Below are 202676 nucleotides of genomic sequence, written 5' to 3' on the forward strand. Positions count from 1 at the left end.
TTAATGAAGAATCTGCTTTTAATGATGCATCTTTTACATCACCAGCTTTATCACCGAAGATTGCTCTAAGAAGTTTTTCTTCAGGAGTTGGGTCAGATTCACCTTTTGGAGTAATTTTACCAATCATGATATCTCCAGGCTTCACTTCAGCACCAATTCTGATCATACCGTTCTCGTCAAGATCTTTAGTAGCTTCTTCAGAAACGTTTGGAATATCTGCTGTCAATTCTTCCATACCTAATTTGGTATCACGAACTTCAAGAGAATACTCATCCACGTGGATTGAAGTAAACCAGTCTTCACGTACAACTTTTTCGTTGATTACGATTGCATCCTCGAAGTTGTATCCTTTCCAAGGCATGAACGCTACCACTAAGTTTCTACCAAGAGCCAATTCTCCTTTTTCAGTAGCATAACCGTCACAAAGTACTTGTCCTTTCTCCACTACATCACCTACTCTTACGTTTGGTCTTAGTGTGATTGTTGTACTCTGGTTAGTTTTTCTAAACTTAGTAAGTTTATATGTTTTAGTAGCAGACTCGAATTGTACTAAATCTTCGTCATCGCTTCTTTCATATTTAATAGTGATCTTGTCAGCATCTACGTACTCTACAGTACCTGTACCTTCAGCATTGATCAAAATTCTTGAATCTCTTGCAACTTGTTGCTCAAGCCCAGTACCAACAATTGGAGCTTGTGGCTTCAATAGAGGAACGGCCTGACGCATCATGTTAGATCCCATCAATGCACGGTTCGCATCATCATGCTCTAGGAACGGAATTAATGAAGCAGAAATACCAGAAATCTGGTTTGGTGCAACATCAATAAGGTTAACCTGAGATGGCTCAACTACAGGGTAGTCACCATCCAATCTAGCAATAATTCTGTCTGTTAAGAAATCACCATTATCACTCAATTCAACGTTTGCCTGAGCAATTACTTTGTCTTCTTCGTCTTCTGCATTAAGATAAATAGGGTCAGCATTAAGATTAATCTTACTGTCTTCTACTTTTCTATATGGAGTTTCGATGAAACCTAGTCTGTTGATTTTAGCATAAATACCTAAAGATGAAATCAAACCGATGTTTGGTCCTTCCGGAGTTTCAATCGGACAAATTCTTCCGTAGTGAGTATGGTGAACGTCACGAACCTCGAAACCTGCTCTTTCTCTTGATAAACCACCAGGCCCTAGTGCAGAAAGTCTACGCTTGTGCGTGATTTCTGATAATGGGTTGGTTTGGTCCATGAACTGAGAAAGCTGGTTGGTACCAAAGAACGAGTTAATTACAGATGTTAAAGTCTTTGCATTTACAAGGTCAAGTGGAGTAAAGATTTCGTTATCTCTAACGTTCATTCTTTCCTTGATTGTTCTTGCAATTCTTGAAAGACCTACACCGAATTGTCCTGCTAATTGCTCACCAACAGTTTTAATTCTTCTGTTTGATAAGTGGTCAATATCATCTACATCAGTTTTTGAGTTTACTAACTCAATTAAGTGTCTTACAATTGCAATGATATCTTCTTTTGTAAGAACTTCAGTTGTAGTTGGGATGTTTAGACTTAACTTCTTGTTCAATCTGTAACGTCCTACTTCACCTAAAGAGTATCTCTGCTCAGAGAAGAATAATTTTTCAATGATTCCTCTTGCTGTTTCCTCATCTGGTGGATCTGCATTTCTTAACTGACGATAAATATACTCTACTGCTTCTTTTTCAGAGTTAGTAGGGTCTTTTTGTAATGTATTCTGAATGATAGAGAATTCATTGCTGTTTTCTTTGTGAATCAAGATAGACTTCACACCAGCATCCAAGATAAGATCTAAGTGTTCTTTTTCAAGAATAGTTTCTCTATCTAAGATGATTTCGTTTCTTTCAATAGAAACTACTTCACCTGTATCTTCGTCTACGAAATCTTCGAACCAAGTGTTCAATACTCTCGCAGCCAATGTTCTCCCTTCTACTTTTTTAAGGGCAGCTTTAGAAACTTTCACTTCTTCAGCAAGGTCGAAGATCTGAAGGATATCCTTGTCAGATTCGTAACCGATAGCTCTTAATAAAGTTGTTAATGGTAATTTTTTCTTACGGTCGATATACGCGTACATTACGCTGTTGATATCCGTTGTAAATTCCATCCAAGATCCTTTGAAAGGGATAATTCTTGAATAGTAAAGTTTGGTTCCGTTAGCGTGGTAAGTTTGTCCGAAGAATACACCAGGTGAACGGTGAAGCTGCGTAACGATAACTCTTTCTGCACCATTGATGATGAAAGATCCACTTGGCGTCATATAAGGAACCGGACCTAAATATACATCCTGAACCACAGTTTGGAAATCTTCGTGTTCCGGGTCAGTACAATATAATTTAAGTCTTGCTTTTAGAGGAACTGAATAAGTAAGTCCTCTTTCCACACATTCATCGATTGAATAACGTGGAGAATCTACCAGATAGTCTAAGAATTCTAATACGAATTGGTTTCTTGAATCCGTAATTGGGAAATTCTCTTGGAAAGTCTTGTAAAGAGCTTCTGTCTTTCTGGCTTCAGGAAGTGTATCAAGCTGGAAAAATTCTCTGAAAGACTCGATTTGGATATCCAAGAAGTCTGGAGTGATGATTTTTCCTTTCGCTGATGAGAAATTAATTCTCGGATTTCCTTGAGTTGTTGATTTTGTTTTACTCATAAAACTTTTAAGAAAGGGTTAAAAAATATTTTGATTCATTAAAAAATATCAGGAGAGAAAAAGGGAAAAAAGAGTAATAAAAAAAGAAAAAGGGAAGAAAATTTTGGCGCAATTATCGGTCTTTGTTCTTTATTTTATGTTCTTTAAGTCTTTTAACTGATTCCTAACTGCAACACTGGTATATCTTTTCACAGTGTAATGCAAAATACTTTTATTTACTTTTGAGGCTATATTACCTGCAATATCTATAAACACGAAACCCCTTCCATGTTTTTACACAATGAAAGAGTTGATTTTCAATATTTTATAAATTTATATACAAATTTTCGCGCCAAAAGAGGTGCAAAGATACATAAAATTATCTATAATAACAAATGAAAACCACTTCAAAATGAAGTGGTTAAATATTATTTTTTGTTTAAATAAACATTATGGTTTCCAGAAAGTCCAATTACTTCCATTGAAAACAGCCAAAAGCTTTGTTGCTGTATCATAAACTACCATTCCTGGTGAAGGATTGATAATAGTAGTCTGAGGATTAGCAACTTTAGGAAGAACCATCGCTTTATTAGTATCTTCCAATACCAGAACTCCCGGGGTTGACGTTAATGTTCCTATGCCCACTTTTGCTGTAGAACTTTCAGTTGCCGAATTTTGAATGGTCACACCATCTACGCTTGTGACAGGATCAACCGTTGTTCCGGATGTATTTACAGTAAGATCTTTCCAGCCTGAAGCATATTTTACCTTTACTTTTTTATCAGCAAGATCATAAGCCATCGTTCCATTAACTACTCCTGTAACAGAAGCTACATTGGTCACCCATGGTAAAATCAAGCCTCTGTTACCTGTTCCAAAATCAAGAGATACTGATGGAGAAGCAACTGCGGTTTTCCCAATAGCAACCTGTGCATTGATAAAGAAAGAAAATAAAACAAAACTGATTACTATACTATTTTTCATAATTTTCAATTTATTAGTTAACATCAGGACAAGTTTGTGTATTAAAACATTTCCAGCCGGACGGTGTCCCATCCGTATTCACCTGAAGACAGTCAAGCGTTATATTATAGATCATCATTCCTTCCACCAGGTTAGCTGCGGGGATCAGAACAATCTGAGGTGTAGTAAGCCTGTTCAAAACAAATCCTTTAGTTTTAGCTTCCAATGCCATCCATCCTCCTTTTCTCACCATAGGCCAATTTGCACCACCTGCTCCTGCTCTATTCAGAGCTGTAATTCCTTGGTTTGTATTCAGACTTGTTCCAGAAGTTACTGACGGTTTATAGCAAAGACAAGCATTAACAGCAGCATTTTGAGAAGATCCAAGACCTTGCCCTTGGTCTCCACCGATATCCGCTGCTCCACCATTATTAACTAAAGCAGGAACCCCTTGAGCGTCTACAGCTCCAGGTATTGATCCATTTGCATTGATCTGCTGCAGCTTCACATTTTCATCCCCCTCAAGAGAATCAAAACAGCCATCATTATCAGAGTCCAAATCCAGGTGATTAAATATCCCGTCTCCATCGGTATCACAAGTAAACGCTAAGACTGAGATATTATCCAAAGACCAGTCATCAAGTCCATTAGTAGATCTGAAAATAAGTGTAGCAGTATCCGGAATAGGACTATTAGGAACATTCAAGGTAAATGTATGGTTAGTATATCCGCTTTGATTAGCAGTTGTGAAAGGTACAAAGCTAGAAGTAGCTCCATTACTCAATACAATGGTAACATTATTCACGGTAGTACTTCTCGTTGTGCCATTACTAATTGTTGCATAAAGAGTACCATTTAGCAGTATCTGCAAGCTTGCTGTGGATCCGGAAGCATTATTTCCATCCTGCGCTCCTAACGTAAGTGTAATAGGAATAAAATTATTGGTATTCGTTAAGTTATTTAAAGTCTGATTAGCATCTTTATTGGAAACGTTATCTGTACTAATATTAATGTCTGTTCCGCTTGACACCCATTCTGGGGCTAATGTCCAGCCATTAGCATTTCCTGTAAAGGTCCCATTTGTTACAATATCATTTCCGGGGCATTCGACATTATCAAGAATACCATCATTATCATCATCCAAATCGGAAGAGTTTCCTATTCCATCTCCATCCTTATCTGAAGTCGTTACTCTTACACTAGCTGTATTATCTGCAGTATCAGGATCATTTAAATCCCCGGTAATGGTTGCTGTATTCAAATAACTTCCAGCCGCACTCACAGTAGCTGTCATTGTAAGCGTTGCACTTGCTCCCGAACTCAGTCCTCCAATTGTCCAAGCTCCCGTAGAGCTATTATATGTACCTACAGACGGTGTAGCACTCACAAATGTCAATCCTGCAGGAAGCAGATCATTTACCAGCACCCCTGTATTATTAGAAGCTCCGTTATTAGTAGCGGTTACAGTAAACACAACATTATTACCAGCCACCGGAGATACATTATTTACAGTTTTCGTTACTCTTAAGTTGGATTCCTGTACTGTAAACCCAAGCATGTATCCATCTCCTGCGGTATTGGTTGTCCCGTGCCAGTTCGTTCCGGTATTGGCTGTTCCACCTCGGGTATATACCCTCAATGTAAGCGTTGTGATTCCTGTTCCAGAAACAAGCACTGTACCTCTGGAAACGTTTGCTACTGCACCATCCGGAGTCGTTGCAGAATTCAGTATCTGCGTTGAAGTAACATTTAAAAGCGCTGATCCGGAAATTTTAGAAAAGGTTACCGGAACATTAGATGATAAATAATCAAACTCAGCAGTATAGTTTTGTCCGTTAGATGTTCCACCTAATGCATTAACCTGTAAATATGGATTATTCACCGGCCTGCTAAAAGTAATGGTCATATCTGCCATCTGCCACCTTTGATTTGTTGCCCTAGTGGCCGCGCTTAATGGTTGAACATTAGTGAAAAGATTAATCGCTCTGTTAACAGTAATATCAATCCCATTCCCTACCAGTGCACCACTACTCGTAAAAGGAGTACTAACAGTGGTATTTCCAAAAGAATTCATTAATGTTAAAACAGGTTCACCTGGATATCCCATGAGAACAGCTCCATTATACCCTGCAAAATTTGCCTGTGTATATTGCTGATTACTCAAAGTATAGGTAACATTCAATGGGGTAGGATTTGCATAGGTAGCAAAAGTATTCCCTGTAGGGTTATTGGTATTGTTCCTAAGCCTGATTGTAGTAGTTCCTACCGAATTGGTAACATTCGCCGTAGGATTCCCATCCCCGTCAGTCATTTCCAAAGAAGCATTTTGTGCCCTCAAATGGAAGATTGAAAAAAGTCCTATTGCAAAGACCAGTTTCTTTTGAATCGAAAAATTCCGATTCCCAGATAAGACAAAATAGTTTAAATTCATATTTTTTACATCAATATTTAATATTAAAATTAATAATTTCTTATTATTTTTTTGCAAAAATATTAATATATAATGATTAGTTTTTGAAAAATATTAAAATATATTTTCAAAATCTATTACCTATCATAAAAAAAGGCTGCCCATCAATGAGCAGCCCTTATTAACACTAAAAAGTTTTATAATTATTTTACAATAACCTTGTAAGATTTTACAGTTGATTTAGTTTCGATCTTAATGATATAGATTCCTGTAGGCAATGAAGAGGTATTAATACCTGTACGCGCCGTGAATTTATCAGACTTAACTACTTGTCCCTGTGCTGAGAACAATGTATACACCCCTTCTTCTGCAGCTGTAATCATAAGGTTTTCACCAGATTTTACCGGATTAGGATATACCTTAACGTCATTTGCCGTTTCAGTTATTTCTGAGCTTCCTGTAATTTTCTCAGAGCCCATTGATGCGTTTTTCAGTAATGTAGCGTAAGGAGAAAGTGGAGAATTCGGTGATCCTCTTTTCACAAGATCTGTATCTACAACAGCCTGTATACCGTCTCTATCTTTATCATCAATAGTAGAGATAAATCCACCTCCTGTTGTATCCAGATTACCTTTTCCAATTTGGTATAGATCAAGATCCGAACCATTGGAAGTAAGATCAAGGAAATCAGGCTGGCTGTCTCCGTCTGTATTTTTAAGAGAATATTTCAACGTACCAGAATCTGGATAAGTTTCTAATATATCAGCTAAACCATTATTTCCTACAGCCACGCCAGCATCAATGACACCGTTACGATCTGCATCAATCTGATTGATTACTGAGGTAGGAATCCCTGATTCGAATAGATCCAAAATTCCGTCATTATCAGAATCAAGATCACGATAATTTGGAACTGCATCTCCAAGTATAGGGGTGATTAAAATATCTCCTTCCATATCATCATCTTCAAATTTTCCGTTTTTATCAAAATCTTCTGTTGAATCCGGAATACCATCATTATCAGAATCAAAATCACAAGCATCCACAATTCCATCACCATCAGTATCTAATGTTGGCGACTTATCGTTAACCACTGTACATCCTTCTGCACAATCCGGAATACCATTTCCATTATTATCGATACTATCATCTCCTCCAGGGCAACGATCGAAGCAGTTTGGCGTTCCATCGTTATCATCATCTTTACTTGCAAAAGCATTATAGATATAATAGTTCTGAGGAATACGAACCGCTGTTCCGCTATTGAAAGTAATCTTCATACGGTTAAAAGGTTTTGTTGCTTTTCCTCCTACATAGAACTTATTTGAATTGGTTGTAAAGAAGTTTCCACTGATAAGGCTTCCGGAACTTGTAAAGGTATCTGTTACGGCGTTTCCATTATACAATGTTACGGTAATATTTTCCAGAACACTTACTCCAAGAAGGTTTCCTGCTTTTTCCACTGTAAACCCCGCCATTGTATTGACTGGCAACATAGAATTACTGCTTACCGTAGCATATGCTGAGAAAATACTCAAGATAGATGCTGCCGGAACCGTTGCTGTTGCATAATTGGATGGATTGTTATCAACAATTGCTTCAGGATTTGTCATTTTGGCTAAAATAAGTCCTAAAAATCCTGGTCCTGACGTCCAGCTTCCTCCTGTTACCAGATTTCCTGGGATAGCAGAACCACTTGTCTGTATTTTATCATCACATTCACAAGATAATGGTTCTTCAAAAGCATAATATACCTTAAGTGATCCTAAGTTGAATCCCAGAGTCTGGGTAATTTTCAATCTTACTTCATTGAATGGCTTGGTAGTAGTAAGAGTAACTTTTTGTTTTCCGGAACCGTAACCAAGAACTTTAATATTGATTAAACCTCCACCATCAGACAACTGTCTTGAATCCTGAAGTTGTCCGAATAAATAAGTTTCAATGGTAATATTTTTCAAGAACTCGGCACTTAAAAGTTTCCCCTGATCATCTGGTTCTATTACAAATCCTGTTCTATTACCAGCAGGATATACCTGATTTTTATCCAAAACTCCTACTGAATAGGATCCTAGCAATCCTATTGGAAGAACTACTCTCCCGAAAGAGTTTTTATTTCCGTCTCCAATATTTTCTTTATTCTGAACATAAGAAAGAGGAGCAAGGAAACTACTGCTTCCCGAAACATTCCCGTCAACACCACTTCCTGCAATGATATCATCACAAATACCATTATTATCAGTTGGTACTTTTGTAGGGTCAAATGCAAATGCATAATACACATTCATAGCACTGAAAACTGAAAGAACGTTTGTTTGATATAATCTTACTTCATCAAACTCTTTAGTCGTTTTTAAATGTAAGAATATTCTGTTTTTGCTTCCCCCAAATGCCGGCACTGATAAAAGCGTACTGCTGGTTGTTGTTTCCTGAAGAACTCCATTTCTATAAGTACTGATTCTTAAAGAGCTTAATAAATCAATCGTAATAAAACTTGTCCCAAGATCTACATTAAATCCGGTGATATATCCTGCCGGGTAAGAAGTGTTTTTGTTCTTCACAGAAATTCCATTTCCACTTACCAGAGAGGCAAAGTTACCCATGCTTACACTGTTGTCTAAGTTAGCATCTACCACCGGATTCATATTTCCGTTATAACACGCCAGACAAATCCCTGAATTGTTTACAGGCTTTGCTTCTACTCCCATCCCTCGGATAGGCTCGTAGCCTTGTTGTGCAAATACTACTGCAGACATTACTAATGTCATGAGCATTGCTGTCAAGTTCTCGAATAATTTTTTGGTCATTTTTTTTATTTTTAAGGTTTGTGTTTATTTTTTTACTAGAATGCTTTCCATATTGTTCCATTACATCCTTCATGCACTCTAGCTGTAGCATTGTAACGGATAGCTCCTTCTTCCTTGCTTGTACATGTATTATTGGATGGAGCAATTCCTTTCATTTGAATAGCGGCTCCTGATGCTGTATCAGCTGTAGGTACCATATTAATCCCTACAATAGCATCCGTTCCGTTTCCTATATTGAAAAAGACATGGGCTTTATTGGCATACACTGATTGTCCCGCTAATGCCTTTCCTGTAAATCCTATTGCTATGGCCTGCCCTCCTGAAACATCATTTGCAGAACCTATGGCAACGGTATTGGTTACTGCTGTATTTCCAGCTCCCACAATAATACCTCCGTTATTAGTATTACTATTTCCCAGGGTTAACCCCGTAATTCCTGTTATTGTGTTCAGGTTTCCAAAGACTAAATTATTAGCCCCCGATGCGTTGTTGGAATTCCCAATAACCTTAGCTCCATTATTTGCAGTATTCCCTAATCCGATTGCAACTGCCGGAAAATTTCCTTGTGCAGACACCGTATTATCTTTTCCTAATGCTACATTAGAAGAAGTACTATTTGTAAGTGTATTATTGGATCCCCAAGTGAATGATGCAAAAGATCCTGTGGTAGTATTAGAATTCCCTCCACGCAGGGTTCCGTTTACATCCAAAATTCCTTTAACATTTTTCTGGGTAGCCAATACCAGGCTTTGCCCGTCACTTGTTCCTAAATAATTTCCAGTTGAAATATCAGCTCCCAAACCGGCAGTAGTAGCTACAGTTCCTGTATTTCCTGTTGTTCGCCAGTCAGAACCTAAGTTGCTCCATTTTGTACCATCAAAATAATAGTAACCGGGTATTACAACATCAACAGTTTGTCCGGTGGGTGCTGCTTCTACTGTAGTAACATATACTATTGCTCCTGTTTGGGCTGTTGTATAGCTCTTAGCTTTCAATTGTACTCCTGTAAGTCTTGGTGCGATAACACCGTCCAGCTTACTATTATCTGATGGAAAACCCACCACATCAAGAGACGCCTGTGGCATCGATACATTAATCCCAACCTGTGCACACGTGAGAAGACTCACAGATAAGAATCCTAATGTGAATAATTTGCTTTTCATTGTAATTGATATTTGTTGTTTTTTTTTGCATTTGTTTTATTTAAAGGGCAAATCTCTAGCTATCTCATTTAAAATAGTAAATGAAGACATTCATAATGTAACCAAAGAATTGTAAAAAAAATTAGAATATATTAAGAGGAGTGGCCAATTTGTCTGGGATTTTGATAATACACTTAAAGCCGTCAATCAATTTGAAAGAATTGATAATAAACTTCTTGACCTTTTCAAATACCATTCTCGTATTTTCATTATCACTTAAATAGTGTTCTCTCCATTTGTACTGTACGGAAATAAACTTCATATTCTCTACAGAGAATAGAAAGAAATCTTTGTCATTAATGATAGGAGGATTATTTTGTAAAGTACGATTATGAAATATAATGTATTGAGATGTATGATCATCTTTTGTATGATGATAAGATTTGCCATTCACATTCTTCTGGATTTTTTTATTTTCCATCAGCTGATGCGAACCAATTTTATTTATACCTGTGTAATGCAGCAGTTCAAACTTACTACCCATCGTAACAGATACAAACCTAGTGTTCAGTTTTCCTATAGCCGACATAAGCAATAAGAATGCAATTTGACTATAGGAAAGAAAATAATTTCTATCCATTATATTGTGTTTTTTTCTTATTGCAAATATAATAATTTTTCAATAAAAACAATTTTTTAATAAAAAAAATACACCTAAAATATAAAATACATGTAATAAGTATAAAATATACTATTGATTTTTAAGAAATAAATAACGATAATCAAATATAGCATAATACAAAGCAATAATATTCTAATACATATATAAATTAAATGCTTGATTGTAAAGGAATGACAACAAAAAAAGCCCGGGCAAATGCCCGGGCTTCCTATATTTATAATAAAATTGAAAATTATTTCAATTCTACTTCAGCACCAGCTTCTTCTAATTGCTTCTTAAGAGCTTCAGCTTCGTCTTTAGAAACTCCTTGCTTAATTGCAGCTGGAGCACCATCTACGATATCTTTAGCTTCTTTAAGACCAGCACCAGTTAAATCTTTTACTAATTTAACGATAGCTAATTTAGAAGCACCTGCAGACTTAAGAATTACATCGAATTCAGTCTTTTCTTCAGCAGCTTCTCCACCACCTGCAGCAACAACTACAGCAGCAGCAGCTGGCTCAATTCCGTACTCATCCTTAAGGATAGTAGCTAATTCGTTTACGTCTTTTACAGTTAGGTTTACTAGCGTTTCAGCTAAATTTTTTAAATCTGACATTGTTGTAATGTTTTTGTTGATTATTTATTTAATTTTTTGAGTATAATTATTCAGCACTTGTTTCTTCAGTGCTTTCTGCAGCAGCTTCTGGAGCTTCAGCAGGAGTTTCTTCTACAGCAGGAGCAGCTTCTTCAGCTTTAGCTTCTACAGTTTCAGATTTGTTTTGAAGAGCAGAAACAACTCTTTGAATTGGAGATTGAAGTAATCCAATGATTTCTCCGATCATTTCTTCTCTAGACTTGATGTTAGCAAGTGCAGATAAGTTTTCGTCTCCAACGTAGAAAGTTTCTTGAACAAAAGCAGACTTTAAAGCTGGCTTTTCTTCTTTCTTTCTGAACCCTTGGATTAATTTTGCTGGACCGTTTGCAGTCTCAGAAATCATTAATGCAGAGTTTCCTTTAAAAGTTTGGAACATTTCAGAGTAATCTACTCCTTCAATTTGTTCCATTGCTTTTTGCAAAAGTGTATTTTTTACAACTTTTACTTTGATATTTTGTTTGAAAGCCTGTCTTCTGAATTCTGAAGACTTAGCAGCGTTCAATCCGTCTAGATCTGCTACGTATACTACTTTTGCATCCTGAAGCAAGTCTTTGATCTCTTGTATTGCTACAACTTTTTGGTCTTTTGTCATTGTCTTAAGGATTTATATTAGTTAACAGATTTAGTATCAATTGCAATACCAGGGCTCATTGTAGAAGACAAATAGATGCTTTTTACATAAGTTCCTTTAGCAGCAGTTGGCTTCATTTTGATCAATGTAGAGATCAATTCCTGCGCGTTTTCTTTGATTTTATCAGCATCGAAAGATACTTTACCAATACCAGCGTGGATGATACCATACTTGTCTACTTTGAAATCAATTTTACCTGCTTTCACTTCAGTTACTGCTTTACCAATTTCCATTGTTACAGTTCCTGATTTAGGGTTAGGCATTAAACCTCTTGGACCTAATACTCTACCTAATGGACCTAATTTACCCATTACAGCTGGCATAGTAACGATAACGTCAACGTCTGTCCAACCTTCTTTGATTTTTTGTAAATATTCGTCAAGACCTACATAATCAGCACCAGCAGCTTTAGCTTCTGCTTCTTTATCTGGAGTTACAAGAGCTAATACTTTAACATCTTTACCAGTACCATGAGGAAGAGATACTACACCTCTTACCATTTGGTTTGCTTTTCTTGGGTCTACACCTAATCTTACGGCGATATCTACTGAAGCATCAAACTTTGTAGTGTTCACTTCTTTTACAAGAGCTGAACCTTCTTCAAGGTTATAGATTCTTCCTTTTTCTACTTTGCTTAAAGCTTCCTTTTGCTTTTTTGTTAATTTTGCCATTTCTTTAGGTTTTAAGCGTTAAAAGTTGGTTTAGTTCCTGTTACTCTTAATCCCATAGATCTAGCAGTACCTGCAACCATAGAAACTGCAGAATCCATTGTAAAGCAGTTAAGGTCAGTCATTTTATCTTCAGCGATTTTCTTCACTTGATCCCAAGATACAGAACCTACTTTGTTTCTGTTTGGTTCACCAGAACCACCCTTGATCTTAGCCGCATCCATTAACTGGATTGCTGCAGGAGGAGTTTTAATTACGAATTCAAAAGATTTGTCTTCGTACACTGTAATTACTACAGGTAAAACTTGTCCTGGCTTATCTTGAGTTCTTCCGTTAAATTGCTTACAAAACTCCATGATGTTCACACCTGCAGAACCCAATGCTGGACCTACTGGTGGAGAAGGGTTAGCTGCGCCACCTTTCACCTGAAGCTTTACCATTTTAAAGACTTTCTTAGCCATTGTTTGTTTTTTAAATTTGAATAATTAATGAGTTTGGAAGCATTTATTATTCAGTAGGTTATGCACTCACATAACAATAAACCTACTTTTCGGACTGCAAAAGTATAAAATATTTTTGAAACCACAAACGGATATTGCTGATTTTTAAAAAGTTTTACATTTTTTTTCTTTGCGAAAATATTTTACATTCTAAATTTTATGCTGATACTATTGAAAAATTAAATTAGTCGGAAGACTTATAAAGCATCCGTATTTTCACCAATACTTATATAAAGAAAAAGAAGAGTAAATATATCCTTCTCTTTCCCAATTGCAATTCTATTTATTACATGATCCATTTTGTTTGAGTAATCCAGTGCAAAATAAAAATAATTATTTCACTGTAAATTTTAGAGGTTCCCCTATAAGAGTATAACAATAGAGTTATTAAAAACAAAAAACCAGACTACTGTCCGGTTTCGCTTGAAAATAAATATATAATCAAATTATATTAAAAGCCTGAAGGTTTATTAATTGTCTGTGCAGAACCATTAGCTCCTCCTAAATCAGCATTAATATCATTGATATTTTGTTTTGTAATAAGCCTTTTGTAGGCCATTAAATAGAGATCCACTGTGAAATTATTATAGGTTCTGGATGCCCCTCCCGTAATATTAGCAATAATTCTACTATCTGTAAATTTTGCCTTGATATGCCAGGTTCCATTGCTTTTGAATGCAATAACATCCGGCGAACCTTGTTTATTATCATTAATCCCGTTATCCCCATAATCGAGCATTACATTTGTACTGCCATTATTAAGTCTAAACGAATAATTATGGAGAATAACTAAAAAGTTATTCGCATCTATTTTTGTATCATAATCTGTAATTCCTTCTCCAGACACTCCTGTTAGTGAAAGCTTGAGATAGTTGAATAATCCGCTACTTTCCTGATTTGGATCATACAGCTGTATGGCATTTTCTGATGTTGCCAAAAAACTACCTCCTGTCATGGTAGGCTCTCCTGGATTTCTAAGATATAAAGAGTTGGTATAGGTCCTCCCGTTTACATCAAGAGTTTCTGTGGGTTTATCTGTTTTGATTCCTACTTTACCGATCTGAGCATTCATAAAAATTCCCAGACACATCATTATTGTAATATAAATTCTTATTCTCATGTTTTTCTATTGAAGCCCTAAAGGCGTGTTGGTTGATACTCCTGAAAAAGAAGCCGCAGCTGAAACGGAACCTGTAAATGTTCCCCAATCTTTTACCAGTGATTTTTCAAATACATTCAGGGTAAGAGTCCATGTCCCATTTTGTTCAGAAGTGGTACTGGCTCCTTTAAAACTTAAATTAATTGCCTGATAATTTTTTCCCCCTTTCGCTACTTTAGTTACTTCTGTAGAGTAAGCACCGTAGGATCTTGGATTTGTAGAAGTATTTGCAGCTGATACTGCTCCACTAAAAACAGCTCCTGTAATTGCCACAACATATTTATCAGCATCCAATCCTGTGTTCAGGTTAATTACTTCATCCTGTTTCACATTTTTCAAAATAACTCTATACATGTTTACCGGAGCTACATTACGAAGCGTAATATCAAGAAGCTTAACCTTTCCTACAGGTGAAGTATCCTTGGAACGCGTAAGTAATAAATAGTTTCCCTTTGCAGTTGTATTTTCAGTATCTATCAAATAAGATTCAACAAGTGTTTCACCTTCTACATCCAGGGTACCTTTTGGATTGGGAGTATTTATTCCCACTTGTGCTTTCATGCCTAAAGAGGCAACTGCTACAAGAAATAATGCAGTAATTTTTTTCATTATTGTATTTTTATTGAATTAAAGGTGCTGCTGCTGCACCTGTTGTAGAAGCTTTAAGATCTTGTGTTGAGTTTACTTCCTTGGCATATGACCTGTCATATACCAATAAATTAAGTGTCCATTCTCCAGTAGGTAAAGTTGAAGCGGGAGAAAACCCTTCATAATCGGCTTTTAGCTTCCAAGTTCCTCCTGAGGAATAGGCAAAAATCTGAGGTACTGGGGTCAACCAATCTCCACTACTTGTTCTTATGGGTTGGGTAAATCCAAAAGAGGAAATTACAACCAGAAATTTTTGGGAATTGATCTTTGTATCAAATTGGTTCACCCAGTCCTTATCGGAAGGATCACAGGTAATTTTAAATTGAATAATGTTAATTGGTGCCGGAGAATTAGGTACAAAAGTATCATTATAGGCTGTAATTTTATTTTCCGGTGCCGGAGACTTAATAATAAATGTGTAATTCTCATCAGCGCCAAGCTTTTCCATAGGTTTTTTGAAAACCATTCCGGATGTCTTCATAGTACCATTTACAGTCAGTTCTTTTTCCGGCTTTGTAGTGTTAATACCAACCTGAGCGTGCATAAATCCTATTGAACCTATTAAAAGGATCATCGAAGTAATCTTTGTCATTATGGGGATGTGTTTATTTTTAAACTTTTCAACCCAACTTTCCTCTATATCATTTATGGTTTAAAAATAAAACACAAAATGGTTTTGTACATCTGCCAAACAGTGTACCAAATGGAAAAACAAAAAGTTTTATGGGTTGATGCAGGTTAGGTTACAATAAACATGCCATCAAAGAGGAAATAATGATTAGAAAAGTCTATGAATACAGGAAAATTAGATATTATCCCATAAAAGTGATTATTGTATTTAAGCTAAAGACTGTGTAGGAGCACGATACGAAAGTCTAGTTATTATATTTTCAATAAAATAATATTTAAAAAATTATGAAAAATAAAATAATAACAATAAATAACAGTCTTATTTTTCGATATTCACATATTTTTAAGAAAAACACAACTATTGGTGATCATTTAGTCTATCATAAATTCTCATTGGATAACACTTTCAAAATTACAGAGATACTCCTATTAATAGTGGATTAGACTGTAATAGGGCAAAGCTATTACATGATGAAAAAAGAGGATAAATATACAAGAAACAGAATTTAATAAAAGGAACAATTAGAAAACAAAAAAGACCGCTTAAATAGCAGTCTTTTATATTATATAAGTAAATTATTATACTTTTTCTACTTGCATGTAGCTTAGTTCCATTGGAGTTTTTCTACCGAAGATTAATACAGAAACTTCAATTTTCTTTTTGTCTTCAAGAATTTTCTCAACTGTACCATTGAATCCGTTGAAAGGACCATCGATCACTTTTACGTTTTCACCTACTACATATGGAATTTCAACATCGCTTGCGAATTCTGAAAGTTCATCCATTCTTCCAAGCATTCTGTTCACTTCTGATTTTCTCATTGGAACAGGATCACCACCTTTTGTTAAACTTAAGAAAGAAATAACTCCAGGGATATTTTTGATAGCGTGAGGAATCTCCCCCATCAAGTCAGCTTCAATCATTAAGTATCCAGGATAGTAAGGTCTTTCTTTAGGAACTTTTTTACCGTTTCTAATTTGGATAACCTTTTCCATAGGAATAACCACTTGAGTAACGTACTGCTCAAACCCTAAACGTTTGATTTCTGTCTCAATATAGTTTTTCACTTTATTTTCCTGTCCGCTGATTGCTTTCAGCACATACCATTTCAATTCGCTCATTATGGGAAAACACTTTTAATTAATTGAACAAGTTGATTAGCATTCCGATGATGTTGCTGATTGCTTTTGAAAACAATTCATCAACTCCAAAGGTAAATAAAGCCAGAATAACTGTCGCAATAGTCACTACAATTGTAGAAGACTGAAGGTCAGCCCATTTTGGCCATTCAACTTTATGTCTAAATTCGTTATAAGAACCTTTTAAAAAATCGACAAATGAACTCATAATTTATATTTGCACGGGCACAAGGATTCGAACCCTGATCAACGGTTTTGGAGACCGGTATCCTACCATTGGACGATGCCCGTAATTAAAAAAGCTTCCGAGAGTTTCCTTTCGGAAGCTTTATTTATTTTAAGATGATTAGTCTAAGATTTCAGTAACCTGACCTGAACCAACTGTTCTACCTCCTTCTCTGATCGCAAATCTAAGACCTACGTTAAGAGCGATTGGCTGTAACAATTCTACAGTGATTTCTAAGTTATCTCCTGGCATTACCATTTCAACACCTTCTGGTAAGAAGATTTCACCTGTAACGTCAGTAGTTCTTACGTAGAACTGAGGACGGTATTTGTTGTGGAATGGAGTGTGACGTCCACCTTCTTCTTTAGAAAGGATATAAACAGAAGCCTTGAATTTTTTGTGTGGCTTAACTGAATCTTTCTTAGCGATAACCATACCTCTCTTGATGTCAGTTTTTTCAATACCTCTCAACAATAGACCTACGTTATCTCCAGCTTCACCTCTATCTAGGATCTTTCTGAACATCTCAACTCCTGTAATAGTAGAAGTTAATTTCTCGTCACCCATACCTACGATATCAACTGGATCACCAGTGTTGATAACACCAGCCTCGATTCTACCAGTTGCTACAGTACCTCTACCTGTAATAGAGAATACGTCTTCAATTGGCATCAAGAATGGCTTTTCAGTATCTCTTGGTGGTTGCTCGATCCAAGTATCAACAGCATCCATCAATTCTTCAACGCTCTTGAACCACTTATCTTCTGTGTTAGCAGGAGAAGCAGTAGCTGCAGTAAGAGCTCCTAATGCAGAACCTTGAATTACTGGAGAGTTATCTCCGTCGAAATCATAAGTAGACAATAAGTCTCTAAGTTCCATTTCAACAAGCTCTAATAATTCAGGATCATCTACCATGTCAACTTTGTTCATGAAAACAACGATTCTTGGTACGTTTACCTGACGGCAAAGTAGGATATGTTCTCTAGTCTGAGGCATTGGACCGTCAGTTGCAGCACATACTACGATAGCTCCATCCATTTGAGCAGCACCAGTTACCATGTTCTTAACATAGTCGGCGTGACCTGGACAGTCAACGTGAGCATAGTGTCTTTTTTCAGTTTCGTATTCGATGTGAGCAGTATTGATAGTAATACCTCTTTCTTTTTCTTCTGGAGCAGAGTCAATTGCAGAGAAGTCTTTTTTCTCAGCAAGACCTTTGCTAGCTAATACAGCAGAAATAGCAGCTGTAAGAGTAGTTTTACCATGGTCAACGTGACCAATAGTACCAATGTTCAAGTGTGGTTTGTTACGATTAAACGTTTCCTTTGCCATGATTTAAAATTATTTATTTATTGTTTTTCAAATTTTCGGTGTGCAAATATAATGATTTTTTAGATACCAAAATCTTTTTATTGGAAAAAAATTCAATATTTGCATCCAATGAAATACAATCCTTATATTTCAATGTATTGAGACTGCAAATTTACACATTTTTCTGGATTGAAAAAAACTTTCTAAAACCTTTTATGAAAAAGCCTGAAATACAGAATATTCCAGGCTCAATTAATATATAAAATGAAAGATAAATTAGCTATGACGTAGTTTTTTGGTTCTGTTGAAGATCCAGAAAATAATTGGAAAAATAAGCAGTGTAAGTACTGTTGCTGTAATAAGCCCTCCAATAATTACAATGGCAAGAGGTTTTTGTGATTCTGAACCAATTCCTGTGGATAAAGCTGCAGGCATTAATCCAATGGAAGCCATAAGCGCCGTCATGATGACTGGTCTTGTTCTGGATTTCACTCCATTTAAGATGGCCGTGTCTATGTCCATTCCGTCTTTAACGTTCTGATGAAATTCTGTGATCAATATTACTCCATTTTGTATACAAATCCCCAGTAAGGCAATCATACCTACTCCGGCAGAAATTCCAAAGTTGATTCCGGTAACGTGCAGCGCAATGATTCCTCCAATCAATGCAAAAGGAACATTTGCTAAAACAAGAAGTGAATCTTTCATGTTTCCAAACAGGATAAACAAAAGGAAGAAGATCATCAGGATACTTACCGGAACTACTTGTGTCAATCTGTGTGATGCACGCTGCTGGTTTTCAAACTGACCTGTCCAACCAACGGAATATCCGTCCGGAAGCTCAATGGTGGCTACTTTTTTCTGTGCATCTGCAATGGTACTTCCTAAATCTCGGTCACGAATGGAGAACTTCACTCCAATGTATCTTTTAATATTATCTCTATAAATGAATGCTGCTCCATTGTCTTTAACGATAGTACTGATCTCTTTTAAAGGGATTTTTGCTCCGTCTTGTGTAGGAACCATCAAAGCGGCAATATCGTTCTCATTGGTTCTGTATTCCTGAGAATAACGAAGACGGATCGGGAACTTTCTTTCTCCGTCAAACATTTCGGAAGCGGTTTTTCCTCCAAAGGCCATTTCCAGTACAGCTTGTGCATCGGCAGGCATTACTCCATAGGCCGCCATTTTATCTCGGTCTAAGACAACACTTACTTCCGGCTGGCCAATATTTTTTATGATACCGGGATCTTTTACTCCTTCTACATCTTTAATTTTAACTAAGATTTCCTGAGCCAGTTTATCCAACGTTTCCAGATTATCTCCATAGATTTTAATTCCGTTTTCAGCTTTAAAACCTGCTACAGCTTCTGCTACGTTATCCGAAATGGGCTGGGAATAGTTGAATGTGATCCCTTGATAACTTCTAAGCTTTTTATCAATTTCAGTAATAAGTTCATCATAGGTGATCTTTCGTTTCCATTCTTCTCTAGGCTTAAGGTTTACAGCAAACTGTACAAATCCGAATCCATTTGGGTCTGTTCCGTCATTACTTCTTCCTGTCTGAGCTAAGACGTCTGTAACTTCGGAAAAGCTCATAATATCCTTTTTCAAGAGATCTGCCGTTTTTAATGATTCTTTTAATGAAGAACTCATAGGCATTTCTGCAGTGATCCAAAGTGAACCTTCATTAAGCTGCGGCAGGAATTCTGTTCCAAGGAATTTTCCGGAGAATAATGTTACTACAAGGAATGAAATGGCAACAATCATACTTGTCTTTTTATGCTTAAATGTAGTATTGAAGCCTTTGAGTACAATTCTATCCCAAAAATTAACAAATGGATTATTTTTTTCTCTTACATTTTTATTTAAAAGAATATGTGAAAGTACCGGAACAAGGGTTAATGTAAATATCAAAGCCCCTATCAATGCAAACCCTAAGGTAAAAGCCAATGGTGAGAACATTTTCCCTTCCACTTTCTGAAATGAGAAAATAGGAATCAGGGAAGTAATGATAATTAGCTTTGAAAAGAAGATTGCTTTTCCTAAACCTGTTCCTGTCTGCTTGATCCAACCGCCTTTCGCCAACTTATTGAATTTTTCCATTCCGTATTTGTGAGCCTTGTGGTCGAGCATTACAAAGAGCCCTTCCACCATGACGACGGCCCCGTCTATGATGATTCCGAAATCTACCGCTCCTAATGAAAGTAGATTGGCACTCATCCCCGCCAGTTTTAAACATAAAAAGGCAAATAATAGGGATAGCGGAATGATGATGGAAACGATTAGTGTCGTTCTCCAGTCTGCCATGAAGATCAAAACGATGACCGTTACCAATACAATTCCTTCAATCAGGTTGTGCATTACGGTGTGGGTGGTAAAATCCATCAGGTTATCCCTGTCATAGAAAGTGACCATTTTTACATCTTTCGGCAGAATTTTTTCATTCAGTTCCTTAATTTTAGCTTTCACACCAATCAAAACTTCTCTTGGGTTCTCACCTTTTCTCATTACAACAATTCCTTCTACGGTGTCATCATGATTATTCAAGGCTGCCTGCCCTACCCTAGGCATAGAGCTTTCATGAACTTCAGCAACGTTCTTTACTAAAACCGGATTTCCACTGTCATTCTGAATGGTAATATTTCCAATATCAGCAATAGATTTCACCAAACCAATTCCTCTTACGACATAGGCCTGCCCGTTTTTTTCAATTACATCTCCTCCTACGTTCAGGTTACTTTTGGTAACTGCATCATACACTTGAAGTGGTGTGAGGTTATATTTATCCAATGCTCTCGGATCAATACTTAGTTCAAAGACTTTATCCTGTCCTCCGAAAACATTAATATCCGCAACTCCGGGAACACCTCTTAGGGCACGGTCTATCACCCAGTTTTGCAGGGTAAGTAATTTGCGGGAATCTTTTGTTTTACTTTCCAGTGTATATCTGAAAATTTCTCCGGTTGGCCCGTAGGGTGGTTGTACTTCAGGATCTACTTCATCAGGAAGGCTAATGGTTCTTAATTGGTTATTGACCTGATTTCTGGCAAAAGTATCATCCACCCCATCATCAAATAGAATTTTAACAATGGAAAGTCCAAACATTGTTGTACTTCTCACACTTGTTTTCTTCTGAACCGGGCTCATTGCCAATTCAATAGGTGTAGTAACAAAGCGTTCTACTTCTTCTGCACTACGCCCATTCCACTGGGTAATGATTACAATCTGGGTATTGGTAACGTCCGGAAATGCTTCAATGGGCATGTTCTTGAAGCTTATAAAACCGGCAATCGCTAAAATAGCTACCCAAATAAAGGTAAATGCTTTATTTTTTAAGGAGAAAGCGATTATATTTTTTATGAATTTATTCATGATAGATAATTGATGACCTAAAAAAGTCGTTGAAAGATTTATTTTAAATCACTACTATTTTCAGCTGTTCAAAGAACGATATATAAGCAGTTGATTATTGGTAATCACCTCCTCACCTTCTTTAAGGCCGTCTGCAATGTAAGTTACATCACCCACCTGCTTTGATACTTTAATTTCTCGAACCTTTACATCTGTTCTTGATTTAAAGATAACAACAAAGCTTTTGTTATCATCAAAAATCACTGCCTTAGACGGAACGGTCAGCATGGTATTGCTTTCCAGGCTGGAGACTTTTATAGTTGCTTTACTATCCGGAATCAGCAGGCCATTGGCATTATCCAGTACTACTCTTGCCTGCATAGCATTGGTTTGCGGATCTATGATTTTAAATATTTTATCAATTTTACCATCAAAAAGCTTATCTGGATAAGAAAGTGTAGAAACCTGTGCTTTCATTCCAAGGCTAATTTTATCAATATCAGATTCATTAACGTTCATAATGGCCCATACATTGGTGGTATTGGCAACGTCAAAAATATTTTCGCTTCGGTCACTTCTCAGCTGCATATCCTTATTGATACTTTTCTGAACAATGTATCCGTTAATAGGTGCTACAACACTGTATATGTTTCCTGTTTTAACATTATAAACGGTACTTACTGCCGTTGCTCTCTGTAGCTGATCTTCTGCTTTCTGCAACTGGCTTTTTGCTTCCAGCACGTCTCTTTCTGTATTTAGTTTTCCCTCGTACATCTCTTTGGCAACACGAAGGTTATTCTTAGCCACCACCATATCGGTTTTTGCATCACTTACATCCTTTTGAATTTCCGCAAGCTCTGTACTTCTGATGGTCGCCAGCACCTGGCCTTTCTTTACATAATCACCAAGCTCTACATTTACGCTCATTACGTTTCCTCCTACCAATGGATAGACATCTATGTAACTGTTTTTGTCTGCAGAAATCTTCCCATAAAAGTTGTATTCATCTTCTACGTTCTTTTTTTCAACTTTTGCCAGAGAAATGGAACTTAGCATGGTATTACTAAGCTCAAATCCTTTTTGGGCTTGATTTTTTTTCTCTCCCTCTTTTTTTGAGCAGGCTATTAATGATAGGATCATCAATACCGGAATAATATAAGTTTTCATTGTTTTAATAGAAGATTTTCGTTTGTACTAGTTGATTAAGTTGTTCTGCAGACTGCATAATCTCGTTTTTCATATCATAGATCTGAAGAGCCGTCTCACGATAGCTGTCCATAAAGTCTGTAAATTCAATTAGGTTGACATTTCCCTTTCTGAAGTTGGTCATCATCCCGTTATATACCAGATCCATATTTTGCAGATCCGTGGTTTTAATATCCAATAACTGGTTGTATTGTGCTTTCCAGGTTTTATAGGCAGACTGCACTTTAGTTTCAAGTGTTAATTTTTGAAAGTCTGCATTTTTTTGATTTTGCTGAATGGCATAGTTGGCCTTTACTACATTTCCCTGGTTTATTCTCCATAAAGGAAGAGGAATTCCCAGTGTCAGGTTAGCTTCATTATTAAAAGTTCCTCCTGCCTGGTCCCATGCTGCTCCCACATTCAGATCCGGAACATTTAATGATTTTTGCCATTGTGCATACAGCTTGCTATTATCAATCAGTTTTAAATTGTACCGATAATCTGCATTATTTTCCAATGCTTTGCTCTTCAACTCTTCTTCTTCACCAAAAGGTTGGGTTGCTAAAGCTTCCTTAGCTTCAGCTTCAGACATCAATGGTTCAATATCTTCGGTAATCCCAGTCAGAACTTTTAAGTTTTGCTCAAACTCAAGAATATTCTTGTTAATTTCAAGCTTATCATGATTCAATTGAATTACAAGACTCTGAAGTCTTACTGCATCTTTAAGGGATACGTTTCCTTTTGCCGACTGCACACGATATGCACTTAGTAGTTCATTCATGTACCCTAGCTGTTTTTCTGTATTTTCAAGTTTTAATCTTTCGTAGTAAAGATTGAAGTACGTGGTACGAAGTTGGGCTCTTAAATCAACAAGAAGCTGTGAAAACTGAAGCTGTGCTAATTCTTTATTAGATTTCGCAAAAGCAATTTCATTTTTCTTTTTACCACCCATATAAATTAATTGGGTAATACCCGCTCCTTTGGAATGACCAACATCAAAAAACTTTTTGCCCTGTGGGTTATAAGCATTAAACTGTCCGCTCAGCTGTGGAAGCTCCCAGATTTTGGCCTGCAGAATATCAGCATCTGCCATATTGATGTTGTATTGTTCGGCGAGCAGCTGAAGATTGTTCTTTTGAAATGCTTCTTCGCAATCCAAAAGAGACATTTGCTGTTGTGCCGCCATGAATGAGGAAACGGCAAGACACAGCACTGCAATTCTGTTCATTATTTTTATTTTTAAATTACAAAATTGCTTGGATACGATTAAAAGAAACTTAAATGAGGCTTAAAAAAATATTAAAATCGCCTTAAACAGGCCATTTTCAAATAAAAGTAATAAAAGAAGAGTACTCATTTTTTCTCTAACCTTTGAATTTTCTTTAAAGTTTAATCCGTTGTTTAGCAAAAAAATAGTCCTGACTTTTGAGTGTAGGAATAAAAAGAATTTATTTTTTGAAAATTATAGTGAATTTATTCATGTATTCGGAAGGAGAAGAATAAATGATCTCAGCATCATGATATTCCAGAATTCTTTTGACAATTCTAAGCCCTAAACCAGAACCTGAAATATTTTGAGCATTATTTCCACGGGTAAAGGCTTCGAATAGCTTAGACTGTTCTTCTTCGGAAATAGTATCGCCATGAGAAATTACTTCAACACTAAGGTTCTCATTGGTTTCCGTAATAAGGACTTTTACCTCTGTATTATCAGAATATACTGCTGCGTTTTTAAATAAATTGATAAAGACAATCACCAATAAAGACTGAATCCCTCCAATGGTCAGAAAGGCATTCTCAGAAGTATCTTCAGTGATAAGGAAATCCAGTTTAAGGTCCGGGTAGCTTTTTTCAACTCCATCAAAGGCTTCAAAAATAACTTCATCAATTCTTACTTCTTCATAAATACTCTGGATATTTTCTTTATCAAACTTTGTAAGCAGTAATAATGAATTCGTTAAGTCAGACAGCTGATAAACATCTCGCTGAATCTGTTGCAAGGAAGACAGCGTTTCAGGGGAATGATCTTCAAACTTAATCAGATTTTCCAACTGAAAGGCCATTCTTGTAATAGGTGTTCTTATTTCGTGTGATGCACTGGCCGTAAAGTCTTTTTGAGATTGGAATACATCATCAAGCCTTCCAATCATGGTATTAAATGATTTCGCAAGAACACTGATCTCATCATTGGAGTGCTGAACAGGAATCTGAGTAGTCAGTTTATGAGCAGTAACTTCTGAAATCTCCTTATTCAGATCTTCCAAAGGTCTGAGAAACTTTTCAACGAAATAATAACTAAAAAAACCAATAAGAAGTGTACTCATCACATAAGCTGTAATCAAAAGATACTTTAGATAGCTTAACTTCGATTTACCGTTCGTATCAAGGGCACTTGTGAGGATATAATAGTTTTCACCATTAATACTCCTAAGCGCAGCATAAATCTCCGGAACGGTTTTTTCTGTGTAGATGATCTTCTTTTTATCAAGCTCTTTCAGCATAGCACTATCCCAGGTAACATTGCGGTCCTTAATGGTACTATAAATAAGTTCTTTCTGATCATTAAAGATTAATATCTTTTCGTTTAAAAGAATGTTGTCTGAGTTTTCATTGAAAAAAATCGGAGCTTCTTCTTCAAAATCTTTGGACTTTGAAATAAAATGAGTGGTAAACTCCAGTCTTTGTCTGAATCTTTCCTTGAACTCGTCTCTCCTAAAATCATTAAAAGATAAATAAATAACAGCCATCACCATTCCAAAAAGCAATGAAAAGGCGATACTGATCGTTAAGGCTATCTTTCTTTTTAAAGACATCTATAAGGGGCTTAGGTAATATCCGAACCCTGAACGGGTGTGGATCAACTTTATTTTAAAATCTTTATCTATCTTTTTTCTTAGAAAATTGATGTAAACTTCTACAGTATTGGTATTGGTATTGAAATTATGCTCCCAGACATGTTCTGTGATCTGTTGTTTGGAAACTGTTCTTCCCTGCGCTTCTGCCAGATAAACCAATAGCTGAAATTCTTTTAAAGTAAGAGTGATTTCATTACCACCACGATAAATCTTCTGTTCCGTTTTGTTGATAATAAGATCATCAACTCTAAGAATATCCTGATCCGAGGTATCTGACGGCATTTTTCTCCTTAGTAAAGAGTTAATTCTTAAAAAAAGCTCTTCAAACTGAAATGGCTTTACTAAATAATCATCAGCAAGTCTGGTAAAGGCATCTTTTTTATCCGAAAGGTCTCCATAGGCAGAGATAATAATGATGGGAGTATTTTTATCAAAAGAACGAATCGTCTGGCAGACATCCAGTCCGTTTATCTTGGGAACGTTGATGTCTAGCAGATACAAATCATAAGTTTTGCTTTTGATCTGGCGAAGAAAGATTTCTCCGTCATAGATCTTATCACAAACAAAATTATTCGATTCTAAAAATCTGCATAGTTCTGCAGAAAGAATGAGATCATCTTCTAATAAAAGAATATTCATCAAAAATTATTTTACACGAATTTAGCGAAAATTTTTATGATGATTATCGATCGGTGACAAAAGTTAAGAAGAATAGGATGCTGTAGGATTTTCCAACTCTGAAAATTTTGGATTTGATTTTTCTACCTTAACTGAACTCATCCATTTCTGTTTTAATTTACCATTTATATAAGAATTTTAGACAAAAAAAAATCCCGAAAAAAATTCGGGAAAGATTAAGGAATCAAAATTAATTCTCTATTTTATTTTTTACCAAAAAGTTTATCTAGTTGCTTTTTTGTAAAAGATTGAGTCATTCCAGTTATTCCAACCTTATTAGTATGATAAATAGTTGCCGTAGTAATTCCCAATGCTTTTTCAAATTTTATACTAAGAAGATCTTCGGGAAGTTTAAGAACAACATCATCTTTTGGTGGGTTCTCTAATCCTTTCGCTATTGATTTATATAAAAACTCATAGGCTCCATCTTTATCGGCAAAGGAAAATTGTTTAATCTCAGTAATTTTTGTGTATTTATAGTCCCTATAGATAAATTCATATACATCTCCAGGACATTTTTTCATTTCACCCATAAATACTCCTATTGGACTGACTTTTCCAATACTTTCGCATTTAATACTTTTAGCCACATCACTTACATCAGTAATTTGAGCAAGTGTTACAGAGGAAGAAGCCATTCCTAATAATAAGATAATTTTTTTCATCTTTTTAGTTCAATGATTAATAGATTTTATAAGCTTTTTAAAGCTTCGCAAATATAATAATTATTCGAAAAGATTTTTATAGAAAAAATAAAGGGGAAATTTTCAAATTTTTAGGAAAAAAAATTCCCGAAAGAAATTCGGGAGGTTCGAGAGCCAACTACGGGACTTGAACCCGTGACCTCTTCCTTACCAAGGAAGCACTCTACCGCTGAGCTAAGTCGGCATTAATTAAAAAAATCACACTGAATAGCGTGATTTTTATTGAGCGGAAGACGGGGGTCGAACCCGCGACATTCAGCTTGGAAGGCTGACGCTCTACCAACTGAGCTACTTCCGCAATTTTGTTTCCAAAACTATTGGTAAACGCTGTGCAAAACTAAGAAAATTAATTTAATCTTGCAAGTTTTTTTCTTAATATAAAATGTGGGGAGAGCAGGATTCGAACCTGCGAAGCCGAAGCAACTGAGTTACAGTCAGTCCCATTTAGCCACTCTGGAATCTCCCCAGATATTTTATATTAAAATGAGCCTCCAGAGGGATTCGAACCCACGACCCCGAGATTACAAATCACGTGCTCTGGCCAACTGAGCTATGGAGGCATTTTAATAATTGACTGAAAGTGATAGAGAAACTCTACTCTACATATTTCAGTGTTAAAAAAAATCACTTTTAAAGTGTGATTTAATTGAGCGGAAGACGGGGGTCGAACCCGCGACATTCAGCTTGGAAGGCTGACGCTCTACCAACTGAGCTACTTCCGCAATTTTGTTTCCAAAACCATTGGTAAACGCTGTGCAAAACTAAGAAAATTAATTTAATCTTGCAAGTTTTTTTTTCTAATATAAAATGTGGGGAGAGCAGGATTCGAACCTGCGAAGCCGAAGCAACTGAGTTACAGTCAGTCCCATTTAGCCACTCTGGAATCTCCCCAGATATTTTATATTAAAATGAGCCTCCAGAGGGATTCGAACCCACGACCCCGAGATTACAAATCACGTGCTCTGGCCAACTGAGCTATGGAGGCAAATTAAAAAAGAATTCAAAAGATCACTGCTCCTTTTTTGCGAGTGCAAATATAGAACGGATTTTTTGAATTCTCAAATATTTTATAAACTTTTTTTAACTTTTTTTTCTAGGCCATTTCTTTTTTCTTGATTAATAGCTTTTTAGCTGTATCAACGCAAAGGTCCAAACTTTCTTCAAAACTTGCAGAAGTCTTCTTTACTACGATATCTTCTCCTGGAACGGCTAGAATAAGTTCAGTAGTTTTATTTACCTTATCAGCGTTATTTTCTACTTTTAGAAATACTTTACATTCATGAATCTTGTCATAAAATGTTTCTAGCTTACTAACTTTTTTGTCGATGTGTGATTCTAATGGTTCGTGTGGAGTTAAACCAATTGATTGTACTGAAATCTTCATAATTCTTCTTTTTTTGATGCTCGAGGGTGAGCCTGATTAAACACTTTTTTCAATTGTTCAATATTAGCATTCGTATAGACTTGAGTACTTGCAAGACTTGAATGCCCTAATATTTTTTTCACTTTGGAGATCTCCGCCCCATTATCCAAAACGTGAGTAGCAAAGCTATGACGAAGGATATGAGGGCTTTTTTTTTCTTTCGTTGTTATAAGACTAAGGTACTTATTAACTACCACATAAACAAATTTTTCGCTGAGTTTTTTCCCTTTCTTATTGACGAAAAAATATGATTCATATTCTGACTGAGGTTTTCTTATTTCCTGATAACTCTTAAGAAGCTTAGACAGATCCTCGGAAATAGGAATTACCCTTTCTTTATTTCCTTTTCCGACTACTTTTAATTCATATTCGTTTAAATCAACATTCTCAAATATCAGGCCACAAAGTTCAGCTTTTCTCATCCCGGTTTGATAAAGCACTTCCATGATGCATTTTTCCAATATATCCTGCACCTGCTCGAGCACCCGATCATTCAGATCCGTCATTTCCTCTTTAGACATAGGAATTTGCTTCTCTGCGTAAAATTTCAAGGAAGAGACGCCTTCTGTAGGAGAAACCTTAATTTCTCCTATCTTTAAAAGGAAAAGATAAAAACTTCGGAGTGAGGATAGTTTTCTATTGATACTTCTTTTAGAAATATTGTTTTCGCTTAGCTCAACAATAAAATTTCGGATAATTTTCTTGTCAGCTTTCGCTATGTCCTCGGATGATTCTGTTCGGAGATAGAAATGAAAAAAGTCATCAAGGTCTTTTTTGTAACTTGTAATGGTGTGAGGTGAGTACCTCTTTTCGAATTGTAGATATTCTAAAAACTTATCCAGCATGGGTATAAAACAAAAATTCACTTCTCAAATATAAGAATTTAAGAAGTGAATTAGTATATGGTTAAGAAAAAATCTTAAGCCTGTTCTTCCTTGCTAAGTGCTCTTTGTTTGTAAGCAGCTTTTAACTTAGATTGTCTCAAAGTTACAGAAGGCTTGATAAACGCTTGTCTAGATCTTAATTGACGAACTGTACCTGTTTTATCAAATTTTCTCTTGTATTTTTTTAAAGCTCTGTCGATGGATTCACCATCTTTTACTGGAATTATTAACATATTTTACATCTCATTTTGGATTGCAAAACTAGACTTTTTTTCTCAAAGTACAAAATCTCATTTCCTTTTTCTTTAAAAAAAAATAAAATTCTCTTACTACAAAGGGTTTAAATACTAAATAAAGTAACAATAGAAAATATACATATTTCACATCAATTAGCAGCCATCTTAAAAACACACTGATCTTTTTTCATTATTTTCCCTATCTGTTTTAGAAAAACTCTATCCACAACTAATTCGTTAAGCTTTCTCATTATAATTTCTATTAAGAATCTGACACTATTACTCTATAACAATATTGATAATAAAATCTATCTTAACATCATCCCCCTATCTCATTAGAAAATACCATAAAAGAACTTCATCCCCCACTCCCACAACCAGATTACAGAAAATACAACATATGACATACTAATATATAAGACAATTACCGACTAGAGTTTATTAATCCAAATTATCCTGAAAAAGCAATTTAGAAAAAAGCAAGTGAAACAAAGAGGCTAAGCACTCTTGAAAAATAAAGAATAAGGTATAAATACTCCCAATTACATTCGCATTTCTTCGCGGTTAGCAAAACCACAATTCGTTCACACTTATCATTATTTTAAAAAGCTATAGCTAATATTAACTGTATTTAAACAAAATATTCTATCTTTGCGTTCACTTAATTCATGGGGTTGACTGGTTTCGACAGCAAGATCAATGGGTAAGTAAGCATGCAGAGAACCGTAGCGCGATCTCTTTAATCCCTTGCTACAAAACTTTAACTGGCAACGAAGAGTTCGCTCTTGCAGCTTAATCCGAATAAAGTAAGATTCAAGCGCTTTCCTGAAGATAGTAAGGAAGCAAGATATCTCACAAATGCTCCGTTCTACGGCGTTTGATCCTGAGATATAGTAATGTAGAAATAAGGTTTTAGATGCTTTGGCTAAAACACGAAAATCTCAGAAGATAAGCTGGAAGTTGGGTGTCTGCCCTCTGCTTTCAGACGAAAACCAATGGTAGAATAAGCATGTAGAAATCTTATGTATTGCTTGTTTGGACGAGGGTTCGAATCCCTCCAACTCCACTAAAAACACTGATCTTTTCAGTGTTTTTTTTATTTTAAAATCTTCTCATATTAATTTCTCATTCTCGTTAATCATCAACTGATTTACATCATTTCTATTAAAAATCATCCTTTTTCAACTTTCAAACATAACAGTTGGAATGCATTCTTTTAAAAAACCATCTTTTTGATTTCATGAACATGAAATATGGATAAAAACCTTTCTCTTTTGACACTTTTCATCTCAAACAGGATCAAAATCCACCATTTTTAAACATTTAATCTCTTAAATAAGTCAGCTAAACGTAAAATAAAAATTAATCATCAATAATAGAATGAAATATAAATAGCTGAAAACTAAAACACTAAAGCTACCTAACCTAAAATGACAGATCCCTGTCCACAAAAAAGACTAAAAAAATGTTTTATCGTAAAGAATTTTATATATTTGCACCATCTAACAATTAAAAAAAATAATTTACTATGTCAGACATTGCATCAAGAGTAAAAGCTATCATCGCTGATAAGCTTGACGTTGAAGAAACAGAAGTAACTCCTGAAGCTAGCTTCACTAACGATTTAGGAGCTGATTCACTAGATACAGTTGAACTAATCATGGAATTTGAAAAAGAATTTAATATTCAAATCCCTGATGATCAAGCTGAAAAAATTACTACTGTAGGACACGCTATCGCTTACATCGAAGAAGTAGTAAATAAATAATATTCTTCAACAAAAAGAAATTAAACAAAGTTTATGGAATTAAAAAGAGTAGTTGTAACCGGATTTGGAGCAATAACACCAATTGGAAATAATGCAAAAGAATACTGGGAAAATCTTGTGAAAGGTGAGAGCGGAGCCGCTCCGATTACTCTTTTTGATGCCACAAACTTTAAAACAAAGTTCGCTTGCGAGGTGAAAAATTTCGATCCATTACAGCATTTCGATAAGAAAGAAGCTAAAAAAATGGACCGAAATACTCAATTGGGACTTGTTGCCGCTAGAGAAGCAGTAGCACATTCCAGAATTATGGAAGACAATGTGGATAAAAACAGAGTCGGTGTAATCTGGGGTTCCGGAATCGGAGGTTTAGAGACTTTTGAAACTGAAGTTTTAGGATGGGCTAATACGGAAATTCCGAGATTCAACCCTTTCTTTATTCCAAAAATGATTGCGGATATCACTCCTGGACATATTTCTATTGAATATGGTTTCCATGGGCCTAATTATACTACTGTATCTGCATGTGCTTCTTCAGCAAATGCTATAATCGATTCCAAAATGCTGATCCAATTAGGAAAAGCAGATGTAATTGTATGCGGAGGCTCTGAAGCCGCCGTTACAGCAAGTGGTGTCGGTGGATTTAATGCAATGATGGCACTTTCTACAAGAAATGATGATCCAAAAACAGCTTCAAGACCTTTTGACAAAGACAGAGATGGATTTGTATTGGGTGAAGGTGCAGGATCTATTATTCTTGAAGAATATGAACACGCAGTAAAGCGTGGTGCAACAATTTATGCAGAATTACTAGGAGGAGGTTTAAGTGCTGATGCACATCACATGACCGCTCCACATCCTGAAGGTCTTGGTGCTTACCTTGTAATGAAAAGTTGTCTGGAAGATGCAGGTTTAACTGCTGATGAAGTAGATCATATCAATATGCATGGTACTTCTACTCCATTAGGAGACATCGCAGAATCCAATGCAATTTCAAAGTTACTAGGCGAACATGCTTTTGACATTCAGATTAATTCTACAAAATCAATGACTGGCCACCTTTTAGGTGCTGCAGGTGTTATTGAAGCTATCGCTGCATTGGGAACTATTATTCATGGTACTGTTCCTCCTACCATCAACCATTTTACTGATGATGAAAATATTGACAGTAGACTAAACTTTACGTTTAACACTGCTGTTAAGAAAGATGTAAAAGTAGCCATGAGCAATACTTTTGGATTTGGCGGGCATAACGCTTGCGTTCTATTTAAGAAAATCTAAATTCAATGAATGGAGTTACAGAAATACTTTTCTAAATTCCTTCTCAAAAAAAGAAAAAGACAATTAACGGAAAGAGATTATTTTCTCAGTACCGAGCTTAAAAAAGTTCTAGGTACAGAGGTACAAAATATTGCTCTTTATCGTGAGGCTTTTTCTTTAAAAAATTCTTCTAAAAATCAAGACAGCAACTACGAAAGACTTGAATTTTTGGGAGATTCTGTTTTGGGTACAATTATATCTTGTCATTTGTTCCAGACCTACCCTCAAGCCAATGAAGGGTACCTGACACAGATGAAATCTAAGATTGTTAATAGGAAAAATCTTAATAAATTAGGAGAAGACCTTAAGCTCACAAGTCTTCTGCAAAAGCAGAATAATTCTTCAGCTTTAGGGGAAAACATCTCCGGAAACTTATTTGAAGCCCTAATCGGTGCTGTATATTTGGACTTCCATTATGATGCTTGTAAAAGAATCATTTTGGAAAAACTTTTGACCCCTTCCGAGATTAACAAGCTTGAAAATAAAATTGTAAGCTACAAAGGCCTCCTACTTGAATGGAGCCAAAAGAAGAAGGTAAATATAAAGTACGAAACTTGTGAGGAAATACAGGCTAACAAAGCTATTGTATTCCGATGTCATGTATGGTTGGGAGATGAAAAGATTGCCAATGCATCAGAAACTTCCAAGAAAAAAGCAGAAGAAAAGGCTGCGCAAAGGGCATTTTATATTTTAAATAAAAAAGAAAATATACTTGGAAATTCAAAAACTTTATGATCTTGATGATATAGAATTTGAAGATATTACCATAGCATTGGTAAGATTAGCAAAAGATATACCCGCTCATGAGTTTTTCTATAAAATAAATCAAAATAACAACCTCTCGTTTTCAAGAAAAAAAGACCTTGTCTTTCACGGGGATTATTTTGACTATTTTTTCCCAAGATATGAGGCCTATCACAAGTTTTCAAAGACCTGCTTTACCTTTATTTCTAATAAATCTTCGGAAAGTAAGCAAAAAAAAGTTCAAACTGAACTCTTTACAGAAGAAGAAAACATTAAGTTTTTATTAAATAATCAGGTAGATGTGGAATATATTCTACATAGTTCGGAACAGTTTCCTGATTTTTCCGTAATTTTGCTCCCTGAAAATCTTGTGTTTCCAATTCAAGATTATACACTGAGTTCTGATGAGGAACTTTATCAAATTATCCAATATTATGAATAAGTATTTAAAGAAGACAAAAATTATCGCAACACTAGGACCTGCATCGTCATCGAAGGAGGTTATGTTAGATTTAATGAAAGCGGGTGTTGATATTTTCAGAATAAATTTTTCACATGCAGATTACGACTTAGTTCGAAAAAATATTGAAATAATTAGAGAACTCAATAATGAGTATGGTTATTCGGTAGGTATTTTGGGAGACCTTCAAGGGCCTAAACTAAGAGTAGGTGTTGTAAAGGAGGGTTCTTACCTAAATCCTGGAGATATTCTTACTTTCACCAATGAAAAGATAGAGGGTGACTCTACTAAGGTATATATGACTTACCAACAGTTCCCACAAGACGTAAAAGTAGGTGAAAGAATCCTTATTGATGATGGGAAACTAATGTTGGAGGTTATCGAAACCAATGAAATAGATACTGTAAAAGCAAAAACTATTCAAGGAGGTCCATTAAGTTCTAAAAAAGGAGTTAATCTACCTAATACGAATGTTTCTCTTCCTGCTTTAACAGAAAAGGATGTTCAGGATGCTAATTTCATGATGGATATGGAAGTAGACTGGATTGCTCTTTCTTTCGTACGTCATGCTCAGGACATTATTGATCTGAAAGATTTAATTGCAAAACATCCAAACGGTAAATTCAAAACTCCAATTATTGCGAAGATTGAAAAGCCTGAAGGGGTTAAAAATATTGAGGAAATTTTATTGGAATGTGACGGATTAATGGTTGCTCGTGGTGACCTGGGAGTTGAAGTTCCAATGGAAGAAGTTCCTGCCATTCAAAAAAATCTGGTAGAAAAGGCAAGATTCTATTCTAAGCCGGTAATTATTGCTACTCAGATGATGGAAACTATGATTAACAGTTTAACACCTACAAGAGCAGAGGTAAACGACGTTGCGAACTCTGTATTGGATGGTGCTGATGCTGTAATGCTTTCTGGTGAGACTTCTGTAGGTAGATATCCGGTACAGGTTGTAGAAAACATGGCTAAAATTGTAAAAAACATTGAAACCACTCATTTCTATCAACACAAGAATGAACCGATTGAAAAAGACTACAACTGTATTGATGAAAGATTCATTACAAACAGAGTATGTCTTGCTGCGGTAAGAATTGCTAAAACAACCAATGTTTCTGCTATTGTAACGCTTACTCACTCAGGATATACAGCTTTCCAACTTGCTGCTCACAGACCAAACTCTCAGATCATTGTATACAGTGGAAACAAAAGAGTGATCACTATGCTGAATCTTCTTTGGGGTGTTCACGCTTACTACTATGATATGAAAAAGTCTACTGATGAAACAATCATCCAGGTAAATATGTTAACGCATAATTATGGGTATATCGAAACAGGTGATTTTGTAATCAACATTAATGCAACACCATCATACGAAGGTGGAAAAACAAATACGTTGAGATTAACAACAGTTTAGGCTACATCGCTTAGCTCAATATAAAAAGACTCCCGAAAATTAATTTCGGGAGTCTTTTATTTATTAAGTATATCTTTTATTATCAATACTTTTTTACATGTTCATTGTATGAATTAATTTCCGACAATCGTTTTTGCCGTTACAAACTCTTTTAATGCCAGTAAAGAAAGCTCGGTTCCATATCCTGAAGCCTTGCTTCCACCGAATGGAAAACGTGGATCAGAACTTGTCATTCTGTTGATATTTACTGTTCCGGATTCAAGGTTTTCAATAAAGAATATTTGACGTTCTACATTCTTCGTCCAGACAGAATTTGAAAGTCCGAACGGAATATCATTTGCTATTCGTAAAGCCTCATCATCATTTTTAGCAGTCATTACCATTCCAAGAGGTCCGAAAAGCTCTTCTTTTAGAATTGGGTTACCTTCCTTAACTCTGATTAAACCTGGTATAAACTCGTTTTCAGAAATTCTTTCTAAAGGAATAATGATTTCGGCACCATTTTCCAATGCTCTGTTGAATTGAGCTTCTAATTCATCTGCCAAGTCTGGTCTAGCCATTCCTGCGAGGTTAGTTTCCTTATTTAAAGGGTCTCCAACTACATATTTTTTATATTCTTCAATGAATTTTGGTAAAAACTCATCTTCAATCTTTTCATCAATAATAAATCTTTTTGCAGCCGTACAGGTTTGCCCACAATTTTGAAGTCTTGATTTTACTCCGGACTTTGCTGCTTGTTCCAGATCTGCATCATCAAAAATGATAAAAGCATCACTTCCACCTAATTCAAGTAAAGATTTCTTGATATTTAAACCAGCTATTGAAGCGACTTCTCCCCCTGCTTTTCCACTACCTGTAAGACTTACTCCCTTTACAACATCGTGCTCAAGAATTTCTTTTACGGCTTTATGTCCTACTTCAAGGTTCTGAAAAACACCCTCTGGGAATCCTGCTTCACGGAAAGCCTCTTCAATGGCATTTCCACTTCCAAAACATATTGAAGCATGCTTTAAAACGACTGTATTTCCTGATAAAATGGCTGGTGTTGCAAATCTTAAGACTTGCCAGAAAGGAAAGTTCCAAGGCATTACTCCTAAAATTACACCTTTCGGAACATAATGAACTTCAGAATAAGCAAATTCAGATTCAACTTTTTCGGGTTTTAAAGTATTCTCAGCATCTGCATAATAATTCATCATTAGTGCACACTTTTCCACCTCAGCGATTGATTCCGTAATTGGCTTATTCATTTCAGTGGTAATGATCTTCCCAAACTTCTCTGAATTATTTTTTAAAATTTCTGCTGCTTTGGCAATTAACTTCTGCCTTTCCTCAAACGGCACTTTTCTCCATACTGAAAACGCATCATCTGCTTTAATAAGCTTGTTTTCAATTAATTGTTCCATAATATAATTTCTGTTTTAAATTCAGCTAATGAATTTATGAGCGCTTTTATTTTAAAAGCACGAAAAAGTCAGCAAATTCTGTTCCTTAAGGGTAAATAAAATAATGATTTTCTCTATCGGAAGAATATACTTGTTACATCATTAGCCATTCATTCACCAGACAAGCTGCCAGTCTCGCCGTTCTATCCTGAATATCGAATGACGGGTTAACTTCTGCTACATCCAGTGCAACCAATTTTTTGTTTTTTAAGATATGTCTGTAAAAATGCATAAAAGCTGTATCTGCAAAGATACCATTATATGCTGAAGCTGAAACTCCGGGAGCAATAGAAGCATTAAAAACATCTGTACAAATAGTGAGATAAACAAAATCTACATTATTCATCAAGTCATCAATTCGTTGATAAATTGATGTTAAGTTTTCAAAGAATAATTCATCGGCAAGAATATACTTCATCCCATATTGGTGTGCCGTATCGAACAGCTTTAAGGTATTGGAATTCCTTTGAATTCCGATATGTAGGGAGTTAATGGGCCCGTCCTGAGCAATCTGCCAAAATCCGGTTCCTGAACTTGGTCCTACTCCTTTTTCCGGCTGCCTGTTGTCAAAATGAGCATCTATATTGATGATCCCTATTTTTTGTTCTGGAAAAGCTGTTTTTACACCTAAATAATGGGCATAAGTTACTTCATGACCTCCGCCAAGCACTAAGGATTTACCGCCTTTTAAAAGGACTTTAGAGACATTTTTAGCTAGATTATTCTGAGTATTTTCCAGATTACCGTCTTCACAGGTAATATTACCAAAATCCAGTAGTCTAAAATCCGGAAGAATCACCGGGAAGTTAGACATATTTTTCCTGATCACATTCGGAGCTTCTTTTGCTCCCTGGCGACCTTTATTCCGCCTTACTCCTTCATCAACAGCGAATCCGTGTAAAACGAAATCACCCGTTGAAATATTGTCGTAATTGTGTTCTTCTTTTACTCTCTGAAATAGTCTGTGGAAGAGAAGCTCTTCTCCATCCAATCTACCCTGCCAAATATTTTGAAGCATCATTCTTTAAAAATTCAATTTTAGTCACATCATTATATCCAGTAAAGCTAATTAATATTGTTTATATAAAAAAACTCCTTACGCTTATCTAAATAAGTTTTTAAAGATTATTACTAATCAATATTCTCTATGTTTAATCAACAAGATTTCCATCGATATAAACATGTTCAGCTTTCAAACTTCCCTGATTATAAAGTACATTCTGGAAATTATTGGTTTTAAAGGTTACAAAATCTGCTTTTTTACCAACCTCCAGCTTTCCTCTGTCATCCAGATTCAATGCAAATGCCGCACGGAAAGTCATCCCTGCTAATACCTCAGCAGTTGTCAGTTTTTGGAAAGTTGCCAATATAGAAGCTTGAGTAATCAAGTTCCCCATTGGTGCCGATCCAGGGTTCCAGTCACTAGCAATGGCTACAATGGCACCTGCATCCAATAGTTTTCTGGCTGGCGTAAATTTCTCTCCCAATCCTAAGCTTGCTCCGGGAAGAGCTGTTGCAACAGTATTGGATTGTGCTAAAAATTCTATATCTTCATCAATCGTTGCTTCTAAATGATCTGCTGATGTTGCCCCTACTTCTACTGCAATTCTTGAACTTCCTGGTGTAAACTGGTCAGCATGAACGGTTATCTCAAAACCTAAATCTTTAGTTTTAAGTAAAAACTCTTTACTTTCTTCTGGTTGGAAAGCTGATTTTTCAATAAAAATATCTACACGATTAGCCAGATTCTCTTCTTTTACTTTTGGTAAAATCTCGGTAAGGATATATTCCAGATATTCAGGATTGCTTCCTTCGAAATCTCTTGGTTTTAAATGGGCAGAAAGACAAGTTGGAACTAAGGTAGCTTTTGTGAACTGTTGGGCTTTTTTAATGATTCTAAGCATTTTCAGTTCGTTTTCCACATCTAAACCATAACCACTTTTTACTTCAATTGTTGTGATACCTAGATCAATCAGAAAGCTAATTCTTTCTAGCAAGGTTGTTAGTAACTCTTCTTCGGAAGCATTTCTTGTGTGTTGTACAGAGCTCCAGATTCCTCCGCCGCTTTCGGCAATTTCCAGATATGTTTTCCCTGCATTACGCATTGCGAAGTCATTGGCACGGTTACCTCCAAAACAAATATGAGTATGTGAGTCTACAAAAGCCGGAAGAACAATCTGCTCTCCTTCAATCTGCTCGATTTCTATTGTAGGATTTTCATTTTTTAAAGTTTCAAAGCTTCCGATATGCTGAATAGTATTGTTATCCACTACAATTCCTCCATCAACAATAATTTCCAATTGCTCATCGGCAAGTTTTCCTCTTAATGGTAAGTTGGCAAGGGTTACGACTTGCTTAAATGGTCCTATTAATTTCATTATTTTAGGCTAAAGGTTAGAAAATGAATTATCGTGTTTTATCATTTCAAATATTCCGATGCTTTCAGTATGACAAAGCCAATGTTTAGTTTGTCATTTCTTAGGAATCAGGACAAAGTAAATAAATTCAACTCCTGATAATTCAAACTTTATTTTTCCTCTCAAAAATACTTAAAATATATCAATTGACTACATTTTTGAATGAGTCATTCTGGAGGCGGACACTAATATTAGGCTTAAGCAGAACATCAATCTCACCTTTTCTCAATCTTGATTTCAACCTTAGCCTAAATTTGTTATCTTTGAGGTAAATGAAATGAATTAATGCCAGATTTTTTACATCCAGATAAGGAAAACTACTCACGAGAGGAGCTGATGCAGGAAGAACAGATTCGCCCCCAAAGCTTTAAAGATTTTGCGGGTCAGAGGAAAACGCTGGAAAATCTTGAGGTTTTTGTGACCGCTGCCAAGAGACGTGGTGGTGCGCTTGATCATGTCCTTTTGCATGGTCCTCCAGGTCTTGGGAAAACAACTTTAGCTAATATTATTGCCAATGAGCTTGGGGTTAACTGTAAGATTACTTCAGGTCCTGTATTGGATAAACCGGGAAGCTTAGCGGGTCTATTGACTAATCTGGAAGAAAATGATGTTCTTTTCATTGATGAGATCCATCGTCTTTCTCCTGTGGTTGAAGAATATTTGTATTCAGCTATGGAGGATTATAAGATTGATATCATGCTGGAAACTGGTCCTAATGCAAGGAGTGTACAAATTGGATTGAATCCTTTCACTTTGGTAGGGGCTACAACCAGAAGCGGTATGCTGACTAAGCCGATGCTTGCCCGATTTGGTATTCAAAGCAGACTGGAATACTACTCTATTGAACTTTTATCTATGATTATTCAAAGAAGTGCAAGGGTATTGGGAGTAACCATTTATGAAGATGCAGCCATTGAAGTTGCAAGAAGAAGCCGTGGAACTCCAAGAATAGCTAATGCATTATTGAGAAGGGTACGTGATTTTGCTGAAATTAAAGGGAATGGAGAAATTGAGATCAACATTACAAAATATGCATTAAACTCTCTGAATGTAGATGAATTCGGACTGGATGAAATGGATAATAAGATCATGCGGGTCATGATTGAAAACTTCAAGGGAAAACCTGTTGGTATTTCTGCACTAGCAACATCCATTGGGGAAAATCCGGAAACACTGGAAGAGGTATATGAGCCATTCCTGATTCAGGAGGGTTTTATCATTAGAACACCACGAGGCAGAGAGGTTACTGACAAGGCTTATCATCATTTAAATATTTCAAGGCCCAGAAATCCGGGAGAACTTTTTTAATTTTAAAGTTGAGAGGTTTAAGAAAACTAGTTATTTATGTTTGTTCCAAAATTATACAGAAGTGAAGATATGAATCTGATGAGAGAAATTATCAGAGAAAATTCTTTTGCTTTACTTATTTCTTCTGTTGATAAGATCCGAGCCACTCATTCCATGATGATGTTGAATGAAAATGATCCGGAAAATGTTTATATTGAAACTCATATTTCAAGGGCTAACCCTCAGGCAAAGACCTTAAAAGACGGGGATGAAGTACTGTGTGATTTTTTAGGGGCACATACTTATATTTCCAGCAGCTGGTATGATCACATCAATGTTTCTACATGGAACTACGAAGCAGTACAAATTTACGGAAAGGTAGAACTAATGAATCATGATGAACTTTATGCCCATTTGGACAAGCTGACTTCAAAGTATGAAAAGTTTCAGCAGTGTCCCATGATGGTAAAAGATATGGGAAATGAGTTTGTAGAAAAGGAAATGAAAGGGGCTTTTGGTATTAAAATAAACCCTACTGAAATTTTCATCAAGCAAAAGCTATCTCAAAACAGAAAAGAGGGTGATTTTCAAAATATTATTTCACAACTTGAACAATCAGATGATAATGCCCGGAAAGTTGCTGAAAAAATGAAATTAATAAAGAAATAATCAAAATATACATATGAAGCTATATCCAATACAATGTGGAAAATTTAAACTGGATGGCGGTGCCATGTTTGGAGTCGTCCCAAAGAGTCTGTGGGAGAAAACCAACCCGGCAGACGACAAAAACCTAATCGAGTTGGGAACCCGTTCCCTGCTTATTGAAGATGGAAAAAAACTGATCCTTGTAGACTGTGGTCTGGGGAACAAACAGGATGATAAATTCTTCGGACACTATTCTCTTTGGGGAGATGACAATCTGGATAAAAATTTAAAGAAATATGGTTTTGTAAAGGAGGACATTACAGATGTATTCCTTACTCACCTTCACTTTGACCACTGTGGTGGTGCCATAGAATGGAATGATGACAGAACAGGGTACAGACCTGCTTTTAAAAATGCCCAATTCTGGACAAATGAAAACCATTGGCAGTGGGCAACTGAACCTAACGCCAGAGAGAAAGCAAGCTTCCTGAAAGAAAACATCATCCCAATACAAGAAAGTGGTCAACTTAACTTTTTACCACTTCCAACTACCGGAAATTATGGTTTTGCTCCTGACTTGAAAATGGATGTCATTTTTGTGGATGGGCATACGGAAAAACAAATGCTTCCTGTTATTCAGTATCAGGAAAAAACAGTTGTTTTTGCTGCTGACCTTATTCCTACTGCCGGACATATCAATCAGGTGTATGTGATGGGATATGATACAAGACCTCTTTTAACACTGGAAGAAAAAGGAAAATTCCTAAAACAGTGTGTAGATAACGAATATTTATTATTCTTTGAACATGATGCCCACAATGAACTGGCAAGCCTTAAAATGACTGAAAAAGGAGTGAGACTTGATGAAACGTTCAGCTTTAATGATGTTTTTGGGTATTAATTTTTAATTATGGAAGAATTACATTCAGAAGCACAACAGGTAGAGCCGCCCGCACCCAAGATTATAGGTTTAACAGGGGGAATTGGCTCAGGGAAAACTACAGTTGCTAAGTTTATTGAGGAATTTGGTTTTCCGGTTTATTATTCTGACGACAGGGCTAAAGCTATCGTCAATGAAAATAATGATCTAAAAATTAAAATCAAGGAACTTCTAGGTGAAGGATCTTATGATGAAAATGGAATTTATGACAGGAAATTTGTTGCCGATAAGGTTTTTAAAAATAAAGATCTTCTTCAGCAATTAAATGAAATTATTCATCCTGCTGTTCGCATTGATTTTGAAAATTGGGTAAAAAAGCAGACCAAATATTTAGTTTTCAAGGAAACTGCCTTATTATTTGAGTTAAGACTTAACAGACAATGTTACAAGTCTCTTCTGGTAACAGCTGAGGATAATATCCGAATCAAAAGAGTAATGGATAGGGACAATAAAACCTACCGTGAAGTAGAGGCTGTTATGGAGAAACAAATGCCTGAAAAGGATAAAATTAAAATGGCAGATTGTATCATCTATAATAATACAAATCTGGAAGAATTAAAAGAGCAGACTGAAAAAATGATCTTTTCTATTGAATAATCCTGAAGAATCTTTTTTTAGCTTTAAATAAACAAACGCCCTCATTTTCGAGGGCGTTTGTTTATGATTATATCTTCTTATGTAATTCTTACTTTTATCAGCATTTAACACTAAACTGTGGAGGCTTACCGCCCTCTTTAAGCCTCATCATCAAACGCTTATTGTAAGACCTCTAATAAGTATTACTATAAACAGAGAAGTGTTTATTATTGGAGGTATTTAATCGAGATTTCCTTACCCAAAGACAATGCAAATTTATATATCATCAATAAAAAAATAAGCCTCCATTTCTGGAGGCTTATTCTATCTGAAATTTAGCTTATTATTCTTTGATAAATTTCTTTTGAACAGTTTTATCGTTGTCTTCGATATCTATTACATAAACACCATTAATCAATCTGCTTACGTTGATTTGGTTGTTCAATAGGATACCGCTTCCGATTACCTGTCCTGCAGCATTGTAAATTTTGTATTTAGCTTTCTTGCTAATATTTTTAACAAACAATACTGAACTTACAGGGTTAGGATAGATCGTGATATCTGTCTGATCAATTGGGTTAGCAACTGACTTTTTAGAAATTCTCACTGTATAATCCTCAACTTCTCCATTCTTAAAGTTCGTACAGCTAACAGGGATACCGTCTCTTTCCATTGCAACTCTCATCACTACATATTTGTAGTCTGTTGTACTTACAAAGGCATCTGTTGGTACACTGAATTTACCTGATACCGGACTTGTTGTATTTGGAGATGAAGTAAATATTTTCTCGTTGATATCAAAGTCTCCATTTCTGTTGAAATCGATCCACACTGCAACTCCTTCGTTATACGTATTTCCTGTCCATTTTTTCTCGATAATGATTTCATTATCTGTAGATCCCTGGATCAATTCGATGAACGTTTTAGGAACTCCTGTATAATCTGTATAAGTTGATGCGCCTGAAGCATTTTCCATTGGTAGTTTTCCATTTGGAATAACGGTTACCTTAGAAATATGCTCGCCAGTTGCACTTCCTGATGCCATCTTACAATAAATTACAGTAGGTGTTGTAAAGTAGTAAGGAGGCGTATAGTTTCCTGGTGTACCACTACAGATATTCACTACCTGCATTTCGTACTTAGTCATTTCTACAAGACCAGTCAATACAATATTATTAACCACTGTAGGAACTTCTGTCCAACTTGGAATACCCACTTTTCTATATCTAAGAACATATGTTGCTCCTGGGAACGGATCCCATGTGATTTCTGCAGATGTTGGCAATAATTGAGTAATTGTTAAACCTGGAGGCGGAATCTGACATATTCTTTCAGTAGTGAATACTTTAGGGTTTGAATAATCGTTAAATACAGTTTCCCCATTACACTTATTAGCAATCTGAACCTCATAAGTAACGAATGATTCTAAAGGAATAACACTACCTAATACATAAGTATTTGCTGGTGCAGCTGGTAAATCAATTTCTGCATTTGGCCATCCTGTAGTCCCCACTTTTCTCCATCTTATATGTAGAACTTGCTGCAAGTGGTGCCCAAGTAATCAACGCTGTAGTTGGAGTAATATTACTGATCGTCACATTCGGAGGTGTAGGATCACATCTTGTAGTGAATGTTTTAATTGGAGTAGCTGTACCAATAGTACCGCCACAAACTGCTGCTACCTCAATTTCATAAGTTGTAGCTGGAGTTAATCCATTAATCGTAAGAGGAACATTCCCCAATACAGCAGAAGCATATACTTCTGTCCATGTAGTAGTTCCCGCTACTCTATAACGTACAAGGTAAGTTGACGTTGTAGGTACTCCAGTAAGGTTAACTACTATAGAAGTATGTGTAGTTGTACCAAATGTAGGCGCGTTTGGAGTAACATTGCTACATGGTCTGATTCTTACAGCATAATCCTCAACCTCTCCATCAATCGCATTTGCACACGCTGTAGGAGCAGCTGTTGAACGCTTCAATACAACTCTCATTGTAGTAGTATACGGTCCAACATACGAAGTTGGTGTAGGAGGAACACTAAATACAGCCGTAACCGGTGTAGTAGTACTTCCCGCAGAACTAAGAATTCTTTCGCTGGTTTCAAACTGACCATTTCTGTTAAAATCAATCCAAACTGCTACTGCATCATTACCTGATGAAGCCAGCCATCCTTTTGCAACAGAAATCTTATTATTATTAGAGTCAGCATCTAACGTAACAAGTGTTGCCGGAGATGTATAACTTGTATAATTATTCTGAACAGTATTATTACTCATTGTAGGTACCCCTAAGTTAGAAGAAATAACTGTTACATTTGAAATATGATCGTTCGCCCCACTTCCTGTTACCGGACAATACTGTAATGGTAATGTAGTAAATAGTACAGATCCAGAGAATGCACCAAATGTAGTTGTACATTTTGTAGATACCTGAACTTCATATTGAGTCTGTTCTTTTAAAGGCGCTGTAGCAGGAATAGTGTAAACGTTACCTGGAGCAGGAATAGTAGTTACTGTCGTCCAAGTGGCAGTTCCCACTTCTCTGTATCTTAATTGATACGTTGCACCAGTAGCAGCTAGCCATGAGAACGTAGCACTAACATCAGTAATGTTTGATACTGTAATATTTGTTGGAGGATTGGTTGAACATGCTGGCTGATCAATAAGCTTCACAGCATAATCTTCTACTTCACCTTCATTATATGATGCAAATGGTCCACAAGGAGAAGATACCGTTCCGTCCATCATGACTACACGCATACGAGTAAGAAGAGTACCTGTATAAGTAGCTGCGTTAGGAGGAAGTTGTATATCGAAACCTGCTGTTCCGTTTGTTACAGGAGTTGTAGTGTTACTAGCTGCTGTAAGCATTCTTTCACTAGCTTCAAAAACTCCATTTCTATTTAAATCTATCCATACGCCTACCCCATAACTGGATGTAGAACCTGGCCAGAATTTAGTGATACTAATTTTATTCCCCGTTGTACCTCTCACTAAAGTAACTAATCTTGTAGGATCAGCAGAGTAGTCTTTATACCCATCATATCCAGAATTGCTAACCATTAATGGTGCATTTGTAGGGGTAACAACCACTTTACTAATATACCCATCTGATGAAGTATTAGGAGGTACATTCGTACAATATGTAAGAGCTGGCGTTGTAAATAAAGTACTTGGAGAGAATGCTCCTGTATTACTTTGACAAATCGTAGCAATCTGAACTTCATACTGAGTCTGATCTGCTAGATTAATAAGAATCTGACTGCTTGCAAAAGGAGCTGTTACGCTAATTGTTGGCTGCCAAGCCGTAGCTGTTACTGCCTTATATCTAATTTGATAAGTAGCTCCTGTAGTAGGTAACCAGCTCACCATAGCTGTACTTGCCGTAATATTAGTAACGGTAATACCAGTAGGAGGAGCCGTAGTACAAGGTTGTAAATCTACTCCTGAAAGCAATAATCTTGGGATATCAGCATATCTTCCAGACGCCGTTGGTGGAGATACAGGATCTGGATTAGAAGTATCGTTACGATATAATATCCCTCTGTTTGTTCCTGCGGTATAAGCTCCCCATGAAGCTGTTCCTCCTAATGTATAGTTAGGTGAGTTTTCATCAACTGCAATCACAACATTGCTTGTTCCATCCCATACAAATGGAGCAGCTAAAGGAATTGTCACCCAGTTTCCAGCAGTCATTGTAGCAACTGTTCCTGCGAATACTTGAGACATAACACCTACCGGTACCCAGTCTGTGTCACTTGTAAAAGTAGCCTTAGACGTATTTCCCATATAAACGATCCAGTCGTTATATGTTGTCTGAGGAGTTTGAGGAGTATCTACATAAAACTTCACTTCAGTAATCAAACGAGCAGTACCTAATCCGGCTGCAAGTTCAGTTGCTTTATAAAGTTGTTGAGAATAGTTGAATCCCCAGTTAGAGTTCACAGGAAGTTGTGTATTGTTATTTGTACCCGTACCTATCTGGCCCGGCACTATTCTAGGTCCGGCAACCCACGTACTTTTATCTGTAGGTGTACAGATTGCTCTTACCCACCAGTAATAAGTAGTTCCTGCAACCAATGGAGATAAAGTAGTTGTAGTACCTGGAACCACTGTTCCTACTGTAGTAGCAATTGGCGGAGTATTGGAAGTACTGTAATATACTTCATATCCTCCTGCTGGCACAGGGTTAGGCGCAGTCCAGTTAATAACTGCACTGGTAAGCGTAACCGTACCAACTGTTAAAGCGCCTGCAGTTGATGGAACAGGCAGACATGTAGGCGGTGTAGCAAAGGACCTTGGTCCTGACCACGTACTTTGATCTGTTGCACTACATCTTGCTCTTACCCATGCATAATAGGTTGTAGCAGGAATTAACGGTGTAAGTGTTGTTGTTGTTCCTGTTGGAACAGTTTGCGAAGGAATTGTTGCTGCGTTTGGTGCAGCAGCAGTTGTACTATAATATACATCATATCCTGCGGCAGGTACATAAGAGTAAGCAGTCCAATTTAGTACTGCAGTCGTTGGTGTTATTGTTCCTGTAGTTATTGTTCCGCTGGTAGGCATAGCCGGACATGTAGCCGGTGTTGCAAAAGCTTTTGGCCCTGACCATACACTCTGATCTGTTGCACTACATCTAGCCCTAACCCATACATAATAGGTTGTGGTTGGTGCAAGTGGAGTAAGAGTTGCTGTTGGTCCCGGCACTGTTTGTGACGGTGCCGTTGCTGCCGTTGGAGCAACATTGGTTGTATTATAATATACATCATACCCACCAGCAGGTGCAGGGGTATAAGGCGTCCAGTTAATGACAGCATTCGTTGCTGCTATTGTTCCTGTAGTTATTGCTCCTCCAGGTGGCATTGGTAAACATGTTGGAGGTGTACCAAAAGTTAATTGAACATCAGGTCTGTTGTTTCCAACTGTACCAGTTGTTGTAGGAGGATTGGTATCAGCCTGCAGAGTCATATGCCCAGAAGCTGCATTGGAGTAAGTGAATTTAGCTCCTGTAGTAGTTCCTCCCCCGGATCCACCGTAATTGGTTTCAACTAATACCACTAAGTTATCAGTTCCATTATAATTATAAGGAAGCTGTAACGGAATAGTATACCATCCCACTGGAATACTGTCTATATTTCCACTGAAAAGCAAAGTAGCTCCAGTAGTTGCATTAGCCCAGTTTTGTGCAGTAAGGGTTGTGGTTGTACTTGGTACAGATTTTATATAAACTTTTACAGGAAGGGCAACGTTCACACTTGCCGTGGCTTTCCATCCTACAGATAGGATATTCCCGGCAGCTCCCCCCGCAGCAGTTATTTCTGCAGCAGTATAAAGCGAAGCCGATCGCTCAAATCCCCAGTTACAACCCAAAGGATATTTTTGAGTTGTAGTTGTTCCTGTACCAATTGTAATTGTTTGTGCCTGCATGGACAGTCCGACGACCATACAGAGCAATGCAATGAGCACCTTAAAAGGCCGGCTCATTTTACAGAGTAAAAGTCCACTCATATTTTTCTTAATTTAATAATGATAACGATAATAAAAGAATTATAGTATTTCCTATTTTGCGGGAGTCAAATACGATTTTGAAACATCCCTTTTTACAGAGTATCTGTAGTGAAAAAATAATTTTACCTCATACGCTAATATTTTAATAATTACACAAATCTAATCATTTTTTCATTATAATACATTCATCAAAATGATTTTTTGCAAAAATTCAACCACAATACCCTATATGATTGTAAATAAAAAAATCCCCAGAATTTCTGAGGATTTATTAAGATTTAATGTTATTCTTATTTTTTAATGAATTTAAAGCTCTCTGAAATATTATTATCTTTTACGGTGATAATATAATTTCCTTTTAACAATTCTACCACATTAACCTTATTATTATCAATTGATCCTTTTTTCACAATTTGACCAACTGCGTTATGGATTTCAAAGGTTGCTTTATGAGAAACCTTAGTAATATTTAAGATATCATTTACAGGGTTTGGATAAATTCCAAAATTATTATCTTTTTTATTCACCTCACTTGTCCCTAAAGTCTGAGCTTTCATGTACTTACTTTGATTAAAGCCATAGCTTGAGCCTGAAATTAAGGTAGTTCCTGCTTGATTTTTAATATTATAATACCCACCTTCTAGATAAATACCATCTCCATACTCATCAGAAATCGTGAACGTATAACATTCATCAGGGTTTAATACCCAGTTTAAAGTAATTAAATTAGGAAGCGATGGAGAGTTAGCCGGTGAATCTGCATAACCAGTACCACTATATACCACAGTACCTGTACTATTTTTCAGTTCCCAACTTGTTTCTGATCCATATCTATCTAGCTGAAGGTTAAATACAACATTAACCCCCACTGCTATTGGCGCGCCAACATAAGTTGAGCTAACAGTATTATTGGAAGCTCTTTGATCTGCTCCACCATTTACTGATGCAATATTGATAGTCATTGGACCACCTAAAGTCCCTGTCGCTACCGGAAGACTAAGTAGTTGAGATTTATCCTGAGCTAGGTTACCAGTCCAAGTGAAAGGAGCTTGTGCAACACCATTAATTGTATAGTTAATCGTAGCAGCTGTAAGTGCACCTGTTCCTCTATTAAATAATGATACCGGAACATTCTGAGAAGTTGCACAAACGATCGGTGCACATGTTCTTTCCAGCTTAACTTCCGCGTCATTTGGAAATAATGGAATTGGAAGATCCTTAGTGGAAGTCTTTAAGGATGCTCTCCTAGGAGAATTGTTCATTACAGCAGTAATTCTGTCTTTCTGATTAATGGTAAAGATATTCATACAAGCATCATTGGTATAGTCCATATAATTCTGAACCATTTCCAATACCGCAGGATCATTACAGCTTACAATCTCTAAACATTCATAATTCTCCTCATGGGCTACAGGTGTATCCGCACAGAAGTCATCCCCACATGCATCATCTCCCCAAATATGTCTTAAACCAAGAAAATGTCCTACTTCATGGGTCATTGTTCTCCCTTTATTATAAAAAGGATTCAATATAAAATTATTTCCTAAATCACTGCTTCCAAAAGCATTATAACTTGCCACTACTCCATCGGTCATACCATATCCCATTTGTGGATCCAATCCAGGAAGATTTGAACCATCAGGGAACTGAGCATATCCCAGTAAATTATCATTTGGAGCTGCAAATGCAACACTCCACATATTCATATACTGAGTGGGGTCCCAGATTGTTTCTGGTTTTATAGTCGTATCAATTGTTAATTTATTAAAACTTGGTGCACAAAAGTTCACTCTATCAATTCCGTTCGTAGGGTTTCCATTTGGATCTACTTTTGCCAATGCAAACTGAAGCTGTACATCAGCACCTACAACATTAGTATTAAATCCAGGAGTTCCAGCCAGTTTACGATAATCTTGATTCATCACTGTTATTTGTGATATTACCTGCTCATCTATAATGTTGGGAGCGGTACCTACGGGCTGTCCGCCATGAATAACATGAACAACCACAGGAATGGTAACAATACCTCCGTTCTGAGATCTTTCATTTTTAGCTTTCTGAACCAATGGCTTTATCCAAGCCTCAAATTGATCCGTACTCATTCTTCCATGAAAGTTTCTTTTTAAAAACTCTTCATATTCAACAGTACCACATTTTTCGAAACCATGAGATTTAACTAATTGTTGTGGAGTTTTTTGAGTAAATTCAAATTTCTTTCCTATTCCATTAATATTCTGTGCACTCATTAAACCGGCACATAATAAAGGCAATAAAAAGAGAGATTTTGAAGTAGTAGATTTTTGCATTTCTTATTTTTATTAACTTTACAAATATATCAGTTTTCAATATAATTTATAATAGATATAAAAAAAATAATAAAAAATACAATATAATTTAAAAAAATGAAAGCACAATCACTATCAATACTCGTTTTTTCAATCTTACTAAGCACTAGTTGTACTTCTCAACAAAAAGCAGAAATAAATAAAGACATCTCAATATCTGATGTTCAAAAATCGAAAATTGAAAAAATAGAATTACAGGAACAAACAAGAGGAACAAGAAAGTTCATAACATTCACTCCCAATTCAAAAGTTGTATCCTTAAATGGGGAGGTTACTACTTTTCCTCTCTCTTCTGGTGAATGGAAAAAAATCACTGAGCAAGCAAATCAGGTTGAGTTATCAAAAATATCAGATTTGAAATCTCCAACTTCTGCCCGATTTTCAGATGGAGCACTTAGTGCAACTGTTTATATTACTTCTGATGGTAAGACGTACATCTCTTCAAGTTTTGATTCTGGGGTTCCTCCAAAAGAACTGGAAAAGCTGTACATGGTTATTAAAAAATAATAATTGTAAAAAAACAATAAACCCAGGAGATTTCCTGGGTTTATTGATATGATAATTGATCATCTTTTTTCTAAAATTTGTATGCAATATTCCATGCAAAGCCCATATTGAATTTTGAAGAACTTCTTCCAAATCCAGGAACAATCATTGGGGAAATTTCATCTTGCTTGGATGTATATACCAAATAGCGAGGTTGAAGATTCACGTCAATATAAAAATTGGACTCAAACAATTGCACTCGTCCTCCTAAAGTACCTTCCAGCCAAAAGGAAGATTGTGATGATGCTGGAAAGGATTCTGAAGAATTACTCCCTCCAAATCCACGAATAGGAATGGCCATATATTCCTGATTATAGAATGATCCGGCAACTTTTCCTCCTACATAGAATCCATTAAATTCATTTTCAGCATCTTTAGCCAGCATATAAAATGCTCCCAATTTTACAAAAGGACCATTTGCTTTAGCATCATAACCATTTTTCTGGTATACATTCTTCTCAAATCCGGCCTCAGCTATTGCATGAACATTCCCATTTATTTTTGAAGAAATGAATCCTTGATACATCTTTCTGTCTGAAAAAAATCCTAATCCGGTATTCAAAACATCAAGTCCAACCATAAAATTAGGTTCATACTTCCAATGAGCCTTTTTCACTTCTTCCTTTTTTTTATCCTGTGCCCAGCTTATTACTGAAAATAAACTAAAAAGAAAGGTAAAGATTAGTCTTGTCTTCATTCTCTATTTGATTTTGTCCGATTTCCACTTTTTGAACAGGATTCGAAGTTACTAATTCTGAAGTTAAATTTTCATAGTTTTTCTTGGCTCCACATCCGGGAGATACGTAGATTGACTTCGTAGTATATGTAACTCTCACCTTGGATTCTGCTCCTTTGATTCGAGTTTTAAAATACACATCTGTATAAGGTGAATCATCTACCCTTAAAGGAATTAGTCTGGAATCAACTTTTGCAAGTTTCCCCAAGTCTACCTTTCCTGAACCATAGTCTACTGATACATACAGTGTATCCACGGTCATTTCCTTTCCAGTTGATAGTGTTCTGAAAGCAACTTTCATTCTGGGAGTTCCTTCCCCACTTTCACAGATATCGTCATCCCCACCGCAGGAAACAAGCATTCCCATTAAGCAGAACATTATGAGAAATTTAAAATACTTCATACTAAAATTTGAATTCAAATTTAATTAAATTATTTTTTAATCAATAATGCAATGTTTTCCACGTGATGAGTTTGTGGAAACATATCTACCGGTAATATTTTTACTAAGGTATAATGATCTTTCATTAGGGCAAGATCTCTTGCCTGTGTAGCAGAATTGCAACTTACATACACTACCTTTTCAGGGGAAAGTTTTAAGATCTGTTCTACAACTTTCTGGTGCATTCCGTCTCTTGGCGGGTCGGTAATCAAAACATCTGCTTTTGGATGATTTTCTAAAAACTCGTCATTAAAGACGTTTTTCATATCTCCACAATAGAAAGTTGTGTTGGTTAAACCATTCAATTCAGCATGTTCTATTGCTGCATCAATTGCCTCCTGCACAGATTCGATTCCGATAACTTGTTTTGCATTTCTTGCAACATATTGAGCAATCGTTCCAGTTCCTGTATATAAATCGTAAACAACTTCATCACCTTTCAGGTCAGCAAACTCTAATGTTTTTCTGTATAGCTCCAACGCTTGTTTGTAATTGGTCTGGAAGAATGATTTTGGTCCTATCTTAAATTTCAACCCGTCCATTTCTTCCATAAGGTAACCTTCTCCAAAATACACATTGATATTTAAATCATAAATAGAATCGTTCTGTTTAGGATTAATGGCATACACCAACGTTTTTATCTGTGGGAACTGCTCCAACAAATAATCAAAAAGCTGAGTGCGGTTTTCTTTTTCTTCTCTGTAAAGTTGGAATAAAACCATCCATTCTCCTTTAGAGTTTTGTCTCATCATTAAAGTTCTCAGGAAACCTTTCTGATCTCTCACATCAAAGAAATCTAACCCTTTATTCTCAGCAAATTTTTTAACTGCCAAACGAATTGCATTCGACGGATCTTCCTGAAGGAAGCATTCTTTTAAATCTAAAATCTTGCTCCACATTCCCGGAATATGGAAACCAAGCGCATCTCTGCTTCCGAAGTTTTCTTCAGAACTGATTTCATATTGGGTCAACCATCTTGCATTAGAAAAAGAAAATTCCATTTTATTTCTATAGAAATATTGTTCTTCAGCGCCTAAAATTGGAACGGTTTCAAAATCTTCAATTCCTCCAATTCTTTTAATATTATTGTAAACTTCTTCTTGTTTAAAATCAAGCTGCTTTTCGTAGCTCATATTCTGCCATTTGCAGCCACCACAAGTTCCAAAGTGAACACATTTTGGATCAACTCTGAATGGTGATTTCTCAACGATTTCTTTTACTTCAGCCTCAAAATATTTTGACTTTGATTTTTTTACTCTTGCATTTACAACGTCTCCAGGAATCGCACCGGAAACCAGAACAGTTTTCCCTTCTTCAGTTTTTCCGATAGCTACACCTTTTGCACCTGCTGCAAAAAGTTTTATATTTTCAAGAATTACATCTTTCTTCTTTCTCATATCAATTTCTTTTGACGAAGATAGCTTTCTACTCTATACTTCATCTATTTTCTATTTTTTCTAATAAACTTTGAAACCTTTCTGTTCTAATTTCGTTTGCAAAAATACAATAAAAAAAACCTTATCCGAAGATAAGGTTTCTATACTATGTTAAAGTTTATTATTTTGTTTGAGCCGGCTGTGGGTTTGCTTGTTGTTGCATAGACGGATCAACTTGTAATTGCTGCTGCATTTGTATATTCGGATCTACTTTTGGAGCTGAAAGACCGGTTAGTTTATCCAAGATCGTTACCAATTCCGGTTCTCCTAGGTTTACAAGAGATCTACTTGCAATTTTACCATCTTTATCAATGATTACGAAACAAGGTAACTTGAATCCGTATACACCATATTTTTTAGCAATATCAGATTCCATTCCTCCTTCTGCATAAGCATTTACTCCCTGAACTCCTTTTAATAGAGAATTACTAGTTTTTGTAAACTGATCTTTTGTATCATCTACATTTACAAATACGAAGTTCATTTTAGATTTGTAGAAATTAACAATTTCTTTCAAAACAGGTACTGCAGCTTCACCAATGTAAGGGTTCCAAGATGCATAGAAAAATACCATGTATGGTTTTCCTTTGTTTTCAGAAAGTTTATAACCTTTACCATCTTGTTTTACTAAAGAAGCATCAGGTGCTACTTCACCGATTTTAAGTCCGGTAATAGCCATCTGCATTTTCAACAGGTCAGCTTTAATGGTAGCATCTTTAATATCAGTATCAATAATTTTTTTGATTTTGTCAATATTTGTACCCGGAGTTGTTGGGTGAATATCTGACTGAGCCATTACAAATGCTAAAAGATAATCTTTTGCAATCTGCGGCAAATCGTTTTTAGTTTTTAAATATTGAGCAAACATTTCCGAAGTAGTAACTCCAGTTTTTCCTTTACTGTTTGCTTCTGCATATTTTTGGAAGTCAGGAGTCATTTTTACAAGCAAATACTGTCTGTAAAGTGGAATAGACTTCACCATTGCCTCTTTATTATTATCCAATTGCGCTTCATAATCCTTGAAAGCCTTAGAAGCTTTGTAAGATGGGTTTCCAGCCATTGGACCATGTGACATTTCATAATTGGCAAGCAAGTTTAGGATCGTTACCTTAACATCATTTTTCTTCCATTCCAAAAGATTTTTGTTTGGATTATTTTTCTTTGCAAGGTCGTCTACATTTTTATTAATGTCTGCTTCTACTTTGTGCATTCCTTTTAAGAATGTACTTTCATCACCAGCCATTAATTGTCCTAAATTAACTTTGTTACCATATTCTGCTAAAAACTTCTGATTCCCCTGAAGGAAGTCGTTGTTCTTTTTAGCATCACCGGTAATGATATATTCATTCGGGAAAGTCATTGCATTTCCTGAGATATTAACTTTTTGTCCTCCTTCAAGGTAGATTAGATTCTGCTTGTTTGCATAATTGATCACATACATTCCATCCTTGGGAGCTTCGAAGCTGCCTGAAAAGTTACCATCCTTATCTAAACCTATATTAATTAAAGGTAAGGTTCCTACTCCTGAAGCTTCAACGAACTCAATTCTTTCCAATGGTGAGCTTCCGGTAATTTTTCCTTTTACTTCTACTTTTTTTGAACAAGACATCACGAAAACCGCAATGATAAACAATAAAAGATATTTTTTCATTTCAATTTTTAATATTACACAAAAATACACTTTTTAGGGCTTCATAATTTACCCTAATTATTTTTTTTAAAATTTTTATTATTACTGATTAAAAGGGACATTTCAATTACTTTATCTGTCATTTTTTTCAGCAAAATGATAATTGAAATATATGTTTTCAATACAATCCAACTACCCTCCAAATATATACTTATTAAATAAAGAAAACCTAAGTTCTGACAATAAGTTAACAAACTTTAACAACAAAACAGCCTGCATAAAAAAAACGCCTCCAAAATGAAGGCGTTTTTTTATCTATTTGAATCAATTCTATCCTTGATCTACAAGAGCAGCCATGTATTCTCTGTTCATTCTTGCGATGTTTTCAAGAGAAATACCTTTAGGGCATTCAATTTCACAAGCACCAGTATTTGAACAGTTACCAAATCCTTCTTCGTCCATAGCTTTCACCATGTTTAGAACTCTTCTCTTAGCTTCTACTCTACCCTGAGGTAATAAAGCATACTGAGAAACCTTAGCTCCAACGAATAACATTGCAGATCCGTTTTTACAAGTAGCTACACAAGCTCCACATCCGATACAAGCCGCAGCATCCATTGCTTTGTCTGCATCTTCTTTAGGAACCGGAATTGCATTTGCATCCAGCGTATTACCAGAAGTGTTTACAGAAATAAAACCTCCTGCAGCCATTACTCTGTCGAATGCACTTCTGTCTACCATTAAGTCTTTAATAACTGGGAAAGCAGCACTTCTCCAAGGTTCAATAACGATAGTTTCACCGTCTTTGAACATTCTCATGTGAAGCTGACAAGTTGTAATACCTGTATCTGGACCGTGTGCTCTACCATTGATGTAAAGAGAACACATTCCGCAGATTCCTTCACGACAGTCGTGATCGAAAGCGATAGGTTCCTTTCCTTCGTTAATGATATTTTCGTTCAAAATATCTAACATTTCTAAGAAAGAAGAGTCTGTAGAAACATCTGATATTTTGTAGGTCTCGAACTGACCTTTAGTTTTGCTATTTTTTTGTCTCCAAATTTTTAGGGTAAGATGAAGGCCTTTTTTTGCACTCATAATTATTTTTTTATAGGTTGGAGATTATTTGTAACTTCTTGCTTTAACTTCAATGTTTTCGTAGATCAAGTCTTCTTTATGCAGAACTTCTGTTGTGATATCATCTGTTTGATATTCCCAAGCTCCAACATATTTAAAGTTAACATCATCTCTTTCTGCCTCACCTTCTGAAGTAGCATGATCTTCTCTGAAGTGTCCACCACAAGATTCGTTTCTGTGTAAAGCATCGATAGCCATCAATTGTCCAAGCTCAATAAAATCTGCCACTCTGAATGCTTTTTCAAGCTCAGTGTTCATTCCATCGGCATCACCGGGAACTTTCACGTCTGCCCAGAATTCTTTTTTCACCTGAGCAATTTCAGCAATAGCTTCTTTCAAACCTTCAGGAGTTCTTCCCATTCCTACCTTATTCCACATGATGTGTCCTAATTTTTTATGGAAATGATCTACTGAATAAGTTCCTTTATTATTTAAGAAGAAATCTACTTTATCTTTAATTTCTTTTTCAGCTTTATCAAAATCTGCAGAGTTTGTAGGAATTGCACCTGTTCTGATGTCTGCTGAAAGGTAATCTGCAATCGTATAAGGAAGTACGAAATATCCGTCTGCCAAGCCTTGCATCAAAGCAGAAGCTCCCAATCTGTTTGCTCCGTGATCAGAGAAATTAGCTTCACCAATTACGAAACATCCCGGGATTGTAGACTGAAGGTTATAATCAACCCATACACCACCCATTGTATAGTGAACTGCAGGATAAATCTTCATTGGAGTTTTATAAGGATCATCAGCAGTAATCTTTTCGTACATTACGAATAAGTTACCGTATTTCTCCTCGATCCAAGCTTTTCCTAAATCATAGATCTGCTGATCTGTAGGATTGTGAATATGTTTTTCGATAGCGGCTTCTTTACCTTTTTTAATAATTTCTGTAGAGAAATCTAAGTAAACACCTTCTTTCGTTTCATTATTTTCGATTCCGAACCCAGCATCACATCTTTCTTTACCTGCTCTAGATGCAACGTCTCTAGGCACCAAGTTTCCGAATGCAGGATATCTTCTCTCTAAATAATAATCTCTATCTTCTTCTTTAATATTTTCAGGTCTTAATTTACCGTCTCTGATCGCAACTGAATCTTCAATTTTCTTAGGAACCCAAATTCTTCCTGAGTTTCTTAATGATTCAGACATCAAGGTTAATTTAGACTGCTGTGTTCCGTGAACAGGAATACAAGTCGGGTGAATCTGTACATAACAAGGGTTTGCGAAATACGCTCCTTTTTTGTGAATTTTCCAAGCCGCAGAAACGTTTGAACCCATTGCATTTGTAGAAAGGAAATATACGTTTCCGTAACCTCCAGAAGCAATAACAACAGCGTGAGCAGAATGTCTTTCGATTTCACCTGTTACCAGGTTTCTTGCGATGATTCCTCTTGCTTTTCCGTCAACAATTACAAGGTCTAACATTTCGTGACGGTTGTACATCTTGATTCTACCTTTACCGATCTGACGGCTCATTGAAGAATATGCACCTAATAATAACTGCTGACCTGTTTGTCCTTTAGCATAGAAAGTTCTTTTTACCTGAACCCCACCAAATGAACGGTTATCTAACTGACCGCCGTAATCTCTCCCGAAAGGGACTCCCTGAGAAACACACTGGTCGATAATATTTGCAGAAACTTCAGCTAATCTGTAAACGTTTGCCTCTCTTGCTCTATAGTCACCACCTTTGATGGTATCGTAGAACAATCTGTAAGTAGAGTCACCGTCTCCCTGATAATTTTTAGCTGCGTTAATACCTCCTTGAGCCGCAATAGAGTGCGCTCTTCTTGGAGAATCTTGGTAGCAAAATGCTTTTACATTATATCCCTGCTCTGCTAAAGTTGCAGCAGCAGAACCACCTGCTAAACCTGTACCAACAACAATAATATCAATCTTATCTCTGTTGTTTGGTGCAACAAGGTTCATATGGTCTTTATGATTTTTCCATTTATCCTTTAGAGGACCCGCTGGAATTCTTGAATCTAACTTACTCATACTAGTATATTGATATTATTGAGTTACAAAATGAAAAACTGCAACGATGATAAATCCTGCAGGAATAAGGATTGAATACCATTTCCCAAAAGCCTTAATTACCGGTGTATACTTTGGATGTCTTGCTCCAATTGACTGGAATGAAGACTGGAATCCGTGAGCCAGGTGTAATCCCAATAATACAAAAGAGATCACATATAAAGCCACTCTCCAAAGATCAGCAAACTTCTCATGAAGCTCCGGCCAGAAACGTTCTGCATCAGGAGCTGTACCATCAACATACTTGTAAGTGATTTCATGTAGCCAGAAATCATATAAGTGAAGCGCCAAGAAAGCTAGCACAACAGCTCCAGAAATAATCATATTTCTAGACATCCATGAAGAATTCACAGAAGCATTGTTGGATGCATACTTTACCGGACGTGCTTTATTATTCTTAATCTCCAGTACAAATCCCATCGCGAAATGGAAAATTACTGCAAAACCAAGAATAGGCTGCATTAAGAACTGCACAAAAGGATTATAGCCCATGAAGTCAGATGCTGTATTGAAAGCATCCCTGTTCAGGACTGATAACAAATTGGTTGTCAAATGCAGTATAAGAAAAATCAGCAAAAACATAGCTGATAATGCCATAGCGTATTTTCTACCTATCGTAGAACTCGTTAAACCTGCCATATAAGTTTAAATTTGAATTTCCCACAAAATTAAGAAATGTTAACAATATCGAAAAGTGAGAAATCTCACAATTAGGCAGTTTGTAATCTTTCTAAATAAGATCGTAGCATATTATAAAATAAAGGAAAATAAAAAAAAGAGAAAATCTTATTTTATTTCGTAGATATGATCTCTGAAAACTATTTTTTGAGCCGCCGGAGGAATTATTTTTATTTCAAAATGATCTATTCTTCTTGAGGAGCAATAAGGAGCAACAATAAACCGTGAAACCTTTTCCTGGTCTGTCATATACGGAATCCAAAAACAGACTTTATTTCCCTTTTTTAGAGAAACAATTTTACTTTTATTAAAGGTATGCAGCAGTATTTCTTCTTTTTGATTTTCAAAAATATCAGATCCCGTTCTTATCATGAAAAAGAGCAAACCAGCCATTGTCAATTTCATGCTATTTTTAAAATTAAATTTTAAAATCATTGGTCTTAGCAAATATACGATCACTAATACAGTCAATACTTCGATAAGATTCATCGGAATATTTTTAATAAATAATAAATCTACCTCCGCAAACCAGTGAATCCCCCTCAATAAAATCTGAATAATAAAGTCGTACACTTTATCAATAAATATAAAATTAATTCCAAGGGTAACAAGAGTTGTCATCAGAAATGAGAAGACAATAATTACTTCCGAAAAAGGAACTATGATAAAGTTAGCAATGATGGAAACAAAGGAAAACTGATGAAAATAATACAAAACCAAAGGTAGCGTCGCCAACTGTGCAGAAATAGATATTGTGATTGTATTAAAAAACAGTTTTTTCAAATAATGATCTTGTCTCGGAAAATATTTTAGCAGCGGCTGATTTAACCAAAATATTCCCAGCACTGCAGCAAAGCTAAGTTGAAATCCGACATCAAAAAGCTGCTGGGTATCCAAAATCAGAATCACAAATACAGATAACGCCAAAGAATGAAGCAAATCTGGTTTTCTCTGAAGCAATACAAAGATAAAATAAACACTCAGCATGATACAGGACCTCAACACTGAATTTCCAAAGCCAATGAAAGCAGCAAACAACCAAATGAATCCCAAGCTTACTATAACAGCATATTTTCTGAACTGTAAAGGGGTAAACCGAACTATCAGAAAGTAAAAGATCCCGAAGATGACAACGATATGAGTTCCTGAAATAGCCAAAAAATGTACTAATCCTGATCTGTTGAAGTCCTGTACTGTATTTGCATCCATTTCCGTTCTGTCTGCCAGAATAATTCCTTTTAAAAACTCTCTGGTCTTTCCGGACATTTCTGCTTTATCAATTTCCCTCAAAACATCGAGCCTATGTTGTTTTATATGATCTGTAAAACTCATATCCTTTCGTTCTACAGAAAGTATTTCCTTTGAAAAATAGATCTGATATTCAATGTTTTTTCTTTTCAAATAACGAGCATAATCAAACTGAAAATCATATTGTGGAGGCTTGGGCTTCGTGATATAGGCTTCTGATTTATAATAATGTGTAAAATCCAATTCCTTACTATCTTTTGGAAGATAAAGTACAGCGTTAAAGTTCATAGATCCTGTTTGTACTTCCCCCTCATATTTTCGATATTTTTCTGTAGAATTTAATTTTTGGGAAATTTTAAAAGTAACTGTTTCTTTCTTTTTTACAGGCACTTCCACTGGGGTGGAAAAAGTATTAGAAAAATGAATTATGATACCTATTCCAAAAAATAGCAATCCTAGCAAAATAGCTCTGACCTTATGTAAAAAATAAGATTGAAAAAATATTGAGATTAAGATACTGAGACTAATGAAACCTACTCCATACACTGCATTTTTCTCCAACAAGATTTTGTCCTGAAAAAAGATCCCAAGAATAAAGCATATGGCTAAAATAAGGAGAGGTTGTCTATTCAAATTCAATTAATTACAACTCCAAAATAGGAAATTAATCAATTGAATATTAGCTCTATAATTACTAAATAGACGTATAGGTTTTTATTAAAAAGAGCAATAGAACGCTTATTTTTTTGCTTAAAAAAATAAGGTTTACAATAAAAAATTCAAATTTATTTAGTTTTCAAAAATTTATCGGTCAATTGCTTAGTTTCTTTAATGTAAAACCATGGATCACTACCATAATCTTCATAGGTGAAATTTCCTGCCTTTTTAGGAGTAGCAGGTTCTATTTGTGTTCCTTCATGCCATTCATTAAATGAAGTAATCCCAATAAACTCCGGATTTACTTTTATAGCAGCATCAAACATCTTTTCGTAGTACTTACCATTATCCCTGCTTTTGAAATTGGCTTCATTCCACGGTCTTATTCTTGTATCAGAGTATCCTGGGCCTACACAAGGTATGAAAATAAGATGATGCTCTTTTGCATAGGTGGAAAGGAAATCCCAATTAGAGGTAGTGCTGCCAAAAACAAATCCTTCGCTGGCAAAATAGGTATAAAAACCATCAAAACCGGCTTTATCAAAAAAAGCAGAATCATTTTTCTCTACCCATAATCCAATGTAAAGAGCGTCTAGTTCTGTATTTCGAACTGTTTTCTCTCCATCTTTGGACAAAAGTTTCGACCATTCTTCCGGAGCAATTTTATAACTGTCATATACGTAGTAAAGAGGCTTTCCATCCTTTTTGTAAAAAGCGGGGTGCTTAGAATAAGTCTTTACAAGGTAAGAAAGCTGATCCCGAAGCTCCGTAATATTTTTATAAAATGGCTCTATATGAAAAGCTATTTTTAAATTGAAGCGATCTGCAATATCCAGATAGTTTTTCACACTTTTATCTGTAAAGGAATCTTTACCTAACCAACTTAAAATAACTACACCAACTCCTGCCTCTTTCATCATCTTCATATGCTTTTTAATGATTTTCACATCGCTGGAGCTATAGTTACCTAAAGCCGGATAAAAATTGGCACCAATATCATCACCTCCTTTGTAATGCCCCAGGTTATTCCACTTGGGATTACTCCAATGAGGGATTATTTCATGGTTCCAATGCTGTAAACTTCCATCCGTCGACTGGTTTCCGTACCAGCCATAGTAAAAGATCTGAACCTTATCTCTTGAGCTGTTTTGCTGTGCAAAACTATTTGAGAAAAAAAACGTACAAACAATGAATAACAAAAGATTTTTAAAACAATTCATTTTTAACAAAGTAATTTAAGTTCTCACAAAAAGATAATTTTAAACGCTCAAAATCACATCAGCAGCATGATCACTGGCTCCTTTACCACCAAGCTTTTCTCTCAAAAGGCTATAGTCATTCAGGACCTGATCTCTTTTTGCTCCGTCCAGGATTTTTTTAAGCTCATCTACAAGGTTTTTGGTATTCAAGTCATTTTGAATCAACTCCTTTACCACCTCTCTGTCCATAATCAGATTAACCAGAGAAATGTAATTGATATTTTTCACCAATCTTTTGGCAATAGCATAGGAGATTTTACTTCCACGGTAGCAAACCACTTCAGGAATATTCAGTAAAGCGGTCTCCAAAGTGGCAGTTCCGGAAGTAACCAGAGCTGCTTTTGAGCACCTCAACAAATCATATGTTTTATTGGACACAAAGTGAACACTATCATCCACATATTTTTGGTAAAATTCTTTGGGAAGACTTGGAGCGCCGGCAATCACAAATTGATAATTTTTAAAATGCGGCCTTACGGAAAGCATTATTTCAAGCATCTTTTCAACTTCCTGTTTTCTGGAACCCGGTAAAAGTGCAATAATTTCTTTTTCATTCAATCCGTGTTCTTCCTTAAATTTTTCAATACTGATTTCCTTTAAGTCAGAAATAGCATCCAGTAAAGGATGGCCTACAAAATGGGAATGTACCCCATGTTTTCTATAAAAATCTTCTTCAAATGGAAGAATGACCATCATTTCATCCACATATTTCTTGATGATTTCTACTCTACCCTCTTTCCACGCCCAAAGCTGTGGAGAAATATAATAAATCACCTTAATGCCAAGCTCTTTGGCAAATCTGGCAATTCTTAAATTAAAACCAGGATAGTCTACCAAGATCAAAACATCTGGTTTATTTTGAATAATATCTTCTTTACAAAATTTAATATTGTTCAAAATGGTTCTTAGGTTCATCACCACTTCCAAAAAACCCATAAAAGCAAGATCACGGTAATGCTTTACCAACGTTCCGCCCTGAGCTGTCATAAGGTCTCCACCCCAGAATCTAAATTCTGCATTTGGATCCTTGTGTTTTAAGGCTTTCATTAAATTACTTCCATGCAAATCACCGGAAGCTTCTCCTGCAATAATGTAATATTTCATTTCCTCCGAAATCTTTGTTGTTTGTTTTTAATGACCATCAGAAACATCCCAATACTTTCATTGTTGGATCATGGGTGGCCTCTATGGTAAGGATAGAGAACAAATTAAAATATATATTGATCTTAATTCGTAAATTTGTTCAAAGATAATGATAAAAATGTCAGAAGAATTTGAAATCCGAAATAAAGTTGCTGAGAGCGGCCTTGTAAATTTTGATCTTTCTACTCTCCTTCCAAAGGGTGAAAGAAAAGGTATTGATCTTAAGGATTTTCTTTTTCAGGAAATGATCCTGAAAGAAAAAGATTTCCGTGAAAAGGTAGAAGCAATCAATATTGAGGAATACAGTGACTGTTATGTGTACATCTATAATTCTGTGGACACAATTATTCCGCTTTGGGCCTATTTTGTACTAACAGCAAAGATTACTGATGTTACCAAAAAAATAGTATTCGGAAACCGTGAAGATCTTGAAGTTCTTTTGATGCACAATGCCATCCAGACTTATGATTTTGAAGACATGAGAGGAAAAAGAGTTTTGGTAAAAGGATGTTCGGATAAAGAAATTCCTGAAAACGCATATATAGAGCTGGTAGAACAGCTAAAACCTCTGGTAAAATCTCTGATGTTTGGAGAGGCCTGCTCCAATGTTCCAATTGTAAAGAACTAAGAATGAAGAGATATCTATCTGCTATAGTTTTATTTTTTATTTTTTTAGTCATTTATTATATCGGGAGTTTTACAAGAATTCCTTTTGCAGATTGTGTAGGATTTGTTCTCTCTGTAGAAAATGGTGAGTTTGAAACCACAGCTACGGCTACCAGTCATTTTTTATATACCAACACTGCTATTTTAATTAAAAACCTGATAGGCCTTAATGCTATTGAAGCCAGTAGGTTTCTTGTTGTTACTTCAGGCGCAGCAACGGTTTCTATTATTTATCTTACTGTAAAAAGTATTGCAAAGACAGAATGGACCGCCATTACGGCAGCTATTGTCTTTGGTTTCAGTTTTTCTTTTTGGAGGAATGCTGAAATTGTGGAAGTATACACCTACAATTCTTTATGGGTAAGTCTTTTTTTCTTTTCTATGACAAAAGTCTTTACTGAAAAGAAAAACGTACATATTATACTGAGTAGTTTGTTTCTGGGGATCAGTCTTTGGGTGCACATTCAAAACATTTTGATGATTCCTGCTTTGCTTCTTTTTTTATTTTATTTCAAAGAAGAAAAAAGATATGTGTATTCGTCGCTTGCTCTTTTTATAATATTATTTTCATCCTTGTTTATTCTAAATATTGCACAGGGATTGCCTTTTAAATCTCCCTACTCTTCAGATCAGGGAACCTGGGTTCAGGATTCATTGAAACAGACTCCCGGACAATTGATAAAAGACTTGCTTTTATCTTTTACCTACCTCATCTATAACTTCAATGTTTTTATATTTTTCGGAGTGGCGGGAATCGCTTTACTATACCGCTTAAATAAGAAAATGTTTTATGTATTCTTTACTTCTGCTCTCTTAGTATATGGTTTCTCCACTTTCTATATTGTTTCTGATAATTACGTATTCTTTATCCCTTTCAATATCATTTTTGCGCTTTCCATCGGATATGGATTGTCTTCAGCAAAATATGCTTCATTCAAAAAGGGTTCATGGATTTGTCTGTTTATTCCCTTAGGATATGTTCTCTGCTACAATATTGCAATTTCTACAGAAAAAGGAAAGGAAGCCCATGCATTTAAAAAGTATAAGGGGGGCCTGAACTATTACTTACTTCCATGGATGAACAACAATGCAGGCATCCTTGAATTTACTATTGATAAAAAAACTGCTCCTGAACCTATCCATTGGATGACTTTCAGTGCTCTGGAATACATAAAGGTCTTAAAAAGCAAAGGTTATACTGAAGAGCAGATCCGAAAACTTTAACAATAATTATGAATCCAAAATATTTTAGGAGGCATATTTTTTGATAACTTTGGTTCAGTTAATACTTTAAACAAACACAAACAATGAGCTTAATTGACCTACTTACAGGGAACACTAGCAGCCAGGTTGCAGAACAGGCTGAAAACAAATTCGGAATCAATAGAAATCAAGTAATTGCTCTATTGGCCGTTGCTACCCCTCTTATCATTTCTTATCTTAGAAATAAATCACAAGATGCAAAAGAAGCAGAAGCTTTAAACAGCGCTCTTGATAAAGACCATAATGGAAGTATCTTAAATGATCCTTCACAAATTGAAGCAAGACAAGCAGAAGGCGGATCTATCCTTGACCATATTTTTGGCGGACAAAAAAGTACTGTAGAAAACCAGTTATCACAAAATACTGGAATTTCAATAGATAAAATCGGACCTATTCTTGCCATGTTGGCACCAGTAGTAATGGGATATATTGGTCAACAAAAACAGCAAAGTAATGTTGGAGCAGGAGGTTTAGGAGATCTTTTAGGAGGAATCCTTGGAAATGCTTCCAGCCAGGCACAAACTCAACAATCTAATCCTTTAAATGACATTCTTGGAAGTGTTCTGGGTGGTGGACAATCTCAATCATCAGGTAACCCTTTGAATGATATATTAGGAAGCGTACTTGGCGGTGGTGGAAATCAACAGCAACAAGGAGGCGGACTAGGAGGTATCCTGGGAAATATTTTTGGAAAATAATTAATTTAATTTTTAATAGAAAAAGACCAAAGAGTTATTCTTTGGTCTTTTTTATTGTTCTTACTTTTTAGACTTCTCTTCTACTGCTACAACAGATTTTGAAGTCTTTTTAGGTCTTCTTTTTCCATAACTTCCGGAATTGATCTTACCTCTTCTCGATTTTTTGTCTCCTTTTCCCATAGTAATACATATTTGTTGTTACTACGAATTTAGGAAACATCATTTTAAAATACAATGAATTAAGCTGTTAAAGTTTTATAAATTAAGTGAAAATTTGTTCCAAATCATCTTTCCAGCAATCCCTTTTAAACCTTTATCGTTTTCCATTTTCCTCTTTTAAATAAAATAAAAGCAAAGATGGTAATCAGGGTTTCAGCTGCCGGAATTGAGATAAAAACTCCTTTGGGCCCCATTTCCATATATTTTGCAAGAAAATAAGCTAAGGGAATCTGAAACAGCCAGAATCCAAAAAGATTGACCCATGTAGGCGTCCATGTATCTCCTGCTCCATTGAAAGCATTAATCATCACCATTCCAACTCCATAAAAAACAAAACCAACGCTCATAATATGAAGTGCATTCTTAGCAAAATCTTTTATCTCGGCTTCCTTAGTGAAAAAGCCAACTAAAAAGTTACCAAAAAAAATAAATATTAAGCTTACAATCAACATGAAAACCACATTATACTTCACCGTCTTCATCACAGATTGCTCTGCTCGTAGCATTTCATTGGCCCCCATATTCTGTCCTACCAATGTAGAAGCTGCATTACTTAATCCCCAAGCGGGAAGTATAAAGAACATCATTAATCTTAATGCAGTCTGATAGCCTGCCGAAGCATTTTCACCTCCTGTAGTCGCTACCAGCTCAGCAAGAAAAATCCAGCTGCATGAAGCAATCACAAACTGAAAAATTCCGGGAGTTGCAATTTTGATGATGGATCCAATCAAATCATACTTGGGTTTAAAATAATCAAGTTTAATCCGAATCTGCGTATCTGCTACTAAAAGGTGGTACAGTTGATAAATTACCCCTATGCTTCTACCTATTGTTGTTGCCAGTGCCGCACCCGTAAGTCCCAAAGCTGGAATAGGCCCCAATCCTTTTATCAAAACAGGACAAAGGATAATGTTCGCAATATTAGCGATCCATAAACTTTTCATGGCAATCATCGCATTTCCTGCCCCTCTAAAAATACCATTGATGAGAAATAAAAGCATTATAATTGTACTGCTACCCATCATAATCCTTGTAAAGTCTTTTCCATAAGCAGCGGCTTCAGGCTTCGATCCCATAAGAATCAGGATTTCCTCGGCATAGATTACTCCGAATAAACTTAAAACAAAGGTCACGGCAAATGAAACCATCAGAACCTGTGCTGCACTTCTGGATGCTTGTTCCGGATTTTTTTCACCAATTCTTCTTGCCACCAAAGCAGTTGCAGCCATACTCATCCCAATGGCAATAGAATACATAATGGAAAGTACAGATTCAGTAAGCCCCACCGTCTGAATAGCAAAGCCACTCTCTTTCAGATGTCCTACAAAATAGAGATCAACTAAGGCAAATACTGATTCCATAGCCATTTCCAACATCATTGGAATCGCTAATAGAAGAACAGCACTTCTAATATTAACCTTTGTAAAATCGGTTTCTTCTCCGCTAAAGGCTTTTTTCAAAAAGTCAACATATTTTGTCATTTGTCAATCAATAATTTATATAAATTCAAAAATACAAATCCATTTATTACCAAAACTTGGCAAATGATAATAAAAATTAATTAGATTTGTACATTATTAAAAATAATTCTTATGAAAAAAATAATCTCTACAATTTTTCTGTTTGGAGTTTTAGCATCTGCCAATATGCTGTCAGCTCAAAGAATGACTCAGGATAAAATGAAATCCATCCATTCTGATGATATTGCAACATTTAAAAAACAGTTTACTCCGGGGGATTATAATAAGTGTTTCTTGGTAGGAAACGAATATTTCTCTCCACTTGGCTTCAGTGCCTTATCTGGGAAAAACGTCATTATAGCTTTTCTATTAGACAATAAAGTAAATGTTAATAAAAAATGCCAAAACCAAACACCACTTGAATTGGCAGAGTTAGGAAAAAATCCTGAGACTATAAAATTAATAACTGCCAGAGGTGGTAACAGAGATTAAAAAATCAAAAAACAATATTCAAAAACTTCCGAAAGGGAGTTTTTTTTATTTATAAAACCTGTAAAAATCTTATCTTTGCCAACGAAAAAAAAGGTTCGAAGCTGAACCTTAAACATTGAACTTTAAACAAATAATTATGTTTCGATCGCACACAAACGGAGAACTATCTCTGAAAAATCTGAATGAAGAAGTTACACTATCAGGATGGGTACAGACTATCCGTGATAAAGGATTTATGATTTGGGTAGATCTTCGAGATCGTTACGGAATTACCCAATTGGTTCTTGACCAGGACCGTTCTTCAGCTCAATTGATGGAAGAAGCTAAAAAATTGGGGCGTGAATTTGTAATTCAGGCTACCGGAAAAGTCATTGAAAGAGTAAGTAAAAACCCTAATATTCCAACAGGAGAAATTGAAATTTTAGTTGAGAAACTAACAATTCTTAACGATTCACAACTTCCTCCATTCACCATTGAAGATGAAACTGACGGTGGTGAGGAATTAAGAATGAAGTACCGTTACCTGGATATCAGAAGAAATCCGGTAAAGGATAAATTGATTTTCCGTCATAAAATGGCTCAGAAAGTAAGAAATTATTTATCTGATGAAGGTTTCATTGAAGTAGAAACTCCTGTTTTAATCAAGTCTACTCCAGAAGGGGCAAGAGACTTTGTTGTACCAAGCAGAATGAATCCAGGACAGTTTTACGCTTTACCACAATCTCCACAGACATTCAAACAGCTTTTGATGGTAGGTGGTATGGATAAGTATTTCCAGATTGTAAAATGTTTCCGTGATGAGGATCTAAGAGCAGACAGACAGCCGGAGTTTACACAAATCGACTGCGAGATGGCTTTTGTAGAGCAGGAAGATGTAATGAATGTTTTCGAGGGAATGACGAAAACTCTTATCAAAGATATTACAGGTCAGGAATTCGGAGATTTCCCAAGAATGACTTTCGCGGATGCGATGAGAAAATATGGAAATGACAAGCCGGATATCCGTTTCGGGATGGAGTTTGTTGAGCTTAATGAACTTGTAAAAGGAAAAGACTTTAAAATATTTGATGAAGCAGAACTGGTTGTCGGGATTAATGTAGAAGGATGTGCAGAATACACAAGAAAGCAGATTGATGAGCTTGTAGATTGGGTAAAACGTCCTCAGGTTGGAGCTTCAGGAATGGTTTGGGCAAAATTCCAGAATGATGGAGTAAAAACCTCATCTGTTAACAAGTTCTATAATGAAGAAGACCTTGGTAAGATCATTGAAAAATTTGGAGCGAAAGAGGGTGACTTAATGTTGATTCTTTCAGGAAACGAAAATAAGGTAAGAGCTCAACTTTCCGCATTGAGAATGGAGCTTGGAAACCGTTTGGGATTAAGAAAAGGAAACGTATTTGCACCACTTTGGGTAGTTGATTTCCCTCTATTGGAATGGGATGAAGATACTGAAAGATACCACGCAATGCACCACCCTTTCACTTCTCCAAAGCCGGAAGATTTTCATTTATTAGAAACTGATCCTGGTAAGGCAAGAGCGAACGCTTATGATATGGTACTGAACGGAAACGAAATTGGAGGTGGATCTATCAGAATCTTTGACAGAGACCTACAATCTAAAATGTTTGATTTATTAGGATTTACCAAAGAAGAAGCTGAGGCTCAGTTTGGATTTCTAATGAATGCATTTAAGTACGGAGCACCGCCACATGGTGGTTTGGCATTCGGTTTTGACCGTTTAGTGGCTATTCTTGATGGAAATGAAGTGATCAGAGATTATATCGCATTCCCTAAGAATAACTCAGGTCGTGATGTAATGATCGATGCACCGGCTTCTATCGCTGATGCACAGCTCGATGAACTTGAACTGAAATTAAATTTAAAAGCATAAATTTAAAGCGGGGTATTTACCCCGCTTTTTTTATTATATAAAATGAACAGTATAGAAAAAATTTAAGCATAAAAAAACTAATAACAACAATGACCGAGCAAACACTTATTTATAACACTCCTAATTCTGAAAGGATTGTAAGGCAAATCCACCTGTACAACTTTACAAGAACATGGAAAAAAAACCTAAGCAAAAATAAAAAAAACCTTATGTGGGGAATAATTTTTATTCTATTCGCTGCTTATATGTTATTTCGCAAAGAGTTTTTTGGTTTTTTCTTCTTAGGCTTCGGATTATTTTATTTTTTTACTTATATTAATTATATCTCTACCTATCAGAAACATAAAAAATCATTTGATCAATCATTAAACAAAGAAGTTGAAAGCCTCAATGCAAATTCAAAAGATGTCATTTGGGAATATACTCCTACCTATTTCAAATTTCAGAATTACAAATCTGAATTTAAATTCAATTGGGAAACTATAACTTATTGCATCCTTGACAATCAGTATCTTTATATCACAGCAATGCCCAACCTAAGTTTTATTCTGGATAAAAACAATATTGATGAAGATAATTATAACAAAACCCTTGCTTATCTTAACAACAAATCAAAATTACAGATACTTTAATCTTATTTCAGTTTAATTTTAATAAATAGAAAGCCAGAAATTATATTTAACCTCTGGCTTTCTATTTATTATTTCATTTTCAGTATCTGTTCTCTTCCCGGACCTGTAGAAAGATAGGTCACAGGGATTTCCAATTCCTCTTCCAGAAATGAAAGAAAATCTATTAGTTCTTGTGGAAGCGAAGTCGGTTCTTCAATAATTGAAAAATCTGCATCCCATCCATTCATCCATTTTAAAATGGGCTTGGCAGTTTCTGGAAGTATTCCGGAAACAGATTGAATGGTTCCGTCCTCCAGTTCATAGTGTGTACAAACCGCTACCGATTTCAATCCGCTTAAAACATCAGCCTTAGTCAGTACTAACTGTGTAACACCATTGATCATTACTGCATATTTTAAAGCAGGCAGATCCAGCCAGCCAATTCTTCTGGGACGTCCTGTATTGGAACCAAATTCATTCCCTTTTATTCTTATTTCATTACCTAGCTCATCAAAAAGCTCGGTTGGAAATACACCGTTACCCACTCTTGTACAATAAGCTTTTGCAATACCATAGATCTCACCTATTTTTTTCGGTGATATACCTAATCCGCTACAAGCCCCTGCAGCTGTTGTTGAAGAAGAGGTTACGTGAGGATAGGTACCATGATCAATATCCAGCATTGCAGCCTGGGAACCTTCACCCAATATTGTTTTACCATCAGACAAAGCTTTGTTCAAAACAATTTCTGTTTCCGTAATATTAAATTGCTTTAGAAATTCTACCGCTTCAAAAAATTCGTTGGTAATAGCTTCTAGAGACGGCAGCTCTCTATTTTCTCTGGCAATAAATCTATATTCCCTTTCCATTACCTGTTCTACCCTATTCTTAAAATCCGGAGAAAACAGATCTCCAACTCTTAGGTTTTGTCTTAAAATTTTATTTGAATAAGCCTGTGCAATACCATTTTTTGTTGTCCCAATCGTTGTATACTCCGGGCTTTCCTCCATGAAAACATCCAGAAGTTTATGTGTAGGAAGTACGAAATGTGCTTTTCGGGAAATGATTATATTTTTTTCCGGCTGAATAGTTCCGTCAAACACCTTAAGGTTTAAAATTTCTTTTTTAAAACTTATAGGATCAAGAACAGTTCCTGTCCCAATAACATTCAGAACATTCTTCATAAAAATTCCCGAAGGAATCATTTTAAGCGTAATTCTCTGTCCATTTCGTTCTATACTATGTCCAGCATTGGAACCACCATTAAAACGTGCTGTAATGTCATAATTTTCACTGATCAGATCAATAAACTTTCCTTTTCCCTCATCACCCCACTGCAATCCTAATACGATATCCATATATTTAAATTTTATGATGCAAAGCTATGGAGGTTTAAAAGGGAGGCCATTGTCATTTGGCAAAAAGGACTAACTTGTATAATATAGGCTATAAAAAGTACTTATTATTGATGTTTATGAACAATTAAAGCACACTGCTAGTGAATACTTAATGGTGAAATTTCGGATCTTAGCTACCCTTATGGTTCTATAGAATGTTTCTTCTGATTCGGCTTAGCGAAGATGGAGTAACCCCCAGATAAGAAGCCAGCATAGATTGTGGAACTCTGTTGGCAAGTCCTGGATAATGATTAAGAAAATGAGTATAACGGGCTTTTGCATCCTGATTAAGCATGATACTTGCCACCTTAAGTTTATTCTCTGCTACAAAACCATGAATTCTTGCAAATAAAACAGGCCAGATAGTAATCTTCTCTTCAAGGGTTTTAAAATGCCTTAAATCAATAACAAGGAGTACCGCATCTGTAATAGCTTCAATATATTCGTGGGCAGGCAGCTGATCCGTAAATCCTTGGAAATCTCCGATAAATCTTCCCTCATAAATAAAATAACGGGTAAAATCATCCCCTTGCTTATTGTAATACAAAGACCGAAAGACCCCCTCTTTCACAAAAGCAATCTTCTGACTTACCTTTCCTGCTTCAACGAAAACTTCTCCTTTACGTACAGAAACCTCCTGAATACCCTCAGCAATGAGTAGCTCATCCTGCTCATTCAGCAGACCAAATTTCTTGATGTAATTAAAAAGTTCTTCCATAGCTTTCACCCACAAATTGCGGAAATATAAAGGTATAAAAGTGAACTGTAAAAACAATTGTCATTTGACAACAAAGTCTTTTATTTATGAAAGAAAAATCCTGCATTATTATTAATGCAGGATTTTTCTATTATTTGAAATCAACGTTATATTGATTGCTTATTATAAATATGAACATCTCTTTGTGGAAATGGAATTCCAATTCCCGCTTTATCAAGGGCTTCTTTGCAGTCAATGATAATCTCTTCATTCATTTTCCAAAAGTTTTCTGTAGAAGAACTAACTCTTATTGATAAATTAATTGCACTATCACCAAGCGTTGTTACTACTACCTGTGGTGCGGGATCTGTAAGAGCATGTTGATTATTCTTAATGACCCCCATTAATATATCTTTGGTCTTCTTAAGATCAGCATCATAAGCAACTCCGATGTCTAATGCTGTTCTTCGGGTACCTAGCTGGGTAAAATTAGTAATACTGTTGTTTGAAACTACTCCATTTGGAATAACAATTAAGTGGTTTTGCGGTGTAACCAACTTCGTATGAAAAATATCTATCGCCTGTACTGTTCCTGAAACACCAGAATTGGTAGAGATGAAGTCTCCTATTTTAAATGGTTTTAATAATAATATAAGAATTCCTCCTGCAAAATTAGTCAAAGATCCCTGCAACGCTAGACCTACTGCTAAACCAGCCGCACCAATCATGGCAACAAACGCTGAGGTTTGTACTCCTAATTGAGTTACTACAACAATAAAAAGCAGAATATTAAGAGCCCAATTGATAATATTTAAAAGAAAATGCTGCAATGAGGCTTCCATATTACGTTTTTGGAACCCTTTTGCGGCAAGCTTCTTAATCATTCTTATCATCCATGAACCAATCAGATAAATCAGTAATGCAGAAACTACTGCCGTAAAAATTCTTGGTGCCCATGCAATTGCTGAAGAAATTAAGGTATCCCAATGTTGCTGAATGTTGTTCAATTTTAAATCGTCCATTTTATATACTACTTATTTTTATACTAGTCTATCAACTATTAATTTCCTTGGCAAAAAAGGATTTTAAAATGAAATTGAACAAAAACACAATCTGTTTTCAAAAGAAAATCTAACCCTAACCTTTAGAGTTAAAGTCAATAGTATTTTATAACTGAAAATAGATTGATAGCAGAACAGATTTTTTCCGCTTTACCAATGATCATTTTAGAAATTTCTTGCCGGGAAGAAATAATTTGACTTCTATAATAACAAAAAAAATACCGAAGTATCTTTTCCAAAGATTAAAATCTATTATTTATTTAAAAAAACAACAATTTTTTCTAATTCGAAACATATAAATAGAAAATAGAAGTAACTGTTTTTTATATTTAAAAGACATTATTTCTCATCCTTTTAACTAAGGAAGTTTTGCGGCTAGACTTTCCGGTAAAAGCCTAAGAATATGATAAATTATTTTCCATTTAAAATTGGGAACGATGGTGAAAGAATTTCCTGCATTAACGATAAATTTCGCCACATAATCAGGCTCCATGATCAAGGATTCATTAAGTTCTAATCCTTCATTAATTTTTGTCCTGATATAACCTATAACCAAAGCATTAACCGCTATTTTCCGTGAAGCTAATTCCTGTCTTAACCCTGCAAGATATTGTGTAAAAGCTGCTTTTGTACTTCCGTAAACAAAATTACTTTTTCGTCCTCTCACTCCTGATAATGAAGATAATCCGATAATTCTTTCCAGATTACTGTTGTTTTTATCCATGGCAATAATGCTCAGGATAGAAACTCCACCCATATAATTGACTTCCATCATTTGTTTTGCTCCTTTAAAATCAGTCAGTGCTTTTTGATTATCTACCAAGAAACCGGCAGCATAAACTACGATATGAGGCTTTACGGAAAGTTCTGAATAAAATTTCTGATGAGAATCAAAATCAGCGGCATCAAAATACAAAACTGAACACTTCGATTGATCCAGATTATTGGTCTGAATAAAATCTTCCAAAGATTTTGTATTTCTGGATGCAGCCATCACGGAAAAACCTTTTTCAAGATATTGCTTGATACATTGTTTTGCCACGTCTGAATTAGCGCCAAGGATAAGAACAGTTTTGTTTGTGTTTTGATTCATGGGGCAAAGATAATTTCTTTTTTAAAAGGATAAGGCATAAAAAAGCTGCGGCGGGTGAACTTTGTTCACCCGCCGCAGCTTGTATTTTTCAAACTGAATTATTTATTCTCTTCAGTTGTTGTAATAGTTTCTTTTTTATCAGCAGTTTTTGCTTTATCTCCAAAACGAGTTTCTGTCATTTCTCTGGAAACAGCTGCTTTCTCAAATTTCAATTTTCCTGATAATGTTTCGATTACAAAACCATCATCCTGAACCTGAGCAATTCTTCCGTGAAGACCAGATGTAAGAACTACTCTTGTTCCTACTTTAAGGTTTTCCTGAAAGTTTTTTTCCTGCTTCTGCTTTCTCATTTGAGGTCTTATCATTAGGAAGTAAAACCCTACAAACATCACACCCATCATGATCAGCATCATTGGTGAAGATCCTTGTGCTTGTAAAAATAATGTCAACATATTGTTATGGTTGAATGTTCGCTGTGAACGTTAATTTAATTGGAGCTTTCTCTACGTTTGCAAAAACATCTGCATACTTCTGAACGTTTCCGTCAAAGTTTGAAGAGTCAAAATGCAAAGTAATTTTCCCTTTTTTACCCGGCATGATTGGTTCTTTTGTAAAATCAGGAGCAGTACATCCGCATCCAGGCTTTACTTCAGAAATAATCAAAGGATTTTTTCCTGTATTGGTAACTTCATACACGTGTTCTACTTTGTCTCCTTTTTTGATTTTTCCAAAATCGAAGTTGCTTTCAGATAAAGCAATAGAAGTAGATGGCTCATTAGAAACCGGTGCAGCAGCTTCCCCTGCAATAGGAGCAGCAGCAGAATCTGTAATTACTGGAGTTCCAGCAGTTGCAGAATCAGTAACAATAGTTTCAGGGCTTTGAGTTTCCTTGTTTTCTTTTTTACATGAAACTAAGCCAAAGCCTATAATTGACAAGGCGATAATTGATAACGTCTTTTTCATTTTATATTCTATTTTGATCTTTACAATATTTATCTAAAATACCATTAATGAAGATATTTGAACGGTCTGTTGCAAATACTTTAGCAATCTCAATATATTCATTAATAATAACTCTTGAAGGGGTAAAAGCAAAGTTATCAAGCTCTGCAATTGCAGTAGACAAAATTACTTTATCCATTAGAGAAACTCTTTCCAGATCCCAGTTTTCTAATCTTTCTCCAAGTTTTTTCTCATTGATTTCCCAGTTATTCAGGGTATCTCTCAATAATTTACCAGCGAAAGTTTTATCCTCTTCATCTTTAATCATCTTGATTAAAGTTCTGCTTTCTTCATCTTCTCTTAGGAATCCGATTGTTTTTTGTACCATTGAGTTGGCAATATGAATATCATCATACCAAGAAAGTTCCTTATCTCCAAGATAATCATGAAAATCATCATTCTCAGCAATATATCTTAAGAATAATTTCCCGATAAATTTCTGATCTTCTTCAAAGGAATATCCTTCTTCTTTCATGAAATCCTGATAACGTTTCCCAGCAGTAATTCTTTGGAAAGTTTTCACCAATAAATCATCATGCATATCCCATTTCAGCTGCTTGTGCTGACCTGTGAAAAACAATCTTTCTGGATTCTCTTCCAGTTTAAGCAATACTTGGTTATTGATGAATTTTTGGTTAGGATTGATGTCTGCATCGGTTTTCAGATACTTATTTTTCCCGATTTCAATCTGATGTTCCGCTAAATCTTTAAGTCCTACTAAAAAATTAAGCTGATAGATATAGAGATAATAGATTTTCTCTATTCCAGCGAACATGTTTTTCTCTAAAACATCAAATTTCACAGGATTCTGATAGTATGAATACACTGTCTGTACTACTTTTTCACGGATTTGTCGTCTTCCTAACATTCAAAGAGCTTTTTTATGACTGCAAAGATACAAAATTTAAAATTGATTGAATTCGTAGTGTGACTACATTTTTGTAAATTTGTAAAACTATATGAAAGCGCTAAAAACCTTAAACCCCTATTTTTGGAAACACAAAATACTATTGTTTTGGGGGGTATTATTTATCATTGCCAGTAATTTTTTCAATATATATAAAGTTCAGTTTGTAGGAAAATCTGTAGATGAACTTACTAAGAACGGGAACCTTGGCTTCAACCATCAGGTTTTAATTTATGTTGGAATTATTGTGGGCTGTTCACTTTTAACGGGATTTTTCACCTTTATGATGAGGCAAACCATCATTGTGGCCTCCAGAAGAATTGAATATGAACTTAAGAATAAAATCTACAGACATTATCAGGATTTGTCGTTAACGGATTACAAGCAAACAACTATTGGAGACTTGATGAACAGATTGAGTGAAGATGTTGTTGCCGTAAGAATGTATCTTGGCCCTGGGGTAATGTATGTTGCCAACCTGATCGTTCTTGTTCTGATTACGGCTATTTACATGGTGAAAACAGATGCGTCCATGACTTTATGGACCTTGCTTCCCCTTCCTATTTTATCTTATGCTATTTATAAGGTAAGTTCAATTATCAATAAAAAATCGAAAGTGATGCAGAAGAGTCAGTCTGCTATTTCAACTTTTGTACAGGATAGTTTTTCAGGAATTCGTGTTGTGAAATTTTTTGCAAGGGAAAAATATATTCAAAAAAATTACGGGATCAAGGTAACTGATTATCAAAACAAGGCTTTGGATCTTGCCAAAACTGAAGCCTATTTCTTTACTATTATTCTATTTGTAATTGGATTGTTGAATGTTGCCGTTATCTGGATTGGAGGAACAAAATACATTGCAGGAGAGTTAAGCATCGGTAAAATTGCTGACTTCTTTATGTATATTAATACGTTGATTTTCCCATTCTCTATGGTGGGTTGGGTAACTTCTGTAAATCAAAGGGCAGAAGCTTCCATGCAAAGGATTAACGAGTTTATGGATAAGGAATCGGAAATCGTTAATACGAATTTCGAGAATTATCCTATCAAGGGAGATATTGAATTCAAAAATGTATCTTATGTATATCCTAATACAGGCATCAAAGCACTGGATAATTTGAGCTTTACAATTAAGGCCGGTGAATCATTGGCCATTATGGGTAAAACCGGAAGTGGAAAATCTACCATTGCACTCCTTTTATGCAGATTGATAGACCCTACTGAAGGAGAAATTTTGATTGATGGTAAAAACCTGAAAGATCACAATCTGACTAATTACAGGAACTTCATTGGATATATTCCTCAAGAGAGTTATTTATTCTCGGACTCCATTGAAAATAATATAGGTTTTGCGATTGATCATCCATCTCACGAAAAGGTGGTGGAGTATTCTCAGATTGCAGATGTACACAAAAATATTGTTGAGTTTAAGGAACAATATAAAACACTTGTTGGTGAACGCGGAGTGATGCTTTCGGGAGGACAAAAGCAAAGAATTTGTATAGCCAGAGCCTTGATCAAGGATCCAAATATCATTATTTTTGATGATTCTTTATCTGCTTTAGATACGGAAACAGAGCAGAATATTCTTGAAAATATTGATAAGAAAATCAGTAATGCTACCTCCATAATTATCACACACAGAGAGTCTAGCGCTCAAAAAGCAGATCAAATCATCAATCTAACCGAAATTGCCAATTCTGTAACCGCTTAGCTGTTTCGTTCTCAATTGTTAAATAAATCATAAAAAAAATTTTGTGATTAAAAGAATTCTTTTATATTTGTTCTTAACAAGATTAAAAAATATCTAACAATGAGTGAATACAAGGAACGCCATGAAAATGAGATTTTCACGAAGGTGTTAAAAGCAGGGAGAAGAACTTATTTCTTTGATGTGCGCGAGACGAAAGCAGGAGATTATTATCTTACAATCACTGAGAGTAAGAAAAATTTCGGAGAGAATGGGGAAGCTACATTCGAGAAGCATAAAATTTACCTTTACAAGGAAGATTTTAAGAGTTTTCAGGAGATGTTTAATGAGTCCACAGATTTCATCATTAATGAAAAGGGTGAGGATGTAATTTCAGAAAAACATGACAAAGACTTCAAAAGCAAATCTTACACAATAGATTCTGACGAAGAAGTTTAAAAAAGAATATCTAAAAACACAAGCATCTGAAAAAGATGCTTTTTTTATGCCTACAAACCAAGATGTTCACTCTTTATTCAAAAACATAAAAAAGGTGTACTTTTCAAAAAAGTACACCTTTTATTTTAAACATATTCGCGCTTTATCTGCGAAAGTATGGTTGGATCTTGTATTTCATTATCCTTAGCCAGTAATAAGACCTTTGATAATACTTCTGCTGACTTCGGATCGTCATCTGCAAAAGGTAAGAACAGCCTGCCTCTATGCTGGGAATGAACTGGTAGTATAGACAGATACTTGCCCGGAACCTGATGTACTACTGCACTTCCTAAATGGACACTATATTCTGCCATCTGCCCTTTCACAAGTACATGAGAGCCATCAATCCTTATATTATCCAGCTTAAATAAACGTGCTGTTTCTTTCATTAATACAGCTCTCATTTCAATAGAAGAATGGCTTGCCTCAGGATCTACATCTCCTACATGAGCTACTGAAACAACTAGATCTACATCTCTCATTACCTCTGAAAACAACCTCGGATTAATCTCTTCAAAAGGTATATTCTTGTAATCTTTTAATGAGTGGAATTCTATTGTTTCCAAGGTTGGGCTTTCCACATCTGCCGGAGAGAACCAGTCAGCCATTGCATATAACTTAACCTGAAAACCTTCTTTATGATACACTTTTTGTAATCCGTCTTCATAATCTACTTTCCAGCCTCTTGTTTTAAGCAGTGCTAAAGTTTGTTTTGGCTGAATCTGATGTCCTGCATATCGGCGTGAAATAGATTTTTCTTTTAATTCATCCGGCGTTGGAACGTACAATTCTCTAAATATCTGCTTAAATGGCTGTATCAATTTTTCTTTAAAACAATAATGCTGATAATCACTCCAAACAGAATTCTGATGTAGATCTACACAATGCGCGATACGCAAGGTATTTTCTTCATTCAATTCCTGAATTTCACCATGAGCATTCACCAAACCTCCATCGTGGAAGAATCCTATTTTCTGATTATTGGAAATAAATACAAGCTTTTCCAGATGTTTTACGATAACAGGATGTTCAAAAAGGGTCTTGATCTCTTTTAAAAAGAATTCATCACCTCTTATCATGGCTTCCTCCAGCCCTTTTCGGGAACGCGTCCATTGTTCGCGCATGATCTTACGATTATTACCCAACTCCATGATCGCTTTATCTTTCTTAATCTTTGGTGGGATAGATTTCAGTTGTTTATCATCTCTGAATACAACCAATTCTGCTTTTCCATTATCTTCTATAATTAAACCTACTGTAACTCCATCAATGGTAACTTGGGTATCTTTTGATAATAGGGACTGAATTTGTTTGGTTTCCATTGCCCAGGTTAATCGGATAGGATCGGGATATCCTGCATTTCTGGCAAGGTTTTCTAGTGCAACACGAATAGCCAAAGCCTCACTTGTTTGCTTCATGGAACCAAACTCCTTACTTTCTTTCTTGAATTGCTGAATATATTCATATCGGCTCAGAACATCTTTCTCCGGATTGGCTTTACTTAAAGGGACAAGTCCGTATACACGAAGATAGTCCTGATCACGCTTATCTTTTACTTTTGCCGTTACCTCTTTTATTTTTAAGCTTCCAGCCAATGTATCAGAATAAAGTCTTGCTCTTCTGTGTCCATTTCCATCTGATATATATTTTGCAGACTCATAAAGCATTTCCCAACGGGCTTTACCGAGTTCTTTATATGCTTTTGTAAACCAGTCTTTATCTACCGCACCATCTTTAAATTCCTGAATGTCTACTGATGAATATTTAGCAACTTCACTTTCCAGTTTTGCATTTTGGGCTTCATAGGCACTGGTTTTAGTATGAGCATGCATCCACCAGATCGCTGAATCTAATCCTTTCCAACCTAAATAATTGCTTATCAATTGCTGCCATTGCGGAGCATAGACTGCAGCCTGTATTAAACGAAGTTCTGTAATCTTTTCTTTTTTTATGATCTCATCAAATGATTTCTGAGTATCACTTTCTAAAGGATAGCAGTTGGAAATAAGCCAGGAGAAAAGTTTTTGCTTGGTCATGCTTTCATTTCCATAACTGTATATATAATTGGCATATAATCCGGATTTACCTAATCCTTTTAAGATCTGAACGAAACGATGGGTTCCATATATAGATCTAAACTGCTGTACAAAGTGTGAAACCGAAGTATTAGCGTCTCCACGAATCAGCTCTATATCCAGAAACTTATCCTGAATTTCTTCAATCATAGGTTTCAGGAAAGGAAACAATTCTACATATTTTTCATTATTATAATTGGATTTAATTGTTGTAAGGTCACTTATAGCTGAATCAGCAGTTAAAATTCCCTCAAACAATTCTTCTTTTGTAATAACGTTTAATTCAAAAGCTTTACAGAAGAAATAGAAATTAGGAACAAACTTTTTAATGGTTTCCGGCAATCCATTATATTGCATCCATCTGTATAAATTCCATTGCTTGATATGCTGTTCATCTGTAAGATTCTTCTTAGGGATAGACAATAAAAAGGCATCAAAAAAGCCTAGTTGCTGCCAGCCGTTTCCCTGATCCCGGTAATAATAATCTCCACTGTCTTTTCCCTTATAGTTAATAACATCTTTTGGAAGATTGGCAAATAGTGTACTACAAGCATCTATTGCAAAATCTACTACTTCTTCAAAGACGAATTTATATTTTAATGAACCCAGAATCCTCATAATAGGGTTCTCCCAATAATAAGTTCCTTTTGTCGGGTTAGGAATAATCTCTTTATGATAGAATATATAGTCTTCCAGAAAGTCTCTAAAGACTTTTCGGTCACAACTTTCAGCAAATGTCAACAAAAATAAATCTCTAGGTAGCATTTCTGAGTCTTTAAACCATTGTTCCCATACTTCATGCAGAGGATAATTTTCAGCTAACTGCTGGGGAGTAAACCCTTCTGTATTTCGTTTTATTTCCCGGAAAGTATTTCCCATTAATACTTTGGCAACAGAATTATCCCATTCTTCAGACTCGTATTCATGGTCTTTATGCTGGAGGAATAAATCATTGAGTTTTTTTAATTCTTCTTTTATCTTGTCAATGGATATTGTAAAGCCATACTTATTATTTTTGGTAGCCTGTACATATATTGAATTTGCTTCTACTTTTGGTAATGCATACTTTGAAATTACAGAGGGATCATAAAATCCGAATCCGTTTTCAGCGGAAAGTACGATTTGATCTCCAGATGGATTAATCTGCGCAAGTAAGCCTTTTTCTCTTTCTGAAATTTTTGATCTTTCAGAATACTGCTGTGTCCAACGGATAATCTGAGAAGATACTCTTTTCCCTTGTTGAAGCTGAAGCATAATATCCAAAGATGCTGCTCTCTGTTCCACATCGCCTTTAGTCATTAATTCTTCAACTAATGGTATCACTACGTCATCTTTCTGTTCTGTAACAAGTTCTATAAGCTTCTTACGGAGTACACCGCCTTTTCTTTTAAACATATCAAAGAAAGTCATAATTTCTTCTTTGTTTAAAGGATTTTGAAGCAAGATATTAATTCCTGAAGCAATCAATGATTCTCCTCTGTCTTTTATAATTTTAAAAGCAAATTCCTTTTGGAAAGGAGTCACTGCTTTTTTCTTTTTTCCTAGCCCATAAGAAAATGAATAGCAATAAAATTCATCTAAAATATTTCGGGTTAGTAATTCTCGCAACGCAAGATCAAACTGATCAAAGTAAGACAAAACTATATCCAGTTTATTGCTGTCTTCTCCTACAAGATAAAACATGGAAGCATACAAATCGCTCTTCTTGAATGTCACATTTAGCCACGAGAATATTTTTCCCTCAAATTTCTTTTCTTTTATCTCTATTTTCTGCGTCAGCTCGTGTAGTTTTTCAAAGAAGTCAGGATAATCTGCGTTATTAATAAAGAATTTAGAATTGGTATTGGCCCCTAATAATTCTGACATATGGCTTCCTGCAAATGCCAGTATCTCCAAGTTCCCCTCCAGCACAGCCTTATAATACAAAGGCATTTGAATGTAAGGATCACCTGTTTCTGTGGCAAATTTTATTGCAAGACATTTTTTTTCTACACTTCCTTTGTCAAACAGGAAGTGTAAGTAAGGAACGGTTTTATCCACATCCCATACGCCTTGTACCCAAAGAGCCATATAAACTTCATTATTATTCTTACTTTTAATAGCATCAGGAACAAGTTCCGGATTACTGAAGTAAGTATGAGCCAACGATACGATATTTTTTACTACTGATTCTTTTTCTGTTTCCCAGCCCAATCCGGTCCAGGTATCTATAGAACGTACAACAGACGAAAAACGGGTAAGTTTATGTTCTACAATCACGTTGGTCATATATTCCAAAGCTCCTATACTGGTTTCATCCAGAGCTTCCAATATAGTTTGTCTTAGACCTTCTTGTCGCTGTGCAGCCAGTAAAAGTTTTTCCACCAATTCCCAACAATGCTTCTGTTCACTATTGAGTAAAGCCTTAATGATGTTTCTGGAAACCTTTCCCTCCGTATGTTTATTAAAAATAATATCTTCGATTAATTGATAAATGGCTTTATTCCCCGAATCAATTGCTGCTGACCAAACATAGAACTGACTTGAATTATTTGCCACCTCATTATCATAGATAATCTGTTCTTCCAATGATAAATTATAATTCTGATCATACCTGTCATAGGAGTAAACATTTGGAACCCGAAGCAGTTCTCTCATCAGGTTTGCCTGATTCATCAATATATATCTCTCATTATGAGGAGCACGAAACGAACGACGGAAATAACTTGTCTGATACATTTTGTAAGGCATTCTGTTCCAGGCATGTTTCACAAGATCAGCATTCTCTCCAAAATAGTAAATCAGGAGTTTATAGTAATCTGCATCTTCCCAAATATCAGGTTTTATATAATCTTTCAGCTTCTCTGCTTCTTTTGAACCCAGAGTAATTGCCTGATAATAATTCGTCTTCCCCATTAAGAATAAACCTAATTCTGCTACTTCTTTCTTAAGCATGGGTTTATCCGGAAAAACCTGTGTAGACAAACCTTTCTCAGCTTGCTCTACCAGATCTTTTCTTAGTTTTTCGTAATAATTCTTGATTAATTTTTTCGATTCTAATTTTTTTGTGATTTCCATGTATGTTATGACTTAGTATAGTTTGGTTACCAATAGCTCCCTGCAAGAAATGTGAGCCTAATAAATGTAAATGTATGTTTTAGCCCCAAATCTATGGTTTGGGTAAAGCTTTCAAGTTGTTCTTCATTGTAAAACACAGCAAACATACCATCTTCAAAAGCCTGAATGGCATTTTCTTGTGCTTTTTGCGGGTCTGCTTTTTTGAGATTATAGATACTTCCAAAACCTAATTTACCAGTATCTGTGAGCAGATTCAGGTAATTATCCTGCGGAATTTTAGCATAGTCTTCATCTTCCAGCTCAAAAGATTTTGTATTGAACTCATCTACTTGCTGTTGAACGATTAGTTTTAATAAATTTTCTAAGGTGATATTGGCCTCTTCGTAGGCGATCTCAATATTTTGTTCCGAAAGAACAGGGTGTTTCTTCCCCAACTGCTTTACAGTGACTTTTATTTCCATATTTGAACTTAGTGTGACTAAATATAGTAAAATTTCGCCGTGCTATTGTATCAATTTGAGATTTTGTAATGAATATCAAGAAAAGGAGATGGAACTTTAAATATGAGTGGTAAAAAATATTATTAATATTATTTTTTGATTAAAATCATTTGATCATTAGATCCAATAGAAACAATTACCTCGCAACAGATAATACCCTTTTTAGGTGCCGGCATGAGGAGTATGAGTAAATAGCGAGAAAAAGCTATTAAGAAAAAATAAAAAAGTGGGGGTTATTTTCTGATCGAAATAGATGTAAAATAAAAAAGTACACTTTTAAAAAGTGTACTTTCTTTGGGTGAATGAGGGGTCTCGAACCCCCGACCTTCGGAACCACAATCCGACGCTCTAACCAACTGAGCTACAATCACCGTTTTCTGAGTGCAAATATAGGACAATTTCCTCAACTACCAAACAATTCCATCAAAATTTTTCAAAGAAATTAACTTCTCAGACGTAAATCCCTCAGCATAAGTAACTCCCGATAACCGCCCTAAATCCTGAGCACGGTACGTTAAGCTTTCATAAAAGTCCTTTGTTGTAATTGGAGTTTCAGGTTCCTTAGAAGTTGGGTCATAAAATTGGGTTTTATAAGCCATACATGCTTCCAGTTTTTTATCCAGATGCTCTGATATGTCAATAACAAACTCAGGTTTGATGTCTTTCCACTGAATGTAATGAAAAACATGCTTCGGTCTCCATACCTCCTGAACTTCTCCATCCTCAGTCGTTTCAATTTTTCTCAGTCCGGACAAAAAGCACGCATCTGACACTAATTTCGCTCCTTTTGCATGGTCAGGATGTCTATCATCAATTGCATTAGCTAAGACGATTTCCGGGCGGTATTTGCGAATCATTTTTACAATCCTCATTTGGTATTCTTCAGAATTTACCAAAAAGCCATCTTTCATTCCCAGATTTTCTCTTGCAGAGAGTCCCAGTATATGAGCAGCATCTGCCGCTTCTGCTTTTCTTGTCTCATCCGTACCTCGTGTACCAAGTTCTCCTCTGGTAAGATCTACCACTACACATTTTTTACCCTCTGAAACCATTTTGGCAATAGTTCCTCCACATCCCAGCTCTACATCATCAGGGTGTGCTCCAAAAGCAAGTATATCAGTTTTCATAGAATCAAAGATAAGTTTTAAATAAAAACTTCCCAAACATTACGAATGGGAAGTTTTAATATCTATAATTTAAATTTTAAATTACTTGTTGATCTCTGCATTTAATTTTACAGCATCCTGGTAAGTAGGATCTAACTGTAAAGATTTTGCAACATAATCTTTTGCTTTTGCAGCATCAGAATCTTTACTCATGTAAGCTACTGCGAAATAAGCATAAGCAAGAGTTTGCTTGTTAGCTTCCTGATCAGCAGGTTTTACTGTACTGATGAATTTCTCATAAGCTAATTTTGCAGCATCATTATTTCCTGCCTGTTGGTAAGAATACCCTTGGCTATAATATGCCGGAGCCCAATCAGGAAGAAGAGCTGACATTTTTTGCCATGTAAGAATTGCTCCATTCCAGTTTTTAACATCCTGATAAGCTGTAGCTAACTTAAATAAAGCATCAGAATCCTGAGCGTTAGCAGCAACTTGCTTCTTCAATCCTTCGATTGTAGGGTTGGTAGGTCCTTTGTCTACATCTGCTTGAGAAGCACCACCACCTCCTGCGATGTTAGCCAATTCAAGATCCCACTTCATCGTCTCATCTTTTGCAGCTTTTGCAATGGCAATTTTTTGTTGAGATTCAGTAGTTAAAGCAGATTTTTTAGCTGCATCTTTTTCGTCTTTAGCTAAACCAGCAGCAATAAGCCCTTGTAGACCTTGGTCAGCTGGCTGTACTCTTGTTTTTTCAGCTTGAGAAACGAAAGTATCCATATTTTGCTTTGCTTCTGCATAATTTTTATCAGCATAAGACTGATAAGCTCTTAATTTGAACTTGATAGGATCTTCAATTTTATCAAAAATCTTATCTAATACAGTTTTAGAGTTTGCATAATCTTCATTAGTGAAGTATAATTTTGCAATTTCTAATTGAGTATATGGATCTTCATCAGCATATTTTGTATAGTTGATAAGGTCTTGTGTAGCCTTAGCATTTTGTTGATATCTGATATCATAACCAGCCAATGCTTTATATGCAGGAGCATAAGTAGGGTCTACAGCAATAGCTTTATCCACACTTTCTTTAGCTTTTTGCCATACTTGAGCAGCCATCCATAGAGTAGCCATTCTTGTGTAAACAGAAGCTTTATTTTTAGCTAAAGGTAATGCTTTGTCATAAGCAGACATAGCCTCTCCTGGTGCTCTTTTTAGTCTGTAAGCATCTCCTAATGTATAATAGTAATGCGCAGGAACTCCTTTTTTCTCAGCTTTTTCAATAGCCTTAGTCAAGAATTGGATTGCAAGGTCAGGTGAACTGTTTTTTTCAAATAAAGTCAAAGCTTCAGCTGCTCTGAACAATACTTCAGCATCTTTTTCTCTAGAATCAGTTACCACTTTCTGAATTTCAGCAATAGCACTTTTGTCGCCTTTACTTAATTTAACAGCTGCTAAGCCAATTTTATTAAGATAACTTTTACCGTCAGCTGCTAATCCTTTGTTAAAGCTTTCTGTAGCCTTAGCATAATCCGGCTCTCCTTGTCTTAAGAAAGTATTTCCTAAATAGAAGTAGTTTTCAGCAGTAGGCTCTTTAGCGATCATATCAGTGAAGTTGGTTTTTGCCTGAGCAAATTTATCACTGTCTATACTGTTAATACCATCCTGCAGTGTTTGTGCAGAGGCGAAACCGGTAAAAAATACCACGGCTGCTCCAAAAGCAATCTTTTTTACATTCATATTCATTATATCTTTCATTTTATATTTTCTAAATAATTGAGTTATATTCTACACAACTTTCAGACCAAAACATTTTTTTTAATGGGAATAAATTGTGAATTTAATAATTTTAACGCATTTGCACCTCTCTTTTATAGACGTTATACGGCTGTAAACCCTCTTTTTGAACAATTTTTTGCCCTAAGTGGGTGCATGAAAATCGTATAAAGCCATTAGCTATATTGAAGTTTCCTTCGTTAATAAGGAAATAAAGTACTCTTGTGAATGGATACTCCATAGAACGAAGCCCCTCGAAGTTAGCAGTGTATGATTTCCCTTTATCTACTACAGGAAGTACTTTCACCATCTCTCTAAGCTTCTCAGAAGTTTTATCATAGGGGCGGCTGAATGTATTAAGCCCTATAACCCCAACTTTGCCAGGATATTTTCCTAGCTCCTCGATAATCTTCTGATTACCGGGAATAATGGAAAACTTAAGGTCTTTAGGTTGTTTTTTTAACTTCTCTGCAACAAAGTTCAGATTACTTGAATTGGTTCCGTCAAAAATAAAATTCTTCTCGTCTGAAAGAAGTCCACTATTGATTTCATCTATTGAAATACTTTCTTTAGGGGATTCTTTTGGAACTACAAAAACAACAGCATCTGCTGCAAATTTAGCCGGAAGAAACTTGAGATCTGTTCTCTCTTCATAGGTTTTTATTTCTTCGGGAGTAAGGTTTCTGGACATTACAATCACTTTCGCATTTCCTTTCAATAAATCAAGAAGACCTAAATCTTCTTTTTTTGTCTCGACTTTAATGCGTGTCTCCGGATAATTAATCATATAGCCGTCAGCTAATGCCTCTGTAACACTTTGAAAAGATTCGTCTGTAAAAATCGTAAGATCACCCTTGTGGTAGGAAGGAGATTTCTCCTCTTTTTTGCATCCTGCCAGTATAAATCCTATTACGAAGACAAGTGCAATTTTAAAACTATTCTTCATCTTTCGATTTTTTGATTTTAGAAACAGCTCTATAAATTCTAAATATACCATAAATAATTAAAAGAGCACCCAATGCATAAGCAATAGCAGGTTCTAAAATGGTAAAGAAGAATTTATAGGCAATCACTACAATTCCTAAAACGATATAAAACAATCCCGTAACCAGGGATAACCAATTGAACATCATGTAACAAAAATACAAAAAAAATAAAAAGGGAAGCATATGCTTCCCTTTTTATTTATATTCTGAATAAATAAGTCTAATTATTCAAAGTTCATAGTAAATGGTACGCTATAGTAAGATCTAACGCTTTCTCCATTTCTCTTAGCAGGAGTCCACTTTTTAAGTTTCTTAACTACACGTACAGCTTCACTGTTGAAGTCACCATTTGGAGATTTCTCTTCAATAGTAACCGCAGAAACAGTTCCGTCTCTTTCTACAACGAACTTAAGCTTAGCTTTAAGTGTACCTTCACCTCCTTCCATTAGGGAAGTATCGAAGTTATCTCCTAAGAATTTTCTCAATGAACCCATACCTCCAGGATATTCTGCAGACTGGTCTACATCTTTGTAGATTTCGTTAGGATTATTCGCCTTCACTTCTACTGTGGTAGCTTTAGTACCTGTAGATGGTGGTGGTGGTGGTGGCGTATAAGCCGGAGCTTTCACCCCTTCCTGATTATTCAAACCAGTTGTTGTTTCCAACTGCTTAGAAATTGGTGGAGGTGGAGTTTCAATTTTCGGAGCTTTTACAGGCTCAGGAACTACGTTCTGAATTACCTCAATTTTTTCCTCTTCTTTTGGAGGAGGTGGTGGAGGTGGTTCTTCTTCTTTAGGCTGCTCGATAATCGGATCTTCTTCGATAATATCTACTAAATCTGCCTTTACTTCTTGCTTAGGCGGAGCTGTAAGATTTTTAATCGTAAGATAGATGAACGGAGACAAAGCTGCCAAAAGGAATAAAGCTGTACCGATGATAAAAGACTTTGTTAAAAGTCTCGGATACTGATGTCTAAGATCATAGGCACCATATTCCTTGTTTCTATTTTCAAATACAATCTCGTCTAAAGTAAGATTCTGATTGTATACATTTTCATCTGCCATAGATTAGATATAACAATTTTATGGTTAAATTACTTTGTAGCAGCCGGTGCAGTAGCACCCCCTACTTTCTTCTCATAAATAGCTTTCTCCCAAGGTTTGATATCAGTAACACCGTACTGCTCACTTTTGGTAATTGCCATTTCATCAAGAATATCAACAAAGTTCTTATATACAGCATCGTCAGTTGGCTTAATGATCACGGTAAATTTCGTTTGATCTGCAGCTCTAGATTTTGCCTGCTGAATTACTTTTCTAATTCCCTCTCTATCAAGAGTAGTTTCCATAAGAGTTTGGTCATTCAAGGAAGTTGCATCCTGTTGGTGCCAAAATACTCTATTATTTTTTCCTAATAAGATAGAAATTGAGTTAGAAAGTTTAATTTCTGTTGGAGGTGGTTTTTGTTTATCATCTTTCGGTTTAGCCGGAAGACCCAAATCCATAACATTCGGTTTACTGAATGTAGTTGTGAACATAAAGAAGGTAATCAATAGAAAACCCAAGTCCACCATCGGAGTCATATCGACTCTGGTGTTTTGCTTCTTGGAACGGACCTTGCCGCCCTTGCCGCCTTTTTCTTGTACTTGTACTTCTGCCATTTCTATCGATATTATTCGTTAGGTTTACCTTCTTGTGATGTAATCAACCAAAATTTAAGAAAATCAATATCTCTTAAACCCTCAAATAGACTTTTAACTTTAGGGTACTGAGTCGTAACGTCACCTTTAATAGCTAACTTGTAGTCAGGGTTAACGCTTAAACTTTCTTTTACCCAGTCAATTAATTGCTTATTTGTACTGTCCATAGGAATACCTGTAGGACTCTTATAATTTTTCTGCTCATCTCCAGACATATCCAAATAACCTTTAAGTTGGTTCATCGGAACTCCAATTGCCTGAACTTTCTGGAAAGCTGCTTTTTGATTATTGTCAAAAGTAATACCATACTTTTGTCCCATTTTATCTAAAAGAGCAACTCTTTCTGATGCGTTTTCTACTGGCTGGAAATAGAATTTTCCGTCCGGAGTAGCGTTGATAGTCATTAAACTAGCATCAGGAAGCAATTTTTCCGAAATTGAAGATGGCGGTTTGATCTGCTCCACATCAGGTTTTTTAAACTGAGTGGTCAAGATAAAGAACGTAAGAAGTAGGAACGCAACGTCACACATTGCGGTCATGTCCGTCACTACTCCATGTCTTTTTGGTTTGACTCTCGCCATTATTATAAAATATTTTTAATTAAACTTCTTTTAATTGCTAATGCAAATTCCTTGCTAATTCTTAGTTGAATTCAGCGAAAGACTGCTGGATGCTCATAGAGATCTCGTCGATCTTATAAGTTAATCCATCAATTTTAGATGTAAAGAAGTTATAAAGAATAATAGCGATTGCAGAAGTACCAATACCTAATGCAGTGTTGATCAATGCTTCAGAGATACCTGTAGATAGAGCAGCAGCATCTGGAGTACCACCTCCTGAACCTAATGCAAAGAATGCCTTGATCATCCCGATTACCGTTCCTAGTAGTGCAATTAATGTTGCAACTGTACCTAAAGTAGAAAGGATCATCATGTTTTTCTCAAGCATTGGCATCTCAAGAGTAGTAGCTTCTTCGATAGCTTTGTTAAGCGCTACCATTTTCTGCTCTTTATTTAATGTATTATCGTGAGAAAGTGCTTTGTAAGTAGTAAGACCTTCTTTTACTACGTTACCTACAGAACCTTGTTGTCTGTCACATTCTTCGATAGCTTCGTCAATTTTGTTTTGGTTAAGTAAGCTTCTTACTTGTACTACGAAGTTGTCTAGGTTTCCTTTTCCAGCAGCTTTACCAAGAACGAAATATCTTTCAAAAGAGAAAACAATTACCGTAATCATGAAAGTAATCAAGATTGGTACAATAATACCTCCTTTGTAGATAATACCTAAAAACGATTCTGGATGAATGTCTTTTCCTTCAATACTTGAAAAAGCTACAGAACCACTTCCTAGTTTATCTGCATCTTTAAAGTTTCCTGGGCTCCCAAGAACGAATAAATAAATACATATCCCTATAGCAAATAGAATAGGAATAATAACAGCTGGATTTAAACCTCCTGCCTTTCTAGCAACTACTTGCTCATCATTTTTTGAAACATTCATTTCCATATTTAACTAAATTATATTGTTTTAAAATTTTACAGGGTGTAAATTAAAGGCAAAATTAATTAAAATGCAAGAGTCTTAATTAAACATTTTGCTTTTTTTTGATAAAGAAAATTTAATACGATTTCGATATAATAATTATTCTTAAATATTTTATTTATTTTTCCCAAATTTAACATTTGAATTAAAAAATCATAAAAATAAGACACCCATTTTTTTTAATTTCCCAATGTTAATTTTTTTTTAAATTACGATATTCACAATACGGTGAGGGACAACAATGATTTTTTTAGGGGTTTTCCCTTCCAAAATCTGTTGCATTTTCTCATTTGAAATCACCAAATCTTCGACTTCCTTCGCAGATAATTGAGCTGAAAGCGAAATTTTGAACTTCATTTTACCATTTACGCTTACCGGATACTCAATTTCGTCCTCAACCAGATAATCCTCATTTAATACTGGGAATTGTTCAAATTCTATTGAAGTATCGTGACCTAATAGATTCCATAGTTCTTCACAAATGTGGGGAGCATATGGAGAGATGATAACGGATAACGGTTCTAAAATATTGCGTTTGTTGCATTTTAATTTCTGAAGCTCGTTTACAGCAATCATGAATGAAGATACAGAAGTATTGAATGAGAAGTTTTCTATATCATATACCACCTTCTTTATTAAGGTGTGTAACACTTTATATTCTGCCTTTGTAGGTTCTTCCTCAGAAATTTCAAAGGTTTCTCCATTGAAGTGTAAGTTCCAGAATTTTTTAAGGAAACCATATACTCCACTTAGACCTTGTGTATTCCAAGGCTTGGATTGCTCCAATGGTCCCAAGAACATTTCATATAGTCTTAAGCCATCTGCTCCGTACTCTTCACAGATGTCATCAGGGTTTACTACGTTATATTTTGACTTGGACATTTTTTCTACTTCACGGCCTGTGATGTATTTTCCATCCTCTAAGATAAATTCTGCATTTGCATAATCAGGTCTCCAAGCTTTGAATGCTTCTGTATCTAATTCATCTGATGTTCCTTTTAATAAGGCTACATCTACGTGAATCTGTTGAGTTTGATAATTACCGGCTAAGCTTTTAGAAACATATTGGTTAGTTCCATCAATTCTATACACAAATGCACTCATTCCTAAGATCATCCCTTGGTTGATCAATTTTTGGAAAGGCTCATCATGGTTAATGTATCCTCTATCTTTTAAGAACATATTCCAAAAACGGGAATACAACAAGTGACCGGTTGCATGCTCGCTACCTCCGATGTAAAGATCTACTTGTCCCCAGTAATCTGAAAGTTCTTTTGCGAAAAATTCTCCATCATTGTGAGGATCCATATATCTAAGGAAATACCATGAGCTACCTGCCCAACCCGGCATTGTGGATAATTCCAGAGGGAAAATAGTTTTGTCATCTATTAAATCTGTAGAAACTACTTTTTGGTTCACCTCATCCCAAGCAAATTCTTTTGCATTTCCTAATGGTGGATCTCCGTCTTCTGTTGGTAAATATTTTTCAACTTCAGGAAGTTCCAACGGTAATGCAGATGCTGGTAATGTGTAAGGCATTCCTTCCTTATAATATATAGGAACCGGTTCTCCCCAATAACGTTGTCTTGAGAAAATAGCATCGCGTTGTCTGTAATTAGTTGTTCCGTGGCCAATTCCTTTGTTTTCGATTTCTGAAATCATTTTTGATTTCGCATCGTTATAACTTAATCCGTTTAAGAATTCAGAGTTTACACATACTGAGTCTTTAGAATCAAAAGATTTTTCCTGAACGTCTTCTTCAGTTTCAACTACTTTTTTAATTTCAAGATTAAATTTCTTTGCAAATCTGTGATCACGTTCATCATGTGCAGGAACAGCCATTACTGCTCCAGTTCCATATCCCATCAATACATAGTCTGAAATATAGATAGGCATTTTCGCTCCACTAAAAGGATTGATTGCATAACTCCCTGTGAAAGCTCCGCTCACGTTTTTCACGTCAGACATTCTGTCTCTTTCCGTTTTTTTGGAAGTTTCTTCAATATAGGTATCTACTTCTACTTTTTGAGCGTCTGTAGTAATTGTTTCTACTAAAGGATTTTCTGGAGCCAAAACCATAAATGTTGCTCCAAAAATAGTATCAGGTCTTGTGGTGAAAACCTCAACGATTTCATCATGCCCATCTACTTTGAACTGAACTTGTGCTCCCTGAGATTTTCCGATCCAGTATTCCTGAGCATCTTTCAACGGTTGCGGCCAGTCTAATGTAGAAAGTCCTTGTAATAATCTTTCAGAATATGCAGAGATTCTCATGCTCCACTGCATCATTTTCTTTTGGAATACAGGAAACCCTCCTCTTTCAGATTTTCCGTCCTTTATCTCATCATTCGCCAAAACAGTCCCTAATGCGGGACACCAGTTTACAGTGGTCTCCGCTCTGTAAGAAAGACGATAATTCAATAGGATATCTTCTTTATCAATTTCAGAAGCGCTAGACCATTCTTCTGCGGTAAAGCTTAATTCATCGTTTTGATTAGCATTTAATCCCTCTGTTCCTTTTTCTTCAAAATGTTTGATTAAAGTATCGATGGATTCTGCCTTATCTGTATTTTTATTATACCAAGAATGATACAGCTCAATAAAGATCCACTGTGTCCATTTATAGTAAGATGCGTCTGAAGTTCTTAGTTCTCTGCTCCAGTCAAATGAAAAACCAATCTTTTTTAATTGCTCTTCGTATCTGTTGATATTTTGTTCTGTAGTGATTGCCGGATGCTGTCCTGTCTGGATTGCATACTGCTCAGCAGGAAGCCCGAAGCTGTCATATCCTACCGGGTGGAGAACATTAAACCCTTGATGTCTTTTGTACCTTGCATAGATATCCGATGCAATGTATCCTAGCGGATGACCTACGTGAAGTCCTGCCCCTGATGGATACGGGAACATATCGAGTACATAAAATTTAGGTTTATCTGTATTATTGGAGGTTTTATAGGTTTGATTGTCCTCCCAATATTTCTGCCACTTTTTTTCTATCTGCTGATGATCGTAAAACACTTTATATATATGTTATATGTTAGACTTTAAATATTTAGATTTTTTTCTTTTTTACAAGATTCACAAAATTAATGATTTTAAAAGAAATAAAAATTTAATTTATGATGAATTATAATTCTCTACTCAACAAAAAAGTCTCATCCGAAGATGAGACCTGTTTTATATCTTGAAGTACACTTATTAATGTTGAGGGTTTACTCTCTTGAAAGTATAGGTTCTTGTTTTAAACACAGTCGGATCTTCTGTTTCTTCTCTTACAGCCAGATTGAGGGTTGCTTGATTCAGAGTTATCACTTTTACATTAACAGGAGCTACCACACCCTGATACTTCATCTGCATATTCTTGCTGTTATTATCATAGGTATAGGTAAAGTTGGCATCAGGCTGAATATCACATAAACCTGGTGTAACAGGATCTTTCACATCAATCCTCTTTCCTTTTACTTCACTACTGAACCACCATCTGGATTCTTTCTGACAATCTGTATATGTAATCACATCCGAAATTGGCTGTTCACCTACCTTTACAGTAGTAATCACCTCTTTTAATGGCTGCCAAAACCCTATAAGTGGAGCTTCCTCAACATAATCGTTACTAGTAGAACATCCGGAGGCTACCAGTAATGATAAGCCTGAAAATAGTAGTGCTAATTTCTTCATAGATTAATTTTTTCAAGGGCTAAAATTATAATTTTTTTGATTTATATTACTATTTTTTGTGAAAAATTATTTTATCGACCTTTATTTATATATATTTTAAAACAGTCAGAGGTCATATTCTCTTTATTTAACAAATATTGAACCTCCGAAAATCCCCCTATTTTATTAAAAAAGTTATTTTTGTAGTCAAAGAAAAAAAATGCAAGATATAACGAAAAACAATTTTGACTTTATACGCGTTCTCCTCGCCTTTATTGTCTTTCTTGGACATCTTGGCACCCTTAGTGCATCTCCTGATCTCAAGATTTTTGAGCACAGCCCTATAGAAATTGCCGTTTTCGGTTTTTTTGCAGTGAGCGGATTTCTTATTGCAAGGAGTTATGACAGGTCTTCAAGCCTGAAAAGCTATTTAAAAAAGAGAATCAAAAGAATTGTTCCTGCTTATTTATTGGTTATTTTTTTATGTGCGATTTTATTAAGTTTGGTAAGTACATATTCTTTCACCGAATATTTCAGTAATACACAGGTTTACAAATACCTTTTTTGGAATTCATTATTTTTAAATTTTAAAGCACCTTGGCTTCCCGGAGTTTTTGGAAATCAAGCAGTGAATGGCGCCCTATGGACGCTGAAAATAGAAATGTGTTACTATTTTGCGGTTCCTTTGTTGTTTTTGCTGTTCGGAAAGAATAATAAATACAGAAATATAAGTTTGGTTATTTTATACTTTCTATCGCTTATTTACCTAAACTATTTTGAATCTTTAAATAAAATTTCACTTGCCAAACAGCTTCCCGGAACATTATCCTATTTTATCCCCGGAATGCTGATTTACTTTAATTTTGATAAATTCATCAAACATAAAAATATAATTTTCATCATTGCTATCGCCACTGTATGGATTGATTTATATTTAAAAATTCAGCTTTTTTCTCCAATGATGATCGGTGTTATCGTAATGTACATTGCCTATTCATTCAAATTCTTAAATAATTTCGGAAAATACGGAGACTTCACCTACGGAATCTACATCTTCCACTTCCCTATCATCAGGGTATTTGCCACATTGGGACTTTTCGCTAATTATAATCCATTCTTTATGGGCTTTGTGTGCATGCTGGTAGTTATTGGCGTGGGAATTGCCTCATGGCACCTTTATGAAAAAAGATTTTTATAATTTTGAACAATATTTAAAAGCATAGATGAAAGACCTTGTCTCCATTATTACTCCCTGTTATAATTCTGCTGAATTTATTGAGGAAACCATACAGTCTGTCCTTAACCAAACCTACGAAAACTGGGAATGGCTGATCACAGACGACCTTTCTAAGGATAATACAGTAGAAATTATCAGGAAATACAATGACCCAAGAATAAAGCTGCAGGTTCTGGAGAAAAATGGAGGTGCCGGAAATGCAAGAAATAATAGTCTTGAAAGAGCCAAGGGCAGATATATTGCTTTTCTGGATTCTGATGATTATTGGTACCCTGAATACATTGAGACTATGACGGGTTATATGCAGGAACATCATGCAGAGCTTGTGTATTGCAATTATTCAAGATGTGATGAGCAGCTTCAGCCGATTCTGAAAGATTTTCTTGCAGACAAAGTAGTTACATTTTCCAATCTCCTGAAGACATGCCGATTGGCTCCTGTTTCTACCATGTATGACTCTAAAAGGGTTGGGAAATTTTTATTCCCTGTCAAAAGCAAACGTGAAGATCATGTGATGTGGCTAAACCTATTAAAAGTAATCCCCGAAGGAATGCCTATTAATAAAACCATGGCAAAATACAGAATGCGTGAGAATAGTGTTTCCAGAAATAAAAAAAATATCATCAAGGATCAGTATCTTGTATATAAAGATTTCATGGGATTCTCCACTTTAAAATCGTTATATTACACTGCTAACTGGGCCATGAATGGGTTTCTAAAATATTCAAAAATTTTCAACTAATGGAGTATTCAAAAGAGTTTAAGGCAGCATTGAGTGCTTTTTCCAGTACCGAAAAGGATAAACTTATCTTCAGACTACTGAGAAAGGATAAATTACTGTCTAAAAAATTGTACTTCGAGCTTATTGATCCGGCTACCACCGATGATAAGAGGAGTACGATGGAAGAAGATGTAGAGGAGAAAATTCTTTTAGCTTCAAAATATATTGGGAATGCCAAATATTTCCTGACGATCATCCGAAAAATAAGTGCTGAAATTACCGAACATGTCAAAATAACAACTGACAAATTTGGTGAAGTTTCAATTAATTTACTGATGATTAATAAGATTCTGGATTATAATAATGAATTGAGCAGACAGAGGTTTGACAATGTTTACAAATTGTACATCTACATCATCAATAAAGTATTCAAATCCCTGATATTAATTAAAAAACTGGATGAGGATTACTGGATGGAAATTGATGAGTTTCTACGAGATACCCAAACCAAAATATCAGAAAACCATTATCTTCAAAAATTATGCATCAATAACGGGCTGGATATTAACTGGCTGGAGTGCGATAACATTCCTGAAAATATTGAGCAAACAATGAAAGAGATAAAAAGTCAAGGCTTTTTAAGATAGAATTTTCTGCAGAATCATTTCTGTGGAATTAGGCTTTCCATCAACGAAATTTTTTGCATTCTGAGACATTTCTGTGAGCTCTTCTTCATTCTCTTCATTGGCAAGAAATAAAACGAATTCTGCGGCTGTTTGCTCGTCTGCAAAGGACTTTCCTCCATTCATGGAAATAAGATCGTCTGCCTCAGGATTCTTTTTGTAACGATTTCCAAAGATTACGGGAACCCCAAATGTCGCTGCTTCCAGAATATTATGCAATCCTGCATCATGAAAACCTCCGCCTACCACAGCTATATCTGCATAAGAGTACAGTTTTGATAACAAGCCTATACTGTCTATAATGAGGATCTGGGAACTGAACGTTGAAAGGTTTAAACTTTGTACTTCACTATACAATAACGCATCCGGAAACATATTCTTTAAGTGCTCTACCCTCTTCAAATCATGGGGGGCAATAATCATTTTTACAGTATTATTTTTTTGGGAGATCATTTCAGCAATTTTCTCCTCAGCCTGCCAGGAACTCCCAAAAACAACACTCTTATTTTTTCCTATGAAATCCGAAACATAATCAATATGATTATCTCGCATTTGAAGCTGTTTTACCCTATCAAATCTTGTATCTCCTGTTACGGAAGACCTCATCAATCCTACACTTTTAGCCAACGCAAGCGAAAACTGTGTCTGATGAAAAAACCAATCTACGTTCTTCCGAAGCTGTTTCACAAACCATTTGCCGTAAGATGTGAAAAAAGATTGTCTTTCGTAGAATAAGGCAGAAATTACATAAATATCTGCTCCCTTATTTTTGAGCTCGGCAAGCAAGTTATACCAGTAATCATACTTCACCGTAAAAAATAGTTTAGTATTAAATTGTGATACAAACTCTCTTACAGCACTCTTTTTATCAAAAGGCAGATAGCAAATCACATCTGCAATATGTTTCTTTTTAATAACATTCTCATATCCTGATGGTGAGAAGAAAGTGATCAGAATTTTATGATCAGGAAATTGTTCTTTAAGCTTCTCTAAAACGGGCAATCCTTGTTCATACTCGCCCAGACTTGCTGCGTGCATCCAAATCACCTTATCAGTTTTTGAAAACGCAGATTTTACTTTATGCAAAGATTGTCTCCTACCCTCAACGCCCTTTTTAGTTTTATCATTAAACCATGAAAAAACTTTCATTCCAACAATGAGAAGATTAATGAATATATTATAAAGCAAGTTCAATTTTTGATTGATTTAGTCGTTAGACTTTTTTGTTATACTTTTAAATAACACTTTTAAGAACTCTCAGTTTATGAGTATGTTTATTCATTTCTTTATTGAAGATTCCTGTAGAATCCAAAGTATCAATTCTTACTTTTCCTGACGCATGAATGATCTTCTGGTTTTCCAGCATAATTCCTACGTGAATAATCTTCCCATCCGCATTTTCAAAGAAAGCAAGATCACCCGGTTGAGTTTCTTCCACAAAGGTAAGCGCTTCCCCTACCTCAGCTTGTTGAGAAGCATCCCTAGGAAGTTTAATATTATGAATTTTATATATCAGTTGTGTAAATCCGGAGCAGTCTACGGCAAAAAAGCTTTTGCCACCCCACAAATATGGAACATTAAGGAATTCCTTTGATGCCAAAGCAATACTTTCCCTTACGTCATGACTTCTTCTTGAGGCCACCACAGGAAATTCTACTTCAGATCCCATTGAAAGTAATGTTTTTCCATCATTCATCAATACGGAAGAAAAGTCCTCTGTAACTACAGTAACTTTTCTATTTGCCAGCTCTTCATCTGTTACAGGTTTTAGCTGTTTGGTATCCATCCATCCTTCATAGCCATCATAATGCATTTTTATTCTGGTCCAGTTTTTATTCACTTCCAGAATATCCGCACTCTCTCCAAACAATATTTCAGTAACAATTTCGGCTTTATCAGAACCTTCTGCACGAACCGGTGCTACTGTAACAATACAAATTCCTTTATTCATTAACTCTAAATTAAAAGATTGAATAATTAAAAGATTAAAATATCACGATTTATAAACGTTTTGAATATTTAATCCTTTACTATTTAGTTACTTCCTGCGAAGAAAGTTTACTCCATCACGCAAAGGTAGAATAAGATTTTCAAAATCATCGTCTTTTGCCGCTAAATCATTTAATTCCTGGATAGACTGTGTAGATTTCATCTTTGGATTTTCCTCCAGCACTTTTCCATACCACAGAACATTATCGAACATCACTACTGATCCTGATTTTGTATGAGGTTTTATTAATCTGAAATAATCTGCATAGTTTTCCTTATCTGCATCTACAAAGATTAAATCAAAGACTTCATCCGTTTCCTTTAAAAACTCTTTCGCATCCTGAAGTTTAAAATCAATTTGATCCGCATATTCACTGGATTCAAAATATTTTTTTGGAAGGTAAGCTAGATCTTCATTCACATCTAATGTTGTGATTTTACCATCTTTCGCTAATCCCGAAGCAAGACACAAGGTAGCATAACCTGTAAAAGTTCCTATTTCAAGAACATTTTTAGGCTGCAGCATTTGAGAAATAATAGTTAATAATCTCCCCTGCTGATATCCAGAGATCATATGTGGCTGTGTTGTCTTCTGATAAGTTTCTCTCCTCAGCTTTTTCAGAATTTCAGATTCCGAAGAAGCATGTGATTCCAAATACCTATCCATTTCAGGATTCTTTTCTTCAAAAAAACTCATACAATTTTAATTTAAACAAATTTAAGAATTTTAAAACTTCTTTTTGAATAACATATTGAAACAAAAAAAGAGAGAAATCAATCTCTCTTCTCTTATATATACCTATTTAATTATTAATAAGCAATGCAATACTCTCCTTTTCCTCCACATACCCATCCCGGACAGCAGTCACTAGTTCTTTGACAAATAATCTGAGGATTACAATAGTCATCGCCTAGAGAACCTTGTACATTTTTCATTTTTTCTCTTGAAAGTTTTTGTAGATTTTTCATAGTAATAATTTGTTGATTTAGTTTTCCTACTCTATAAGATTTTCGGATACCTCTATATATTAATTCCTTTTAACGAGAATTAAATATACGCATTATTTTATAAACCAAAGAATTAGAATTTAGAAAAACTATTAACAACTCTACCCATTATGGGGAAAAACCCCATATTAAATACCGTGAAAATACGGATGTTTTTTCTGTGGTATTAGTTATAAGTTTGCAGAGAGAACAAAGGGGTAAAAACACTAAGAGAAACAAAATGATTGCAGGAGAGACACAAACTAACCATGGGAATCAAAAAATCGCATCACCAAAAAGTGGTACGAAGTCTTCTGCAAAAAAAACCAAGACTGAAATATCCAATTCATTTTTACAGCGAATTATTTCCCTTTTAAAAAAGGAAGAATTAATTTGATTAAAAAAAAATCCCGAAGTAATTCGGGATTTTTTTTTATTAAGATTTGATTATTTCTTCGGAGCAATATCCATAAGTTTCATAAACTCATCCAGCTTAGGCATGATGATAATTTCAGTTCTTCTGTTTTCAGATCTACCGGAAACACTCATGTTCGTAGCTTTAGGATTATATTCAGAACGTCCACCTGCTGTAATTCTTGCTGGATCTACACCAAACTGAGTCTGAAGAACTTTAGCAACAGAGGTACCTCTTAATGCAGAAAGATCCCAGTTATCTCTTGGCAGGTTTGGAGAATTTAATGCTGCATTATCCGTATTTCCTTCAATTAATACTGAATATTTATCGTAATCATTAATTACTTTCGCAACCTTACCTAACACTTCCTGAGCTGCAGGCAAGATGTTATAATCTCCTGTTTTGTATAACATTTTATCTGAAAGAGAGATCATTACTACACCTTTCAGCACTTTCACCTGTACATCCTCATCTGATACATTATCCAAAGATCTCTTCAGTTTGTTAGACAACGCAAGGTTCAAACTGTCATTTTTAGCATTACTTGAAATCAACTGCTTAATATAAGTGTTAGAAGCATTAATCTCCCCTACCAGCTTATCAATGTTAGCAGAACTTTTTCCTGTATTTGAAAGACATGCATCCAATGATGATTTTAAAGCATCATGTTGACTTTTCAACAAATTGTTTTCACCTGTCAATGCAGAGTTTTGGGATTTTAGATCCTGAATCTCTCTCTGTCTTTCTCCGATATTTTCAATACACTGCTTATAGTTGCTACTCAAGGCATCATATTGTTTCTTGCTCACACAAGAAGTCATTCCCAACGCCATTGCAGAAACTGCTAAAACTTTAAAAATCTTCATAAGTAATCATTTTTAGACTACTCAAAGTTAGGGAAATTCAATTGAATTATATGGTTTATCTTTGCATAAAAGAAATTCTCAACAGATATGTTGAAAAAATTAAGCTTTAAAAGTCAATTAGAAAATCTTGTTCACAACCCTGAAAATCACACCTATCTTTTAGCTGTGAGCGGAGGAGCCGACTCTATGGTTTTAGCCTCTTTATTTCAGGATTTAAGAGACAATACACAAGGTAAAGAGCACATATTTCAAATTGCTCACATCAATTATAAACTTCGCGGAAAAGATTCAGACCTTGATCAAAAGGTTGTACAGGATTTTTGTGAGAAAAATCATATTAAATTCCACTTGTATGAAGTTTCGGAAAAAGATCAAAAACCGGAAAATTCTATTCAGCTTTGGGCAAGAGAACTGCGTTATACATTTTTCAAAGAAATCCAACAAAAGGAAAAACTGAAATTTCTCGTTACGGCTCATCATTTAAATGACCAGCTGGAAACATTTATTATTAATCTTTCAAAAGCATCGGGTATTAAAGGCTTGAGTGGAATTCCGTCCAACGCGAATTCTATTCTCCGTCCGCTGTTAAGTTTTTCAAAGAAAGAAATTTATCAGTTTGCAGAACAAAATAATATTGAGTTTCGGGAAGATCTTTCCAATAAAAAAAGTGATTATCTCAGAAATAAAATTAGGAATGAAATCGTTCCAAAGCTACAGGAGACGAATGATCACTTTCTGGAAAACTTCAAAAAGAGTTCTTTTTATCTGAATCAGGCCAATGATTTTGTTCAAAAGCAAATTCAGGAAATAGAAAATACGCTTACCGTATTTAACCAAGGCCATAAAATATTATCAAAGGAAAAGCTAGATCAGGAAAGCGATTTTGTCAAGTTTGAAATTTTAAAAAAATACGGGTTTAATCAGGAAGAAGAAATTCCCAAAATTTTCAAGGCAGAGAACAACAGTTCTTTTTTTTCTAAAGAGTATCAGTTGATTGTCAACAGAAATGAATTGATTCTCATTGAAAGAAACCACAAACAGGAAATCGAAGATGAAAGTTTATTGATTGATCATTTTGATTTTTCAGAAAACCAGATCGATATTAACATCCCGAATTCTATTGAAGACATTGATGGAATCGATAAGCATTTTGAATGGAGCTTTGATGCTGAAAAACTTCACTTCCCGCTGCATTTAAGAAAACAGCAGGATGGTGATGAATTTTTCCCGACAGGTTTTTCAGGGAAAAAGAAAGTTTCTAAGTTTTTTAGGGACGAAAAATTATCTATTTTAGCGAGGCAAAAAATTTGGATACTGACTGACAGTAACAATTCCGTACTTGGAGTATTACCTTTCAGACAGGATAGAAGATATGCAAAGGATGAGAAAACAAAATGTATTCTCAAAATTTTTAATGAAACGAAAAATGAAATTTAGAAATTGGTTTTTATTAATTCTACTATTTTTAGCAACAGGAATCAACGCACAGATTAAGAATCCTGTAAAGTTTAAATTCACTGTTAATGATCTGGGCAATAACCAGTATGAAGCAGTTCTGAATGCTACTATGGAAAGTGGCTGGCATATTTACTCTAAGGATCTTCCTGAAGATACAGGAATCCCGACTGAGTATAAGGTTTCAGGAAAAAATATTGAACTTATAGGAAAGTTTACAGAGGTTGGTAAAAAGCATGAAGAATTTTCTGAAGCTTTTGGCGGAACCATTGTTTATTATTCCAACTCAGCCGGATTCAAGCAGAAATTTAAGCTAAAAGATCCTACAAAACCAGCCGATGTTATTTCGGAAATCACCTATCAAACCTGTGATGACAGAGTTTGCCTTGCTCCGAACACCTTAGAATTTAATCAGAAAGTTACCCCCAAAGGAGCAACTGAAGAAGCTGCAACCAAAGAGACTACAGAAACAGCAAAAGATTCTGTAAAAACCTTAGAAACTGTTACCGAAAACCCAACAAAGGCAGATGTAACCATTTCTGAGGCTTCAAAATTAGATCCAAAGCAGTTGAAAATTGAAACACTGGATTTCAAAAATCCACTAACGGATTGCGGAACAGCTACTACCCAAGTGGAGGAAAACTACTGGACTTATTTATTCCTTGGTTTCATTGGAGGATTAATTGCTTTATTAACACCTTGTGTTTTCCCAATGATTCCTTTAACAGTCTCATTTTTCACCAAGGGAAGCAAGAATAAAGCAAAAGGTAAAAGAGATGCGATCATCTATGGATTTTTCATTCTTCTTATTTTCGTTTTATTGAGTATTCCATTCCACATCATTGATGGAATTGCAGGAAATATCTTCAATGAGATCTCAACGAGCGTATGGCTGAATATTGCTTTCTTTATTATATTTATCTTCTTTGCCGGAAGTTTCTTCGGGTATTATGATATTACATTACCTAGTTCAATTGCCAACAAGTCATCAAGAGCTGAAGAGGCTGGAGGAATCATCGGTATTTTCTTCATGGCACTGACACTGGTTATTGTTTCTTTCTCTTGTACAGGTCCTATTTTAGGAAGTTTATTAGGAAGTGCAGTAACAGGATCATCTAATGTTCCGATGTTATTAACATTTGCATTGGCTGGATTTGGATTAGCATGGGCTATTGTTTTCGGACTATTGGCTTTATTCCCGCAAGCTTTACAAAGTCTTCCAAAATCAGGAGGATGGATGAACACAGTAAAAGTGGTTTTAGGTTTCGTAGAATTAGCTTTAGCTTTAAAGTTCTTATCTAAGGCAGATTTGGTATCTAAAACTTTCTTCTTAAAAAGAGAACTTTTTATCGCCATATGGATTATCATTGCGCTAGGCTTAGCTTTATATTTATTTGGATTAATCAAATTCCCGCACGATGATAAAAAACCTAAAATCTCAATTACAAGAAAAATATTAGGGGCATTAGGAATTGGTTTTGTAATCTACCTGATCCAGGGATTAATTCCATCTGACCGTCCAAAACTTCAGTTATTAAGCGGAATCTTACCTCCATTGAATGTAAGTTATTTCCATGATGAAAAAGACGGAATATTAGGAATGCACCCTGAACATGACTTTTTCAAGGCTATTGAAGTTGCTAAGAAAGAAAACAAACCTATTCTGATCGACTTCACCGGCTATGGCTGTGAAAACTGCAGAAAAATGGAAGAGTTTGTATGGAGCGAGCCGGATATTCTACCGGTACTGCAAAATGATGTTGTTTTAGCTTCTCTATATGTGGACGATAAGGAAGAACTTCCTGAGGATCAAAAAACAAAAATTGACCTTGGAGAGGGGCAAATCAAAAAGGTAAAAACAATTGGTGACAGATGGAGCTTATTCCAACAAGTTAACTTTAATAATAACTCTCAGCCGCACTATGTTTTAATAACTCCTGACGGGAAAGTAATCAATACTCCGGTTTCTGGTTACATGCCAAAAGAGGACTTTAAGAAATTCCTTGAATGCGGAGTAAATTTCTACAAAAAGAACAAGTAAATTATTTACATACATCTCTAAACTCACACTTTTCAGTGTGAGTTTTTTTATGGCTAAAAAAAATTAATAACAGAAAATAAACAAGGAACTCTTTTGCTAATCACAACTTTAATACATTGACTTTAACATTATTTAAGTGTAATCATTTAATAAAAATGAAAATTTATTACACATTTTAAAATTTAGGTATAAACTTTGTATCAATTCTTCAAAATCACGATCGGGTTTTAAAGTTTTCATCAAATACCGTTTAACATTTTAAAATATTAATTATGGCTGAAGTAATTGCACAAGAAAAGCAGGGCGGCAAGCAAAAGAAAAAATTAATCAGAGTAGATATGACTCCCATGGTAGATTTGGGATTTCTACTGATAACATTCTTTATGTTCACAACCAATTTTACAAAACCCAATGTAATGGATTTAGGACTACCGGCAAAAGATCCCAACCCAAATCCTATTAATACTCCCGTTATTGGAGACAAAAACCAGGTCACATTCATTCTTGGAAAAGACAACCGGGTATTTTATCACCAAAGCAATGAGAAAGATCTCAATACCACAAATCTTAAGGAAACTGACTTTAGTGGAATAAAAATCTCTAAAATCATTGCTGAAGCCTATAAAAATGCTCCTAAACCAAATAAATTCACTGTTATAGTGAAACCAACGGATGAAGCCAACTATAAAAACTTCGTAGACATGTTGGACAATCTGGCTATTTCCAAAAAAGAACGCTATGGTGTTACAGACATCAAACCTTGGGAAACAAAAATTTACAAGGAATTAACTCAATAAAAGATAAAGGGCATTTTTAAAATGCTCTTTTTTGTTTACATTTGAAAGTAAAATCTATCCGCAGTCTACCTTTACTTCATACAAGGTAAACTGTATTATTTTAACTTTTATAATTTTGAAATCATGCTGAACTTTGAAAGAAAAGGAAACGGAAAAGAAACATTAGTACTCCTTCATGGCTTTATGGAAAACCTATCTATCTGGAGTGATATGGAATCGCATCTTTCTAAGGATTTTTCATTGTTAAAAATTGATCTTCCCGGCCATGGACAATCAGAGACCCTTGGAGAAATTCACACCATGGAACTGATGGCTGATGAAGTAAAAAAAGTCCTGGATGATCAAAATCTGGAAAAAGTACATTTATTGGGACATTCTATGGGAGGTTATGCCTCATTAGCTTTTGCTGAAAAATATCCGAATACTTTAAAAAGTCTAACTTTATTTTTTTCAACCTATTTTGCAGATGATGAAGAGAAAAAACAACAGCGTATAAAAAGCTATAGGATCATTAAAGATGCGTTTGCTCATTATGCCCGAGCTGGAGTTCCTAACCTGTTTAATCCCAACGAAAGAGACATTCTGGAAGGTAAAATTGAAACAGCACTTGAAACAGCACTTTCCACAAATAACATGGGAGCCCTTGCCTGTGTAAAAGGAATGGTGGAGAGAACCGATAAAAAGCATATCATGGAAAATCTGGAAGCTAAAATTTTAGTATTGGCCGGAAAACACGATAATGCTGTAAAAACTGATGTTACCATTAAGAATCTTCCGGACAGAACAAATATAAAATCCTACATCTTAGATTGTGGCCACAACGGTCATTGGGAAAAGCCAGGAATCTGTGCAGAAATTATCAATACCGAACTTCTTCATAATCTTCCTAAAAAACTGGTTTTATAAGGTTCGGTACAAAGAATTGTTCATAAAAAATACTGTATATTAGTAAAGAATAATTTTTAGAAATGGGTTTATTCTCGTTCAAAAAAAAGGAACCACCGAAGCCACCGGTTATCGGACTTACACTTTCAGGCGGAGGAATGCGGGGAATTGCCCATATTGCCGTCCTAAAAGCACTGGAAGAATACAATCTGAAACCACACATCATTTCAGGAACAAGTGCAGGCTCTATCATTGGTGCTTTTTATTCTTTCGGGAAAACTCCGGATGAAATGATGGAAATCGTAAAACACACTTCTTTTTTCTCCCGATCTGCTCTGAAACTATCCAAAAACGGAATATTCAGTTCGAGTTTTATTCTAAAATTATTTAAGGACTATTTTCCTGAGGATAATTTTAACATCCTAAAAATTCCCGTTTACGTTGCTGCTACAGAAATGACTCATGGAATTATTGATTTCTTTTCCGAGGGAGAGCTATTCATACCTCTTCTTGCCTCATCAAGTGTTCCATTTATTCTTCCTCCTGTAAGAATGGGTGATAAAATATACGTAGATGGCGGGGTTCTGGACAATCTTCCTATTGAACCGATCATGGACAAATGTGACTTTCTGATAGCTTCTCATGTGAATTCAATAAGCTATGATGAACTCAATAAAATGAGTTTAATGAAAGAGTTTGACAGGATTCTTCACTTAGCCATTGCAAAATCAGTCTATTCCAAGGTGAAACACTGCAACATATTCTTAGATCCTCCAAAAATGACAAAATATAGTCTTTTTAACAAGAAATATCTGGATGAAATGTTTCAACAGGTTTATGACTATACCTGCATGGAATTGGAAGAAAAAGGTTACACAAAAGGCTTGACAATCTGAAAAGCCAAAAACTCACTAAAATAAAAAAGTGCTATAGAAACCTATAACACTCAATATTTTAAACCTAAAACAGGTTAATTATTTTTATCTACTACAAATTTTCCTCAATCAATCTGTTTTTGAAAATTTCTATGGTTCCTGATAAAGAATCATCAGATTTTCCTCCTGCCGCATTAATATGACCTCCTCCGTTGAAATATTTTCTGGAGAACTGATTTACATCTACATCGTCCTTACTTCTGAATGAAATTTTAATAAAATCTTCATACAGATCCTCCATGAAAAAAGCAGACATTTTTACTCCGGCAATGCTTAAACCATAGTTTACAAAACCTTCAGTATCTCCTTTCTGGAAGCCAAATTCTTTAAGTTCATTTCTCGTAAGGCTTAAGATAGCTACTCTACCCTCATTTACCACCTCTATTCTTCCTAACACTAAAGCCAACAAATGAAGACGGGAAACAGTATTCGTATCCCATGTATTGGAAGTTATCATAGCAGGATCTGCTCCCTTTTCAATCAGGTTAGCAATAATTCTGTGGGTAGTAGCACTGGTAGAACGAAAACGAAAACCTCCTGTATCAGTCATAATCCCTGTATACAAACATTCCGCCACATCTTGATTTACCAATTTCTCATCTTCCATTGCTTCAATAAAATGATAAATCATCTGTGAAGTTGCAGGAATCACTGTATCTGAATACACGAAGTCAAATGGTTCCGGCTGTTGGTGGTGGTCAATAAGAATTTTCTTTCCTTGGGCTTTTACCAACCAATCTCCTAATAAGCCTATTCTTGATGGAGAATTAAAATCAAGACAGAAGATCACATCTGCCCCGAAAATCATGTCAGAAGCCAATTTCCTCTTATATTCTGCAATAATTACTTTCTTAGATTCCGGCATCCATTTCAGAAACTTAGGAAAATCATTCGGAACAATAACCTCAGCGTGAATTCCTTTAGCTGCTAAATAATGCTTCAATCCAAGACTGGACCCTATAGCATCTCCGTCCGGGTTATAATGGGTAAGGATAACTATTTTGTTTTCAGGCGTAAGTAATGTATTGATCTCTAAAAGTTCTGCTGGTGTAAACATCTTGTGTTTATTTTCGTTAAAATTTAAGTTTTCAAAGATAGAGCTTTTATATAAATCATTTTAATATTATTTTTGCCCGTAGAAATTCGTTTCTTATCAGGGTTTGGAAATGTTTGACTAAAAAACATTTCAAATATTTTCAAAAAAAGATAATCAAAGTTTGTATCTTATAAAAATTTCTATATCTTTGCAACCTGAAAATTAATAGATTAATTACGATTTAAACATATAGTAATGAGTAAAAGAACATTCCAGCCATCAGAAAGAAAAAAGAGAAACAAACACGGTTTCAGAGAAAGAATGTCTACGCCAAATGGAAGAAGAGTTTTGGCTGCGAGAAGAGCTAAAGGCAGAAAGAGTTTAACTGTAAGTGCTGCGCGCGCTAAGAGATAATCTTTTTATTATCATATACAAAAAATGCTTGAAAAGTAACTTTTCAGGCATTTTTTGTTGTTAAAATTTACTAAAATTTAAGTCCAATAGACTTATTTTTTCTATTTTTAAAAGTTGAAATATTTTTATTAGAAACAGCCTTTAAAATTAAATTATGCCACATACAAATATCTCCGGAGACAATATCATAAGTTTGCAGCATGCAAAAATTGCACAGAAAAACTTTACAGTTCTTACTGATGTAAATCTTAACATAAAAAAAGGGAGATTCTGTTATCTTATCGGAAAAACAGGTTCTGGAAAAAGCTCACTTTTGAAAACGCTTTATGGTCACATCCCATTAGCGTCAGGACATGGAGCTGTGGTAGGATTCGAGCTGGCAAAGCTAAAGCCATCTGACATTCCTAATCTTAGAAGAAAATTAGGAATTGTATTCCAGGATTTCCAGTTGCTTTCTGACAGAACGGTTGAAAAAAACTTGAAGTTCGTTCTGGAAGCGACAGGATGGAGTGACAAGGTAAAAATAGAAGACCGAATCAATGAAGTACTGGGAAGCGTGAACATGAAAAGCAAAAAGCACAAAATGCCACACGAGCTTTCCGGAGGTGAACAACAACGTATTGCTATCGCAAGAGCATTACTTAACCACCCAGATCTTATCTTAGCAGATGAGCCAACAGGAAATCTTGACCCGGAAACTTCCAATGAAATTATGACGCTATTGAAGCAAGTAGCCCTTGAAAATGGAGCTGCAGTAGTAATGGCAACGCATGACTACCATATGATTCAAAACTTCCCTGGTGAAGCGATCAGATGTGAAGACGGAAAAGTATCTGTACTGGATACAGCAGAATTATTTGAATAAGAAAAATGTAAGATTTAGAAATTATAAAGCTCTATAACAGCGTTTCTAACTTCTATTTTACTTTTTAAAAATATGAAACTCCTTAGTGAGTTCAAGATATGAGTCCGAGTATATTCTCGGACTTTTTTCTATGATAAACTCAGATTCATCAAGTTTTTTTTCTGTTGGAGAAAATTCCAGAATAAGCCTTTTTGCTTTTGAACCGTCAATACCTTTGACATGTACTCTACGATTCAAAAACAGGTTATTTTCTTCTGCAATGAGGATAAAGATCTCACCTGCTTCAATAGGAATAATAACAGAGAAAAGTCCATTTTCAGATAAAAATTCTGCCGACTTTTCAATTAACTGCCTAAAGTTTAATTCTACAGTCTGACGTGCGATCTTGTCTTTTTCAGATCCAGATTCCTCAAAATACGGTGGATTAGAGACAATCAGATCAAATTTCTTATCTGCTTCAAAAGATTTAAAATCCTGATGAACATTACTCAGTCTTACACAAAAGGGCGAATTTTCAAAATTCATCTTTGTAAGAAACGCGGCTTCTTCATTAATATCCAATCCTAAAAAATCGGCTTGTAAATTTCTTTGTGCCAACATTAAGGAAATCAATCCTGTACCCGTTCCCACTTCCAAAACATGAGAAGCATGCTCAACACTGGCTAAAGCTCCAAGCAAAACCCCGTCCGTTCCTACACGGAAGACGTTCTTAGACTGCTGAATTTCGAATTGTTTAAACTTAAAAGGCTTCACTATAAGTTAGTAGGTAATGTAATAATGAATGTTGACCCCTTTCCTACTTCAGATTTCACAGAAATTTCCCCTTTATAATCTTCAATCATCTTTCTTACCATGGATAGACCAAGTCCCATCCCACTGCTTTTGGAAGTAAAATTGGGTTCAAAGATTCTTTCGTACATATTTTCAGGAATTCCAATTCCGTTATCCTGAACGGAAACAATTACTCTTCTCTGATGCTGCTCTACATCTACATTAATGATTAGTTTTCGTTCATCACTTTCTGCCTGCTTTGCATTGGTAACAAGGTTGGTAATGATTCTGGAAAGATAAATCCTATCCATATTGATCATAATATTACTCTTATTCGCATGCATAAAGATGCTATCATCATTAAATACGCGAAGAATATCCTCAACCTCTGTATTCAGATTGATGACTTCGTTATTTTTTTCAGGAAGTTTAGCAAACTCTGAGAAAGCTGATGCTACCGTGGCAATCAGATCAATCTGATCCACCATTGTCTTACTCATCTGCTTTACTCTTTCTTTGATATTTGGATCTTCAGGATCGAATTTTCTTTCAAAGTTCTGAATGGTAAGCTTCATAGGAGTAAGCGGGTTTTTCACCTCATGAGCAACCTGTTTTGCCATTTCTCTCCACGCCTCTTCTGAAGCCTTGAAACGCAATCTCTCTTTTTGATCCTGAATCTGAAGAATCATCCTATTGTAAGCTCTCGCCAAAGCATTCAACTCATCATTCTTATAGTACCTGATAGGGCGCATTTCATTTTCAAACAATGTAATACGAGTAATCATATCAGAGAACTTTGTAATGGTTTTTGCTAGGCTATTGGAAGTCACCCAGCTAATCCAGACACTAAATAAAATAAGGAAAATATCTACTAAAAGAATATATTTTACATATTGATGAAGAACCTCCAGATAAGCAGATTCATTATGATATAAAGGAATATAGACTACACCAATGGGCTCAAGCTCATTGTTTTTCAACAGAAGATAGGAAGAGGTAAGCTTAGCATCTTTAGCTGCATCATACCTTGTCATATCAACTCTTGCGTCTGTAGCCAGAATCTTGTTGATAATTTCTATTGGCAGTGTCTTCTGGCTAATCAGGCTTTCATCTTTATTGGAAAGGACATAATCACCTTTCAGATCATAAATAACAATATCATGCTGGTTGATATCTGCTATTTCAAAGATTTTATTTCCTAAAACTTTCGGAAGATCTTTTGTTTCTACAAGTGTTCGGCTTACTGCATAATCCAGATACCTCATTACGGCATTGGTTTTCTCCTGCATATCGATATTACTCTGCTGGAGAGAGTTATTCCTTAAAACAAAATAAGGCACAAGCGAAGTTGCCACAACACTTAAAAAACATACCAATAAGAAACCGAAAAACACTCGATTCCTTAAGCTATATCCTTTATATTTATTAATCGACATCCTACTTTTTAATTAACCTAGCAATATACTTACCAATGATGTCAAATTCCAGGTTAACTTTATCACCAATTTTCAAGTGCTGCATATTAGTAAATTCCCATGTATAAGGAATAATGGCTACGGAAAACTGTGTATCTTCACTTTTTGCTACAGTCAAACTGATTCCATTTACAGTAATAGAGCCCTGAGGTACCGTCACAAAGTTTCCGTCTGATTCATACTTCATTGTAATGAAATAGCTTCCGTCTTTATTTTCAATCCCTACCACTTCTCCGGTTTTATCAACATGCCCCTGAACGATATGACCGTCTAACCTTCCGTCCATCTTCATGCAACGCTCAAGATTAACAACAGTTCCCAATTCCCATTTTCCAAGGTTGGTTTTTTCTAATGTTTCGTTGATGGCTGTTACCACATATTGATTGTCTTTAATCTCCACTACAGTAAGGCAACATCCGTTGTGCGCCAAGCTCTGATCAATTTTAAGCTCGCTTGTAAAAGGGCATGTCAGGGTGAAATCTATGTTGCTTCCTTTTTCTTCAATCTTTTCAATAACACCAACTGCTTCAATAATTCCTGTGAACATATTATTTTTTGCTAAATTTGTAAATTATAATCTTCAAAGATAATCAAAATGAGCCCAAAAAACCATAAAGTACGAGTAGGAATTTCAATCGGTGATTTCAACGGCATCGGTCCGGAGATCATCATGAAGTCTCTGAAAGACAAAACCATTACAGATTTTTTCACTCCTGTAATTTTTGGTTCGGGGAAATTATTCACTTATCAGAAAAATATTTTCAAGCTGAATCTTAATTTCAACTACGTTAATGAAGCTTCGCAGGCTCAGGCAGGAAAACTCAACATGGTTAACCTGACAAAGGAAAACGTGAACGTAGAACTTGGTGTGCCTACTGAAGAATCTACCCAAATGGCTATTGATTCTTTAGAAGCAGCTACTGAAGCTTTGATGAAAGGAGACATTGACGTTCTTGTAACGGCCCCCATCAACAAAGATGAAATGGTAAAAATGGGCTTTAAACATGCCGGACATACCGGATATTTTGAAGAAAAATTCAGCAAAAAAGGATTAATGTTTCTGGTAACTGAAGATCTGAAAGTAGCAGTTTCCACCCACCACATTCCTATTTCTCAGATTGCTGAGAATATTTCTAAGGAAAAAATAAAAAAACAGATCAGAGCACTTAATCAAACCTTAATTGAAGACTTCTGCGTTCAGAAGCCTAAGATTGCTGTATTGGGACTGAACCCCCATGCAGGCGACGGTGGTGTGATCGGAAATGAAGAAATTGAAATCATTAGTCCGGCTATTCAGGAATTATCAGACAACGGAATATTAGCATTTGGCCCTTTCCCTGCAGATAGTTTCTTCCAACCGAACAAATATAAAAACTTTGATGCCGTTTTGGCCATGTATCATGATCAGGGATTAGCCCCTTTCAAAACATTGGCTTATGAAGAAGGCGTAAATTATACAGCAGGACTTCCGTTTATCAGAACGTCTCCGGATCACGGAGTAGCCTATGATATTGCAGGAAAGAACCTTGCCGATGAGCAGAGTTTTACAGAAGCTATTTTCACTGCAATCAAAATTTTCAAGAATAGATGTGAATACGGCGAACTGATGAGCACTCGTCTTCAGCCAAGAAAAGTAGCTGTAGATAATGGAGTAGATGAAGATCTGCCTGAGGAAACTGAAGCATAAATCGTTGAAACAAATTTTAAATTAATTTGTTTCAGATTTTATTTGTTATTATAAAAAAAATGCATATTTTTGCACACTCATTTTATGGACAAGTTAAGAAACTATGACGTAAGCTTTTCCGGACTTAAAAACGGAAAACACGAGTTCAAGTTTGAGATAGATAAAACGTTCTTTCAATTATTTGATACTGAGCAGGAATTTACAAATCCTAGAATAATAGTAAATGTATTATTAGATAAGCATACTACTTTTCTAGAATTTGAGATTAAAATAAATGGTTTGGTTGAATTGGTTTGTGATGTCACAAATGAAAATTTCGACTATCCTATTGAGAATGAAATCAGAATTTTGGTGAATTTCGGAGAAGAGTATGATGACAGCAATGAAGATGTCATTACAATCCCTACAGGAGATCATGCATTCAATGTAGCACATTTGGTATATGAAAATGTAATGCTTTCTATCCCGATGAAAAAAATATCACCTAATATAAATGAAGAAGATCTAAAAATTCTTGAGCAGTTCAGCCCAAAAGAAATTGAAGAAGCTGAGGAAGAAGAAAAAGAACAAGAGAGCGATCCAAGATGGGACGCATTAAGAAAATTAAGAGACAATAATTAAATAGAATAATTTAAATATGATGAGATGATGAATCTCATCGCTCATCAATTAAAAAAGTTATTAGAAAATGGCACATCCAAAGAGAAGACAGTCGTCCACAAGAAGAGATAAGAGAAGAACTCACTACAAAGCTGTAGTTCCTCAATTAGCTAAAGATGCAACAACAGGAGAGCTTCACCTATACCACAGAGCTCACTGGCATGAAGGAAAACTTTACTACAGAGGTAAAGTAGTATTGGAAAAAGAAGTAGCTACTACTGAAGAAAACTAAGAGTCGCTTTTCATTGAAAAAGCCTCATTTTAATACAAAAACCGCCCAATTTTGATAAAATTTGGCGGTTTTTTGTTGTTTTTTACGTTTTTTTGGTATCTTTGAACCAAAATCAAATATCAAATTTATGGACATTAAAGACATACAGAATCTTATTAAGTTTGTATCTAAGGCTGAAGTTTCAGAGGTGAAGTACAAGACTAAGGATTTCGAAATCACTATTAAAACTCCATTAGCTGGAAACGATGCTGTTTATGCACAACCTGCAGTATACCACACTGCTCCACAAGCAGTAGCTGCTCCTGCACCTGTTGCTACTCCTGCTACTCCATCTGAAAAGGCTGAAGCTGCTTCTGATGATAGTAAATATGTAACAATCAAATCTCCAATGATCGGTACTTTCTATAGAAAGCCATCTCCAGATAAAGAGGTATTTGCAAATGTAGGTGACGAAGTTTCTGTAGGTAAAGTAGTTTGTGTTATTGAAGCAATGAAGTTATTCAACCAGATTGAGTCTGAAATCAGCGGAAAAATCGTTAAGATCCTAGTTGATGATGCTACTCCGGTAGAATACGACCAACCTTTATTCTTAGTAGACCCATCTTAATTTAGAGGTTAGATGTTAGACATTAGATGTTAGATTAAATTCTACATTAAAATAACATTATCTAATTTTCAAATTATCTAATTTTCAAATTGAAGAAGATGTTCAAAAAAATATTAATAGCCAATCGTGGCGAAATTGCAATGCGTATTTTACGTACTTGTAAAGAAATGGGGATCAAAACCGTAGCGGTATACTCTACTGCTGATAAAGACAGTCTTCACGTAAGATTTGCTGATGAAGCTGTTTGTATTGGTCCTGCGATGAGCAAAGACTCATACCTAAAAATCCCTAACATTATTGCTGCTGCGGAAATTACCAACGCTGATGCAATTCACCCAGGTTACGGATTCTTATCTGAAAATGCTAACTTCTCAAGAATCTGCGAAAAGAACGGAATCAAGTTCATTGGTGCTTCTCCTGAACAGATCGAGAAAATGGGAGATAAAGCAAATGCTAAAGCTACCATGAAAGCAGCTGGTGTACCATGTGTACCTGGTTCTGACGGCTTGATCGAATCTTACGAACACGCTTTAAAAGTTGCTGCAGAAACTGGATATCCGGTAATGATCAAGGCAACTGCAGGTGGTGGTGGTAAAGGGATGAGAGCTGTTTGGAAAGCTGAAGACCTTAAAGATCACTGGGAATCTGCAATTCAGGAAGCTGTGGCTGCCTTTGGAAACGGAGGTATGTATATGGAAAAACTGATTGAAGAGCCTAGACACATCGAAATTCAGGTTGCAGGTGACCAATTCGGTAAAGCTTGTCACCTTTCTGAAAGAGACTGTTCTGTACAAAGAAGAAACCAGAAACTAACTGAAGAAACTCCATCTCCGTTCATGACAGATGAACTTCGTGAGAAAATGGGTGACGCTGCTGTAAAAGCTGCTGAATTCATTGGATATGAAGGAGTAGGAACTATCGAATTCCTTGTAGACAAACACAGAAATTTTTATTTCATGGAAATGAATACAAGAATCCAGGTAGAGCACCCTATTACTGAGCAGGTAATTGATTATGACCTTATCAGAGAACAAATTCTTCTTGCTGCAGGAACTCCTATTTCAGGGATCAACTATTACCCGAAACTACATTCAATTGAATGTAGAATCAACGCAGAAGACCCTTATGCAGACTTCAGACCATCTCCAGGAAAAATCACAGGATTAAACATTCCTGGCGGACATGGAATTAGAGTAGACACTCACGTTTACTCAGGATATACAATCCCTTCTAACTATGACTCTATGATTGCTAAGCTTATTACTACGGCTCAAACCCGTGAAGAAGCTATTGCAAAAATGAAGCGTGCTCTGGAGGAATTCTATATTGAAGGTGTAAAAACTACTATTCCTTTCCACAGACAACTAATGGATAATGAAGATTATCTTGCAGGGAACTATACTACAAAATTCATGGAAGATTTTGTAATGGATAGAAAATATGATAATCACTAAGATTATTTTAAAATAAAAACTTTAAACTGCCTCTTTTTGAGGCAGTTTTTTATTTTTGTAGATATCTAATGATGAAATAATATGTTGAAAAATATTTTTAAATATATCCTGATTGCGGGGCTATCCTGGTTTATCATTCATTCACTTTACATCACGTATGATGGTTTTACAGAAACAAAGCAGAAAGCAGATCTGGCAGTAGTTTTTGGAAATAAAGTAAATGAAGACAGAACCCTATCTCCCAGACTGAAGGCCAGACTTGATAAAAGTATAGAACTGTACCATAACAAACAGGTCAAAGATATACTTGTGAGTGGCGGACTAGGTAAAGAGGGATATTGGGAGGGTACAGAAATGAAAAAATATCTGGTTAAAAACAAAATCCCAACAGAGAGCATCTTGGTGGATAACTTTGGTGATAATACAGAAAAAACGGTCATTAACACCATAAAAATAACAGACAGCCTAAGGTTTAGCAAAATTATTTCCGTATCGCAATTCTACCATCAAACGCGTATAAAAAAAATATTCAGAGAACACAATTTCAAAAACATAGAAAGCTCCAGTCCAATATATTTCGAAATAAGAGATTTATATTCTGTCTTCAGAGAGTTTTTTGCTTATTATCTTTAAGCCCTACTTTTTGTCAACTTTTTTACTTGAAACCCTATCTCTAAAATCGCTAATCATGATTTTTATCACACAGTATTATTTCCCACGTTTTTGATTTACCTCTATTTTTGGTGAAAATTATTTTGATAACTATGAAAAAGCAAATCTTAGTATGCATAGGTGCTCTACTTATGCTGTCTACATCATCATGTTCAAATGATGAAACCCTTGTTGAAACACAAACTCAAAACCCTACCAGTGAGAATCTAAAATTACCTGAAAGTAATAAAGAATTCGGAGCTTATAATGCCCTTGGATATGGCTACAATGTAACCGGAGAGTATGCAAACGCTAATGCTACAGGTTCTAAAGTAATCAACATTGATCTATTCAAAGCAGAACAAGGAGCAAGATTACTAGATGAAAATACATTATCTCAGGAGTATTCAGAGGAATATGGTGCGGATGCTGCCGCTTTCTCAAAAGTGATTTCAAACAAAGTAGGAGCTACAGAGGAAATGCAGCTTTACGGAAAAACAATATCAGGTATAATCAGTTCAGCAACAACAAATAATTCCAATCTTTTTGATGCTAAATATATCTATGGAAGCTACAATCTTCTTATCAAGCAAAAAAGATATCGTATAAACGCTACTGCGGATATGCTTAGCAATTACCTTACTCAAGATTTCTTACAAGACATTCAGTCTAAAACACCGGAACAAATTGTTCGTGATTACGGAACACACATTACGGTGGATATTTACACAGGCGCTAAAATAGATATGATCTTTCAGGCCCAAACAACCAATCCTGATCGTCAACGTGCTGCCAGAGCTGGGGTAAAAACAGTTATTAATAATTTGAACTCAAACGCATCAAATGACACAGATGCACAGGAGGCTTCTAAAAATTATTCTAAGAAACTATATTGTGTTACAAGAGGTGGAGACAAATCAAAAGGTTTTGCAAAAATGTTCAATCTCGATCAACCTAATTCTAAAATTAATATTTCCGACTGGCAAAATACTTCTACTAAGGACAATTCAGTTCTGGTAGATTTTGGACCTAATGGTTTGGTATTAATTTATGATCTAGTAAAAGATCCATCAAAAAAAGCTCAACTAAAATCATATGTTGATCAATATCTAACAAGTAATCAGGTACTTTTAGCATCTCATTAAGACTAATTAATTTATATATAAATGAGGTTGTTTCACTTTTGAAACAGCCTCATTTATTTTCTTAAGATATACTATGAATGATAGCCTGATGTAAAGTCAGCCCTTATAACAAGAAATACCCTCATATTAAGTTGCAACATATCATCCAGTTACAGATTAACAAAAAATTAATCTAAAAAGAAGATATAAAAATTCAATTTTTGTAAAGATATAATACCTGCAATAGCCGTTCAAAAAAGAAAATATTTTCTAAATCGGCTTTATTCCGTCTCAAAATTTACTTCAATTGCAGCCGTTAACCGCACTGGGCATTTGTTCAATCATCTCATTAATATTATGTAAATTTGTAAAAAACCAAACATATGTCAACAGCAGAACAAACAAAAAACTCACAGTATTTTATTGACCTTGAAGACAAACATGGAGCACACAACTATCACCCCCTTCCAGTAGTTCTGGACCGCGGCGAAGGTGTTTTCGTTTGGGATGTAGAGGGCAACAGGTATTATGATTTTCTTTCAGCATATTCTGCTGTGAACCAAGGACACTCTCATCCTAAAATTGTAGGAGCATTGGTAGAGCAGGCTCAGAAGCTGGCTTTAACTTCAAGAGCATTCTACAACTCCAAATTAGGAGAGTATGAGCAAAAGATCACTACTCTTTTCGGATTTGATAAGGTTTTACCGATGAATTCTGGTGCTGAGGCAGTAGAAACAGCTGTAAAGCTTGCCAGAAAATGGAGCTATGAAGTAAAAGGTATTTCAGAAAACGCGGCAAAGATCATCGTTTGTGAAAACAATTTCCACGGAAGAACTACAACCATCGTTTCTTTCTCTAATGATCCTGATGCTAACCAAAACTACGGGCCTTTTACCCCTGGATTTATCAAAATTCCTTATAATGACATTGCAGCACTAGAAGAAGTTCTTAGCAAAGACGCTGGAAATATTGCAGCATTCTTAGTAGAGCCTATTCAAGGAGAAGCTGGTGTATATGTTCCGGATGAAAACTTCCTTAAAAATGCTTCTGAGCTATGTAAAAAGTACAACGTTCTTTTCATAGCTGATGAAGTTCAGACAGGTATTGCAAGAACAGGTAAACTTATTGCTTGTCACCATGAAAATGTACAACCTGACATCTTAATTCTTGGAAAAGCACTTTCAGGTGGAATGTATCCTGTATCCGCAGTATTGGCAAATGATGAAATCATGAATGTCATTAAGCCCGGACAACATGGTTCTACATTTGGAGGAAACCCTATTGCCTGCGCAGTAGCTGTAGCAGCGTTAGATGTAGTTGCAGACGAAAAACTTTCTGAAAGAGCTGAACAACTTGGACAGTTATTCAGAGCTGAAATTGACAAGCTAATTGAAAAAACAGAACTTATTACAAAAGTAAGAGGAAAGGGACTTTTAAATGCTATTTTAATTAACGATACCCCAGACAGTTCAACCGCTTGGAATCTTTGTTTACAATTAAAAGAAAACGGATTATTAGCAAAACCAACACACGGTAACATCATCAGATTGGCACCACCATTGGTAATTACTGAAGAGCAATTGCTGGATTGTGTAAAAATTATAGAAAAGACTATTCTTGAATATAACAAGTAAGAATTTTCTTCTCAAAACATAATATGAACAACAATATTTGAATTGTTGAATCATCAAAAACATGGGTATGGTTGTTAAAGATCATACCCATACTTTATATCTCCAAAGTAAGAATCTACCATTCGGTTTAAAGTACGTTAAACTGGTGTTAAAAAAATGATATTCTCCCTATAAAGAAATTTAGGACTCTAATTTGCATTGTAAATTGTAATAAAGTGGATTTATTTCCTTATATTATATTTATAAGGAATATATAGAATGGATATAAATGGCAAGGATTCGTCTATAAAATTCAAATTAAAACTTATCTTTGACAGATAAAAATTGACTAAAAATGATATTAAACGAGATCGTAATTACATCTCTGTCTAACAATACGTTGTGATGAAAATAAGTGGTTTAATCATAACATATAATGAAGAAAAAAATATACAGGAAGTCCTGGAATGTTTCGATTTCTGTGATGAAATAATCGTGATAGACTCATTCAGTACGGACAAAACTGTAGATATAGCAAAAAAATTCCCTAATGTAAAGGTGATTCAAAACAAATTTGAGGACTTTACAAAGCAAAGAAATCTCGCCCTGGATGCAGCAACCCATGATTGGGTTTTGTTTCTGGACGGAGATGAAAGAATTACTCCCGCTCTAAAACAAGAGATTATAGATGAGCTAAACAAGCCTGAGCAAAAAGATGCCTATTATTTTTACAGAAAATTCTTTTTTGCCCAAAAACCAATACATTTTTCAGGAACTCAATCTGATAAAAATTTCAGACTTTTCAGAAAATCGAAAGCAAGGTATATGGCAGGCAAAAAAGTGCATGAAACGCTTGAGGTAAACGGAAGCATTGGGATTTTAAAAAATAAATTATTACATTACTCCGTTTCAGATTATGAATCCTACAAAAAGAAAATGATTCATTACGGAGTATTAAAGGGAAAAGAACTGGCTGCAAAAGGGAAAAAGTACAGTGTTTTGGTTCAATATCTTAAAACTGTTTTTAAATTTTTTAAAGCCTACATAATGAGACTTGGTATTCTAGACGGAAAAGAAGGCTATCAGCTTTCTTATCTGCAATCCTTAAGTGTGTTTGAAACCTATGAATCATTAAAAAAAGAGCAAAATTAGTTGAATGAAGATTTGTATCATTAGTTATGACTTCTGGGATTATGATAAGTATATTGTTGAAGCACTATGCAAAAGAGGTATTGAGTCCCATCATATAAAAATAAGTACCGTAACCCATTCCAACTTTAACGAAAGGGCTGTAAATGCCTTAAGCAAGACTTTTTTAAACAAGAACCTTAAGACCGAAAAAAGACAAAAATATGTTCTTGATTCCCTTGAAAAACTAGGACATCAGGACCAGATATTAGTACTAAATCCGGATACCTTTGATCTTTCTACTCTTGAAAAGATCAGAAAATATACAGACAGACTGATCACTTATCTTTATGATAATCTTGAAAGAGTGCCTGTTGAAGACAAACTATATCTTTTTGATAAGATATTTTCCTTTGATATTGCAGATGTAAAGCAGCATGGTTTTGAAAAAATAACCAATTACATTTATCTGCCCCATATTTCAAAGGAAAGCCAAAATCCTGAAATGGATCTTTTCTACATCACCTCTTATGATAGCAGAAGAGTTTCATTGGTGAAATTTTTGGCAAAAAAATTAATTGACCTCGAGTTGAAGTTTCAGATCATGGTGATTGGAAAGAAATCATGGAGACATCAGCTGACCAATATATTCATCAAGATCCCCAAAAATCTTTTCTTAATTTTCAGCATCAAAAAGATTCCACATAACGATCTTCCAAAATATTATAAAAACTCCAGAGTTTTACTTGATCTGATGCGTGAAGGCCAATATGGACTAAGCTTCAGGGTTTTTGAGGCCATGTCTTTGGAAAAGAAAATCATCACGGATAATGAATCTATTAAAACCTACGATTTTTACAATCCGAACAATATTTTGATTTTAAATAAAAATATCACTAATCTTGACAGATCTTTTTTTGAAAGCCCTTATCAAAGTATTCCGCAGGATATCTATGAAAGATATACTTTGGATAGCTGGGTAAACAAGGTTTTTGGATTGGATAATAAAAGCTAACTGATGGGAATCTTAAAGGATATAAAAAAACATTTTAAAAGAAAGAAGAGACTTAAAGATCTTCAAACTCAGGATATCATCAATATTCATCTGTATGATGAATCGAAAAAGACAATCCTTTTTACCTCTAGGGATTTTCCCACTCACGATAAGGATTCCGGGTCCAACAGGCTGAAAGAAATTATTCTAATTTATAAAGAATTAGGGTATAACTGTATTTTATTTGCTCCTCATATGTTTGAGGACAGCACCTACGTAAAGTTTTACCAACAGCATGGAGTCATTGTTTTTGTAGAGAATAATAAATATAAAAACATCTATGCTTTTCTTTCTTCTGCTAAAAATATAGACTACGTTTGGTTCAATGGCCCTCTTGCTCTGAATCTGTTCTACAAAAAAATGAAAAATATCTTACCCCATACAAAGTTTATGTATGACATGGTGGATATTCATTTTTTAAGATATAAAAGAGCTATTGAAATAGAACCCACCCGTATTTCTTTAAAGAAAAACTATAAGCACTTTTTCCACCTGGAAACTGTTGTGGCTCCACAATTAGATTATATCATCGCTATTTCTGACAAAGAAAAGGAGATTATGAGCCAATACGCGGATCAAAATAAAATCATTACGATTTCCAACATCCACTACCCGAAGATTGATATTTCAGATAGGAAAAGCTTCCATGAAAGCAAGGGAATTATTTTCATCGGGTCTATCCATGAGCCTAATATTGATGCTGTAAAATTTTTATACGAAAAAATAATGCCTGTTGTCTGGAAAACCAATCCGGAACTTGAGGTAAGCGTCATTGGGAATGTTGCAGACAAGCTGGATATCAATCAATATCCTAAGTTTAAATTTTTGGGCTTTGTAGAAAGTGTAGAAGAGCATTTTATGAATTCCCGAATTATGGTTGCTCCGTTAAGATTTGGGGCTGGTGTAAAAGGAAAGATCGGACAGGCTTTTGAATACTTTTTCCCCGTAGTTACCACAGATATAGGCGCTGAAGGAATGCAGTTGATCGACAAAAAAAACGTATTGATTGCTAATGATGAAAAGAGTTTTGCAGAAGCTATTATTCAATTGAATAATAATGAAGAACTTTGGAATACATTAAGCCAGAATTCTGTTGATAGCTTAAAACCTTTTTCAATAGAGGCCGTAAGTACTACGTTAAAAAAATTATAACCATCCATGAGTAACTTTCTAGTAAGCATTATTGTTCCTTGTTATAATGCATCTTATTACGTAAAAGAGGTTCTTGAAAGCATTCAAAACCAAACTTATAAAAATATTGAATGTATCATCATTAATGATGGAAGTACAGATGATACTTTGGATATCATTACTACTTTTTCTGACACAAGATTCAAGGTTTACAGCCAGGAAAATAAAGGTCTGTCTGACACCCGTAACTTTGGAATGGAAAAAGCTACCGGAGATTTTATATTTTTTTGTGACAGTGATGACTTTCTCCCGTCCAATGCCATAGTATCCCTACTATCCACCTATACCGGTAAAGAAGATATTATTGTAGGAAAAACTGCAGTTGTATCCTGGGAAGAAAAAAAGATTCTTTCCTACTTACCACATCTGGAAAAAAAACAGGCTATTGAGAATAAACACTCTGAGGTTCTTATTAAAAACATAACCGAAGGATTAAGTCCAATGGCTCAAAATAAGCTCTACAAAACAGACTTTCTAAAGAAAAACAGGTTACAATTCCTGAGCAAAATTTATCATGAGGATGAACTTTGGTTTTTTGAGGTAATGTTTTCCGCAAAAAATGTAACTTTTATACCCGATGTCACTTACCACTACACTGCCGACAACTCTCAGTCGATTACCAAAAAAAATAGTGACAAAAATCTGCTTGGATATCTTAGTGTAATCAAAACTATTTACGAGAAATATTATCTGAAGTTTCCTGATCAGAGTATTATTGCTTACTATATTGTTTATCTTAAAAAGATCATCATTGGAAATTATAAACACCATGGAAATTACTCCACAGAAGCCATTCAGGAAATGGAAAAAACATTCCGAGAAGTAAATCCTAAATTTAATGATCATATTGAGCTGAGTAGTACTGAAAAAAGGTATTTTAAATTTCTCAATAGTATAAGTTTAAAAGATGCTGAAAGTATAAAAAAGGAATATTTCAATTCCCCGGTCAACAGTATCAGAAAATATTATAAAATAGTATTATTCAGTATCTTTAATTCAAAATAAATAACGTGATAAAGAAAGAAAAATTTCTTTTGGTAATGCCCGATTATTCTGATTTTCCCAAACTATTTTTAGATAATTTGGAAAAAGAGGGGTTTGAAACCTATTTAATTACAGATAAAGTTTCAAAATTTAGATATAAAGGCACTGAAAGTATAAAAAATTTTTTCGTTAAAAACATTCTGAGAAATAAGGAATACAAGCAAGATCTTATTAACAGACATTTTCTTGAAGACCTTAATAAAAGTATTTCAGCCATTGAAGGAGAGTTGGATTATATCTTAGTGATTCGTCCGGATATTTTCCCCATTCCTTTTATCCAAAATTTAAAAAAGAAAACAAAAAAACTTATTGCTTATCAATGGGATGGCATTGAGAAGTTTCCTGAAGTTAAAAATTACTTCAATCTGTTTGATTCATTCTTCTGTTTTGAAAATGTGGAATCTCAACCCAATATTAAGCCCATTACTAATTTTTATTTTGATCATCTCCCTCCTGCACATAAGGAATACAACACAGAGAAACCAAGGTTGTATTTTGTAGGATTATACTGGAAAAGTCGTGAAGAAAAAATAGATAGATTCATTACAGAAGTTTCTGATCTGCCCGTTGATCTATCCATTTTCATTCAATACTTTCAGGAACCTGAAAAAAGGAATGATAAGATCAAATACATCCAGAACAGGATTAGCTTTCAAGAAAATCTGGAATTGGTAAAGGATTCCGATATACTTTTAGATTTTGTAGATCCTTTACACAACGGACTTTCCATTCGTTTTTTTGAAGGAATGTACTACAAGAAAAAAGTGATCACAGATAATATCATGGTAAAGAAATACAATTTCTACCATCCCGATAATATCTTTGTTGTAGAAAATAACAATTACAACAATATTGATCAGTTTTTACGTACTCCTTATCATGAATTACCGGAGGAAATTGTACAACAATATGGTTTCAGTAATTGGATTAGAGAAATAATCCAGGACGATAAAACGATAAAAGAGCCTATAAACATGAATAATTCCATCAAGATATCCGTCATTGTTCCCTGCTATAATCAGGCAGTTTTTCTGGATGATTGCATAAATTCCCTGATAAACCAGACGTATTCAAACTGGGAATGTATTTTGGTGAATGACGGAAGTACAGATAATACTGAAGATATAGCCCTGAACTGGCAGAAAAAGGACAACAGGATAAAGTACATTAAAAAGATAAATGGCGGCTTAAGCTCTGCAAGAAATGCAGGGATTCAAAATATCACGGGTGACTTTGTTCAGTTTCTTGATTGTGATGATTATTTATACAATCAAAAATTTGAGAAATCTGTTAGAGAGATCAATAATCAAACAAATGCCATTGTGATTACAGATTTCCAACGATTTGATAGTGCTACACAAACCGTTCTTCCTCCCCATTGCATTTTGAAGACGGAATATTTCAGTCAAAAAGAGGTTTTATTAAAATGGGATAATACTTTTTCAATACCTATTCACTGTGCTATTTTTTCCAGGGATATTGTAGAAAAATATAAGTTCAACGAAGAACTTAAAGCTAAAGAAGATTGGTTTTTCTGGCTTCAGGCTTATGAAAACGCACCGGAAACTCATTTTGTCCCAGAATATCTTTTGGCTTATAGAATGAATTCTGCTGGTATGACGCACAATTTGTTTTTCATGCAGGAAAATAGAATAAAAGCCCTTGATAAGCTGGAACAGGTAATTGCAGATAAAGATTTACTAAGAGAATTCTTTAAACAGGATCTTTTGGCTACCATGAAAGAAAACCTACAGCTGATGGAAAGAATTAAGCTGCTGGGCTATAAAAGAACGATGAAATATAAAATCAACAAGGTTTTAAAAGTCATAGGAATAAAAAAGAATTAATATTACAACAATACAAAAAAGGCTGTCCGAATTATTCAGACAGCCTTTTTCATAATTTCAATTAAAGTAAGTCATATTCAATATCATTTTCAGTAAAGTCGTTTCCCAACCTCCTCTTATTTTTTAGATTTACAACTTAAAAACAAAAAAGCCAAGACGAAGTGATAAATCATCTCTTAAACGCATAATTTTAAGTAAATTTGCAAAAATTTAAATTGAAAATGGAGAAAGTAAGAGTCCGTTTTGCTCCAAGTCCTACAGGACCTTTGCATTTGGGAGGCGTAAGAACCGCATTATATGATTATCTTTTTGCTAAAAATCAAGGGGGAGAATTTGTATTAAGAATTGAAGATACAGATACCGCAAGATATGTAGAAGGAGCTGAAGAATATATTGAAGAAGCTTTAGAATGGTGCGGAATCATTCCTGATGAGAGTCCTAAGAAAGGAGGAAAGTTTGCTCCTTACAGACAATCTGAAAGAAGAGATATCTATGACAGATATACAGAGCAGATTCTAAAAACAGATTATGCCTACATCGCTTTTGATACACCGGAAGAGCTGGATGCTATCCGTGCAGAATTTGAAGCAAAAGGTGATGTTTTCTCTTATGACAACAAAACAAGAAATCGTTTAAGAAATAGTCTTGCCCTTTCTGAAGAGGAAGTTCAAAGATTATTAGATGAAAAAACGCCGTATGTAGTAAGATTTAAAATGCCTGTTGACAGAATCTTAAATCTTGAGGACATCATCCGTGGAAAATCTTCGGTAAACACCAATACATTGGATGACAAGGTTCTTGTAAAAAATGACGGGATGCCTACTTACCACTTCGCTAACATTATTGATGACCACGAAATGGAAATTTCTCACGTGATTCGTGGTGAAGAATGGTTACCATCTTTAGGATTACACACTTTATTATATGAAGCAATGCAGTGGGAAGCTCCACAATTTGCACACCTTTCTTTAATTCTAAAGCCTGAAGGAAAAGGAAAACTAAGCAAGAGAGATGGCGATAAGTTCGGATTCCCTGTATTCCCGCTTGATTTCAAGGATCCTGAAACAGGTGTAGTATCTAAAGGATATAGAGAAAATGGTTATCTTCCTGATGCATTTATCAATATGGTAGCGTTATTGGGTTGGTCTCCTGCTGATGATAAAGAAATTCTTCCTTTAGAAGAAATGATTAAGGAGTTTGATCTTCATAAAGTACACAAGGCTGGGGCAAGATTCAGTAAGGAAAAATCAGAATGGTTTAACCATCAGTATATTCAGATGAAGTCTGATGAAGAGCTTCTTCAGATCCTTAAAAATACAGATCTAGATCTTTCTGCTGTTTCGGATGAAAAGCTTTTAAAAGTAATTCACCTGATGAAAGAAAGGGCTACATTCCCTAAAGACATCTATGAGAATGGAAAATTCTTCTTTGAAGCTCCCTCTTCTTATGATGAAAAAGCATCTAAAAAAGCATGGAATGATGAAACATCTGCTATTTTAGGAGAATTATCCACAATATTTGAATCTACAGACTTTGTTGCTGAAACCTTAAAGCAGGCTATGCATGATTTCGCGGAAAACAAAGGCTTGGGAATGGGTAAGGTAATGATGCCTCTACGTTTATCTTTGGTAGGAGAATTGAAAGGACCAGATGTTCCGGATATTCTGGAAATCATTGGTAAAGAGGAAAGTACCTCTAGAATAAGCAATGCTATAAATAATTTTAAATAGAATTAACATAATTTTTCATACATTTGAAAGATTTAATTTACTTCAAGAAATGGAATATTTAAGTTTCGAACTTCCTATCAAAGAATTGATGGACCAATACCAGACGTGTTCTTTAGTAGGAGAAGAAAGTGGTGTTGATGTAAAATTAGCATGCAGTCAGATTGAGGATAAGATTTTAGAAAAGAAAAAAGAAATCTATGGAAATCTTACACCTTGGCAAAGAGTACAACTGTCTCGTCACCCGGATCGTCCTTATACACTGGACTACATCAACGGAATGGCAGACAAAGGCAGTTTCTTAGAACTTCATGGAGACAGAAATTTCGCTGATGACCCGGCAATGATTGGAGGATTGATTACCTTGGATGGTCAGAAAGTAATGATCATTGGGACTCAAAAAGGAAGAACTACTAAGGAAAGACAGCACAGAAGATTTGGAATGCCAAATCCTGAAGGATACAGAAAGGCTTTAAGACTAATGAAGCTTGCTGAAAAATTCAACATCCCTATTGTGACATTAGTAGATACACCGGGAGCTTATCCAGGATTAGAAGCTGAAGAAAGAGGACAAGGTGAGGCTATTGCAAGAAATATTTTTGAAATGGTTCAGCTGAAGACTCCAATCTTCACTTACATCATTGGTGAAGGAGCAAGTGGTGGAGCTTTAGGAATAGGTGTAGGTAATAAAGTATATATGTTGGAAAACACATGGTATACTGTAATTGCACCAGAAAGCTGTTCTTCTATTCTATGGAGAAACTGGGATCATAAGGAAGATGCAGCCAATGCATTAAACCTTACTCCTCAGGATGCCTTAAGAGAAAAGTTCATTGACGGAATCGTTGAAGAACCACTTGGGGGCGCTCACTATGATCAGGAGACCACTTATTTAAACTTGAAAAATTCTATTTTACAAAATATCAAGGCTTTTTCCAAATTTACAGGACAGGAGCTTGAAACCCAGAGACAAGACAAGTTCATTGCGATGGGTCAGTTTAAAGGATAAAAATAAAAAAAGGTTAAGAAAATTTCTTAACCTTTTTTACTTTAGTCTTCTTCTTTAATCCTCAGCAACATTGAGGGCAATCTCAATATCCTGAGTAATTTTCTTTAATGAGGAATATTTCGCATCACATACCATTGTTGTCAGCACATATTCTCCTTTATCTATTAAAATAAAATTTTGTCCTTTCGCAGGAACACTTAGATTATAATATTTTTTGCCACTTATTTTTATAATTAAATTACAGCTGGATCTGTTTTTAATATTAATATAAGCTTCATTAGAACTTATATCAGTATTAAAAATATGGGTCAACATCGCTGCTGTTCTTTTGGCTTCACTACTTGGTTCAGACTTTGCAGCTCCTGCACTTTTTGCGGATCCTGCTGATGCATAAGTTACTCGTCTTTCTTCTTTCAAAGCATTAATAGCATCATTAATTTTATCCGTGTTCTTGGTATTATTTGTGGTAGTGGCCTTAGTATTATTCGATGTATTGTTGCTTGCAAGCACTTTACCGCTGTTTAATTCATTATTTTTTACAATTTTTTCAATTTTTTCTTTACTGATTGGCTTTATCGTAGGTTTAGCCTCCGGAGAATTATCTGCCATGATAATGTCCATCAATCTTTTTTTCAAGCGATCTGTTTTTGCATGACCGGGATTCTGCTTTATGAAGCCTGCAATCACTCTAGCTTCTTTAGAAGTCTCGGCTTCCTGCTCTGTATAAATGATCACAGTTTCTTTTTCTACAACAGCTTTAGATTTTGATTTTTTCTTTTTTTGAGAAAATCCAAGAGAAAAAACGCATATAAATAGGAGAAGGAAGATTTTTTTCATTAATCAAATCTTTAAAATAGTATTAAATATATTAATAACGTGAAAAGTCATTTTTTAGTTTATGATTAAAATCATTATCTTTGCACTGCTCTAAAATTAAGCTAAAAATTAATACTAATCTTAAATAAAAAATAATAGATATTATGTCTTATACACCAGTTGCTGCAGACGTAGCTAAATTAAGAAACCAAACAGGTGCAGGTATGATGGACTGCAAGAAAGCTCTAGTTGAAGCTGAAGGAGACTTCGAAAAAGCGGTAGATATCCTTAGAAAAAAAGGACAAAAAGTTGCTGCTAACAGAGCTGACAGAGATTCAAGTGAAGGTGCAGTAATCGCAAGAGTAAACGAAGATAACACTTTAGGTGTTGTAATTTCTTTAAACTGCGAAACTGACTTCGTTGCTAAAAACGAAGCTTTCATCGAGCTTGCTTACGAAATAGCTGAAATGGCTATCTTCGCTGCTACTAAAGAAGAATTATTGGCTACAGATTTCCACGGAATGACTATTGCTGAGAAATTAATCGAGCAGACAGGAGTTATCGGTGAGAAAATTGAGATCGGTGCATTCGAAAGAATTACAGGACCTTTCTTAGGAGCTTACATCCACGCTGGAAACAAAATTGCTGCTATCACTTCACTTTCTGCTAAAGTAGAAGGAGCTGACGAAGCTGCTAAAGCTGTTTCTATGCAGGCTGCTGCTATGAACCCAATTGCTCTTGATGAGACTTCTGTTTCTCAGGAAACTATTGATAAAGAATTAGAGATCGAAAGACACAAACTTGTTGAAGAAGGTAAGCCTGCAAACATTATCGACAATATCTTGAAAGGTAAAATGCAGAGATTCTACAAAGACAACACTTTGGTACACCAAGATTTCATCAAAGACAGCTCTATTTCTGTAGCTGACTATGTAAAATCTGTAAACGCAGATCTTAAAGTAACAGGATTTGTAAGAATTAGCTTAGCTTAATCTTTCTTTCAAAGAAAATACTTAATCCCGATGAGTTTCATCGGGATTTTTTTGTGGAATAAACTTAATGAATATGAACGCAAAATGAAGTGAATTTTAAATATTCAACAATTGTAGCCTAATTTAAATTTCAAAGTTTTTTTTACGCAAAAATGTGATTATTAATACATAGATTTGCGGCCCCTTATAATAATACATGAAAAAATTTCTACTAGCTATTTGCACTTTTATTTGCTTAATTGTTAATGCACAATTGGATACCGAGCACTGGTTTGCTCCCATGTCTGCAAGTTCGCTTCAGGGAAATACTCCCCCGCAATGTTATTTATATCTCTCAACCAACGAGACTATTCCGTTTTCTGTACAGGTCTCTAATAACAATATTGTTTTTTCTACCGTACAGGTAAGTAAAGGAAACCCTGTACAACTTACAGTTCCTAGCACTTACATGATTGCTTCTACCATGAACAATCTGTTTACTCAGAATACGATGGGGCTGCATGTAAAAGGATCTAAAAAATTCTTTGCTAACTTTAGGTTTTCAGTTCCACAACAAGCTGAAATTATTACTTCTAAAGGAATGGCCGGAGTTGGAAAAACTTTTTTCATAGGAACCGCTCCCACCACTTCTCCAAAAGATTATGTAAACTCCACTGTAGGGGTTACTGCTACAGAAGACAATACCACGGTAACTCTATCCGGATATAGTTCTAATATTGTTTTTGCGGATGGTAGTGTAATGCCTTCCAGAACATTTACTATTAATAAGGGTAAATCTTATATCCTTGATGTAAATAGTGATATGGGCGGAGTGAATAACAGAAGAGGATTGTTAGGGGCAAAACTTGTTGCCAATAAACCTATATCGGTAACTAATGGAAACTTCAACGGTCTTTATACAACCCAAAACAGCACCAATGTAGATATATTGATGGACCAGGCTGTTCCTACGGAGAGACTTGGAAAAGATTTTGTAATGGTAAAAGGAAATGGACCAAATACTGTAGGAATGGAGAAAGCTCTTATCATTGCTACAGAAAATAACACTACCCTTATCATCAACGGAAATCCTTTATCGGGTGTTACTCTTAATGCTGGAGAATATCGTATGATTGAAGCTACAAGCTACATCAATCAGGGTAACGGAAATTACAACATGAATATTTCAGCGAGCAAAAATGTATATGTATATCAACTTCTTGCCGGTGCTTCAGGAAACACAGTGTATCAGACAGGAGGGATGAATTTTATACCACCTTTAAGCTGTTTTTTGCCTAAAGAAATCAATGAGATAGGGCTCATTAATATGATAGGCAGTACTGCTTATAATACAAAACTTAATATCATTACTCAAACGGGAGCAACAGTAACCGTTAATGGAAATCCAGTGACAGGATTTGCTCCTGTAAGCGGAAATTCAAATTGGATAACCTACTCCATGCCAAATGTAACCGGAAATATTACGGTAACTTCTACAAAACCAGTTACAGCAGGAATTGCCGCAGGAAATGGTGCTGTAGGATATGGAGGATATTTTGCAGGATTCTCTTCTATTCCGGTGATTTCCAAAACCGGTGATTGTTACAATGGGGTACTTTTGGAAGTAGATCCGGGACATGATGCCTACAAATGGTATCTTAACGGAGTTGAAATTCCGGGGGCTACAACCCCTACTATCAATCCAGATTTATCCGGATCAGGAATATATACCTGCTATATTACTAAAACTGGTTGTGAATCCAGAATGACTGCAGAGTTTGATTATACAGCATGTCCGCCTATAACCACAACAACCTATGATATCGGATCATGTAATACGAAAGTAATTACTCCTTCATTTACAAGCTCGAGCCAAACAGTGGTTCCGGCTAATACAAGCATTATTGTACAACCCACTAATGGAACTGTGGCAATAAACCCTACAACAGGGCAAATTACTTATACTCCCAATGCAGCTATTACCACAGATATTACGGATACATTTACATATTATATCCAGGGAAGTGGAACGCCGGCAGCATTTGAATATTTTAAAATTGTAGTCAATACCCATGTTCTTCAGACAACTAATGACAGTATGTTTTCTTGTGCTGCAGCCAACGGGAACGGAACCTTTAATCTGAAGAATGCTAATGTAACTCCGGATACAAGTGCAACGGTAACTTACTTTACAAACGCCAACTTAACAGGACCAATAGCCACTCCTACTACTTATTCAGGACCATCAGGAACTGTCTATGCTAATGTAACTTCTATTTATGGATGTTCTAAAGTGTCTACAATTACATTAAGCACCTATCCTACTCCTAATATTAACACCAGTAACTTCAATGCTAATATTTGCGATGAAAATCTAGATGGAATAGTGGATGTTAATTTCAACAATGTAACACCACAAATTGTAACGAACTCTGCCAACTTTACTGTAAAATATTATCCTACCCAGGCTGATGCCAATGCAGGAAATAGCAATACGCTTCCTACCAACTGGACTTACACAGCCAGTACTACTGTATACATAAGGGTAACAGCCAATGTAGGAGACTGTCCGCCAGCTTTAGGGCAAATTAATTTCACCATTGGAAATAAAATTCCTTTAATAACAGACAATGCAAAAACAGACATCTGTGACAATGATCTGAATGGATCAGAATCTATAAACCTAAACGACTACAAGGCTTTATTTACAATAGATCCGACAGTAGTTTTATCATTTCATGCTTCCCTTGCCAATGCTCAGACAGGTACTAACCCTATTGCAGCTTCACAGGTTATTACTTCTACAGGTGTATTTTATGTAAGATTCCAAAGTAGTACAGGATGCCCTAATACCGGTGTATTAACACTTACTTTAAAAGCTCCTAAAAAATCTACCACACTTCATGATCAAATCATCTGTTCCAACGAAAAGATTCTATTGGATGCAGGACCCGGATTTTCTTCTTACTTATGGAGCAATGGAGCAACAGTCCAAACTATTATTGCAAATGCAGGAACTTATTATGTAGACCTTGGATTCAATGGATGTGTATACCGCCAACAGGTAAATGTAACAACGGCACAATCCCCTAGCATTACAAGAATAGATGTTTCCGGTACTACGGCAACAGTTCATGTAACTGGAGGAACTCCTCCATATAAATATTCTTTAAATGGCTTAGACTATCAGTCATCTAATATTTTCACAGGGCTATCAAGAGGGCTTCATACAGTATATGTATTAGGTTCAGATGGATGTCGTTATATCACCAAGGAGTTTTTAGTCATTAATCTTATCAATACAATTACACCTAATGGAGATGGCATCAATGATGTTCTTAATTATTCCGAATTAAGAATAAAACAAGACGTATCTATAGAGGTCGCAGACCGATACGGAGCCTCTGTTTATAAGTCTTCAGATAAAAATTATATTTGGGATGGAAGATCAAACGGAAGAAATCTTCCTACGGGAACATATTGGTATGTAATAAGATGGATTGAACCAGATTCAAAATTACAAGTTTCTTACTCAGGATGGCTTTTAATTAAAAATCGAGAGTAATTTTTAACATTTGTTTGCAATTTATTAAAGGTATTTGATTTTTTATTTTAATTTTGTAGAAATCCTAATTCCATACACATGAAAAGATTTCTACTTAGTTTGGTGTTACTTTTTTTATCAATTAATACCCTCTTTGCGCAAAGGGATACTGAACATTGGATAGCACCTTATTACACAGCTCCCTCTGTAGGGGACTTTGAGAACAGGCTATATCTATCCACAGATTCCACAACACCCTTTCCCGTACAAGTATTTAATAATAATAACGTTCTTACAACGGTTACCATCAGTAAAGGAAACCCGCAGACTGTGGATGTAGATGCATCTATTATATCTGCTAATGCGACTACGCAAGCCTTTAATGTAGGCAGCAAAGGGCTTTATCTAAAAGGAGAGAAGCCTTTTTATTGTAGTTTAAGATTGGCACAATCTGTACATGGTGAAATTATTACCAGTAAAGGAAAAGCCGGAATTGGTAAACAATTTTATGTAGCCGCCAGTCCTAATACAGACCTTAATGGCCTTTATAACTTTACGGCAGGGATTATGGCTACCGAAAACAATACCAGTGTAACAGTATCATGGAATACTCCAGGACTGGTATTCACTAACGGAACGCCTCCCGGAAATACCCATTCATTTGTTTTAAATAAAGGAGAATCTTTCATTTTTACCGGAAGTGGATCTACCGCAGCTAATAAGAACGGATTTATAGGCGCAAAGGTGGTTGCAGACAAGCCTGTTACCCTTACCAATGGAAGTTGCAACGGTAACTTCTCAACTCCTACAAGTGGCTCTGACCCTATTCTTGACCAATCGGTTCCTGTTGATAGACTTGGAAACACTTTTGCCATGGTAAAAACAAGATCTACCAATCCTATGCTTAATATGGAGGGAGGACTTATTATTGCTACTGAAGACAACACTGAAATCTATCTGAATGGATCTACTACTCCTATTGAAACAATTAACGCAGGAGGTTGGTACCGAATTAATGAAACAAGCTATGTAACACAAGCTGGTGCAGGAAATCATTCCAATATGTTTATCTCAACATCCAAGAATGTATATCTATATCAATTTATAGGAATAGATAATAATGCAGCAACAAATGGGTTTAACTATATTCCACCATTGAACTGTTTCCTGCCAAGAAAAATTGATGAGATTGGTAAGATCAATGAAATGCCTGGCGTTACAGATGCCATTACACTAAAACTAAATATTCTAACTGAAGCAGGAGCTACCGTATTGGTAAATAATAACCCTCCTAGTACAGCTGAAGGACCATATCCTCTTACAGGAAATACACAGTGGGTAACTTATGCAATATCTGGAGTTGTAAACAACCTTACCATTACCTCTACCAAGGCTGTAACAGCAGGTATTAACGGAGGATACAGCTCTGCCGGATATGGAGGTTACTTTGCCGGATTCTCTTCAATTCCTGTAATTGCGAAGAAAACAGGAGATTGTGTTCCAGGGCTTATTCTGGAAGTGGATGATGGATATGAAACTTACCAGTGGTTCAGAAATGGAGTAGCTATCCCAGGGGCAACATCTTATAGCTATACTCCTACACAATCCGGAAATTATACCGTGAAAGTAACAATGGGAACATGTCCTCCTGTTACTACACCAGTTTATAAAGTACAAAACTGTTTAAAAATTACAAAACAAAACCTTGCAGTTTGTGCTACCAAGATCATTACACCTACTTTTACGTCTTCAACACAGACTCCGGTAGCAACTACAGTAAAGATTCTTACCCCTCCTACTAAAGGTACAGCAGTTGTAAATCCAAATGGAACAATTACTTACACACCGAATGCTAATTATGAGGGACCAGATAAAATTGTTTACACATTTTGTGGAGATTCTGTAGAGTTTACAGACTGTGAAGAAGTTACTCTAGAGCTTAATGTTATTCCTTTCGTTGTAAAAGATGCGACTATTAAAGCTTGTTGGTATGATGTAGCTCCTTATGCTTATTTTGATTTAACTAAGGCTAAGATTACAGATTACGGAGCAGCAATAAAAAAATACTACCGCTCATTAACCGACCTGAATGCGGGTATCAATGAAATAACAACACCAGATAACTTCCCTTCAACGGGTGGATTTGTATATGTAAAAGTATCTACTGCTGAAGGATGTACTGCTATTTCAAAAATTGAACTTATTCCTCTTCCAATCAAAAAATCTCCAATCTTAGTAGATAAATATATTTGTATTGATGCTAAAACAGATTTAGACGCTGGACCTGGATATGACTCTTATGCGTGGGACAATGGTGCTACTACTTCTGGAATCAGAAATGTAGGAGTTGGTGAGTATTCTGTAATACTAAGTAAAAACGGATGCTTCCTTACACAAGTAGTAAGAGTGAAAAAAGCTGAAGATCCTGTAATTCAACAAATCGAAATCAACAATAATAGTGCAACAGTAATTGTAGCGGGTGGTAAAGCTCCTTATAAATTTGCTGTGGACGGAACTGCAAACTGGCAAGATTCTAATACTTTTGCAGGATTAACAAGAGGTCAGCACACATTCTATGTAAAAGATGCTTACAACTGTACGCCTGTTGCTACAGAAATTACAGTTCCAAATCTATTGAATGCGATTACACCTAACGGAGATAATGTAAATGACTTCATCGATTACAGTGAACTTGCTTATAAAGACAACCTATCTTTTGTAGTATATGACAGATATGGAAATATGATATTTACCGGAACTAAATTCAATAATTACAAGTGGGATGGAAAACATTTTGACAAGAGACTTGTAACCGGTACATATTGGTATCACGTATCTTGGAATGAAGCTAATAAAGAAAAGACTCAGGTAAAATACACAGGCTGGATTTTAGTAAAAAACAGAGAATAATAAATTCAAAATAAAACATTCAAAACCGCGACTTTAAAATCGCGGTTTTTTTATTACCTTTTCAACAATTCAATGCTTTTTATTATTAAATTTGTGATAAATACCCTCACTGAATGAAGAAAGTTCTATCTTTTTTATTTATATTCTACATTTTCACCTCTGCTTTTGCACAATTGGACCGAGAACATTGGTTTGCTCCAATGGTGGATAGATCAGGAGCACCCAGCCCCTATCAGAAACTTTATCTGTCTACCAGCAGAACAACACCTTTCCCGGTGAATATTTATAACAATAATATTCTGATCGGAACTGTAAATATCAGTAAAAACAATCCCCAGAAATTTGATGTTTTAAGGAATTATATTATTACCACACAACAGTCAGATGTATTTACTCCTACAACAAAAGGGTTATACCTAAAGGCAGAATTTCCTTTTTATGCCAACTTAAGATTTTCAGTGCATAATCATGCAGAAATTATTACTTCCAAAGGAATTCCCTCAACCGGAAAGAATTTCTTCACCGCTTTTGCTCCTATCACCGTAAGCAATAATATCCTAAACTTCATGACCAGTATTCTGGCAACTGAAGACAACACTACTGTTACCATTACCGGCTACAGCCCACAAGTACAATTTTCAAATGGAACCACGGGCGCAACTAACCCCACAATGACTATCACCTTAAACAAAGGGCAATCTTATATCATTGACGGAATTGGAGACATGGCTGGAAATCTTGATGGATTTATAGGAGCGAAGATCACATCGAACAAACCAGTGAATGTTACCAATGGAAACTTCAATGGACAATATGCAGGAAATTTTTCCACAAGCTCTGATATTTTAATGGATCAGGCAGTACCGGTTGACCGACTTGGTAATGAATTTGCCCTCGTAAAGGGCAATGGAACTATTGGCTCTAATATGGAGGGCGCTATCATCGTTGCAACCCAAGATAACACGCAAATTTATGTTAATAATGAACTGGTTCCTGTTGCTACCCTCAACACCGGAAAATACTTTGTAATTCCGGATACTAAATACATGCTTCAGGGCGGAGGACATTATAACTTATATATTAAAACTTCTAAAAACGCCTATGTTTACCAAATTTTATCCGGAGATTCTAATACAGGAAACGAAGTGGCTACCGGAGGTTTCAATTTTATTCCCGCTCTAAATTGCTATCTTCCAAAGCAGATTAATGAACTGGGGTTTATTGATGAAAACTTTGTTCATTCCAATGGAAATCCACTGGGAATTCTTAATATTCCTACAAAGCTGAATCTTATTACAGAAAGAGGAGCTACGGTTACCGTAAACGGTGTAAACCCACCAGCTTCAACCGGCCCTTACAATATGACCGGAACCAATAATTGGGTTACTTATGGAATCCCCAATACTACAGGAACTATAACCATAGTTTCAAATAAAGCTATTACTGCAGGGATTACTGCAGGAAGTGATGCAGTAGGATATGGAGGATTCTTTGCAGGTTTTCCTACACAACCTGTGATTATAAAATCAGGAGGAAATTGTGCTCCGGGAATGGTACTTACTGTGGATCCTATCATTTATGATACCTATCAATGGTATAGGAATGGGAATCCGGTTTCTGGTGCTACAGGCTCATCTATTACTCCCACACAGTCCGGATATTATACCTGTTCTGTGACTATGGGCAGCTGCGCTCCTTTAGTGACTGAACAGTTTAAAGTATTGAATTGTACCAAGCTTACGACGACCTCTTATGATGTGTGTACCAGTCAGATTATATCACCTACATTCACCAACTCGCCCCAAATCCCGGTACCTGCTACAGTTGCTATTACAACTCCACCCGCCCTTGGTACGGCAGTTATAAATCCTACTACAGGAATCATTACCTATACAGTTAATACTCCTGGTACAGCAGGAACGGATACATTCACTTATACTTTCTGTGGCAATGATCCTGACTTTCCGGATTGTGAAACCGTCACTGTAAACATCAATATCAAAGCTATTACCGTTACCAATGTAACGATGAAGGCCTGTGATATAAACGGACAAGGAACATTTAATCTGACTACAGCCAATGTAACAGCAAATAGCCCTGTCAACATCACCTATTATCCGACTCTATTAGATGCTCAAACGGAAAATCCTGCTGCCCTGATTACTACCGCAAATTCTTATACCGCCCCTAACGGCACCATTGTATATGCCGTAGTAAAAAATAGCCTAGGCTGTAAAAGTATCGCACAGATCACTCTTTCCCTTTACAACAAAGCCATAGTTGTGGACAATTACAATGGTATTTTCTGTGATGATAATATGGATGGAACAGTAAATGTCATATTATCCAATATCACAGGTATTGTGCTTAATAATCCAACCTATTTTGCAGTAAGATATTATGCAAATTTAGCCGATGCCAATGCAGGAAATGCCAACACACTTCCTAATATCTGGAGCTATACAACGACGACAACCATCTACATCAGAGTAGATTCTCCTGATGGATGCGCATCAGTCATTAAACCTTTACAGTTCAGTATTGGAGCAAGAATACCATTATCAAGTAGATCTGTTACAGATACTGTGTGTGATGACGACCTAGATGGAGTAAAATCTGTAAACCTTGCTCAATTTATCCCGATGTTCACGACAGATCCTAATGTAACGTATACATTTCATGGAAGCTTGTCAGATGCTCAAAATGACATTAATCCAATTTCAGCAACAATCAATATTACAACTCCTCAGACTTTTTATATCCGTTTTGAAAAAAATGGTGTCTGCCCGGAGGTTGCCTCTATTAAAATCACTATTAAAATTCCTAAAAAATCAGACCTACTGATAAACCAGACCATTTGTCCAAAAACAACGACAACACTGGATGCCGGTCCAGGATTTGAAAAATATCTGTGGAGCACCGGAGCAACCACTCATTCTATCACCAATGTTCCAGCCGGAAGCTATTGGGTAGAACTCACTTTCAATGGATGTGTTTACAAACAACTGGTAAACGTTACAGAATATCAGCTTCCTCTGATTACTTCTATTGAAATTGACGGAACTACTGTAAAAGTTGGAGCCACTGGTGGTACACCACCCTATCAATACTCACTGGATGGCGTCATTTGGCAGAGTTCAAATGTCTTCTATAATGTACCAAGAGGAGCCCACAATGTTATAGTAAGAGATTCTAAGCTATGTGGAGAAGTTAAAAAGGAATTTGCCATTATTAATCTTATCAATACCATTACGCCCAATGGTGATGGTCGTAATGAGGGAATTGATTATTCTGCTTTAATGGCCAATGATAATCTTGTATTCCGCATCTTTGACCGGTATGGAGCCGAAATCTTCAGAGGAACCCCAGAAAACAGATATACCTGGGACGGAAGAATCGGAGGCCGATATGTTCCTACCGCCACCTATTGGTATTTTATCACCTGGACAGAATACGGATCTGCAATTTCGATAAAATATTCAAGCTGGTTATTGGTAAAACATAGGTAAAAGATCAGAGGCTGAAAGAAAGTAATTCAATAAAACTTTCTTTCAGCCTTTTACTTTTAAGGCATAATTTGAACTAAAATGAAGTTTATAACACTCATTAACAATTTAATCCTAAAGTTTAATATAACTTTAACCACTATTCTTTATCCAATTAGACACAAATTGCTGTATTTCTATGTAATTTTGCCAATTATATGAAGAAACTGTTTACTCTGTTGCTATTGGTTTTTCTGGCAAAAATCAATGCTCAAATGTATTCCGGAGAAGTATTTCTAAGGGATAACTCTATCTTGTATCTTAATCAGGTATATGTTACCAATTTGAACACACAAAAAACTGTTCTTACGGATTACAATGGTAATTTTAATGTTCCCGCAAACCCTGGGGATGTTATCCGTTTTACCTCTATTGTTACCGAAAGAAAAGACATCAAGATGACTCCACAATTGCTAGGACAGAAAAATCTTATAGAGCTAAAGATTGCATATTATGAGATCCAGGAAATTGTACTAAACAGATTCAAGCCTACCGGAAATCTTCGGTATGATGTAAACTCATTAAGGAAAGAAGATAAAGGGCTAGCTATTAAGAAAGTAATTGGACTTCCAGAGCCTAAAGGAGATGGTACTCCGCCTGAACTTCCGGTTGCCGGATTAAGAGATGGTGGACTTACGTTAAGCCTTGGGAGCATTTATGATATGCTTTCAGGAGAAAGAAAGAAAAAACAACGTTATCAGGCCTATGAAAAGATGAACACTTCTGTTACCCAGATAAAAAATTATTTAGGAAAAGATTATTTCACAAGATTCAAAATTCCTGAAAACCTGATTGACAACTTCCTTCAGTTTGTTTATACCTCAGAGAATATACAGCCTTATGTTTCAGCCGGAAACTTTGAAGCGATAAAAATACCTATCGAGAAATACGTCCCTATCTACCAAAAAAGATTAAGAAATTCTCATCTTCAGGAGGTGGTCGCCAAGTAAAATCTTATCTGAAAAGAAATCAAAATTTCATATAGACAATAATCCATGTATCATTCACATGGATTATTTTTTTTACTATTTAATCTTGGTTATTTAACTTTTACTAAAAATTTTCATTTAATATTCAAAAATATGCTTAAATTTATGTCACAATCAAGTGTTTAAAATAAAAACAATACGATCTCGTTATCATAGTAAAAACTAATTGACCTAAACACAAATTAAGAGAAAGTACACCATTTTTAACTTAATATTTATTAATGAAAAAATTACTTTTACTTATTAGCTCAGTCTTGTTTTTCAGTTTGTCTGCCCAAAAAAAAGGGAAAGACTACAGCGATATTATAAAAAGCAATAACATCTATGAAATCAATGCTTTCTTAAGAGACGCTCATCCTGATGATCCAAGACGATCTGTACTGAAACCAAGGGTTATGGAACTGATGAAAGAATACATCAAAAACGCCCACCCGGAAGATCAGAAAGTAAAAGATATGCAGGAAATGCTTGCCCTTCTAAGAAGAAGGCCTTCTACGAAGATTACTTTTGATGAAATGAATGCCATCATCAAACAGAAACAAATTGCAAAATATAAGGCTGAACTGGCTGCAAAGCAATCTACCACTGTTTATACCCCAAGTACAACACAAAATACCTTTGTTGTAAATACAGCTGCAAATGCTGCCATACCCAATGCTGAAGCTGAGGAATTCAACATGCTGATGAAAGTCTCTCCTATTGAGCATCAAAATAAAACAGTAAAAATCCTCAATTCGTTATTTGATAACGATCCTAATGCCAAGGAGTTCATTATTCTTATTCAAAATAATTCTGACTGTAATATCATTGTAAGAATGGAAGGAGTTGGAAATTCCAAATATAGACTTGCTGTTCCCGCTCATGGTGATAACTCTATAGTGATAGAAAAAGGACAGTATCTCTTCACAAGTTTAGTCTGTGGAGCGCAGTATGCCTCACAAAAAACAATTCAAAAGCCAATTATGGTAGCCTTGGGGAGCGCAACAGCAAAGTAACCAAAACAATATCATAGTTTCTCCATAGGTCTTTTAGCTTTAAAAGGTCTATATTCTATGCAAATTTTACTATTTTTGCAGACATTTTATAAATCTCAATGGGCAAGAATAAATTAGCAAGATTTGCAGAAAACAAAATATTACCAAACGTAATCCAACCGACAAGAGAAGATGCTTTAAACGGCTTCGATCTTAAGGGAAAATGGAGAGAAAACTTCTTTAAAAATGACAATCCAATAGTGCTGGAACTAGGTTGTGGAAAGGGAGAATATTCTGTAGGGCTGGCAAAAACATTTCCTGAAAAAAACTTTATCGGAATTGACATTAAAGGTGCCAGATTTTGGTTTGGAGCTAAAGAGGCTGTTGAAAATAACATGAATAATGTCGCTTTCTTAAGATCCCAGATTGAACTTGTTGACCATTTCTTTGCTGAGAATGAAGTAGATGAAATCTGGATCACTTTTCCGGATCCACAGATCAAATATAAAAGAACAAAACACAGATTAACTCATCCGGACTTTTTAAATCGATACAAAAAATTCCTTAAGCCTGGTGGTGTTATCCATTTGAAAACAGATTCAGAATTTCTTCACGGATATACTTTGGGGTACCTGCAAGGTGCAGGACATGAAATCATTACTGCTCACCATGACATCTATGGAGCACCTGAATATGATCCTAATACAGAACATTTGAGAGACATCAAAACGTATTATGAGGAACTGTTCTCGGCTAAAGGAAAAACAATTACGTATATAAAATTTCGTATAAGCTGATGAAATAAATAACTTTTGATGAAAAAAAAAATTTTGACGATTTTATTTTTCACTTTCCTTACTCCTGCCTTTACTTATGCGCAAAAAAGCAGTAAAGACATTCTAAAAAGCACAAATATCAAGGAAATTGAAGAATATCTAAAGAACGCACACCCTGACGATCCGAAAAAGAGTGTACTAAAACCTAAACTCATTGCTCTAAAAAATTCTGAGTGGACTAAAGGAGCACTTACCGCCAAACCAATGGAAGCAAGGCCTGTATTGGCTGATATTCCTAAGAATGCAATGAAAGACCCCAATTCTAAAGAGGCGGAGGAATTTAAGCGGTTAATTGCTGAAACATCCACTGAACATAAGGAGAAAACAGCAATGCTCCTGAATGCAATGTTAAATGAGGATATTACTAAAAAAGAAGCTGTTCTTCTATTTAAAAATAACTCAGACTGCAACATTGTTCTTCGGATAGACGGAAAAGATTACTATAATCTTGCCGTTCCTGCACATGGAGAAAATTTTATTGTAATAAACAAAGGTTCTTATACTCTCAACAGTAACGTTTGCGATATGAAGTACTTTTCCCAAAAGGACGTAAAAAAAAGTATCTTTGTAACCATTGATAATCCGAGACAGTCTGCTGCTGAACAAAAGCCTGCTGTTACACCGGAAAAACCTCTAAAAAAGAAAAGCAAAAAAAGAAAATAGGTATGAAAAAGCTATTAATTCTCACAGGAATTTCATTGATTCTTACCAGTTGTAGTGCCAACTATGGCGGTTATCCTATAAGAAATCCCTATCCTACCAATAATTCTGGTGGAAGTGCAGCTAATACAGCAAGAGAATATAACGAGCTTATAAAAACCTATAAACCAGAAACTGCTGATGTACTCAGCGATCTTCTCAATGATGATGATCCGGGCAACCCCAGGACCTCCATTTCAGTAGAGAATAAGTCTCCCTGTAACATGGTACTTACGGTAAGTGGAAACGGTTTTTTTAAGAAAATTCCTATTGGTGCCGGAAAAATAGGCTATACTATGGTTCCTAAAAATCAAAACTACAGACTTTCAGGCATGGTTTGTAACTCATCCTATCAGTCCACAAAGTATATAACAAGCTCCTATTCTATAACGCTTAGAAACTAATATAAGGCCACAGAATTCTGTGGTCTTTCTTTTTACCTCTATTCTCAATAAAATCTAACTGTTTCAACATCTATAAAAGCAAAAAAACGCTGAACCGAAGTTCAGCGTTTTTTCTATATTAAAGAAAATCTTTAATTATTCTGCATCGAAATCAGCATCTGTATCAGCAGACACTTTTTCTCCTTCTTCTTTAGATTTTTCTTTATCAGCTTTTCTTTGAGACTGACCTTCTTTGATAGAATCAGAAACAATGCTCAAGATCATATCAATAGACTTAGAAGCATCATCGTTTCCTGGGATAACGAAGTCAACTTTTCTAGGGTCAGAGTTTGTATCAACGATACCGAAAACTGGAATACCTAATTTCTTAGCTTCAGTTACCGCGATGTGTTCTCTTAAGATATCAACTACAAAGATTGCAGAAGGAAGTCTAACCATGTCAGAGATAGAACCTAAGTTTTTCTCTAAGTTAGCTCTTTGTCTGTCAACTTGTAATCTTTCTTTTTTAGATAAAGTTTCGAACGTACCGTCTTTTTTCATTTTGTCGATAGAGTTCATCTTCTTCACCGCCTTTCTGATAGTAACGAAGTTCGTTAACATACCTCCTGGCCATCTTTCTGTAATATAAGGCATATTAAGTTCAGAAGCGTGTTTTGCAACAACTTCTTTCGCTTGCTTCTTAGTAGCTACGAAAAGAACTTTTTTACCTGCAGAAGTTAATTTCTCTAAAGCGCTGCACGCCTCATCTAATTTAACTGCTGTTTTATGTAAGTCTACAATGTGAATACCGTTTTTCTCCATAAAAATGTATGGAGCCATATTTGGATTCCACTTTCTAGTCATGTGACCGAAGTGTACGCCAGCCTCTAAAAGGTCTTTTACATTTGCTTTTGCCATGTTTTCTGTTTTTGTTAGTTTACTTTCCGTCTTTTAAACAATCAACAACTTCTTTAGATGGGAGAAGCGTTTGGATGCTAAACGTAACGGGCAATTTTTTTGTTTAGATAAATAGATTTTAGATAAAAGACAACAAATAGAATAAATTCTGAAATCTGAAATCTTGAATCTGAAGTCTGAAAATTAACGTTTTGAGAATTGGAATCTCTTTCTTGCTTTTTTCTGACCTGGCTTCTTTCTTTCCACCATTCTTGCGTCTCTTGTAAGTAAACCAGCTGGCTTTAATGCTAATCTGAACTCAGCGTTGATTTCGCATAAAGCTCTTGAAATACCTAATCTGATAGCCTCTGCCTGACCTGTATTACCACCACCGAAAACATTTACGGTAACGTCATACTGACCAACAGTCTCAGAAAGGATAAACGGTTGGTTTAGTTTGTAAACCATCACGTCTGTAGAGAAATAAGTTGTAGCATCTTTACCGTTTACTGTAATAACACCAGAACCTGGTTTTACATAAACTCTAGCTACAGAAGTTTTTCTTCTTCCGATTTTGTGAACTATAGACATAATTAATTATTTAAATTCGTTAACATTAATTGTTTTAGGCTGTTGAGCTTCATGTTTGTGCTCAGTTCCTTCATATAAATAAAGGTTCTTAAGGATAGCAGAACCTAATCTGTTTTTAGGTAACATACCTTTTACAGACTTTTCTAATACCTTTAAAGAATCTTTCTTTTGAAGTTCAGCCGCAGTCATAGACTTCTGTCCACCAGGATATCCTGTATGCCAGATGTAAGTCTTATCAGCCCACTTGTTTCCGGAAAGCGTAATTTTCCCAGCATTCAAAACGATTACGTTATCACCACAATCTACGTGAGGTGTAAAGTTCGTTTTGTGCTTACCTCTCAAAATCTTTGCAACCGTAGAAGCTAGTCTTCCTAACGGCTGTCCTTCAGCGTCTACCACAACCCATTCTTTATTAGCAGTAGCTTTGTTCGCTGAAACAGTTTTGTAACTTAATGTATTCACACGTTTTAGTTAAAGATTAAACATAATTTACCCCTAAAAGGGTGTGCAAAGGTACAAATATTTTTTGTAACCCAAAAACATATTTCATTTAATGTATATAATAACTGCTATTCAACTCACTAGCAATAGATTTTAACACTATTTATACTTTTGGCATAAAACTTGTAAAATGTTGTTGCGATGAAAAAAACGTTTAGAAGATTCTAAAAACACGACTGATAAAGTAAGAGTTTGGTCCCTCAACTCTTCCTTTATTAACTTTACCTTAAAGATTTCCGCAAAAGCTTATTGATGTCATTATTTTATCTTTGAAATAATTATATTTGCCTCACAAACTTTTATTCATGAGCCACGGAAAGATCAGAGAAGATAAAACCTGCCTGAACTGCGGGCATCAAGTTGAAGAACGTTTCTGTCCTCACTGCGGACAGGAAAATACTGAAAGACGACAGCCATTTTATTTTCTTTTCACCCATTTTATTGAAGACTTCACCCATTATGATGGGCAATTCTGGGGTACAGTAAAAAATCTATTATTTAAACCGGGAAAACTTACAAACATTTATCTGGAAGGTAAGAGGCAAGTATTTGTTCCGCCTGTAAAGCTCTACATCTTCGTCAGTTTTATTACTTTTTTTGTATTTGCCCTTTTTCCTATGGTAAATCTTAACTTTAATGATTCCAATGAAAACAAAGAAGTAAACAAAATAAATGTTTTTCAAAAATTAAAATCTCCGGAGACACAGAAAATACTGGATAGTATACAAGCCAAAGAAAATCTGACGAAGGAGGATTCAATGACTATTAAAACACTCAATGCCCTGCCGGATTCTATCAAAATAAATAACCTCGCAGCAGCTTTGGAGCTAGACAAGACAATAGATTCTGATGTTGAGTATGGCCAGTACAAAACAAGGAAATCTTACGACTCAGCTATAGCTAAAGATCCCTCAATTTTTGATGCTATTCAAAATCCGATAGCTCATAAATTCTTTGAACTCAAAGAAAAAGGGGTAACAAAAAAGGAAATCGTTGTCAATATGATACAAAAATCATTTCACAACCTACCAAAAGCCCTTTTCATTTATCTTCCGCTCTTTGCATTCTTTTTATGGATTTTCCATAGCAAGAAAAAATGGTGGTATTTTGACCACGGGATTTTTACCCTGCATTATTTCTCGTTTCTATTATTAACGATCCTTCTTATATTCTTACTCACCAAATTGACAGGCCTAACAGACTTTTGGATGGTTAATACTTTTTTATATTTCCTGGTGATAGCCTTATCAGTATATAGTATGGCATATTTCTTTATTGCTCACCGCAGAGTTTATCATGCGCACGGGCTAGTCAGTTTTATAATTGGGGCAGCGCTATTCTCCCTAAACTTATTTGCATTTACGTTTTTAGTTGTCGGGCTTGCTTTGGTAAGTTTCCTGATGATTCACTAAATAAAAAAAATGAGGCTCTCAAAAAAGACAGCCTCATTTTTTATTTTCTTAATGACTTGCTACCCCTGAAGCTAGCAAATAAATAATACGCTACAAAAACAGTAGAAAACTTCAGAATGGATGGAATCGCTAATTCTAATTTAAAAATTAAGGTTCCTACCAAAACAAGAATTCCCATGGCTACAAAAGATAAACCTAGTTTTTGAGGTAATGTAAAGTTGGGAGTATCCAAATAATAAGCAATTCCCCAAGCAGTTCCAAAGGCAAAGGCATAATAAATATCCAATGCGATGTTCTCTGAACTTAAAAAGAAATAATTGATAAGGAAGCTTATTACCGTTCCCAATGCGAAGTACATCAAAGCTTTTTGCATGTCTGTAAAATATTTTGCAAAAGTAGAGAATTTAATTTGAGAATTTGAAGCCGAGCTAGTTTGAAAATGAAATCCCTGTAACTCATTTTAACTCTGCAACTCCCGATCTTTCAAACTTTTAAACACTTATACCAAAAAAAGGGGACATTTAATTAAATAGCCCTAAATAAAAGAGTGATAATCAATAATATAAAATCAAACACAGGGTTCTTTTTTTATTATTATATTTGGAAACTTAGAAACTTTCTAGAATTTTTATGGAAACCCAAAAATATACTCCAACCAACAAGGTAAGAATCGTAACTGCTGCCTCATTATTTGATGGGCATGATGCTGCGATCAATATTATGCGTCGTGTCATTCAGGGAACTGGATGTGAAGTTATTCACCTAGGACATGACAAATCTGCAGAGGAAGTTGTAAATACAGCGATCCAGGAAGATGCCAATGCTATTGCATTAACGTCATATCAAGGTGGTCACAATGAATATTTTAAATATATCTACGACCTTTTAAGAGAGAAAAACTCTCCACAAATTAAAATTTTCGGCGGCGGCGGCGGTGTAATCCTACCCGAAGAAATCGAAGATATTATGTCTTACGGAATTGACAGGATTTATTCTCCGGATGACGGTCGTGAACTTGGTCTACAAGGAATGATCGATGATTTGGTTAAAAGATCAGATTTCGCAACAGGAAAAGAAGTAACTGCGGAAGATTTAGATTCAATTAGTTTTGAAAATTCTACAAGCATTGCTAAAATCATTTCTGCTGTTGAAAACTTTTCAGAAGACAAACCTGAATTAGTAAAAGCCATTGATGAAAAATCAAAAGATTTAACGATTCCAATTATCGGTATCACCGGAACTGGTGGTGCAGGAAAATCTTCTTTGACGGATGAATTGGTAAGACGTTTCCTTCGTTCAAATCCTGGTAAAAAGATTGCCATTATTTCTATTGACCCTTCGAAAAAGAAAACCGGAGGTGCATTATTGGGAGACAGAATCCGTATGAACGCGATCAATGATCCAAGAGTGTATATGCGTTCCATGGCGACGAGAGAAAACAATGTTTCAGTTTCCCCGTTCATCCATTCAGCTTTAAATGTTTTAAAATTATCTCATCCTGATGTAATTATTCTTGAAACTTCAGGTATTGGACAATCCGGTTCAGAAGTTTCAGATTTTGCAGATGTTTCCATGTATGTGATGACTCCTGAATATGGAGCTTCTACACAGCTGGAAAAAATCGATATGTTAGATTATGCAGATTTAGTTGCCTTAAATAAATCTGATAAAAGAGGTGCTTTGGATGCGCTTCAGGCAGTAAGAAAACAGTTCCAGAGAAACCATTTGTTGTGGGAAAGTCCGTTGGATGATATGCCGGTGTATGCAACGAAAGCTTCTCAATTTAACGATCACGGAACGACTGAATTATACAATAGATTGGTTGAAAAAGTAAATGATAAATTCTCAGATTTAAATTTACAAGGTTTTGTTGAACAGGAAATTACAGATGAAGTAACAATCATTCCTCCAAAAAGAGTTCGTTACTTATCTGAAATCGTCGAAAACAACAGACATTACGATGCTAATGTTGAAAAACAGGCAGAATTAGCTAGAAAGATGTATCACATTGAAGGGGTAAGAAATTTCCTTTCTAATGAAACTTTAGATGCCGAATATCAAAAAGCTGAAAAAGATCTTCAACAGGAAAACATCGATTTCCTTAAAAATTGGGGAGATACGAAACAGGCTTTCAAAGCAGAATTTTACTCATATTTCGTTCGTGGAAAAGAAATTAAAGTTGAAACTTCAACAGAATCTTTATCACATTTAAGAATTCCAAAAATCTCTTTACCAAAATATAACGATTGGGGTGATTTGATTAAATGGAAAGGCCAGGAAAATCTTCCGGGAGGATTCCCTTACACAGCCGGAATTTATCCTTTCAAAAGAACGGGTGAAGATCCTACAAGAATGTTTGCCGGAGAGGGAGGCCCAGAAAGAACTAACAGAAGATTCCACTACGTTTCTGCAGAAATGGATGCAAAACGTCTTTCAACAGCTTTTGACTCTGTAACTTTATACGGTCAAGACCCTGCTTTACCACCAGATATCTATGGTAAAATCGGAAATGCGGGAGTTTCTATTGCAACTTTAGATGATGCAAAAAAATTGTATTCCGGATTTGATTTGGTGAATGCAATGACTTCGGTTTCTATGACTATCAACGGACCTGCACCGATGTTGTTGGCTTTCTTTATGAATGCAGCTATCGACCAGAACGTTGAAAAATATATTGCTGAACATAAACTTGAAGCTAATGTTGAAAAAGCTTTAAAAGCAAAATTCGATGATAAAGGTTTAGAAAGACCTAAATATAACGGTGAATTACCTCCATCAAATAACGGTTTAGGTTTAAAATTATTAGGACTTACCGGAGATGAAGTTATTCCTGCGGAAGCTTATGCTGAAATTAAAGCTAAAACCATCGCTACAGTTCGTGGTACCGTTCAGGCTGACATTTTAAAAGAAGATCAGGCACAGAATACTTGTATTTTCTCTACTGAATTTGCCTTGAGATTAATGGGTGACGTTCAGGAATATTTCATCACAGAAAAAGTGAGAAATTTCTATTCGGTTTCTATTTCAGGATACCACATTGCGGAAGCTGGTGCAAATCCGGTTTCTCAGTTGGCGTTTACGTTGGCGAATGGTTTCACGTATGTTGAATATTATTTGTCAAGAGGAATGGATATCAATGATTTTGCTCCTAACCTATCTTTCTTCTTCTCTAACGGTATCGATCCTGAGTATTCAGTAATCGGACGTGTAGCAAGAAGAATCTGGGCAAAAGCAATGAAACTGAAATACGGCGCAGACGAAAGAAGCCAGATGTTGAAATACCACATTCAAACTTCAGGACGTTCGCTTCACGCTCAGGAAATTGATTTTAACGATATCAGAACGACTTTACAGGCACTTTATGCAATCTACGATAACTGTAATTCATTGCACACGAATGCTTATGACGAGGCGATTACAACTCCGACTGAGCAATCTGTAAGAAGAGCAATGGCTATCCAGTTGATTATTAATAAAGAATTAGGTTTAGCGAAAAACGAAAATCCGCTTCAAGGTTCATTTATTATTGAAGAATTGACGGATTTAGTGGAAGAAGCTGTTTATGCAGAATTTGACAGAATCACGGAAAGAGGTGGAGTTTTGGGAGCAATGGAAACGATGTACCAACGTTCAAAAATTCAGGAGGAATCAATGCATTACGAATGGTTGAAACACACTGGAGAATATCCAATTATAGGGGTAAATACTTTCCTTGGAAAAGATGGTTCACCAACGGTTCGTCCGGGAGAGGTTATCCGTTCGACTGAGGAAGAAAAACAGGTTCAGATTGAAACGCTTCATAATTTCCAAAAATCTAATGAAGACAAGTCAGAAGCTGCCTTAAAAACATTACAACACGCTGCCATTAATCAACAGAATTTATTTAATGTAATGATGGATGCTGTAAAATATTGTTCTCTGGGACAGATCACCAACGCTTTATTCGAAGTGGGTGGGAAATATAGAAGAAACATGTAGAATATAAAAAAACTAACAATGAAAACTCTTTTTAAAATTATTTGTTGCCTTGTTTTATTTTCATGTAGTGGATCAGATGATGACACTTCATCAAACAACAAACCAACTGAACCGCCAGTTGAAGGATATTTCCAGGCAAAAATTGAAGGTGTAGACAAAAAAGTCGAAAATAAAGGAACTACCCATTATGTAGAATGGAGAAAATCAAAAGATTCGCATAATCGCGATTATTATGGGATTTTCATATATGCTTATGATCAGGGATTTTATTTAGATTCTAAAATTTATACAGACAATATTGAAGTGGGTAAGGAATATGTTTATGTACATACAGACGTCCCTACCTCAATGAATATGGACATCAACTATTCTGAAACTTGTGCAGCGCCAAACTGTTCATCATATTGGGGATGTACCAATAGTTTCTATGGGAAACCGACCGGAAAAATTACCATCACTTCATTTGATGGGAAAAAGATGTCCGGTAAAATAGAAACAAAGGTGAACCATCAGTATTACGGGGTAACAACCAATCAGACAAGAACCATTAGTAGTGGTGTTTTTGTGAATGCAGAAAAAGCGACAGGAAGTTTATAGTTTAGATATTCCAGCAGTTTTTACTGAAAACATTTTATCCACACCCTATTTTTGAATTATTTTCAGAAAATATAAAAGCCTCAAAGAATTTCTTTGAGGTTTTTTTGTATTTTTATTCTTCAACATATAATCATGAAAGAAAAATTTCAAATTTCGAGTCCTTGCAGTCAGGACTGGGAGAGCATGGAGCAGGTTTCAGAGGGCAGATTCTGTGAGGAATGCAAAAAAAAGGTATGGGATTTCGATCATCTTCCTGAAACAGAAATTGACAAGGTTTTAGAAAGCAATACCTCTATTTGTGCAAAAAAAACATATTTAAAACCTACTTTTTCAAGTGTATTTTTAGCCTTAACACTCACCTCTTCAATGTATGTGAATGCACAAACTGAAAATAAGTCTACTACTGAAAATGTCTATCAAAAAGAGATTACCATAAAAGGGAAACTGGTTTCTTCAAGAGATGTAAAATTAGCCTCGGGAGAAATATCATTAGTAACATTAGAAAAGCTATACTATGCAAAGGCCGATGAAAACGGAAACTTCACGTTATCTTTTCCAGAAAAAGTATTAACTGAACATAACATCGTCAGAATTGATTATACTACGATAGATTCAAACAATAAAGAATTTACTGATTATAAGTCTTCTATATTAAAAACCACCGAGCTATTAGGTAAACAAAGCTTTGGGATTGAAAGAGAGTATATAACCATAGGAGGTGTTTACAAATCCAATTATCAACCTCCTGATTATTATTTTCTAGATGGGAAAAAAATAGGAAAAAGAAAGTTTGAGAAAATAAAAGCTGAGTATCCTGAATATAAATATTTAGCATTTTATGATGAAGTAACTGTTAAGAAGCTATCTAAAAAAAGCTTTATAGACAATCTTTATTTACTTTATTCCAAGTAAAAACTTATAAATCCCTGAAAATGATCGGGGATTTTTTATTTTCGCAGAACAATTATTCTCATGAAGCCAAAAGCCTTATTCAACTGGAGCAGCGGGAAAGATTCTACACTTGCTCTTTACAAAATATTACAAGAGGATCAGTATGAGGTCTCTACTCTATTGACAAGCATTAATAAGGAGTTTCAAAGAATTTCCATGCATGGTGTACATGTTTCCCTTTTGGAAAAACAAGCTGAAAGTTTAGGAATTCCTTTAATTAAAATGGAACTTCCTAAGGAACCTTCTATGGAAGAATATCAGCAAATCATGAGTAAAACAATGTCCAAAATACAAGCTCAGGGTATCACCTACTCTATTTTTGGGGACATTTTCCTGGAAGATCTTCGTAAATACCGTGAGGACCAACTAAAAGCCATTGGAATGCAAGCTGTATTTCCTCTTTGGAAAAAAGATACTTTAAACCTCATCCATGAGTTTCTGAATCTTGGCTTTAAAACAATTGTGACCTGCGTGAACGGAACCTATCTGGATCAAAGCTTTGCAGGACGTATTATTGATCAGCAATTTCTTGATGACCTTCCCGATAATGTAGATCCTTGTGGAGAAAATGGAGAGTTTCATACTTTCACCTTTGATGGCCCTATTTTCAATAATCCGATTGATTTTGAAATTGGAGAAATTGTAAAGAAAACCTATCCCAAACCGAAAGCCAATCCCGAAGATCAGGATGAAGACTATGTTTTTTGGTTCTGTGATCTGGTAAATAATCCTAAAATAGGTTGATAATATTTAATCCAACCCCTACAAAATTTCATAAAGCTTATTTTATGTGGCTAACATGCGGATCTCTTCGTTAAATAGTTTCACATTATATTGTTAATGTAAGAATAGATCACTAATAAACTGCATTAGAATTTTGAATACTCTTCAAAGAATTACTAAATACATATTAAATACCCTAAAAAGTCTTTATTAGCACGCATTTTGCATATTTCACAGCTCTTAAAAGTTTCAGTATCTTTAAGAATATCAATTTTAATTAAAAATAAACACCTGTGATCAAAAATTTAGTATTCCTGTTGCCTTTCTGTTTTTTACTTTCTTGTAAAACTGAAACTCCACCCCCTCCTATTGATAAAAAAGCAGTTATAGATTCTACTATCACAGCTTTCCAAAAGACACTTTTAGAGCAACAGATTGATTCTGTATTTAAGAAATATCAATTCAATGGAAGCGTTGCCGTTTTTAAAGACTCTCTACCATTGTACAGGAAAGAAAACGGATATTCAGATTTTAAAAGGAAAATAAAAATTGACAGCAGTACTATTTTTGCCATCGGTTCTGTAAGTAAGCAGTTCACCGCTGTTTTGGTACTCCTTCAGATGGAGCAGGGAAAACTGAACGTTACGGACAAGGTGTCAAAATACCTGAAAGAATTTCAGATCAAGGAATACGAAAATATTACTATTCACCAGCTTCTGAACCACACTTCAGGGTTGAATATGATGGGTGGAAAACTGATGTTTAAAAGTGGTTCTGATTTTTACTACTCTAATGACGGATTTAACGCATTAGGCAAGATTGTAGAAACAGTGTCCGGAAAATTATATGATGAAAATGCTGTGGAGCTTTTTAAAAAGGCGGGAATGAACCATTCTTCTACAGACGAAATTTTTAAAGGAACTAATTTTGCCTCAGCTTATCTTGGAAATATCAGTAAGGCTGAAGAAGTTCCGAATATGCCAAAAAGGCTGGGTGGAAAGGAAATTGGAACCCCTGCCGGAGGAATACTTTCTACAATTCAGGATCTTCATACCTGGAACAATGCCCTTTATGGCGGAAAAATCCTTAAGCCTGAAACTTTGAAACAGTTTATGGCAAAAAGTGCAGAAAGACGACATGCTATCTTTGGAAAAATGGGCTATGCCTATGGGATCATGTTGAACATCGGCAAGCCCAATTCTTATTTTCACAGCGGTTACGTAAAAGGTTCCCCGTCCTTAAATATCTATTATCCTGAAACAAAAACCTCTGTTATTATCCTTTCCAATATTGCGGATGAAGAAAAAGGTAAAGGCCTGGTCTTCAAACCTCATATAGAAGTGAAAAAGATCACGGATAATCTTGAAAATACATTAGTGCAGCTTAAATCAGAACACTAGTCTTCTTTGCATTGTAATAAAGTAACTGAATTTTAACTGCCATAGCATATAAAAAGAAAATTTTCATTATTCCGCTTGCCACTGCTGTTAAGTCATTACCCAAAAACCATACAACAGAAAAAAGTACAATACCTACAAAAGCATTCTTTAGAATTAAAGGATGAAGACCTAGTCGTACATAATTATACAGTCTCATTTTTCCAAACACAAGGTTATACCCTAGAAGAACTCCCATAATGCCTAATAATGAAATTTGAGAATACCTGAATACACTAGAATCATTGTACATCAATAATGCAATAAGCAATGAAAAAGCAACAGCGCAAAAAGTAATTGTTTTAAATCTTTTTTGAAGCACTGATTTTTCAATTCTTGCGATCTTTTTGAATGATAGAAGATCTGCTTTTACCATGTTTAATTCTTTTTTCCAGCTAAGTTTTGCCTGTTGAAAAGCTTCCTGAAAACTGATATTTTTTTCTTCCTGCTCTACTGAAATCTGCTCTATGAAATGATCTTTAATTTCAATAAACAATTCAGAATTTAAATTCTTTGATAAAAGGTATCTTTCGATCTCTTTTTCTTGATTAATTGCCATCATAGTAAAATGAATTATTAGTTTAAATATTTATTGTTTTAGGTGTGATTAAATACACATTGTTATATACTGAATATCGTCTGCAGATTGATAAGGTAGCTTTTCATCTCATTTTCCTGCTCTGCTTGCTGTTTCTTCCCTTTTTCAGTGAGTAAATAGTATTTCCGGTCTCTACCATTAATCTTTTGAATTTCCGAAGTGATCATTCCATCCGCCTCCAGTTTATGCAATAGAGGGTAAAGAGCGCCCTCTGTCATTTCAAGCTCTCCCTGCGTAAGCTCTTTGGCTCTCTGCGTAATCTGGTAGCCATACATTTTAATTTCCTTGGAAAGTAATTTCAAAATGATATTCTGTAAGGTTCCTTTATAAAGACTGTTCTTTTTCATGGAGTAATTTTAATACATTGCAAACATATGCATAATTTTCTTATGTATTAAAATTTATTTTAATTTTTTTAATTTGCTTTATGAAAAAAATGTACTTCATTGCCATTTATCCGCCCAAGGAAATCATTGAAGAAGTCAAGGTTTTTAAAAGAGATCTTGCTGTTTCCTACGGTAATACCAAGGCATTGAAGAACGATGCCCACATCACTCTTTTCCCTCCTTTTTCCAGAGAATTGGAAATGGAAAGTGATATTCACATTGCTTTTCAAAAAATTAATACTAGTTTATCACCATTTGAAATGGAGTTAAATGGATTTGGCAGTTTCCCCAATCCTAAAAACCCTGTAATTTTTATACATCCTGAAGATAATGTTCATTTAACTGAACTTTACCATAGAGTGAAGCAGCATTTTAATTTTGCAAATTATTCATTTACTCCCCATATGACAGTAGGATATAGAGATCTAACATGGGAGAACTATCTGAAAGCATGGGAAAAATATAAAGAAAAAGAATATAAAACTAAATTCATCGTTGACAAAATTCTACTGCTTCGTTATGATGGTAAATGGATTCCCATTGCGGAAAAATACTTAACAGATTAAAAATATGAATGGGCTGAAAAATTGTTTTAGATACAATAAAGCCCCTTAAGTTCTCATTAAATTGAAGTACTGAAATATTTTCTTCTTCTATTGTTATTTTATAAAGTCATATCTTTGAACCAATGATTTCAGAGAAGATAATTTTAGGTATTGACCCCGGCACCGCCATCATGGGATTTGGTCTTATTTCCGTTAAAAAAGGTAAAATGGAAATGATTTCTATTCACGAACTCATCCTAAAAAAATACCCCAATCACGAAACCAAACTCAAATATATTTTTGAAAAAACACTGGCTCTTATTGATGAGTTTCATCCTGATGAAGTAGCTCTGGAAGCTCCTTTCTTTGGAAAAAACGTACAAAGTATGCTAAAATTGGGACGCGCACAGGGAGTAGCTATGGCAGCCAGCCTTTATAGAAACATTCCCATCACGGAATATTCTCCTAAGAAGATCAAGATGGCCATTACAGGAAATGGTAATGCCAGTAAGGAACAGGTAGCAGGGATGCTTCAAAATCTCCTTAATTTGAAAGAGTTTCCTACAAAATATCTGGATGCTTCTGATGGTCTTGCTGTTGCCGTATGCCACCACTTTAATTCCGGGACTATTACGGATACAAAATCTTACACAGGCTGGGAAAGTTTTTTAAAGCAGAATCCAAATAGATTAAAATAAAAAAAGCCCTTTTACAAGGGCTTTTCGTTTAGTTGTTTAAGAATTTCTTAGACTCTTTCTTATTTTTATCAGAGTAATTAATGATATATGCTCCTTTAGGAAGCGATCTATCAATCTGAACCTCATTCGTCTTAGTATTTCCTTTCTGGATAAGCTTACCACTTAGATCATAGATCTGGTAATCTCCAAATACGTCATTACTTCCGGCTAATCTTAATTTATTCTCAGCTTTCAGATATACTAGTTTTGATTCTGTCTTACTACTAACCTCAGAAGTTCCCAAACCTCCCATAATTCTCACGGCATAGTCTTCCATTTGCCCATACTGTAATTGAGAGCAAGCAGTAACATCAGGAAGTGCTGCCCCAGAATAGGTTGCTGCATCTACTGCAATTCTCATTCTTAGATAAGTATTGGTAACAGCTCCTGCCGGAGGAGTAATATTGGTAGTAATGGTAGTTCCACCTCCAACTGCTATAGTAGCAGAGGTATTATTTACTACTAACTCAGATTCTTCAAATGAACCATTGTTATTATAGTCTATCCAAACCTTAGTCTTAAATTTATCTGCCTGATTAAAGCCATTATCATACCCTACTTTCAGCGGTGTACTTCCATTTAAAGGAATATCAGTATAATATGCAGGTCTTATACAAGTTGCTGCAGTATAGTCATCATAAAACTTAGGAGCCGGCTCATCTGAATCATATCCATTAGTTAAGCTTCCAATAGAAGCAAAATTCACTCTTGTTGGCCCAATTGCAAAGTTGTTGTTAGCCGGATTCACAATTCCTGCTGGATTACATTGAGCTGCCACCACAGAAACTGGAGATGGAATTACTACAGACAGATCTTTACCTGATGTAGAGTTAAGTAGATTTTTTCTGTTCTCCATCATCAACATAATAGCTCTTTGTCTCTGGCCTTCCGTAAATTTGCGATTAGAATTGCTATAATTCATAATATTATACTGAACACCTTGATAATTTACCCCTGTACAAGGATTAATAGCCGTGTTAGCAGGTGCAGGAAACTGAGAGTAAGCAGCTCCGGAAACCTCTGTATCACAAACCCTGTCATTATCTATTGTACAGTCAGTCTGAGCAGGAGGGCAATATCCAGTGGTTCCACTTGCTGCGGTATAATCTCCACCTTGAAATGTATGATAAAGACCAAACGCATGTCCTAATTCATGTGTAAGCGTTGTATCATTTGAATTTTTAATGGTAGCTACTTTCATGAAACTTTCATAAAAATAGTCATAGGTTTCTGGGAACCTTGCATATCCCATCAATCCACCAGAATTTAATTGCTGCCCGTTAAATCCAATAATAACATAAATATTAAAATAAGATCCTTCAGGCCAATGCGGAGCTAATGTTTTAATGTCAGCATCACTTGCTCCACTACCACCATTACCTTGCTTTACACCCTTTGTATCATATAAAGGAATTGGGCTACCGTTATATCTCACAATACCGTTGGTAGCTGTACACGTTGGTGATCTTTTTGCCAAAACTAATTTAAAAGGAATTACATTTCCTCCATCTATGCCTGCCCCCTCAGGGTAAAAACCGTTTCCATAGGTAGTTGCATACATTTTATTCGCCCTGTCAACCCAGTTTATAATTTCCTGATCTGTCAGTGATAAATTTGCATTCGCAGCAGCTTTAGACTCAATAACATGTACTACAACAGGAATTTCATAAACCTCCCCGGTATACAACCCGTTCCAGGATGTGCCACCGCCTACTTTATTCAGGTAGTCATGTTTATCAATTTTTCTCAGTTTTTGTTCTGTCTCTTCTCTTCTCTTTTTCAGCTCAGGGAACTGAGTATCCATTCTCCTTAATTCTTCATCAAAACCACAAGCATGTTCGTGGCTCTGAGAAAAAACATTAATAAACAATAAAACCGCAGAAACAATAGTAATTTTATTCATATTGATCTTTTTTTTTGATTATATAAAAGCAAAAATATCATTTTAAATTCAATTAACTCAAAAACAAAATATTTTTTTTATTATTTAGATAACTCTCCTCAGTTTACACAACATATTATGAATCAATATTTTGATATTTTTAATCAAATTACTTGGTAAAACATAATACTATCTTTTACATTGGTATGATTTTTAATACTACATTTGTATAAATTTTCAGTTATGAAAACAAACCAACAAACTATAAATCAAGCGAATCATAAAATAAATTGGTTCCAAAAGTTTCTAATGGTCTGTTCTGGCGGGAACATCCATATTTTAAGAAAAACTCCAAGCGAATGGAATAAATTTTCAGGTATTGGAGGAATTGTACTTTTTACTGCGGTATTTGCCACTTTATCTGCAGGCTATGCCATGTATACAGTATTTGATAATATCTGGGCATCTGTAGGGTTTGGAATTTTGTGGGGATTAATGATTTTTAATCTTGACCGATATATTGTTTCTTCCATTAAAAAAACAGGAACATGGTGGAACCAAATACTAATGTCTATCCCACGTTTAATTCTTGCTACCTTTTTAGGAATTATTATTTCAAAACCTCTGGAACTTAAAATTTTTGAAAAAGAGGTCAACAAACAGCTTAATACCATCATTCAAAGGAATAAGAAACAGCTACAGGGAGAAATGAGTGGACGAATTCTTCAACAAAGCGGACCATTTGAAACAGAAAAGAACCAAATCTCTGAAAAAATAGCTCTGTATCAGAAATCATACGATTCTGCTTCTGTAGAGCTGGAAAAAGAAATCTTAGGAAAACAATCTGGTTTAACCAGCGGAAAGGAAGGTTTTGGCCCAAATGCTAAACGCAAGCAACAACTAAAGGAACAAAGAAGACAAGATCTTGAAAATTATCAGAAACAAGCAGCCCCAAGATTGCAATATCTGGATCAGGAAATTTCAAAAGTCTATACAAATCTGGAAACAGAAAGAAAATCTACAGAAACCTTTGAGGACAAATTCAATGGATTTGCAGCCCGACTACAGGCTTTGGATGAACTTGGAAAAAATTCAGCCATTATAGGACTCGCAGCAACCTTTATCATGGGATTATTTATCTGTCTTGAAATTTCACCAGTTTTGGTAAAATTAATTTCACACGTAGGTCCTTATGATTATCTTTTGGAAAAAACAGAAAATGATTTCAGACTTTATTCTAAAGAAAAGATTGAAAAAGGTAATGCTCTGACTGATTTCCGGGTTGAAGATTTCAAGGATAATTTAAAAAATTAGTGTATTTTTCATGCATGATTATTGATAAAGAAGAAATTCAGAAGAAAAAGAAAAAGCTGGACGATTGTAAAGCTTTCCTTAAAAAAGAGTTCATCGGAATAGATAAAATTATCGATGACTTAATGGAATATCTCCAAATCTGGTACCTGATGCCCGAGATCCTAACCCGACCCGTAGTGATTAATCTATGGGGAATGACAGGAGTGGGCAAAACAGATTTGGTACGCAAGATGGTTCGTTTTCTGGATTATCAAAACCGATTTGTAGAAATAGAACTAAGCAATACCGATGAAACATCCTGGAGCAAAAGCGTTGCAGATATTTTCCAAAGCAATGGCCTTAGTGATGAGAAACCAAGTATAGCTCTTTTTGATGAAATCCAGCGTTTCAACACTCTTGATAGTGACGGCACTCCTGTTCCGCAGACGAAGTTTACTGATTTCTGGGAACTTTTAAGTGATGGACGCCTCAGTAAAAGGGAGCGTGATGATCTGGAGCATTATTTATTCTCCTACCTTTTTAGAAAAAAGGAAAATGACAGACGTAAACTTCAGGGAGAAACTGAAGTGGATGAAAACCCATACCTTAACCTTTGGGATGCCAAGGAGCTAAAAAAATACCTCAGTATTGAAGATGACGTCATGAGCATCATTGATATGAAAGAGGAAGATATGATAAAGCTGATCCGTAAGAAGCAAAAAGAAAAGAAAATCTACGAGCCTGTGGATTACAGTAAAATGCTTATTATCATCAGTGGAAACCTTGATGAAGCGTTTCAAATGTCTAAAGAAACCAGTGAGGCAGATGTAGATGCTAATATTTACCATGCATTTACAAAAAAAATAACGGTAGTTGATATCAAAAATGCTTTGGCCAGAAAATTCCGTCCTGAGCAGGTAGCCAGATTCGGAAATATTCATCTTATTTATTTTTCACTAAAAACAGAAGACTTTCAAAAGCTGATCCATCGAGAAATCAACAGCCTGAAGCATAAAACAAAAAATAAATTTGGCGTTGCATTAAAAATAGATAAAAACGTCAATGATCTGATTTATAGAAATGGCGTATTTCCAGTACAGGGAGTTCGTCCTGTATTCAGTAGTGTGGTTGATATTTTAGATACTAATCTCAGTAAATTTCTGTTTGAAGCCATCATTCATGATGATAAAACGATAGAGATCGATTACCTGCAAAAAGAGAAAATAATTACAGGAAAAATCAGCAACCGAATTATTGAAATTCCTTATCTGGGAAGAATAGACAGGATCCGACAGGCAAACCAGCAGGATGCAGTAGCCAACATCAGTGTTCATGAATGCGGTCATGCGGTTTGCTATATGCTCTACACAGGGTTTGCTCCATTACAACTAAAAAGTAAGGTGGCCAGTAGCTATGCTGCAGGGTTCACTTTTCCACATCAAATTCATGATACCAAGGAAAGCTTGCTGGACAGAATTAAAATTTATCTTGCAGGTGGTATTGCCGAGGAAATTATTTTTGGTGATATGAATGCAAGTATTGGAAGAAGCCATGACAGGGAACAAGCAACAACGCTTGCCATAGATTATATCCGAAAATATGGTTTTGAAGAGGATTATCAGGCAACCTATAACCTGGAAGACTACCCTCACCGCATGCAGCAGCATATTACTGATGAGAGAATTGAAAAGCTAATGCAGGAACTGGCCAAAAAAACAAGAGAAGATCTTATCTTACATTTGGACCTATTAAAAAGCCTGAGCAAAATACTTAGCGATAAAGGAAGTATGTCACCTAAGGAGATTTATGATATTGCTATAAAATATACCTTAAAGGTTAGCATTAAAGAGGAAGGCTATTTACACATTGCTAATTATCATAACTTACTAAATTCCTAGAGAAAAAATCTATAGAAATAGCAAAACTCATTTAAAAATTCAACCCTTTTAGTTAATTCTGAGAGGGTTTTTATTTTTAATTTTATACTACCAAAAATAAATGATCATGAAAAATTTACTTTTCACATGGGTACTGCTTATTAGCTGTACAGTTTCTCCAGCATTAAAAGCTCAAGGTTCAGACCCTTTTTTAGGACAAATTGCATTTGTGCCTTATAATTTTGCCCCGCTAGGATGGGCTGAATGCAACGGACAGATTATGTCGATTGCACAAAATACGGCTCTTTTCTCACTTCTAGGAACTACTTATGGTGGTAATGGAACCACAACATTCGCATTGCCAGACATGAGAGGAAGAGTACTTGTCCATAGTGGTCAAAGCGCCTCGAGTGGAACTACCTACACTATGGGAGAAATCGGCGGAGCAGAAAGCGTAACATTAACAGTTACACAAATGCCGGCTCATTCTCATACAGTAAGTGCTGTAACCGCCGAGGGGAATCAAAATACTCCTACCGGTAATATTCCTGCAGATACAAAGCTTCTTGACAAGGAATATTCTGACACAACATCCAATACAACGATGGGAAGCTCCATGATAAAGCCGACTGGAGGAAACCAACCTCATGAAAACAGGCCACCTTTTATTACCTTAAAGTGTATCATTGCACTGAATGGCATTTTTCCATCACACAACTAATCTAATTGTCATGAGATATCTCTATTTATTATGTTTGGCTTTTGTAGGCTCAGCTACAGCCCAAACAATAACCTTTAATGGATGTCATAACCTGTTTGATAATCAGAATTTTATTTTCAATAAAACCGGTACGGATTCAAACAGTAAAAATATTTATATGACAACTCCTATTGATGGACAGCCTTGTGGAGGACTAGGAAGCTGTGAGTTTAAAATTCAGTGGAATAACACTTTAACGAGATGGGAATTTCTTGCAGATGAAGGAAACGGAACCTTTAGCAATCCTACCCTAATGTATTATAATTCAACAGGGAATAATGCGCTTGCTTTACCTCCTGGCAATAGTATTGGCTCTTGGATTGAAAATATTGCAGAAACAAACGGTCAATGTGGAGGAAATCTGAATTCTGTAAATTCAATAATGACAGGTGATATTCAGAGTCCTACATTAGGAACCCTCGAACTTACAAAAAGTAAAATCCAAATCTATCCCAACCCAGTCGTGGACATCATTAGAGTTTCAGGCATTGATGATGGCCAGACTATTCAAATTTATAATATCGACGGACGACTCATAAGATCTGAAAATTTTGATTCAAGAATTAATATTTCACAGCTTATTTCAGGAATGTATATATTAAGAATTACAACTAAAAGTTTTCAATCTTATGAATTTAAATTTTTAAAAAAATAAATAATGCTTCTTTGAAAATTTGCATAGGTTTTCAGGAATTTCAAAAGTTTTTATTATTAGTACCAAAAAAAATGCCTCCTTAAAACGGAGGCATTCTTTTTTTTATATTGATTAAAACTATTTAATAATCAATTTAGAAGTTTTGTTCTCTTTTCCGTTAGAAACCTGAATCATATAAACTCCTTTTTCAAGCTGCTGGTTTACTTTGAAAACACCATTTCCTTCTTCAGATACCGATGGACTTGCCACCAATCTTCCTGCCATATCAGAAATTGAAACTTTCAAATTCTTAGCATTTTTAGCCTTGATAAAAACTTTATCTCCCGTAGCAACAGGGTTAGGGTAAATTGTTAAATCACCATTATCAGCTTTCACCTCACTTGTTCCTAGGTTGGTAACAAATTTCACTGTATAATCTTCAATCTGACCATACTTTAATTGTCCACAAGGAGACATACCTGGATTCTCATCATCTACAAGCACTCTCATTCTAAGTGGAGTATTAAGTACTGCTGTAGCAGGAGCTGTAACTGTAGTACTGTAGGAACCTATTGCTGTAGCTGGATCCGCAACAATATTGTCACCAGAACCAACAAGCTCAGAAGCTTCAAATGTTCCGTTATTATTAAAATCAATCCAAACTCTCACATCATTCTCTGAACCTGACACGTTAATCTGAAGATTATGTGTACCAGCTGCTGAAAGTTCAGTAGATGTAGCTTTCAAGCAGCTTGCCCCTGTATAATCTTCATAAAATTTAGGTGCACCAGCCCAATATCCTACAGAACCGTTATTTATATTTCCTAACTTTACTAAAGTAGGTCCTACAAAATAATTAGCAGGAGTTATTACCCCAGTTGGATTACATGTAGCAGCAATAGGAGTTCCAATCGAAGTAATAGCAGAAGGTGCAGTTGCCCCTAATGAAGTACTTAACGCTCCTCTTAATAAGAAGAAATTAAGAGCTGCTTTGTCATGTTGCCCGTCTGTAAATTTGAATGCTTTCGGGTTTGTATAATTCATCATATTATACTGTACCCCCTGATAATTGGTCCCTGTACAATAATTCATATCATTATTGGTAGGTGCCGGATCATTAAGTAAACTTCTTGATCTTTCTGTATCACAAACCCCATCATCATCTACAGAGCAATCGTTAGTAGTTGGTGGACAAAAATTAGTAGTAGTATCTCCTTGTGGGGCATCGGGGTTTACATTTCCAAAAGTATGAAGTAATCCCATACTATGCCCAAACTCATGAGCTAAAGTAATATCATCCTGTAGCGTCACTACAAAAGATTTCATGAAAGATTCGTATGAAGAATCAGGATTTTGAGGTAGTCCTGCCCATCCCATAATTCCGTATTGCCCACCACCATCTACTTTATTCATAATATAGATATTAAAATAAGAAGCTTCCGGCCAATGGGGAGCAATCGTTTTTACCTGTGCAGTAGTAACTCCATTTGCTCCATTACGTTTTACTCCATAATTATTATACCCTGTAAGTGTACCTCCATTGTATCTGATGATCCCTGTAGTTGCATTACAACTAGGATCTCTTTTAGCCAAAACTAATTTTATTGGCATTGTAGCTGCATTTCCAAAATCAGCAGGAACTCCCTGAGCCCATTGATAAGTACCTGCATACATTGCATTACAACGATCCAACCATGCCTGAATTTGAGCATCACTTTTATTATAATCAGAACCTATAGCAGCGTCAGTAGGCGCTATCACATGTACAACCACTGGAATTTCGTAAACTCCATTCACAGTTTTAAAAGCACCTCCATTCTTCGCATTGCTGTTCTGATTGGACGTCACAATGCGGTTACGGATATTGCGAATCATTTCGTCAATTTCCTGATTCTGTTTTTTATTCCCTCTTTGCTCAGTATCAAAGTCACACCAGTTTTTTTTTTGTTGTGCTGATAATGTAAGGGAAAATAACATTGCACCATAAAGGAAAGTTTTCTTCATTTCAATAATTTTTAAAAGTTTTTTTAATTCACAAACTTACCCAAAGTAAAACTAGATATATATTATATACATTAGCTAAAAATGGATAAAATTCAAATATTTAATACAGTAAGTAGAAAAAAACTCTTTTTTGTTACACTTTTTATTTTTTTTATTTGATAATAATTCAAATATTATTTTAAAAATAAAATTATAAAAAATTAAAATTAATCGAAAATTCACTTTTTAAACAATTTATTAAAAACACAACACATTAAAACAACTAACTCATAATCAATACAAAAAATAGTAAAAAATTTAATTAAATCTAATTCTACATACAGTAAAAGCCGCACAAATGTGCGGCTTTTACTGTATTATTTAAATTATTATTTACAAAGAATAATTTGGAGCTTCCTGTGTAATAATTACATCATGTGGGTGCGATTCTTTCAATCCGCTTCCTGTAATCATTACCAATTTGGAATCTTTTTGTAGAACTTCAATATCCTTGGCTCCACAATATCCCATACCGGCTCTTAGACCACCTGTCAATTGGAAGATTACATCCTCTAATTTTCCTTTATGTGGTACTCTTCCTTCGATTCCTTCCGGAACGAATTTTTTAGCTTCACTTTGGAAATATCTTTCTTTTCCTCCTCTCTTCATTGCAGAAAGACTTCCCATTCCTTGGTAAGACTTGAATTTTCTTCCCTGGAAGATAATTTCTTCTCCTGGCGCCTCATCAGTACCTGCTAAAAGAGATCCTAGCATTACTGCTCCTGCTCCACTTGCAATAGCTTTTACGATATCTCCGGAAAGCTTAATTCCTCCATCAGCAATTACGGTTACATTTTGAGACTTCGCATATTCGTATACATTATAAATAGCTGACAACTGTGGTACTCCAACTCCTGCAACTACTCTAGTTGTACAGATAGAACCTGGACCAACTCCTACCTTAAGGACATTTGCCCCAGCCTTGATAAGATCTTTTGCTGCATCAGCCGTTACAATATTTCCTCCTACAATATCAAGGTTTGGATAAGTTTTTCTGATTTCAGAAATTTTGTCCAGTACTCCTTTAGAATGTCCGTGGGCAGAATCAATTGCAATAATATCTACACCTGCTTTAACAAGCGCCTGAATTCTATCCAATGTATCTTCTCCAACTCCAACTCCGGCACCTACAATAAGGCGACCGTTTTGATCTTTATTAGCATTTGGATATTCAAGCTGATTATCAATATCTTTAATGGTAATTAATCCAACAAGTTTATTATCCTTATCTACGATAGGCAATTTTTCCACTCTGTTTTTAAGAAGGATTTCCTTTGCTTTTTCAAGGTTGGTATCTTTGTCTGAAGTGATTAAGTTTTCTTTGGTCATAATCTCTTCGACTTTCATATCAAGATTTTCCTGATACTTTACATCTCTGTTGGTGATAATTCCAATAAGAACATTATTTGGATCTACTACCGGAAGACCTGAAATTTTAAACTTCGACATCATTTCTTTAGCCTCTGCTAAAGTATGATCTTTTGAAAGGGTTACCGGATCGGAAATCATTCCATTTTCGGAACGTTTCACACGGTTTACTTGCGCTGCCTGATCGGCAATCGTCATGTTTTTGTGAATAAAGCCTAACCCTCCAACTCTTGCTAATGCAATTGCCAGATCAGCTTCAGTAACAGTGTCCATCGCAGCGGAAACTATCGGAACATTCAGCGTGATTTTGTCGGTAAGTCTTGATTTTAATGAAACCTGGTTAGGTAAAACTTCTGAATAAGAAGGGACTAGAAGAACGTCATCGAAAGTGATGGCTGTCTCTACAATTTTGTTATGAATAGACATCTTTACTTTCTTTGCAAAATTAGGTTATTTTAATGACATATGAAAATCATTTTTAATAGTTTAAATAAAAATTAATAATCAACAAGTTAAATCGAAAAACCGCTCTTTTTAAGAGCGGTTTTCCTTTACAAAATAAATTTAGTATGTCTGAAACTACTTGCAACAATTAATTTTTCTTATGATTTAAGAAAAAGATACTCTTAAAATCATTTCTTATTTATCTGAAACGGAATTAATCATTTTTGAAATATCATCAGGTGTAAAGTTCCCTTTTACGTCTACAAAAACCAATTCTTTTTCCGAGTTTACTGTAATCAACATGTTTTTTATAGCCTCCCCCTTTTGCTTTACACGCAGGTTTACATTTTCACCATTATGCTTTATGGTTGCCCAGTCTTCATAATGATTATTATTTAAAAACTTAGCATAATCATTCAGCATCTCTTTACTTCCGTTTTCTACCGTAAGGATTTTTATTTTAGAAACCTTTGCGATAAGCCTGATGAGGTCTTCACTTTCTCCATCTTTTCTTAGAGCCCTTTTGATATATGGCTTAGCCAATAGCAATGGCACATTAAAGCTTGTAAACTTGGCATCCTTAAAATTATAGCCGGAATCCGAAAAGAAAGCCATATTAGGTTTTTCCGAAACAATACAGGATTGAAGCATTCCTATTGTCAGGATAGCAAGAAAAAGAGTTTTAAGAGTTTTCATGGTGATCATTTTAGTCCATTGGTTTTAATAATCCTCCTGAGGTTTTGCTGATGTTCGCATCTATTTCAGGTCTTCCTTTATACCTTACAGATCCTCCAGAAGATGCTCTTACTTTCAGTTTATCAGATACATTTACGGTAAGATTCCCTCCTGATGTAGCCTCCGTTTCAAGGTAGGTAAATTTCAGATCATCTGCCTTGCACAATGCTCCACTACTGATATCGATGGTTCCTGAATCTGCTTTTCCACTCAAACTGATATTGGAGCCGCTTGAACTTTTAATACCAATATTTCCAGCTGTAATCCCTGCTCTGATGTTTGATCCTGAAGATACAGAAATGGTTGCGGCATTTGATATTTTAAAATCACCGGTAATATTAGACCCGGATGAAGCATCAATTTTCATGTTTTTTTCCTGGATAGAGTTTACAATAGTAAGGTTAGAGCCAGAGGATACATCAATATCTTCCATTCTTGGAGAGGATACGTTGACGCTTAAATTTTTAAATCTCAGATTTCTTACCCCTTTATTATCAATATAAATTTTTAAAATACCATTCTCCACCTTGGTAATAATGTATTCTAATTTATCAGAATCAGCAATCACTTTTACACTGGCTGGTTTTTCTTGTTTAAAGATTACGTTTACGCCAGTACTTACTCGGATCCCTGAAAAATCACCTACGTTTCTGGCTTCCCCGTTAAGGTAAGACGAATTATTATCTGAGGTAAGATTATTTCTTGTGTTGGAAATTGGATTCTTTTTGGTTTCACTAGAATTAATGATCTTACTTACATCGTCCATAGACAGTTTTCCGTCAAGCATTACAAAAATACTTTCCCCGCTTCCTCCGTCAATGCTTAATAACAGATCATCCAGAATACCATTTTTAGCTTCTGCGGATAAAAACTTCACTTTAGCTCCGGCATTATTCACCGACATAATTTCGCTATAGTTCAGATTCTTTAAGTAAGAAGAAATATCTTTACTCAGCTGAGACATATTCGTTTGAATCTTTCGTCCCTCAGCAGTATTTCCCTTTTCCTGATTTTCAGTGATTAGAATCTTAAGTCCGTTAATCTTTGACAATAGCGGCTTAATCTGATCTAGCTGGGAGTCATCAATATTGAGACTGCTAAGCATCCCGAACATTGGTTTAGCAATCTTAATGGAGGTTACTCCTTCTACCTCTTGATATTTATCAAATAGTTGGTCAAATTTATCTTTTTGTCCATATACATTAAAGAAATGGGAAAAAGCAAGAGCGAATATTATGAATAGTTTTTTCATGAGTCAATTTTATTTTTTTAAGTTAATGATAGCAACTGTTGTTCTGATTAATAATCATCATCTACCACCGTAGGCTGTGCCAATTTTTCACTAACGTTATTTGCAAATATCTGAAATGAGTATTTTGTTACATTAATTGCTTCTTCTACATTGTCAATTTTTTTCCCGTTTACAATGACATAGGAATTTTCATACCCTGTAGAATCTTTAGATTTATTATTTTTAAAAAGAGAATTATCAGCATATCTTGGCTTTTTTTCCCTTTTAAGCCTACCTCTTTTTGGCAATATTTCATCCATAACATCTTTTTCAGCTACATTATTTTCATGAAAGATAGAGTCTTTCTTGGTTCCTGAAATAGAATCAGTATGATTCACTGCCACCTGCTCATTATGATTATTATTTTCTTCAATAAAACCAGATTTCTGTTTCAACACTTCATTTTTAACTAGACTTTCCTGATCCTGGCCTACTATTCCGGAATTATTCTTAAGGAAAAATCCGATACCAAAGACCAACATTACACTGGCCGCCATCCAAAACCATTTGGGAAAGGAGGGCTTTTTCGTTTCTTCCAATGGAATAATTGGAGTTGTATTTTCTTCGGGTTCTGCACTTTCTGCTTTCTGAAGAAAATCTTCAAAGCTCCAGTCCATTTTTTCTTCCTTTATATTCTGGAAGACTTCGTTGTATTTATCTTGTAATTGATCTTTTTTCATAGCTCATCAGTTGTGAGATTTGTTCTTTTACTTTTTGTCTCGCTCGCATAAGGTTTACCCTTACTGCATTTTCCTCCATTTCCAGCATTTCAGAAATTTCGGAAACATCATACTCTTCTACATCTTTCAAGTGGATGACCATCTTCTGTTTTTCGGGGAGCTGATTGATAAATCCTATAATATAGTCCTTAAGGTTATCAACTTCCATACTGTAAAGCTCTGACCGATGAAGCTGCATATCCGCAAAGCCGATCTTCACATCGTGATGTTTCAGCCGGTTCAGGCATTCATTACGAACAGACTTCAGCGCATAGGATTTAAAGTTTCCAAATTGCTCAAGTTCATCCCTTTTCTGCCAAAACTTTATCATAAGGTCCTGTACTACATCTTCTGCCTCATCACTACTCATGACGAATCGCTTCGCAAAACGATACATCTCGTCTTTGAGAATAAACACCGTATTCTTGAAAGTTTCTTGGGTCATGAGTTTTGTTTCTTATAGGTAAGACAACTGCTGTTTCAAATCTATTACATCAAAAATAAAAAAACTTCAAAAAAAATTGAAGTTTTTATTATAACTAGATTAATACGTATCAAAAATATGTTTCAGAATAGCTTTATCTTCCTCTGCTAGAGGGACTTTTCTTCTTGCCATAGCTCTTTCTGCTACTTCATAAACTTTATCTAATCTGAATTTTTCATCATCCTTTAATCCTCCCCATGAGAAGTTCTCCACAAGATTGGGTGGAAAACCCGGTTTGAAAATATTGGAAGCCACTCCAATTACCGTTCCTGTATTCAATTGGGTATTGATTGCTGTCTTGGAGTGATCTCCCACAATCAGACCAGCAAACTGTAGTCCTGTATCTTCAAAGGCCTTGGTTCTATAGTTCCATAACTTAACGTGGCTGTAGTTATTTTTAAGGTTGGAAGAGTTGGTATCTGCTCCAAAATTACACCACTCTCCAATTACGGAGTTTCCTATAAACCCTTCGTGCCCTTTGCTTGTATATCCGAAGATGATAATATTATTTACCTCTCCTCCTACTTTACAGTGCGGGCCAATGGTTGTTGCTCCATAAATTTTTGATCCAAGGTTAAATTTAGAGTCATCACCCAATGTAATAGGTCCACGGAGATTGCAACCCTCCATAACCTCAGCATTTTTACCAACATAGATCTTACCGGTCTTGGTATTTAATGTTGAGAATTCAATTTGAGCACCTTCTTCAATAAACAAATCTTTTTTGTCTCCTAAAAAGCCGTTAGTTGAAGATAATTCTTGCGAAGTTCTTCCTTTGGTAATCAGGTCAAAATCAAAATCAATTGCGTGATGGTTATAAGTAAATAAGTCGGTTGGTTTTTTAAAGAAAATAAGTTCTTCTTTAATATCAGTCATTTTTTCAATCTGATGTAAGGAAAACCCTTTCATATTAATTTTCGCCGCCACCAATTCATCTTCGTAAACTAAAGCTTCTCCTTGTTTAAGATCTTTAATCTGTTGAATTACTGTTTCTGTAGGCAGGAAATTCGGTACGAGAAAAAGACTTTCTTTTTCTTCAGGAGCTTTAAATTTATCCTGCAGATACATTTCTGTAAAATAAGAAACCTCGGTATTCTCCAGAATTTTCTGCCATCTCTCTGAAAATGTAAGAATACCACATCGCATTGCTGCAACCGGTCGGGTAAATGTAAGTGGAAGAAAATCTTCCCAATATTGTGCGTCTGAAAATACTAATTGCATTTTTTAGAAATTAGAGATTAATGGTTAGAATCTAGATGTTGGAATTGAAATTGGAGATTTTGGACCCTAAAAACAATTGTATTCTCTAAATTCTGTATAAAACAAAAATACGAAAAGATGTGAGAAGTTGAAATACGGACCTGTACATTAAAAATAAGTTTTAATTCAGGGCGATGGATGAATCTGTTTTTTGTAAACCGAGCTAAAGTCCGATCCAAATTACATTCTATTAGACCAGCTTACAATAAACAATAGCTCAAATTTATAGCATAAAAAAAGTCTCCCAAAACTGGAAGACTTTTATATTTTTAATTTCAAAAAATTACTTAGCGAATTTTTTGTATTTGTTCATGAACTTATCAACTCTACCTGCAGTGTCAACTAATTTCACTTTACCAGTATAGAAAGGGTGAGAAGTTGAAGAGATTTCCATTTTGATTAGAGGATACTCTTGTCCTTCGAACTCGATCGTGTCTTTTGTTTCTGCAGTAGACTTGCAAAGAAACACCTCGTCGTTACTCATATCTTTGAAAACAACAAGTCTATAATTTTCTGGGTGGATTCCGTTTTTCATAATACTTTTTTTTAAAAAAATTAAGTTTGCTTTCGAAATAGTAATGGATATTTCTCTGCTAAATTTTAGGTTGCAAAAATACAACATTTTTTCTAATTTCCAAATACTGAATCCAATATTTTTTTAATGATAAGAAATTCAAAGTATTTTCGTTAAATTTGGAACTTACTTAAACTTTAATTTCGATGAAATTCAAATTATTACTGGCTTTTTCTTTTTGGATGCTACTTGTTACAGTATCATGTAATAAGGATGATATTACCTTTGATGCTCCCTCACAGGAGTTAAGATTTTCAAGAGACACGGTATTCTGTGACACGGTATATCACCAGGTACGTTCAGAAACCTATGTAGTAAAGGTATATAATAATGAAGACAAAGACATTCTTATCCCAAGAGTAAATCTTGAAAAAGGAGCTGCATCATTATATAGAATTAATGTAGATGGGAAGCCAGGATATGATTTTAAGGATGTTCCTTTGAGAAAAAAAGACAGTCTCTATATATATGTTGAGATAGCACCACAGGCAACCGGACCTGAAGCCATTGCTGAGGACAGAGTTCTTTTTTCAGGACCTACCGGACAGCAGCATGTTACGCTATTTTCAGTCGTTCAGGATGCAGAATTTTTTATTCAGACGCCAACCAATCCTAATATAATTTCCAGTTCTACAACATGGGCTAATAATAAGGCAAAGATTATCTACGGGGATCTTAGCCTTGCTCCTAATGTAACTTTAGATATAGATCCGGGTACTAAGGTATATTTCCATAAAAACAGTGGAATGAAAGTTTCTTCCAACGCGGTTTTAAATATTAACGGAACAAAGGATAACCAAGTAATTCTTCGTGGGGACAGAAATGATCCTTATTATGATACTATTTCTAAAAACTGGAATTCCATTAGAATGGAAGCCAATTCTATCCTTAATATGAATCATGCAAGACTCTTTGGTGGAACAAGAGGTCTGGAAATGAAACAAACCAACGCGTCCATCACCAATTCATTCATCCATACTTTCTTTGAATATGGAATCTATGCGGTAAATTCTAAGGTAACGGCCAACAATCTTGTTATGAACAATTGTGGTTTATCATGTATCGGAATTTTCAAAGGTGGAAATCATAATTATACCCATGCAACAATTGCCAACTATTCTAAATCAATGGGAACATTCGACAGAAATGGAATCTTCGCTACGAATGAGTGGAAAAATGATGCAGGCCAAACAGAACAGGGTGCTTTACAGCAACTTAATATAAGAAACAGTATTGTTTATTCTGACAGAGATAATTCTGTTCAGCTTGAACCTACACCCGGACAACAGTTTGAATACCTTATTCAGAATTGTTTAATAAAATATTCTGGTCCATCCGAAGCTGGTTTCACTTTTGATAATAATATAAATATCGTGCAAACGATTAGAAATGTGGACCCTGAGTTTGTGAACTATTTTATGGCCAAAATGAACTTAAGGGTAAAAACCACTTCTCCGGCTATCGGAAAAGGAAATGTTTCTGTAGCAGGAACTGTACCTTTTGATATTGCAAATGTATCCAGAACCACTAATCCTACTCTTGGAGCTTATCAATAATGGAAATTACCCAATTACAACAACAGGTTGATGAATGGATCAAAACCATCGGTGTAAGATACTTTAATGAGTTGACCAATATGGCTATGCTGACTGAGGAAGTAGGTGAAGTAGCCAGAATCATCGCAAGAAGATATGGTGAACAGAGCGAAAAGGAAAGTGACAAAACCAAAGATCTGGGAGAAGAACTCGCAGATGTACTTTTTGTAACGTTATGTCTGGCCAATCAGACCGGAGTGAATCTACAGGAAGCATTTGACAAGAAAATGAAGATTAAAACTGACCGTGACAAGGAACGGCATCAGAATAATGAAAAATTAAAATAGAGAAAGTTCTCAGATAACAGTTCTCAAATAATCAGCAATAAACTGTCAACTGATTTCTGTTATCTGATGTCTTACTTCTTAAATCTGAAGAAATAATGAAGCTAGAAAAATCAAAATTAATAGCCAATAAGACAGTACAAATCAGCGGTTCGAAAAGTATTTCGAATCGTTTATTGATTTTGGAAAGTTTATTTAGTACTATTAAAATCGGGAACTTATCCAATTCTCAGGATACCCAATTACTAAAGAAAGCATTATCTGAAAACACAGATGTGGTGGACATTCACCATGCAGGAACGGCCATGCGTTTTCTTACTTCCTATTATTCTATTCAGGAAGGAAAAACAACTATCCTTACCGGCTCCGGAAGAATGAAAGAAAGACCTATTAAGAATTTAGTGAACGCCTTAGTCGATCTTGGTGTAGAGATTGAATATCTGGAAAATGAAGGTTTCCCACCTTTAAAAATCACAGGCAAAAAGATTACTCAAACTTCGGTAAATGTTCCGGCTAATATTTCAAGCCAGTTTATTACTTCTCTGTTACTTATTGCAGGAAAACTTGAAAACGGTTTGGAAATTCATCTTGTAGGTGAAGTAACGTCAAGGTCTTATATTGAAATGACGCTTGATATTCTGACAAGATTTGGAATTAAAAATAGCTTTGAAGGAAATACTATTAAGGTAGAACCTTTTCATCCTGACAATGCAACTGCAGTGGTAAGCTATGAGGTTGAAAGTGACTGGAGCTCGGCTTCCTACTTCTACTCGATCTGTGCTTTGGGAAGAGAAACCATTCATCTGAAAAGTTTCTACAAATCATCAACTCAGGGTGATTCTGCGATTGCAAAAATTTACGAGGATTTCTTCGGAATTAAAACAACATTCTCTGAGGATGAACACAAACTGACACTAGAACCTCAACCTGATTTTTCTTTTCCTGAAAAAATTATTCTGGATATGAATAACTGTCCGGATATTGCTCAAACTCTTTGCGTAACGGCAGCAGCATTAAAAATACCTTTTGAAATATCAGGCCTTGGAACATTAAGGGTAAAGGAAACCGACAGACTTCAGGCTTTATACAATGAACTGCAAAAACTGGGTACTGACACCAAAATTACGGATCTAACTATTGATTCTGTAAGCTTTGGGGAACCTGAGGAACATATTTCTATCAAGACCTATCAGGATCATAGAATGGCCATGAGCTTTGCTCCGTTCTGCCTGATTAAGGAACTCAATATTGAGGATGAAGATGTAGTGGAGAAATCTTATCCGATGTTCTGGGAAGATCTTGCCAGTGTGACGATACAATAATTTAAAAATTTTAGAATGTGGTAATTTAAAAAGGCTCAACAGTTAATTTTTAAATTACCACATTTATTAATAGCACCATTTCATGAAAAAGTATTTAATCCTATTTGCTTTAACATTTCCCCTATCCATTTGGGCGCAGTATCTTCTTCCCAATGAAGAAATTATGTATTCCTTTGAAACAAAATCAGGAAAGAAAATGACTTTGGTAAGGGATAAAAAGAATGAATACATTCAGTACCGTTTTGGAAGTAAAAATCATGTAGATATGGAGTTTCCTTCGGAAAGAACAAAAGAAAGCTGGAAAAAATTCAAGTATAATTCTTATTCCAGAGGAGGTGGAAAACAAAATGCAGGAATGGAGCTTAATTATCTGACGTTTACTAATAATGGATATCAGTATCAGCTATTCAGGAGTTATTATGCAGAGGATGAATCTTATTCTACAGGAATCACTGTAACAGATAGTAAGGGTAAGGAAACTAATATTACAGGAATTTACAAAACCATAAAAGGGTGTATGTGCCATATAGAGGAATCCGGATTGATAGAAAAAGAAGATACCGGATTATAATTTCAATATTATCTATATGAAAAACCTGTTTTCCCTTATTACAATTTTATTCATCATCCTTTCTAATGCCCAAAACCTGAAAGACTTTTCGGTTCCAAAAGGATACACAAAAATTACAGAAGAGAAAGGTGATCTGGATAAAGATGGAAAAGATGAAACAGTAATCATATTGGAGACTGATCAAAAAGCTTCAGAAAACAAAGATGATCCGGAACATAAAGATTTTAAAAGGATTCTCTATATTCTGAAACAAGATCATGGAAAACTTAAGATATGGAAAGAAAGCTCTATCCTTATATTTTCTAGTGGTACAGGCTTCTATCCTGAATACAATAGTCCACCAAAAATTTCTATAAAAACCAATGTTCTTGCAATCACGCAGGAATTTAATACCAATTCCAGACATACTCTAACGTATAAGCATACTTTCAGATTTCAGAATGGTGATTTTTACCTGATCGGTTCATCTGAGAATTTTGCAGACACCTGTGAATTTGATTTTACCTATGAAATCAATTTTTCTACAGGAAAAGTTATTGTTGACAAGAAATTTTCATCTTGTGATGACAACGAAAAAATACCGAAAGATTTCTATAAAGAGTTTACCCATAAGTTTCAAGACCTTATAAAAATGGAAAATTTCAAAATCGGAAAACATCAATTTAAAATTCCAGGGTTGAAAGAAGATTTCTCTTTTTAGAGCTATAATTTTTACGCTATAATAAACTTCTCCTATTTAGATTTTTTTATTTGATGTAGCTCTCTTTCTATTCTCAACAACTTAATCTTCTCTTAAAGTTAAGTTAACTCCTCACTGCTTGATATATTCTTAATTTTAAATACAATTAAAAATATAAACTATGTTCAAGCACCACATGAAATATGTAAAAACTTTTACCCTTAGTATTGCTACTGCAACTGTCTTTTTTTCCTGCTCAGATGGGCTTATTGAAAGAGATTCCAATGAAGCAAGCCTTACTTCTATTGAAAAAGCAAGCTATAAGGCATCTTCTTTAGCTCCTATTCAAATGAGCAGCTGGATGTCTGGTCTTCAGGATAATATTTCAATTTCAAAAATCTCAATCCCTGGAACGCACGATTCCGGAGCACGTATAGATGCCCCTGTAATAACAGGTACAGCAAAAACACAAGATCTCAGCATCAGCGAACAGCTTAACGCCGGCGTTCGTTTTCTTGATATCCGCTGCAGACACATTGATAATTCTTTTACCATTCATCATGGGCCTATTTATCAGAACCTCAACTTTGATGATGTGCTTAATGCCTGCTATGCATTTCTGGAAAGCCATCCGTCTGAAACAATCATTATGTCTGTAAAGGAAGAGCATGATCCCTCCAATACCACCAGAAGTTTCGAAAAAACTTTTGATTCTTATGTTCAGAAAAATCCATCAAAATGGAATCTGGGAACAAATATTCCTACTCTTGGAGAGGTAAGAGGAAAGATCAGATTATTGAGGAGGTTTTCTGCTGAAACCGCAAAAGGAATTAATGCAACGGCTTGGGCTGATAACACTACATTTGAGATCAATAATCCAGGTGCGTCACTTAAGGTTCAGGATTATTATAAGGTGACTAATAATGATGATAAGTGGAATGGGGTTTCCAGTCTTTTGAATGAAGCGAAAAATAGCAATAACGACAGACTTTTCATCAACTTTACAAGCGGATATAAGCCAGGAATATTTGGAATCCCAAGCATTCCTACCGTTTCAAATAATATTAATCCTAAGCTTAAGACATTCTTCCAAACCAATACCCATGGTTCTTATGGAACAATGCCAATAGACTTTATGAATGCAGAGCTAGCAGAGCTTATTGTTAAAACTAATTTTTAAAGTAGTTAAATATAATTGTAGTTGATAGGCTGCTTCTTTACTGAGGCAGCCTTTTATATTTCTCATATTGGCGATGGTGTAAGTTGTTTCAAAATAAAAATGCAGTCCTCAGCTATTGAAGACTACATTTTTTTGAAGAATAAAATTGAAATATATGAGTTACTTTTCTATGCCATAGGCTGCGAGTATTTTGTTGAATATTTCTGTATTTTCAAACAGACCTGTGAATTCTTTTGAATTTGGACCATAAGCAAAAACACTTGACGGAATAGAGGTATGATCGTTTGTACTGAAGTTTCCGAATATCCATCCATCTTTTAAGCTTCCATCCAAAAGGGTTAAGCCACCTGTTTCATGGTCTCCTACAACGATTACTAATGTTTCCTTGTTTTCATCTGCAAACTTCATGGCTTTCCCAACTACATGATCGAAATCCAGTAATTCGGTGACTAATTGCTCTATATTATTGCTGTGCCCGCCACCATCAGTCTGGGAAGCTTCCACCATCATGAAGAACCCTTTTTTATTGTTCTTTAAATCATTTAAAGTAAGATCAAAGGCATCAGTCAGCCAGTTTCCTCTTCCATTGGTTATTCTTTGTGACGCCAGAGGATCAATAACTACAGTGCGGTTATTGATTTTTCCAACAGATTTGAGATTTTGAAATAAATCGACCTTTGCTTCTTTAAGCTTCTGTTCAGTTTCTTTTGTTAATCCGTTTGTAGGACCTCCGATCAAAATTTTAGTTTTTGAAAGAGCGAAATCCTTTAAAATAGGCTCCGAACTGTTTCTGTTATCTGAATGTGCATAAAAATCTGCCGGAGTAGCATCGGTAACATCACCTGTAGAAATAAGGCCGGATACCATTCCTTTAGCAGAAATAATATCAGGAATCTGAGCCAGAGCTTTTCCTGTACCATCAACGCCCACAAATGTGTTTTTTGTTTTTACTCCTGTTGCAAATGCTGTAGATCCGGGCGCCGAGTCTGTCACATAAGCATTGGATGAATTGGTTTTGGATAAACCGGTTGCTTTCATATTAAAGACATTTAGCTTTCCTTTATTTGCGGTAAAAGCAGCATAGTATTGGGGCAGGGAAGTTCCGTCCGGAATCAAAAGAATTACATTTTTCACCTTTTTACTGATTCCGTCTGTTTTATAGGTTGGAGTATACGTGGCGTACTCCTTTGTATTTTTGTAGAAATTTTTCGGAATCGTATTCATGAATTTTTTAAGATCCGGAATATGATCTGTATTGATGTAATCCACTCCCATATCCATTAGATTCACCCAAGCGTTGGGAAAATCAGGAGCTCCGTAAAAGCGCATGGGCTTTTGTTGAACATGGGCTTTATCTACAGCTTTCTTTATCTTTTCAGTTTCTTCATCCCTTGGAATTCCTTTTCCGTTCCATTTTACAAGTTCAGGAAGATCTGCACTGAACATCCCCACTCTTTTCAACTGGTCCGCAGAATAGTTTTTATCAAGATCTCCATCAAAATAAAGATAATTGGGATAGTTTTTAAAATCAGCAGGCTGAGGTCTTCCCCCTGTAATCACAATTTTCACTCCCGAGTTACCAGTAATTTCAGGATATTTCTTCAAGGTGCTGACCAAGGTAGTCAAGGTAGTTTTATAATCCTGCTTGATATCGATAAGCAATTGTAATTTTTTATTCGCGTCAGGGTAAATATTCCCTTTGTTCTGTTTTATTTGCTTTGAAATATTGTCCAGATAAAGATTTTCAAGGGTTCTGTCTGCGGAAAGTTCTTTTTCTGTGTGGGCTACCCAGAGTTTACCCTTAACTAGAAAAACATCTGCTTCAATGGATCCAAAGTTAGCATAATAAGCCTGCCAGAAAGGAATTTCCTGCATATAATCATTATGAGAATGTGCATTCCCAACGCTATAATTCAAATAATTCTGTGCCTGATTTTCGGAAAAAACTGCCAAAGCCAGCAATCCCAATATTTTTGATAATTTCATAAGACCTGTTTAAAAAACTATATCATCACAGATATTTCTGCAATGATATAGTGAATACTATTTAAGATTAAAATTTTACCAACCTTCGTTTTGCTTAATAACACCGTGGCTATTAACAATTTCTGCCTGCGGAACTGCCCAAACATTATGAGTTGCGGGATTGAAGTTTCTTGCCGCCCATACCACTTTACCGTCTATCCCGTGTAAAGGTTGAGCATAGTTTGACTGAGCATCTCCCCAACGTACAAGATCTCTATGTCTGTCTGCCCATTCGCCAGCTAATTCACAACGTCTTTCATGTTTCAGATCAGCCATTGTACATCCGGTTTTAGGGGCCAGCCCTGCACGTTTTCTAATCAGGTTAATTTCTGCATCTGCATTTCCGCCTGACATTAGCAAAGCTTCGGCCCTGATCAGGATAACCTCAGCGTAGCGCATAATCGGAACGGCAAGATCTGTACAAGGATAGTCTCCATTAGCACTTACATGGCCACTGCTCAACGGATATTTAAAGGCATCCATATATTTATTAAACTGGTATCCTGTGAGAGAGTTGGAAGAAGCATACGTTCTTTCTGTTCCGTTAAAATTGAATTTATCTCCTAGTTTAAGAACGGTTGCACCTCTTCTAAGGTCTCCGGCTTCATATTCATCATACAATTCTTTGGTAGGCTGAAAATATCCCCATCCGTTATATTCTCCCCAACCTTTATTTTCTAACATTACTCCCGGAAGAATGCTTCCCACTGAGTTAAATTTAGGAGTACTTGGAATGGACCAGATATATTCTGAGCTATAATTATTCTCGGCTTTGAAAACATCTGCATAATTGTTCAACAGGTTTCTGTTTCCTTTTGTCATTACTTCATTTGCCCAGTATGCTGCATTCTGCCAATCTTTCATAAACAGATATACTTTCGATAAAAGTGCCCATGCCGCTGCTTTATGAGGCCTTCCGTAATCTTTAGCCGGAAGTTCTGCCTGGCTTGGTAATAATTCAGCTGCTTTTTTCAGATCATTGACAATGTAATTGTAGTTTTCCATTACATTGGCAGCTCTTGGAATAGGGTTGGGATCCGGCTCTTTAGTACGGTCTACAATGGGAATACCAGCCTTTTCATTTCCATAACTATATGCAAGTTCAAAATACATTCTGCTGCTCATAAATAAAGCTTCTCCCAAATATTTATTTTTAACCGCCTGTGAAGCCTGAATATTATTAACGTTACGAATAACACGGTTTGCAACTCCTATCACAGTATACCTTTTATTCCATTGTGTTTCCAGATCTCCTGCTGCGATATAATTGCTGCTAAAATTCTTCACATTATCCGCTTCACTTTTTGATCTTCCTGTTACCATATCGTCACTGGCATTGATAAACCAGAAGAAACCTCGCCCATAGAATTCACTATCAGAAAGTGGCTTATACATAGCGTTAGCTCCGGTAATCAGATCATTTTCTGTTTTCCAGAAGCTAGCCTCCGTTGGAGTTCCCTCTGGTTGTATATCCAGTTCATTGGTGCATGACAGCAATGATGCGGATAGCCCTGTTATTACAATTATTGTATTGAAAAATTTCATCTTTTTACTTTTTAAATTTATTTTAGATTAAAACCCTACTTCCAGTCCGAAAATAAATGAACGGGCCTGAGGATATCTTCCGGTATCAACTCCGTACGTTTCCATTCCTATTTCAGGGTCAAAGCCTGTATATTTTGTGATGGTAAACAAGTTATTGCTCGTCACATACATTCTTATTTTATTCACATCAAGTTTTTTGTAAAGCTCTCTGGGCAATGAATATCCTATCGTAAGGTTTTTCAATCTAAAATAAGAACCGTCTTCCACGTAGAAATCCGACACTTTGGAGTAATTACCACTTGGATCACCTTGTACCACTCTTGGAATATTGGTATTGGTATTCTGAGGAGTCCATGCGTTCAGAATATCCCTGTCCATATTATAGTTCTGCCCTGTTCCACCTGGGTTTAATGAAATAAATTTCAATCCGTTGAATATTTTGTTTCCATATACCCCCTGGAAGAAAAGGTTAAGATCAAAGTTCTTCCATGACATATTGTAGGATAATCCGTAAGAGAATTTAGGATATGGATTTCCAAGGTTGACAAAATCATTATTGTTCAATACTCCGGTATTTCCATCTTTTTTCAGGAATTTAATATCTCCCGGTTTAGCGTTAGGTTGAATAAGATTACCATTGGCATCTTTGTAATTGTCGATTTCTGCCTGAGTCTGGAAAATACCGTCAGTTTTGTAACCATAATAAGAGTAGAGAGATTCTCCTACTTTTATTCGGGTAGGTTTCAATACTCCACGAACATTATTACTATTGATAAAGATCTCATCTACACTGGCCAATTGCTTCGCCGTATTTTTTAGTTGACTAAAAGTAGCACCTATTGAGTAGTTGAAGTCGCCTGTATTTTTACTGTTATAATTAATTCCTAATTCAAATCCTTTATCCTGAAACAATCCGGCATTCACATATTGATCTATATAGCCGGATGTACTTGAAAGGTTAACGTTAAAAATCTGATCTCGTGAGTTCTTAACAAAGTAATCAAACTGTAAGGAAAGGCTGTTTCTCAAGAAAGAAGCATCTACCCCAAAATTGGTTTGCTCGGATTTTCCCCATTTTATATCTGAATTAGGAAATGTTGTAGCATAATAAGCAATATTCTGTGACGGATCCTGTCCGAAAATAACATTATTATCCCTTACCATTAAAGGGTTAACTGCCTGATAAGAAACCCCACCCAGATTTCCTAAAATACCGTAACTTCCTCTTAGTTTCAGATTGGAAAGCCAGGCAATATCGTTCATAAAGTTTTCCTTGGAAACCACCCATCCTCCAGAAATGGAATAATAATTAGCAAACCTATTTTGTTTAGCAACCAGAGAGGTTCCATCTCTTCTTCCCAGCAAACTGATAATATATTTCCCTGCATAGTCATAGTTGACCCTTGCCAGATAAGACACCAGAGACTGCTGATATTTATAACTGTATACTTCTTTATTGGTATCCGCAGCATTTTGAAGATATCTGAATACTTCTGCTTCACTTCTGAAATCAAAAGCTTTTGCTCTGAACCCATCCTCAGTTGTTTTCTGAAAAGTAAAACCTGCAAGGAAATCAAAATTATGTTTACCTGTTGTTAGCTTATATGTAAGGATCTGTTCGGCAAGAGAAGTGGATATATTGTTAGACTGATATTCCAGGCTATTGGTATCAAATATTTTTCCAATCTCCAGTACTCTGGGAGTAAATTCTTTAACATTTCCGATCTTAAAAGTCTGGGAAAAATTAGAACGGAATTTTAAATCTTTAGCCAACGCAATTTCTACGTAAGGATTGATCAAAATCTCATGTGTTGGATTTTGAATGCTGATTCTTTTAAGATAGGCAACAGGATTGATCATATCTCCATACCCTCCTGCCACATCAATCGGTAATCCGGAAAAAGCTCCCGTTGGTGTATATACCGGAACATTGGGTGGATAATACATGGCGGCAACCAAAGCTCCTGTGTAGCCATTCTTTGTGTTGGCTGTATTTCCTTGGGAATAGTTATAATACATATTCTCTCCGAATGTCAACCAGTCTTTCACTTTATGTTCAGAGTTTACCCTGAAATTATATCTTTTTGCCTGAGTGTTCAATAAAATACCCTCAAGATTCCTGTGATTCATTCCTACAAAGAATCTGGATTTTTCACTTCCTCCACTAAGGTTTACATTATATTCTTGGATGGTTCCTGTACGGAAAATTTCTTTCATCCAGTCTGTTCTGGTAATTCCGCCATCAGCATATTTTTCGGAATTGAAAGCCAGTGGAAGACTATTGAGTTTCCCTGCGTTAGTATATGCCTGGCGCATCACATCCTGGAATTCTGCAGCGTTTAGAGATTCCTTTAATTTCCATGCCTGATTGATTCCGTATTTAACGTCAAAATCAATAGTCAGACTCCCTTTTTTACCTCTCTTTGTAGTAATAAGGATTACCCCACCGGAAGATCTCGCTCCGTAAATAGCAGCAGCAGCATCTTTAAGCACAGAAATATCCTGAATATCATTAGGGTTAATGGCAGGAGTTCCGTTAAAAACAACTCCATCCACAACATAAAGAGGAGTTTCTCCGTTCACACCTCCCAAACCACGGATATTCACTTTAGGCGAGCCATTAGGATCTCCCCCTTCGTTCACTACCGTTACTCCAGCGGCTTTTCCTTGAAGTACTTCTCCTACTCCGGATAAAGATCTTGAACTAAGCTTATCCAGCGAAGCTTCTGCAACTGCACCGGATACTTTGCTTTTCTTCTGTGTTCCGTATCCTATAACGACAACCTCATCAAGGGTTTTTTCCTTTAAGCTGTCCTTTTTTTGAGATAGGAACATCGGTGAAGCAGATATTGCACCAATAAGTAATACCCTACCCGTTAAATAAGTTACTGAGACAGGGATTTTAAATACATTCATGACATCCTTTTTAATTAGATGCAAAATTAGACCAGCACTTCCCCTTACCTCATTAAGATTTCCTTATGTTTTTATTAAGAAATTTTAGCTATCATCAAAAACAAACCTCCACGAATTAAAATTAAAATACTGTAAAACAAATACATACATAAGTAAAGTAATCATTCCGGTGATATTCTCTGCATGGTTGACATTAACTTTCTTTTAAGTTTATAATCAATTCGGGACAATAAACCAGTTGGGATTAAAATATTTTCAGATACAATAAGTAACATAGTTCATTATTCTTTTTTTACATTTGCTGAAAATAGATTTTTCACCTACACATAGATATCCAAAACAGGCTATCCATGTGTAGGAAAGAATAAAACATTATAAAAATCATACGATTAAATGACCATTATCATTACAGGAACCTCATCAGGGATTGGATTTGCATTAGCCGAATATTTAGGTAAAAAAGGGAACAAAGTATATGGTTTAAGCAGAAAACATACGGAAAGTCAGTATTTCAAATCGATACCGACTGATGTTACCGACAATACAGCTGTTCAAAATGCCATTGCTGAGGTACTGAAAACCGAAACCAGAATTGATGTTCTTATCAACAATGCCGGAATGGGAATGGTAGGTGCCGTAGAAGATTCTACCAAGGAAGATATTCTAAAACTTTTCAGTCTGAATTTGGCTGGACCTGTTCAGATGATGAGTGCCGTGCTTCCAAAAATGCGTGAAAATAAATTCGGAAAAATCATCAATGTTTCCAGTATCGGAAGTGAAATGGGATTACCTTTCCGTGGATTTTATTCGGCATCAAAATCGGCTCTGGATAAAGTAACTGAAGCAATGAGGTATGAAGTTTACCCTTGGAATATTGAGGTATGCTCTCTTCACTTGGGAGACATTAAAACCAATATTGCAGAAAACAGAGTCATTGCCCAAGTTTCCCAGCCTTATAAAAATGTATTTGACAAAGTATATTCTTTAATGAATTCCCATGTGAACGATGGAACCGAGCCTATAGAAGTGGCAGAATACATTGAAAAACTTTTAGGGAAGAATAAATGGAAAGCTCATTATTATTTTGGTAAATTCGGACAGAAAATAGGAGTTCCATTGAAATGGATTCTTCCGCAGGGAGTTTATGAAAATTTAATGAAGAAGTATAATAAACTGGATTAGTTTCAGTTTTATAAAAAGTTATATAATAATTACTTTAAACCATTAAGGAGAGTAAGCTTTATTTAAATTTAGCAATCCACTTATGGTTTAAAACATTGAGAATTGAAGCTGTTTCTAAAAATATTTTTTGTCCTGTTCTGCGTTTTTATACAAGCGCAGAAAAAGCAGTATTGGCTAATTGATACTGAAACTAAGGTCAGAAAAAAAGTAAAGGACTCTGTTTCTGCGGTAAAATATCTGGATTCTCTGGCTCAAAGCAATTACTTCTTCACCCAACTGAAAGATGTAAAAATAAAAGGAGACAGCACGGAAATTTTTTATGACAAAGGGAAAAACTTCAATGAAACCTATGTAAACCTTTCCGATTCCATTGTGCAGAAGCTGAAAGTTCAGAAAGATTTTTTCACTAAAAATTTAGATTCAACCAAGAAAAGCCTCAATAAAAGCTATATTGATGACGGATATTCTTTCAGTAGAATCAAGTCTAAGTATAAGGGACAGAAAAATGGATTTCCGATTGTAGAACTGGATATCAATAAAAATGATAAAAGAACGATCAACGGTTTTGTTATAAAAGGTTACGATAAGGTTCCAAAACGATTCATCAAAAATCTTGAAAAGGAATTTAAGGGTAAAAATTATGATGATAAAAACTTATTAGCCATTAATAAGACCTTTCAAAGCCACCCTTTTGTTACGCTTGAAAGGCAGCCACAGACTTTGTTCACTAAAGATTCTACAAATATTTACCTGTTTTTGGAAAAGAAAAAGACCAATACTTTTGATGGGGTAATTGGTTTTGGAAATGATAAGTCTGAAAAGTTTACCCTAAACGGGACCATGAACGTTAATTTCAGGAATATGTTCAACGGTTTTGAGGCGGTTAATCTTTATTGGCAGAGAAACCCTGACAAGGGGCAAACCTTTGATCTTCAGGTAGACATTCCTTACCTTTTTAAATCCAATGTGGGGATGAATACCAAGGTGAATATCTACAGACAGGATTCTACCTTTGCCAACGTAAAGTTTCTTCCGGCTTTTTATTATCACATCAACAACCGTAATAAGATTGGTCTTAGAGCAACTCTGGAAACTTCTACGATTATTGATTCATTGTATGTTCAGGGAAAGGATTACAACAAAAAAGGGATCGGGATCTGGTTTGAAATGACCGAACCTACCGATATTGATCTTTTTCTTTACAAAACAAGGATCAATGCGGGATACGATTATTTAACAACAACTTATACCAAAGGAAATATCAAGTCTACTCAAAATCAGTTTTACTTTTTTGGGGAACATAATTATCATATTTCCGGAAACCATTTCCTGAATATTAAAGGGGAAGGTGCCATGATGGATTCTAAAATAGAGTTTTCCGCCAATGAATTGTATCGATTTGGAGGCTGGAATTCCATGCGGGGATTCAATGAAAATTCCCTCGCCGCAGATTTTTATTATTACGGAAGCTTAGAATATCGATACCTCATCGGCAATCAGGCTTTCTTCGACCTCTTTGGGCAATATGGGCAGCTCAATAATAAATCTTTGAATGTAAAACCCAAGCTTTACAGTGTTGGGCTAGGTTTCAATTTCTTTATACCGATCGGGCTGATGAGTTTTCAGCTGTCTAATGGTAACGAATTTGGAAATCCTTTTAAATTTAATGACATAAAAATCCATTGGGGTATTCTGAGCAGATTTTAAGTTGTCCGGATTTATACTATTCTTTAACGATAACTTTTTCAACCACAAAAGATACAAAAGTTTTTAAAAGTTCCTGTCTTTAAACAAGACAATCACACATAAGCTTTTTGAAAATTTTAGATCTTCATCTTATTCGAACATTCTCACAGTATTATTTTTTAATTATTAAAGTACTCTAAAGTGATTGAATATTAAATCTTTTATGAATTATATTAGTATATAATAAAGCAAAAATACTTACACAAAAACCATTTTTCATTTTACCATTTTATTAATTATATCTGTTAAAAAATACATAAATCGTATTTTTATTTTAATATGATCGTAAAGTATAGGTAATAATGTCCGGCTAAATTTGCATTCAAAAAAAATGAAGAAAGCTTTAGCTACATTTGCAGTTTTTTTACTTCCCTTATATATTACGGCTCAGGAAATTAACATTTCCGGAAATGTAAAATCCGAAAACGGCGCCAGTGTCTCGGGTGTAAATATCACCGACAAAAACACAGGAAAAACCACTATGACTGATGAAAATGGGAATTTTACCATTTCAGCCAATCCAAAAGACATTCTGGAATTTTTTTCACCTGATTTTTCTGTTTACACCGTAGAAGTTTCTTCGAAAAAGGAATATTCTGTTGTTTTAAGGAAAACCAATGAGAAACAGATTGAGGGGGTTGTTATTACCGCCTTGGGGATTGCTAAAAAGAAAGAAAAGATTGGATATTCTACACAGGAGGTAGGAACCAAACAGTTTGAAACCATTACTACGCCAAGTATAGGAAATCTCTTCTCAGGACAGGTAGCTGGTCTTAATGTTTCCAATCCAACGGGAATGCAGCAGGCGCCACAGTTTACATTGAGAGGAAATTCCAATCTGGTTTTTGTGATTGATGGCGTAATTGTAGAAAAAGAAGTTTTTCAAAATCTGGATCCTAACAATATAGAGAATATCAACGTATTGAAAGGAGCTCCGGCTTCTGCTCTATATGGTTCAAGAGGTAGATATGGGGCGATTTTGATCACTACAAAAAGTGCCAAGAAGAAAGGATTCTCTGTAGAATTCTCTCAAAACACCATGATTACGGGAGGATTCACCAATCTTCCAAAGACTCAAACAGAATATGGTAACGGATCCCACGGAAAATATGAGTTCTGGGACGGCGCTGATGGTGGAGTGAATGATGGGGATATGATCTGGGGCCCAAAGTTTGTTCCGGGGTTGAAGATCGCGCAATGGAACAGCCCTATCAGAGATAAAGTAACAGGACAGATCACACCGTGGTATGGAGCTGTAACAGGAACTCAGTATAATGATAAATCCAGATATGAAAGGGTTCCGATTGACTGGAAGTATCATGATAATTTAGATACATTTTTGAAACCTGCGGTTATCAATAACAATAATTTTGCAATCAGCTACAGGAATAATAAGGATATATACAGACTTTCCGGAAACTTCATGAATTATGATGACAGGGTTCCTAATTCTTATCTTCAGAAATATGGGGTCAATTTCTCTTCTGAAAATCACTTGGGCGATAAGTTTGTATTTGACACGAAGTTCAACTTCAATCAGGCCTTTACTCCCAATGTTCCCAATTATGATTATAATCCCAGCGGACACATGTACACGATCCTGATCTGGATGGGTGGCGATGTAGACGGAAATGCTCTGAGAAATCATATGTGGGTTCCAGGAAAAGAAGGAACTTCACAAGCCAACTGGAACTATGCATGGTACAACAATCCTTGGTTTGGTGCTGAATACTATAAAAATCAAAACAGAACCAATATTATCAATGCACAGGCCGGACTGGAGTATAAAGCAACTAAGGATTTTTCTGTAAAGGGTAAAGCATCCATTGTAGAAAACCACAGCAAGACGGAAACTTTCAGCCCCTATTCTTATTTCAACTACAATGCACCAAGAAGTGGAGGGTATATATTGAAAGATGTAAAAACCTGGAATCTTAACTATGATGTATTGGCTACCTATAAGAAAAAGATATCTGAAAACTTTGACTTTACCATCAATGCAGGAGGTTCTACATTTTACTACAAAAACAACAATAATGAAACCTCTACAGATGGTTTGAAGATTCCTGAAGTCTATACAATGGAAAACTCCATCGGAGCAATCAAAAAATATACTTATCTAAAGGAAAAACTGATCTACAGTGCCTATTCTACAATTGACATTGGATTATACAATGCTTTCTTTATCAATATTTCCGGACGTAATGACTGGTCTTCCACATTACCTAAAGCCAACAGATCTTATTTCTATCCATCCGCATCCGTAAGTGCTGTAATTTCTAATCTGGTAAAGCTTCCGGAGTCTATCAATATGCTAAAACTTTCTGCTTCATGGGCAAAAGTAGCTTATGATTTCCAGCCTTACTCAATCAGAAATTATTATTTGAATAATAAAGGAATTACTTTCAATGGAAACCCAACCTACCTTTATCCAACAATTCTGAATATAGAAAACTCTTTAAAACCTGAGCAGACAAAATCTTATGAACTAGGATTAAGTGCAGGCTTCCTCAAAAACAGAATTACCTTAGATGCAACTTACTTCAGAACTTTGGATTACAACAACATTCTTGAATTCCCGAGTGCTGAGTCATCCGGATTCATTTCCCAGTATGTAAACGGAAATGAGTATACCACAAAAGGATTCGAGGTTTCCTTGGGACTTGTTCCTGTAAAAACATCTGATTTTACTTGGAAAACTTTAATCAACTGGAGTACATATGAACAAAAGCTGACTTCCATTTATGATAATATGCCTAACTATAATAATATCAAGTTAGGTGAAAGAATGGACAGCTATTATGACTACACCTGGCAAAAATCTCCGGACGGAAAAGTAATTCTGGATGCTAAATCGGGAATGCCAACCAGAGCAAATACACCAAGCAATCTGGGACATTTCAATCCGGACTGGACATTTGGCTTTAACAACAGCTTCAAGTATAAGAAACTATCTCTAAATATCGGGATCGATGGAAGCATTGGTGGTGTGATGAGATCTCAGGTCGTTGAAAAAATGTGGTGGGGAGGAAAACATCCTAATTCTGTAGCCTACAGAGATCTTGAATACGCTAAACCGGGAAGTTATTATTTCGTACCGGATGGGGTAAACTACAACCCTGCTACAGGGCTTTATACTCCGCATACAACAGCGATCAGCTTCCAGGACTGGGCCCAGAACTATCCTTACCAGGCAAGAGTAACTCAGGATGAAAGTGAAGAATTTGCGAATGTTTTCGACAGAACATTCATCAAGCTAAGGTCTGTAGTATTAGAATATGATTTCTCTTCTTTATTGAATCCAAGGGGAATGATCAAGGGTTTCACTGCCAACATTTCTGCCTACAACCTAGCTATGTGGAAAAAATCCAAGAACCTTTATTCTGATCCTGACTTCCAAATCAGATCAGGAAGAACGGGTGACATCACAAATGATATTCAGGATCCATCAAGCAGATGGTTTGGAATAGGATTCAATCTTAAGTTTTAATTAAAAGTACGTCAATACAATGAAAAATAATATCAATGTGATCACTAAAGCAAGACAAACTGCAAAGTGGCTCAACATAAAATCTATCCTTCTTGCAGGAGCATTAGCATTAACTTCGTGCGAATCCAGCCTGGATACTATTAATGAAAATCCAAATGACCCGGCCAGTATTGATCCAAAATATCTTCTAACCTATATTTCAAAATATACTTTTCAGGTAGATAGTGATAATATGTATGCTTCCAGAATGATGATTGGTACAGATGGAGAGAATAAGTATCAGTACATGAAATGGAATGATACTTCTTTCGAGGTTTATACCAAAGGGCTTTTGAATACAGGAAAAATGATGCAGGAAGCAGAGAAGATCAATAATAAAAATTATATCGCCATCGGTAAATTTTACAGGGCCTATCATTTCTTTAATATAAGTTTAAAAGTAGGAAGTGCCCCTTATTCTGAAGCTGCAAAGGGTGAATCCGGAATTACTCAACCCAAGTACGATACTCAGGATGCTATCATGTCCGGAATTTTATCAGAATTAAAGGAAGCTAATGATCTGATCAATACCAATGATAAAATTGAGGGAGATATTGTTTTCGGTGGCGATGCTTTAAAATGGAAAAAACTAATCAATTCTTTCCGTTTGAAAATACTGATTACTTTATCTAAAAAAACAACGGTTGGAAGTTACAATATCGCAACAGAATTTGCAGCCATTGCAGGCAGCCAACCTTTAATGACTTCTATTTCAGATAACGGAGAACTTAAGTTTGCTGATGCTGCAGACAGCAGATACAGCATGTTCAACAACAGTGGATATGGATCTAGTTTATATATGGCAGATTATTTTATTAATCTATTTAAAAACAGACATGATCCCCGTTTATTTACATTTGCCGCCCAAACTACCGGTGCCAAAGAAGCAGGAAAAGCAATTACAGACTTTACAGGATATAATGGTGGGAATCCTACATCACCTTATTCTGATAATGCGGCTTTAATCACAGCGAAAAATATCTCTAAAGTAAATGATCGTTTTTATAAGGATGCTACCAACGAGCCAGCGTCAGTATTAAGCTATTCCGAATTAGAATTTATTTTAGCAGAAGCATCTGCCCGAGGCTGGATTTCCGGATCTGCAAAAACACATTATGATAATGCGATCAAGGCAAGCTTTACTTTCTATCAAACATATGTAAAAAATCCTGGGCAATATTTCGCAGGTTTTGACGTCAACCAATACCTTGCAACTCCTTTGGTTGTATATAATAATTCTGACCCATTAGAAGCCCAAGTGGAAAAAATTATTACCCAAAAATACATGACCATGTTCCATCAGGCCCAGTGGACTTCTTATTATGATTATTTAAGAACAGGATATCCAAATTATCCTTTAAAGGCAGGAGTTCCGGCACCATTCAGATTCAGATATCCTCAATCGGAATACAGCTATAACAATACTAATTTAAAGGCAGCACTTACCGCTCAGTATGGAGGGAATGATAATATTAATTCTAAACCTTGGTGGCTACAGTAGAAATCTGATATATTTTAAACAAAACAAAGAAATCGCAGGAAAATCCTATTAACTTGCGGTTTCTTTCTTATTACGACTGAACATGGACAGAAGAGAATTTTTAGAAAAATCAAGTATTTTATTAGCCGGACTAGGAACTTCAAGTGTTCTTCATCCTGCAATTTTAAAGGCCTTAGCTATTGATCCGGCCGCACAATCTACTTTTTATGATGCTGAGCATGTGGTTATCCTAATGCAGGAAAACCGTTCATTCGATCATGCCTTTGGAGCTTTAAAAGGAGTGAGAGGTTTTCTAGATAAAAGAGCTTTTATAAAACAGGATGGGCATTCTGTCTTCTTTCAAAAGGAAAATAGTGGGAAATATGCCTCACCGGCCCGTTTGGATCTTAGAAATACCAAATCTACATGGATGAGCTCGCTTCCCCATTCTTGGGAAAACCAGCAAAACGCATTGAATAAAGGAAAATATGACCAATGGCTTCAGGCAAAGGCTTCCGGAAATAAGGATTATAAAAATATTCCGCTTACTCTAGGATATTACAACCGTGAAGATCTTCCCTTTTATTATCAAATGGCGGATGCTTTTACCATATTTGACCAATATTTCTGTTCTTCACTTACGGGAACCACCCCCAACAGATTATTTCTTTGGTCCGGAACTTTAAGAGAGCAGCAAAACGGCAAATCAAAAGCTAACGTTGTTAACGATGATATTGATTATGATAAAGCCAGACAGGCAAAATGGAAGAGTTTTCCTGAGATTTTAGAGGAACAAAACGTATCATGGCGCATTTACCAGAATGAAATCAGCCTGCCGAAAGGAATGTCCGGAGAGCAGGAAGCATGGCTAAGCAACTTTACAGACAACCCGATTGAGTGGTTTTCAAAATATAATGTAAAATTTTCAAAGGGGTATTACGAGAATATTCCTAAAATGATCGCTTCACTGAAACAGGAAATCGTAAAAAATCCTACTCGAAAAGAGAGGCTGGAAGCAATGATTACTGAACTTCAGGAAGATCAGGTAACATATCACCCTGATAATTATTCAAAGCTGTCACAACAGGAGAGAAACCTGCATGAAAAGGCTTTTACTACCAATTCTAATGATCCTGATTATCACAATCTGGAAATTGGTAAAGATGAAAACGGAGAAAGACTGGTCGTTCCGAAAGGTGATGTTTTGTTTCAGTTCCGTAAGGATGTGGAAGAGAAAAAGCTTCCGTTGGTTTCCTGGCTGGTAGCGCCCGAACATTTCTCTGATCATCCCGGTTCTCCTTGGTATGGAGCATGGTACATTTCTGAGGTTTTAAATATTCTGACTAAAGATCCTGAAACGTGGAAAAAAACTATTTTTATTATCAATTATGATGAAAATGACGGTTATTTTGACCACGTGATCCCTTTTGCTCCTCCATTAAATCCAAGTCAACCAGTTGATATAAACGGAAAAGACGGAGTTGAATATGTGGACAAGTCACAAGAATATATGTCTGATCCTACATTAAAGGATTATGAAAAAACAGAAGGAACTGTTGGCCTTGGCTACAGGGTTCCGATGATTATTGCTTCTCCATGGACTAAGGGAGGTTTTGTCAACTCTGAGGTTTCAGATCATACCTCTGTGCTGCAGTTTCTGGAGAAATTTATCATGAAGAAGTTTAATAAAAATGTTCATGTGGATAATATCAGCGACTGGAGAAGAGCTGTTTGCGGAGATTTGACTTCCGCTTTCAACACACCAAATGCAAAGGCTCCACAAATGGATTATCTGGATCAAAAGGATTTTGCCAAAACCATTAATGCTGCCAAAAACAAACCTGTTCCCCAACTGAAATGGTATTCTGAAAATGAGCTTAATAACAGTCTGCTTGATATTCAGGAAAAGGGAATGAAACCATCCAATCCGCTTCCTTATGATTTCTATGTGAATTTGGATGGAAATAAGATTAAGATGACCAATGTAAAGGAAAACGGGGTTCCACTTCATCTTTATGACAGAACCCAATTGAACAGTAATCACTATTATTTTTCCTATACATTATACTCAAAACAGGAATTATCGCATCCCGCGGTACAATCCGGAGCATATGATTATGAAGTATTTGGTCCTAATGGCTTTTTCCGAAAGTTCAAGGGAACCCAAAAACCGGAAATTGAGGTTATTCTGATTAATAACAGTTCAAAAAGCCAGGTTGAACTAATCTTCAAGAATCCTAAAAAAAGAAATATCAATCTAACGCTGGAAAACCTGTATGAGAGAAGTAAAAAAACGATATCTGTACAGAAGCCTGAGGAGAAAATAATGATTGATCTTAGTAAATATAAGGGTTGGTACGACCTTAAAGTCACTCTTGAAAATCATATCTGGCATTTTGCAGGTAGAATAGAAACAGGTAAAGTTTCTGTTTCGGACCCTCATTGGGCTTAGAGTTATTTCAACAAAGACTAAAGATCCTGTACGTTCAGTACAGGATTTTTTCATTTTCAAATATATAATAATTCACAATTATAATACATTAAAAAAATCAAATAATTAACAATATAAAAATTATAATATATTTTTTTCATAATATATTGAATTTTGTTATATTCACTTAACTAATTATAGCATCATGAAAAAATTAAACTTAACGATTGCAATGTCACTATTCGCAATTGCTGTATCTACAAACCTAAGTGCCCAGGATACCAATACAGACAACCATACAGTTACAATTTCTATCCCTGAAGTTGCTTTGGTAGATATTGAACCAGCTGCCACGAAAAATATTACTCTTGGATTTACAGCGCCTACAGAAGCGGGGAATCCTATTATTCCAGCTACGGCCAACACTACTTTATGGCTTAATTATTCTTCGATCAAATCTGTTGCAGATCCTACCCGTAATGTAAGTGTAAGCATGAATGCTATCATCCCTGGAGTTGATCTTCATGTAACTGCTGCTGCTGCTACCGGATCCGGAGCTGGTACATTAGGATTATCCACAGGTCTATTGACTTTAAGTGCTGCCGGCCAGACGATTATTTCAGGTATCGGAAGTGCTTATACAGGAAATGGTGCCAATAACGGACACAATCTTACGTATGCTCTTGCGGCAGGAAGCGGCCCTGGAGGGGTGGCAGCTTACGCAGATTTACAGGCAACAGCCACTACAGTAGCTACCGTTACATATACAATATCAGATAATTAGAATTTAAACAAAATTCTTTTCTGCATTCAAAAACAAGAAGAAGCTGATATTCAGTTTCTTCCTGGTTTTGTATTAATAATGATTAAACTCCAAACTTTATATAATGATGATGATAAAGCGTATTCTTCTTTTGATCACCCTGATTTTACAGTTCAGCTTTTTACATGCCGGTATTGTGGTTCTCAACGGGCTTACGCATTCTTACAAAATTGAAACCGGAAAAGTCTACAAAGGAAAAGTTGCCATTGAAAACACAAGCAAGACTCCTCAAACAGTAAAATTGTTTTTACAGGATTTCACCTACCAGGCTGACGGAACAATCAATTATACAACGTTGCATACCAACAAACGTACTAACGGAGAATGGGTTAAACTCAATACCAACCTGATCACTCTTAAAGGTAAAGAAAAAACAGAGGTATTTTATGAAATTACTGTTCCTAATCAGGCGATGGATCCTGGAAGCTACTGGAGCGTAATCATTGTAGAACCTGTGGAAGATATTAAGCCTAGTGATAATAAGCAAGGAGTGAATATTACTTCTGTTATACGCTATGCTATACAGGTTATTACGGATTTCGAAACAGAAAAAGCCAAGCCAATTCTTAAGTTTGAAAGCGTAAAAATAGAAAAGCAAGAGAGAAAGCAAACTGTAATGATTGCAATAGCCAACAATGGTAATCTTTATTGTAAACCAACCACATCCATTGAAATTTATAATCGTAAAACTGGTGAAAAGTTAGGTACCTATTCAAGTTTAACGATGGGATTGCTGCCCAATACTTCCAAAACATTTTATATTGATATTAGTAAAGTACCTCCAGAAAAATATAAAGCAGCAATAATAGCAACCGATGAAGAGGAGAATGCATTTGCACTCAATGTGGAACTAGAAGTAAAAAATGATTAGAACTTGGACTTTCTTTATTATTATATCATTATTCCCGATACTTATTTTTTCTCAACAACAATCTAACCGATTGATTAGTAAAAAAGATAGTTTATTACCGGGAATGTCTACTTCTATCCCATTCACATTAGAAAATAATTCGGCTGAAAACAGAACTTATGATATTTCAGTGAGTACCTCAAGTCCGCACATTCTACCCATTTTAGCAAAAGGAGAATTCCAAATTGCCCCACACGAAACATCAGCATATCTGGTTCCTCTGCGTATTGCAACAGAAACAGGCCAGGGCACCTACACCGTAACATTGAATATTACAGACAGAAACAATGGAATTTCCTTTACAAAAATTTCAAAAGTTACTGTTTCAGGAAACCGAGATCTTTCTCTCACCGCTTTGAATTCACCGGAATTTGTAAGGGCCGGAGAAACCATTAAAGCTAATTTTCTCATTAAAAATAATGGAAACATCCCGGAAAAACTTACCCTAGAAAGTAAGAATGCCGTCATAGATCAGGATTCAGAAATTCTCTTATCTCCCGGAGAGATAAAGCAAATTTCTATTTCCCGAAAAACCGACCCTGAATTAGGGAAAAATGAATTTCAAAATCTTAACTTATCTGTTTATTCTTCAGATCACCCAAAGGAGATGGAAACAGCTTATGTAAGCGTGAAGGTAATATCTATTAAGCCCTCTGAAGATGACATCTACCATCGCTTACCGATTTCAGCTTCATTGTCATTTATAGGGATGAGAAACAGAGGAGATTATAATGATGGTTTTCAGGGTGAAATTTATGGTAAAGGAAGCCTTGATAAAGATAATAAAGGGCAAATAGAATTTCATGCTGTAACTAAAAACCCAGTTGAATACAGTTCTTTTACCCAATATGAAGAATATTTCGTGAACTATAAAAGGGATCACTTCCTTATCCATTTAGGTGATAAAACCTATTCTTCATCTTTCCTGACCGAATATTCAAGGTATGGACGTGGAGCAGAGCTACGATTTGACATCAATAAAATAAGTATTGGTGGCTTTTATAATCATCCAAGATTTTTCCGAGATATCAAAGATGAGTTTAATGTCTATTCAAAATTTAAAATAAAAAAGGAATCAGAAATCACAGCCGGATATTTGTACAAAATACCAAGAAAGGAAGAAAATGTCTTTGCCATTTCAAGATTAGATTCCAATGCTCATTTACCTTATTTAACAGGAAAGTTTCAGGTATCTAAAAACCTGAATCTTTTAGGAGAAGTTTCCTATAGTAAGACCAATAAAACGGAGGGAACAGCCTATATGATACAGGCACAGGCTAATTTTGAAAGATTAAATGGAAACGTGATGTATATGAGATCCAGCCCTGAATTTGCAGGATACTTCACCAATACAAGTACATTTAACGGAGGGCTTCAATACAGGGTTTCAAAGAGACTGAATATTACTGCCAACTTTGTTCAGGATGCTAAAAATTTTGAAAGAGATACTTTATTGCTCGCAGCTCCCTACAGAAAATTTTTGCAATATGGTGTTCAGTACTCCTACACGAGTAAAGGTACTGTTATGCTTTATAGCGGTTACCAAAAGTATCAGGACCGTTTGGAACCAAAACAATTTGACTATGATGAACGCTTTTACAGACTAGGCATTAATCAAAAAATAGGAATGTTCCAAATCAATCTGGAAGGCCAGCTTGGAAAAACGGATAATTATCTGACTGGTTTCTCTGGAACTTCCAGATTATATACGGCGAACGTAGGATTTGAAAAGTTTAAAACATTCTTTAATTTATATGGAAGCTATGCCGTGACATCCAGATATCAATTGAAAAATGAAAGACAAATCTATTATGGAGCAAATATTATAAGCCATTTTTCACAAAAAACATCTCTAAGTTTTACGTATCAGAATAACTATATGCCGGAGTATTATTTCAAGGATAGAAATCTTCTTGAGCTTCTTTTTCACCAGCAAATTTTCTCCGGACATGAATTTGATATATCCGGACGCTATACATTACAAAGAGGAGATCTGGCCAATAAGGACTTTATATTCTCTCTACGCTATACTTTACGTTTAAATGTTCCTGTACAAAAGGTTGCTGAGTATACTACATTATCAGGAAATATCAGTAATCTGGGAGTGAAGAAAATATCAGAAGTAAAACTGATGCTCGGAAACCACCTTACCATAACTGATAAGGACGGAAACTTTATATTCAAAAATATTACTCCGGGAGATTATTATCTTGAAATGGATCGATCAACCACCGAAATCAACGATATCCCAACTACAGCATTACCTGCTTCAATCTCTCTTATAAATAAGGTAAATGTCTTTAACTTCGGCTTGACTACAGCAGCTAAGATACAGGGGCATATTCAGTTTACAGAAAGTATAGAAAAAGATCAGCCTACCCTAATTCAAAAAAGGAAAAAAGAAAGTATCATCATAGAGACCATTAGTGGTGAGCAAACCTACCGTAAGATTTGTTATATAGGAGAGGATTTTGATTTTACTTATCTACGACCTGGTGAATGGACGGTAAAAATTTATAGAAACGGTCTAGACAAACGGTATAAGATCTCAACCAATCAGTTCCAATTTACTTTAAAGCCTGAAGAAATAAAAAAATTAAATATCAATATTGTAAAGCAGCAAACTGAAATTAAATATCAGCAGGAAACTTTAAAAGTAGGATATAATGAAATAAAAAAACAGAAATGATGTTGATCCGATCTATAATATTACTAACCTATTTTCTTTTATCTGGTATATTGTATTCCCAGACAACCCCCTCTATATCGTTACCCATTGTTACTTTAATGGATATTGAACCATCGGGAAATATTAGCGTAAGTTTTACGGCCCCCACAGAAGCAGGAAGAGCTCTTAATAATCCAACATCCAATACATCAAAATGGATTAATTATACCTCTGCCATTGCCCCAGCAGGAGCTACCAGAAGAATAACAGCATCCGTAAATCCAGTTATTCCGGGAGTTAATATAAGATTACAGGCCGGAGCCGCTTCCGGAGCAGGAGGAGGAACATTGGGCTCGTCCTCAGGGCAGGTAACCCTTACCACTACACCTATAACGATCATCAGTGGTATTGGAGGTGCTTATACCGGAAATGGAGCTAATAATGGGCACAATATTACTATTTCTCTGGTTCCGGGTTCTTATAATAATATAACAACACAGACAAATACGATAGTTACAATCACCTATACTATTACAGAATAAAATTGAAGTATGAAGATCAATAGTCGCTTTCTCAAAAAAATACTCTTTAAAAAACATCTATACATTATTCCTTTAATGATGAGTAGCTATGTGGAAATGGAAGCGCAAACATTAAATGTTAGTGGAAGTAATTGGGTGGTAAGTGTACCTACTATTACTGAAGCAGGGACTAATTATGCGGGGACCTATCAAAGCAGTGATACTCTATTAACACTCTCAGGGTTATTACCGGGATCATTTCTAAATCTGCTGTCTGGCGGAGCTGCTAAGATCAGTATGCATTATATTCCTACTGCCTGGAATAATTCGTTGCGTCTTTATGCAAAAAGGAGTGGTGGAACGACAAGCATAGGTGGTGTTTGTGTTCTTTGTACCGCTACCATCAATGGTGGAACTACCTACATAGAAATCCCACAGGGAGTAGATGCAACATTTTTAACCATAAATTTCGCCGGAGTTCTAGGACTTGGTAATAGCGTTTCTTTTTCTGGTATTAATACACAATTACAGATAAGCGGAGTTTCTGTAACAATTCCTGCTACAAGCTATAATGCTAAATTAGTTTTTACAATAGGCCCAAATTAAAAATATTTAATTGTATAGGTAAGATTCCTCCTTATATCAAGACAGGAAGCATTATGATTCAGCATTAGTGTATAGTTACAGTTATGCAGATCAAATGATTGCTTTTATTTATCTAGTAATGGTGTATGTGTATATGTATGTATCTCTCAAAGTATATAACAAAAAAAAATCCTTTATCGTAATGATAAAGGATTTTAAAAATAAAATAAAAACTGGCGGCGGCCTACTCTCCCGCGTTAGCAGTACCATCGGCGCTGGTGGGCTTAACTTCTGTGTTCGGAATGGGAA

Annotated in this window: 170 protein-coding genes, 9 tRNA genes, 1 rRNA gene, 1 other RNA gene and 1 pseudogene (1 of these 182 cut by a window edge); 82 read left to right on the forward strand and 100 right to left on the reverse strand. The window is 35.5% G+C overall.

Annotated features, from left to right (window positions below):
* The 33 genes from rpoB to rpsU form a co-directional block, all read right to left on the reverse strand.
* Window positions 1–2677: the 5' portion of a DNA-directed RNA polymerase subunit beta gene (gene rpoB, locus C1638_RS14900; RefSeq protein ID WP_109622246.1), read on the reverse strand. The gene continues 1145 nt to the left of window position 1, outside the view; 2677 of the gene's 3822 nt are visible here — the first part of the coding sequence; the start codon lies at window positions 2675–2677; its stop codon lies off the left edge, out of view.
* Between the two features lie 429 nt (window positions 2678–3106).
* Window positions 3107–3640, reverse strand: a complete 534-nt coding sequence (locus tag C1638_RS14905; protein WP_109622532.1) for a phage tail-like protein — start codon at window positions 3638–3640, stop codon at window positions 3107–3109.
* A gap of 13 nt (window positions 3641–3653) precedes the next feature.
* Window positions 3654–6050 carry a DUF11 domain-containing protein gene (locus tag C1638_RS14910; RefSeq protein WP_123838385.1) on the reverse strand — a complete coding sequence of 799 codons (2397 nt, stop codon included), beginning with the start codon at window positions 6048–6050 and terminating at the stop codon, window positions 3654–3656.
* A 182-nt stretch (window positions 6051–6232) separates the two neighbouring features.
* Complete coding sequence (locus C1638_RS14915; RefSeq protein ID WP_109622250.1) at window positions 6233–8833, reverse strand: T9SS type A sorting domain-containing protein; 2601 nt, start codon at window positions 8831–8833, stop codon at window positions 6233–6235.
* A gap of 35 nt (window positions 8834–8868) precedes the next feature.
* A complete protein-coding gene (locus tag C1638_RS14920; RefSeq protein WP_123838386.1) occupies window positions 8869–9996 on the reverse strand; it encodes a phage tail-like protein in 1128 nt (375 codons plus the stop codon).
* Between the two features lie 121 nt (window positions 9997–10117).
* A complete protein-coding gene (locus tag C1638_RS14925; protein ID WP_109622254.1) occupies window positions 10118–10615 on the reverse strand; it encodes a hypothetical protein in 498 nt (165 codons plus the stop codon).
* Window positions 10616–10889: 274 nt separating this feature from the next.
* Window positions 10890–11255 (reverse strand): 50S ribosomal protein L7/L12, encoded by a 366-nt coding sequence (gene rplL / locus C1638_RS14930; protein WP_047493581.1) that lies wholly within the window; start codon window positions 11253–11255, stop codon window positions 10890–10892.
* 46 nt (window positions 11256–11301) lie between these two features.
* Window positions 11302–11886 carry a 50S ribosomal protein L10 gene (gene rplJ / locus C1638_RS14935; protein ID WP_076354936.1) on the reverse strand — a complete coding sequence of 195 codons (585 nt, stop codon included), beginning with the start codon at window positions 11884–11886 and terminating at the stop codon, window positions 11302–11304.
* Window positions 11887–11903: 17 nt separating this feature from the next.
* Entirely contained in the window at window positions 11904–12596 is a 693-nt protein-coding gene (gene rplA, locus C1638_RS14940; RefSeq protein WP_076551590.1) for a 50S ribosomal protein L1, read from the reverse strand.
* 11 nt (window positions 12597–12607) lie between these two features.
* Window positions 12608–13054, reverse strand: coding sequence for a 50S ribosomal protein L11 (rplK, locus tag C1638_RS14945; protein WP_034702033.1), 447 nt, complete (start codon window positions 13052–13054; stop codon window positions 12608–12610).
* Window positions 13055–13544: 490 nt separating this feature from the next.
* Entirely contained in the window at window positions 13545–14213 is a 669-nt protein-coding gene (locus tag C1638_RS14950) for a hypothetical protein (protein ID WP_109622256.1), read from the reverse strand.
* A gap of 6 nt (window positions 14214–14219) precedes the next feature.
* Window positions 14220–14861, reverse strand: coding sequence for a hypothetical protein (locus tag C1638_RS14955; protein WP_109622258.1), 642 nt, complete (start codon window positions 14859–14861; stop codon window positions 14220–14222).
* A gap of 10 nt (window positions 14862–14871) precedes the next feature.
* Complete coding sequence (locus tag C1638_RS14960) at window positions 14872–15492, reverse strand: hypothetical protein (RefSeq protein WP_109622260.1); 621 nt, start codon at window positions 15490–15492, stop codon at window positions 14872–14874.
* Between the two features lie 617 nt (window positions 15493–16109).
* Window positions 16110–16652 carry a transcription termination/antitermination protein NusG gene (nusG, locus tag C1638_RS14965; RefSeq protein ID WP_105681614.1) on the reverse strand — a complete coding sequence of 181 codons (543 nt, stop codon included), beginning with the start codon at window positions 16650–16652 and terminating at the stop codon, window positions 16110–16112.
* A gap of 19 nt (window positions 16653–16671) precedes the next feature.
* A complete protein-coding gene (gene secE / locus C1638_RS14970; protein WP_002976410.1) occupies window positions 16672–16878 on the reverse strand; it encodes a preprotein translocase subunit SecE in 207 nt (68 codons plus the stop codon).
* Between the two features lie 12 nt (window positions 16879–16890).
* Window positions 16891–16961: transfer RNA gene (locus C1638_RS14975), tRNA-Trp, on the reverse strand.
* A gap of 55 nt (window positions 16962–17016) precedes the next feature.
* Window positions 17017–18228 (reverse strand): elongation factor Tu, encoded by a 1212-nt coding sequence (gene tuf, locus C1638_RS14980; protein ID WP_103291895.1) that lies wholly within the window; start codon window positions 18226–18228, stop codon window positions 17017–17019.
* A 255-nt stretch (window positions 18229–18483) separates the two neighbouring features.
* Entirely contained in the window at window positions 18484–21582 is a 3099-nt protein-coding gene (locus C1638_RS14990; RefSeq protein ID WP_109622265.1) for an efflux RND transporter permease subunit, read from the reverse strand.
* Between the two features lie 60 nt (window positions 21583–21642).
* On the reverse strand, window positions 21643–22728 hold the full coding sequence (locus tag C1638_RS14995; RefSeq protein ID WP_109622267.1) for an efflux RND transporter periplasmic adaptor subunit: 1086 nt from the start codon (window positions 22726–22728) through the stop codon (window positions 21643–21645).
* Window positions 22729–22732: 4 nt separating this feature from the next.
* Window positions 22733–23974 carry a TolC family protein gene (locus tag C1638_RS15000; protein WP_109622268.1) on the reverse strand — a complete coding sequence of 414 codons (1242 nt, stop codon included), beginning with the start codon at window positions 23972–23974 and terminating at the stop codon, window positions 22733–22735.
* 220 nt (window positions 23975–24194) lie between these two features.
* A complete protein-coding gene (locus C1638_RS15005) occupies window positions 24195–25559 on the reverse strand; it encodes an ATP-binding protein (RefSeq protein WP_109622270.1) in 1365 nt (454 codons plus the stop codon).
* Window positions 25560–26240 carry a response regulator transcription factor gene (locus C1638_RS15010; protein ID WP_109622272.1) on the reverse strand — a complete coding sequence of 227 codons (681 nt, stop codon included), beginning with the start codon at window positions 26238–26240 and terminating at the stop codon, window positions 25560–25562.
* A gap of 242 nt (window positions 26241–26482) precedes the next feature.
* Complete coding sequence (locus tag C1638_RS15015; protein WP_109622274.1) at window positions 26483–26944, reverse strand: hypothetical protein; 462 nt, start codon at window positions 26942–26944, stop codon at window positions 26483–26485.
* 151 nt (window positions 26945–27095) lie between these two features.
* A tRNA-Thr gene (locus C1638_RS15020) sits at window positions 27096–27167 on the reverse strand.
* 41 nt (window positions 27168–27208) lie between these two features.
* Window positions 27209–27281, reverse strand: a tRNA-Gly gene (locus tag C1638_RS15025).
* Between the two features lie 87 nt (window positions 27282–27368).
* Window positions 27369–27449 (reverse strand) — tRNA-Tyr (locus tag C1638_RS15030).
* A gap of 20 nt (window positions 27450–27469) precedes the next feature.
* Window positions 27470–27543: transfer RNA gene (locus tag C1638_RS15035), tRNA-Thr, on the reverse strand.
* Between the two features lie 89 nt (window positions 27544–27632).
* Window positions 27633–27705: transfer RNA gene (locus C1638_RS15040), tRNA-Gly, on the reverse strand.
* A gap of 88 nt (window positions 27706–27793) precedes the next feature.
* Window positions 27794–27874: transfer RNA gene (locus C1638_RS15045), tRNA-Tyr, on the reverse strand.
* A gap of 20 nt (window positions 27875–27894) precedes the next feature.
* Window positions 27895–27968 (reverse strand) — tRNA-Thr (locus C1638_RS15050).
* Between the two features lie 108 nt (window positions 27969–28076).
* Window positions 28077–28367: an HPF/RaiA family ribosome-associated protein gene (locus C1638_RS15055; protein WP_109622275.1), complete on the reverse strand. Its 291-nt coding sequence runs from the start codon at window positions 28365–28367 to the stop codon at window positions 28077–28079.
* Window positions 28364–29251 carry a tyrosine-type recombinase/integrase gene (locus tag C1638_RS15060; protein ID WP_109622277.1) on the reverse strand — a complete coding sequence of 296 codons (888 nt, stop codon included), beginning with the start codon at window positions 29249–29251 and terminating at the stop codon, window positions 28364–28366. The genes C1638_RS15055 and C1638_RS15060 overlap by 4 nt, the downstream gene beginning before the upstream one ends.
* A 74-nt stretch (window positions 29252–29325) precedes the next feature.
* Window positions 29326–29523 (reverse strand): 30S ribosomal protein S21, encoded by a 198-nt coding sequence (gene rpsU / locus C1638_RS15065; protein WP_045501128.1) that lies wholly within the window; start codon window positions 29521–29523, stop codon window positions 29326–29328.
* A 673-nt stretch (window positions 29524–30196) separates the two neighbouring features.
* Here rpsU and ssrA point away from each other — a divergent pair.
* The 6 genes from ssrA (at window position 30197) to pyk (ending at window position 35235) form a co-directional block, all read left to right on the forward strand.
* Window positions 30197–30595: a transfer-messenger RNA gene (ssrA, locus tag C1638_RS15070) on the forward strand.
* Between the two features lie 459 nt (window positions 30596–31054).
* Window positions 31055–31294 (forward strand): acyl carrier protein, encoded by a 240-nt coding sequence (locus C1638_RS15075; RefSeq protein WP_002976354.1) that lies wholly within the window; start codon window positions 31055–31057, stop codon window positions 31292–31294.
* A gap of 33 nt (window positions 31295–31327) precedes the next feature.
* Window positions 31328–32572 carry a beta-ketoacyl-ACP synthase II gene (gene fabF / locus C1638_RS15080; RefSeq protein ID WP_106914519.1) on the forward strand — a complete coding sequence of 415 codons (1245 nt, stop codon included), beginning with the start codon at window positions 31328–31330 and terminating at the stop codon, window positions 32570–32572.
* A gap of 9 nt (window positions 32573–32581) precedes the next feature.
* Window positions 32582–33346, forward strand: a complete 765-nt coding sequence (rnc, locus tag C1638_RS15085) for a ribonuclease III (RefSeq protein WP_109622279.1) — start codon at window positions 32582–32584, stop codon at window positions 33344–33346.
* Complete coding sequence (locus tag C1638_RS15090) at window positions 33324–33797, forward strand: IPExxxVDY family protein (protein ID WP_109622281.1); 474 nt, start codon at window positions 33324–33326, stop codon at window positions 33795–33797. The genes rnc and C1638_RS15090 overlap by 23 nt, the downstream gene beginning before the upstream one ends.
* On the forward strand, window positions 33790–35235 hold the full coding sequence (gene pyk / locus C1638_RS15095) for a pyruvate kinase (RefSeq protein ID WP_109622282.1): 1446 nt from the start codon (window positions 33790–33792) through the stop codon (window positions 35233–35235). The genes C1638_RS15090 and pyk overlap by 8 nt, the downstream gene beginning before the upstream one ends.
* A 113-nt stretch (window positions 35236–35348) precedes the next feature.
* Here pyk and C1638_RS15100 read toward each other — a convergent pair whose 3' ends face one another.
* The 3 genes from C1638_RS15100 to hutI all read right to left on the reverse strand — a co-directional run bounded on the left by C1638_RS15100 (window position 35349) and on the right by hutI (window position 39058).
* Entirely contained in the window at window positions 35349–36641 is a 1293-nt protein-coding gene (locus C1638_RS15100) for an aldehyde dehydrogenase family protein (RefSeq protein WP_109622284.1), read from the reverse strand.
* Between the two features lie 133 nt (window positions 36642–36774).
* Window positions 36775–37701 carry a formimidoylglutamase gene (gene hutG / locus C1638_RS15105; RefSeq protein ID WP_228428173.1) on the reverse strand — a complete coding sequence of 309 codons (927 nt, stop codon included), beginning with the start codon at window positions 37699–37701 and terminating at the stop codon, window positions 36775–36777.
* A gap of 130 nt (window positions 37702–37831) precedes the next feature.
* Window positions 37832–39058 carry an imidazolonepropionase gene (gene hutI / locus C1638_RS15110; RefSeq protein ID WP_109622286.1) on the reverse strand — a complete coding sequence of 409 codons (1227 nt, stop codon included), beginning with the start codon at window positions 39056–39058 and terminating at the stop codon, window positions 37832–37834.
* Between the two features lie 324 nt (window positions 39059–39382).
* Here hutI and ruvB point away from each other — a divergent pair, with 324 nt between their 5' ends.
* Genes ruvB through coaE form a run of 4 tightly spaced genes read left to right on the forward strand, consistent with a single transcriptional unit; the run spans window position 39383 to window position 42569 of the window.
* A complete protein-coding gene (gene ruvB, locus C1638_RS15115) occupies window positions 39383–40405 on the forward strand; it encodes a Holliday junction branch migration DNA helicase RuvB (RefSeq protein WP_109622288.1) in 1023 nt (340 codons plus the stop codon).
* Window positions 40406–40441: 36 nt separating this feature from the next.
* On the forward strand, window positions 40442–41053 hold the full coding sequence (locus C1638_RS15120) for an FMN-binding negative transcriptional regulator (RefSeq protein ID WP_109622291.1): 612 nt from the start codon (window positions 40442–40444) through the stop codon (window positions 41051–41053).
* A 13-nt stretch (window positions 41054–41066) separates the two neighbouring features.
* Window positions 41067–41933: an MBL fold metallo-hydrolase gene (locus C1638_RS15125; protein ID WP_109622292.1), complete on the forward strand. Its 867-nt coding sequence runs from the start codon at window positions 41067–41069 to the stop codon at window positions 41931–41933.
* A gap of 9 nt (window positions 41934–41942) precedes the next feature.
* The gene (coaE, locus tag C1638_RS15130) at window positions 41943–42569 is read left to right on the forward strand and encodes a dephospho-CoA kinase (protein ID WP_109622294.1); all 627 of its coding nucleotides are present in this window, start codon (window positions 41943–41945) and stop codon (window positions 42567–42569) included.
* A gap of 322 nt (window positions 42570–42891) precedes the next feature.
* Here coaE and C1638_RS15135 read toward each other — a convergent pair whose 3' ends face one another.
* From C1638_RS15135 to C1638_RS15145, 3 genes are all read right to left on the reverse strand, one after another.
* On the reverse strand, window positions 42892–44061 hold the full coding sequence (locus C1638_RS15135) for a GEVED domain-containing protein (protein WP_165826543.1): 1170 nt from the start codon (window positions 44059–44061) through the stop codon (window positions 42892–42894).
* Window positions 44027–48058 (reverse strand): fibronectin type III domain-containing protein, encoded by a 4032-nt coding sequence (locus C1638_RS15140; RefSeq protein ID WP_109622298.1) that lies wholly within the window; start codon window positions 48056–48058, stop codon window positions 44027–44029. The genes C1638_RS15135 and C1638_RS15140 overlap by 35 nt, the downstream gene beginning before the upstream one ends.
* A 290-nt stretch (window positions 48059–48348) precedes the next feature.
* Window positions 48349–50364, reverse strand: a complete 2016-nt coding sequence (locus C1638_RS15145) for a M43 family zinc metalloprotease (protein ID WP_109622300.1) — start codon at window positions 50362–50364, stop codon at window positions 48349–48351.
* Window positions 50365–50460: 96 nt separating this feature from the next.
* Between C1638_RS15145 and C1638_RS15150 the strand changes: the two genes are divergently transcribed.
* A complete protein-coding gene (locus C1638_RS15150) occupies window positions 50461–50910 on the forward strand; it encodes a hypothetical protein (RefSeq protein ID WP_109622302.1) in 450 nt (149 codons plus the stop codon).
* Between the two features lie 70 nt (window positions 50911–50980).
* On the opposite strand, the gene C1638_RS15155 is transcribed toward C1638_RS15150, so the two are convergent.
* The 10 genes from C1638_RS15155 to lpxB form a co-directional block, all read right to left on the reverse strand.
* Window positions 50981–51646 carry a DUF6048 family protein gene (locus C1638_RS15155; RefSeq protein WP_109622304.1) on the reverse strand — a complete coding sequence of 222 codons (666 nt, stop codon included), beginning with the start codon at window positions 51644–51646 and terminating at the stop codon, window positions 50981–50983.
* Complete coding sequence (locus C1638_RS15160; RefSeq protein ID WP_109622306.1) at window positions 51612–52088, reverse strand: DUF6452 family protein; 477 nt, start codon at window positions 52086–52088, stop codon at window positions 51612–51614. The genes C1638_RS15155 and C1638_RS15160 overlap by 35 nt, the downstream gene beginning before the upstream one ends.
* A gap of 29 nt (window positions 52089–52117) precedes the next feature.
* Window positions 52118–53524, reverse strand: a complete 1407-nt coding sequence (gene rlmD, locus C1638_RS15165; protein ID WP_109622308.1) for a 23S rRNA (uracil(1939)-C(5))-methyltransferase RlmD — start codon at window positions 53522–53524, stop codon at window positions 52118–52120.
* A 160-nt stretch (window positions 53525–53684) separates the two neighbouring features.
* The gene (locus C1638_RS15170) at window positions 53685–55214 is read right to left on the reverse strand and encodes a TlpA family protein disulfide reductase (protein ID WP_109622310.1); all 1530 of its coding nucleotides are present in this window, start codon (window positions 55212–55214) and stop codon (window positions 53685–53687) included.
* Between the two features lie 309 nt (window positions 55215–55523).
* Entirely contained in the window at window positions 55524–56291 is a 768-nt protein-coding gene (locus tag C1638_RS15175) for a succinate dehydrogenase/fumarate reductase iron-sulfur subunit (RefSeq protein ID WP_109622312.1), read from the reverse strand.
* 24 nt (window positions 56292–56315) lie between these two features.
* Complete coding sequence (locus C1638_RS15180; protein WP_109622314.1) at window positions 56316–58328, reverse strand: fumarate reductase/succinate dehydrogenase flavoprotein subunit; 2013 nt, start codon at window positions 58326–58328, stop codon at window positions 56316–56318.
* A 15-nt stretch (window positions 58329–58343) separates the two neighbouring features.
* Complete coding sequence (locus tag C1638_RS15185) at window positions 58344–59006, reverse strand: succinate dehydrogenase cytochrome b subunit (protein WP_076355016.1); 663 nt, start codon at window positions 59004–59006, stop codon at window positions 58344–58346.
* Between the two features lie 147 nt (window positions 59007–59153).
* Window positions 59154–60932: a ComEC/Rec2 family competence protein gene (locus C1638_RS15190; RefSeq protein WP_109622315.1), complete on the reverse strand. Its 1779-nt coding sequence runs from the start codon at window positions 60930–60932 to the stop codon at window positions 59154–59156.
* Window positions 60933–61078: 146 nt separating this feature from the next.
* Complete coding sequence (locus C1638_RS15195; protein ID WP_109622317.1) at window positions 61079–62170, reverse strand: glycoside hydrolase family 99 protein; 1092 nt, start codon at window positions 62168–62170, stop codon at window positions 61079–61081.
* Window positions 62171–62209: 39 nt separating this feature from the next.
* On the reverse strand, window positions 62210–63313 hold the full coding sequence (gene lpxB, locus C1638_RS15200) for a lipid-A-disaccharide synthase (RefSeq protein WP_109622319.1): 1104 nt from the start codon (window positions 63311–63313) through the stop codon (window positions 62210–62212).
* A 157-nt stretch (window positions 63314–63470) separates the two neighbouring features.
* Between lpxB and C1638_RS15205 the strand changes: the two genes are divergently transcribed.
* From C1638_RS15205 to C1638_RS15215, 3 genes are all read left to right on the forward strand, one after another.
* Window positions 63471–63980 (forward strand): DUF2480 family protein, encoded by a 510-nt coding sequence (locus C1638_RS15205; protein ID WP_109622321.1) that lies wholly within the window; start codon window positions 63471–63473, stop codon window positions 63978–63980.
* 2 nt (window positions 63981–63982) lie between these two features.
* Entirely contained in the window at window positions 63983–65242 is a 1260-nt protein-coding gene (locus C1638_RS15210; protein WP_109622323.1) for a protein O-mannosyl-transferase family, read from the forward strand.
* An 83-nt stretch (window positions 65243–65325) separates the two neighbouring features.
* The gene (locus C1638_RS15215) at window positions 65326–65979 is read left to right on the forward strand and encodes a DUF937 domain-containing protein (protein WP_109622325.1); all 654 of its coding nucleotides are present in this window, start codon (window positions 65326–65328) and stop codon (window positions 65977–65979) included.
* 60 nt (window positions 65980–66039) lie between these two features.
* Here C1638_RS15215 and C1638_RS15220 read toward each other — a convergent pair whose 3' ends face one another.
* Window positions 66040–66159 (reverse strand): 30S ribosomal protein THX, encoded by a 120-nt coding sequence (locus C1638_RS15220; protein ID WP_076355030.1) that lies wholly within the window; start codon window positions 66157–66159, stop codon window positions 66040–66042.
* Between the two features lie 125 nt (window positions 66160–66284).
* Window positions 66285–67679 (reverse strand): MATE family efflux transporter, encoded by a 1395-nt coding sequence (locus tag C1638_RS15225; protein ID WP_109622327.1) that lies wholly within the window; start codon window positions 67677–67679, stop codon window positions 66285–66287.
* Window positions 67680–67790: 111 nt separating this feature from the next.
* On the opposite strand from C1638_RS15225, the gene C1638_RS15230 reads away from it, so the two are divergent.
* The 3 genes from C1638_RS15230 (at window position 67791) to C1638_RS15240 (ending at window position 70673) form a co-directional block, all read left to right on the forward strand.
* Window positions 67791–68150: an ankyrin repeat domain-containing protein gene (locus C1638_RS15230; RefSeq protein ID WP_109622329.1), complete on the forward strand. Its 360-nt coding sequence runs from the start codon at window positions 67791–67793 to the stop codon at window positions 68148–68150.
* 136 nt (window positions 68151–68286) lie between these two features.
* Window positions 68287–70041 carry an aspartate--tRNA ligase gene (gene aspS, locus C1638_RS15235; RefSeq protein ID WP_109622331.1) on the forward strand — a complete coding sequence of 585 codons (1755 nt, stop codon included), beginning with the start codon at window positions 68287–68289 and terminating at the stop codon, window positions 70039–70041.
* An 89-nt stretch (window positions 70042–70130) separates the two neighbouring features.
* Window positions 70131–70673: a hypothetical protein gene (locus tag C1638_RS15240; protein ID WP_109622333.1), complete on the forward strand. Its 543-nt coding sequence runs from the start codon at window positions 70131–70133 to the stop codon at window positions 70671–70673.
* Window positions 70674–70741: 68 nt separating this feature from the next.
* Here C1638_RS15240 and C1638_RS15245 read toward each other — a convergent pair whose 3' ends face one another.
* The 7 genes from C1638_RS15245 to C1638_RS15275 all read right to left on the reverse strand — a co-directional run bounded on the left by C1638_RS15245 (window position 70742) and on the right by C1638_RS15275 (window position 76770).
* The gene (locus tag C1638_RS15245; RefSeq protein WP_109622335.1) at window positions 70742–72010 is read right to left on the reverse strand and encodes an adenylosuccinate synthase; all 1269 of its coding nucleotides are present in this window, start codon (window positions 72008–72010) and stop codon (window positions 70742–70744) included.
* Window positions 72011–72197: 187 nt separating this feature from the next.
* Entirely contained in the window at window positions 72198–72767 is a 570-nt protein-coding gene (locus C1638_RS15250; protein WP_109622336.1) for a Crp/Fnr family transcriptional regulator, read from the reverse strand.
* A gap of 146 nt (window positions 72768–72913) precedes the next feature.
* Window positions 72914–73768, reverse strand: a complete 855-nt coding sequence (locus C1638_RS15255; RefSeq protein ID WP_109622338.1) for a mechanosensitive ion channel family protein — start codon at window positions 73766–73768, stop codon at window positions 72914–72916.
* A gap of 397 nt (window positions 73769–74165) precedes the next feature.
* Window positions 74166–74900, reverse strand: a complete 735-nt coding sequence (locus tag C1638_RS15260; protein WP_109622340.1) for an SDR family NAD(P)-dependent oxidoreductase — start codon at window positions 74898–74900, stop codon at window positions 74166–74168.
* A 98-nt stretch (window positions 74901–74998) separates the two neighbouring features.
* Window positions 74999–75352 (reverse strand): preprotein translocase subunit YajC, encoded by a 354-nt coding sequence (gene yajC / locus C1638_RS15265; protein WP_109622342.1) that lies wholly within the window; start codon window positions 75350–75352, stop codon window positions 74999–75001.
* A 4-nt stretch (window positions 75353–75356) separates the two neighbouring features.
* Entirely contained in the window at window positions 75357–75863 is a 507-nt protein-coding gene (locus C1638_RS15270; protein WP_109622344.1) for a DUF1573 domain-containing protein, read from the reverse strand.
* Between the two features lies 1 nt (window position 75864).
* A complete protein-coding gene (locus C1638_RS15275; RefSeq protein WP_109622346.1) occupies window positions 75865–76770 on the reverse strand; it encodes a transcription antitermination protein NusB in 906 nt (301 codons plus the stop codon).
* A gap of 91 nt (window positions 76771–76861) precedes the next feature.
* On the opposite strand from C1638_RS15275, the gene C1638_RS15280 reads away from it, so the two are divergent.
* Entirely contained in the window at window positions 76862–78523 is a 1662-nt protein-coding gene (locus C1638_RS15280) for an ABC transporter ATP-binding protein (RefSeq protein WP_109622348.1), read from the forward strand.
* Between the two features lie 99 nt (window positions 78524–78622).
* The gene (locus C1638_RS15285) at window positions 78623–78958 is read left to right on the forward strand and encodes a DUF3276 family protein (protein ID WP_066754807.1); all 336 of its coding nucleotides are present in this window, start codon (window positions 78623–78625) and stop codon (window positions 78956–78958) included.
* A gap of 125 nt (window positions 78959–79083) precedes the next feature.
* Here the strand turns inward: C1638_RS15285 and C1638_RS15290 are convergent, their stop codons facing one another.
* The 13 genes from C1638_RS15290 to C1638_RS15350 all read right to left on the reverse strand — a co-directional run bounded on the left by C1638_RS15290 (window position 79084) and on the right by C1638_RS15350 (window position 95413).
* On the reverse strand, window positions 79084–84129 hold the full coding sequence (locus C1638_RS15290) for a DUF4132 domain-containing protein (RefSeq protein WP_109622350.1): 5046 nt from the start codon (window positions 84127–84129) through the stop codon (window positions 79084–79086).
* A gap of 26 nt (window positions 84130–84155) precedes the next feature.
* Window positions 84156–84590 carry a hypothetical protein gene (locus C1638_RS15295; RefSeq protein WP_109622352.1) on the reverse strand — a complete coding sequence of 145 codons (435 nt, stop codon included), beginning with the start codon at window positions 84588–84590 and terminating at the stop codon, window positions 84156–84158.
* A 335-nt stretch (window positions 84591–84925) separates the two neighbouring features.
* Window positions 84926–85001: transfer RNA gene (locus C1638_RS15300), tRNA-His, on the reverse strand.
* Window positions 85002–85036: 35 nt separating this feature from the next.
* A complete protein-coding gene (bshB1, locus tag C1638_RS15305) occupies window positions 85037–85756 on the reverse strand; it encodes a bacillithiol biosynthesis deacetylase BshB1 (protein WP_109622354.1) in 720 nt (239 codons plus the stop codon).
* Between the two features lie 81 nt (window positions 85757–85837).
* On the reverse strand, window positions 85838–87490 hold the full coding sequence (locus C1638_RS15310) for a tetratricopeptide repeat protein (protein WP_109622356.1): 1653 nt from the start codon (window positions 87488–87490) through the stop codon (window positions 85838–85840).
* A gap of 91 nt (window positions 87491–87581) precedes the next feature.
* Window positions 87582–88454, reverse strand: a complete 873-nt coding sequence (locus tag C1638_RS15315; protein ID WP_109622358.1) for a PstS family phosphate ABC transporter substrate-binding protein — start codon at window positions 88452–88454, stop codon at window positions 87582–87584.
* The gene (locus C1638_RS15320; RefSeq protein ID WP_185140436.1) at window positions 88444–88641 is read right to left on the reverse strand and encodes a DUF308 domain-containing protein; all 198 of its coding nucleotides are present in this window, start codon (window positions 88639–88641) and stop codon (window positions 88444–88446) included. Before C1638_RS15320 ends, C1638_RS15315 begins: the two co-directional genes overlap by 11 nt.
* Before the next feature lie 77 nt (window positions 88642–88718).
* Window positions 88719–89558, reverse strand: coding sequence for an energy transducer TonB (locus tag C1638_RS15325; protein WP_109622362.1), 840 nt, complete (start codon window positions 89556–89558; stop codon window positions 88719–88721).
* Between the two features lie 29 nt (window positions 89559–89587).
* Window positions 89588–90154: an ExbD/TolR family protein gene (locus C1638_RS15330; protein ID WP_109622364.1), complete on the reverse strand. Its 567-nt coding sequence runs from the start codon at window positions 90152–90154 to the stop codon at window positions 89588–89590.
* A gap of 11 nt (window positions 90155–90165) precedes the next feature.
* A complete protein-coding gene (locus C1638_RS15335) occupies window positions 90166–90774 on the reverse strand; it encodes an ExbD/TolR family protein (RefSeq protein ID WP_076355070.1) in 609 nt (202 codons plus the stop codon).
* A 61-nt stretch (window positions 90775–90835) separates the two neighbouring features.
* Window positions 90836–91699, reverse strand: coding sequence for a MotA/TolQ/ExbB proton channel family protein (locus tag C1638_RS15340; RefSeq protein ID WP_109622366.1), 864 nt, complete (start codon window positions 91697–91699; stop codon window positions 90836–90838).
* Between the two features lie 240 nt (window positions 91700–91939).
* A complete protein-coding gene (gene leuS / locus C1638_RS15345; RefSeq protein ID WP_109622368.1) occupies window positions 91940–94753 on the reverse strand; it encodes a leucine--tRNA ligase in 2814 nt (937 codons plus the stop codon).
* A 180-nt stretch (window positions 94754–94933) separates the two neighbouring features.
* Window positions 94934–95413 carry a lipocalin family protein gene (locus C1638_RS15350; protein WP_109622370.1) on the reverse strand — a complete coding sequence of 160 codons (480 nt, stop codon included), beginning with the start codon at window positions 95411–95413 and terminating at the stop codon, window positions 94934–94936.
* Between the two features lie 199 nt (window positions 95414–95612).
* On the opposite strand from C1638_RS15350, the gene C1638_RS15355 reads away from it, so the two are divergent.
* The 3 genes from C1638_RS15355 to C1638_RS15365 are packed head-to-tail and all read left to right on the forward strand — an operon-like array spanning window position 95613 to window position 97997.
* Window positions 95613–96590, forward strand: a complete 978-nt coding sequence (locus C1638_RS15355) for an acyltransferase family protein (protein WP_109622372.1) — start codon at window positions 95613–95615, stop codon at window positions 96588–96590.
* 25 nt (window positions 96591–96615) lie between these two features.
* On the forward strand, window positions 96616–97371 hold the full coding sequence (locus C1638_RS15360) for a glycosyltransferase family 2 protein (RefSeq protein ID WP_109622373.1): 756 nt from the start codon (window positions 96616–96618) through the stop codon (window positions 97369–97371).
* Window positions 97371–97997 (forward strand): calponin homology domain-containing protein, encoded by a 627-nt coding sequence (locus C1638_RS15365; RefSeq protein WP_109622375.1) that lies wholly within the window; start codon window positions 97371–97373, stop codon window positions 97995–97997. Before C1638_RS15360 ends, C1638_RS15365 begins: the two co-directional genes overlap by 1 nt.
* Here the strand turns inward: C1638_RS15365 and C1638_RS15370 are convergent.
* The 5 genes from C1638_RS15370 to C1638_RS15395 form a co-directional block, all read right to left on the reverse strand.
* The gene (locus C1638_RS15370) at window positions 97989–99227 is read right to left on the reverse strand and encodes a 3-deoxy-D-manno-octulosonic acid transferase (RefSeq protein WP_109622376.1); all 1239 of its coding nucleotides are present in this window, start codon (window positions 99225–99227) and stop codon (window positions 97989–97991) included. The two genes, C1638_RS15365 and C1638_RS15370, sit on opposite strands and share 9 nt — an antisense overlap.
* A gap of 40 nt (window positions 99228–99267) precedes the next feature.
* The gene (locus C1638_RS15375; protein ID WP_076355086.1) at window positions 99268–99984 is read right to left on the reverse strand and encodes a C40 family peptidase; all 717 of its coding nucleotides are present in this window, start codon (window positions 99982–99984) and stop codon (window positions 99268–99270) included.
* An 87-nt stretch (window positions 99985–100071) separates the two neighbouring features.
* On the reverse strand, window positions 100072–100719 hold the full coding sequence (locus C1638_RS15380) for an O-methyltransferase (protein WP_109622377.1): 648 nt from the start codon (window positions 100717–100719) through the stop codon (window positions 100072–100074).
* Between the two features lie 113 nt (window positions 100720–100832).
* A complete protein-coding gene (locus tag C1638_RS15385; RefSeq protein ID WP_109622380.1) occupies window positions 100833–100991 on the reverse strand; it encodes a CCPGW family putative bacteriocin in 159 nt (52 codons plus the stop codon).
* A gap of 465 nt (window positions 100992–101456) precedes the next feature.
* On the reverse strand, window positions 101457–102290 hold the full coding sequence (locus C1638_RS15395; RefSeq protein ID WP_109622384.1) for an OmpA family protein: 834 nt from the start codon (window positions 102288–102290) through the stop codon (window positions 101457–101459).
* A gap of 87 nt (window positions 102291–102377) precedes the next feature.
* Here C1638_RS15395 and tilS point away from each other — a divergent pair, with 87 nt between their 5' ends.
* From tilS to C1638_RS15420, 5 genes are all read left to right on the forward strand, one after another.
* Window positions 102378–103727, forward strand: coding sequence for a tRNA lysidine(34) synthetase TilS (gene tilS / locus C1638_RS15400; RefSeq protein WP_109622386.1), 1350 nt, complete (start codon window positions 102378–102380; stop codon window positions 103725–103727).
* On the forward strand, window positions 103717–105786 hold the full coding sequence (locus tag C1638_RS15405) for a protein-disulfide reductase DsbD family protein (RefSeq protein ID WP_109622537.1): 2070 nt from the start codon (window positions 103717–103719) through the stop codon (window positions 105784–105786). The genes tilS and C1638_RS15405 overlap by 11 nt, the downstream gene beginning before the upstream one ends.
* A gap of 272 nt (window positions 105787–106058) precedes the next feature.
* On the forward strand, window positions 106059–106583 hold the full coding sequence (locus C1638_RS15410; protein ID WP_109622388.1) for a biopolymer transporter ExbD: 525 nt from the start codon (window positions 106059–106061) through the stop codon (window positions 106581–106583).
* Between the two features lie 123 nt (window positions 106584–106706).
* Window positions 106707–107489 carry an alpha/beta fold hydrolase gene (locus tag C1638_RS15415; protein ID WP_109622390.1) on the forward strand — a complete coding sequence of 261 codons (783 nt, stop codon included), beginning with the start codon at window positions 106707–106709 and terminating at the stop codon, window positions 107487–107489.
* 62 nt (window positions 107490–107551) lie between these two features.
* Window positions 107552–108364: a patatin-like phospholipase family protein gene (locus C1638_RS15420; protein WP_109622391.1), complete on the forward strand. Its 813-nt coding sequence runs from the start codon at window positions 107552–107554 to the stop codon at window positions 108362–108364.
* 91 nt (window positions 108365–108455) lie between these two features.
* On the opposite strand, the gene C1638_RS15425 is transcribed toward C1638_RS15420, so the two are convergent.
* Window positions 108456–109460: a DHH family phosphoesterase gene (locus C1638_RS15425; protein ID WP_109622392.1), complete on the reverse strand. Its 1005-nt coding sequence runs from the start codon at window positions 109458–109460 to the stop codon at window positions 108456–108458.
* A gap of 234 nt (window positions 109461–109694) precedes the next feature.
* Between C1638_RS15425 and rpmH the strand changes: the two genes are divergently transcribed.
* Window positions 109695–109853 carry a 50S ribosomal protein L34 gene (gene rpmH / locus C1638_RS15430; RefSeq protein WP_034701860.1) on the forward strand — a complete coding sequence of 53 codons (159 nt, stop codon included), beginning with the start codon at window positions 109695–109697 and terminating at the stop codon, window positions 109851–109853.
* A 154-nt stretch (window positions 109854–110007) separates the two neighbouring features.
* Complete coding sequence (locus C1638_RS15435) at window positions 110008–110718, forward strand: cell division ATP-binding protein FtsE (RefSeq protein WP_076355104.1); 711 nt, start codon at window positions 110008–110010, stop codon at window positions 110716–110718.
* A 57-nt stretch (window positions 110719–110775) separates the two neighbouring features.
* Here C1638_RS15435 and C1638_RS15440 read toward each other — a convergent pair whose 3' ends face one another.
* Genes C1638_RS15440 through C1638_RS15450 form a run of 3 tightly spaced genes read right to left on the reverse strand, consistent with a single transcriptional unit; the run spans window position 110776 to window position 113511 of the window.
* The gene (locus tag C1638_RS15440) at window positions 110776–111471 is read right to left on the reverse strand and encodes a tRNA1(Val) (adenine(37)-N6)-methyltransferase (protein ID WP_109622393.1); all 696 of its coding nucleotides are present in this window, start codon (window positions 111469–111471) and stop codon (window positions 110776–110778) included.
* The gene (locus C1638_RS15445) at window positions 111471–112925 is read right to left on the reverse strand and encodes a sensor histidine kinase (protein WP_109622394.1); all 1455 of its coding nucleotides are present in this window, start codon (window positions 112923–112925) and stop codon (window positions 111471–111473) included. The genes C1638_RS15440 and C1638_RS15445 overlap by 1 nt, the downstream gene beginning before the upstream one ends.
* 1 nt (window position 112926) lies before the next feature.
* Entirely contained in the window at window positions 112927–113511 is a 585-nt protein-coding gene (locus tag C1638_RS15450; RefSeq protein ID WP_109622395.1) for a riboflavin synthase, read from the reverse strand.
* Window positions 113512–113559: 48 nt separating this feature from the next.
* Between C1638_RS15450 and pdxA the strand changes: the two genes are divergently transcribed.
* The 16 genes and pseudogenes from pdxA to C1638_RS15525 all read left to right on the forward strand — a co-directional run bounded on the left by pdxA (window position 113560) and on the right by C1638_RS15525 (window position 129992).
* Window positions 113560–114651 carry a 4-hydroxythreonine-4-phosphate dehydrogenase PdxA gene (gene pdxA / locus C1638_RS15455; protein WP_109622396.1) on the forward strand — a complete coding sequence of 364 codons (1092 nt, stop codon included), beginning with the start codon at window positions 113560–113562 and terminating at the stop codon, window positions 114649–114651.
* Between the two features lie 84 nt (window positions 114652–114735).
* Entirely contained in the window at window positions 114736–115272 is a 537-nt protein-coding gene (locus C1638_RS15460; RefSeq protein ID WP_109622398.1) for a YceD family protein, read from the forward strand.
* 67 nt (window positions 115273–115339) lie between these two features.
* Window positions 115340–115543 (forward strand): 50S ribosomal protein L32, encoded by a 204-nt coding sequence (rpmF, locus tag C1638_RS15465; RefSeq protein ID WP_007843326.1) that lies wholly within the window; start codon window positions 115340–115342, stop codon window positions 115541–115543.
* A gap of 127 nt (window positions 115544–115670) precedes the next feature.
* Window positions 115671–116150, forward strand: coding sequence for an acetyl-CoA carboxylase biotin carboxyl carrier protein (gene accB / locus C1638_RS15470; RefSeq protein WP_109622400.1), 480 nt, complete (start codon window positions 115671–115673; stop codon window positions 116148–116150).
* 98 nt (window positions 116151–116248) lie between these two features.
* Complete coding sequence (gene accC, locus C1638_RS15475; RefSeq protein WP_109622401.1) at window positions 116249–117604, forward strand: acetyl-CoA carboxylase biotin carboxylase subunit; 1356 nt, start codon at window positions 116249–116251, stop codon at window positions 117602–117604.
* A gap of 81 nt (window positions 117605–117685) precedes the next feature.
* Entirely contained in the window at window positions 117686–118237 is a 552-nt protein-coding gene (locus C1638_RS15480; protein ID WP_228428175.1) for a YdcF family protein, read from the forward strand.
* A 131-nt stretch (window positions 118238–118368) separates the two neighbouring features.
* Window positions 118369–119400: an MAC/perforin domain-containing protein gene (locus C1638_RS15485; RefSeq protein ID WP_109622403.1), complete on the forward strand. Its 1032-nt coding sequence runs from the start codon at window positions 118369–118371 to the stop codon at window positions 119398–119400.
* 362 nt (window positions 119401–119762) lie between these two features.
* Complete coding sequence (gene rocD, locus C1638_RS15490; RefSeq protein WP_109622405.1) at window positions 119763–121013, forward strand: ornithine--oxo-acid transaminase; 1251 nt, start codon at window positions 119763–119765, stop codon at window positions 121011–121013.
* 384 nt (window positions 121014–121397) lie between these two features.
* Complete coding sequence (locus C1638_RS15495) at window positions 121398–122144, forward strand: glycosyltransferase family 2 protein (RefSeq protein ID WP_109622407.1); 747 nt, start codon at window positions 121398–121400, stop codon at window positions 122142–122144.
* 4 nt (window positions 122145–122148) lie between these two features.
* Window positions 122149–123135, forward strand: coding sequence for a WaaS/CpsH family glycosyltransferase (locus C1638_RS15500; protein ID WP_109622409.1), 987 nt, complete (start codon window positions 122149–122151; stop codon window positions 123133–123135).
* Window positions 123136–123138: 3 nt separating this feature from the next.
* Window positions 123139–124326: a glycosyltransferase gene (locus C1638_RS15505; RefSeq protein ID WP_109622410.1), complete on the forward strand. Its 1188-nt coding sequence runs from the start codon at window positions 123139–123141 to the stop codon at window positions 124324–124326.
* Window positions 124327–124332: 6 nt separating this feature from the next.
* Complete coding sequence (locus C1638_RS15510; protein ID WP_109622412.1) at window positions 124333–125370, forward strand: glycosyltransferase family 2 protein; 1038 nt, start codon at window positions 124333–124335, stop codon at window positions 125368–125370.
* 8 nt (window positions 125371–125378) lie between these two features.
* Window positions 125379–126368, forward strand: a pseudogene (locus C1638_RS22875) (WaaS/CpsH family glycosyltransferase); the annotation flags it as partial.
* A 15-nt stretch (window positions 126369–126383) separates the two neighbouring features.
* Window positions 126384–127256, forward strand: coding sequence for a glycosyltransferase family 2 protein (locus C1638_RS22880; protein ID WP_109622541.1), 873 nt, complete (start codon window positions 126384–126386; stop codon window positions 127254–127256).
* 221 nt (window positions 127257–127477) lie between these two features.
* Window positions 127478–128986 carry a glutamate--tRNA ligase gene (gene gltX / locus C1638_RS15520; RefSeq protein ID WP_109622414.1) on the forward strand — a complete coding sequence of 503 codons (1509 nt, stop codon included), beginning with the start codon at window positions 127478–127480 and terminating at the stop codon, window positions 128984–128986.
* Window positions 128987–129035: 49 nt separating this feature from the next.
* Window positions 129036–129992 (forward strand): acetyl-CoA carboxylase carboxyltransferase subunit alpha, encoded by a 957-nt coding sequence (locus tag C1638_RS15525; RefSeq protein WP_109622416.1) that lies wholly within the window; start codon window positions 129036–129038, stop codon window positions 129990–129992.
* Between the two features lie 54 nt (window positions 129993–130046).
* Here C1638_RS15525 and C1638_RS15530 read toward each other — a convergent pair whose 3' ends face one another.
* Window positions 130047–130829 carry a DUF6759 domain-containing protein gene (locus C1638_RS15530; RefSeq protein WP_109622418.1) on the reverse strand — a complete coding sequence of 261 codons (783 nt, stop codon included), beginning with the start codon at window positions 130827–130829 and terminating at the stop codon, window positions 130047–130049.
* A 143-nt stretch (window positions 130830–130972) separates the two neighbouring features.
* Here C1638_RS15530 and tsf point away from each other — a divergent pair, with 143 nt between their 5' ends.
* The 9 genes from tsf (at window position 130973) to C1638_RS15575 (ending at window position 145680) form a co-directional block, all read left to right on the forward strand.
* Complete coding sequence (tsf, locus tag C1638_RS15535; protein ID WP_109622420.1) at window positions 130973–131800, forward strand: translation elongation factor Ts; 828 nt, start codon at window positions 130973–130975, stop codon at window positions 131798–131800.
* A 196-nt stretch (window positions 131801–131996) separates the two neighbouring features.
* Entirely contained in the window at window positions 131997–135344 is a 3348-nt protein-coding gene (locus C1638_RS15540; protein WP_109622422.1) for an FIDD domain-containing protein, read from the forward strand.
* A 78-nt stretch (window positions 135345–135422) separates the two neighbouring features.
* Window positions 135423–138233, forward strand: coding sequence for a T9SS type B sorting domain-containing protein (locus tag C1638_RS15545; protein ID WP_109622424.1), 2811 nt, complete (start codon window positions 135423–135425; stop codon window positions 138231–138233).
* A 113-nt stretch (window positions 138234–138346) separates the two neighbouring features.
* A complete protein-coding gene (locus tag C1638_RS15550; protein ID WP_109622426.1) occupies window positions 138347–141742 on the forward strand; it encodes an FIDD domain-containing protein in 3396 nt (1131 codons plus the stop codon).
* A 194-nt stretch (window positions 141743–141936) separates the two neighbouring features.
* The gene (locus C1638_RS15555) at window positions 141937–142728 is read left to right on the forward strand and encodes a hypothetical protein (protein WP_109622428.1); all 792 of its coding nucleotides are present in this window, start codon (window positions 141937–141939) and stop codon (window positions 142726–142728) included.
* A gap of 260 nt (window positions 142729–142988) precedes the next feature.
* A complete protein-coding gene (locus C1638_RS15560) occupies window positions 142989–143762 on the forward strand; it encodes a DUF6759 domain-containing protein (protein ID WP_109622430.1) in 774 nt (257 codons plus the stop codon).
* A gap of 98 nt (window positions 143763–143860) precedes the next feature.
* Complete coding sequence (trmB, locus tag C1638_RS15565; RefSeq protein WP_109622432.1) at window positions 143861–144538, forward strand: tRNA (guanosine(46)-N7)-methyltransferase TrmB; 678 nt, start codon at window positions 143861–143863, stop codon at window positions 144536–144538.
* An 18-nt stretch (window positions 144539–144556) separates the two neighbouring features.
* The gene (locus tag C1638_RS15570) at window positions 144557–145240 is read left to right on the forward strand and encodes a DUF6759 domain-containing protein (RefSeq protein WP_228428179.1); all 684 of its coding nucleotides are present in this window, start codon (window positions 144557–144559) and stop codon (window positions 145238–145240) included.
* A gap of 2 nt (window positions 145241–145242) precedes the next feature.
* A complete protein-coding gene (locus tag C1638_RS15575; protein ID WP_109622434.1) occupies window positions 145243–145680 on the forward strand; it encodes a DUF6759 domain-containing protein in 438 nt (145 codons plus the stop codon).
* Window positions 145681–145815: 135 nt separating this feature from the next.
* Here the strand turns inward: C1638_RS15575 and rpsB are convergent, their stop codons facing one another.
* From rpsB to rplM, 3 genes are all read right to left on the reverse strand, one after another.
* Window positions 145816–146577 carry a 30S ribosomal protein S2 gene (rpsB, locus tag C1638_RS15580; RefSeq protein WP_045501217.1) on the reverse strand — a complete coding sequence of 254 codons (762 nt, stop codon included), beginning with the start codon at window positions 146575–146577 and terminating at the stop codon, window positions 145816–145818.
* Between the two features lie 183 nt (window positions 146578–146760).
* A complete protein-coding gene (gene rpsI, locus C1638_RS15585) occupies window positions 146761–147147 on the reverse strand; it encodes a 30S ribosomal protein S9 (RefSeq protein ID WP_109622436.1) in 387 nt (128 codons plus the stop codon).
* A 6-nt stretch (window positions 147148–147153) separates the two neighbouring features.
* On the reverse strand, window positions 147154–147609 hold the full coding sequence (rplM, locus tag C1638_RS15590) for a 50S ribosomal protein L13 (protein ID WP_047385928.1): 456 nt from the start codon (window positions 147607–147609) through the stop codon (window positions 147154–147156).
* Between the two features lie 344 nt (window positions 147610–147953).
* Between rplM and C1638_RS15595 the strand changes: the two genes are divergently transcribed.
* Window positions 147954–149060: a DUF3667 domain-containing protein gene (locus C1638_RS15595; protein WP_109622437.1), complete on the forward strand. Its 1107-nt coding sequence runs from the start codon at window positions 147954–147956 to the stop codon at window positions 149058–149060.
* Between the two features lie 40 nt (window positions 149061–149100).
* Here C1638_RS15595 and C1638_RS15600 read toward each other — a convergent pair whose 3' ends face one another.
* Window positions 149101–149433: a hypothetical protein gene (locus tag C1638_RS15600; protein ID WP_106915526.1), complete on the reverse strand. Its 333-nt coding sequence runs from the start codon at window positions 149431–149433 to the stop codon at window positions 149101–149103.
* Window positions 149434–149690: 257 nt separating this feature from the next.
* Here C1638_RS15600 and C1638_RS15605 point away from each other — a divergent pair, with 257 nt between their 5' ends.
* From C1638_RS15605 to C1638_RS15625, 5 genes are all read left to right on the forward strand, one after another.
* Complete coding sequence (locus tag C1638_RS15605) at window positions 149691–153038, forward strand: methylmalonyl-CoA mutase family protein (protein WP_109622438.1); 3348 nt, start codon at window positions 149691–149693, stop codon at window positions 153036–153038.
* Between the two features lie 18 nt (window positions 153039–153056).
* Window positions 153057–153635 (forward strand): hypothetical protein, encoded by a 579-nt coding sequence (locus C1638_RS15610; protein WP_109622439.1) that lies wholly within the window; start codon window positions 153057–153059, stop codon window positions 153633–153635.
* A gap of 132 nt (window positions 153636–153767) precedes the next feature.
* Window positions 153768–154547 carry a hypothetical protein gene (locus C1638_RS15615; protein ID WP_109622441.1) on the forward strand — a complete coding sequence of 260 codons (780 nt, stop codon included), beginning with the start codon at window positions 153768–153770 and terminating at the stop codon, window positions 154545–154547.
* Window positions 154548–154607: 60 nt separating this feature from the next.
* Window positions 154608–155330: a Dph6-related ATP pyrophosphatase gene (locus C1638_RS15620; protein WP_109622443.1), complete on the forward strand. Its 723-nt coding sequence runs from the start codon at window positions 154608–154610 to the stop codon at window positions 155328–155330.
* Between the two features lie 272 nt (window positions 155331–155602).
* On the forward strand, window positions 155603–156709 hold the full coding sequence (locus C1638_RS15625; protein ID WP_109622444.1) for a serine hydrolase domain-containing protein: 1107 nt from the start codon (window positions 155603–155605) through the stop codon (window positions 156707–156709).
* Here the strand turns inward: C1638_RS15625 and C1638_RS15630 are convergent.
* Window positions 156693–157307 (reverse strand): hypothetical protein, encoded by a 615-nt coding sequence (locus tag C1638_RS15630; protein ID WP_109622446.1) that lies wholly within the window; start codon window positions 157305–157307, stop codon window positions 156693–156695. The genes C1638_RS15625 and C1638_RS15630 overlap by 17 nt on opposite strands.
* A 59-nt stretch (window positions 157308–157366) precedes the next feature.
* Complete coding sequence (locus tag C1638_RS15635; RefSeq protein WP_109622448.1) at window positions 157367–157690, reverse strand: PadR family transcriptional regulator; 324 nt, start codon at window positions 157688–157690, stop codon at window positions 157367–157369.
* Between the two features lie 80 nt (window positions 157691–157770).
* Here C1638_RS15635 and C1638_RS15640 point away from each other — a divergent pair, with 80 nt between their 5' ends.
* Window positions 157771–158295, forward strand: coding sequence for a 2'-5' RNA ligase family protein (locus C1638_RS15640; RefSeq protein ID WP_109622451.1), 525 nt, complete (start codon window positions 157771–157773; stop codon window positions 158293–158295).
* Window positions 158296–158417: 122 nt separating this feature from the next.
* Window positions 158418–158972 (forward strand): crossover junction endodeoxyribonuclease RuvC, encoded by a 555-nt coding sequence (gene ruvC / locus C1638_RS15645; RefSeq protein ID WP_109622452.1) that lies wholly within the window; start codon window positions 158418–158420, stop codon window positions 158970–158972.
* A gap of 28 nt (window positions 158973–159000) precedes the next feature.
* Here ruvC and C1638_RS15650 read toward each other — a convergent pair whose 3' ends face one another.
* Entirely contained in the window at window positions 159001–160914 is a 1914-nt protein-coding gene (locus C1638_RS15650) for a zinc-dependent metalloprotease (RefSeq protein ID WP_109622454.1), read from the reverse strand.
* 222 nt (window positions 160915–161136) lie between these two features.
* On the opposite strand from C1638_RS15650, the gene C1638_RS15655 reads away from it, so the two are divergent.
* The 4 genes from C1638_RS15655 (at window position 161137) to C1638_RS15670 (ending at window position 165478) form a co-directional block, all read left to right on the forward strand.
* On the forward strand, window positions 161137–162207 hold the full coding sequence (locus C1638_RS15655) for a DUF4407 domain-containing protein (protein ID WP_109622456.1): 1071 nt from the start codon (window positions 161137–161139) through the stop codon (window positions 162205–162207).
* A 14-nt stretch (window positions 162208–162221) separates the two neighbouring features.
* Window positions 162222–164084, forward strand: a complete 1863-nt coding sequence (locus C1638_RS15660; RefSeq protein ID WP_109622458.1) for an AAA family ATPase — start codon at window positions 162222–162224, stop codon at window positions 164082–164084.
* Between the two features lie 106 nt (window positions 164085–164190).
* Window positions 164191–164784 (forward strand): phage tail protein, encoded by a 594-nt coding sequence (locus C1638_RS15665; RefSeq protein WP_109622543.1) that lies wholly within the window; start codon window positions 164191–164193, stop codon window positions 164782–164784.
* A 10-nt stretch (window positions 164785–164794) separates the two neighbouring features.
* Window positions 164795–165478: a T9SS type A sorting domain-containing protein gene (locus C1638_RS15670; protein ID WP_109622460.1), complete on the forward strand. Its 684-nt coding sequence runs from the start codon at window positions 164795–164797 to the stop codon at window positions 165476–165478.
* Window positions 165479–165595: 117 nt separating this feature from the next.
* On the opposite strand, the gene C1638_RS15675 is transcribed toward C1638_RS15670, so the two are convergent.
* The 8 genes from C1638_RS15675 to C1638_RS15710 form a co-directional block, all read right to left on the reverse strand.
* Window positions 165596–167461: a GEVED domain-containing protein gene (locus C1638_RS15675; protein ID WP_109622462.1), complete on the reverse strand. Its 1866-nt coding sequence runs from the start codon at window positions 167459–167461 to the stop codon at window positions 165596–165598.
* A gap of 372 nt (window positions 167462–167833) precedes the next feature.
* Window positions 167834–169294: an IMP dehydrogenase gene (gene guaB / locus C1638_RS15680; RefSeq protein ID WP_109622464.1), complete on the reverse strand. Its 1461-nt coding sequence runs from the start codon at window positions 169292–169294 to the stop codon at window positions 167834–167836.
* Between the two features lie 213 nt (window positions 169295–169507).
* Window positions 169508–170008: a DUF4252 domain-containing protein gene (locus tag C1638_RS15685; protein WP_109622545.1), complete on the reverse strand. Its 501-nt coding sequence runs from the start codon at window positions 170006–170008 to the stop codon at window positions 169508–169510.
* A gap of 10 nt (window positions 170009–170018) precedes the next feature.
* Window positions 170019–171299, reverse strand: a complete 1281-nt coding sequence (locus tag C1638_RS15690; RefSeq protein WP_109622466.1) for a DUF4252 domain-containing protein — start codon at window positions 171297–171299, stop codon at window positions 170019–170021.
* Window positions 171300–171346: 47 nt separating this feature from the next.
* Complete coding sequence (locus tag C1638_RS15695; RefSeq protein WP_185140437.1) at window positions 171347–172018, reverse strand: hypothetical protein; 672 nt, start codon at window positions 172016–172018, stop codon at window positions 171347–171349.
* Window positions 171993–172502: a GFO_1088 family ECF-type sigma factor gene (locus C1638_RS15700; protein ID WP_109622468.1), complete on the reverse strand. Its 510-nt coding sequence runs from the start codon at window positions 172500–172502 to the stop codon at window positions 171993–171995. Before C1638_RS15700 ends, C1638_RS15695 begins: the two co-directional genes overlap by 26 nt.
* Before the next feature lie 99 nt (window positions 172503–172601).
* Window positions 172602–173762 carry a putative sugar nucleotidyl transferase gene (locus C1638_RS15705; RefSeq protein WP_109622470.1) on the reverse strand — a complete coding sequence of 387 codons (1161 nt, stop codon included), beginning with the start codon at window positions 173760–173762 and terminating at the stop codon, window positions 172602–172604.
* Window positions 173763–174084: 322 nt separating this feature from the next.
* A complete protein-coding gene (locus C1638_RS15710; protein ID WP_027375398.1) occupies window positions 174085–174336 on the reverse strand; it encodes a type B 50S ribosomal protein L31 in 252 nt (83 codons plus the stop codon).
* Window positions 174337–174521: 185 nt separating this feature from the next.
* Here C1638_RS15710 and C1638_RS15715 point away from each other — a divergent pair, with 185 nt between their 5' ends.
* The 6 genes from C1638_RS15715 (at window position 174522) to C1638_RS15740 (ending at window position 180006) form a co-directional block, all read left to right on the forward strand.
* The gene (locus C1638_RS15715; protein WP_109622471.1) at window positions 174522–175931 is read left to right on the forward strand and encodes a hypothetical protein; all 1410 of its coding nucleotides are present in this window, start codon (window positions 174522–174524) and stop codon (window positions 175929–175931) included.
* Window positions 175931–176257 carry a nucleotide pyrophosphohydrolase gene (locus C1638_RS15720; protein ID WP_076355206.1) on the forward strand — a complete coding sequence of 109 codons (327 nt, stop codon included), beginning with the start codon at window positions 175931–175933 and terminating at the stop codon, window positions 176255–176257. Before C1638_RS15715 ends, C1638_RS15720 begins: the two co-directional genes overlap by 1 nt.
* A 95-nt stretch (window positions 176258–176352) precedes the next feature.
* Window positions 176353–177576, forward strand: a complete 1224-nt coding sequence (locus tag C1638_RS15725) for a 3-phosphoshikimate 1-carboxyvinyltransferase (protein ID WP_109622473.1) — start codon at window positions 176353–176355, stop codon at window positions 177574–177576.
* A gap of 82 nt (window positions 177577–177658) precedes the next feature.
* Window positions 177659–178147 carry a hypothetical protein gene (locus tag C1638_RS15730; RefSeq protein WP_109622475.1) on the forward strand — a complete coding sequence of 163 codons (489 nt, stop codon included), beginning with the start codon at window positions 177659–177661 and terminating at the stop codon, window positions 178145–178147.
* Window positions 178148–178163: 16 nt separating this feature from the next.
* Entirely contained in the window at window positions 178164–178847 is a 684-nt protein-coding gene (locus tag C1638_RS15735) for a hypothetical protein (RefSeq protein ID WP_109622477.1), read from the forward strand.
* Between the two features lie 160 nt (window positions 178848–179007).
* On the forward strand, window positions 179008–180006 hold the full coding sequence (locus C1638_RS15740; RefSeq protein ID WP_109622479.1) for a phosphatidylinositol-specific phospholipase C: 999 nt from the start codon (window positions 179008–179010) through the stop codon (window positions 180004–180006).
* A gap of 159 nt (window positions 180007–180165) precedes the next feature.
* On the opposite strand, the gene C1638_RS15745 is transcribed toward C1638_RS15740, so the two are convergent.
* From C1638_RS15745 to C1638_RS15755, 3 genes are all read right to left on the reverse strand, one after another.
* Entirely contained in the window at window positions 180166–181992 is a 1827-nt protein-coding gene (locus C1638_RS15745) for an alkaline phosphatase (protein ID WP_109622481.1), read from the reverse strand.
* Window positions 181993–182067: 75 nt separating this feature from the next.
* The gene (locus C1638_RS15750) at window positions 182068–183576 is read right to left on the reverse strand and encodes a RagB/SusD family nutrient uptake outer membrane protein (protein ID WP_109622483.1); all 1509 of its coding nucleotides are present in this window, start codon (window positions 183574–183576) and stop codon (window positions 182068–182070) included.
* 27 nt (window positions 183577–183603) lie between these two features.
* Window positions 183604–186492, reverse strand: a complete 2889-nt coding sequence (locus C1638_RS15755; protein ID WP_109622484.1) for a SusC/RagA family TonB-linked outer membrane protein — start codon at window positions 186490–186492, stop codon at window positions 183604–183606.
* A 393-nt stretch (window positions 186493–186885) separates the two neighbouring features.
* Between C1638_RS15755 and C1638_RS15760 the strand changes: the two genes are divergently transcribed.
* From C1638_RS15760 to C1638_RS15805, 10 genes are all read left to right on the forward strand, one after another.
* On the forward strand, window positions 186886–187674 hold the full coding sequence (locus C1638_RS15760) for an SDR family oxidoreductase (RefSeq protein WP_109622487.1): 789 nt from the start codon (window positions 186886–186888) through the stop codon (window positions 187672–187674).
* 102 nt (window positions 187675–187776) lie between these two features.
* Window positions 187777–189381, forward strand: coding sequence for an autotransporter assembly complex protein TamA (locus C1638_RS15765; protein WP_109622488.1), 1605 nt, complete (start codon window positions 187777–187779; stop codon window positions 189379–189381).
* Window positions 189382–189751: 370 nt separating this feature from the next.
* The gene (locus tag C1638_RS15770; RefSeq protein WP_109622490.1) at window positions 189752–192910 is read left to right on the forward strand and encodes a SusC/RagA family TonB-linked outer membrane protein; all 3159 of its coding nucleotides are present in this window, start codon (window positions 189752–189754) and stop codon (window positions 192908–192910) included.
* 19 nt (window positions 192911–192929) lie between these two features.
* Complete coding sequence (locus C1638_RS15775) at window positions 192930–194450, forward strand: SusD/RagB family nutrient-binding outer membrane lipoprotein (RefSeq protein WP_109622492.1); 1521 nt, start codon at window positions 192930–192932, stop codon at window positions 194448–194450.
* Between the two features lie 82 nt (window positions 194451–194532).
* Complete coding sequence (locus C1638_RS15780) at window positions 194533–196881, forward strand: phosphocholine-specific phospholipase C (protein ID WP_109622494.1); 2349 nt, start codon at window positions 194533–194535, stop codon at window positions 196879–196881.
* A 184-nt stretch (window positions 196882–197065) separates the two neighbouring features.
* Window positions 197066–197644, forward strand: a complete 579-nt coding sequence (locus C1638_RS15785) for a hypothetical protein (RefSeq protein ID WP_109622496.1) — start codon at window positions 197066–197068, stop codon at window positions 197642–197644.
* Between the two features lie 103 nt (window positions 197645–197747).
* Window positions 197748–198554 (forward strand): WxL protein host-binding domain-containing protein, encoded by an 807-nt coding sequence (locus C1638_RS15790; RefSeq protein ID WP_228428181.1) that lies wholly within the window; start codon window positions 197748–197750, stop codon window positions 198552–198554.
* Window positions 198547–201282, forward strand: coding sequence for a COG1470 family protein (locus C1638_RS15795; protein ID WP_109622498.1), 2736 nt, complete (start codon window positions 198547–198549; stop codon window positions 201280–201282). Before C1638_RS15790 ends, C1638_RS15795 begins: the two co-directional genes overlap by 8 nt.
* On the forward strand, window positions 201279–201803 hold the full coding sequence (locus tag C1638_RS15800; protein ID WP_109622500.1) for a hypothetical protein: 525 nt from the start codon (window positions 201279–201281) through the stop codon (window positions 201801–201803). The genes C1638_RS15795 and C1638_RS15800 overlap by 4 nt, the downstream gene beginning before the upstream one ends.
* A 9-nt stretch (window positions 201804–201812) precedes the next feature.
* The gene (locus C1638_RS15805) at window positions 201813–202388 is read left to right on the forward strand and encodes a hypothetical protein (protein WP_109622502.1); all 576 of its coding nucleotides are present in this window, start codon (window positions 201813–201815) and stop codon (window positions 202386–202388) included.
* A gap of 210 nt (window positions 202389–202598) precedes the next feature.
* Here the strand turns inward: C1638_RS15805 and rrf are convergent.
* Window positions 202599–202676, reverse strand: a 5S ribosomal RNA gene (gene rrf, locus C1638_RS22850); the annotation flags it as partial.

The sequence above is a fragment of the Chryseobacterium oncorhynchi genome, from assembly GCF_002899895.1.
GTDB classification, from domain to species: domain Bacteria; phylum Bacteroidota; class Bacteroidia; order Flavobacteriales; family Weeksellaceae; genus Chryseobacterium; species Chryseobacterium oncorhynchi.

Bases quoted from the DNA above. Each gene is read 5' to 3' on its own strand.
- C1638_RS14990 (WP_109622265.1), bottom strand. From the start codon at position 21,582: ATGAATAAATTCATAAAAAATATAATCGCTTTCTCCTTAAAAAATAAA.
- C1638_RS15620 (WP_109622443.1), top strand. From the start codon at position 154,608: ATGAAGCCAAAAGCCTTATTCAACTGGAGCAGCGGGAAAGATTCTACA.
- C1638_RS15275 (WP_109622346.1), bottom strand. From the start codon at position 76,770: ATGTTAGGAAGACGACAAATCCGTGAAAAAGTAGTACAGACAGTGTAT.
- rplL (WP_047493581.1), bottom strand. From the start codon at position 11,255: ATGTCAGATTTAAAAAATTTAGCTGAAACGCTAGTAAACCTAACTGTA.
- C1638_RS15225 (WP_109622327.1), bottom strand. From the start codon at position 67,679: ATGACAAAATATGTTGACTTTTTGAAAAAAGCCTTTAGCGGAGAAGAA.
- guaB (WP_109622464.1), bottom strand. From the start codon at position 169,294: ATGTCTATTCATAACAAAATTGTAGAGACAGCCATCACTTTCGATGAC.
- C1638_RS15700 (WP_109622468.1), bottom strand. From the start codon at position 172,502: ATGACCCAAGAAACTTTCAAGAATACGGTGTTTATTCTCAAAGACGAG.
- C1638_RS15570 (WP_228428179.1), top strand. From the start codon at position 144,557: ATGAAAAAAAAAATTTTGACGATTTTATTTTTCACTTTCCTTACTCCT.
- C1638_RS15775 (WP_109622492.1), top strand. From the start codon at position 192,930: ATGAAAAATAATATCAATGTGATCACTAAAGCAAGACAAACTGCAAAG.
- hutG (WP_228428173.1), bottom strand. From the start codon at position 37,701: ATGATGCTTCAAAATATTTGGCAGGGTAGATTGGATGGAGAAGAGCTT.
- C1638_RS15295 (WP_109622352.1), bottom strand. From the start codon at position 84,590: ATGGAAATAAAAGTCACTGTAAAGCAGTTGGGGAAGAAACACCCTGTT.
- C1638_RS15140 (WP_109622298.1), bottom strand. From the start codon at position 48,058: ATGAGTGGACTTTTACTCTGTAAAATGAGCCGGCCTTTTAAGGTGCTC.
- C1638_RS15315 (WP_109622358.1), bottom strand. From the start codon at position 88,454: ATGAAGAATAGTTTTAAAATTGCACTTGTCTTCGTAATAGGATTTATA.
- C1638_RS15100 (WP_109622284.1), bottom strand. From the start codon at position 36,641: ATGGAACAATTAATTGAAAACAAGCTTATTAAAGCAGATGATGCGTTT.
- tsf (WP_109622420.1), top strand. From the start codon at position 130,973: ATGTCTTATACACCAGTTGCTGCAGACGTAGCTAAATTAAGAAACCAA.
- C1638_RS15365 (WP_109622375.1), top strand. From the start codon at position 97,371: ATGGAGTATTCAAAAGAGTTTAAGGCAGCATTGAGTGCTTTTTCCAGT.
- C1638_RS15560 (WP_109622430.1), top strand. From the start codon at position 142,989: ATGAAAAAATTACTTTTACTTATTAGCTCAGTCTTGTTTTTCAGTTTG.
- C1638_RS15205 (WP_109622321.1), top strand. From the start codon at position 63,471: ATGTCAGAAGAATTTGAAATCCGAAATAAAGTTGCTGAGAGCGGCCTT.
- bshB1 (WP_109622354.1), bottom strand. From the start codon at position 85,756: ATGAAAACTGATATACTTGCTTTTGGAGCACACCCTGATGATGTAGAG.
- pyk (WP_109622282.1), top strand. From the start codon at position 33,790: ATGAATAAGTATTTAAAGAAGACAAAAATTATCGCAACACTAGGACCT.
- C1638_RS14910 (WP_123838385.1), bottom strand. From the start codon at position 6,050: ATGAATTTAAACTATTTTGTCTTATCTGGGAATCGGAATTTTTCGATT.
- C1638_RS15670 (WP_109622460.1), top strand. From the start codon at position 164,795: ATGAGATATCTCTATTTATTATGTTTGGCTTTTGTAGGCTCAGCTACA.
- C1638_RS15595 (WP_109622437.1), top strand. From the start codon at position 147,954: ATGAGCCACGGAAAGATCAGAGAAGATAAAACCTGCCTGAACTGCGGG.
- rocD (WP_109622405.1), top strand. From the start codon at position 119,763: ATGTCAACAGCAGAACAAACAAAAAACTCACAGTATTTTATTGACCTT.
- C1638_RS15720 (WP_076355206.1), top strand. From the start codon at position 175,931: ATGGAAATTACCCAATTACAACAACAGGTTGATGAATGGATCAAAACC.
- C1638_RS15685 (WP_109622545.1), bottom strand. From the start codon at position 170,008: ATGAAAACTCTTAAAACTCTTTTTCTTGCTATCCTGACAATAGGAATG.
- C1638_RS15790 (WP_228428181.1), top strand. From the start codon at position 197,748: ATGATGATGATAAAGCGTATTCTTCTTTTGATCACCCTGATTTTACAG.
- C1638_RS15145 (WP_109622300.1), bottom strand. From the start codon at position 50,364: ATGCAAAAATCTACTACTTCAAAATCTCTCTTTTTATTGCCTTTATTA.
- C1638_RS15795 (WP_109622498.1), top strand. From the start codon at position 198,547: ATGATTAGAACTTGGACTTTCTTTATTATTATATCATTATTCCCGATA.
- rplK (WP_034702033.1), bottom strand. From the start codon at position 13,054: ATGGCTAAGAAAGTCTTTAAAATGGTAAAGCTTCAGGTGAAAGGTGGC.
- coaE (WP_109622294.1), top strand. From the start codon at position 41,943: ATGGAAGAATTACATTCAGAAGCACAACAGGTAGAGCCGCCCGCACCC.
- hutI (WP_109622286.1), bottom strand. From the start codon at position 39,058: ATGAAATTAATAGGACCATTTAAGCAAGTCGTAACCCTTGCCAACTTA.
- C1638_RS15485 (WP_109622403.1), top strand. From the start codon at position 118,369: ATGAAAAAGCAAATCTTAGTATGCATAGGTGCTCTACTTATGCTGTCT.
- C1638_RS15630 (WP_109622446.1), bottom strand. From the start codon at position 157,307: ATGATGGCAATTAATCAAGAAAAAGAGATCGAAAGATACCTTTTATCA.
- C1638_RS15575 (WP_109622434.1), top strand. From the start codon at position 145,243: ATGAAAAAGCTATTAATTCTCACAGGAATTTCATTGATTCTTACCAGT.
- C1638_RS15710 (WP_027375398.1), bottom strand. From the start codon at position 174,336: ATGAAAAACGGAATCCACCCAGAAAATTATAGACTTGTTGTTTTCAAA.
- C1638_RS14960 (WP_109622260.1), bottom strand. From the start codon at position 15,492: ATGACAAAGATTACTTCGATGATCCTTTTAATAGGTTCAATAGGATTT.
- C1638_RS15375 (WP_076355086.1), bottom strand. From the start codon at position 99,984: ATGAATAAAGGAATTTGTATTGTTACAGTAGCACCGGTTCGTGCAGAA.
- C1638_RS15555 (WP_109622428.1), top strand. From the start codon at position 141,937: ATGAAGAAACTGTTTACTCTGTTGCTATTGGTTTTTCTGGCAAAAATC.
- ruvB (WP_109622288.1), top strand. From the start codon at position 39,383: ATGCCAGATTTTTTACATCCAGATAAGGAAAACTACTCACGAGAGGAG.
- C1638_RS15530 (WP_109622418.1), bottom strand. From the start codon at position 130,829: ATGAAAAAAATCTTCCTTCTCCTATTTATATGCGTTTTTTCTCTTGGA.
- C1638_RS15730 (WP_109622475.1), top strand. From the start codon at position 177,659: ATGAAAAAGTATTTAATCCTATTTGCTTTAACATTTCCCCTATCCATT.
- C1638_RS15055 (WP_109622275.1), bottom strand. From the start codon at position 28,367: ATGAAGATTTCAGTACAATCAATTGGTTTAACTCCACACGAACCATTA.
- C1638_RS15780 (WP_109622494.1), top strand. From the start codon at position 194,533: ATGGACAGAAGAGAATTTTTAGAAAAATCAAGTATTTTATTAGCCGGA.
- C1638_RS15340 (WP_109622366.1), bottom strand. From the start codon at position 91,699: ATGGAAATGAATGTTTCAAAAAATGATGAGCAAGTAGTTGCTAGAAAG.
- C1638_RS15185 (WP_076355016.1), bottom strand. From the start codon at position 59,006: ATGGCAGGTTTAACGAGTTCTACGATAGGTAGAAAATACGCTATGGCA.
- C1638_RS15280 (WP_109622348.1), top strand. From the start codon at position 76,862: ATGAAAGCGCTAAAAACCTTAAACCCCTATTTTTGGAAACACAAAATA.
- rpsI (WP_109622436.1), bottom strand. From the start codon at position 147,147: ATGTCTATAGTTCACAAAATCGGAAGAAGAAAAACTTCTGTAGCTAGA.
- C1638_RS15740 (WP_109622479.1), top strand. From the start codon at position 179,008: ATGTTCAAGCACCACATGAAATATGTAAAAACTTTTACCCTTAGTATT.
- C1638_RS15675 (WP_109622462.1), bottom strand. From the start codon at position 167,461: ATGAAGAAAACTTTCCTTTATGGTGCAATGTTATTTTCCCTTACATTA.
- rplA (WP_076551590.1), bottom strand. From the start codon at position 12,596: ATGGCAAAATTAACAAAAAAGCAAAAGGAAGCTTTAAGCAAAGTAGAA.
- C1638_RS15745 (WP_109622481.1), bottom strand. From the start codon at position 181,992: ATGAAATTATCAAAAATATTGGGATTGCTGGCTTTGGCAGTTTTTTCC.
- C1638_RS15320 (WP_185140436.1), bottom strand. From the start codon at position 88,641: ATGATGTTCAATTGGTTATCCCTGGTTACGGGATTGTTTTATATCGTT.
- C1638_RS15385 (WP_109622380.1), bottom strand. From the start codon at position 100,991: ATGAAAAATCTACAAAAACTTTCAAGAGAAAAAATGAAAAATGTACAA.
- C1638_RS15525 (WP_109622416.1), top strand. From the start codon at position 129,036: ATGGAATATTTAAGTTTCGAACTTCCTATCAAAGAATTGATGGACCAA.
- C1638_RS15410 (WP_109622388.1), top strand. From the start codon at position 106,059: ATGGCTGAAGTAATTGCACAAGAAAAGCAGGGCGGCAAGCAAAAGAAA.
- C1638_RS15660 (WP_109622458.1), top strand. From the start codon at position 162,222: ATGATTATTGATAAAGAAGAAATTCAGAAGAAAAAGAAAAAGCTGGAC.
- C1638_RS15635 (WP_109622448.1), bottom strand. From the start codon at position 157,690: ATGAAAAAGAACAGTCTTTATAAAGGAACCTTACAGAATATCATTTTG.
- rpsU (WP_045501128.1), bottom strand. From the start codon at position 29,523: ATGTTAATAATTCCAGTAAAAGATGGTGAATCCATCGACAGAGCTTTA.
- aspS (WP_109622331.1), top strand. From the start codon at position 68,287: ATGTTTCGATCGCACACAAACGGAGAACTATCTCTGAAAAATCTGAAT.
- C1638_RS15060 (WP_109622277.1), bottom strand. From the start codon at position 29,251: ATGCTGGATAAGTTTTTAGAATATCTACAATTCGAAAAGAGGTACTCA.
- rpsB (WP_045501217.1), bottom strand. From the start codon at position 146,577: ATGGCAAAAGCAAATGTAAAAGACCTTTTAGAGGCTGGCGTACACTTC.
- ruvC (WP_109622452.1), top strand. From the start codon at position 158,418: ATGATTTCAGAGAAGATAATTTTAGGTATTGACCCCGGCACCGCCATC.
- C1638_RS14905 (WP_109622532.1), bottom strand. From the start codon at position 3,640: ATGAAAAATAGTATAGTAATCAGTTTTGTTTTATTTTCTTTCTTTATC.
- rlmD (WP_109622308.1), bottom strand. From the start codon at position 53,524: ATGAGAAAGAAGAAAGATGTAATTCTTGAAAATATAAAACTTTTTGCA.
- C1638_RS15665 (WP_109622543.1), top strand. From the start codon at position 164,191: ATGAAAAATTTACTTTTCACATGGGTACTGCTTATTAGCTGTACAGTT.
- C1638_RS15480 (WP_228428175.1), top strand. From the start codon at position 117,686: ATGTTGAAAAATATTTTTAAATATATCCTGATTGCGGGGCTATCCTGG.
- C1638_RS15290 (WP_109622350.1), bottom strand. From the start codon at position 84,129: ATGGAAATCACAAAAAAATTAGAATCGAAAAAATTAATCAAGAATTAT.
- C1638_RS15175 (WP_109622312.1), bottom strand. From the start codon at position 56,291: ATGAGTGCAAAAAAAGGCCTTCATCTTACCCTAAAAATTTGGAGACAA.
- C1638_RS15760 (WP_109622487.1), top strand. From the start codon at position 186,886: ATGACCATTATCATTACAGGAACCTCATCAGGGATTGGATTTGCATTA.
- rpmH (WP_034701860.1), top strand. From the start codon at position 109,695: ATGAGTAAAAGAACATTCCAGCCATCAGAAAGAAAAAAGAGAAACAAA.
- secE (WP_002976410.1), bottom strand. From the start codon at position 16,878: ATGAGTTCATTTGTCGATTTTTTAAAAGGTTCTTATAACGAATTTAGA.
- C1638_RS15550 (WP_109622426.1), top strand. From the start codon at position 138,347: ATGAAGAAAGTTCTATCTTTTTTATTTATATTCTACATTTTCACCTCT.
- C1638_RS15350 (WP_109622370.1), bottom strand. From the start codon at position 95,413: ATGAAGAAATTAGCACTACTATTTTCAGGCTTATCATTACTGGTAGCC.
- C1638_RS15120 (WP_109622291.1), top strand. From the start codon at position 40,442: ATGTTTGTTCCAAAATTATACAGAAGTGAAGATATGAATCTGATGAGA.
- C1638_RS15510 (WP_109622412.1), top strand. From the start codon at position 124,333: ATGAGTAACTTTCTAGTAAGCATTATTGTTCCTTGTTATAATGCATCT.
- C1638_RS15155 (WP_109622304.1), bottom strand. From the start codon at position 51,646: ATGAAGACAAGACTAATCTTTACCTTTCTTTTTAGTTTATTTTCAGTA.
- C1638_RS15695 (WP_185140437.1), bottom strand. From the start codon at position 172,018: ATGAAAAAAGATCAATTACAAGATAAATACAACGAAGTCTTCCAGAAT.
- C1638_RS15160 (WP_109622306.1), bottom strand. From the start codon at position 52,088: ATGAAGTATTTTAAATTTCTCATAATGTTCTGCTTAATGGGAATGCTT.
- tilS (WP_109622386.1), top strand. From the start codon at position 102,378: ATGTTGAAAAAATTAAGCTTTAAAAGTCAATTAGAAAATCTTGTTCAC.
- C1638_RS15500 (WP_109622409.1), top strand. From the start codon at position 122,149: ATGAAGATTTGTATCATTAGTTATGACTTCTGGGATTATGATAAGTAT.
- C1638_RS15255 (WP_109622338.1), bottom strand. From the start codon at position 73,768: ATGGACGATTTAAAATTGAACAACATTCAGCAACATTGGGATACCTTA.
- C1638_RS15800 (WP_109622500.1), top strand. From the start codon at position 201,279: ATGATGTTGATCCGATCTATAATATTACTAACCTATTTTCTTTTATCT.
- trmB (WP_109622432.1), top strand. From the start codon at position 143,861: ATGGGCAAGAATAAATTAGCAAGATTTGCAGAAAACAAAATATTACCA.
- C1638_RS15250 (WP_109622336.1), bottom strand. From the start codon at position 72,767: ATGGAAGAACTTTTTAATTACATCAAGAAATTTGGTCTGCTGAATGAG.
- C1638_RS15310 (WP_109622356.1), bottom strand. From the start codon at position 87,490: ATGAAAGATATAATGAATATGAATGTAAAAAAGATTGCTTTTGGAGCA.
- C1638_RS15180 (WP_109622314.1), bottom strand. From the start codon at position 58,328: ATGAGTAAGTTAGATTCAAGAATTCCAGCGGGTCCTCTAAAGGATAAA.
- C1638_RS15245 (WP_109622335.1), bottom strand. From the start codon at position 72,010: ATGGATATCGTATTAGGATTGCAGTGGGGTGATGAGGGAAAAGGAAAG.
- C1638_RS15495 (WP_109622407.1), top strand. From the start codon at position 121,398: ATGAAAATAAGTGGTTTAATCATAACATATAATGAAGAAAAAAATATA.
- C1638_RS22880 (WP_109622541.1), top strand. From the start codon at position 126,384: ATGAATAATTCCATCAAGATATCCGTCATTGTTCCCTGCTATAATCAG.
- C1638_RS15355 (WP_109622372.1), top strand. From the start codon at position 95,613: ATGCAAGATATAACGAAAAACAATTTTGACTTTATACGCGTTCTCCTC.
- C1638_RS15605 (WP_109622438.1), top strand. From the start codon at position 149,691: ATGGAAACCCAAAAATATACTCCAACCAACAAGGTAAGAATCGTAACT.
- C1638_RS14995 (WP_109622267.1), bottom strand. From the start codon at position 22,728: ATGAAAACTTATATTATTCCGGTATTGATGATCCTATCATTAATAGCC.
- C1638_RS15260 (WP_109622340.1), bottom strand. From the start codon at position 74,900: ATGAATCAAAACACAAACAAAACTGTTCTTATCCTTGGCGCTAATTCA.
- C1638_RS15125 (WP_109622292.1), top strand. From the start codon at position 41,067: ATGAAGCTATATCCAATACAATGTGGAAAATTTAAACTGGATGGCGGT.
- C1638_RS15015 (WP_109622274.1), bottom strand. From the start codon at position 26,944: ATGAAAAAAATTATCTTATTATTAGGAATGGCTTCTTCCTCTGTAACA.
- C1638_RS15505 (WP_109622410.1), top strand. From the start codon at position 123,139: ATGGGAATCTTAAAGGATATAAAAAAACATTTTAAAAGAAAGAAGAGA.
- C1638_RS15705 (WP_109622470.1), bottom strand. From the start codon at position 173,762: ATGCAATTAGTATTTTCAGACGCACAATATTGGGAAGATTTTCTTCCA.
- C1638_RS15655 (WP_109622456.1), top strand. From the start codon at position 161,137: ATGAAAACAAACCAACAAACTATAAATCAAGCGAATCATAAAATAAAT.
- C1638_RS15395 (WP_109622384.1), bottom strand. From the start codon at position 102,290: ATGAAGATTTTTAAAGTTTTAGCAGTTTCTGCAATGGCGTTGGGAATG.
- C1638_RS14920 (WP_123838386.1), bottom strand. From the start codon at position 9,996: ATGAAAAGCAAATTATTCACATTAGGATTCTTATCTGTGAGTCTTCTC.
- tuf (WP_103291895.1), bottom strand. From the start codon at position 18,228: ATGGCAAAGGAAACGTTTAATCGTAACAAACCACACTTGAACATTGGT.
- C1638_RS14955 (WP_109622258.1), bottom strand. From the start codon at position 14,861: ATGAAAAAAATTACTGCATTATTTCTTGTAGCAGTTGCCTCTTTAGGC.
- C1638_RS15755 (WP_109622484.1), bottom strand. From the start codon at position 186,492: ATGAATGTATTTAAAATCCCTGTCTCAGTAACTTATTTAACGGGTAGG.
- nusG (WP_105681614.1), bottom strand. From the start codon at position 16,652: ATGAGCGAATTGAAATGGTATGTGCTGAAAGCAATCAGCGGACAGGAA.
- fabF (WP_106914519.1), top strand. From the start codon at position 31,328: ATGGAATTAAAAAGAGTAGTTGTAACCGGATTTGGAGCAATAACACCA.
- C1638_RS15725 (WP_109622473.1), top strand. From the start codon at position 176,353: ATGAAGCTAGAAAAATCAAAATTAATAGCCAATAAGACAGTACAAATC.
- gltX (WP_109622414.1), top strand. From the start codon at position 127,478: ATGGAGAAAGTAAGAGTCCGTTTTGCTCCAAGTCCTACAGGACCTTTG.
- C1638_RS15735 (WP_109622477.1), top strand. From the start codon at position 178,164: ATGAAAAACCTGTTTTCCCTTATTACAATTTTATTCATCATCCTTTCT.
- pdxA (WP_109622396.1), top strand. From the start codon at position 113,560: ATGAGCCCAAAAAACCATAAAGTACGAGTAGGAATTTCAATCGGTGAT.
- C1638_RS15330 (WP_109622364.1), bottom strand. From the start codon at position 90,154: ATGGCAGAAGTACAAGTACAAGAAAAAGGCGGCAAGGGCGGCAAGGTC.
- C1638_RS15610 (WP_109622439.1), top strand. From the start codon at position 153,057: ATGAAAACTCTTTTTAAAATTATTTGTTGCCTTGTTTTATTTTCATGT.
- C1638_RS15750 (WP_109622483.1), bottom strand. From the start codon at position 183,576: ATGAAATTTTTCAATACAATAATTGTAATAACAGGGCTATCCGCATCA.
- C1638_RS15220 (WP_076355030.1), bottom strand. From the start codon at position 66,159: ATGGGAAAAGGAGACAAAAAATCGAGAAGAGGTAAGATCAATTCCGGA.
- C1638_RS15460 (WP_109622398.1), top strand. From the start codon at position 114,736: ATGGACAAGTTAAGAAACTATGACGTAAGCTTTTCCGGACTTAAAAAC.
- C1638_RS15230 (WP_109622329.1), top strand. From the start codon at position 67,791: ATGAAAAAAATAATCTCTACAATTTTTCTGTTTGGAGTTTTAGCATCT.
- C1638_RS15805 (WP_109622502.1), top strand. From the start codon at position 201,813: ATGAAGATCAATAGTCGCTTTCTCAAAAAAATACTCTTTAAAAAACAT.
- C1638_RS15005 (WP_109622270.1), bottom strand. From the start codon at position 25,559: ATGTCTTTAAAAAGAAAGATAGCCTTAACGATCAGTATCGCCTTTTCA.
- C1638_RS15010 (WP_109622272.1), bottom strand. From the start codon at position 26,240: ATGAATATTCTTTTATTAGAAGATGATCTCATTCTTTCTGCAGAACTA.
- C1638_RS15285 (WP_066754807.1), top strand. From the start codon at position 78,623: ATGAGTGAATACAAGGAACGCCATGAAAATGAGATTTTCACGAAGGTG.
- C1638_RS15425 (WP_109622392.1), bottom strand. From the start codon at position 109,460: ATGTTTACACCAGCAGAACTTTTAGAGATCAATACATTACTTACGCCT.
- C1638_RS15415 (WP_109622390.1), top strand. From the start codon at position 106,707: ATGCTGAACTTTGAAAGAAAAGGAAACGGAAAAGAAACATTAGTACTC.
- C1638_RS15615 (WP_109622441.1), top strand. From the start codon at position 153,768: ATGAAAGAAAAATTTCAAATTTCGAGTCCTTGCAGTCAGGACTGGGAG.
- C1638_RS15075 (WP_002976354.1), top strand. From the start codon at position 31,055: ATGTCAGACATTGCATCAAGAGTAAAAGCTATCATCGCTGATAAGCTT.
- C1638_RS15545 (WP_109622424.1), top strand. From the start codon at position 135,423: ATGAAAAGATTTCTACTTAGTTTGGTGTTACTTTTTTTATCAATTAAT.
- C1638_RS15785 (WP_109622496.1), top strand. From the start codon at position 197,066: ATGAAAAAATTAAACTTAACGATTGCAATGTCACTATTCGCAATTGCT.
- C1638_RS15420 (WP_109622391.1), top strand. From the start codon at position 107,552: ATGGGTTTATTCTCGTTCAAAAAAAAGGAACCACCGAAGCCACCGGTT.
- C1638_RS15380 (WP_109622377.1), bottom strand. From the start codon at position 100,719: ATGAGTTTTTTTGAAGAAAAGAATCCTGAAATGGATAGGTATTTGGAA.
- rpmF (WP_007843326.1), top strand. From the start codon at position 115,340: ATGGCACATCCAAAGAGAAGACAGTCGTCCACAAGAAGAGATAAGAGA.
- C1638_RS15640 (WP_109622451.1), top strand. From the start codon at position 157,771: ATGAAAAAAATGTACTTCATTGCCATTTATCCGCCCAAGGAAATCATT.
- C1638_RS15540 (WP_109622422.1), top strand. From the start codon at position 131,997: ATGAAAAAATTTCTACTAGCTATTTGCACTTTTATTTGCTTAATTGTT.
- C1638_RS15150 (WP_109622302.1), top strand. From the start codon at position 50,461: ATGAAAGCACAATCACTATCAATACTCGTTTTTTCAATCTTACTAAGC.
- yajC (WP_109622342.1), bottom strand. From the start codon at position 75,352: ATGTTGACATTATTTTTACAAGCACAAGGATCTTCACCAATGATGCTG.
- C1638_RS15715 (WP_109622471.1), top strand. From the start codon at position 174,522: ATGAAATTCAAATTATTACTGGCTTTTTCTTTTTGGATGCTACTTGTT.
- C1638_RS15195 (WP_109622317.1), bottom strand. From the start codon at position 62,170: ATGAATTGTTTTAAAAATCTTTTGTTATTCATTGTTTGTACGTTTTTT.
- C1638_RS15210 (WP_109622323.1), top strand. From the start codon at position 63,983: ATGAAGAGATATCTATCTGCTATAGTTTTATTTTTTATTTTTTTAGTC.
- C1638_RS15170 (WP_109622310.1), bottom strand. From the start codon at position 55,214: ATGAAAAAATATCTTTTATTGTTTATCATTGCGGTTTTCGTGATGTCT.
- C1638_RS15405 (WP_109622537.1), top strand. From the start codon at position 103,717: ATGAAATTTAGAAATTGGTTTTTATTAATTCTACTATTTTTAGCAACA.
- accB (WP_109622400.1), top strand. From the start codon at position 115,671: ATGGACATTAAAGACATACAGAATCTTATTAAGTTTGTATCTAAGGCT.
- C1638_RS15445 (WP_109622394.1), bottom strand. From the start codon at position 112,925: ATGTCGATTAATAAATATAAAGGATATAGCTTAAGGAATCGAGTGTTT.
- C1638_RS15770 (WP_109622490.1), top strand. From the start codon at position 189,752: ATGAAGAAAGCTTTAGCTACATTTGCAGTTTTTTTACTTCCCTTATAT.
- C1638_RS15450 (WP_109622395.1), bottom strand. From the start codon at position 113,511: ATGTTCACAGGAATTATTGAAGCAGTTGGTGTTATTGAAAAGATTGAA.
- C1638_RS15270 (WP_109622344.1), bottom strand. From the start codon at position 75,863: ATGAAAAAGACGTTATCAATTATCGCCTTGTCAATTATAGGCTTTGGC.
- C1638_RS15600 (WP_106915526.1), bottom strand. From the start codon at position 149,433: ATGCAAAAAGCTTTGATGTACTTCGCATTGGGAACGGTAATAAGCTTC.
- C1638_RS15215 (WP_109622325.1), top strand. From the start codon at position 65,326: ATGAGCTTAATTGACCTACTTACAGGGAACACTAGCAGCCAGGTTGCA.
- C1638_RS15240 (WP_109622333.1), top strand. From the start codon at position 70,131: ATGACCGAGCAAACACTTATTTATAACACTCCTAATTCTGAAAGGATT.
- C1638_RS15325 (WP_109622362.1), bottom strand. From the start codon at position 89,558: ATGGCAGATGAAAATGTATACAATCAGAATCTTACTTTAGACGAGATT.
- C1638_RS15360 (WP_109622373.1), top strand. From the start codon at position 96,616: ATGAAAGACCTTGTCTCCATTATTACTCCCTGTTATAATTCTGCTGAA.
- C1638_RS14925 (WP_109622254.1), bottom strand. From the start codon at position 10,615: ATGGATAGAAATTATTTTCTTTCCTATAGTCAAATTGCATTCTTATTG.
- C1638_RS15690 (WP_109622466.1), bottom strand. From the start codon at position 171,299: ATGAAAAAACTATTCATAATATTCGCTCTTGCTTTTTCCCATTTCTTT.
- lpxB (WP_109622319.1), bottom strand. From the start codon at position 63,313: ATGAAATATTACATTATTGCAGGAGAAGCTTCCGGTGATTTGCATGGA.
- rplJ (WP_076354936.1), bottom strand. From the start codon at position 11,886: ATGACAAAAGACCAAAAAGTTGTAGCAATACAAGAGATCAAAGACTTG.
- rnc (WP_109622279.1), top strand. From the start codon at position 32,582: ATGGAGTTACAGAAATACTTTTCTAAATTCCTTCTCAAAAAAAGAAAA.
- C1638_RS14915 (WP_109622250.1), bottom strand. From the start codon at position 8,833: ATGACCAAAAAATTATTCGAGAACTTGACAGCAATGCTCATGACATTA.
- C1638_RS15000 (WP_109622268.1), bottom strand. From the start codon at position 23,974: ATGAACAGAATTGCAGTGCTGTGTCTTGCCGTTTCCTCATTCATGGCG.
- C1638_RS15435 (WP_076355104.1), top strand. From the start codon at position 110,008: ATGCCACATACAAATATCTCCGGAGACAATATCATAAGTTTGCAGCAT.
- C1638_RS15335 (WP_076355070.1), bottom strand. From the start codon at position 90,774: ATGGCGAGAGTCAAACCAAAAAGACATGGAGTAGTGACGGACATGACC.
- accC (WP_109622401.1), top strand. From the start codon at position 116,249: ATGTTCAAAAAAATATTAATAGCCAATCGTGGCGAAATTGCAATGCGT.
- C1638_RS14950 (WP_109622256.1), bottom strand. From the start codon at position 14,213: ATGAGAATAAGAATTTATATTACAATAATGATGTGTCTGGGAATTTTT.
- C1638_RS15650 (WP_109622454.1), bottom strand. From the start codon at position 160,914: ATGAATAAAATTACTATTGTTTCTGCGGTTTTATTGTTTATTAATGTT.